Below are 162,224 nucleotides of genomic sequence, written 5' to 3'. Positions count from 1 at the left end.
AGTTTGTGCAGTCGCTGCTGGAGAGCCTCATCCTCGGCAATGCGTACCATCCGCCCGTGCTCGGGTTGAGCCGTCGTGCACTCGGCACGTAGAGGGCATTGGCCGCATACCTTTGCATCGAATTCCACGACAGACCCAGGCTTGAAGGGCAGCCTCTGGCCTCCTGGGCATGTGACTGTCCGGCTCCTCATGTCCAGCTTGAATGCTGACTTGGGCAACAGTTCCCCATTCTGTGTCGCCCACGGCTTGCACAGCACCTCGCCTCGCTGCTCCAGCACCGACTCCACCACCGGGCTTTTGATGTACCCACGGTCGATGTACAGCTCGCCAATCTCCATTCCCTGCCGTTGCATGTCCTTTTGGAGTTCTGGGGTGGCTTCCGCCTCGGGCCGATTTGCTGGGGTGACGGTGCACGCCACGATGAGGTCCAACTCCATCTCCGCCGCGATGTGTTGTTTGAAGCCGTTGAAGCGCTTGCTCTGGCTCTTGCGCCCGTGACGCATTTCGCCGTCTTCCACCGACACGCGCCTGTCGTGCGCCACGGTCTGGCGGATGCGCACTCCTCCTCCGTCCGGGTCCGGCTCCAGGTCCTGGCCGCGCAGTTGCTCGAGCGTCTTGAGGTGCCCCGCCAGGGGCTCCTCCACGAGTTGCTCGGGCAACTCCCGCCGCAGCCATTGCACCAGGCTGTCCAATTGTTGGATGAGGACTTGAAGCGCCCGTGTCCTCTGCCCGGCTTCATTCCAATCCACATCCAGCGCCTTCTTCACGCTCGACTCCAGCAGCAGGGGAATGCCCGCCTCGCGACACACCCTGTCAGTGGAGCATTTCAGCAGCCCCGCGACGCATGCCACCACCTTGCGCGCGGCATGACCCAGCAGGTTGAAGGTGTCCTCGACGCGGCCTGCTCCCTCCAATGGGCGCGAGTCGATGGCCACTCGCAGCGAGGACTTCAGCGCGCGCCAGCCGAACTCCTGCTGGCCCATGGCCACCTCCACGCTCTTCTCCAGCAGGCGCCGGTCCATGTTGGCGCCAATGAGGCGGTGGCGGAAGTCGCACAAGGCCCCCTTGGAGAAGGCTGGCTCGCTGTGGCCCAGGCAATCCAGCACCATCTGCACGCGCAGGTCGAAAACAGTCAGCTCCACCATGGTGGCATCCGAGGCGCCCAGATAGCCCTGAAGGAGCGTGGCCATGGCCATGCGTGCCGGAGGCAGCGGTTCTTTTCCCGCCCCCGTCTGGCGATACATGGTTTCCAACTCGGCCTGGAAGGCCTCATCGAAGAGCTCGTGGCGGTGTCTGCGCAGGAAGGCGAAGAGCTTCCCGGTGCTCTTCATCCGCTCGATGATGCGCTCCTCCTGCTCGCTCAGCTCCTGCTTGGGCCTCCACCGCTCTATCTCCATGGTTACCTCGCTCCGCCTCACGGCTGAAGTAAGGTGTCCATCCTGCCCCTTCTCTGTCGAGCCTCCTTCCAAGCCCTCGAAATCTCTAGAGCTTCAATCCGTCCGGTGCTCTAGCAGGTTGAGCATGAGGAGCCGCCCCCGGTTGTGTCCTCCGAGCCGCAAGTCCACGACGCACCGCCGGACGACGAGGACACCCCGAAGGGTCCTGGGGACCGGGCCCTCATGCACTGGAATGGGCAGGCTCAGCCCATGCCGGACCGAACCGGTAGGTTCAGTGACTGGCGTCCGGCACGAAGCCGCGCTTGGCGAGCATTCCTCAGGGGGAGGGGGTAGGAACCGCGGCGTCCTGCTCGCGCGGGCTCGTGGCCCAGCCGGCCAGGCCGATCGCCAGCACCAGTAGCAGCGCGGCGAGCAGGAAGGGGGCTCCGGGCAGGTTCCAGCCGAGCCCCGGGCCGATGAAATACGCGAGCGTCTGGGTGAACATGGCGGGGCCCACCATCCCCGCGATGCCCATGATGCTCGAGAGCGCGCCCTGGAACTGGCCCTGCTCCGAGGGGCTGATGTGGCGGGTCATCAACCCCTGGGCCGCGGGGCTGGTGAACCCCCACAGCGCCATCACCGGCACGCCGAGCCAGAACACGAGACCCGTCGGCGCCAGGCCGTAGATGATGAACCCCAACGCGCCGAAGAACAGCCCCAGCATCAGGGCGCGCCGCTCACCGAGCTTCTTCACGGTGGGCCGCACCAGGACTCCCTGGACGAACCCGGAGCTGAGACCCACGCCCGCCATGGTGAGCCCGACGGTGCGCTCGTTCCAGCCGAAGCGGTAGCTCGCGTACAGCACGAACACACTGGGCAGTGCGACGTGGGCGAGTTGATAGAGGAAGTTGACGCTCGACAGCCGGAGCACCTCGGCGTTCGAGCGCAGCAGCTTCAACGCGCCCATCGGGTTGGCGCGCCGCCACTGGAAGGCCTTGCGCCGCTCGGGAGGCAGGGACTCCGGCAGGACGAACAGGCCGTACATCGCGTTGGTCAGGCTCAGTCCCGCGGACACCCAGAAGGGCAGGCGCGGATCCACGCCGCCCAACACCCCGCCGAGCGCGGGCCCCAGGACGAAGCCCACGCCGAACGCGGCGCCGATCAATCCGAAGCTGGCCGCGCGCTTCTCCGGCGGCGTCACGTCCGCGATGTAGGCGCTGGCCGTGCTGATGCTCGCCGAGGTGATGCCGGAGATGACCCGGCCCGCGAACAGCCAGCCCAGCGTCGGCGCCAGCGCCATGAGGATGTAGTCGAGTCCCAGCCCGAAGTTGGACAGGAGGATCACCGGCCGCCGGCCGTAGCGGTCCGAGACGGCGCCGAGCACGGGCGAGAAGATGAATTGCATCAGCGCCCAGGCCGTGGAGAACACGCCGAAGATGCCCGCGGCCCGCGCGGTATCCCCGCCCAGCATGGAGACGACGATCTTCGGCAGCACGGGGATGATCATCCCCATGGCCAGGATGTCGAGCAGGACGGTGACGAAGATGAAGGCCAGCGTGGCGCGGCGCGGGCCCGCGGGGACGGTCTGTTCACTCATGGCGGCCGACTCCTACCACTTTCCCGGACGGAGGGTGATCCCCCCCGCGTCAGGTCACGTCGCTGGTGCATTGGATGTACGGGCCATAGGGCGCGCAGGTGGCGTTCCTGACCCTCGCCCAATCCCCCTGGGGCCAGACGGTCCGGGCCCAGTCCGCGATCGTGTTGACGAGCGCGGGGTCCACCCCGTGGTACTTGAACCGCGGCAGCATGAAGTAGATCCGGTTGCCCAGGGTGCCGTCGTAGAAGCCGTTGATGACCTCGGTCTTGGTCGCGCCGCCCCCGTTCCACCAGTCCGAGACGCTGTACTGGCGGGTCTTGTCCCACCAGGTGGACAGGAAGGCCTGCAGGATGGCCGTGCGCTCCTGGCCGGTGATGTCGGACCAGCCCGGCATGAGATCGGTCACGACGAAGCGGCTCAGGTCGCCCGAGGTCCTCGGGCTCCATCCCGCCCCGTACGGCGCGTTGGGCTTGAGCGTGTTGTCCGCGGTGTGCATCCCCTTGGCCAGGTAGAGCGCGACCAATCCCTGGACGGGCGTGGTGCCGCCGGGAGTCCGGCTCAGCCCCTTGATGGCGCCGGGGACATAACCCCAGTCGATGGGCCGCTGGGAGGTGCGGTCCGCTCCATCCGAATGGTTGCCATTGAAGAGGACGAGCGAGAGGTGGTACCAGCCCATGGAGAAATAGGTGAACATGAACGGGCTGTTGTCCTTGATGCCCGTGTTGTTGACCGGAAGCTTGAGCATGTTCGGCGAGGCATCGAAGGTGCTGTTGGTCATCCACGCCCGGGTGTCTCGCGAGGAGGGGTACAGCAGGCGCACCTTGTCCTCGAGACCGAACTCCTGCATCAGCTCCCACGTCTTCACCACGTGCCAGAGCGCGGTGGAGTAGACCTTCTGCGAGTACTCGGTGGTCAGCCCGTTGGTGGCGCTCGGGAACCTCGGTGAGAGGAACTCGAAGAGGCGGATGTTCCACTGGCCAACGGGGTAGTAGAGCAGGTTGCGGTACTGGGTGTAGCCGGAGGCCTTCACCCGCGTGGCCAGCGACCGCATGGACTCGGTGGGCGTCGCGGTGCCCTCGCCGTTGTAGGCCATGTTGAGTCTGTCATTGACGAAGGCATCTCCCCAGGCGTCCTTGGGATGGATGCCCGGCAGCCAGTGATTCCAGTCGGGGAGCTGGAAGAAGATGGGCACCTCGCGGGCGCTGAGGTTCTTCGCCGTGGAGATGGCTTCCTTCGTGATTCCCGCCGGGAACATGTACCGCAGCATGTCGCGGTTCTGCTCCACGACCGCGTCCACTCCGGCTCCCGCCGCCCAGTGCTCGATGGGCTTGGAGTCCAGCCCTGGCCCGGGTTGATAGGGCGGGTTCCACGGCCGCCCCGGGTTGGCCACGGACAGGTTCCGGATGTACGAGGCGATCCGCTGGCCCTCCAGCTCGCTCAGGCCATGGAACCTCGAGCGCTCGATGATGGAGAGATTCGAGTAATTGAAATACTTCAAGTCCCGCCCGTCCTGGGCGTGGCAGTCCGCGCACCGGGCCCGGATGGCCGTGGGGTTCTTGACGGAGCGCACCAGTTGCCGCGTGCGCCAGAGCTTCTCGCCCTCGGCGATGGAAGCGGCATCCGCGAGCGGGGGCTTCCAGGTGTTGGGGTCCTCCTGCACGAAGAGGGAGTCCGGCAGGATGCGGCTCCCATCGGCCCGGAGGAGATTGAGCTTCAACACCCGGTAGCCGATGGAGCGCCCGTCCGAGGTGTTGAACCGGAAGGAGATCTGGTTCGACCCGGCCACGAGCGCCCCGGCGGGAACGCCCAGGTTCAGCTTCAGCGTCGAGAAGGCACCGCCAATGCCTCCGTAGTTCTTCCCGAGCCCCTCGACCGTCACCGTGGTGTTGCTCAGGGGCAGCCAGGCGCCGGAGTTGAAGCGGACGCTGCCCTTGTTCGCGTAGCTCAGGTTGTACACCTGCAGCCAGAGCCGCAGGGGCTGCTGCGCGTCCTGGGCCGTCAGGTCCACCGTCACGCTCTTCGTGGTGCCCTCGGCCCCGAGGACCTCGATGGGCAGGGTGATGGCCGGGGCGAGCTCCCGGTCCGATTCCTGGAAGGGCGCTGGCTGCTCCGTCTGCTCCAGCTCCTCGGGGGCCGCGAGGCAACCCGTGAGCCACAACGTGACGCCCATGAGGCAGGACAGGAGGGAGGAATGGGGGTGTTGGGTTCTGGACATTGTTTGAGGCCAAATCATCTGCCTCGTGCAATGGCTTGCAAGCGGCGAGCGGGGGGGCGAGCGCCCTTCCGCCAAACCATACAGCATGCCCTGTCTGTCTTTCTGGGAGGGGGCGGGGGCCCACCCGGGGGGAAGAGATCTCGCCGAGGGGGGAGGGCAGCGGGTAGCATCGCCCGCGATGGGATTCGAACTGGTTCTGTTGTGGCTCGTGACGGCGGTGCCGTGCGAGAAGACGCCGCCCCCCGGCATGGTGTGCATCGAGGGAGGCGAGGCGATCGTGGGCGCCGACGATCACACGGCCGCGGAGAAGCCCCGGCACCCGGTGTTCGTCGAGACGTTCTACCTGGATGCGAAGGAGGTCACGGTCGCCGACTACAGCCGGTGCGAGCGGGCGGGGGCGTGCCCGAAGTTGCAGCGCCCGCCGTACTACGCGCGCTTCCAGAGGCCCGAGCTGCCCGCGGTGCCGGTCACCTGGGAGCTGGCGCACCAGTACTGCGTGTTCGCGGGCAAGCGGTTGCCCACGGAGGCCGAGTGGGAGAAGGCCGCGCGCGGGCCCGAGGGGAAGACGTACCCATGGGGCAATGAGGCGCCCTCGTGCGACAAGGCGAACTACAAGGGCTGCCCGGGAGACGCCACGCGGCGGCCCGGCAGCTATCCGCCCGGCGCCTACGGCCTCTACGACATGGCGGGCAACGGGTACGAGTGGGTGAAGGACTGGTGGACCCCCTGCTACAACGGCTGCGACAAGGCGTGTGGGGAGGCGTGCATGCGCGCCAACCCGAAAGGGCCGTGCGACGGCGCGCGTCCGTGCAAGGGCTACACCCAGCGTGTGCTCAAGGGTGGCTCCTGGTACTGGCCCGAGGAGATGCTGCGCGGTTCCTGGCGGCGGGGCGAGCGCCCCACGAGCGGGCTCCACCGCTTGAGCTTCCGCTGCGCCTCGACAGCGCCCCAGTTGTCCGCGTGGCCGCCCCGGTTCATGACGGAGCCCCTGGCCCGGCCGGCGGACCCCAAGCCGCCGAGCGAGGAGGAGCGGGCCAAGGCGCTCGCCGTCGTCGAGGACACGGAGGTCTTCGAGATTCCCCTCTGTGGCCGCGTGGGCAGGGCGCGCGTCGATTGCCGCGATCCGATGAGCTACATCAAGTCGAACGAGGTGCTCCAATACCTCTTCGGCGATGCCATCAAGAACGTGGGGGGAGGCTACGTCGGGCTCGGGGCCGATCAGGGCTACTCGTACATCGCGCATGCGCGGAGCCAGTGGGCGTGGCTCTTCGACTATGACCCGACGGTGGTGCGGCTCCACCACGTGATGAGGGCCGTGGTGAAGCGGGCGCCGGCCCGCGAGGACTTCGTCGAGGCCTTCACGGACAAGCGGGTGAAGGCGACGCGTGCCGCCATCGAGGAGGAGTGGGCGTCCCTGCCGAAGGAGGAGCGCGCCGCCATCACCGGGGTGTTCGAGCGCGCGCGGAGGCAGTTGTGGGCCAACTACGCGCGCCAGTTGAAGCCCGCGCGCTGGACGCAGGGGTTCGGCTGGCTCCAGACGGACGAGAACTACCGCTACGTGCGCCTGATGTTCGAGCAGGGGCGCATCATCGCCGTCAAGGGCAACATGCTCACGGACAAGGCGCTGCCGTCCATCGCTCGCGCCGCCCGTTCCCTGGGGGTGCCCATCCGCGTCTACTACCCGTCCAACGCCGAGGAGCAGTGGAAGCAGCTTCCTCCCCAGTACCGGGAGAACGTGCGCCAGATGCCTTTCGACGGTCGCAGCGTGATTCTCCGGACGTTGATCTCCAGCAAGTTCCACAAGTCGGACTCGTACTGGCACTACATCGTTCACGGCGGCCTGCATGCGCAGGAGCACCTGGCCCTGCCGGGGTACGCGAACGTCTGGAGCTTCATGGAGGACCGCCATCAGGTGGGCGCGTTCTTCGCCACCACCACCGCCGCCGCTGCCTCCGCCGGAGATACGGAGAAGACGCCCCGGCGCGAGCGTTACATCGACTTCCTGAGCTACATCGGCGTGCCCTCGTCCATGAGAGCCATGGTCGCGGAGTCGACGCCTTGAGGTGCGGCGGGGCGCTCGTCCTCGCCGTGCTGCTCGCCGCGGGCCTCGCGCGAGGGGCGGGCTACCCCATCCCCCGGGGTGAGCACCCGATTGCGTGGAAGGCCGCGGAGACCGTCGGGGAGTGGAAGGCGGAGGGCGAAGCGCTCGCGCTCGCCACGCCGCGGGCGCTCCGCAACTACTTCATCCAAGAGGAAGAGGCCGCGTCCCCGGCCCCCTTCGTGCGCGCCAGGATCCCGAACCCGGCCCGGGCCGATCTGGCGATCCTCTTCCGCGCGAAGGTGCGCGCGACCCAGCCCCTGTTCGCGCTCACGGGTTACGGCCTCTACGTGGATGGGCGCAAGGAGACGGTGGGGTTCGTGCGCTATGACGGGGCACGCTCGGATGACAGTGGTGTGCGCGCGAAGGTGCCCGGACTCGCGAAGGTGCCGGAGCTCGAGCTCGTGCTGTTCCTCGCCGGTCCGGCGTTCGCGGTCCATGTGTATGACGCCCGCACCAAGGCGGAACTCGCGAGCCTCGTCTGGTCCGACGCGGCATTCGCCGGGGGCTCGCTCGGCGTGTACGCGCACAGGACGCAGGCCGCGGACGTGCGGGTGTCCGTGTTCGTGCCGGATCCTCCGCCGCAGGAGGCCTCGGCACGCGATGGCCTGACGCTCGAGTCGCTCGTGCGCGTCGAGCGGGGCTTCCAGTTCGAGCCGGATGTGCGCCGTCACCTGCGCCGTGTCGCGCGAGAGGCGGACGCGGATGTGTACATCGCGAGCGAGCTCGGTGTGCACCTGCTGCGCGCGAGCCAGGTCAGCGTGCGCGAGCTGCATCCCGGGGTTCCGTACCGTTTCATGGAAGCCACCTTCGGGGAGCGCCTGGCGCGGGCCCGCAGGGCACCCGTGCGCGACGGCTTCGTCGAGGGCATCAAGGATCCCGAGCTCATCGAGCGCGCGATGAGAGCGCTCGCCGCACGGGCTCCGGAGCGCACGCGCATCATCGAGATCGGCCGTACGCACGAGGACCGGCCGATGCTCGCGTTGCTCATCGGCGACGCGTTGGATGACCACTCCCGTCCGGCGGTGCTGTTGTGTGGCGGAACCCACGCCAACGAGGTGGTGACGCCCGAGTTGCCGCTCGACGCGGCGCGCTGGCTGTTGGACAACGCGAAGGACCCGCGGGTCGCGCGCTGGTTGCGCACGTTCCATGTGGTCATCGTTCCGCTGGTGAATCCCGATGGGAGCCACGGGTACTGGCACGTGTCCACCGAGCGAGGGCGCACCAACCGGTACAAGGACGAGCAGGCGGTGGAGTTGGGGCTGTTCGAGTACGGCGTGGATCTCAACCGCAACTACCCCTTCCAGTGGGGGAGCGTGGAGGACCGTTTCAACAGCCAGGATCCGCGCACCCCGTTCTATCGAGGGCCGGCGGCGGGCTCGGAGCCCGAGGTGCAGGCGATGATGAAGCTGGGGGAGGCGTGGCGCTTCGTCGCGATGGTGTCGTACCACGCGGCGGCGAGCCGGCTGCTCGTGCCCTACACGGTGGAAGGAGCCCGCGAGCCCAAGCCCTCGGCGGCGTGGGCGGTGGCGCCGGGGATGATCGACGCGGTGGCGCCGTTGCCGAAAGGCAAGCGTTACGAGGCGGTGCGTCACCTCTATCCGGTGGCGGGGACGGATCAGGACTGGTTCTACTGGAGCTTCGGGACGCTGGCGTACCTGGTGGAGTTGCCGTTCGTGTCACCGGGGCCGAAGCGGCCGCTCGCGCCGATGGTGGAGGGAGCGCGAGGCTTCTGGCAGGTGTTGATGGATCGCTTCCTGGATGGACCGGCGCTCACGGTGCGGGTGCCGGAGTCCTTTCGGGAGGAGGGGCCGGTGACGGTGGCGGTGGAGGAGGTGAGCTGGCCGAACGGGGAGCGCTTCACGGCGCACCCGGAGTCCGGAGTGTTCCACACGTACCTGCCGGCGGCGGGGCGTTACACGGTGAAGGCCACGAGCGCGTCGGGCAGGACGGTGTCCCAACCCGTCGACGTGGGCACGGGCCGAGTGGTGCTCGCCCTCACCGAAGCGTCCTGAAGCAGAGTTCCCCCAGGGACCTGAGACGCAAGAGACACAGAGGACCCCAAGGACCTCTGGCGCAGAGAACCCCTCGCCCTCCGGGAGAGGGACGGGGTGAGGGTATCGAGGCCCCCGGGTTCCCCTCCCTCATTCCATGCCCAACCCCAGAGGTCAGGGCCCGCCCACTTCTCTCTCTGGTAGCGTCCGCGGCTTCCGGAGGGACGCGGCATGCTCGACGAAGACGGCCAGTTGTGGGGGACAGTGCCTGAGCTCACCCCTGGCACGGAGGTGGCGGGCTTCACCATCGAGGGGACGATCGCCTCCGGCAGCTTCGGCACCGTGTACCGCGCGAGACGGAGCGGGCGACCTTACGCAGTCAAGCTGGTGCGCATCACTCCGCGAGGTGACCGGGAGGCGGCTGCGCTCCGTCTGCTGCGGCACCCCAATGTGGTGACCTTCCACGGATATGGCCTCTGGCCCGAGGAGGAGCCGTGCTTCCTCGTGCTGGCCCTGGAACTCGTCGAGGGCCGCACGCTCGACGTCTGGGCGGCAGAGGAGAATCCCTCCGCGCTCGAGTTGGTGATGCGGGTGTTGCTGCCCCTGGCGCTCACCCTGGCGGACGTGCACGCCTCGGGTGTGGTGCACAGGGACATCAAGGAGGCCAACATCATCGTGCGCGAGTCGGACGGGCAACCGGTGCTGGTGGACTTCGGCGCTGCGGGCCTCAAGGAGGGGGCACTCCGTCTGACGATGCGGCTGCCGCCGGGCACCGCCGAGTACCGCAGCCCCGAGGCGCTGCGCTTCGCGAAGCAGTGGGAGGGCGAGCACTACCCCTTCTCGCCGGGAGATGACCTGTGGGCCATGGGGGTCATCATCTACGGCCTGTTGACGCGCACGCTCCCCTTCGGAGACCGGAACAATCCCGGGTTGAATCGGGCCATCCTCGAGGAGACACCTTCGGCCCCGCATGAACTCAACCCGCGTGTGCCCCAGGTCTTGAGCGACGTGTGCATGGGGTTGCTGGAGAAGAAGCTCGAGGACCGCTACCCGGACGCGAAGGCACTCGCGGCGGACCTTCTGGAGCAGTGCACCGAGGTGGACTACTCCTGGCGCACGCCGATGTTTCCGAGAAGCGGCCAGGAAAAGAGTTCCCCATCCCCCGCTCCGGGAGAGCCCCGACGCCAGCTGCCCTGGCAGTGGTGGGTTGCTGGCGGGCTCGTTCTCACCGCGGCCCTCCTGCTGCTCGTATCCGGGGTCACCCCACGCAAGGCGTCACCCACCTCTTCCGCAACGCCCCAGGGCAACTCCGGCCAGGAAGTCGTGGCCCCGGCCAAGAAGGCGGAAGTTGTGCCCGGCGCGGCACTCCCGCCCGCGCCCGTCGCCGCCGCGACGAACAGCGAGGAGCCCAAGATGAAGAAGACGATCCGTACCCTGGTGGCCGCCGGTTGTGTTGCCGGCTCCCCCGGCTGCGTCAGCGGGCCGCAGTCGCGCCCGCCCCCTCCGGCGGAGTGTCCCCCCGGAGCAGCTGCGACTCACAAGTACTTCGGCATGGTCGGGGGGCACGGGGCAGCGTTCCCGCCCTTCGACAAGATTGGAGTCCACCCGGTGCGCGAGGGGCCCATCACCACCGAGAACATCGGCGACTGGGGGACGCTCCCTGATCGAGCGCTTTTCACCGGACGCGTCTTCTTCGGGAAGGACCGCGTCTATGCACGCTTCACCCAGGTGCGTCTCCTGACTGGCGAGGTGCTGCCGATCTGTCTCGAGATGGTGCGGAATGCGGACCTGGGCCTTCCGAAGGAGCCCGGCAGCAAGGGCGATGTGGCGCTCATCGTGTCCTCCGTGAGCGTCGTTCCGGTCCGCCGCTTCGAGTGATCAGGTCCTCATCTGGAGGCTTCGTACCGTGCTCCTACCATCCCCATCGGTCCTGGTTCTCGTGCTGCTTCAGGGTTCACCGCGGACACCGCCTGGCGCCGGGGCGTGTGAGACCGTGGAACGTGTTGAGCTGGCCGCCCCGGTAGGGGTCCGGGAGATTTGTGTCAGCCCTGGCCTGGCAACGAGCCTGCGCTTCGACGCTCCCGCGATCGTGGAGCTGCAGGACGAGGTTCGCTTCGAGCAGGTTCTCCGTGACCGCCGGCTCCTCACGTTGATGCCGCCGCCAGACATGGCCGCGGGGGAACGGCTGCGGCTGACGGTGCACTTCGAGGGAGAGCCTTCCTCGAGCGGCATCACGTTGATGCTGGTGGGCCACTTGGGGCAGGCGACGCACCAGGTGGAGGTGTCCCGCGACGAGCGCACTCAGGAATCCCTTCGGCGGGAATTGCTCCAGGAGCGTGCCAGGACGGCGCAACTGCGCGAGGCACTTGCGCGAGCAGAGGCCAGGCTCAATCAGTCCAGTGGACTCCGGGGGCTCATCATCAGCGGAGCATTGGGGGTAGAGGCCATCCAGTCCCGCGAATTTCTCCAGAGCCCGCTGGGATACGCGGAAAGCGAGCTCACCGTGAGGCGCGGAGCGAGCTACCGGTCGAACACGACCGTCGCGCTGGATGTTTGGTTGGAGAACGCTGGCACGACGCCGTGGACGGTTGTCGGTGCCGCTCTGTCCGTGAACGGCGTGCCGATGGAAGGGCTCTCCTGGGAGGCCACGACGATTCCGCCAGGCAAGACAGCTCGGGTGGTGGTGGAGGCGCCAGCCCTCCGAGGAGAGCCGCGAGGCAACGTCACGCTGCGCCTGTGGGAGGCGGGGCCTCGCGCCATCAATATCCCAGACATCACCTTCCCATAGCGCCCATGCTCACTTGAACCACTCCGCTGGGATGCCCAGTGCCGCCAGTATCCGCTCTGGTGCGCGTTCCCCCTTGATTTCGCCAACAACCCGAAGCCGCGGAAACTCTTCAGGTGGCTGGGCAAACTCTTCGACGCCCTCACCCCCTCGCCTTATGGTGACGAAAAAATCGTCCAGGCCCGGCGTGGCAATGACCGTATACACGGTCGCATGGGGAAACCGCTCCGACACAGTGATGTCGGCGTACCCTATGTCGCCCGTCCCACTGGCGATAAGGAGTCCTCGCGACGTGTCCTCGAGGCGATACAGCCCCGGGACGAGCGGTTCGCCAGCTTCCTCCTCCAGCACTGGAATTGCCTCTTGTGCACAGACTCCTTCCGCCAAGGCGACCTTTTGCAGAGATTTCCTCGCGGGCGAGTCCGAAGAGTCCTCGGTGCCTGGCAGCGGGCAGCCGAGAGACTTTGCCAGATCTTCTGGGTCTACCTCCTCGACCTCTAGAGCACCGTTTCGCCACGACATGACGGTCCAGGGGTCGTTGGCGCGCTCAATCGAGTACACCAGCTCATCACCTTCGAGCGATAGTTCCTCGGCGAGTTGCATCTCCGCGCCCACGTCGCTGGGGTCCGTTCCTACGATCGCGTGGTAATGGCCACTGCCCAGGATGATCTCGAAGGGCTGCTCTTTCCCGAGTTCTTGAGCCAAATCCGACATCACGATGGAGCGGGCACGGCTCTCCAGCCGTGCGGGCTCACCTGGGGCCAGAACCGCCCAGAGGGGCCACCGAGTCATGGCGCACCACCAGTCAAATCTTCGGGCAGCTTGAGTGCCGCGCGAAATTGTTTCGTCGTCTCGAGTATTTGGGCTTCCTCCACCTCAATGACCCGTGTTCTCCGCGCGTTTCTTTGCAGGAAGTCTGTCAGCTTCTCCCTGGTCGGTCCACTCAACTTGTCAGTAATGACAAGGAACGGGTCGCCTCGCGGAGCCTTCGCCGCATCTGCGAGTTGATCAAGCAGGTGTTGCAGTTGCTTTGCTAGCGCTCTCTGTTGCTTATCAAGCTTGCTGCCGCGCTGTCCGGCTCGCCAAGCATCAAGAGCCATGCGCCACCTGTCTTTGTTCCAGCCCTTTGCTTCCACTCCATGTTGAAGCCGCAAGCCAATCATTGCCGTTATCTCATTGTCGATGACGTGCCCCCCTTCCAATGGCACTTGTCGCCCCGTGAGCCGGAAGCCTGGGAAGAGTTTCTGAGCATTGCGCTCTGTCAGCATCTCCATCGCGATGCCTCGGAGTTGCTCACGCGCCCGCCGTTGCACCGCTAAGTTCCACGGTTCCGCTGCCGCCTTCTGGAACAGTTTCCAGGCCGTCTTCTCGTTCCTGGCCATGAAGTTGAGGTAATTCAGGGTCAGCCCTGTGGAACGCAGCCAGACCAGGTCCACGCGACCTTTGCCTGCTTTCCTCGCCAGTTCAGCCACTGCCTCGGCTTCCACTTCCGGGTGACTGACGAGCCACTCCGCCTCCTTCAGGAATGCAAGTGGATCCTTCAGGCTCGGCGCTCCAGAGTGGTGCAGCAATCCCGGTAGTGTCGCCTTCGCCGCACCGCGTGCGGAGGAGCGCAGCGATTCCACGGCGGCGAGGTAGGCCTGGGCCTTGTCGGCCGGCAGCGCCGCCGCACGCCGTGCCACCGCGCCGTAGGCGAGCGCCATCTCCTGGCTCTCCGCCGCCAGCAGTTTGAGCGCCTCCAGCGTCTTCTCGGCCCCGTCTGCCGCGAGCCCCGCGCCTCGAATGCCGCCGAGGACCCGTGCGGCGGCCATCTCCCCGCGGATGGCGAAGAAGGCCTCGGCGCCGCCAGGAAGGGAAAATCGCAGTCCGTCCGGTGTCGCAACGGCCTTGCCTTCGGCGAGCATCCGCTCCAGCGTCTTCACCAGGGCCTGGACGGACTCCACCGACTCACGCAGGCCGGACGAGGCCCGGGCGCCCGCCGCGCTCAACGCCAGCCTGCTGCGGTTTACCAGCTCGCGTCCGATGCCTGAGGTGGCGAGCTTGTGGATGTCCCGGCCGGCCAGCATCACCATGGCCAGGTCGTGCACTGCGAGGAAGTCCCGTCCCTCGGGCGTCCGCGACAGCTCGTCCCGGTACGTGTCCACCGCCGCCAGGGCCGCCACCAGTGAGATGCGGCCCACGAACAGCCGCACCGCCGCCGTGCGCACCCCCGCCAGCGTGCTGCCTTGCGCGACGGTGGATGCCCTTCCTGTCAGCAGCGGCGCCTTCGTCAGGGCGGACACGGCGCCGTACACCATGTGCAACTCGCTGACGCGGCTCACCGCTGACCAGACGAGCGACGTGTCCGGCGTGGAAGCGAGCAGGGCCAGCTCCATGGCCGTCATCAGGTGCGTGCGAGGCTGCGGCCCATGGACTTCCACCCGTACCCACTCCAGCGGGTGCAGGGCGCGGCTGCGAGGCAGCTCGTCCACTGAGGAGAAGTAGCGCGCCTGGAATTCCTGCTGCACCGGCTGGAAGTACAGGGCCATGCGTTTGGAGGGCCCCACCGCTTCTCCGGGCAGCGCGGGTTCGGCTCCCAGGCGCACGCCCTGCCGTGCCTCCCAGGCCTCCGGCGCCACCAGCACCGTGGACACCCGCCCATGGGGGACGTTGAGCAGGTGGGTCGTTTCGCCCTCACGCCCCAGGTGGAAGGTGGGCAGGGACTCGAGGAGGTCCAGCACGAGGGGAAACGAGGCGAGCGCCTTCTGGGTGAAGGCCTGTCCCAGCAGCACCTTGCCGTCCGGCGCGTTGCTGCCCAGCAGCTTCTCCAGCGCCCCGCTCGAAGTGAGCTTGCGCTCCAGAGGGGGGAATTCCCGGTCGGGCGTGGACAGCAGCACCCGCGTCAGCAGGTGCACCGCGTCCTCCCTCATGTCCGAGGTGAGCGCGGGGCCTGTGAGGAGGGTGTTGAAGACGCCGAGTCGCTCGTCCGGGGTGAGAAGGGAAAGTACGTCATGGTCGAGGGCGAGCAGAGGCTGGGGCTGTTGCGGTGTCGCCGTGGCCAGGGCTGTCTGGAGAAGCTCCCGCCGCAGGGCCGCCAACCTGCCCGTACCGGCCCCCAGCCCCGGCCGCCAGTCCCCCGGGCGGATGAGGAGCGTGCCCGGGTAGTACCAGTAGGCGTTGCCCTCGGAGTTCTCGAGTGGCTCGGGAGCTCCGGGGGTGGTGTTGAATTCGGCGCTGTAGCCCCGCCAGCGCCCGTCCTTCCCGGGGATGATGACGTGCGGTGTACCGCGGGGAGCGTTGCGCACCCGCAGCTCCGCCCGCTCCAGCGACGTCTCCTCGGTGAGCAGTAGCAGGACGCGCACCTGGACGTTGGAGCCGTCGGACGAATAGAAGCGGCCCACCACGCTGCCCGGAGCCAGGACGGGCGAGCCATCCATGACGAGATAGCCCGTCTTGAAGCGCTGGGAGCGCAGGGCAACGGCCTTGCGCAGGGGCTCGGCGGCGTCGCCAAGGAAGAGCCAGTCCTCGTCCCGCCAGGGGCCGAGCGCCTGGAGGTAGCGGTCGAAGTAGCTCTGCCCGGCCTCGTCCGCAATGTCCGAGCGCTGAGCCCAGCGCAGGCCGCGCTCCACCAGCGCGGCGGCCGCGGCCCTGTCCAGGGCGGCCGCCGAGAGCTGGGAGCGGCTCCAGGCGACATCCGCCTCCAGTTGCGCCTCCAGGGCACTGCGCAGGGCGGCGAGCACCTGTGGCACGAGCGCTGGCGGGTGGCGCACGCGCACGCAGACCTGGAGTCCTTCAGCGGCACTGGAGGGAGGTGAACGGGGCACGAGGTCGAAAGCGCCCGCCGCCGCGCCATCCCCGAAGAGACGCGAGGCGATGTCCTCACGCGAGGCGTACCCAGGCACCCAGAGCAGCTCGGGCCGCTCCGGGTCCACCTGCACGGGGAAGGAAGCCTCCTGGGCCGGGAGGACGGTGAGCGCGCCATCCTCCCCGTCCTCGGGCGTGTCCTCCCGCTCCGATTCAACCTGCTCGTCCTCCAGCCACTCGGGTGGAATGTCCTCCATGGGGGGAAGGCGCCAGGTGCGCTCCAAGGGTGCCTTGCGGTCCCAATCCCAGTCATAAGTGAGGGTGAGCAACTCTCCGGCGCCCACTGCCTCCGGGATGTCCACCTCCACCTCCTCCCGGCCCGGCTCGGGGCTCACCAGCCGGGGAAGCGGCGCGGTCGGGTGGCCCATGAGCGGCTCCACCCGCAGCCGCATGCTCTCCCCCCAGAGCAGCCCACCCGCGGCGACAACCTCATCGCCTGCCTTCACCACGAGGGTGCCGGGGTCCATCACCCGGAGGGAGAGCACGCCGCCTTTCCAGTCTTCCAGGCGGGGACTGGGGGCTTTGGCCCGCGCATGTGCGTCGGCCGAGAGCGTCACCCTCACGCGTCTCGACTCCTCGCCGGCCGCGCTCATGCTGGCCACGAGGCAGCTTGCGAGTAGGAGGGTCTGGAGCCCTCCAGCCCAATGTCCCCAGGGCGCCAGCGCCACCAGGAATGTGCTGAGGCTGTCCCCGTCAGGGCGCTTCCGGGCGACGAGTGCGTGGTCCTTCGCCATGCGGGGGCCCCTTGAAACGGCAATCACCCGGGAAGATAGCCTGTGATGCCAACCCTCTGGAATGGAGGTTGGGGCTCCACTATCAGGGGACGCCAACCATCCCCTTTCAGCCGGTCTCGGGTAGCAGCTCCAGCAACTACGAGCCGCGATGACCTCCACGCCGCCGGGAAGGGCCCGCCATGCCTCCGAGACCCCCAGCCCCACCGATGCGCTACGGGGCTCCTGCGATTTGTTCCCCGGTCCCGGCATCCGGTCTCAAGCACCTACGAGCCGGGGAGCGGACTATCGAGGCCCTTTAGCTGTTCCTCGGCTGCCTGACGGAATCGCGGCACGACCTCCACGGCGAGCACGTCACGCATCTGCTGGCGCGCACCTTCGATGTCACCCGAGTCACGGAGGCTCGTCATCTGGAGCATGGCACGCAGGAATCGGCGTTTGGCATTTCGGAAACGAGAGAGAATCATCCCCATCAGTGCCTCGGCGCCTTCCTGACTCTTCAGGGCCTCTTCGGTTTCGGTCTCGGTGATGGCTGCCGTGGGGGCGGTCCGGCGTAGAAGGTCGCGCAAGTCATCGGTGAGTTCCAGCGGGTGACCCTGCTGGACGCGCTGCAAGAGGGCGGCGAGTTGCGGTCGGTCGGGTAAGTCCGGATTGAGCCGCCCAGATGCGCGCACCTCCGCCAGTCCAGCCGACGTCTTGAGGGTTCTTTCGGCCAGCTCCCGGTAGAAGGGGACAACCTCCACGGCGAGCACGTCGCGCATGACTTGTTGTGCCCCGTCGAAGTCCCCTTGCTGCTGAAGCTCGTTCACCCGGCCTCGGGCTTCGTCGAGTCGATTTGATCCTTCCCCAATACGGCGGTGAATCTCTCGAAGCAGCGTCATTGCAGTGGAGTGGCTACGCAACGCATCTTCCGCGTCTTCCTGACTGATGGCCACCTGCTGCGCGGTACGCGAAAGGAGGGCGCGCATCTCGTCGTTGAGTTCCAACGGGGCGCCGTTCTCAAGAACGTCGCGACACAGCACCCATACATCATCCAAGTCCATCTCTTCGGCCATGCGCGCCCCTCCAGCTACGCTCACTTCCCGAGGAACCCGAGCAGGGCCGTGTGCCACTTCTCTGGGGCCTCGAAGTGGGGAATGTGCCCCACACCGGGAAGCTCCACGAGAGACGCACGGGGAAACGCCTTGGCGGCGCGCTTGCCGAGCTCGGGGTACTGGCCGAGCTTGGAGAGATTCTCGGGAGCCACGCGCGCGCGGCCGACGACGGTGCGGTCCTCCTGTCCGATGACGAGGAGCACGGGGGCCTGCACGAGGGGGAACTCATGCACCACGGGCTGCTGGAAGATCATCTGCTCGGTGGCGGCGGAGACCCAGGCGAGGCGCGGGTACTCTCCGCTCAGCGTCTGGCGGAACATCACCTGGACGTACTCGTCATACTCGGGGCGCCAGGTGACGTAGTAGGTCTTCTGGTAGTTGCGGATGGACTCCTCGGTGGTGCCGAGCTGGCCGCGGTAGAGTTCCTCCGTGGAGCGCCAGGGGACGGCGAAGCGGTAGTCCTCGAGGCCGATGGGGTTCTCCAGCACGAGGTGGGTGGTGGCCTCGGGGAACAGGCGGGCGAAGCGCGTGGCGAGCATGCCGCCCATGGAGTGACCCACCACCGCTGCCTTCTGGATGCCGAGCTGCTCCAGCAGCCGCTTCGTGTTGCTGGCGAGCAGGTGGAAGCTGTAGTCGATCGCGGGCTTGGAGGACTTGCCGAAGCCGATCTGGTCCGGGACGACGACGCGGTAGCCCGCCTGGCTGAGGGCGCGGAGGGTGTCGCGCCAGTAGGCGCCGAAGAAGTTCTTCCCATGCAGCAGCACGACGGTGCGGCCGTTGGCCTTCCCCGAGGGAGGCACGTCCATGTAGGCCATGCGGACGTCCTGGCCCTGAATCGTGAGCGGGAGGTACTGGACGGGGGCAGGGTAGGGGTAGCCCTCCATGGCGATGCCGAGGGCCTCGGGGGCCTTCTGTGCCTGGGGCTGGGCGGAGACGGGTGCGGAGAGCAGCAGGGCGAGTGCGAGCAGGAGACGCTGAGCGGGCATGAGTCCTCCGGGATGGGAACGAGAGGACCTCATTAACCGGTCAGCGGGGATTGCGCGCCGGAAACCGTGACATCGGGCGCCGCCGGTTCGAGGATTCGACACGATGAACCTCACCGAACGCCTGCAGTCGTATATGCGCCGCAGTGCCGCGGGGCGCTACGAGTCCATTCCGGTTCCGCCCTTCACGGTGTTCATCCACCCGCACGACCCGCTCATCTACTTCAACTACGCCATCCCGGACGGGCCCATCACGGGGGACGTGCGCGAGCCCTTGCGGCGGCTCCGGGAGGAGTTCCAGAAGAGGAGCCGGGTGCCCCGCTTCGAGTACATCTCCGAGCTGGCGCCCTCCCTGGCGGACACGCTGCTCGCCGAGGGCTTCCAGTTGGAGGCCGAGGCGCGGTTGATGGTCTGCACGCGCGAGCACTTCACGCCCGTGGCGGCACCGGAGGGGCTCTCGTTCTCGGTGCTCTCGTCCGGGTCTTCCCGCGAGGAGGCGCGCACGTACTGCACCACCTCGCGGCATGCCTTCGCGCCGGGCGAGCCCTACGAGGCCTCCGAGGAGGATGTCTCCAAGACGCTGGAGGAGCTCCGGGAGGGCAGGGCGGTGGTGGGGTATGTGGAGGGGCAACCCGCCGTGGTCGGCACGTTCACCCCACCGTGGGAAGGCATTGCCGAGCTCGGCGGTGTGGCCACGCTCGAGCGCTTCCGCAAGCGGGGACTCGGTACCGCGGTGACGTCCCGGGTGGCGCAGGAGGCCTTCGCGCGGGGCGTGGAGGTGCTGTTCCTGAGCACCATCACCGAGGAGGCCGGACGCATCTACGAGCGGGTGGGGTTCCGGTTCCTGACGCGGATGCTCTTCATGAGTGTCCCGGGTTGAGACGCCCGGTCCCTCCTCCACCGGGCGGGCGGGGAAGGGCCAGGCCGATTTGTTCTCAGTCGCGCACGGGCGCGGTAGCTTGCGCGCGAGATGCAGACCCACCTCGCTCGTGTGCTCGTGTGCCTCGCCGTCCTGTCCACCGGAGTGGTACGGGCGGACCCAGCGCCGGACGGAAAGCTGGAAGCCCCTCCGGCCCGGACGGTGCTGCTGCTCGGAGACAGCCTCATCGTCACCAGCTTCGGCGAGTACCTCGAGACGTTGCTGAACGAGCACCCGGGCACCCGCGCCATGCGGCGGGCGAAGTCCTCCACCGGGCTCGCCCGCCCGGACTTCTTCGACTGGATGGCGGTGGGGCGCGAGGAGGTCGAGCGCCACCGGCCGGATGTCGTCGTCGTCATCATGGGCGGCAATGACGGGCAGGGGCTCACGGACGAGAAGGGCAAGGCGAAGGTCCAGTGGGGCGCCACGGGCTGGGAGGACGCGTACCGTCAGCGCGTCGTGGACTTCCTGGGCGTCCTCCATGCGCCCGGCCGGAAGATCCTCTGGGTCGAGCTGCCGTACACCGGGCTGCCGAAGTTCGAGCGCAAGCTGGGCATCATCCGGCGCATCCTGCGCGAGGCCGTGTCGGCCCATGAGACCTCGAAGTACCTCGAGACGAAGCCGTTCTTCACCGACGCGAAGGGGGACCTCCTGAAAGAGGCCCGGGTCCAGGGCTTCCGCAAGCCGATGCGGCTGAAGATGGAGGATGGGGTCCACTTCACGTTGGCGGGCGGCCGGTACTTCGCCACCAGGGTCCATCCCGCGGTCATCGGACTGTTCGGGCCCGGGGGCGAAGAGCCGAAACCCGGTACCCCGAAGCCGGCGGCCGTGGCCGAGGCCCCGGTTGTCTCCGCGGCCTCGCCGCCCTCCGAGACTCCTTCGGCTGCCCCGCCGGTGGAGGCGGAGACCCGTGCACGGGAGCCGGCGATCTGCCGCGAGTTCGACGCCGTATCGGAAGCGCCGATGACGTCGATGCCCATGGCCCTTTGCTATCCGTGAGGAACGGGAATGGAAACACTCCGTTGACGCGCCTGGTTGCGTGTCTGCTGGCGATGGCGACATGCTCGTGCGGAGCCATCTCCATGACCTCCGCCTCCGCACGTGTCCCAGCCACCGCGCCGTCCCCCGCCGTTGCCTCCGAGCGGGTGCCCGTGCTCCTGGTGCACGGCATCGACGACGACGCGAGGACCCTGGCGCCGCTCGCGGACGCGCTGGCCCGAGCCGGTTTCCAGGACGTGCAGATCATCGAGATGAAGCCCAACAACGGGGACGCTCCCATCTCCGTCATGGCCGATCAGGTGGCCGGGGCGGCCGAGAGCCTGCGCGCGCGGACGGGCCATGCGCGGATTGACGTGGTGGCCTTCAGCATGGGGGCGCTCGTCAGCCGCTACTACCTGCAGCGGCTGGAGGGGCGGAATCACGTGCGCCGCTTCGTGTCCATCTCCGGTCCCCACGCGGGAACGCTCATGGGCTGGCTGCGAGCCAACCCCGGCGCACGCGACATGCGGCCGGACAGCGAGTTGCTGCGGGGGCTCGCCGCGGATGAGGCCCCATTCGGGGACGTCCAGGTCTTCACCCTCTGGACGCCGCTGGATCTGATGATCATCCCGGCCCGTTCCTCCCAATTGGCCGGGGCGCGGGAGCGGACCTTCCCCATCGTCCTCCACCCGCTGATGCTGCGCGACGGGCGGGTCCTCCGCTCGGTGGTGGAGGCCCTCACGGTGGAGCGTCCGGAGGACTTCCAGCCCCTGCCGGTCGTGTTGCCGCCCGGCGGTCCCTGAGCCCTGCGCCCGGGTGGTGTCTCAGACCTGGGTGCGCCCGGAGTCGCCAGGCGTGGGGGCGGGGGCGGGGGCCGGCTTCTTCGGAATCGTCGAGCGGCGCGGGCCCTTGATGGCGTAGTTCAGCAGCATGGCCCCCGGCAGGAGCATGCCCAGACCCTGGTTGAGGTTGGCGGGGGGATGGACCACGGCCCCGAGGGCCATCGCGGCGAAGAGCAGACCACAGACGACGCGGATGAGGATGGAGCTCACGGGGGTTCCTTGGAACGGGGCAACCCATGATAACCAGGGGTTCTCCGCGTGCACGTCCCCCCATGAAAAAGTCCTCCTCGGCACTGCTGGCGATCCTGCTCGGACTGGCCTCGGCGCTGTTCTTCACCATGACCTACGTGCTCAACCGCAACATGGCGGCGGAGGGTGGGTTCTGGGCCTGGAGCGCGTCGCTGCGCTACTTCATCATGTTGCCGCTGATGTCGGTGTTGGTGGCGGCGCATGGGGGCCTGCGGCCGTTGGGGGCCGAGCTGAGGAGGCACCCGGGCGAGTGGTTGCTCTGGAGCAGCGTGGGCTTCGGCGTCTTCTACGCGTTCCTCACCGTGTCGGCGGACTACGGGCCCTCGTGGCTGATCGCCGGCTCCTTCCAGCTCACGGTGCTCGCCGGTCCGCTGCTGTCGCCGTTCATCTACACCGACGCGCGCCGGCGCATCCCCCTCAAGGCCGTGGGCATGGGCTCGTTGATCGTCCTGGGCGTGCTCGTCATGCAGTTGGGGCACTTCCAGCTCGCCATGCCCGCGAGCGCCTGGCTGGCGCTGCTCTTCGTGTTGATCGCCGCCGTCGCGTACCCGCTGGGCAACCGCCGGGTGATGCTGCACCTGGAGCGTGAGGGCGTCTCCCTGGATGCCAGCCAGCGGGTGCTGGGGATGACGTTGGGAAGCCTGCCCTTCTGGCTGGGCGTGGCGGCCTACGGCTATGCGAAGGTGGGGTGGCCCCCGGCGGGGCAGGTGCTGCAGTCGGCGGGGATCGCGCTCTCCTCGGGGGTGATCGCCACCACCCTGTTCTTCCGAGCCGCCCAGATGACGGCGAACAACCCGGTGGGACTGTCCGCCGTGGAGGCCACGCAGGCCACCGAGCTGCTCTTCGCGCTGCTGTTGGGCGTGCTCTTCCTGGGTGAGTCGTGGCCTTCCGCGTTCAGCTTCGTGGGCGCCGGGCTCATCGTGGTGGGCATGGTGCTCTACAGCCGCGTCAGCGTGGCCGCCGAGCTGGAGCCCGCCGCGGTACAGACGTGAGGCGGCCGATTCATCAGGCGGACTGGGGGGCGTTCGTGATGGGCAGCCTCACGGAGAACGTCGAGCCCTTTCCCGGCTCGCTCTCGACGTCCATCGAGCCGCCGTGTGCCGCCAGGATCTTCCGCGCCACCGCCAGCCCGAGCCCCACGCCTGGGATGGTTTCGCGCGTGGAGGCACTCCGGCGGAAGGGCTCGAAGATGCTCTCCTTCTCGGCGGGCGCGATGCCCACTCCCGAGTCCGTCACCGTGATGCGGTAGCCGCCGTCCGCTGGCATGAGGTGGATGCGCACCGGTCCCCCCTCGGGTGAGTACTTGATGGCGTTGCTCAGCAGGTTGTTGAGCACCTGGGAGATCCGTGTCGCGTCACAACGAACGGGGGTGGGGTGCTCGGGGACCTGGAGCTCCAGGACATGCCGGTCGGAGATGGGCCGGTGGAGCTCCACCGCCTCCCGCACGAGCTCGGCGAGGTCATGCTCTGCCAGGTGGAGATCCAGCTGTCCGGCCTCGATGCGGGTCGTATCGAGCAGGTCGTTCACCATGCGCCCCAGCCGCTCCACCTGCCGCTCGACCATGGCGAGCCGCTGCAGGGCCCGCTCGGGTGGAATCTCCCCTGAACCGGCTCCGCTCGCGGCCAGCTTCAAGGCCGTGATGGGGTTGCGCAGATCATGGGCCACCCCCGCGAGGAAGCTCACCTGCGCCTCCCGCTGCCGCTCCAGCCGGGACACCATGTCGTTGAAGGCACGGGCGATGTTCCGCAGCTCCTGGGCTCCGAGCTCGGGTGCCGGTGTCCAGGCGGACCCGAGCTGCAAGCCCACCAGGGCCCGCTGGAGGAGCTCCACCGGGCGGTAGACGAGGCGCCGCTCGGCCCAGAGCACCACGCCGACGCCCGTCAACAGCATCAGGAGGGCGAGAAGCCCGATGATGTCGGCACGCTGGTCCCAGCGCTGGGCTTCCTCCATCAGGTTGCGAGCATCGGTGACATTGACGCTCACGAGGTGCTCGGTCAGCTCCAGGATCGTCTCGAGCGCTGGGTCGGACGTTCCGACCAGGAGTCCGGAGGCTGAGTCGCTCCGGGCTCGTGTGAAATACGCCTCGACTTCCCGCGCCACTTCCGCGAGGAGCTCTGCCTCGGACGCTCCTCCCACATGGCCCCGGGCCTGCTCCAACCAGTAGTGGGCCTGGGTCTCGGCTTCCCGCATCGCGTGCGCATGCTCCACTGCCTCCGTCACCTCCAGGAGGCGCCGCTCCCGGCTGTGCTGCAGCAGCGCGATCTCCAACTCCTCCGCGGCCCGGACGCTTTCGCCGGCCTGCCACAGGTGCACACTGTCGCGCCCCATCCAGGTGGTGACGGCGACGAGCGCACCCGCCGTGATGAGCGTCACCAGTCCCAGCAGTGCGGCGCTCGCGGTGCGTTGTCCTCTCAGGCTCGGCGTCATCTCACCCTCTCCTGGCAATTCCTTTACCCGAGGACGCCTCCCTTGTGTGACCGGTCTCCAGGCAGCCCCCCACGCCGGCATCGTGCGGAGCTACCTCGTGCGCCTGGGCGTCGAGCCGCAGCGCATCGCCGTGGTGTCCTACGGTGAGGAGCGTCCGGCGAACGAGGGCTCCGTGGAGAAGAACCGCCGTGCCGAGCTCTCCTTCGCCCAGTGATTACGCGGGGGGCCGCTGGTGCGGCAGCCGGACGCGGAAGGTCGAGCCGGCGCCTTCCTGACTCACCACTTCGATGTTTCCGCCATGGGCCCGCACGATGCGGCGGGAAACGGAGAGCCCCAGTCCGATGCCGGGAATCTCCGCGCTCGTGCCCTTGCTCCGTCTGAAGGGCTCGAAGATGCGCTCGTGCTCGTCCGGAGGGATGCCCACGCCCTCGTCGGAGACGGAGAGCAGGATTTCTTCCTGGGAGTGTTCGAGCCGCACCCACACGCGGCCTCCCCGGGGCGAGTATTTGATGGCATTGCTCAGGAGGTTGGTGAGCACCTGGGTGAGGCGCGTCGGATCCCCGCGCACCGGAACGGGCCCGTCGGGCACGGTGATCTCGAGCTGATGCTGTTGGCTCGAGGGCCGGTGGAGCTCGACCACATCCGTCACGAGGATGCGCAGATCGGTGTCCTCCAGGCGGAGCTCGAGATTGCCCGCCTCGATCCGGGTCTGCTCCAGGAGGTCCCCCACCATGCGATCGAGCCGATCGAGCTGCGCGGAGATCCGCACCAGTGACTCCCGGATCTTCTCGGGGGGAGGCGGCGCTGGTGCGCGGAGGAGGACCTGGGCCGACAGCTTGAGGGTATTGAGCGGGGTGCGCAGATCATGGGCGACTCCCGCCAGGAATTGGAGGTGCCGCGCGTCCTGACTGACCAGGGTGTCCGCCATGTCGTTGAACTCGGCGGCCACCTCGCGGAGCTCCAGGGGGCCCACCTGCGCCACCCTCGACTCCCGCTGTCCGGACTTGAAGGCGGCCAGCGCCTGGCGGATCGACAGGAGTGGCAGATAGAGGCGTGAGCGGGTGACGGCGAGCACCAGAGCGGCCCCCATCACGATGCCTGTCGCGAGGAGTCCTCCCATGAGTCTCGCCGCGTTGCTCACCCGTGTGGCCTCATCGCGGACGGCGCGAGCCCTCTCGATGCTCGAGGCGGACACGGCTTCGGTTGCCTCGAAAGCCCCCCTCAGCTTGGACAACCGCTCCCGGGCTGGAGCGCGAAGGTACATCTCGACCTGGCTGCGGGCATTCGCGATCAACGCCCGTTCCTGGGCGGTGTCTGTGTATTGCTCGACCCGCGGCAGCAGCTCCGATACCCGGCGGCGCGCCTCGTCCACGCTGACCTGGGGCCCGACGTCCGAGGCATCGATGCTCGCGAACTCCTGGACCACCTGGAGCATGAAGAGCGACTGGGCCAACTGCTCGGCGGTGTGCACCCTTTCAATGGAGTCGCTCAAGCTCGTGGTCCGCGACTGGAACTGGGTGCTCATCCAGAACAAGCTCGCCGCGGACCCAAGGCTCAGCAGTCCCAGTAGACCCGCGCCGACGAGGAAGAGGCTCCGTAGCCGCATGATGACGACCCCCAGGTGGGAACCGTCACCATACCGATACCGCCGGGCATGGGTTCATCCCCGGCCGCCGAGTGACGACTTCTGGAGCATGGGCGCCTCGTCGCGAGCTACTTCGCGCGTTCGCCCTTCAACTCCACCGTCTCGTCCACGACGCCGCCCACCTTGAGGACCTCGTATTGAGGGCGGTCATCCGGGAACGGCGGCTTCTCCCCGTAGCGGCCCTCGAGCCAGAGTGCGCAGCGGGCCGCATCGCGCCCGCACTTCTGCGCGATCCGCTCGCTCAGCGGCACCCCGAGCGCCAGGTCCGTCACGTGGAGCTCGACGTCTCCCACGCGGGAGCGCTTGAAGCGATGGCCGGGCTCCCCGAGCTCGATCACCACGGGCAGGCGAAGACGCTTCCCGCGGTTCGCTTCGAGCCAGGCCGTCAGGGCCTTCGTGTCCGTGACCGCCGGCCCCGGTTCGAATTCGTGGACCGGTTCTGGATCGCCTTTACGCATGGGGCGCTCTTTCATCTCCTGACCTCCACCGGGGGTCGCGCAGCTGCAGAGCAACATGACCAACGCGGCACATCGGATCATCGACTGCCTCCGCCTCGGAGCCAGACTCATTCTGGGAAGAGCACCAGGTGCTTGAGACGTCCGTTGGGGAGGAACTCCGTATCCACGTGCACTCCACCCACGCGGAACGTCAGCGCGAGCGCCTCCCGATCGCGCTCGGTCTCCATGGGTGTTCCCAGGGCCTCGCGGAACGTCCGCTCCTGGAGGTTGGACGCGCGCTCCGTGCCATGCCCGAGGCGCACGAGCCCGGAGAAGGGTTGGAACCGGTCCACGAAGCGCTGGAGCAGGGATGTCTCCGGCTGGGCAACGACGATGGCCATGGAGATGATGCGATCGTTCTTCACCTCGAAAGACAGGCCACGCTCCGGATAGAGCCACCACCCCCGCTGACGCATCAGCCAGTAGGAGACGGGGGGCCCCAGGTTCTCCGCCAGGAGGCGGGCGGGCGCCCCCAGGGCGATGGTCCCCAGTCGCGCCGAGCCCACGTCCAGCGTGAGCGACGCTGGCTGCATGGGGCGCGGCCAGCCGCGGAACATCCAGGATTCCAGAAGGCCCATGGCTGGAGGTGTCAGGCGCCAGAACCAGGCGCGGTGAGCTTCACCTTCGACATGACGTGATCGAGGGCCGCCAGCTGCATCATCACGTTGGCGAGCCGCTCCTGCGCCGCCGCATCGCTCTGCAGCACCCGCTTCAGCTCCTCACGGGGGATCTTCGCCGGCCCCGTCAGCAGCTCCGCGATCGAATCCAGCGCCTCGCGCTGGGGTTGAATCTGATCGCGCCGGGCGATGGCGGCCAGCACGAGGGCGATTCCCAGGCGCCGCGCGGCATCGGCCCGGGTGAGCGGATCCTGGAGCCAGGCGTCCAGCGCCTGCTGGAGCTCGTCGGGCTCGAAGGCCTTGCGCTGGAGGATCGGCCGCTCGGCCTCGACCCAGCGGCGGCGGATCTCCTCATCCACCAGCGCCGTGGGCACCTCCACCCTGGCGCGCTCGACCAGCACGTCGAGCACCTGCTCGCGGGCCTCGCGCTCGGCTTCATCCAGGCGCTCGTTGGCGAGCTCCTCGCCCAGGTGACGCATGACTTCCGGGAGGGTGGCGCCACGCCCGAGCGACGCGATGAACTCCGGAGACCCGGGGTCCGGCAGCGTCAGCTCGCGCGCCTGCTTCACATCCACGAGGAAGCGCGCCGGAACGCCGCGCAGCGCCTCGACCGGATGGTCCGGGGGGAGGGTGAGCGCGATGTCCACGGAGAGCCCTACCTGACGGCCCACCAGCGCCTCGTAGAAGCCGGGCAACAGGGGATCCGGATTCACCAGGGCCCACCCATTCTCCCGGACGGAGAAGGGGATGATGCGCCCCTGGGCATAGCCGATGGTGTCGAGCAGAACCTCGTCACCATCGGCCACGGTTTCTTCCCCGGTGCGGTCACGCCGCCGCGCATGCTCGCGCACCAGCTCCGCCAGACGCTCGAGGAGATCGTCCTGGGTGATGGGCCGGGGGGACAACTCCGCGGTGAGTCCCTCAAGGGAGGGGGCCTGCACCTCCGGTAGCTTCACGGGCGCGTTGTCCAGCGCCAGCGCCGCGGGGATCTTGTTCAGGAGCCCCTTGATTTCGTCCATGGTGCCTCGCTCTGGACCTTCGATAACACACCTGCGGCGGGGGCCGAAGGTCCAGAGTGCCGGGGCGGCTAGAAGAACGAGCCGACGAGGCTGGAGACCGTCGAGACGGCCGCGCCCACCTGGCTGACCACGGGGATGTTCGTCGCGGCGGCGATGGAGCCCAGCGCGGTGATGCCGCCGGTGGCGAGCTTGCCCCAGTTCGGCTCGCCGCTGCGGAAGGCGTTGGCCACCTCCGCCCCGAAGGCGGCGGTGTCCGCCGCGGCGATCGCCACGTTGAGGCCCGGCACGAACCGGGACGCGGCCCTGCCGGCGGTGGCGGCCAGGACGTGAGGAGCGGCCCCACGCGCGGCGGTGGCGCCCGCCCGGGCCGCGGCCTCCAGGCCCTCGGTGGCCACGCGGGCAGCCGCGCCGCGCGCTACCTGACGCGAGGCGCCATCGAGCACCTGCTGCGCGGCCTCGCCAGCCACGCGGTTGACCACCGAGCGGGCGGCATCCGGCGCCCTCTGGAGCATGGTCTGGGCGGCCGCGTCGCGGATGCCCCGGAAGTTGCGGATCAGGTTGCCCGTCTCGATGGCGCCCTTGGCCACGTTGGCGGCCGTCGAGAGGAAGCTCGCCCCGGAGCCCGCCGCCTTGATGCCGTTCTCCGCCGTGGCGTTCTGGACGAAGTTGCGGGCGTCCCGGAAGGCCGTGTAGGTGGCACCCGGAAGCTGCGCGACGCTGGCGGCCGTGCCCAGCACGCTCGCGGCGCGGCTCCCGCGCGTGTTCATCGGCTCCACCGTCGAGCGGGGCTGGCTGCCGAGGTTGAAGGGGCCGAACGTCCGCTGCCCGTTGGTGGTCTTCGTCGCGCGCCCGAGGACCGTGTCCGTGACGCTCTTCACGGCGTTGGCGGCCCTGCCGATCAGGTTGATGGGCTGGTCGAACCGATCCTGCTGCTGCGCCTGCGCGTTGCCCGCGGCGGGCTTCGCCGTGGGGGGGGTCACCGTGGGGGTGGCCGGCCTGGCGGTCGTGGGCTGGGGCTGCTGGGGAACTGGCCGCGGATCACCGATGCGGGGGGCCATGGAGAACTCCAGGGAAATCGAAGAGGAAAACCGTCACCCCAGATTATCGCGAGCCCGTGGAGAATGTTGCTGCTCCGCGAGCACTCCTGGTTCGCAGTGGCTGTGGGATGGATGCCTACCCGAAGGGGTTCAGTCGCCCCGCTTCTTCTTGCCCCGAGCCACCTCGGTGGCCAGGGCATCCAGCCGCGGCGTCCAGAACGCACGGAAGCGGTTCAGCCAGGCGTCCACCTCCGCCAGGGGCGCGGCGTCCATGGCGTAGAGCCGCCGGGACCCGTCTACCCGCACCGTGGCGAAGCCGCTCTCGCGCAGGACCTTCAGGTGCTGCGAGACCGCAGACTGGGTGATGCCGAACTCGCGCTGGACCACGGCCACGATCTCGCCCGAGGCGTGCTCGCCTTCCGCCAGCAGCTCGAGGATGCGACGGCGAACCGGATCGCCGAGGACGTCGAAGGCATGCATCAGCCACTCGTATAGGCCGCCGCCGTGCGCTCGGCCATCCCGCGGGCCACCTCTGGAGCTTCGCCGGCCGCGATGTGGGCCGCCCCCCAGGCCTCGGCGCTCGCGCGCATGAAGGCCTTGGACTCGTCAGAGGCCATCCAGGCGGCGTTGGCTTCCGGGGGAACGGATTCGCCGTTCTCGACGTGGAGGCCCAGGCCCAGGAATCCCAGCTCCCAGCCCACGCCCGCGGCGCCGGGCCCGAACCGGGTCCAGTGCTCGTCGGCGTTGGAGGCGTGCACGATGTGCTCGAGCGTCAGCCGCGTGTCCTTGCCCTCCGGTGCCAGGCGGACGGTCACCCAGCTCATGCCGCCGCCGAACTCCCAGGTGATGTCGAAGGCGGTGGGCCGCTCACAGCGGGTAATGGTCCCGCTGGCGTTGTCCTTGAGCTGATACCGGCCGCCCAGGCGCAGCTCTCCCTCGATGGGCGAGAACCAGCGCGGGATGCGCTCGATGTTGGTGAGGGCATCCCACAGGTCCTCGGCATCGGTGGGGTAGAGGCGGCTGGCGACCACCACGCGAGCTGGCTTGCCTTCGTGCTCACGCTCGACGAACTCGCGCACCTCGGCGCCAATGGCGTTGTGCAGCATGTGCGGACCTCCTGTCTCCAGAAACATTACAGCCCGCACTTATATTAGGACAGACTTAAATAGCCGCTGGGTACGGCGGCCATGACGGCCGGGCGGGGGGCTGGCGAGCATCTTGGGAGGCTGAGCGCCAGGGTTGGTCCCCTTTTGGTCCCCTTGGAGCCCTTGCCGGGCGAGAGTGGCAAGGGCTCCAGCCCCCTGGGCTGCCGCCACTCATGGGATTCCGTAGAGTCGGACGCTCAAGGCGGGAACCGACACCCGAGGTGCTACGTGATGCGCTGTTCACTGGTACTGCTCTGCGTGGCCCTGATGGGGTGTAGCGGCGCTGCTCCAGGCGTCCGTCATGCTCCGGATGCGCAGAGGCTCTGTGTCTATGTCCCGTCCCGTGACGAGGCGGCTGGAGCCTGGAAGGAGGAGGTATCCTCAGCTCGCGCGGGTGTTCACGTGGTGCTTGTCGCGTCGGCGGGATCTGCGCCCGTGGCTCCCCCTGCCCCAAGTTCGGCCCCTGTCCTGAAAGGGCTGTCAGGTGAGGGCCTGGGGAACGGCATTCCCCGGGGCGTGCTCAGGTTGGTGCTTGAAGGAGGCGTGGGCGCGGAGGTCGGGGCCGGCGGTGCTGCAGGGGATGCGGTGGTAGTGGGGGGAGCGTTTGTCGCGGCCGTGGGCAGTGGGTTGCTGGTCTGCTTGACGGCTCGTGCGGTCCTGGATGGGGAGAAGACTCCCATCGAGATCGCGGACGAGTATTACGGCACACACTTTGGAGACGTGAAGGGGTGGGTTCAAGGTCAATACCGGGATGTGGCACCTCCGCCTGGCGCAGTACCCAGGTCGAAATCCGACGAGAGCACCGGCAAGAGGCTGGGGCGCATCTATGTCACCTACACGAAGCTCAATCAGATGACCCACCGCTACTATGCCGGGCGAACCAGCATGGTCGTCGATCTTGATGCGCCTCTCCGAGTTCAAGCTGCATTGGCGGTTCTTCTTCGAGATGGGAATCACCACTTGGACGAGAATGCTGAACCAACGGGCGCCGTGTTCGACCTGGCGCAGACTGATCGATTCGATGTTGGCACCGCCGTTGACTACAGTCAGAGGTATGGCGATGCCGCTTATTGGCGGATTCGCGGGAGAGAACAGCAGTTGATTGATTTCCTCGGTGGAGCCCGCTCTGACACTGGAGAGCCTTATCGCACCGAGAATGTCGTACGTGGCGTGGCGAAAGAAAATCCACAAGGCAGAGGGTTCCACTCCGCCGCGACAGAGTTGTGGGGCCAACTTCACCCCTACACGGGATACTAGGGATGCCGCGAATCTACAAACCGGGCTCGTTCTTGAGAATCCCCCTTGCCGACGGTTCTTTCGGTTACGGCAGAGTGCTCAAACTGCCACATGATGCCTATTACGATTACAGGACCGATACTCCAGATTCAGATCTGGATCGGATTGCCTTGAAGCCTATCCTTTTCAAGATCATGGTCCGTCATATGGAGGAGCGGGCGTGGGAGTTCATCGGGTGGAGAGAGTTGGAGGAGCAGTTCTCTCAACCGATTGTCCAGTTCATGCAGGACATTGGGAATTTCCGCGACTGCACCATCTTCGACACCGGTGGCAATGAGAGAAGCGCGGAGCCCCAGGAGTGTATCGGACTTGAGCGCTCGGCTGCCTGGGAAGAGGTGGGAGTCGAGCAACGCCTGCTCGACTTCTTCATGGGTCAGCCTAATGCCGCGGTGGAGCGTTTGAAGGTGCGCCTGAAATAGGCACGCTCATAGGAGCGAATTGAATGCTGTGCTTCGTGAACTTCAGTCCAACAGCGTGGTTTGCGATGTTGTCGTGCGGAGCATTGTGTCCGATCCGAATGACGTCGTATCTTTTCTCGGCGAACATCCAGAGCATCTTCTGCTCTTTCAGGCTGCCGATCCGCAAACTGTTCGGAGAGTCTGGTATGAGTGGATGGGAAAATACCCAGTGCGGAGGCTGTCGCTATTCTGCGCACTTCTGCGTAACGGGTTGGTTCCGGTGAATGAATTGGCGGACGCTGTTATTCGTCTAGTGAGGAATTTGGGTGGGGAGGTTCCGAAGGAAAGCCAACTTGAGGTTCTGAATACGGCCGGATTTGTATCAGCGTTTAAGCGGTATGCGTTCGAGGAGGGCAATATTCACTCTTTGGGGTGGGCAAACAGCAATAGTGATTCTGTTGTTTGGTTCATTGAGACTCAGCCTATAGACGTGACTATTGTGAGGGCGGTGCAGGCCAATTTCTCGCACGACAACCATCCCTATACACTTCGGGATGCTTTGAATTCTTTCTTCTTGAAGAATACTGGTAAGAGGGATGAGTTTCGTTCGGTAGTACAGGATAACGGAGTCAGCCTGCCGACCAAGATTCCTTCTCTTCTCTAGTAACTATCCAGTCTGGAACAGCAGATAGTGCGCGGGACTGATGGAGCGGGCCATGGTTCAAATCTAATGGCCTTTGTTCGTAACTGCTCGCCCAGCCCTTCGCGACGGAGCGCCACTGCGCGTCCGGAGCGACGAGTCACCTGCGCTCATACTCCGGACGCGTGTATCTGGCGGTGGGCGCATACCTTCCGCCCGTGAGCACACCGTGTTGGACGCGGTCACCCTCCGTGCGCAGGGAACGAGGCGAGGCCCAGCACCGTCTCGTTGAACCACTCGCCGGGTGGCGTGTGGGTGAGGGGGCCATCACTCTTGCCACCGAACTGAATCGTCCCGTCAGGGCGGAACGCCAGGTGGGTGACTTCGACGTTCCGGGGCCCCGTCAGCGTCAAGATGCCGAGCCGCTCCCCGTTCTCATCCGTCTTCAGAAGCAGGCCCTTGCCGGGCTCGATCCAACTGTTCGTGTCCGCCTGGACGAAGTCCGTGGTGCCCGCGAAGTAGCAATGGCCCCGTGCATCGACGCGGAAGTCGTTGAGCCAATCCTCCCGCGAGATGTCGAGCGTCCGGTGGAGCGAGAGCACACCGTCCTCCATGCGTCCGCGCATCAGCACAAAATCCCACTCGGTGGTGTCATTGGGGCGGTCGGACTTCAGGATGTTCTCCATCGCGCCCAGGACCACCTCCCCTTGGTGGACGGCGAGGCCCGCGAGCTCCACCTCGTCCCCCTCCCGCCCGAAGGTCCGCGCGAGCTGGAACTGCCCGTCCTGCCCGAAGCGCTGAACGACGATGTCATGACGGCCCCCGCTCCAGGGCAGCTCGCGCCCGAAGTGGAGACGGTAGGCCCGCGCCTGGCTCGAGATCATGCTCCAGGCCACGAGGATGTTCCCCTGCTCGTCCCGTGCGAGCTGCTCCTGATCCGCGTTGAGGAGCTCATTCCAATAGTTGGCGGGCATGACCTGGGCGCTCCAGCGCGTCTGGAGTTCGGCATCCAGCCGGTACAGCTTCACCCCATGGGTCATCGCCATGAAGACGGCCTCCTCACCGAGTACGACCGCGCGCAGGCGTGCGTACTTTGGAATGGGCCATACATCCCGCGGGTCCGTGCCGGTCGAGGTGGAGAGGATCTGCTCCTGGTCGAGGTCGTAGTAGATCCGCTCCTCCGCGCGGCCCTCGTCTTCGAAGAGGCGCTCCCGCATGACGGCCCCTTCGGGAGAGAGACGGCGCAGCCGGAGGCGGACGGTGCGCGCATCGGCGGCCTTCACGAACTCGAAGAGTGTCACCTCACCGCTGGGGTGCAGCGCGAATCTCCAGGGGAGCACTCCCTCCTCGTGTGCCAGGGAGAGTGCTCTCCGGCCATCCGCCCCGTACACCTCGAGCGTCGTGACGGCGTCTTTGTCGGAGGCACCGTTCGCCTTCTCGCCGCGGATCAGCCAGATGCGGCCCTCCGGGTCCGTCTCCAGTTGCAGGACGTTTCCACTGAAGGCCTCTCCGGTGCGCCGGACCTGGACCGCCCCGGGCCAGCCCTCCCGTTGCGTCAGCGTCACCTCATCCGGCGCCTGTCTCAGCCCGCGTTCCATCTCCATTTCGGGAGTCGTGCAACCCACCAGAACGCCGAAAAGCACTGCCCCCCAGCTGTGCATCCGATGCATCACGGTCTTCCTGTTTCGAGCCTGGACGCTCCGGTCTCTGCCCCCGGGCGTCGGCATGAGTGGGTGTGTCGCGCTCGTGCTCTTCGCCGGCGCGACTTTCGTCGACGTCGCTTCCCCGGCGGAAATTCAACAGGCCGAGGCCTACATCTGCTTCAACGCGTCCGGCGATTCGGGGAGGACCTGACCGCCATCCACGAGGAGAATGCTCAAGATGCATGAGCTTGCTCGGGAAGTCTGGGCTGACGTGGAACAGGCGACGGTCTTGAAGCGGGAGCTGCGCCAGCGGGAGAAGGAGCTGGAGGAGGCACTGGCGCTGCTCAGGCTCGTCGAGCGGGCGCAGGGCCCTCGGACTGGACAGCGGGGCCGTCTTCATGGGCCCCAGGAGCGACAACGGGTTCGTGTCCTGGTCGAGGAGGCTCTCGCGGGCGGGGCGCGGCTGTCGAAGGCCTGCCGGCTGGCCGGCATCTCCGCGCGCACCTTCCAGCGCTGGCGCAACCCCTGGCACGCCGAGGATCGTAGGGCGCGGGCGCGCCGCCAACCCGCCAACCGGCTCTCGGAGCATGAACGCCTCCAGGCGCTCCAACTGCTGCACTCCGCGAAGTACCGCGGCATGTCTCCCCGGCAGCTCGTCCCCCGGTTGGCGGACCAGGGGATCTACGTGGCCTCCGAGTCCACCCTCTACCGGCTGCTCAGGGCCCAGCCGCGCCGCGATCCCCGCCCCCGCCCATGGTCCCGCTCCCCGCCGTCCCACCTGGCGACCGCGCCCAACCAGATCTGGAGCTGGGACATCACCTCCCTGCGCGGGCCGACGCGCGGACGCTTCCTCTACCTGTACCTCGTGATGGACATCTTCAGCCGCCGCATCATGGGCTGGCAGGTGCACCAGAAGGAGACGGCGGAGCACGCCGCACGGCTCATCCGCGGCACGTGCGAGCGCCATGCGCTCGATCCAGCCGGACTGGTGCTGCGCTCGGACAACGGGCGGCCCATGCGGGGCGAGACCCTGCGTAAGACCCTGCGGAGCATGGGCATCCTCCCCTGTTTCAGCAGGCCCGGGGTCAGCAATGACAACCCGTTTTCCGAGGCGCTCTTCCGCACCATCAAATCCCGGCCGGGCCTGCCCTCGGAGGGCTTTGACTCGCTCGCGCGGGCCCGGGACTGGGCCCGCCACTTCGTCGCCTGGTACAACACCCAGCATCTCCACAGCGGTCTGCAATTCCTCACTCCGGATGACAGGTACTTCGGACGCGAGGACAGCCGGCTCTCGCGCCGCCGCGAGATCTACGAGCGTGCCTGGCTATTACGGCCCGAGCGCTGGTCCCGCCGGCCCCGGCGCTGGTGGTCGGCTGGACCCACGCCGCTTGCCTTCTGCGCGACAACTTGCTTGACACCTACCGACCCCCTGAGCGACGCGGCACGAGCCCTTGGACGCCAGCCTCCCCGAGGGAACCCCGTGTCAGGGTAGTTGACACTTCAGTTTTCTTTATTGCTGTCATTCCAGAAGTGGTTCCAGGGACGCCCGTCCCGCGGAGCGGTCTGTCCGCGGATGGCTGTCTATTCAACGGCAAGCACGGGAAGGCATGATGAATACGGCAATGGCAGGCACGCCCATGGTGACCCAATGGATCCAGGGGTGTCTGGAGATGACCGCGAGGCAGTGGTCCAGCGCCAACGCGGACTACTCCTTCCGCAAGGAGATGCATGACGGTTGCCAGACGCTGCTGCGCGATGCGTATCAGCTGGATGATCGCTCCGCGCTGGCGCGCATGCACGAAGTGCTCGCCTTCATCTACGAGCAGGATTTCGGCGTCCGTGGCGCCAACCGGGTGGACTGCGAGACCCAGCCGATCCTGCGCGACATCGCCGCGACGCTTGAACAGGGGATGCTGGAGCACGAGTGCCGCTTCATCTCCGAGCAGACGCTCGGGTCCTATCCCAGGAGCGGCTTCGAGTATGCGCGCTGGCTGAGGGGTCTCATCTCGGAGCACGGGGCCAGCGCGCACCCGTTCTACAACGTCTACATGCTCGAGAAGGCCGACGCGGGAGATCTGAAGTTCTTCCTGGCCCAGGAGACCAATCTGGATCCGCGCTTCGATGACATTCTCGCGCTGATCCAGGTGGGCATTCGCGGCGGCGAGAAGCTGGAGATCGCGAACAACTATTACGATGAGATGGGGAACGGGAAGCCCGAAGATGTCCACGCGCACATGTTCAGCGCGGCGCTCCAGGATCTGGGGATCGACGAGGGCTACATCCGGGACAACATGCTCCTCGACGGACGGATCTCCGGCAACCTCTCCGCATGTCTCGCCCTGTCCCGCCGGCATTACTACAAGGCCATCGGCTACTTCGGCGTGACCGAATACCTGGCCCCCCGCCGGTTCAAGAACTTCGTTGCCGCCTGGCGGCGCAACGGCCTGCCCGAGTCGGGGATCAAATATCACGACCTGCACATCAAGATCGACTCGGCCCATGCACGTGGGTGGTTCGAAAATGTCATCAAGCCGCTGATCGACAGGGATGCCGCGCTCGGCCGTGAAATCGCCCTGGGCGCCTTGATCCGGCTGAACTCGTCGGAGCGGTATCTCAACGCATTGCTGAACCACTCCGATGTTTGAGTTCACGAAATACGAGGCTCTGGGCAACGACTACATCATCATCGACCCGAACCAGTATGACGTCCCCATGACGGCGGACATCGTCCGGCGGATATGTGATCGTCACCTGGGGGTGGGCAGTGATGGCATCCTGTATGGTCCATTCATCGAGGGCGACAGGATCCGCCTGAGGATCTTCAATCCGGACGGAAGCGAATGTGAGAAGAGCGGCAATGGGCTCCGCATCTTCGCCAGGTACGTCTACGAGTCGAAGTACGTCAAGAGTCAGACGTTCTCCATCCACACCCGGGCTGGCGAGGTGGTGGCGAACATCCTTGAGCCAAAGGAGGGGCTGATCAAGGTGCTGATGGGCGCCTATACCTTCCAGAGCGAGCAGCTTCCCATGGCGGGAGCGCCGCGCGAGGTCATCCAGGAGCCGCTCGAGCTCGATGGCGAGACGCTGCGGGTGACGTGTGTCTCCGTGGGCAATCCCCACTGTGTCGTTCCGCTGGAGGAGATCTCGCGCGACAAGGCGTTCCAGTTGGGGCCGCGGCTCTCCAGCCATGCGCTCTTCCCCCAGAAGACCAACGTGCAGCTCATGAAGGTGCTCGACTCGCACAACATCCAGATCGAGATCTGGGAGCGGGGCGCGGGCTACACGCTGGCGTCTGGGAGCAGCAGCTGCGCGGCGGCTTGTGCGGCCCACCGGCTCGGTCTCGTTCAGTCTCCAGTGACCGTTCACATGCCCGGGGGCAGACTGGAGATCGAGATCGACCGGGACGGAAGGATCTCCATGACCGGGACGGCACGGCCGGTGGCCCAGGGCGTGTTCACCCCGGAGTTCAAGGCCCGGCTCCGAGGCGTGGATGAGGCAGCGGCCTACATCTGCTTCAACGCGTCCGGCGATTCGGGGAGGACCTGACCGCCATCCACGATGAGCGTCTGGCCGGTGATGTAGCCGGCCTCTCGGCTGGCGAAGAACAGGGCGGCATGGCCGATGTCCTCGACCTCGCCCAGTGTGCCGAGCGGCACCGCCGCCGCCATGCCCTTCATGTAGTCCGGGCCCAGTGCCTCGAGTCCCTCGGTCACGATGTTGCCGGGCAGTACGGCGTTGACCGTGATGCGGTCTTTCGCGAGCTCCATGCAGGCGGTGCGCATGAAGCCCAGTTGTCCGGCCTTGGTGGCGCCGTAATGGGTCCAGCCGGGAAAGCCGGTTACCGGGCCCGTGATCGAAGAGGTGATGACGATGCGTCCCTGGCCGGATTTCCTCAGATAGGGGATGCAGGCCTTCACCGAGAGGAAGGTGCCCTTGAGGTTGGTCGCCATCACCTCGTCCCAGGTTTCCGGCGACATGTCCTCCATCTTCACCTGCGGAAAGATGCCGGCATTGGCGCACAGCACGTCGAGCCCGCCATGACGCTCGGCCGCCGTCTGGGCCATCTTCTCCATGTCCTCGAGCCGGGTCACGTCCGCGGAGAAGCCGCTGGCGGTGCCACCGGCCGCGACGAACTCCCGCGCTGTCGCCTCGGCCGCCTGGAGATCCCGCGCGACCACCAGCACCTTGGCGCCGTGCCGCGCGAAGACCCGGGCGATTCCCTTGCCAATGCCCTTGCTAGCGCCGGTGACGATGACCGATTTCCCCTTGAGCGATTCCGCCAACATGACGCGCTTCCTCCGGTTCCTGGACTGCGGGTTCTCGTGTTCCGGGTGAGAGTACAGGGTGCGTGGGGAGGACAGCTGTCTAATATCCGCTCCACATGGATACCCCCTGGCAGCAAGGTGACCTCCAGCTGACGCCCGAGCTCGTCTTGCGGCTCGTCCGCGCGCAAGGCGCGGAGCTGGACTCGATCCGCTACCTCAACGAAGGCTGGGACAGCTGGGTCTACACGGCGCGCGACCGCCATGAGCGTGAGTGGATCCTCCGCTTCCCCAAACGCGCCGAGGTCGTCGAGCAACTCGACCGGGAAGCCGCCCTCCTTCCGCTGCTCGCCCCGCGACTACCCCTCGCGGTTCCCCGGTTCGGGCTCCTGGGCCAGCCGGGCGAGGGCTATCCGCACCGCTTCGTCGGCTATCCCCGCCTGCCGGGCCAGACCGGCCTGGAACGTCTGGAGGACGCCTTCGAGGTGTCTTCGTACGGCGAGACCCTGGGCGCCTTTCTGGCGGTGCTCCACGCCTTCCCGCAGCAGGAGGCCTGTCGGCTCGGCGTCGAGGCCGACGAAGAAGAGGGACTCGTGGAATGGGCCGGGCAGTGCGAGGCGCGCCTCCTGGAATCCGGTGCCATTCTCGACGCGCGGACGCGCGAGCGGGCGCTCGAGCTGCTCCGGCATCCGCCGCCTCCGAGCACCGCGCCCGTCCTGCTACACAACGACTTCTTCCCCGAGCACCTGCTCGTCGAGGGCGGCCGGCTCACGGGTGTCATCGACTGGGGGGATGTCGCGTTGGGAGACCCCGGAGCCGATCTGGCGGGCCTGTTCGCCTGGGGGGGCAAGCCGTTGCTCGCCGCGGGCCTCGCCGCCTACCGGAAGGGCCGCGCGCTCGATGACGCCGCCGTCGCCCGGCTCGCCGCCCGGGCGCGCTTCTTCTCCGTCCTCCATGCCGCCGACGAACTCGAGTACGGCGTGACGGCGGGCCGCGAGGCCTACACCCGGGCCGCATCGCGCACGCTCAGCGCGCTCGGGTGAGCGAGCCCGGACGGCCCGCGAGCCGCGTCGAAACGGAGCGCCCTGGGCGGAGTCGCACGGGGGGAGAGGAGGCACGCGCGGGCTCCCTCTTCTCCTCGTCGCGGCCTTCTCCGGGTCCTCGTGGTCCCGTCGTCTCCGGGTTCCTAACTTCTCTGGTGCATCCGGCGGTGTGGAAGGTGCGCCGCCGTGCTCCGGGGAATGGCATGCAGGTGGACGGCACTCACAGTGAGCTGGAGGGTTCGCTCCCGCTCGATGAATCGGACTTCGAGGACTCCCTGCTGCGCAAAGCGGCGGGGAGCCAGGTTCCATTCCTCGCACCACGTCCAGGCGAGCGCATGGGCGGCCGCGACGGCCGGCGGTTCGAGATTCTCGAGGAGTTGGGGGCGGGCGGAATGGGGCTCGTCTTCCGGGCCCGGGACGAGGAGCTCCAGCGGGTGGTGGCGCTCAAATTCCTCCTGTCCCGGCGGGAGGTGGCGGAGCTGGCGCTGCGCGAGGCCCGAGCCATCGCCCAGCTCGACCATGAGAACATCATCCGCATCTTCGACGTGGCCGAGTGGAGCCCCGAGCCCACGGTGCCCCGGGTCCCCTTTCTCGTCATGGAATGCCTGGTGGGCGAATCCCTCGCGCATCTGCTCGCCCGCGAGCGGCCCGGTCTGCTGCGTTCGCTGGACATCATGACGGCGGTGGCCTCGGGGCTGGCCCATGCGCATGAGCACCACGTCATCCACCGCGACCTCAAGCCCAGCAATGTCTTCCTCTCCTCCTGCGGCACGGTGAAGCTGCTCGATTTCGGGCTGGCGCACCTCGAGGCCCAGGGCCGGGGCGCCACGACCCTCCTGTCCACGGGCGGCACCCCCGCCTATATGGCTCCCGAGCAGTGGCGGGGCGAGCCCCAGGACGCGCGCACCGACATCTGGTCGGCCGGCGTCTTGTTGTACGAATTGCTCACCGGCGAGTTGCCCTATAGCGGCGCTTCCCTGGAGGAACTGCGGGCCCGGGTGCTCTCGCCCGAGCCCGTTCCCTCGCTTCGGGCACGTCACCCGGAGCTGCCCTGGGCGCTGGAGCCGCTGCTGGCCGTCGCGTTGGCGAAGCAGCCCGAGAAGCGCCTGCTGTGTGCCGCGGAGCTCCGGGAGGAGCTGAGGGAGCTCGCCGAGCGGTTGCGGCCCGGGCGCGCGGGGGCACGGGCCCTGGTGCGCCAGCGCCGGCAGGTGACGCTGGTGTGCTGCGAGCTGGTGGGCCTGGCCGGACTGTCGGAGATGCTGGATCCGGAGGACTTCGGCGAGTTGGAGGCCGTCTTCCACCGCCAGTGCTCGGAGCTCCTCCAAGGGCATGGCGGCTTCATCGCCCTGTGCCTGGGCGCCGAGGTGCTGGGGTGTTTTGGCTACCCGGTGGTGCACGAGGAGGACTCGGAGCGGGCGGTGCGCGCCGGGCTGCAGTTGGCCGCGGTGCTCCCGGACTCGCTCCGGGCGCGGCTGGCAGGACTGCCGCTGCGCACGTTGGCGGTGCGGGTGGGCATCTGCACGGACAAGGTGGTGCTGGACGACACGCTGCCGGAGCTGGGGGGCCATACGCTGGCCCTCCAGGGGGAGGCGCCCCGGGTGGCGGCCTGGCTGGCCCATCAGGCCGGGCCGGGCGAGGTGGTGATCGGCGACACCACGCACCGGCTCGTCTCTCCCATCTTCGAGATGGTGCCACTCGGAGGGCGCACCTGGGAGGGGACGCGCCAGCTCGCCGTGCACCGGGTGGTGCGCGCGCGTCAGGCGGTGCTCCGTTTCGAGCGGGCGCTGGTCCCGGGCAGGAGGCTCAGCCCGTTGGTGGGGCGGGAGCGGGAGGTGCGCGTGCTGCTCGGCCAGTGGGAGCGGGCCCGGCGGGGGCAGGGCTCCTTCCTCCTGGTGGAGGGAGAAGCCGGTATTGGCAAGTCCCGCCTCCTGCTGGAGCTGCAGGAGCGGGTGGGCCGGGAGGAGGTGCTCTCCCTGCGGCTGCAGTGCTGGTCCCAGTTCAGCACCAGTGCCTTCCATCCCCTCATCGAGGAGCTGCGGCGGCTGTGGGTGGCGCCGGGGCACTCGCCAGCGGAGGCCCTGCGCGTGGTGGAGTCGTGGTTGGAGGGAGTGGGGCTCGCGCCCTCGCAGGTGCGGCGGGTGGCGTCGCTGTTGGGACTGCCGGTGCGCGAGGACTCCCCTCACCAGCCGCTCACGCCGGAGCGCCGGCGCGAGGAGACGCTGGAGGCGCTGGCCACGCTGCTGCGGGTGGCGGCCGGGTCCCGCCCGGTGCTGGTGGTGGTGGAGGATCTCCACTGGGTGGATCCTTCCACGCTGCAGCTGCTGGGCTTCCTGCTGGAGCGCGTGCGGGAGTCGCGGGTGCTGGGGGTGCTCAGCGCCCGCCCCGAGTTCCAGCCACCCTGGCAGCCGGGGCCCGGCTTCCAGGTGCTGCCGCTGGAGCGGTTGCCAGCGGAGTCCACCGCGCGGCTGGCGAGGGAGGTGGCCGGGACGCGGGTGATGGCGGAGGCGGTGGTGGCGGAGCTGGTGGCCCGGACGGACGGCATCCCCTTGTTCGTGGAGGAGCTGACGCGGCTGATGCTGGAGAGCACCTCGTCCGTGGGCTCCATTCCCATCACCCTGCAGGAGTTGCTGCTGGCGAAGCTGGACCTGTTGCCGCGCCGGCAGAAGTCGCTGGCCCAGTTGTGCGCGGTGGTGGGGCGCGGCTTCTCGCGCTCCCTGCTCGAGCGGTTGGTGGGGGACGGGCGCCCCACGTTGGGCAGGGAGCTCGCCGGGCTGATGCTGGCGGGCCTGCTGCAACGGCAGGAGGCGGCGGGCGGGGCCGGGTACCAGTTCCGGCATGCGCTCTTCCAGGAGGCGGCCCTGCAGGCGCTGACGCGAGGCGTGCGGCGCCAGCACCACCAGCAGATTGCCCGGGTGCTGGAGGAGGACTTCCCCGAGGTGGCGGAGGGACAGCCCGAGCTGCTCGCCCACCACTACACCGAGGCGGGGGAGGTGGAGCCGGCCCTGCGCTACTGGAAACGGGCCGGCCTGCACGCCAGCCAGCGCTTCGCGAACCTGGAGGCCGTGAGCCATCTCACCCAGGCGCTCAAGCTGCTGGCGGGCCTGCCGGACACCCCGTGGCGCGCGCAGGAGGAGTTGCAGCTGCTGCTCGCCCTGGGGCTGCCCCTGGTGCAGGTGAAGGGCTATAGCGCGCCCGAGGTGGAGCGCACGTACGTTCGCGCCTGGGAGCTGCTCCTCGTGGTGGGTGACGCGCTGCCAGGGTTGGCGCTGTCCTTCTGGGGCATCTACTCCTACTTCCTCACCCAGAAACGCTACTCCGAGGCCCATGCCCTGGCGGAGCGGCTGGTGGAGCTGGGCGGGCGCCACCACCACCGGCAGCTGCTCGCGTCCGGCCATCGGATGATGGCCTACGACTTCGTCTCCTGGGGGCGGATGGCCGAGGGCCTGGAGCACATCTCATGGGCGCTGGAGTATTCGGAGGCGGACCTCGAGGAGCACCGGGTGCTCGCCGTCCGGCATGCCGTCAATCCGCGGGTGCAGGCCCTGGCGTTCGGTGCGCTCGCGTACTCGGCCGCCGGTCCGCTCGAGGTGGCGGTCCGCCATGCCCGGGAAGCGCGGGTGCTGGCGCGGCGCATCGGCCACCCGCACACCCTGGCCTACGCGCTGCACTACAGCGCCGACGCGTGTCAGTTCCGCGGGGATGCGGTGGGGTGTCTGAAGTGGGCCGGGCAGTGCATTGCCCTCTCCCGTGAGCACCGCTTCCGGTTGTGGGTCCTCTGGTCCTCGTTATTGAGGAGCTGGGCGCTGGCCTGGCTGGGGCGGCCCGAGGAGGGCCTGGCGCACATGCACGAGGCACTCGCGGCGTGGAGCAGGTCCGGCCTGCTGACGGGCAAGCCCCACAACCTGGGGCTCCTGGCCGACATCCACCTGAGGCTGGGACAGGCCCGGGAGGGGCTGGCCGTCGTGGAGGAGGCGCTCGACCCCGAGTCCTTGCGGGGTGAGCACTTCTATGAATCCGAGCTGTGCCGCATACGGGGCGAGTTGTTGTGGCTGCTCGGCCAGGAGCAGGAGTCGCGCGCCTCCTGGCTTCGGGCCATGCACGTCGCCCACGAGCAGGGGGCGTATGCCTTCGAGGCACGCGCCCGGGAGGTCTTGGAGCGGCCGAGGTGAGCGGGCCGGGGCTTTCGAACGGATGCCGGCTACGGATAGTCACAGGCGACAGGGACTTGATCGTAGGTGTAGTCGCAGATGCCGCCGCCGGGCCGGTAGTCATTGCTTCCCGACGAATGGTATTCCTGACCCGCACAGTCGGCGATGGAGTTGCAATCCGTCGTGAAATAGTAGGAGTAGTTGTCCATGCAGCCCGCCTGGCACCAGGCTCCGCACTCCCAGGAATGGGCTTCGATCAGACATTTCTTTCCAGCGGGACAGGGTTCGGTGACGCTCTGGGTCATCGTCTTGCCGGGACTGCCCGAGCAGATGGTCAAGCTCCCATTGCTGGCGACGACCATGGGCCTGGCCGTCACCGTGAAGGTGTGCGTGCCGCAGGAGACAGGTGCCTTGCTGAATGACCAGGTGCCCGTGCCACCGTCCACCCTCGATTGTGATTGCTCGACGCCATCGATGGAGAACACCAGCCACACGGCGTTGGCTGGGTAGGACACCGCATAGGTTCCCGCACCCGCCATCTCCCCCTGATACGTGCTGATGCCCGAGAGGGTCAGGCTGGTGACGGCCGAGCTGGAGCACATGGCGGCCTCGGCCACGCCGAGAGTTTCCTGCACCTCCGGTGACTCGGGCACGGGCCCACAGGCCGCCAGCACCAACCCCGTCAGCAGGGTACAGAGGGAAGAACGTATCGGATTGATCGGCATCGGGGGCGCTCCAGGCTCGGGGGGAACATCAGGCTCTGTAAATCCATCTTACCCTGAAAAATCGGGATGAGCCATCCAGGTTTCGTGGAGGGTTTAGGCGCGCTCGAGTACACGCGGGAGTTGCCATGAATTGGGAGCCGTGTTCCGGGCTCCGAGGCGGGACCGGCGCATGGCAATGGCCGCTCTCACGTAATAAAGTGGGCCTTCCACAACCCTCAACGCGGGCTGGGTGCGACGTCGGAGAGGAGGGGTCGTGAGAACGCAACTCGTGACGCTGGTGACGCTGCTCGGGCTGTTCATGTCCGGGGCGGCGCTCGCGGAGCAGCGGGTCTTGCGCGGGCAGGTGCTGCTCGTGGAGAAGAATGAAGAGACCCGGCCCGCCGCGGGGGCCCAGGTGGAGCTGCCCGGCTACGGCAACCCCGCCCGGACGGACTCCAGTGGGTCGTTCCGCCTCTTCCTTCCCGACGCTTTCAAGGCGGGCGACTCCGTCACGCTCTCCGTCCGGCTCAAGGGCTACCGCCTCTGGTCTCCCCAGGAGGGCAGGACCCTGGTGCCCAAGAGCCTGGAGACGCAGGTGCTGGAGGTCCGGCTGCTGCCGGCTGGCTCCAGGAAGTTCCTCTCCGACGAAGGTATCGAGCAATTGCTTCGGGCGGCGATGGACAGCGCGCGCAACCAGCCGCCGTCGAGAGCCAATCCCCAGAACGCCGGGCTCAGCCGCTACCTCGCGGACTGGGCCCACCAGTATGGCTTCAGTGCCCAACAGGTGAAGGCGGAGGTAGATCGGTGGATCGCCGAGGTGGAGAAGAAACAGGACGACGAGAGCCGGATGGCCGTGGCCGCCTTCGCCCGGAAGGACTTCCAGGCCGCGGCCCGGCATGCCGGGGCCTCCGCCGAGCGCAAGCGGCAGCGATTCGAGGAGTGGGTCCAGAAGACCGAGGCGGAGAAGCAACGGCTCGGCGACGAGGTGGCACGCGACTACCAGATCCAGGGGGATGCCTACATCCAGGAGCTGAAGCACCTCGACAAGGCCGTGCAAGCGTATGAGCAGGCGGCGAAGTACGTGTCGAAGCAGTCCGATCCGCACCTGTGGGCCTCGCTCTGGTCGAATCTCGGGCTCGCCCACGGGCTGCTCGGCGCGAGGACGCAGGCGGGGACCGGCAAGCTCGAGCACCTGGAAGCCGCCGCCGTGGCCTATCGGCGCGCCATGGAAGTCCCCATCCGCGAGCAGCACCCCATGCTCTGGGTGGTGACGTATTCCAATCTGAGCCACACCCTTCTGGGCCTCGGCAGGCAGTCACCCGAGAATCGCCAGGCCGAGTGGCTGAAGCAAGCCGTGGAAGCCAGCCGCCTCGCGCTCCAGGTCGACGTGAGGGCGACCTACCCCACGCTCGCGGAACGCATGCAGGAGGGACTGGGAACCGCCTTGTTGGAGCTGGGCAGACGCACCGAGGGAAAGGCCGGGCTCGCGTTGCTGGAACAGGCCGAGGAAGCCCTGCAGCTCGCCCTCGCCACGCCCATGTGTCACTGCGAGGAGAAGAAGGATCCCAAGAATCAGGCCGAGCTCCACCACCTCCTGGGTGGCGCGCTGCTCGAGCAGGGCATGCGAGCCGGCTCCGGCGAGGAGGCGCTCCGCCATGCGGTGCAAGCCGAGAAGGAGTTTCGCTCCGCGCTGTCCTACTTCACCCGCGAACGGCATCCCGAGAGCTGGGCGGCGAACCAGAACAACCTGGGGGTTGCCTTGCTGCACCAGGGCCGGCACGCCCAGGGCGCGGCCCGGTTCTCCCTGCTGACAGGGGCCGTGGACGCGAGCTGTCTCGCCCTCTCCTCCATGCCCCGGGGAACGCATGAGTGGTTCGAGGCGTGGGAGAACGTGCACCAGGCCCTGCGCGAGCACGCGAAGTCCTTCTCGAAACAGTCCTCCGAGGTCCCGGAGGACTTCGCGTTACAGGCCCGGAGCGTGGACGTCTGGGTGTTGGCGACCTACCTCGATGGAATCAGGGTGTCGCTGGACCCGCTGCTGCGGAAATCCCACACGCCGCCGCAACTGGAGGTCGGGCTCCGGGTGCTGAGCATCACCCTGGCGCTTTCCTCTCGCGACCCGGAGTCCGTGCCCGGCGAGCTCGATGCACTGAGGGCCGTCATCGCGGCGCAGCCTCCAGACTTCAAGGTCTCCTGGGACTTCTCCCTCTTGCGGTGCTTCATCCAGAACCAGGACAGACTGGACTCCTCGCGGGACTGGTTGCGCACGCTGCTCCATGCCCTCCAGGCCGATCGCCGGGATGCGATCTTCGAGGGGCTCTACAACGCTCGCGTGAGCTTCCGTACGCCCTGACGCCGTCTCTATCCGAGCCAGGAGATGAGGGCGCGGACGGCTTCCTCGCGGCGCCTGGAGTTCTCCTGGACGCGCTGGAGTGTCCCCGCGAGCGCGCCCATTCCCTTCGAGGCCCGCTCGGGAGCGGTGCGGTAGTTCTCGGCGAGCTGCTCCAACTGCTCGCGCAGCCGCGGGTGGCGCTCGCGCACGGGGGCGGGCCCGGTGTCTGGCTTCACCTCGGAGAGGAGCGCCGAGGCGAGGCGCTGCCAATCCTCGAGGCTCTGCCCGGTGCGTTTGGCGAAGCCACCGCGCACCATGGGCCTGACGAAGAACGGCATCGACGAGAAGTCGCGCCCCGTGTCCTCGATGACGTTGCGGAGCGCGGCGACGAGCGTGACGGGATCCTGGTTCATGGGGCGTGCAGCCTAACCCCACCGGTCCCCATCCTCAGGCGGAACGTGAGGCGGTGCCGGCCGAGGTGTTCTCGAGTGAAGCGAGCAGTGACGCCAGCCCCTCGCGCGTGAGGGTGTGTGGAGCTCCCTCGGGGAGACGCACAGGAGCGCGGCGCTTCGCCAGCAGGGCGATGAGGGCGGAGGCCGTCCCAGTTCCCTCGGTGTCCGCCAGCTGTTGGCGCAAGGCTTCGGCCCGAGCGCGGAAGCCCGGCTCCTCGCGCAGCCGCGTCACCGCCCGGCGGACCCCATCCTCGGACAGCGAGACCATGGGCAGGAACAGTCCGGCTCCGAGGTACTCCACCCGCCGCGCGTTGTCGTGCTGCTCGCCGCCCACGGGCACCACCAGCAGGGGCCTGCCCGCGGCCAGCGTCTCGTTGGTGGTGTTGTTGCCTCCATGGCCGATGACGAGATCCACCTTCGGCAGCAGATCCACCTGGGGCACGCGGCGGAAGAGCAGCACGTTGGAGGGCAGGGGACCGGAAGCGAGCGCCGGGTACGCGGCTCCTCCACTCACCACCACCTGGACGCCCGGGACGTCCAGTCCCCGGAGGATGGTGCGGAACACCTCGGGCTTGTCGTTGAAGACGGTGCCGAGCGACACGTAGACCTTGAAGGCGTCCGCGCGCAGCTTGTCGAACGGGAAGCCGTCTTTGCCGGTGCCCCGCCGCGTGGAGAAGCAGGGGCCGATGTAGAAGGTGCTCGGCCCCAGGTTGGTGCGAGGGGCCTCGATGGCCTCGTGGCTCACCACCAGGTTGAGCCAGGGTGAGGCGGGGGCGCGCAGGACATCCTCCGGCGCTGGTCCCAGACCGAACGCGCGCCGGGCCTTGCCCACCCGCCGGGTCAGCTCGGCGAGCAGCTCCGCCTCGGCCGCTTCGGCGCTCCGCAACTCGGGACCGTCCTTCGTGCCGATCGGCAGGCCGCTGCCCCAGGGCGGGATGCCCGGACCCCGGAAGGGGAGACCGCTGTGATAGACGGCCACCCAGGGCATGCCCAGCTTCTCGGCGGCGAGCATGGCCGGGTAGAAAGCGAAGTCCGCCACGAGCACGTCCGCGGGCCGCCGCTCCAGCCGCCGGAGGATGTCCCGCGTGGTCGCCTCCACCCCGGCGGTGAACAGCTTCAGGGCGATCCGGCTCTCCTCGTAGCCACTGCTCCGGGCCAGACGGATGGCGTGGAAGATGACGCCGAGCGCCGGGCGGAGCCGCTCCAATGGCAGGCCCGCGCGCTCCACCATCGCGGGCACGTCCACCACGTTGTTGAGGATGTCCGGCCGCAACCGGAAGCCGAGCGATGGCCCTCCGGGGATGAAGAAGCGGGTGGGATGCCCGTCCTCCTTCATTCGCAGTGCCGTGGACAACAGCGTGTTCAGGTGGCCCACGGTGGGGTGGCACAGAAAGGCGATGTCGCTCATGGGTGCCGCATCCTGGCGCATCTACCGGAGGGGCTCCAGGTGGAGCGGCATGGCACGAGGCCCCCGGGCGATGATCGACTGGGACCAGTCGAGTTCCTTCCGCTGGAGGGAGAAGCCGCGGGTACGGGAGAAGAGTGCCTCCAGGCCGAGGCGTGCCTCCAGCCGGGCGAGCATCGCCCCCAGGCAGTAGTGGGGCCCGTGGCCGAAGGCGAGGGCGCTCTGACCCTCGCGATCGAGGAGGAACCGGTCCGCCTGGGGGAAGCGGCTCTCGTCGCGCAGGGCCGCGCCCACCAGGGCCACGACGATGGAGCCCCGGGGAATCGTGACACCGGAGAGCTCCACGTCCTCCGTCGTCAGCCGCAGGCTGCTCTGTCCCGGCGGCTCGAAGCGGAGGACTTCCTCGATGAGCCGGGGGATGAGCGCGGGATTCTCGCGCACTCGCTCCAGCTCCCGCGGATGCTCCGAGAGCACCACCATCGTGTTGGCGAGCAGGTACACGGTGGTCTCGACACCGGCCGGCACCAGCCCGAAGAGGAAGCTCAAGACCTCTTCGTGGGTCAGCTCACCCCGGAGCAATTCGCTCACGAGATCTTCTCCGGGTTGGGCTCGCCGCTGCTCGATGAGGGTGTTGAAGCAGTGCTCCATCTCCTGGAGGCTGTGACGGATCTCCTCCTGCCGCTGGGGCGAGGGCTGGCTGGCGGGGATGCTGACCAGATCATCCGCCCAATGTTTCAAGCGCAGGGCCATGGCGGGCTCCAGGCCGAAGAAGAGGTTCAACACGCGGGCCGGGAGCGGCAGGGCGAACTCCGCGATGAAGTCCACCTCCTGGTGGCGCACGGCGGAGCCGGCGAGCTCCTCGGCGATGGCGCGGATGCTCGGCTCCAGCCGGCTCAGCGCCGCGCCATTGAAGGTCCGGCTGACCAGGGCCCGCAGGCGCGTGTGCTCCGGCGGGTCCTTCATGACGAGCGAGTCCGCCGTGGGGTTCCGCTCCAACCAGGGAGGCCGGAAGCTCCGGCCCAGGCCCTCGGACGAGAAGCGCCGGGGGTCCTTGAGGACGGTCACCACGTCGTCGTAGCGGCTGACGGCCCACATGCCGCCCGGCTCGACCTGGCACACCGGTCCACGCCGGAGCTCCGCGTACAGCGGATAGGGATTGGCTCTCACCTCGGGGGTCATCAGATTCAGCGGCTCGCCCATGGTTCCGTTCCTCGTGTGACGGGTTGTGGGAACGGAAGAGGGCAAATGGCGGGCCAGTGCTCATCGCCTCGATGTTTCAGAGGAGAGCGGGCCCACCGGGGTGGATGACGTCCTGGCGTCTTCGGTCGAATCGACCGAGCCGGTCTTCCAAAATGGAAGAGCAGGTGGGAGCTGGAACTCTACGCGTGCTCTCGGGCCATCACGCTCTCCACTTCCTGATGCAGGGAGATGAGCGCGGGGAGGATGCGCTCGATGTACCAGCTCATGTCCGTGAAATTCCCCGCCCGCGCCAACGTGCGGCGATTGTAGTTGGCGATGACGCTCAGCGTGTTCTCGTGCAAGAACATGAAGATGCCCCCGGTATCGGCGCCCTCCATCACGAGGGTGATCGCCACGGGTTCGCCGGTATCCCACTCCTCGTCCAGCGCTTCGAGGACCTCATCGAGCCGCTCCAGCGGGGAACTCTCCCAGTTGTCCACTCCCGCGCGGGTGTGGGAGATCCCTCCATGGTCGTTGGCGCGCCACCCTTGGGACAGGAGCGCGCGGATGATGGTCGAGGGGTACAGGTTCCCTGGATGGTAGGAGACATCCAGGCTCGCGGAATGGCCCATGCCCGGATGATATGTGCGCCGCCTGGACTAATGCTCGAGAACGAGCAGCTCCACGCGTCGATTGAGCTCCCGGCCGCGAGCGGTGAAGTTGGGCGCCTTGGGCCGCGAGTCGGCGAGGCCCTCCGTCTCGAGGCGCGATGGCTCCAGTCCCGCGTTCACGAGCAGCTCCTTCACCGCGCGGGCCCGCGCCTCGGAGAGCTGCTTGCGCGCGCCCTCCTCGCCTTCCTGGTTGTGGGTGTGGCCCTCGATGCGGAGCCGCCAGGTGGGGTTGCGCACGAGCAGATCCACCAGCTGCGAGAGGCTGGCGCTGTCCGGCAGGGGGACCGGCTTTCCCTCGGGGAAGCGCAGGGGCTTGAGCAGCTCCACCCGGCCGTTCTCGTCCTTCTTCAGCGCCTTCTTCGGCGCGCGCACCAGCGCGAAGTCCAGGGGCTGCGCGGCGCCTCCCTCGAGCCGCACCCGGCGCGTCTGTGCGAGGAGGCCGGGCGCGAGGACATCCGCCACGTAGTCGCCTGGCGCCACCTCCACCTGCACGGGAGCCTGGGCCCCCTTCTTCAAGGACACCTGCTGCGTCGTGGCCCCGCGCAGCGAGACCGTGGCCGCCACGGGTTTCAGGCTCGAGAGCACCCGCACCAGCAGCTTCGCCTTCTGCTGCTGCGCCGTGGGGGCCGGAGCCGCTGGCGTGGGCACCGGCTCGCGTGTGGCCTTCGGTGGCTCCGGCTGAGGTACCGCGGCCTTCTTCGCCGGGGGCGGAGGCATCTCGGGAAGCGCGACGTCCTCGAGCTTCGCGATCATCTCCATGGTCACGCCGTGCGCCAGCTTGACCTTCCGCCGCGGATCCTTCGCCTCCGGCACCACGACGGCGGTGGCCGTCACGTCCACGCGCAGCCCGTTCTGCGTCTGGAAGTTGAGCGTGGAGGTGAGGTTCCACAGCAGGCCGGACGTCTGGCTGAACATGTTCCACGAGGCGTCCATGTAGACGACGTTGGACACCAGCGTGTGCGGCCCATCCGCGAGCTGCCGCGTCACCAGCACGTGCGGTCCGGGAGAGCCGAGCCGCTCCACCGGCGGCGTGGGGATCGGCTCTCCATCCAGCATGAAGTGGACCTCGTCGAGCCGGTACTGCGCCGGATCCAACCCCACGAAGAGCAGCCGCATCTCCGCCGGCGGAGTGTTGACCATCTCACTCAGCTGCCGGTCGAGCTCCGCGCGCACCTGATCGACGGATGGCGGCTCCGCGGCGTGCACCACGCCGACAGAGAGCACCAACGCGACCACAGCGGGTTTCAGCAGGGAGTCCAAGGTGGGGGGGTTCGGGCCTTTGCCGCATAGCATCTCACGCAAAGCGGCTCCTCCCCACTTCCCAGGCTTGCCCGGTTGGCGGTCGAGAATCTCGTGTAGGGTAGGGGAACACCCCGAGGTGTTTCCCCCATGGCCCATCGCGATCTCAGCCGGGGCGAGTTCCTCGCCCTCTCCGGCCTGTTGGCCGGCTCCACGCTCCTGAAGGGCACGGCGTACGCCGCCGCACCCAAGACTCCCCCCGCTCCGAAGAAGGAGGCTCCAGCGGCCAGCGCGGCCCCCGCCACGCCGCCCGGCCCCACGCGGGAGGAGTTCGAGCGCCTGCGCCGCGGGTGCCGCGCCTCGCTCGCGGCCGGCTCCGCCCCCGGCAACGAGGGCGCCGAGCTGGTGCGCATCGGTGAGTGGGTGCAGCGCCAGGGCCTCTCGGGGGACATGTACGGCAGTGGTGGCGCCGTCCAGTCCCTGGAGAAGCGCGTGGCGGGCCTGCTCGGCTTCGAGGACGCGTGCTTCATGCCCACGGGCACCATGGGCCAGCTCATCGCGCTGCGCATGTACGCGGACGCCGGGGGCAGGCGCACCGTGGGCGTGCACCCCTCGTCCCACCACGTGCTGCACGAGAATGACAGCTACGCCGTGCTGCACGGGCTGCGCGCGGTGCTGCTCTCGCCCTGGACGCGGCCGGTGCTCGCCAGCGACGTGCGCGAGGCGCGCGAGCCGCTGGACGTCGTCAGCGTCGAGCTGCCGGTGCGGTGGCTGGGTGGACAGCTCCAGACGTGGGAGCAATTGGAGGAGCTCAAGCGCACCTGCCGCGAGCAGGGCGTGAAGCTCCACATGGACGGCGCGCGCTTGTGGGAGAGCCAGCCCTTCTACGGGCGCTCCTACGCGGACATCTGCCGCGGCTTCGACTCCGTCTACGTGTCCTTCTACAAGATGGTGGGAGCGCTGGGCGGAGCCATGGTGGCGGGCAACCGTGACTTCATCCGCACCGCGCGCCTGTGGCGGCACCGGCACGGCGGCAACATCTTCCAGATGTGGCCCTACGCGGCCTCGGCGGCCATGCGCCTGGACGACACGCTGGCCCGCATCCCGGGCTACGTGCAGCGCGCGAAGTCCCTCACCGAGGCGCTCGCGGCGGACTCCCGGCTCACCGTGCTGCCCCGGCCCGTGCAGACGAACATGTTCCGCGTCTTCCTGCGCGGCGACCCGGGAGCGCTGAGCCGCCAGCGCGATCGCATCGCTCGGGAGAACGGCATCTGGGTGGCCAACGGCTTCGGCCAGACGCGGGTGCCCGGGGTTGCCGAGACGGAGTTGCAGTTGGGTGAGGAGTTCGCGGGGATCGACGACGCGGAGGCCACGCGGGCCTTCCTCCGGCTGCTCGAACCGGCGTGAGCTCCACCGGCATGGTGGCTGGGCGCCCGGATGCAAGGCCGCTCGGGGAGCTGGGGTGCATTTGTGAACTTTCCTGATGGTTCTCGTGCGCCCTAGAAGTTGGAATCGCGTCCCGACGATTGTTTGTGTATCCATCGTCTCGCGGCTGAGTCGCCCCCCACCATGTCCGACACCCTCGATTTCAAGGCGCTCTTCAACCTTTCCTCGAATCCCTACATGGTGCTGGACCGCGAGCTCCGGTACGTCGCGGCGAACGAGGCCTATCTCCGGGTGACGGCGAGCCGGCTCGAGGAGCTGGTGGGACGCTCCATCTTCGATGCGTTCCCCCATGATCCCGCGGACCCCAACAACGCCAACGCGCGCATGCTGCGGGGGTCGTTCGATCGGGTCCTGGCCAGGCGGGCGCCGGATACACTGGCGCTGATCTCCTACCGGGTTCCGCGCGAGACCGAGACGGGCGTGGTCACCGAGGAGCGCTACTGGAGTGCCACCCATACCCCCATTCTCGACAAGCGGGGGGAGGTGGCCTTCATCCTCCAGCACACGGTGGACGTGACGGAACTGCAGCGGCTCAAGCAGGCCGTGAACGCCGCTCCGCTGGATCAGATGGAGGCGGGCGTCCTCCAACGCGCGCGAATCGTCCAGGAGACGAACACCCTCCTGGACAACGAGCGCCGCCTCCTGCGCCGGCTGTTCGAGCAGGCGCCCGGCTTCATGGCGTTCATGCGGGGGCGCGAGCACGTCTTCGAGCTGACCAACCCCGCTTATGATCAGCTCATCGGCCACCGGGATGTCCTCGGCAAGTCCGTGCGCGAGGCCCTTCCCGAGGTGGAGGGGCAGGGCTTCTTCGATCTGCTCGATCGCGTCTTCACGACGGGGGAGCCGGTCGTCGGCCGCAGCGAGAAGCTCTTCATCCAGCAGGAGCCCGGCGCGCCGCCCTCGGAAGCGTATGTGGATTTCGTGTACCAGCCCGTGCTCGAGCCCGACGGGACGGTCTCGGGCATCTTCTGCCAGGGCCACGACGTCACAGAGCAGAAGCGCGCCCAGGACGAGCTGCGCAAGCACCGCGAGCACCTCGAGGAGCTGGTGCGCGAGCGCACCCGGGCCCTGCGCGAGAGCGAGGCCGAGCGGCGGCAGACCGAGGTCGCGCTGCGGCAGTCCCAGAAGATGGAGGCGGTGGGCAAGCTCACCGGTGGCGTGGCGCACGACTTCAACAACCTGCTCCAGGTCATCGGCGGCAACCTCCAGCTCCTGCAGCGGGACATCGCCGGCAGCGAGCGGGCGCAGAAACGCCTGGAGACAGCCGTCAGCGCCGTGGAGCGCGGCGCCCGGCTCGCGGCCCAGCTGCTCGCGTTCGCCCGGCGGCAGCCGTTGGATCCGGTGGTCATCAGCCTGGGCCGGCTGGTGCGGGGCATGGGAGATCTGCTGCGGCGCGCCCTGGGCGAGGGCATCGAGATTGAAACCGTCATCGCCGGCGGCCTCTGGAACACGCTCGCGGATCCCAACCAGCTCGAGAACGTCATCCTGAACCTGGCCATCAACGCCCGCGACGCGATGGACGGGGAGGGCCGGCTGACCATCGAGGCCGGCAATGCCATGCTCGATGACCATTACGCCCTGATGCACCAGGACGTCGTGGCCGGGCATTACGTGATGCTGGCCATCTCCGACACCGGCAGCGGTATGACACCGGAGGTCATGGAGCGGGCCTTCGAGCCGTTCTTCACGACCAAGCCCGAGGGCCGCGGCACCGGGCTGGGCCTGAGCATGGTGTATGGCTTCGTCAAGCAGACGGGCGGCCACATCAAGCTCTACAGCGAGGCCGGGCACGGGACGACCATCAAGATCTACCTGCCCCGCTCGATCCAGGCGGAGGTGGTGGCCTCCGAGCCCGTGGCGGGTCCCATCGAGGGAGGCACCGAGACCATCCTGGTGGTGGAGGACGATCCCGAGGTGCGCGCCACGGTGGTGGAGCTGCTGACGGAGCTCGGCTACCGCGTGCTCAAGGCGTCCGATGGCCAGAGCGCGCTGGCGGTCATCCAGAGCGGCATGCCCGTGGATCTGCTGTTCACCGACGTGGTCATGCCCGGCCCGGTCCGCAGCCCGGATCTCGCCCGGCAGGCCAAGGCGATCCTCCCGGACCTCGAGGTGCTGTTCACCTCGGGCTACACGGAGAACGCCATCGTCCATGGGGGGAGGTTGGATCCCGGCGTCAGCCTGCTGAGCAAGCCCTACCGCCGGGAGGATCTCGCCCGGAAGCTGCGCCACATGCTCCGCAACCGTCAGCAGCGGATCGCCTCACGGACGGCCCTGGCCCCCCATGTCCAGGTGGGGCCCGATCCCACGAAGACGGACGGGCTGCGCATCCTCCTGGTGGAGGACGACCCGGACATCCGGGAGTCCGCTTGCGAGCTGTTGGAGGTGCTCGGCCACCATGTGCGGGCCGTGGCGAGCGCGGAAGCGGCCCAGGAAGCGCTCGGTTCCACTGGCTTCGACGTGTTGTTCACGGATGTGAGCCTGCCTGGCAGGTCTGGCGTGGAGCTGGCCCGCGAGGCCGTCCTCCATCACCCCGGACTGCGGGTCATCATTGCCTCGGGCCATGGCGCCTCGGTGGTCAGCTCGGGTGGGGAGGTGACGGGCGCCGTGCTGCTGCCCAAGCCCTATGCGCTCCCCGACCTCAAGGGAGCGCTGGCACAGGTGGGCGCCTCGCATCGAGCGGCGGATGGAGGGGCAGGCGGGCGCTGATGTCCGGTGGATGACATCCCCGAGAGGGGCTCGTTATGCTCGCCCCATCCCATGACCGCCCGTTCCAACCCGGACCTGCCGCCCGACGAGGTAGCCGAGCGCCTCTTCCAGTCCGAGCACGAGACCCTGTTGCGCGCCATCCTCGGCAACTCCACCGATGGCCTGTTCGTGGTGGACGCCCAGGGCCGCAACCTCTACGCCAATGACATGGCCCGCAGGATCCTCGGCCCCGGGTTCACGCACTACGACCCGAGGATCTGGAGCGAGCGGTACGGTCTCTTCTACCCGGACACCCGGACGCATTACCCCGCCGAGCAGCTTCCGCTCTACCGCAGCCTCCAGGGCGAGGAACCGCCCGAGGTGGACCTCTTCATCCGCAATGCCGCCCACCCGGAGGGCCGGCACTTCCGCGTGAAGTCCAGGCCCGTGCGCGACAGCCAGGGACAGCTCCTGGGGGCCATCACCAACCTGAAGGACACCCACGCTCAACGCCGGGCCGAGGCCGGCCAGCGCCGCACCGAGCTGCGCTTCCAGCTCATGCTGGAGACCGCGCAGGAGGGCGTCTGGATGATCGACGCCGACAGGCGCACCACCTACGTCAACCAGTACGTGGCCTCGTTGCTCGGCTACACGCCGGAAGAGATCCTGGGCAGGCACCTCTTCGAGTTCGTCTACCAGCAGGAGCTCGATCGCACCGTCCGGGAGCTCATGACGCAGGAGAACGAGGGACAGGCCGTCCTCGTCAATGACTTCAGGCTCATGCGCAAGGATGGGACGCCCGTCTGGACCCTGATCGCCGCCTGCCCCGTCCAGGACGAGAGCGGCAAATACCTGGGCTCGCTGGCGATGATCACCGACATCTCCCAGCGCCGCGAGAACGAGCAGCAGGTGCGCCGGCTCAACGCGGAGCTGGAGCAGCGCATCAGCGAGCGCACGGCCCAGCTCGAGTTCTCCAACCGCGAGCTGGAGTCCTTCGCCTACTCGGTGGCCCATGACCTGCGCGTGCCATTGCGCAGCATCTCGAACTTCACCCAGGCGCTGTCCGAGGACTGTTCCGCCACGCTCGACACCACCGGCCTGGACTACCTGCAGCGCATCCGCGCCTCGTCCCAGCGCATGGCCGAGCTCATCGACGGCATCCTGGCGATCTCACGCGTCAACAGCGCGGAGCTCGTGGAGACGGACGTCGACCTGTCCGGCCTGGCGCACACCGTCGCCGAGCAGCTCCAGCGCTGGGTGCCCGAGCGCACCGTGCGCTTCCAGATCCGGGACGGGCTGGTGGATCGCGGGGACGCCCAGTTGCTGCGCCTGGTGTTGGAGAACCTGATGGGCAACGCCTGGAAGTTCACCCGCGACAAGCCGGTGGCGGAGATCGAGTTCGGCATCTTCCCGGGGACGGGGCACGGGCGCGTCTACTTCGTCCGGGACAACGGGGCGGGCTTCGACATGGAGTACCAGAAGAAGCTCTTTGGCGTGTTCCAGCGGCTGCACACGCAGCAGGAGTTCGAGGGTCACGGGGTGGGGCTGGCCACCGTGCAGCGCATCATCCGCCGCCACAAGGGGCGGGTGTGGGGCGAGGGCCGGGTGGGGGAGGGCGCCACCTTCTACTTCACCCTCCACGAGCTCACCGGCGCTCCGTCCGCCTCCCGCTGATCAGGCGAAGACTTCCTCGAGGAAGTTCCGCGTGGCCGTCCAGGCGCGCCGGGCGGCGCCGGCGTTGTACAGGAGGCCCCGCTCGGGCGCGGCCGCGCCCGCGTGGGTGAAGGCGTGCATGGCGTGGCCGTAGGCGTGGAGCTGCCAGTCCGCCTTGGCCGCGGTCAGCTCCTGGGAGATGGACAGGACGTCCTGGGGCGGGGCCATCGGGTCATCCCAGCCGTGGAGGAGGAGCACCTTGGCGGCGATGGGGGCCTGCTCTCCGAGCCGGGGCGGTCCGAAGAGGCCGTGGATGCTCACCACGCCCTTGACGTCCGTGGTCCCGCTGCGCGCGAGATCGAGCACGCACAGCCCGCCGAAGCAGAAGCCGATCGCCGCGATGCGGCCGGGGTCCACCATGGGGAGCGCGCGCGCGGTCTCGACGGCGGCGAGCATGCGGCGGCGGAGCATGGCGCGGTCCGCCATGAAGGGCGCCATGAGGGCGCTGTTGTCGGTGCTGTGGCTGCCCCGGATGCCCTTGCCGTAGACGTCGATGGCGATGCCGACGTAGCCCATGCGGGCGAACTCCTCGGCCTTGGCGCGCTCGGCGTCGCTCTGGCCCGCCCAGGAGTGGGAGATCAGCACGCACGGGCGCCTGGCCCCCCGCGTGTCTTCGTGCGCGACGTAGGCATGACAGGTCACGTCGCCATCGGTGTAGTCGAGGTACTGGGTGTGCATGGGGTCTCCACGTCCAGAGGAAACGGCTTTACTGCGGGAGGTTCTTCTGGAATCAGCCCCACCATGTCAAACGTTGATCCGAACCTGCGCCGAGAGCTCTTCGGTTGGTACAGCCACCGGCTGGGCATGGACATGCCCGTGGTCCGCTACGGGCACTGGGGCCCGGCCCTGCTGCTCTTCCCCACCGCCGGAGGGGACTTCCTCGAGGCCGAGCGCATGGGGCTCATCCAGAGCGTGGCCCACCACCTGTTCGCCGGCCGGGTCCAGATCTTCAGCATCAACAGCATCAACCCCTGGGCGTGGATGAACGAGGGCATGCCCCTCCACCAGAAGGCGCACAACCAGGCGCGCTTCTCGGAGTACGTCGAGGAGGAAGTCGTCCCGCACATCCGCCGCTGCCTGGGGAATGATCACGCGCGCATCGGCGCGGCGGGTGCCAGCTTCGGCGCCTTCCACGCCGCCAATGCCTTCTTCCGGCGCCCGGATCAGTTCGAGCTGCTGCTCGGGCTGGGTGGCTTCTACGATCTCCAGTCGGACTTCCTTCACGGCTACTGGAGCGACGACGTCTACTTCAACAACCCCGCCTCCTACGTGCCGAACCTGCCCGAGGGCCATGGCCTGGAGCTGCTCCGGCACCACAGCCGCATCCACCTGGTGACGAGCCGCGGCGCCTGGGAGAACCCCGGGTACTCCGAGCACCTCAGCCAACTGCTGCACCAGCGTGACATCCCCCACAACCTGGACATCTGGGGCCACGACATGCCCCACGACTGGCCCACGTGGTACCGGCAGCTGGACCACTACATGGCGGAGCGGCTCGGGTACTAGCCGCCCGGATGCCTGTCTGCCCGGAGAACTCCGTCGCCTCCGGGACATTTGCCGGGAAGTGCGAGCGGCCCCACCTTTGGCCGCGTGAAATCCAGCGTGTCGTGGGCGTGCCTGGCCGCACTGCTCGTCGCGTGCTCGCAGCCGTCTCCAGAGGTCACGGAGCCGGTGGCCACGCCACCTTCCGTTCCCGTCGAGTCCGACGCCCCGCCCGTTTCCCAGGAGCCACCCGTTCCCGAGGTCGTCTGCCCCACCGAGGCCGATGCGGGTCTGGCGGCGGCGCCCACCGTGGAAAGCCCCGGGCACGACGAGTTGCTCGGGGCAGGGGAGGTGACGGTGCGGGTGGCGGGGTTCGAGGACGTGGGCGGCGGCGCGCCCGTCCGGGCCCGGTTCGAGCTCTGGTCGATGGTCGACGACATCCCGGTGGGGCTCATCTGGTCGGCGGCCGTGAGCGCGCCGGAGAAGCTCGCCGGGGTGAGCCTGTCCGATGGTGTCTTCCAGGTCGCGAGTGGCCGGCTCGCCCAGCGTGCGCGGTACGCGGTGCGGGTCCGTCATGCCTACGCCCGTCCTCCCTGCGAGGCCTGGGGGCCCTGGAGCGCGTTCCGTGTCTTCAGGACGGACGATGCGTCCCGGGAGCTCTTCGACGAGGGCCGGATTCTCGACTTCCACCTCGACATTCCGCCGGAGTCCTGGGCCGCCCTGAACGCGGAGGCGGTTCCACCCGACTGCGTTCCGCACGAGCGCGAGTCCTACCGGGCCACGCTCCGTTTCGGCGAGCAGGTGTTCGAGAACGTCGGCGTCCATGTGAAGGGGGGCTGCGGCTCCGCCCGGACACTCGAGGACAAGGCTTCCTTCAAGGTGGACCTCGAGTGGGACGATCCCGAGGTGCCGGGTTGTGCTCCCTCGCGGGAGCTGCTGGGCCGGAAGCACTTCACGTTCAACAACAACGTGCAGGATCCGGGCTTCATGAATGAGCGCCTGGGGTATCCCCTCTATCGCGCGCTCGGCGTGCCGGCCCCCCGGGCGGCCACGGTCCGGTTGCACGTCAATGGCGAGCCATGGGGTGTCTACACCCATGTCGAGACGATCGACCGGCGCTTCCTGGCGCGCTGGTTCGAGGACAAGGACGGCGTCTTGTACGAGGGGACGTATTGGTGCGATCTCCTTCCGGACAACGTCCCCTCGGCGGGAGGAGACCCCATGGGGTTCTGCCTCTCTCGCAAGCTGGAGGGCGATGCGTGTGAGCCGGGGAAGGAGACTCCGGCCGACGCCTACGCGCCGCTGCGCGAGCTCACCCACCAACTCCAGCGGCTGCCCAGGGGCGGGTTCTATCCGGAGGTCCAGGCGTTCTTCGATTACGACCGCTTCCTCACCACGTGGGCGCTCGAGAGCGTCATCTCCCACTGGGATGGCTACCCGTTCGCCACGCAGAACAACTACCGCGTATACCGGGACCCCTCGACCGGACGCTGGACGCTGCTGTCCACGGGCATCGATCGGATCTTCGGTAACCCTGGAGGCACGCGCCCGGATCGCAATCCCGCGCCCTGGGAGGTGTCGGGCGTGCTCGCGGCGCGCTGTCTGGAGGAAGCGGACTGCATGGCCGTCTTCGTGGCGCGGCTGGAGCAGGTGAACGCCCTGTTCGAGGGCGCCGGACTCGAGGCCCGTGTGAACGGCCTCCGCGAGCAACTCGCTCCGGGCGTCTCCGCCGATCCCCGGAAGGAGACGTCCGAGGCCGACTTCGAGCGGGCCGTGGAGCGGACGCTCCGGTTCATCCGCGAGCGTCCCGCCCGGGTTCGCGAGTACCTCGAGCAGCTCCGCTGAGGGCGCCCTCCTTCCCGGGCATCAGCCCCTCCCTCGCCCGGAAACTATTCGTTGCATCGAGGGAACGGGGAAGGCATGCATCTGGGATGCCTCATTTCACGTCCCGCTTCATCGAGTCGACCCCCGGAGATCCGCTCCAGGACGCGCGGCCGCGCCAGGTCCAGGGCGCCCTCTGGTCGAAGGTGCAGCCGACGCCCGTGCCGGCGCCCCGCCTGGTGGCTGACTCGAAGGAGGTCGTGCAGTTGCTCGGCCTCGATGAGGGGACGCTGCGGTCTCCCGAGTTCGTGCAGGTGCTCGCGGGCAACGCGCTGTGGCCGGGCATGGTGCCTTACGCGGCCAACTACGGGGGGCATCAGTTCGGCAACTGGGCGGGGCAGCTCGGAGACGGCCGCGCCATCGTGCTGGGGGAGCTGCTCGCCCCGGACGGCCAGCGGTACGAGTTGCAGCTGAAGGGCGCGGGCCGGACACCCTATTCCCGCAGGGGGGACGGACGCGCGGTGCTGCGCTCCTCCATCCGCGAGTTCCTCTGCAGCGAGGCCATGCACCACCTGGGGGTGCCCACCACCCGCGCGTTGTCGCTGGTGGCCACCGGTGACACCGTCATCCGGGACATGTTCTACGACGGCCATCCCGAGGCCGAGCCCGGTGCCATCGTCTGCCGGGTCGCTCCGAGCTTCCTGCGCTTCGGCAACTTCGAGCTCTGCACCAGCCGCGATGACCTGGGGCTGCTCGAGCAACTGGCCGGTTACACCCTGAAGCACTTCTTCCCCGAGCTCGGTGAGCCCGGCAAGGACACCTACGCCGCCTTCTTCCGCGAGGTGGCGCGGCGCACCGCCCGGCTCATCGCCCACTGGCAGGCGGTGGGGTTCGTGCACGGGGTGATGAACACCGACAACATGTCCATCCTCGGCCTCACCATCGACTACGGGCCCTACGGGTGGCTGGAGGACTTCGATCCGGGCTGGACGCCCAACACCACCGACGCCATGGAGCACCGCTACCGCTATGGCAACCAGCCCAACATCGGCATGTGGAACGTCGAGCGGCTGGGCGTCGCGCTCCTGCCGCTGCTCGAGAACCAGGAGGCGCTGGTCGAGGAGGGACTGGTCGAGTACCAGCGCACCTTCTCGGCCGAGCTGGCGCGGCGGTTCGCGGCGAAGCTCGGGCTGTCCTCGCTGGAGCGCGAGGGGGATGTCGCGCTGGTGAACGAGTGCTTCGCCTGGCTCGCCGCGCACGAGACGGACATGACGATCTTCTTCCGCGGCCTGTCCCAGGTGGTCACCCTGCCGGAGGCTCCTCGCGAGTTGCCGCGGCCGGTGCGCGACGCCTTCTACGGGCCGGTCCCGGAGGCGCATGGGGCCCGGGTGCTCGAGTGGCTGTCCGCGTGGTGGCAGCGCACGAGGAGTGAAGAGGCACCGCCCGCGGAGCTGGCGCGGCGGATGGACGCGGTGAATCCGAAGTACGTGATGCGCAACTGGCTCGCCCAGGAGGCCATCGACGCCGCGCACCAGGGCGACGACAGCAAGGTGCACGAGTTGCTCGAGGTGATGCGCCGTCCGTACGAGGAACAGACGGGCCGCGAGGCCTACGCGGCGAAGCGGCCCGAGTGGGCGCGCTCGAAGCCGGGCTGCTCGGCGCTCTCGTGTAGCTCCTGAGCACGTTCTGGTAGGTTTCCGCCCATGGGAGTGGACATGGATCGAGCCAGAGATTTCGTGCGGCAGGGCTACCTCGTGCTTCCCGGTTTCGTGCCGGCGGCGGCCTGTGATGCCTTGAAGGCCCGGGCCGAACAACTGGTGGCCGGCTTCCAACCGGAAACGGTCTCCATCTTCACCACGAACGATCAGACGCGGACCTCGGACGAGTACTTCCTCTCCTCGGGGGACAGCATCCGCTTCTTCTTCGAGGAGAACGCCTTCCGGCCGGATGGCTCGCTGCGCCAGGACAAGACGCTGTCCATCAACAAGATTGGCCATGCGTTGCACGATCTGGATCCGCTCTTCGAGCGCTTCTCCCGCACGCCGGAGCTGGCGGGGCTGGCCTCGGAGCTGGGCCTGACGCAGCCGTTGCTGCTCCAGTCCATGTACATCTTCAAGCAGCCCCACATTGGCGGTGAGGTCAACTGCCACCAGGACTCGACGTTCCTGTACACGGAGCCGTCCACCTGTCTGGGCTTCTGGTTCGCGCTGGAGGACGCCACGCTGGAGAACGGCTGTCTGTGGGCGCTGCCGGGCGGGCACACGCTGGGCTTGAAGAAGCGCTTCGTGCGCGCGCCGGGTGGTGGCACGGCGTTCCAGGTGCTGGATCCCACGCCCCTGCCCGAGGAGGGAATGGTGCCGCTGGAGGTGGAGAAGGGCACCCTGGTGGTGCTCCACGGGCTGCTGCCCCACAAGAGCGGCGCCAATACCTCGTCCAAGAGCCGCCACGCCTACTCGGTCCACCTCATCGATGGCACGGCCCGCTACCCCGAGGACAACTGGCTGCACCGCGCTCCCACGATGCCGCCCCGGGGCTTCGGTTCCCTCGCGAACGGTTGAACATGCTTCACCTCTTGTGGAGAGGATTGATCGCCGGGGTGGATGCGTTCCTGACCCCCCGGCAGCGCCAACTGCCGCCCGATGAGCTCAGCCAATACCGGGTACTGGTGGGCACAGCGTTGAGCATGTTGCTGCTCAACCTCCTCTTCTGGGTCAATCTCAAGTCCTCCACCATCGCCGGGCGCCAGTCGGTGGGCATCGTGGCGCTCCTGGCGGTGGCCAGCTACGCCCTGGTGTTGATCCTGGTTCGCTGGGTGCGCTCGTTCCGGACCGTGGCCCTGTTGATGTGCGGGTTCCTGACGAGCGCCTTCCTGTTGGTGACGATCTCCTCGAAGGACCTGCGGGTCGTCTCGCATGCGACGGTCATGTTGGTGCCCCTGCTGGCGGTCTACCTGTTGGGGGGACGCCTGGGCTTCATCTTCACCACCATCGTCTGTCTGGCCGTGGGGCCCGTCCATCATCTCTACCACTCGGGCTTCGGTTCGAAGCCGCCCCTCCTCGCCCTGCTGACCGCCCTGGGGAGCAACAGTTCCGCGGTGCTGGCCATGCTGATCGGCTGGGGCCTGTTCTGGCTGCACAGCTCCTCACGGGAGCATGCGCATGCGGCCTTGAAGCAGGCCATGGAGACGCTGCGCGAGAGCGAGGGCAAGCTGATCAGCCTCATCGAGAGCACGGACGACTTCGTGATGTCCGTGGACACGGAGGGCCGCCGGGTGGCCGCCAACCGGCCGGCGCTCCAGCTGATCTCCACGCTCACCGGCAGTGAGCTGCCCCCGGGAGCACCGCTCTTTCCGCCCGTGCCCCGGGAGCCCTGGTCGAAGCTGCTGGTGCTCTTCAAGAAGGCGTTGACGGGGCAGCGGGACCGCACGGAGGTGGAGTTCCTGCTGGAGGGCCGGTCCCGGACGCTGGAGACCATCGCCAGCCCTCTGTTGAACAAGGAGGGGAGGGTGGTGGGCGTGACGTTCTTCGCGCGGGACATCTCCGCGCGCAGGGAGGCCGAGGCGCGGCTGGCCGAGCTGCACCGCGGCCTGCTGGATGTCTCGCGCCATGCGGGTATGGCCGAGGTGGCCACGGGGGTGCTGCACAACGTGGGCAACACGCTCAACAGCGTGAACGTGTCGGTGGGCGTCGTGGGTGAGCGGCTGCGTGCCTCGCGTGTGCCGGGGCTGGCCCGGGCCGCGGAGCTGATGAAGGAGCACCTCCCGCGCTTGAGCTCCTTCCTCACCGAGGACGAGCGGGGGCAGCAGCTCCCTCCCTACATCATCGCCGTCTCCGAGCGGCTCGTGTTGGAGCGCGACGCCCTGATGACGGAGGTGAAGTCGCTCAGCGAGAGCGTGGAGCACATGAAGTCCGTGGTGAGCATGCAGCAGGAGAACGCGCGCTTCATCGGCGTGGTGGAGCAGATCCAGGTGGCGCGGCTGCTGGATGACGCACTGAAGTTGCACGCCCAGTCCCTCGACAAGGAGGGCATCCAGGTGCGGCGCGAGTACGCCGAGGTGCCGCCGGTGCTGGTGGATCGGCACAAGCTGTTGCAGATCCTCTTCAACCTGCTGAGCAACGCGCGGCATGCGCTCCAGGAGAGTGGCCGCCCGGACAAGCGGCTCACCGTGCGGATCGCCGTGCGTGCGGATGGGGAGGTGCTGCGCATCGAGGTGACGGACAACGGAGTGGGCATCTCTCCGGAGAACCTGCCGCGGTTGTTCAGCCAGGGCTTCACGACGAAGAAGGGCGGACACGGCTTCGGGCTGCACACCAGCGCCCTGGCGGCGGCGGAGCTGGGCGGTGCGCTCACCTGCACCAGCCCCGGTCCTGGCCATGGAGCCACCTTCCTCGTCGAGCTCCCCGCGCTTGCGGATCAAGGCCGCGCGTAACACGCCTCCGAGACCCTCCCTTCACACCTTCGTAACGGACCGGACACATGAGACCCATCCGTGACCTTTCCGTATTCGTGAAATCAAGGTGACCCGTGGTTTTGCCCCAATCCGGGGGACACCTGTCAGCCGGGTGGTGTATGGAGATGCTTCCCCTCGCAGTATTCCCCCTGAGGAGCCCCCCATGCGTCATCTTGGTACCGCCCTTCTCGCCGCGAGCCTGTTCACCGGTTGCGGTGGCGCTGAACTCGAGCAGTCCAACGAGCCCCTCGCCCAGCAGCAGGCGGCGCTCACCACCACGGACGTGGACGTGTCCCCGGAGTGCCAGGGCATCCTCCAGTTCGCGAACACGGCGTCCTACGCGACGCTGGATGCGTACCTGCCGAGCGATGTCGTCTCCAACCTCGTGGCCCGCCGCGCGATCTCTCCGTTCGTGTCCCTGGCGGACATCTCCTCCGTCCGGCTGGTCGGTCCGACCCGTCTCGATCAGCTCGCGGCCGGAGCCCGGGCCAAGGGGTACCTTCCCTCCAGCTGTATCGGCATCCTGGACGGCCTCGCGGTATCCACGGATGACGCCGCCGCGATCGTCTCGCTGGTGAACAGCATCCACGATTCCGAGCTGCATGACGTGCTGCCGGACGCGTGGAACGGCGCCGCGAACCTGCTCAACCTGCGCCCGTTCACGTCGGTCCAGGCCATCTCCAATGTCGCGGGCATCGGGGATGTGAGCCTGCGCAACATCCGGAACTCGGCCACGCTGAGCCGGCCCCTCGAGGCGCTCATCAACGCGGCGAACGCGGTGGGCTACCACGGGCACGGCGGTGCGTACATGGCCCGCCACTTCGACTGGTGGCAGGAGGTGACGGGCAACGGCAGCTACAACTACAGCACCCCGGAGTGCTTCGGGCTCGAGCCGACCAGCGTCCCCTCCGGCGCGACCGTCCGGCCCTACCTGGCCAACGCCGCCGAGGTGCGTGCCGAGTTCCTGAGCACGCTGAACTACGCCGACCCGTACCAGATGCTCCCCGAGCGCGCCGCCGGTCTGGCGAACCTCGATGAGCGGATCAACGGCCGCTCGTTCAAGGGCTGCTACTTCGGCTACTCGAACGACCCCTGGAGCGCTCACAGCGTCGCCATCTTCGTCGACATCGAGAACGGCTTCAGCCTGATGACCGGCACCTACTGGGCCGAGTGATCGCACCGCGCTCCGGGGCGAGGGGAGTTCCCTCCCCCGGAGTGGCGGTTCTCCCGCGGTGAGCGGGGTCCGGAGCTACGGCCGGGCGTGGAATGCCCCCTGCTTCACGGACCACAGCTCCCGGCCGTGCGCGCCGTCGTTGGCGACGAAGAAGAGCCGCGAGCCGGAGACGGTGAGCTGGAGCGGGGCGGCGCTCGCCGGGCCCTCATGCACGTCCGCGAGGCGGCGGGTGCCCTCGGGCGTGCCGTCCGACATCCACAGCTCCAGGCCGCTCACGCCGTCCGAGGCGGAGAAGGCGAAGGCTCCCTGGTGGCCCACGGGCACCAAGGGCGTGACGCCCGCGCCGCTGCTCTCGAGGCCGGGCAGCACGTCGCGCAGCAGGACGGTCCCCGCTGCCGTGCCGTCGCTCTTCCACGGCTCGGTGCCGTGCACGCCGTCATCCGCCGTGAAGTAGAGGCTGCCGCCGATGGCGTACAGGCGCGAGGGCTGCCTCTGGTAGGCGTAGGTCACCGGGAAGGCGGAGGCCACGCCCGGGAGGATGTCCTCGACGAGCAGGGTGCCCTCGGTGGTGCCATCGCTCTTCCACAATTCTCGGCCGTGGACTCCATCCTCGGCGGTGAAGAAGAGCGTTCCCCCCACGTCCACCAGGTCATAGAGGCTGGAGCCGCTCCGCCCCGGGAAGATGTCCTTCACGAGCACGGTGCCCTCGGCGGTGCCATCGGTCTTCCAGAGTTCCTCGCCGTGGACGCCATCGTTGGCGGTGAAGAACAGGGTCGTTCCCACCGGGAGCATCTCGGAGAAGCTGGTGCTGACGATGGCGCTGCCCGAGCCCGGGAGGACGTCCTTCACGAGCACGGTGCCCTCGGCGGTGCCATCGCTCTTCCACAGCTCGGTGCCGTGGACGCCGTCACTGGCGATGAAGAAGAAGCCGGCCCCGGCGCGCGTCAGCTTCGTGGGAGCGGCGCTGCCCGAGCCCGGGCGGATGTCCTTGAACAGGACGGTGCCCTCGACGGTGCCATCGCTCTTCCACAGCTCGGTGCCCGAGGCGCTGTCGAAAGCGGAGAAGAAGAGGGTGGTGCCCAGGGCGGCACGCGCCGTCACGTCCCCGCTGCTGAAGTCGCGGAGCTTGAGCGTCCCGGCCGAGGTGCCATCACTCTTCCACAGCGAGGGCGCGAATCGGTTCGTCTCGAAGAAGAACACCGAGCTCCCCACGGGGGTGAACCCGGTGGTGCGCACCCAGGGGCTCGTGATGAACGCCTGGAGGAAGGTGGTGCCCTCGGCGCTGCCATCGGTCTTCCACAGCCCGAAGCCCTGCTCGGTGGTCGCGGTGAAGAAGAGCGTGCCCTCCGCGTCCGTGAGGGACTCGGGGGTGGAGGCGTTGGCGTGGAAGATGTCGCGCAGCAGCCGGGTGCCACCGGGCGTTCCATCCGTCACCCAGGGCTCCTTCCCGTGCAGGCCATCGTCGGCCCAGAACACCACGCGATCCCCCGTGCGCGTGAGGTTCGAGGGCCCGCGCAGGCTCTCTCCCGGGGCCGTCTGGAAGGGCAGGGTTCCTTCCACCGAGCCATCGGTGACCCACAGGCGCGTCTGGCCCGAGGGCTCGCTGGCCACGAAGAGCAGCCGGCCATCCGAGAGCATCGCGCTCGTTTGCTGCTCCGAGTTCCGCGGCAGGCCGAGGTTCGCGAGCAGGAAGGTGCCCTCGGGCGTGCCATCGCTCCGGTAGAGGCGGCTGTCCGTCGTGGAGAAGAGCAGGGTGTTCCCCACGGCCAGGCCCGAGGGGCTCAGGGCCTGAACCTCGGACGGGAGGTCCGCGAACTTCTGGAGCCCCGTCCCGGTGCTGTCGCTCTTCCACAGCGCCAGGCCCTGGCCCCAGATGAAGGCGTCCGGGTCGGCGGGGCTGGTGTCCGGGCGGGAGAAATAGAGGGAGCCCCCGGCGGCCGTGTGCACCGTGGGGGATTCGTCGGAGTGATTGACGCGCGAGAGCTCGCCAGTTCCCTCGGGAGTGCCGTCACTCGTCCACAAGGTGGTGCTCCAGGTGTCGTCGATGTCGAGGAAGACCCTCGGGCCGGAGGTGAAGAGCAGGGGATTGTTCCAGCCCGAGATGTGGCCGAGCAATGCGAGCGGCACCGTGCCCTCGGGAGTGCCGTCACTCTTCCAGAGCGAGTTGTCGAAGGAGGAGGCGGAATGCACGAAGAACAGGGTTCCCTCCGCGCAGACGACGTGCCTGGGGGGCTGCTCATAGGCGGTCTGGGGGTAGATGTTCACCGGGGCGAGCAGGACGGGGCGCTCGGGAGTGCCCTCGAGCGTCCACAGGCCCTGGGGGTCACGGAAGAACACCCGGCCACCGCAGGCGGTGAGCTCACCGGGGCGGTTGAGCGGACCGCTTTCGGGCCGTGGGATTTCGACGGTGCCCTCGGCCGTGCCATCGCTCTTGAACAGGCGGCCGCCGAGGTACTGGTCATTGACGACGAAATAGACGGTGTCGCCCACCGCGGCGAGCCACTCGTGGAGGAAGCCACTCCCCGTACTCCCGGCGACACCCACCACGTTCCCGATGAACTGCCGGACCAGGCGTGTCCCCTCGGGTGTCCCGTCCGTCTTCCAGAGCGCGGAGCCGTTGTTCCCATCGCGGGCCGCGAAGTAGACCGTTCCGCTCGCGGTAACGACGGGGGGCGTGAACGCCCATGAGGTGTCCGCCCCCTCGGGCAGGGTCTCCTCGGCCACCCGGAGATCCTTCACCAACGAGGGCGTGAGGCCTGGAGGCAGGGACTGCTTGGACGCGCTGGTGAGGCGAGGGGCCTCCTGCTCTGGCGCGGGGCCGGTGCAGCCGAGGGCGAAGGAGAGCAGCAGGGGCGACAGGGATCGGAGCTGGTGTCTGGCTTTGAAGTGCATGAGCGCGGCCATGTGCAATGGCCGTGCTCGGCTGCCCGCTCCACGAGCAGGCGTTGGCGCATCAGAGGGAGATGCCGTGGTTTCCGCTACGCGCCAGCGCCACGCGGGGAGCACCGGACTGCCGTTTTTCGTCTCGCCCGGTGCCCTTCTTCGTCAGTCAGTCGTCCTTCGCCAGGAGCGGTCCCACGAGCACGCCCTCGGCTTTCTGAGGCTCCCCGAGGCGCAAGCTCTGCCCGCTTCCGCTGTAGGAGTACACCAGGAACAGCGACGAGGAGTGTGTCTCGACCTGGACGCCCAGGCCGGACTCGCTTCCGGACTCGAGCGTGGTGACGAGTGCGATGGCCCCGACGTCCGCCGAGCCAGCGCTTCGCTCGAGATGCCCGATGGTGGCCTCGAGCAGCTCGTCCCACGAGGCGCGTGGCAGTTGATCCCGGGGGAAGAAGGTCCTGGGGTTGTCGCCCGCGGAGTCCAGGGTCAGCCCGAACGGGAGCACGGTGCCGTGCTTCCGCAGCAGGAGGAGACCCGCTTCACGCGCCACATGCAGTGTCTTCCCCAACAATTCCTCGTTGTTCATCACCGTCATCTTCCGTCCGTGGTCCAGCCCGGGTGGAGTCCGTGGAGCCTGCTGGTTCGCCGGCGCTTCGAAACGGAGTGCCAGCACCAGCAGACCCACCCCGAGCAGGCCCAGGCCCGGAATGAGAAGCTTTCGCATCGGTCCCTCCATAGCATCTACCGGTAGAAGTGGTCCGCGAGGAGGCGGGAGTTGAAGAGCATGGCGTCGTAGCTGGTGTAGACGCCGTGCCCGAAGCAGGTCGCCAGGCAGTTGGGGATGGCACCCGTGCCCCGGTCGCCGTAGTCGACGAGGTAGCTGAACCCGTCACGAGGCACGCGCGCTCCGTGGCGCACATGGTTGAGCCACGCCTTCACGTCATAGCCCTCGCCGAGGATGGCATCGAGCCGGGCGGCCAGCTCCCGGTCCTTCGTGCTGCCCGGAGGAATGTCCGAGCCGGCGATGCCCCACTGGTGCACGTAGTCGCCGTTCTCCGTGTGGAGGACTCCGGCGACGGTGCTCCCGCGTGGCTCGGTGCCCCGGTGGTTGATGACGTGCAGGACGCGGCACTGCCGGCCGGTGGCCCAGCCGTAGCGCGGCGGCATGCCGAAGGTGGCGATGTCGAGCCGCGCGCGGGCGACCGTGCGGGCCATGTCCTGGAGGGCCTCGGTGGGCTCGCCCGCGTCGCGCACGGCCTGCCAGAGCGCCTCGGCGGTCCGCGCCGGGTAGACGAGCTGCGTGAGCAGGGCGAGCACCTGGCCGCCGTGGCTGTGCCCCAGCAGCAGCGCCCGCTTGTTGCCGAGCTCCGAGGTGGCCAGCAGCCGCAGCAACTGCACGGCCGCGCGCAGGCGGGCGACATGGTTGTTGGCCGAGCTCCAGACGAAGCGCGTGGTGGGGATGTCGATGCCCAGCGACTTCTGGAAGAGCGAGACGTACTCGGGGGTGTAGTTGCCCAGGTCGCGCAGGACGCGATCGCTCGGGAGCTTGGAGAGGCGTTGCAGGGACGGCATGAGGGCCGGGCCCAGCGCGGAGAGGGGCCCCTCGAGCGCGGAGAGCAACTGGGTGGGATCATGGCCCACGAAGGTGCCGTGCACGAAGACGACGTGGCGCACCCCGGCGCGGCGCAACCGGAGGCCCGTCTGCGCCATGGCGTCGCGCCAGGCGGGGGATTGGGCGTCGAGGACGGGCGTGTCGCGGACGATGGGCGGCATGGCCTCGAGCGCCCGCACCGCGAACGTCCCCGGTTGCGGCGTGGCGTCATACTGCTGGGGCTCGCAGGGGGCGGGCTTCGGGCGGAGCCGCCACGCGATGAAGAGCCCGGCGAGAGCCGCGGCGAGGAGGAGAAGCGCGAGCGCGAGCCACATCGAGTGCTGCATGGCGCCGCAGCTTATCCCAAGAATCTGAGAATTTCGGCGCAACTCCGCGACAGAAGTCCCGACAATCCCGGGTCCATTGTGCGGACACCCAGGAGACGTATGAGCGACAGGTCCACCTCGAGAAGCCTATTCCAGTGGTTCTTTTCGACAGCGGTGACGTGGGTATGGGCCGTGGCGGTCCTCGCGGGCTGTGGGGGGATGGACCTGGAGGGGCAGCAGGGCGGGAGTCCCGACACCGCCACCGCGCAAGAGACGCTCGCGGCTCCGGCCAATGTGCAGTCGTTCTACGCGGAGAGCCGGTGGACCAGCCGTTTCGGAGTCACGGGCCCCTATTACGGCCCCGCTGGCCATCGCGGCCTCGATATCGCCGCGAGTGCTGGTACGGGGATTCCCGCGCTGCGCTCGGGCTACGTCCGCCGCGTCCAGTACTCCTCCATCGTGGGCCACACCATCGCCGTGGAGTCCGCGCCGGGCGATTACTCCGGGTACGCCCACGTCATCCGGACACGCGTCTCCGTGGGCTCCTACGTCCAGCAGGGTGAGATCATCGCCTATGTGGCCGGCTACGGGGATGATCACGGATCGGCGTGGAGCGGGCCGCACCTCCACATGACCCGAGGCTCCACGGATCGCTGTGCGTTTGGCGAGAACGTCAGCGATCCCGCGCCCCTGATCCGGAACATTCTCGGCACCGGAAGTGGCGGAGGGACCGGCACCGGTGGTGGTTCCGGGGGAATCCAGATCAGCATCGAGGACGGAAAGACGCTCCAGCGCGTGGCCCAGCGGGGTGGTTACACGGGCGTGGTGGACGGCGTCCCGGGGGTCAATACGTGGAAGGGCGTCCAGACCGTCATCACGAATCATGGCTACTACTCCGGCCCCATCGACGGCATCCCGGGTGAGAACACGTGGAAGGGAGTCCAGCGGCTCGCGCAGTTGGGCGGGTACACGGGCCCCGTGGATGGATACCCGGGGCAGTACACCTATCTGGGACTCACCAACTGGCTGGCCCAGAGCCCCGGGACCCCCGCTCCGACAGGGATGAGCGGTGTCTATGGAATCGATGTTGGCACGACCCAGCGTGATCTGGACTTCAACGCCATTCGCAGCGCCGGCTATCAGTTCGCGATCGTCAAGGCGGGCGGCTCCAATGTCTCTCCCACGTACGTCGCGCCGTACTACACGCAGCAGGTCGCCCGGGCTCGCGCGGCCGGGTTGATCGTCGGGCACTACTGGGTGGCGGGCTCCACCAACCCCGCGGCTGACGCCCAGTACTTCATGGACCACCTGTATGACCATCGGCCGGGTGATCTCCTGGTGCTCGACAACGAGGCGATCGACGATGGCATCTTCTGGAACGACTCGATGACCGCGACCTTCATGCAGGCGGTCAAGAACCGTCTGGGGAAGGCCCCGTTCCTGTACACCTATTCGAGCCTGCTCACGTCCAACACCTGGACCCAGACGAAGGCCGTGGGCTCGAAGCTGTGGATCGCCCACTACACGGGCACGCCGGGCAATCCAAACATCGGGTCTGCCTTCCCGGCGTGGGAGATTCACCAGTACACCTCGTCCGGCAACCAGAATGGCATTCCCCTGGATTTGAACGTGGCGAAGCTGACCGCGTTTGCTGGACTGTCCCAGCCACCGAATGGCGCGACGCCTCCTCCGCCGACGGCCATCCCTGGTGGTGGCTCGGGCGGCGGCGGTGCCCCCACCATCACCACCGAACAGGGAATCATCCTGCAGAAGCTGGCCCAGCGCGGTGGTTACACGGGCCCCGTGGATGGCGTTCCGGGAACCAATACCTGGCTCGGGGTGCAGAAGATCCTTCGCCAGCTGGGGTACTACGACGGGCCTGTCGACGGTGTTCCGGGCATCAATACCTACAAGGGATTGCAACTGCTGGCCCAGGACGGTGGCTACACGGGGCCCATCGATGGCCTCCCCGGGCCCAATACGTACAACGGCATCCAGGCGTACCTGAACGGGACGGGCGGCGGTGTGCCTCCCATCACCAACGCTCAGGGCGTGACGTTGCAGCGGGTGGCTCAGGCAGGCGGGTACACCGGCGCCGTGGACGGCGTTCCCGGCACGAACACGTGGAAGGGAATGCAGCAGGTCCTCGCCGGCTACGGCTACTCGGGACCCGTGGATGGCGTCATGGGGACCAACTCGTACGCGGCGCTCCAGCGTTTCGCGGCGAAGGGCGGCTACACAGGCCCCATCGACGGCGTCATGGGAACCAACTCCTGGAAGGGCGTGCAGACCGTGCTGCGAGGCTTTGGCTACGCGGGACCCATCGATGGCGTCATGGGAACCAACTCGTACGCGGCGCTCCAGCGGGTCGCGCGTCTGGGCGGGTACATGGGCCCCATCGACGGTGCGCTGGGTGTGAACTCGTGGAAGGGCCTCCAGACGTTCCTGAGTGGCGCCGGGTACACGGGGCCCATCGATGGAGTACCGGGAACCAACACCTACAAGACGCTTCAGTCCCTGGCGAGCCGGGGTGGCTACACGGGTCCGATCGATGGCATCCCGGGGCCCAATACGTACGCGGGCCTGGCGAACCTCCTGGACTGAACGGGGCAACGGGATTCGTCCCGTGGAGGAGGGGGCTCCTGAAGTCCGGAGTCCCCTCCAGATGGACAGCTTCTGTTCATTGAATGGCGCCGTGCTGCTCTTCTGGCGCGGGTGCCTGGGCTCCTCGTGTGACTACAGCTTCCCTCGTGGACGGGGCATTCCGTGCCCCGGGGGAGGGATGACCATGAGAGCAGGATTCAGATGGCTGCCGATGACGTTGTTGGCGTTGGGTTTCACGCACTTCGAGGTGGATGAGGCTCTGGCGTCGGCTGACTGCGTTCCGGCCACGAAGGTGCTGGAGATCGCACGCATCCGGGGGCCGGAGGGGATGGCCGCCGTGGGCGACCAGCTCTTCTTCATCGTCGCGAGTTCCACGGACTGGTCACTCTGGAAGAGCGACGGGACGGTGTCCGGCACGGTCAGGGTCGAGGCCATCGCGCCCATCACCGCACCTGGCGGACCTCAGGCGCTCACGGAGGCCCGGGGGCTCCTCTTCTTCTCCTCCCAGGGCGTTCTCTGGATGAGCGACGGGACAGCGTCCGGCACGCATCCCGTGGACGTGCCGCAGCTCACGAATGCCCATCCGCTGAGGGAGTATCGCGGCCGGCTGCTCGTCCTCCGGCCCGTGCCCGGAAGTGGGGACGAGCTGTGGCTCACCGACGGCACGGTCGCGGGGAGCCGTCGCATCCTGGGCGCGCCTCCCGCGCTCGTCATCAGCAGCTTCCCCTCGAGCAGCGTGGAGACGGCGAGCGGGGATCTCGTCTTCAGGGGGGAGACGGTGGCGGACCCGGGCACGCCCCGGCTGTTCCGGCTCACCCGCTCAGGGGCCCTGGTGGAGCTCTTCCGGGCTTCGGGGAGCGGTATTGGCATCACGCAGTTGACCGCGGTGGGAGACCGGGTCTTCTTCTTCACCGACGAGCTGGCGCCAGGGGAGCCCTCCCACCTGTGGAGCAGCGATGGCACTCCGGGGAGCGCGGTCCTGCTACGGAACTTCGGGCTGATCGGCCCGCCCTTCGGGCTCACCGCGTTCGACGGGCGGCTCTTCTTCACCGCCAGCGCCGAGGACGGGCCTCGGGGCTTCGAGCCGTGGGTGAGCGACGGCACGCCCGCGGGCACCCGCCCGCTCGTGGACATCCGGCCCGGGGATGCGGGCTCGCTCCCGACGAACATGACGGTCCTGGGGGACAGGCTCTACTTCGTGGCGGATGACGGTGTGCACGGCCGCGAGTTGTGGGAAACGGATGGCACGGCCACGGGCACCCGGCTCTTCATCGACATCCAGCCTGGAGCGCCGTCCTCGTTCCCCTATGGGCTCGCGACGGGCAACGGAAAGCTCTACTTCGTGGCGGATGACGGCGTGCACGGGAGCGAGCCCTGGAAGGTGTTCGATGGCCGGCCCCGGCAGGTGGCGGACATCGTGCCCGGCGATGGCTCCGCGCCAATAGAGGCCGGCGTGGGAATCTTCGATGCACCGGCCGCGTCCTTCGTCCGCGCGGGGGGCTTCGTCTATTTCCTCACGGCGTCCGGCGAGACTCCAGACAACGCGCTCTGGTCCATGAAGACGGGCTCGTACTGCCCGCAGCGCTGAGTCACCGCTCACGTCACGTATCTCCCCCATCGCCAGCCTGCTGGTAACGGGAGGCTTCGACGCCTACATGCCGGAAGTGCTCCAGGGCCTCCTTGAGGGCGGGAAAGGGCACCTCGTCCTTGTCGACGAGGATTTCCCAGCGCTCCGATCGTGAGTCACGGTTCATCTTGAAGCCGACGCCCTGATCCAACCAGGTGGTGGGGACCTTGATGGAGATGGAGCCGTTGGTGTTGCTGTCGCAGTCTCTGATGGTGACGGAGTCCGGGTGCTTGCGTCGGCCCTTGGCGTCCCATCGCCGGTAGGCGATCTTGGTTCTTGAAATCGCGGGGGAGAGACATGCCAGTGATTGCAGTTCGCGGTCTTCGCGCCTACGCGGCAAAACCAGCGATTCCTGCTTACTCTCTTCTGTCCGTTGATGTACCGTGCCCTGGCGTCATGCCGCACCATCCACCAGGGACGAGACCTCCATGGACACTCCTTCGACCAGAAGCCGTAAGCTGAGCCGTCGCCAACTCCTCGCCGGTACCGCCGGAGTCGCCTCCGCCGGCGCGTTCGGTGGCGCGCTCCTCGCCCCCTCGACGGCGAATGCCGCGTGGGATGGGTACGGGCTGCGGATCGTCGAGCGTAACGAGAACGGCGGGCGGCTCCAGTACTACCGCTTCGCCACCAGTGCCATCGGCTGGAATCCGGCCGTCAACGTCCTGTTGCCAGACGGCTACCACACGAGCGGCAAGCGCTACCCGGTGCTCTACCTGCTCCACGGCGGGGCGGAGGACTTCCGGACGTTCCACATGCACCACAACATCGTCGGTCTGACCGCCTTCCGGGATCTCATCGTGGTCATGCCGGACGCCGCCACGGGCTGGTACTCGAACCCGGTCAGCAGCAACACCGGGGCGCGCAACTGGGAGACCTTCCACATGGCCCAGTTGCTGCCGTGGATCGACGGGAACTTCCGCACCTTCGCTGAGTACAACGGCCGCGCTGTCGCCGGGTTCTCCATGGGCGGCTTCGGCGCGTTGAAGTACACCGCCAAGTACTATGGTCACTTCTGCTCGGTGAGCGCCCACTCCGGTCCGGCCAGCCTGCGCCGTGATTTCGGCCTGGTCGTGCACTGGGCCAACGCCTCCTCCGCGGCCGTGGAGCTGGGCGGCGGTACGGTCTACGGCGCCCCGTTCTGGGACGAGGCGCGGGTCAACGCCGACAACCCGATGCAGCGCATCGAGAGTTACCGGAACAAGCGCATCTTCCTGGTCGCGGGGACGTCGCCCGATCCGGTCAACTGGTTCGACACCGTCAACGAAACCCAGGTGCTGGCCGGTCAGCGGGAGTTCCGGGCGGCGCTGGCCGGGGCCGGTATCCCGCACGAGTGGCGCGAGGAGCCAGGTGGCCATTTCTTCCGGCAGCATATCTTCACCCAGGATCTCAACGGGATGCTCGCGCGGCTGCGCCGCGCCGGCTGAGGGTCCGCGGCGCGGCGGCGGACGATGATGGGACACGCCCACCCCTGAAAGGACTTTGTTCCACTGGCTCAGGGCGTGTCTGACAAGTCCCGTCCGAGAAACATCGCGCCCGGGATCGGGTTGAACACATAGGGCTCGATGGGGTGGAAACCCATCGAGGTGTACAGCCCGATTGCCGCGGCCATGGTGGGTAACGTGTCGAGGTAGATGCGTCGATATCCGGCAGCACGCGCCTCATCGCAGATCCGCTCGGCAAGGCGCCGGCCCAGTTGCTCGCCGCGTGCAGCGGGCCGGACATACAGGCGCTTCATTTCACACGTATCGACGTCGAGCGGGCGCAGCGCCACGCATCCGAGTACCTGCGAGCCCCTGCGAGCGAGCAGCAGACGCCCCCGCGGCGGCGCGTACTTGCCCGGCAGGCTCGCCAGCTCGGAGTCGAAGTCCTGGAAACCCAGGTCGATGCCGAGGCTCTCCGCGTATTCTCGAAAGAGCGTCAGCACGAGCGGCAGTTCGGACGGGAACTGAGCGGGTTCAATCGTGACCATTGGGTGCGTAGCGCATCATAACAGCCCGCCTTTTCCAGGAGAGGCTGTGAGCCCCCAGGATCGGCGGGGCGCGGCCTTGCCGGAGCCGCGAACACCCCCGGAGGGGTAGAGTGGCGCCGTGTCTCCCATTGTCCTTCGTGTCCTCGCTCCGGTCCTCGGACTCGTGCTCGCCGGCTGTTCCGTGCCTCCAACCTCGGAGCCCCGGCGCGAAGCCCGTGTCGAGGGCCAGGTGATGCTGGCCGGCCCTCCCGTGGGCAATGCGTTCCTGTTCCTCTTCGCCCCGGACGCGGCTCCTCCCGAGCAGCGGGGCGAGCCCCAGTACGTAGCCGCCGTCCCCGAGGTGCGTCTCTCCGCCGGGGACACGCGCTTCGGATTCTCGGGAGTGGGTCCCGATGTGTACCGGCTGTGGGGCTTCCTTGATGCCAATGGCGACGCGGACCTCACGGTGGACGTGCTCGCGCAACCGGGGGCGGGGGATTGGGTCCCCGAGTCCTCCGTCGAGCTGAACGTGCAGCCGGGGCAGACAGTGTCGGCGGAGCTCGCGCTGCCTCGCCGGGTGCATCGCCCGCTACCCGCGTTCCAGGTGGTGGAGCAGGGGACGGAGGGGGTGTTCACCCTGACGGACTCTTCCACGGCGCTCGTCTCGCTCAACGTGCGCAGCGAGGGCTTCGGGTTGCTGCGTGGGGACGCGCCCCGGTTCTTCGTCCGGCTCGCGGACGTGGATGGGGATGGGACGGCGGATGACGTGAATGGGGATGGAGTGGTGGACGTGTGGCCCCAGTTCTTCCTGCGCTTCGTTCCCAAGCCCGGGCAGACCGTGCCCATCGACAGTCAGGGCCGGCCCGCGCAGGTCGTCGTGCCGCTCCTGCCGGATGTGACGCCCTTCCTCGGGAACCTTCAGGGAGACCCGGGCATCACCATCGCCGCTGGAGCGCTCCAACTCTTCGTCGTCCCATTGGCCCAGGCCATCACCCAGGAGCCGGGGCGGGGGAGGGTGGTGACCACGCTCGGGGCCATCCCCGTGGGTGAGTACGAGCTGTGGGCCTTGAACGATGAAGGGGGCTTCTGGTTCGTGCCCAATGATCTGGGACGGCGCGCCGTGGAGCCCCTGCCCGTCCAGGCGCTGCGCTTCCGCGTGGTCCACGCGGAGGGCACGGACGGTGGAACGGGCTCGCCGTAGTTCTTGGAATCGAGGGGGGAGAGACATGCCAGTCCGAGCGTTGCTGAATCTTGCCGCGGTGGCCTTCGCCGTCGCGTGTGCCGGGTGCTTCTGCATGCCCTGGCCCCGGTGCACACCGACGACCTGCACCGAGGCCCGGGTCAATTGCGGCGAGGTGCCGGATGGATGTGGGGGCGTGCTCGATTGTGGCACGTGCAGGGCGCCGGAGACGTGCGGCGGCTTTGGCACGCCGAATGTCTGTGGTTGCACGCCAATGAGCTGTGCCGAGCGCGGCGTGGACTGTGGCGTCATCGACAACTGTGGGGAGCCTCTGGATTGTGGCACGTGCACCGGGCCCCAGACGTGTGGCGGAAGTGGGCGGCCCAATGTCTGTGGTTGCACCCCGGTGAGCTGCGCGAGCGTGGGGGCCAACTGTGGGCCGCTCCCGGATGGTTGTGGCAGGGTGCTCGATTGTGGTTCCTGTACGCCGCCGTTTACGTGTGGCGGTGGAGTGGGCGGGCGCCCCAACGTCTGTGGCTGCAACCTGACGACCTGTGAAGACGAGGGCGCCAACTGCGGAACGACGCTGAATGACTGCGCGGAGCCCATCTTCTGCGGGACGTGCACCGCTCCCGAGACCTGCGGAGGAGGCGGTACGCCGAATGTCTGTGGTTGCAGGCCGGCGACGTGTGCCGCCTCGGGAGCCACCTGCGGCGTCATCTCCGATGGCTGTGGCGGGACGCTCGACTGTGGCCCGTGTCCTCCCCGGTGTGGCAACAACCGGCTCGAGGCAGGTGAGCAGTGTGACGATGGCAACACCGTGGATGGAGACCTGTGCAGTGCGAGCTGTCTGCTCGAGGCCGCCTGCCCGCCTGTTCCGGATGCGCCCACCACGGGACTGGAGCCCGGTACCGCCCGGGGCGGTGTCTCCCTGGGCGAGGTCCCCAGGACCATCGATTGGAGCTCCGCGGCCTTCGTGCCCATCCGAGGAACCACTCAGTTCCAACTCATCGTCTCGAACGATCCCCGGCTCTGCGACACGCTGGTCAATACCAACCAGTACGAGGAGACGGATCGGTGTCCCGACGACTACTGCTCGCTCTGTCCCGGCTGCTTCGGGAAGCGGAACGGGTATGCGTACCTCACGGCACGTTTCGAACAGTCCTCTCCCGCCGGGAGTGTCACGGGCCACCTCTCCTTCCTCGAGGAGGTCAACGTGGTGGGGTGGGGCTTCAGGATGGCCGTGGATGGCGCCATCACACCGGACTCGACGGCGCTGACCGGCCAGCTCGAGATCTGCAACGCCAAATACGGTGCGTTCGGAACTGGGAGGTTCCACGCCACCCTGTGCGTAGGTGGTCTGCCCATCAACCACTGAGGGTGTTATGAGGCGGAGGGTATTGGCTCAGGCTCCATTCACAGAGGTACCCATGTTCAGCCACGGAGTGCTTCGACTCAGTCTTCGCGGTGTTCTGTTGCTCGCGCTCGTCGCGGGGTGCGCGACCTCGGGTGATGCCCCGGATATGCGCGGAGGCGCGAATTCCGGTGCCATCGACGTCGGTAACGGCCCCAAGGGGGGCAACGGCAACACTGATAGCGGCGACGGTCACGACGGAGGCGAGACGTGCGGCAATCCGGAGGTGCACGTCATTGGCGTGTACGAGGCGCGCGGTGACCACAGTGGTGGATCGCACCCGACGGGCAATGCCGTGGTGCACGTGGAGAGGACGGGGCCGCAGGTGCTGGTGCTCTCGTCCTACGAGCCGGTGAACTGGAAGGTGACCGCCGTACCCAACGCCAACATCCAGTACATCCTCGCGCTGGGCTACCACGCCCAGAGCGTGGAGGCGCCGCAAGGGGTCCAGGTGAAGGTGCTCGACTACGAGACCCAGGGGGTCTTCGCTGGCTGTGCCTACGAGTACCCGGATGACGACCCGCACAGCGGGTGTGAGACGCCGCAGTTGCTGGAAGAGGTGAAGCGCCTGACGGGGCAGGAGGTGAGCTCCTTCCATGGGTGCTACCAGGGGACGTCCTTCACCCTGCATGCGGACTTGAGTGCCGACTCGAGCTGCCCGGCTGGGTCTGGCGGCGGCTACAACCTGAGCGGCTACGTCAGCCAGGTCTGCTCGGCGGGTGACGGCGACGGTAACGGCGGAGGCGAGGCGTGCGGCAATCCAGAGGTGCACGTGCTCGGCGTGTACGAGGCGCGCGGTGACCACAGTGGGGGCTCGCACCCAACGGGCAATGCCGTGGTGCACGTGGAGCGCACGGGGCCGCAGGTGCTGGTGCTCTCGTCCTACGAGCCGGTGAATTGGAAGGTGTCTGCCGTGCCTGGCGCCAACATCCAGTACATTCTCGCGCTGGGCTACCACGCCCAGCGCGTGGAGGCGCCGCAGGGAGTCGAGGTGAAGGTGCTCGACTACGAGACGCGGGGCTCCTACGCCGGCTGTGCCTACGAGTACCCGGATGACGACCCGCATAGAGGGTGTGAGACGCCGCAGTTGCTGGAGGAGGTGAAGCGCCTGACGGGGCAGGAGGTGAGCTCCTTCCACGGGTGCTACCAGGCGACGTCCTTCACCCTGCACGGGGACCTGAGTGCCGGCTCGAGCTGCCCGGCTGCCCCTGGCGGTGATTACAACCTGAGTGGCTACGTCAGTCAGGTCTGCTCCGCCTCCCTCATTGCTCGTTAGCCGAGAGGGAGCAGCCCGGCGGCGTCGCTGTGATGTCTGCTCGTCAGGACTCAAGGCGCTCGAAGCGCCTGAGGAGCCGGAGCGAGGACAGGTCGAGCATGGAGAGCAGGCGGGAGCCCCGGATGACGAGCTCGGAGGGGCCCGTGACGAGGTAGAGGGCTTCCCAGGCGAAATCAGGGCCGACGAAGCACCAACTGTCTCCATCGGGCAGCAGTCCCACCCGCCACGCGGGCATCACGTAGTGCTTGTAGCCCCAGAGCCGATCGCGGCTCACGTCCTCGAAGCGCACGTGGGGATGGAACAGCAGGGGAGGGTGGTGGTCCTCGGGATCCACCACGGCGAGGCGCCCTTCCGGAGGCACGAGCTTCCGGAGCGCTTCGAGGACCCGCTGCTGCAACTCGATGATTTCGTCCGCCACCGCCTCGTCGTAGGGGGAGAAGCCCTCCGGGATGCGGTAGCGCACCACCTCGCGCTCCTCCCGCTGCAGTGCATCGAGCACCGCCAGGGACGGGGCGACCGTCGGGTCATCGAAGTCGAGATGTTGCCAGGCTCGAGCGTTCATGTGTGTCACCGGGACAGGCGGCGGACCCAATCGAAGTAGGTGGCCCTCGGGTCCTCCAGGGGATCTCGGAACAATGTCCGGAGCTCCGCTCGCTCCACCTGGCCACCGTCGAAGTCCCGGTAGAGCGCGTCTCCCAGCAGGTACCCGAGCGCGTGGCTGACGCCGTGGAAGAGCCGGTCCTTGCGCAAGGGCAGCAGCTTCACCGCCTCGTCCGGCACCTCCACCTCCGCCGCCTTGTGCGCCAGCACGAACGCGGCGATCTGCCGCTCCACGCCCCGCGCTCCCGCGAAGCGCAGCGCCCACTCGCCCGTCCCCAGGCACGTGCGCCGCGGGTTCACCAGCTTCGAGCCGAAGAAGCCCAGCGCCTCCTCCAGGCATCGCGCATAGAAGGCATCCGACGCCCGCCGGGGCGCTTCCATCGCGTCTCCCACCGCGCAGTGCCGGACGAAGTGCGCCGCCTCCTCGGCGGCGTGGTTCAGCGACAGCGACGCCAGGTACGCCGTTCTCGCCCGGGGGATGTAGCAGCTCTCCCGCGAGAGGATGTGCCGCCGCAGTTGCAGCAACTCGCCCTGCGTGAAGCGGCCCCGCTGCTGGATGCGCCCCAGCGCGTCCTCGTCCGCCGCCGTCACCACCTCCACTTCGTCCAGCCACCGGGCCACCGGCACTCCCGCCAGCCGGCCGATGAGGCTCGCCATCTCCCGGAAGCGCTCCGCCGCGCTCCTGTCTTTCAGCGGCGAGTCCCCCGACTCCGCCTCCAGGTAGTCCAGGAAGCTCTGCTGGCACACCACCGGCGAGGCATTCAGCAGGCACAGCGCGCCGTCCGGCAGCTCCACCGCTGGCGACATGCCCACCTTGCCCTCACGCGCCAGCCGCCAGTAGACGCCCTCGGCGTTCTGGTACACCACCAGCCCGCGCGCCCCGTGTGCCTCGCCCAGGGCGTGCTCCACCTGCGCTGGCAGGTGGCAGGGCGCCACGTGGTACTGGCCCACCAGCACCATCACCCGCGGCTTGTCCTCCGCGCGCAACGCCCGGGCGATCCGCTCCGCCGCGTACGCATCCCGCAGCTCCAGCGAGCGCTCGCCCTGCGCGCGCCGATCGATGCCCACCACTTCCAGCCGATGACGCTTCGCGTAGGCCAGCAGCGTGCGCAGGCCCGACCAGGAGCCCTGATTCGAGCCCTGACCCAGCCGGGCGAGCAGGGCCCTCTCCGCCAGCCGGCCCGCGAGGTATGCCTCCACCGCCGCCTGGTGCCGGCCCTCGACGCACTCGAGCGCCAGCACGACGCGGCGGCCCGCTTCCCGCACGCCCTCGACCAGCTCCAGGTACGTCTCCTGGGCCAACGGCAGGGTGTGGTAGTCGCCCACGTACACCACGTCCGCCGCCTGTACCCGCTGGGACACCGCCGAGGCCGTCAGCACCCGCCGGTACTCGGACGTGCGCCGGCGGTAGCGGGCCTCATAGGCCCGGAAGGCCGCGGACTGCCCCTCGATGGCCCGGGCGATCTGGGCCTTCTGGCGGCGGAACAAGGCGAGGTGGAGGGCGAGCGACGCGCGCATGGACGATCACAACTCGCACGCGAGTGCCAGCCCGGCAAAAATTCGGCCCCCTCGACCCCCCTTCCTTGACGGGCCGAACCCCTCGGGAGACGATCCGGGTTGCCCGTGAAGTCCGTACTTACGAGATCACGCCCCTTCCTCCTCGCGCTCGTGCTCCTCACGGCGTTGCCCGTGCTCGCCCAGGAGCAGGCGACGCTGCTTCACAACGCGCCCGAGCAGGCGGCGCCCGGCGTGGCGCTCGTGGTCGACGGCGTGCTCACCGGGACGCAGCGCATCATGCGCATGGTCATCCGCTACCGCGGGCCCGGCGAGCCCTACGCCGAGACTCCCCTGGAGTTGCAGTACGGCGACCTGTACCGGGGGAGCATCCCGGCCTCGAGCCTGACCCCGCCCGGCGTCGAGTACTACGTGGAGGGTTTCGCTCCCGGTGGGGAGCGCGTGCCCCTCTTCAAGAGCGCCACGCGTCCCGCTCGCGTCGTCGTCGTGGGCCAGGTGCAATCCACGCGCACGCCGATCTCCTCCCGCTCCGTCGAGCCCCGTTCCGTCGAGCCCGAGCCCGCCCCCAAGGCCGAGCCGCCCTCCCGCAACGAGCGCAGGTCCGAGCCGGGCCGCAGGAGCGAGTCCACCGCGAAAGCGGAGCCGGTGCAGAAGGTGGAACCCTCTCAGAGGGTGGAATCGGCGCCGAAGTCCGAGCCCGCTCCGAAGGCCGAGCGCAGGCCCGAGCCCCCCCGGAAGTCCTCCGGCTCCGATGACGCCATGGCGGCCCTGACCGCAGAGCTGCCTCCGGACTCCGGGAGTACCGCTTCCCGTCCGGCCGCCGTGAGGCCCTCGCGTGCCGCCGAGTCCGAGGAGCCCGAGCCGAAGCGCTCGGAGCTGGAGGAGGATCTCGCGCTCTACACCGCCGAGGACACCCTGGCGCTGGCCACCCGGCACGAGGAGAAGGTGAAGAAGGTGCCCGCCATCGCCGCCTCCTTCGGGCGTGAGCAGATCCGCGCCCTGGGTGCGCGCACGGTGGCGGACGTGCTGGACGTGATGCCCGGCCTCACCCTCAGCCGTGACGTGCAGGGCTTCCACCGCGTCGCCATCCGCGGCCTGCGCAACGACGCCGAGGTGCTCTTCCTCCTCAATGGCCAGCGCCTCAACAACTTCTTCGACGGCAAGGCGCTGATGAACCTGCCGGTGGAGAACCTGGAGCGCATCGAGGTCATCCGCGGGCCCGGCTCGGCGCTCTACGGTGCCGGTGCCTTCCTGGGCGTGGTGAACATCGTCACCCAGCGCGCGGAGGGCCTGCGCGCGGCCGTCTCCGGCGGTGGCTTTCCCAAGCTCGGCGCTCCGCTCGCCACCACCTTCGATGGCCATGTCTCCGGGGCCCACTCCTTCGGCCGCTTCAAGCTCTTCGGTGACGCGGACGTCTGGCACCAGGCGGGGGACACGGAGGCCATCGAGACGGACGCGCTCAGCGCGGACACGCTCGCCCAGAAGCTGCGCGAGCCGTTGGATCCCTCCGGCACCACCCAGGACGATCGCTTCCTGCTCAACCTGGGCCTGGGGTTCGGCTACGAGCTGTCGTCCGCGAGCAACCTCCAGGTGTCCGCGCGGCTGCTCTCCGAGAACCGTTCCGCCCTGGTGGGCCTCTTCGACACCGTGGGGCCGGGCTCGCGCCTGGGGTGGCAGGTGTTCCTCGGCGACGTCACCTACGAGCACCAGCTGAACGACCGGGTGCGCCTGCGCGCGCGTCTCTACGGGGAGCAGCAGAGCACGGACCGGCTCTTCCAGATCGGCCCAGACGGCTTCCGCACCGGCCCGGATGACAACCAGCTCTTCCCGGACGGCATGCTCGAGCAGACGCGCGTCACCGTGCAGTCGCTGGGCACCAGCGTGGACTCGGACGTGTCGCTCTTCGAGGGCAACCGCCTGTCCCTGGGCGCCGTGGCCGAGCTGCAGATGCTGGGCGCCTACAGCTACGAGACCAACTACACGCTCGACAGCCGGCTCCGGCCCTCGCTGACCACGCCCGAGAAGGTGGTGGACATCCTGAAGCTGGCGGAGGGCGCGGCGTCGCGGCGCCTGACGTTCAGCGCCTTCGCGCAGGACCAGTGGACGGTGGTGGAGCCGCTCACGCTCACCTTCGGGGTGCGCGCGGACATCACCCAGCTGCCCTCGGTGGACAACACCAACGCCATCACCGGCACGCAGCTGGTGCCGAGCGTCAACCCGCGCGTGGGGCTCGTCTTCTCGCCCACGGACTCGCTCGTCCTCAAGCTGCTCTACGGCCGCGCCTTCCGCCCGCCCACGCTCCAGGAGCTGCTGGAGACCATCCCCAACACCTACTACAACCAGGGCCGCTTCGAGGGGAACCCGACCCTGCTGCCCGCCGTGGTGAACACGCTGGAGGCCGGCGCGGACCTCATCCAGGTCTCCGGCGAGTCGCGCGTGCGCATCCGCGCCAACGCCTTCCTGGAGAGCTTCTCCAACCCCATCGCGGCGGTGGACACCTCGGGCAACATCGTCCCGGTGCGCAACCGCGAGCTGGGCGTGCTCGTCTACGGCGTGGAGGGCGAGGCCCGTCTGGAGGCCTCCCGGCGCGCCACCACGTGGATCAACGCGAGCCTCTTCCGCGCCGAGGACCAGGCGTTGCCCGCCAACCATCGCTACCTCACCGACACGCCCCAGGCGCGCTTCAACGCCGGGGTGTCCATGCCCATCGGGGACTTCATCAACTTCGACGTGGTGGTGCGCGCGGGCGCCGAGCGGCGCAACAACACGCGCTCCGTGCTGGAGCTCATCCGCCGCTACAAGATTCCCGCCTACGGCCTCATCACCGCGCAGGTGCGCACCGAGCCCATCGCCGACCACTTCGAGCTGGCCGTGGTGGTGCAGAACGTCTTCGACTCGGACCTGCGCGACGACGTCCCCCGGCCGGACCGCATGCCCAGCCTGATTCCGCGTGAGGGCGTCTCCGCCTTCCTCACCCTGAGGGCCCGCAACTGATGTCCCGCTCGCTCACCGCCGCCTTGTTGGCCGTGGCCCTGGCTCCGGGGCCCGGCTGCCTGCAGTACAACGATCAGTGCCAGCCGCTGGTGGCCGATCCGGAATCCATCGTTGGCTACCTGGGTGAGGACGTCTACCTCGACAGGCCCTACGCCCGTCACGACAACAACGCGCTCGGGCAGCTCGCCGCGGATGCCTTCCGGCACGCCGAGGACGCCTCCAAGGCTCCCGCGGAGCTGGGCATCATCAACGGGGGCTCGCTGCGCGCCGAGGGCCTGTGCGTCACCCGCACCGTCATCCCCAAGGGCCCGCTCAACAAGGGCCTGCTGCACGAGGTGCTCCTCTTCGAGAACTCCGTGGTGACGGTGGACCTCACCGAGCAGCAACTGGTGGGCATGTTCGAGCACGCGGCGTCGGGGCTGTACCGGGAGGAGCAGACCATCCTCTTTCCCTCCGGTGCCTTCCTGCACGTGTCCGAGGGCACCACGGTGCGTGTGGACTGTTCCCGCCCCGTGGGCTCGCGCGTGGTGGAGCTGCAGGTGAACGCGCGCACGGTGCCGCTGCCGGCTCGCGCGGATCCGTCCATCAAGTACCGCGTGGCCATGCCCAACTTCCTGCTCGGGGGCGGGGACGGCTACGACGCCATCTTCCAGGACGCGGCCACGGACCTCTCGCGCAATCCCGTCACGGCGAGCACGGAGGAGGGCAAGGCCACGGACGCCAACCTCACCGAGGCCCATATGCGGTCGAACCATTCGACCGAGAACCGGGCGCTCCGGGAGGCTGGCCGTATCCTCTTCGAGAACTGCGCCCGGCCCGCCAGGCCCGTGGTGCAGTAGGGCCGGCGGCTCGGGGGCTGGCGACTTCAGGACTGCGGGTTGTCCGAACCGTCCGGCTGGTTCGGCGTGGGGCCGAAGACGTCGTTGGGCGACGGCATCTTGCGCAACTCGGCGCGGGCCACCTTCCACGCCTGCTGGACGATCCACGAGAGCGAGCGATCCTGCCGCGTCGCCTCACGCTGGATTTCGTCCAGCATGTCCTCGGGGAAGTAGAGACTCTGCTTACGATGATCGGTGGCTGCCATGAAGCTCAGGACCTCCCTTCTTCACGGGGGTCCTGCCGCTCGTCACCCGTCACGTCGTTCACCGCGGGGAACGACTTGATACGGTCTCGAGCGATCTTCCAGGCCTGCTGCACCACCCACGAGAGCGAGCGATCCTGGCGGTTTGCTTCCTCCTGGATCTCCTTGAGCATCTCCTCGGGGAAGTAGAGGGACTGCTTACGCTTGTCGGTGCCTGCCATCCTGGCTCTCCGCAACGGATACGGGGTGACGACCTGAACACACCGGTGTCGTTATCCGACAGACGCCCTGACGGGTCAACGGTTTCGGAGTGCTCCCGTACCGTATGCAGTCGTACAGGCTCCGTCAGGGGAAAAATACCCGCAAAAGGGAACGCCCCGGATCCTTCCAGTGCTGGAAGAACCCGGGGCGCTCCGGAAAGAAGGACCGCCAGGACTGATCCCGGCGGCCCCGTGGGCCCAGAGGGGGAGGGGGGGGACCCCTAGGCCCAACTCCGTCGAAAGTTCACGTTCAAAACATCTTGCGTCGCGTCACCTATTCCCCTCTCCATCTTTTCCCCGACCCGCCCGACCCTCGCGACCTTCGTGACGATCATAAGAATCGCCTTCAGCCGCTTCAACCGGCTGCATCCGGTGTAACCGGACTCGCTCGATTCTGATTCCTTCGCCTGTTCAATGCCCTCCACTGGTGACACCAGCGTCCTGTTTTCGACGGCCCTGAAGGAGTCCTACCGGCAGCTCGGGCTGGTGGGAGGCTCCGTGCTACTGGCCGTGTCCGGAGGCGCGGACTCCACGGCGCTCCTCGTGGGCACGGCCGGAGTGCGTGAGTCGCTCTCACTGCGGGTAGAGGTGGCCACGCTCGACCACGGGCTGCGGCCGGAAGCCCAGGCGGAGGTGCAGGCGGTCGTCCAGCTGGCCGCCCGGTGGGAGCTGCCCTGTCATGTCATCCCGTTGCAGTTGTCTCCGGGTTCCGGGGTGGAAGCCCGGGCCCGCGAGGCGCGGTACGCGGCCCTGGAGGCGCTGCGGCGGGAGCGGGGCCTCCAGGTAGTGGCCACGGCGCACACGGCCTCGGACCAGGCGGAGACGCTCCTCATGCGGCTCGTCCGGGGCACGGCCCTGAGGGGGGCGGCGGGCATCCATCGGGCGCGGCCCTTCCTCGTCCGGCCCCTGCTCGAGCGCACGCGCGAGGAGGTGGAGGCCTTCCTGGCCGAGGAAGGTGTCTCCTTCGTGACGGACCCGATGAACCGGGACCCGGCCTTCTTCAGGACGCGCATCCGCCATGAGGTGTTGCCGGTGCTCGCTCGTGCCGCGGGCTTCCCGGTGACGCCCCGGCTGGCCGCCTTCGCCCGGCTGGCCGCCGAGGACGAAGCCCTGCTGAGCGGGCTGGCGGACGGGGCCTGGAGCCGGCTCTCGCTTCCGGATGGGAGCCTGGACGCGGTGGGGGTGCGTGCCCTGGAGCCGCCCTTGCGCCGCCGCGTGCTGGCTCGCCTGCTGGCCGGGTCCGGCGCGGAGGTGGACGAGGCCTCGCTGGCCCGGGTGCTGAGGGCCGTGGAGACGGGCCGGCCCGTGTCTCTCGGAGGCGGGCGGGCGCGCGGGGCCCTTCAGTTGAGGACTGCGGGCGGGCGTGTGCGGTGCGTGCGCCGCGAGGCCGTGGCTCCTGTCGAGCCGCCCCCGGTCCTGGTGCTGGCGGGGGAGGGAGCCTCGGGGGTGCAGCCGGGCACGGGCTGGACCTTCACCGTGGCGACGGTGCCGCCTCCACCGGGCACGCTCGGCCTGCCTCTTTCCGAGGAGACGCGGTGGCCCCTCACGGTGCGCACGCGCGGGCCGGGAGACCGGGTGAGGGGAAGCGCGGGCTCGCGCAAGCTGCAGGACGTGCTGGTGGATCGGCGCGTTCCCGCCGAGCGCCGCGACCTGCTGCCGGTGGTGACGGACGCCGAGCAGACGGTGCTCTGGGTGCCGGACGTTTGGAATTCCACGTCCGCGGCCGCTGTACGCCTCTTTCTGTGGGCCTCACCACCGGTTCCGAGCGTGGCCGGTCCCCCTCCGTTATAGAGTGGACCACTGCGCGGAGGTTGAGGGGGGGAACCCCCAAAATAGTTGAGGCGTTTTTGCTGTTGCTGATACCGTCCGATAAACGGGCAACACGCCCGGTGTCGTGACAAACGGTCGAAACTGCTGGGCATTTTTCGGCCGTGCCCTCATACCGCCGAGCTCCGAAAGGGCAGCTGACACGTGCGTTCGACTTATAAGACCATCGGCCTTTGGGTCATCCTGATCGTCCTCTTCGTCGCCTTCTACAACTTCTTCTCCACGGGCGGCGACCAGGTACAGGAGCCGACCTTCACCCAGTTCCTGGCCAACGTGGAGGCCAACAAGGTTCGTGCCGTCTCGGTGAAGGGGAACACCTACCAGGGTGTGTACGCCGGCACCGATGAGAAGTTCCGCACCACCGGCCCCGAGCCGGATGCCGCCGTGCTCGAGCAGCTGCGCAAGAACGGCGTGGACGTGAAGTACGAGCGCGAGGAGCAGAACAGCCTCTGGCTCACCATCCTCGGGCAGTGGATGCCCGTCGTCTTCCTCTTCCTGTTCTTCATCTTCTTCATGCGCCAGCTGCAGGGTGGCAGCGGCAAGGCGATGACCTTCGGCAAGTCCAAGGCGCGGCTCCTCAACGAGAGCCACAACAAGATCACGTTCGCGGACGTGGCCGGCGCCGACGAGTGCAAGGAGGAGCTGGAGGAGATCGTCGCGTTCCTCAAGGACCCCAAGAAGTTCACCAAGCTCGGCGGCCGCATCCCCAAGGGTGTCCTCATGATGGGCCCTCCGGGTACCGGCAAGACGCTGCTGGCCCGCGCGGTGGCCGGTGAGGCCGGTGTTCCGTTCTTCTCCATCTCCGGCTCGGACTTCGTGGAGATGTTCGTGGGCGTGGGCGCCAGCCGCGTGCGCGACCTGTTCGAGCAGGGCAAGAAGAACGCCCCCTGCATCATCTTCATCGACGAGATCGACGCCGTGGGCCGTCACCGTGGCGCGGGCCTCGGCGGTGGTCACGACGAGCGCGAGCAGACCCTCAACCAGCTCCTGGTTGAGATGGACGGCTTCGAGTCCAACGAGGGCGTCATCCTCATCGCCGCCACCAACCGTCCGGACGTTCTCGACCCCGCGCTCCAGCGCCCGGGCCGCTTCGACCGGCGCATCGTGGTGCCCCGTCCGGACCTGAAGGGCCGCCTGGGCGTGCTCAAGGTGCACACCCGCCGCGTGCCGCTGGCTCCCGAGGTGGAGCTCGAGGTCATCGCCCGCGGTACGCCGGGCATGACGGGCGCGGACCTGGAGAACCTGGTCAACGAGTCGGCGCTGATGGCCGCCCGCCAGAACAAGGAGCGCGTGGACCTCAGCGACTTCGAGCAGGCCAAGGACAAGGTCTTCATGGGCCCCGAGCGCAAGTCCATGATCATGACCGAGAAGGAGAAGCGCAACACGGCCGTCCACGAGGCGGGCCACGCGCTGATCGCCAAGCTGCTGCCCGGCTGCGATCCCCTCCACAAGGTCACCATCATCCCGCGCGGCCAGGCCCTGGGTCTCACCTGGAGCCTGCCCCTCGAGGACAAGGTCAACGGGTACAAGAAGCAGATCCTCGATCAGATCACCATGGCCATGGGCGGCCGTATCGCCGAGGAGCTGATCTTCAACGAGATGAGCTCTGGTGCCTCCAACGACATCGAGCGGGCGACCGAGACGGCGCGCGCCATGGTGTGCCGCTGGGGCATGAGCGAGAAGATGGGTCCCCTGTCCTTCGGCAAGAGCGACGGTGAGGTGTTCCTGGGCCGCGACTTCAACTCGGCCAAGGACTACTCCGAGGACACGGCGCGGCAGATCGACGCCGAGGTGCGCAGCATCGTCATGGGCTGCTACGAGAACGGCAAGCGGCTGCTCACCGAGCACCTCGCGGGCCTCAATCGCGTGGCCGATGCGCTGGTGGAGTACGAGACGCTGGATGCCGAGGACGTGAACATCCTCCTGCAGGGCGGGCAGCTGACCCGCGAGCGTCCGCCTCCCCGCGTCGTGGCGCCGCCCACGAAGTCCACCGAGAAGAAGGACAAGCGGAAGATCCTCGATGCGCTCGAGGGGCTCCCCAACATGGAGCCGAACAAGGCGTAGCCTGAGCTCCGCTTCCGTGTAGAACCCGGGCCCTCTCCACTCTCGTGGGGAGGGCCCTTCTGCTTCCGAGGTGGATTGCCGCGGGGACGCCGCGGGAGGTCCGCTCAGTGCCGTGGCCACAACAACGAGGCGGCCTCGTACCTGCTGTCGCGCTCGAAGGCCACCCGGGCCGAGGTGTCCGCCTCCAGCTTCGCCTGGAGGGACTCGGGGAGCTGCGCGTACAGGTCCTGTCCCAGCAGCTCCTCGATGCGGTCCACCGAGGTGCGCGAGGCCTCGAGAAAGGGCGTGATGTCGGCCTTCTTCGTCGGGGCGTCCTTCAGGTTGGGCACCAGGTAGGCGAACATGCTGAGGTTGCCATTGGGCAACTCCAGCAACACCGTCTTGAACTGGTGCGTGGGCACCGCGATGCGGCGTGCGTTGGCGCCCAGGGTCTCGACGGCCTCGGGCGGCAGGGGCTTGCCGCGGGCATCCAGGTACAGGTTGCCGGTGATGATGGAGGCCTTGCCTCCGGTGGCCTGGACCAGCTCGTTGACCGCGCCCTCCAGCGTCCGCCATGTCTGGCGATTCAGGTCGGGGTGCTGCGGCGCGACGTTGCTCATCAGGTGGCTCTCGTCCATGGCCTCCTGCGTGGGCGAGTCATCCGCCGGCTTCATGTGGCCCCGGTCGAACCCCGTGCCCGTGTAGTCCGAGTCCACCACCCCCGCGCTCCCCAGCTCGGGATCCGCGTGGAAGTGGCTCTTGTCCCGGTCCACGTCCACGGGCGTCTCCTGGATGTCCGCCGCGGACAGCAGGTAGCTGACGAAGGTGGGCACGTTCTTGGCTTCATCCATGGACAGCCGCAGGTACTCCTTCACCCGCGACAGTCCGCCGGTGGAGCCGGTGGGGCGCAGCGGATCCACCTCTCCCGCGCTCTCGGCCACCTTGCTCTCGAACAGGGCCACCTTCTGGTCCGGCAGCCACGTGGTGTCCTTCTCCCGCCCCTGCTTCACGTCCTGGAGCCAGCCGTCCAGCTCGGCGCGCGAGAGCTTCCCGTCGGCGTTGCCCCCGAGCAGGTCCGCGCGGCGGGCCACCGTGTCCTGCCAGCCGCTGTCGAAGGAGTCCACGTCGGTGGAGCGTGCGCCACCCGCCAACCGCTGCTCCAGCGCCGCGCGCTGCTGCTGCAGGGCGGTCGAGGTGAGGAAGCGCGAGTCCTCGGGCCGTGCCAGGTAGGCGTCCACTTCCGCCGCGGACACACGGCCGTTGCCAGAAGCCCCATCCGCCGCCTTCAGCAGCTCCGACTCCCAGCCTCCGTCCGCCCAGCCGAACTTCCTCTGGAGCTCGGCGATGGACACTTCTCGCGAGGCCGAGCGGCTCCAACTGCCGGACTCGGAGGGGACGGTGTTCTCCACCGTGAGGAGAGGCTCCCGCTGGGGGGTCGCGGAGGTGCTCGTTGGACGGATCTGCATGGGGACGCACCTATTGTCGTCCCCGGCCCCCGGGAAGTTGTGTCCCGAGAAGAATCTCCGGGTGCTTCAGGGCTGGCGGACCCGCTGGGACCGGGCTCGCTGGACGCTCTGGACGAGGCGGGCCTCGGCCTGGAGCCGCTCCACCGCGTCCGCGGGCAGCTGGGCGTGCTCGGCGGCCCGGGCCAGGGCCACGAGGAAGGCCACGCTCACCGGGCTCCGCGGAGGCTGGCTCGGGGCAGGTGGGGTGAAGGCCCGTGCGGAGAGCAGGGCGCCGGAGGCCGTACGGACGCGCACCGGACGCTCCAGGGTGGCCTCGGCCAGTACCTTCTCCCCTCGCGTCACCAGGGGCCAGGAGTCAGGAGGCATGGCCCGCAGGCGCCCGGGGACGCGCTGGCCCGGGGCGTCCACGAGCCTCGCCACCCGCCCCTTCCACGCGGCGGAGGGCACGTCATAGACGAGCTCCACGTCGAGCGCCTCGGCCAGCTCGCCCTCGGGCAGGGACGGGAGGGACACCCCCCGGAGCCGCTCGCCCGCGAGCTCCGGCGCGAGGGCGAGGGAGAAGGCGAACCAGGGCAGGGGGGTGGGACCGGGACCGGACATTGCCCCCAGTCTGCATGGGAGGCGGGCCGGAGGGAATCCGCGCGGCCGGGGGACTCCCTGGAGTATGTGGGCTCCATGCCGATTCGCGCACGCCCCGTCCGCGTCGACCGCCCCGCTGACCTCGAGCCCGCCTTCCTGCGCATGGGGCTGCCCACGTCCGCCCGCGAGTACCTGCTGGAGAAGCTGCCCGCGCTGCACGTGCTGCTCACCGGCTTGGAGCGCGAGCAGGGCCGCTTCCTCGCCGGCCTCTTCTCCGCCTCCGAGGCTCCCGGGCGCGAGGAGTACCCCGGCTGGGTGGCGGGGGATCTGCGCGTACGGCCCGGCACGGGGCTGCTCTCCGGACGCAAGGAGCAGTTCGAGCGCGTGGTGGCCGCGGCGAAGGAGCGCCCGGAGCTGGCGGAACTGGCCGCGGCGCTGGCGCGCGTGCTGGAGGCCTCCGCGCCTCCGGCCCCGCTGGTGCTGGGCTCGCGGACCTTCACCTTCGGGGCACGCACCTCCGTCATGGGCGTGGTGAACGTGACGCCGGACAGCTTCTCGGATGGCGGGCGGTACTTCGGTACCGAGGCGGCCGTGGCCCACGGGCTGCGGCTGGCCGAGGCGGGGGCCGAGGTGCTGGACGTGGGCGGGGAGTCCACCCGCCCCGGCTCGCCGCCCGTGTCCGTCGAGGAGGAGGTGGCCCGTATCGTCCCCGTGCTCGAGGGGCTGCGGGCTCGCACGGACGTCCCCCTGTCCGTGGACACCACCAAGGCGGCCGTGGCCCGCGAGGCGCTGAAGGCCGGCGCGGTGCTCGTCAACGACATCAGCGGCTTCCACTTCGACCCCGAGCTGCCCCGCGTGACGGCCGAGGCGGGCGCGGCCTGTTGCCTCATGCACATCCAGGGCACCCCCCAGACGATGCAGAAGGACCCGCACTACGAGGACGTGGTGGACGAGGTGCTGGCCTTCCTGGAGGAGGGCGTGGAGCGGGCCGTGGCGGCCGGCGTGCCGCGCGGACGTGTGCTGGTGGACCCGGGCATTGGCTTCGGCAAGACACTCGGGCACAACCTCTACCTGCTGCGGCGGCTGGACGAGCTGCGCGTGCTGGGGCTGCCGCTGCTGGTGGGAACCAGCCGCAAGTCCTTCCTCGGGAAGCTCACGGGGGGCAAGCCGGCGGACGAGCGCCTGGCCGCGACGCTGGGCTCGGTGGCGGCCATGGCGGCGGCGGGGAACGCGGACTTCGTGCGCGTGCACGACGTGGCCGAGGTAAAGGACGCCCTCACCGTGGCGGATGCCCTGCGGACGGCCCTCGACGGCGGCGCCCTCTACCAGCCGGGAAAGGTAGGCGGGTGAGGGAGATTCTCCTTCTGGGAGGATGTATGAACCGGCCCGACCCACCACGGGGTGGGGCGGCCTGATTGGCAGCAAGCTTGTCCAGGGGGCTTCTACTCCCTAGCTTCGGGCGCTGTGGAGGGCGGGGTATAAGCCCTCGGCGTTGGCGGTCCGGCCTCATGGACGGCACAGGGAAAGGTGGAGCGGCACACTATGGCCTACAGGATGAACATGCCCCCCAAGGAAGAGCGGGCCTCGCAGCGGCTTTTCGGCACGGACGGTGTCCGGGGCGTCGCCAACGTCTACCCGATGACGGCGGAAGTCGCGATGCAGCTGGGCCGAGCGCTCGCCCACCTCATCCGCAACGGGCCCCACCGGCACCGCGTCATCATCGGCAAGGACACGCGCCTGTCCGGCTACATGCTGGAGCAGGCCCTCGCGGCCGGCCTCACCTCCATGGGCGTGGACGTGGACCTGGTGGGTCCGCTGCCCACCCCGGGCATCGCCAACCTCACCACCTCGATGCGCGCGGACGCGGGCGCCGTCATCTCCGCCTCCCACAACCCGTACCAGGACAACGGCATCAAGTTCTTCTGGCGCGATGGCTTCAAGCTGCCGGACGAGACGGAGGCGAAGATTGAAGAGCTGGTGGCCAGCGGTGCCATCGACTCCATCCGCCCCACCGCGACCAAGATTGGCCGGGCCTTCCGCCTGGAGGACGCGCGCGGCCGCTACATCGTCTTCCTCAAGACGTGCTTCCCTCGCGAGCTGACCCTGGAGGGGATGACCATCGTCGTCGACTGCGCCAACGGCGCCGCCTACAAGACGGCCCCCGCGGTGCTCGAGGAACTGGGCGCCAAGGTGATTGCCCTGGGCGTGCAGCCGGACGGCAAGAACATCAACCACAAGTGTGGCGCGCTCCACCCGGAGAACCTGTCGCGCGCCGTGGTGAAGCACGGGGCCCACGTGGGCATCGCCCTGGACGGCGACGCGGACCGCCTCATCGTCGTGGACGAGAAGGGCAACGTGGTGGATGGCGACGCCATCATGGCCATCTGCACCGGCGAGCTCGTCACCCGCAAGGAGCTCAAGAAGAAGACGCTCGTCTCCACGGTGATGAGCAACATCGGCCTGGAGCGGGCGGTGTCGCGCTGGGGCGTGAAGGTGGTCCGCACCAAGGTGGGTGACCGCTACGTCGTCGAGGAGATGCGCAAGAACGGCTACAACATCGGTGGCGAGCAGAGCGGCCACCTCATCTTCTCGGACCACACCACCACGGGCGATGGCACCCTGGCCGCGCTCCAGCTCCTGGCCGTCATGTGCCGCCAGCAGAAGCCGGTGAGCGAGCTGGCCTCCATCTTCGAGCCCGTGCCGCAGACGCTCGTCAACGTGGTGGTCAAGCAGAAGCGCGAGCTGGGCGAGCTGCCCACCGTGATGAAGGCCATCCAGGACGTGGAGAAGAAGCTGGGCAAGGACGGCCGGGTGCTGGTGCGCTTCTCCGGCACCGAGCCCAAGGCCCGCGTCCTCATCGAGGGCATCGACGCCACGCGCAACGAGCAGTACGCCCGGGAGATCGCCGAGGCGCTCTCCAAGGCGCTCAACGGTTGACTTCCGGTCTCGGGCCGCCAATAGAAGGGCGCGCACGGGCCGGAACGGACCAGGTTCCGGCCTGAAGCGCGAGGAGCGGCCGAGATGGGACAGCGATTGGGTGTGAATGTGGACCACGTGGCCACGCTGCGTCAGGCGCGGCGGACCACGTATCCGGATCCGGTGACGGCGGCGGCCATGGCCGAGCTGGCCGGAGCCGGGCAGATCACCATCCACCTGCGCGAGGACCGGCGCCACATCCAGGAGCGCGACCTGCGCATCCTCCGGGAGACGGTCCAGACGCTGCTCAACCTGGAGATGGCCGCCACCCAGGAGATGGTGAAGATCGCCTACGAGCACAAGCCGGACGTGGTGACCCTGGTGCCCGAGCGGCGCGAGGAGCTCACCACCGAGGGCGGGCTCGACGTGGCCGGCCAGCGCGAACACATCGCCAAGATCATCAAGAACCTCAAGGACGGGGAGATCACCGTCTCGCTGTTCATCGACCCGGACCTGGACCAGGTGCGCGCGTCGCACAAGGTGAATGCGGACCGCATTGAGCTGCACACCGGGCGCTACTGCGAGGCGCGCAACGAGCGCGAGCGGGCACGGGAGCTGAGCCGCATCGTCGACGCGGCCAAGGCGGCGGCGCGGCTGGGCATGAGCGTGGCCGCGGGCCACGGGCTCAACTACGACAACGTGCTGCCCATCGCGCGCATCCAGGAGATCGATGAGCTGAACATCGGTCACTCCCTCGTCGCCCGGGCGGTACTGGTGGGCTTCGAGCGGGCGGTGCGGGAGATGGTCGAGTTGATGCGCAACCCGGGGTAGGGCGCCATGGCAATCCTCGGCCTGGGGATGGACATCTGCTCGGTGGAGCGCATCCAGCGGATTCTGGATGGGCCGCGCGCCGAGCGTTTCCTCGAGCGCGTGTACACGAAGGCCGAGCGGGCCCTGTGCAGCGCGCGGGCGGATGCCGCGAGCGCCTACGCGGCCCGCTTCGCGGCCAAGGAGGCCCTGGTGAAGGCGCTCGGTGCCCCGCCGGGCCTCACCTGGCAGGACATGGAAGTGGTGCGCGAGGGCGGCCCGCCCCGGTTCCGCCTTTCGGGGGTGGCGCTCGCGGAGATGGAGAAGCGGCGCGCGGAGGCCCTCCTCGCTATCACCCATGACGCCGGAGTCGCCGCCGCGACGGTGATTCTGCAAGACAGGAGCTGAGCCATGCGCCGTGTCCTCACCGCCGCCCGGATGCGCGCGGCCGACCAGGCCGCCGAAGCCCGTTTCAGCATGCCCTCGCCGCTGCTGATGGAGAACGCCGGCCGGTGGCTGGCGGACGCGGCGCGCGAGCTGGGTACCACCGCCTCGCGGTACGTGGTCGTGTGCGGCCCCGGCAACAACGGCGGGGATGGGCTGGTGGCGGCGCGCTTCCTCCACATCTCCGGTCTGCGCGTGACGGTGGTGTTGGTGGGAGACCGGGCGAAGCTGACGCCCGAGTCCCAGCGCAACCTGCACGCGTTGGAGCCGTACGGGCTCCATCAGCCCCAGCCGCTCGGCAAGGTGGAGGCGAGGGCGGGGGACGTGGTGGTGGATGCGCTCTTCGGCACGGGGCTCACCCGGGCCCCGGCCGGGGAGTTCGCCGAGGCCATCCAGCACATGCTCCGCTGGCGCGCGGCCGGGGCGAAGGTGGTGGCCGCGGACATTCCCTCGGGGCTGCACACGGACACCGGAGAGCCCTTCACCCCCTGCGTGGAGGCGGACGTCACCGTCACCTTCGGCTTCTACAAGCAGGGACAGGTGCTGGAGCCCGGCGCCACCCTGTGCGGTGACCTGCGGTGCGTGGACATCGGCATTCCTCCCGAGGCCGCCACCCCCCAGGAGGGCCGGGAGCTGTTCCTCGTCGAGGAGGCGGATGCGCGAGGGGCCATCGCTCCGCGCCGCTCGGACACGCACAAGGGAAGTTACGGGCACGTGCTGGTGGTGGCCGGCAGCCACGGAAAGTCCGGCGCGGCGGCCATGTCCGCCCTGGGCGCGCTGCGCGGTGGCGCGGGGCTCGTCACCGTGGCCACCCGCTCCGAGGTGGTGGAGCCGGTGCTCGGACACGCGCCCGAGGTCATGGGCTGGCCCCTGGAGAACCGTGGGCCGCTCGGAATGGCGGACCTGGAGCCCCTGCTGGAGGCGGCGGAGAAGAAGGACGTGCTCGTCATCGGCCCGGGCATCCCCCGCGGCGACGAGACGGTGAAGCTGCTGGGCGAGCTGCTCTCCCGCGTGGATGTGCCCGCCGTGCTGGACGCGGATGCGCTCAACGCCGTCGCCACCGACCTGGAGGTGCTCCGCCGGGCGAGGGGGCCGCTGGTGCTCACCCCGCACCCGGGGGAGATGTCTCGCCTCACCGGCGTGCCCACGAAGGACCTGCAGAAGGCCCGGGTGGAAGTGTCCCGGGACTTCGCGCGCACCCACGAGGTGACACTGGTCCTCAAGGGCGCGCGGACGCTCATCGCGCACCACGATGGCACCGTGTACGTCAACCCCACGGGCAACCCGGGCATGGCCACCGGAGGCATGGGTGACGTGCTGAGCGGTTTGCTGGGCGCGCTGCTGGCGCAGGGCTTGAAGCTTCCCGAGGCCGCGTGGACGGGCGTGTACGCGCACGGGTTGTCGGCGGACCTGATGGTGGCCCGGCGCGGGCGGATGGGGCTGATCGCCACGGACGTGGCCAAGGGGATGTGCAACGTGTGGACGAGGTGGAACCGATGAGCACGCCCACCCTGAGCCGCACGGTGCTGTCGGGCTCGCCCGAGGAAACGCACCGCCTGGGCCTGAAGCTCGGGCAGGTGCTCCAGCCGGGAGACTTCGTGGGACTGGTGGGCGACCTGGGCGCGGGCAAGACGCACCTGGTGCGCGGCGTGGCCGAGGGCGCGGGTGTCTCCCGCTCGGAGGTGGCGAGCCCCACCTTCGCCATCGTCTATCCGTACCGGGGCCGGCTGCCGCTGTACCACGCGGACCTCTACCGGCTGGCCGACTACGACGAGCTGTACGCCACGGGCTTCCTGGACCTGGTGGGCGGGGACGGGGCGGTGCTGGTCGAGTGGCTGGACAGGATTCCCCAGGCCGCGCCCCGCGAGTTCCTGCGCATCACCCTCCGGGACGCGGGTGAGGACTCCCGCGAGCTGGTGGCCGAGGCCTGGGGGACCCGGCCCGCGGAGCTGCTGAAGGCCTGGCTGCCCGCGGATCGCTGAGTGGCGAACATCGTAAGGCCCCCTCTTCCCCTGGGAGAGGGCTGGGGTGAGGGTCGTCCCCCCGCTCGCAGTCCCCCCAGGTTCCCTCCGGGTCTATCCTGGGGCCCATGAACCTCTCCCACACCGTGAAGTGGTTCCTGCTCGTCCCTCTCATCAGCGTGGTGCTCGCGGGGTGTGGCGCCTTCGAGCCGCCGCCTCCGTCCTATCCCCACGCCACCGTCACATTCGATGTGACAGTCCCCGCGGACACCCCGTCCAACGTGGTCGTCACCGTGGTGGGCTCGAATCCGTCGCTCGGAGGCGGTGCGGCTCCGGGATTCAATCTGCGCCGCCAGGAGTCGCACTACACGGGCTCGGTGCGCCTCCCGGTGGGCGAGGAGATCTCCTTCGAGCTCTGGGTGGACGAAGCGTGGCGCCCCGAGCTCTCCGCGGAGGGCGCACCGGTGCCTCGCCACTCCTTCCAGGTGGACGGGGACATGACGGTCACCGCGACCGTGGAGCGCTGGGGCGAGCCCGGTCTGGGGCCGCGGTGAAGTTCCTCTTCCCCATGCGTTGAGGCCGCTCCTGGACGCGCAGTCTCTACCCGTCCGGGAGATCTCCACCTGGAGCATGGGTAGACCCGGGAATCGCGACAGCACCTGCAAACGTGAATTGCCCGTCATCCTTCAAGGGTATAGAAGCCGCGTCGCCCGATAGGCGGGCCTCGAACATGGAGGAAAGGCCGATGAAGCTTCTTGGACGCATCGCGGGGGTGCTCTGCTGGGCGGCGCTGGTGGGCTGTGGCGTAGAGGAGCCGGTCACCGAGACCGTGGAAGACACGGGCACGCAGCAGCTCCCGGTCACGTGCCCGCAGCTGGTGCCCCCGGGCCCCGGCTTCTGCGAGTTCGGCACCATCGTTCCGGTCTACGACGGCAAGTGCATCGTGTCGTACCGCTGCGAGACGCAGCCCGCTGGCATCGCCCCCGGCACGTGCCCGGATCTGGTGCCCCCGGGCCCCGGCTTCTGCGAGTTCGGCACGATCGTGCCGGTCTACGACAGCAACAAGTGCATCGTGTCGTACCGCTGCATCTGACGCACCCGGCGGCACCCGCCCATCACACATGGATGGGCGGGCCACCGCTCAGTAGACGGCGAGCCCCACCGACCACGAGCTGATGAAGTCGCGGGTGTTCGGGGTGGCGGTGGGCAGCCAGTCCTGGCCCCAGCGGAAGGTGAGCCCCAGGCGCGTGGCGATCTCGAACTCGGCGAGCGCGCCGAAGGAGACATAGGGCCGCGCGCCACTCGTGGTGGGCAGGGCCCCGCCCGCCGAGGCGGACCACGACTGCCCACCTCCGACGAAGGGGCCCAGGTGCAGGCGCCACACGTTGATGGGGTACCACTGGGCCTCCAGGCCGAGGCGCACGTTGTAGAAGCTGCCGCCGTTGAAGTCTCCGGTCTGCAGGCGTGTGTCGGTGAGCAGGCCGAACTGCTTCACGGGGTAGTAGCCGAGTGCGAAGCGGAAACCGAGGCTTCGCGGGTTCTGCCCGCCGGGCAACGCGAGCCGATCGTCGCCGGCGCCGAACTGGTACGAGAATCCCTTGCGATTGAGCGGCGCGGCCCCGCGCAGCCACATGCCAGCGCCCTCGCGGCCCGACAGCGTGGCCCGCTCGACATCCCTCAAGTGCTCGGGGGTGAGCTCATCGAGCCGGACGGTGCTCTGGCCTCCGTGGCGGTGCCAGAGGTGCACCGGGTGCTGCGGATGCACGGCCACCGAGCCTTCGTAGCGGGCACCCTCGGTGGCGGCGAGCGCGATGCCGACCACGACCCCGACGGCGATGACCACCACGATGGCCTCGCCCACGTTGCCGATGTTTCCGGCGCCTCCAGACGAGCCGCCTCCGGACGGGCTTCCACCCGAGACACCACCCACGTTACCGGAGACGGGCGACGCATCGTGGACGGAGGACCGCGTGTAGACGGGCGGATCGTAATAGGGCGCGCCGAAGTCGATGTAGAAGTCGGGGACCCAATAGCCGTGCAGGCCCATCGAGTAGCCCGACGGTGGCGGCCCCTCCTGAGGGGGATACCAGGGCCCGGCCGACTCAGGCTCCGAGTCCGTCGTGAACTGCTGCACGGCATACACGTGCTGGCCGCGCGTCTGCGGAGGCTCGCGCACGAGCCGCTCCAACTCCGTGCGCTGAACCTCGTAGTAGTGGCCGAGGCACCCGCTCGTCAGCACCGCGATGAGGGTGGTGAGTGTCTGCAGCCGCAGGTGGACCGGGATCGGGGTACGTCTCGTGCTCATGCGCCGCTCCTGCCGGATGCTCCGGATATACCGGAGCCAGCATAGGACGGACGAGCTCGTGATTCATTCAACTCCGGATAATCAGGGTGTCCGGGCGCACAGATCCTGCACCTTCCAGCGGTGCAGCACGAGGCCATTGTCCACGCCGACGATGTTCTCCTCGTCGATGAGGTGCCAGTGGTCCTCGCCCGAGAGCTGCTCGCTGGCGAGCACGAACTGCTCCAGCTGCGTACCCGGCTGGGGCGCTCCCGCGTGCGCGCGGTGCGGGCGCCGGCCCGTCTCGGGCGCCGTGTCCGACAGGAAGAGCGTGCGGTTGCGCCGCGTGGCCACCATCACGTCCCCGTTCGTCACCAGGAAGTTCATCGACGAGCGCAGCTCTCCCGGCTCGTCGGTGATAGCGGACACCAGCCCCATCGTCTCCGCCAGCGCGCAGGCCACCTTCTCCACGCACGAAGGCCCCTCCAGCGCCTGCTGCTTCGCCAGCCGCGTGAGGAAGAGATAGAAGCAGCGCTCGGAGTCCGTGGCGCCCTGGATGTGCGCGAGCAGGTCCGGGCGGATGAGTGACTCCACCTCGGCCTGGTGCCGCGCGAAGTTCCTCAGCGTGCCGTTGTGCACGAAGCACCAGCGGCCATGGAGGAAGGGGTGCGCGTTGCGCTTCTCCACCTTGCCCACCGAGGCCAGGCGCAGGTGCGCGACGACCGTCCGGGAGGACACCCGGCTGCTTACCCGCTCGAAGTCAGGGTCGCAGTACGCCGGTCCCAGCCCGTGCGCGACGAGCGGGTGGACACCTTCTTCATAGGACGCGATGCCCCAGCCATCCTTGTGCTCCCTCGACTGCTGCACGAGGGAGTTCTTCTCCGTCACGAGGGAAGGATGGACAGCCGCGGGGACAGAGGAGCGAAAGCCAAAGAGACGGCACATGGTCTTCTTGTCTGATTATAACGGCCGGCCCTGACGGGAAGTCCCGCCATGCCACTCCTGTCCGTTGGGTGTCACGAACAGAGGGCTCGCTCGTTTTCTATCACCACGTGGCCATCTTTAATGACAATCCGCGCGTGATTGATTCCCAGGTGATAGGGCAGGTGGCGATAGTTTGAACACGAAAAGACGACAAGGTTTGCCGGGTCGCCCACGGTAATCCTGCCGTATGTGTTCAAACCAAGTGCCAGGGCCGCTCCTCGGGTGGCGGCCCAGTAGGCCTCGGCGGCGGTCAGCCCGTTCTCCAGGCAGGCGAGCCCCAGGGAGAGGGGAAGGTTCTCGCTCATGGCGGAGCCGGGATTGAGGTTGGTGCCGAGCGCCACGTTGACGCCCGCGTCGCGCAGCTTGCGCCCGGGGGCGTAGGGCCGCACGCGCAGGAAGAGGGTGGAGGTGGGCACGAGGACGGCGGTGACGCCGGCCTGGGCGAGGGCGCGGATGCCCGCGTCGCTCACGTTCTCCAGGTGGTCCGCGGTGGCGGCGCCCAGCTCGGCCGCCAGCTCGGCGCCTCCGCCCGAGGTGAGCTGATCCACGTGCAGCCGGGGCTTCATCCCCAGCTTCTGGGCGGCCGTGACAATCCGCCGGGCCTCCGTGTGGGAGAAGGCGCCCTGCTCGACGAAGACGTCGCAGAAGCGCGCCAGCCCCTGCTCGGCCACGGCGGGGATGATCTCCTTGATGCAGAGATCCATGTAGGCCTCGCGCCACTCCCGGTACTCCTCGGGGACGGCGTGGGCGCACATGAGCGTGGGGATCAGCTCCAGGGGCTGGAGCGTGGAGAGCCGCTGCACCGCCTTGAGCATCTTCAGCTCGTCCTGGAGGGACAGGCCGTAGCCGCTCTTCACCTCGGCGGTGGTGATGCCGTACTCCAGCATGAGCTGGAGGCGGGGCAGGGCGAGCCGGATGAGATCCTCCTCGCTGGCGAAGCGGGTGGCGCGCACGGTGTTGGCGATGCCGCCGCCGGCCTGGGCGATCTGCAGGTAGGTGGCGCCCTGGCAGCGCAGATCGAACTCCGCGGCGCGCTCACCGGCGAAGACGGCGTGGGTGTGGGGATCCACGAAGCCGGGGCCCACGAACTGGCCGTGGGCATCCAGCACCCGGGTGGAGGGGCCCACGGCGCCCTTGGGCAGACTGCCCTCGGGGCCCACGTACCAGACCTTCCCCCGGCGCACGCCGACACAGGCGTTGGGCTGGGGGGTGAGGGCGCGCTCGGCGGGCTCCTGGTGGGAGCCCTCCACGGTGAGCACCTCGGAGGTGTTGCGGATCAGCAGCTCCAGGGTTTCCATGCGTCACGTCACTCGGTGATGCCGGGGATGCGGACGCCGCGCTCGTGGGCGACCTGGACGGCATCCGGGTAGCCGGCGTCGGCGTGGCGCAGCACGCCCATGGCGGGATCCGAGGTGAGCACGCGCTCGATGCGGCGGGCGGCCTCGGGGGTTCCGTCGGCGACAATGACCTGGCCGGCGTGCAGCGAGTAGCCCATGCCCACGCCGCCACCGTGGTGGAAGGACACCCAGGAGGCGCCATTCACCGCGTTCACCAGGGCGTTGAGGATGGGCCAGTCGGCCACGGCGTCCGTGCCGTCCTTCATGGACTCCGTCTCGCGGTTGGGCGAGGCCACCGAGCCGCAGTCCAGGTGATCGCGCCCGATGACGATGGGGGCCTTCACCTCGCCCTTGCGGACCATCTCGTTGAAGCGCAGGCCGGCCTTGGCGCGCTCGCCGTAGCCCAGCCAGCAGATGCGCGCGGGCAGGCCCTGGAAGGCGATGCGCTCACGCGCGAGGGTGAGCCAGCGGCGCAGCGACGCCTTCTCGGGGAAGAGCTCCAGCACGGCCTCGTCGGTGCGGCGGATGTCCTCGGGGTCTCCCGAGAGCGCCACCCAGCGGAAGGGCCCGAGGCCCTCGCAGAACATGGGGCGGATGTAGGCGGGGACGAAGCCGGGGAAGTCGAAGGCGTTCTCCAGGCCGGCGAGCTGGGCCTGGGCGCGGATGTTGTTGCCGTAGTCGAAGACGTGGCTGCCGGCCTTCGCGAAGTCCAGCATGGCCTCCACCTGCATGGACATGGACTGGCGGGCCTTCTCGACGTAGGCCTTGGGGTCGCGCTTGCGCAGCTCGGCGGCGGACTCCAGGGTCATGTCCGCGGGGATGTAGCCGTTGAGCGGATCATGCGCGCTCGTCTGGTCGGTGACGAGATCCGGCTTGATGCCGCGGCGGTACAGCTCGCGGAACACCTGGGCGGCGTTGCCGATGATGCCGATGGAGCGGCCCACGCGCTGCTTCTGGGCCTCCCTGGCGAGGGAGATGGCCTCGTCGAGGTCCTTGGCGATGACGTCGAGGTAGCGGGTCTCCACGCGGCGCTGGGCGCGGGTGGGATCGATCTCCACGCCGAGGAAGACGGCGTTGTTCATGGTGGCGGCGAGGGGCTGGGCGCCGCCCATGCCGCCGAGGCCGCCGGAGAGGACGAGCCGGCCGGAGAGGTCATCGGAGCCGAAGTGGACGCGGCCGGCCTGGGCGAAGGTCTCGTAGGTGCCCTGGAGGATGCCCTGGGTGCCGATGTAGATCCACGAGCCGGCGGTCATCTGGCCGTACATCATGAGGCCCTTCTTCTCGAGCTCGAAGAAGTGGTCCCAGTTGGCCCAGCGGCCCACGAGGTTGGAGTTGGCGATGAGGACGCGGGGAGCATCCGGGTGGGTGCGGAGGATGCCCACGGGCTTGCCGGACTGGACGAGGAGGGTCTCCTCGTCGGTGAGGCGGCGCAGGCCGTCGACGATGCGGTCGAACGAGGCCCAGTCGCGGGCCGCCTTGCCGATGCCGCCGTAGACGACCAGGTCCTCGGGGCGCTCGGCCACGTCGGGGTCCAGGTTGTTCATCAGCATGCGGAGGGCGGCTTCCTGGACCCAGCCCTTGCAGGACAGGGCGGTTCCGCGGGGGGCTCGAATGGTACGGGACATGCGCCGACACTAACCGAAGCCGAGGGGGGATGTGCGTCCGAGTTGCGGAGTTTCCCCTACAGAAGACGGAATGCCCGTCATCAGCGGAACAGCGGTCCGCGAGCGGTCACTCCGGCCCTTGAGAATCCGGCGTCTTGCGCCGCAGGGCCACGAACTCCGCGGCGAAGTCGAGGAACTTGAGGGCCGCCCGCTCGTGATCTCCGTCGCAGTCGCGGAGGTACTTCACGTGCCAGCCCTCGGGCGGTGCCTCATGTTTCACATCGCGGAGCCAATCCAAGAAGTCCTGCCACTCCTGATCCTCTCCGCCGTTGAATTGGGTGTTGGAGGCCCATCCGAGGATGAATGAGAGGAGTGAGTCGACCGTGTCACATCCCGTGACGAACCAGAGACCCCGCTTCATCAAGATCTGCTGACGAGCATAGAGCAGCGCATCTATCAGCCCGACCCGGCGCCCACGCCATTCCTTGGGGATGGGCTCCTCTTTAACGATTCGTTTACCGGTCATGGGGTCTGCACTACCTCTTCCACGACTTTGCATCCGGGTGATGTGCTGAGCCGGCCCATGTACTCACGGAAGTGCAAGCCCGCCGGGCCGGTGTAGGCATCAATGATCTTGTCCCCGAGCCGGATGGCCACATGGTACCCCTGAGTCGAGATTTGATGGGTCCTGGTCAACACGCCTTTTTGAATCTCGTCGAAGCCTAGCAATCCACTGGGACCTTTGACGGTAAAGCGCATGAACTCCGGGTTTTGTCCGAGCCGGGTCAAGCCCTCGTGGATGGTTTTCGCGACCTTCACGCACTCGCCTGCCTTCTGGTTGGCGACCGCGAAGGCGTTCTGGAACGCCACCAGCCAGCCTGGTACCCGGCCGATGTCCTTGAGGAGCAGGTACTTGTCGACGACGCAGTCGAGGTCCCCCGCGAGGAGGCAGGCCTTGAGCCGGGCCCGGATCGACTCGTCTCCAGGCAGGGGCGGGCTGCCGAGCACGAGAGTGGGGAGGGATGGCATCACGGCTGGAGCCGAGGCCAGTCCCCGTGGAGGCAGCAGGCAGAGCAGGACGAGGAGGATGGTGATGGTTCCTCCCCTGGCGGGTATCGAGGCCTTCATGGCGAGCCACCCTGTATGCACGTGACGCGGGACGTCCGGGCCGTTCCGTGCTACCACGCACCGCGCCATGAGCCGCATCTATCGTTCGCTTCCTCCCGCTGGTACCCGGATTGGTCTCGCTTTCTCGGGTGGTCTCGACACCCGCGCCGCCGTGGCGTGGATGTCCCGCAAGGGTCTCGAGGTGTACGCCTACACCGCCGATCTCGCCCAGCCCGACGAGAAGAACCCCGCCGACATTCCGCCCATCGCCATGACGCACGGCGCGAAGCAGGCCCGGCTCGTGGACTGCCGCGAGGCCATGGTGCGCGAGGGCCTCGTCGCCATCCAGTGCGGCGCCTTCCACCTCTCCGTCGGCGGCAAGAAGTACTTCAACACCACGCCCCTGGGCCGCGCCGTCACCACCACCGCCATCGTCCGCGCCATGCGCGAGGACTCGGTGAACGTCTTCGGTGATGGCAGCACCCACAAGGGCAACGACATCCAGCGCTTCTACCGCTACGGCATCCTCGTCAACCCGGAGCTGCGCATCTACAAGCCCTGGTTGGATCCCGAGTTCGTCAACGCCTTCGGTGGCCGCAAGGAGATGAGCGAGTTCCTCGTCTCCATCGGCATGCCCTACAAGATGGGCACCGAGAAGGCCTACTCCACCGACGCCAACGTGCTCGGCGCCACGCACGAGGCCAAGGATCTGGAGCACCTCAACAAGGGCATGAACATCGTGGAGCCCATCATGGGCGTGGCCCACTGGCGCCCCGAGGTGGACATCCGCCCCGAGCGCGTCACCGTGGAGTTCGCCCAGGGCCTGCCCGTGTCCCTCAACGGCAAGCGCTTCCCCTCGCTCTTCGAACTCTTCCTGGAGTGCAACCGCATCGGCGGGCGCCACGGCCTGGGCATGAGCGACCAGCTCGAGAACCGCGTCATCGAGGCCAAGAGCCGCGGCATCTACGAGGCCCCTGGCATGGCGCTGCTCCACATCGTCTACGAGCGCCTCCTCTCCGCCATCCACAACGAGTCCACCACCGACCTCTACTTCTCCCTGGGCCGCCGCCTCGGCCGCTTCCTCTACGAGGGCAAGTGGTTCGACCCCGAGGCCCTCCTGCTCAAGGATTCGCTCACCCGGTGGGTGGCTCCCAGCATCACCGGCAGTGTCACCCTCGAGCTGCGCCGCGGCGACGACTACACCCTGCTCGACACCCAGGCCGTGCACATGGCCTACGACCCGGACAAGCTCTCCATGGAGAAGGTCGCCAGCGCCTTCACCCCGGAGGACCGCATCGGCGCCCTGGAGATGCAGAACCTCGCCGTCGGCGACAACCGCGGCCTGCTCCTGCACCACCTCGCCAGCGTTCGCAGCCTCTCCGAGGGCACCCCCACCGGCACGGGCATCGCCCAGTTGCTCGGCGACGGCGAGAAGGAGTGAGGTCTCCCAAGAATTCTCGGTTTGCGTGAATATGGGAATCCCGAGCCGGGGATGAGCCCCGGCGGTCAGGAGATTCCCCCATGCGAACCGGACGGTTGTTGCTGCTCTCCACGCTGACGCTCGCCTCGTGTGGCCCCCTCGTCGAGGAAGAGGCCACGCCAGGCGAGCGCGCGGATGCGCTGATCACCGACGTGGACCTGGATGGCATCGACGATGCCTTCGAGGACCAGCTCGCGGCGAAGTTCGCGCCCGAGGTTCGGCTGGCCCCGGACTCCATCGACTGGGCGCGGCCGGCCAATGTGGACTGGTACCTGGCGCGCGTGCACATGCGCTTCGATCACTCGGGGTGCCCGGACTGCGAGGTGCTCGCGCTGGCCACGCCCACGCAGAGCAACCTCTCCACCCAGTCCCACAAGACGAAGGGCACGTTCTGCACCCACACCAGCACGGTGTACTACTCGAACGCGTCGCGGAAGGAGTTCTTCCTCCAGCCGCCGGATGACAACGTGCACAAGGGCACGACGTCCTCCGGGTGGCGCGTGTACGTGCACACGAAGAAGAGCGTGGTCGTCTCGGGCGGCTACGACATCCAGTACTGGTTCTTCTACCCGTACAACGACTCCTACGCGTCCGTGAACCACGAGGCCGACTGGGAGCACATCACCGTGTCCACGGACGCGGCCGGCAATTTCCAGTCCGCGTGGTACGCGGCGCACAGCGGCGGCCATCGCTACAGCGCCTCGCAGCTCAAGTGGAACGGGACGCACCCCATCGTGTACTCGGCGGATGGCTCGCATGCGAGCTACCCCACCGCGGGCACGTACCCCACCGAGGTGTCGGGCTTCGATGACCACTCCTACGAGGGCGGCCCGGTGTGGCAGACGTGGACCAACTGGGTGAACGTGGGCGAGAAGGGCGCGCCCCGCAACGGCCAGAACTTCATCAAGTACGGAGGCCGCTGGGGCGAGGTGGGTGAGCTCGACGCCACGAGCGGCCCGCAGGGCCCGTCCTTCCAGGGCGCCTGGAACAACTACTGAGTCAGCCGCGCACCCGTATCACCACCTTGCCGCGCGCCTGGCCCGACTCGGCATGGGCGATGGCCTCGCGCGTCTGGTCGAAGGGGAACACCCTGTCCACGTGGGGGCGGAGCTTGCCCGCCTCCACCAGGTCCCCGAGCTGGCGCAGCTGTTCGCCGTTCGGGTTCATGAAGAGGTAGGTGTAGCGCACGCCGTGCCGCCACGCGGCGAACGTTGCGCGTGCCCCCACCAGCGCGAAGACGGGCCAGAGCACCGGAGACACGCCCCAGGAACGGGCCAGGGCCATGTCCGGGCGGTCCGTGATGGAGACGACGATGCCGCCCTTGCGCGCGCTCTTGAAGCTGCGCAACTGGGTGTCCGCGCCCACGGTGTCGAACACCACGTCCGCGTCCCGCACCACGTCCTCGAAGCGCTGGGTGCGGTAGTCCACCACTTCGTCCGCGCCGAAGCCCTTCACCAGCTCCATGTTCTTCGCGCTCGCGGTGGCCACCACCCGCGCTCCGAGGTGCCGGGCGAGCTGCACTGCCACCGAGCCCACACCTCCCGCGCCCGCGTGCACCAGCACCTTCTGGCCGGGGGAGAGCTTCGCCACGTCCACCAGCGCCTGCCACGCGGTGAGGCCCACCAGGGGCAGGGACGCGGCCTCCTCGTAGGACAGCCGGGACGGCTTGAGGGCTACGACGTTCTCGGGCGCCACCACCTCCTCGGCGAAGGCACCAGGGCGATCCTTGTCCAGACGCGACCACACCGCGTCGCCCGGCTTGAAGGCCTTCACCTCCGGCCCCACCTCCAGCACCTCGCCGGCGCAGTCATTGCCGAGGACGAGCGGGAAGCGGTACCGCAGGAGGATGCGTGCCGTGCCCTGACGGACCTTCCAGTCCACAGGGTTGATGCTCGCCGCGTGCACGGCGATGCGGACATCGCGAGGGCCCAGGGGAGGGGAGGGCAGCTCGCCCTGCTCGAGGACCTCGGGTCCTCCGTAACGGCGGATGAAGAAGGCGCGCATGGTGGGCCCATGGTGCGGTTCTTTCGTGCCCGCGTCTATGTTCGGGCCATGACGTCCTCCGTTCATGTTCCCGCACGGGCTCGCGAGCTCGGTGTCGCGCCGGGAATCTTCCGTCCCGGTGCCCACAATGCCCTCACCGACGTGGCGGGCGTGCTCGTGGGGCATAGCACCGTCATCGATGGGGACTCCGTGCGCACCGGTGTGACGGCGATCCGCCCGCACGCCGGCAACCTCTTCCACGAGCGCGTGCCCGCCGCGGTCGTCACCGGCAATGGCTTCGGCAAGCTGATCGGCTCGACGCAGGTGAACGAACTGGGCGAGCTGGAGACACCCATCCTGCTCACCAGCACACTCAGCGTGTGGCGCGTGGCGGACGTGCTGGTGGACTGGATGCTGGAGCAACCCCGGATGGGCAAGGTGCGCTCGCTCAATCCCGTGGTGGGTGAGACCAACGACGGCCGTCTGAACGATATCCGCTCGCGCTCCATCACCGCGGCCCACGTCCGCCAGGCGCTCGACTCCGCGAGCGGAGGCCCGGTGCCCGAGGGCTCGGTGGGCGCGGGCACGGGCACCATTGCCTTTGGCTGGAAGGCGGGCATTGGCACTTCGTCCCGGGTGCTTCCCGCATCGCTCGGCGGGCACTCGGTGGGCGTGCTGGTGCAGAGCAACTTCGGTGGAGTGCTGCAGGTGCTCGGCGTGCCCGTGGGCATCGAGCTGGGACGCTACGCCTTCCAGAAGGACGTGGCGGAGGAGCGGGGGGATGGCTCCATCGTCATCGTCGTCGCCACCGACGCACCGCTGCTCCACCGCAACCTCCAGCGGCTGGCGGCTCGTGCGTTGATGGGGCTCGCGCGCACGGGCTCCAACGCGTCCAACGGCTCGGGCGACTACGTGATGGCGTTCTCCACGCGGAGGGGCGGGAGCGCGGAGCTGCCGAACGATGACATGACGCCGCTCTTCCAGGCCGTCATCGAGGCCACCGAGGAGGCCATCTACAACTCCCTGTTCACCGCCACCGCGGTGACGGGTCAGGGCCTCACCGTCGAACCGCTTCCGCTGGACCGCGTGCACGAGCTGCTGGCCCGGTTTGGCGCGGGTTCGCGGTAGTCCCAGTCTGGTCCGACGCCAGCCCGACCTGGCCGCTTCCCTGCGGCGGCGCCCCCTTCTATCCTGGCCGGGCGAACCGTTTCAGGAGGAGGTGCGAGCCATGAATCGAGTGAAGAAGGCTTCGTGGTGGGCCGTGGTGATGGCCGGTGGGTTGATGTTGGCACTGCCGGCGGCGGCGCAGAAGAAGCCCGCGGCGGACTGCCGGGGCACGTGCATGTCGAGGGCCAACACGGAGGTGGAGTCATGCGCGAAGGCCTGTCCCGTTCCCGGCAACGATCCGTCGTCGCGTGAGGCCGCCGGCAAGTGCATGAACCGCTGTGCGGAGAAGTTCCGCGCCGCCGAGGCGTCCTGTGAGAAGACCTGCCCGGCCCCGAAGAAGGAGGACCAGACCCACTAGGCAGGTCCGTCACCCCAGGGCCTGGGCCGCGATGGCATGGAGGTACTCCCTCCTGCCCGGGGCCCGGGTCCCGTGGAGCTGCATCATGGGCGCAGGCACGTTCCGCTCGAGCCCGAGCCCCGCCACCCACTCGCTCAGCCCGGTGAATCGTGGGGGGATGTCCACCCGCACGGTGCCCTCGAGGCCTCGGAGCAGTCCGGCCAGGAGGCTCCGGGCGATCGGCTCCTCCCGGGCGATGAGGGGACCCACCATCGTCGAATCGAGATTGGGCCACGCCAGGCCATAGCCCACCACGTGTCCGCCCCGCTCGGCCACGAGCGCGCGGTGCGCCATCCGGTGCAGGGCCTGGAGCAACTCCCGCCGGGGCGCCCCGAAGGCATCCGCGTCCAGCGTGGCGGCGGCGTCCAGCTCCTCCCCGGTCATCGCTCGCACCCGCGTGTCCGCGACGGCCACTTCCTCGGGCTGCCGGGCGAGCCGCCCCAGATGCTTCACCACCTCGCCGACCTGGACGAAGCCCAGTTTCTCGTAGAGGGGCCGGCCCTGATCCGTCGCGAACAGGAGCGTGGGGATGGGACCGATGTGCTCGAGCGCCTGCTCCATGAGGCGCCGTCCGAGCCCCTGCCGCTCATGGGAGGGAGACACCACCATCATCCCGATCGACGCCGCCTCGCGCCCATACGGCGTGATGAGGACCGTGCCCGCGAGTCCACCTTCCGGTGCGTCCACGCCGAAGCCAGTCCCCAGCTCCAGGATCATCCGCCACTTCAGCTCTTCCGGCGCCCAGTCGCGCTTCACGGCGAGCGCGAGACAGGCGGGCAGGTCATCCAGGGTGAGTCTCCGAATGCGCATGCGGCCGCCTATACCACGGGGCTCAGGCCTCTCGCGCGAAGGCGCCGTACACCGAGGCGAAGCCCGTGGCCGCCAGCCCCACCAGGAACAGCACGGGCCCCAGCAGCAGCCCGCCATGCACCAGCGTCCACACGAGTCCCAGCACCACCACGCCGATGGGCGCGAAGCGCAGCCAGTGTGGCCCCGGCACTTCCGGGCGCAGCGCCATCAACGCCAGCACCCCGAGCAGCAGCAGCTCCATGGCCACGGAGAAGGACTGGTCCCAGCCCTTGTCGTAGCTCTCCTCGATGAGCCCGTAGATGAAGTCCTCCGAGGCCGTCGGCGCGTCCACCACGTGCAGCTCCGGCGGCGCCTCCGGCACCGGGCCCGAGCTCCGCGCCGTCACCGTGGGCACCCAGGTGAGGAACAGCGACAGCAGGCACAGCGCCACGCCCCCGAGCGCCACCGGGCCCAGTCCCCGCAGCAACGCGCGGGGCTCGAAGAGGCGGTTCCACCCGTTCTGTCCCACGTACACCTTGCGGTACTGGTCGTAGCCCAACAGCGCCGCGCCTCCCAGCCACAGCAGCGGCGTGACGCCAAGGCCCAGCATACGGAGCGCCAGGGCCGCCACCACCACCACGAACAGTGCCGGCACCACCGGGCGCATCAACGAGGCCGGAACCCAGTCCACCAGCGGGTGCCGCTCACCGGCGTCGCGCAGCTCGCGCGCCGCCACCATCCAGCCGCCGCTCACCACCACCAGCGACCAGAAGGGACCCACTCCCGCGAAGAAGGGCAGGATGGAGAGCACCAGCGCCACGCCGAGCAGCCCCACGCCCGCCACGCTCGGCGAGTGTCCCGGCACGTGCGCCAGCCACACCGGCCCGTCGTACGGTGGTGCCTTGGAACGCCCTGGCGAGTGCAGACCCGGGTCCGTGTCCTCGGCCTCGTCCGGGGCGGGGACGATGGCTCGCGCCGCCACCGTGCTCCGGGAACGCCCCGTCGTCGCCATCGCGCTCACGCCGGTGTTCGTCCGGCGGATCGTCCCGGGAGGTGGGGGAGGGGGCATCTTCGCCCCACAGTTCTCGCAATAGCGCAGGGTCTCGTCCCTCGCGCCCTCTCCGCACTGCTTGCACCGCATCGGGAAACGGCCTCCGGCAGCACCCCGGGCCCTGGGGTTGCGCCGCGCGGAGTATACCGGATTTCCCGGCGCCCTACTTCCAGGCGACGTGGTAGGCGCAGCTGGCTCCTCCGCGCTTGCGGCAGGGCCGGGCGGCGTCATGGAGGATGGTGGCGGAGGGCTGGAACCGCTGCGCCATGGCGATGATGATGCCCCGGTCGAAATCGCACGGGTAGGGCGTCGTGCTCTCCATGGTGATGAGGTTCTTCCCCGGCGTGTGCGAGTAGTTGTAGTGGCCGATTCCCTCGCGCATCTCGCCCGTGTCGGGGCTGAACATGGACTCGCGGCGCACGGCGTGGTTCATGTGGTACGCGACGTCGATGCACTTCAGGCCGCTGTGGATGTCCGTCACCGTGGGCGGGAAGACGGCGTTCTTCGGCGTGGTCATGCCCGACTGGAACAGCAGCACGTGGCCGAACTCGTTGCCGATCCGCTCCAGCGTCTTCAGCCAGCGCTCCAGCGGATACCAGGCGCTCGGCTCGAACTTCACCGCTCCGGTGCCGTCATCGGCGCCCAGGCCCTCCTCGAGGAGGATCTTGTTGGCGATGAGCGTGAACGAGCCGAACCCGTCGATGACGATCTGCAGGTTCGCGCCCAACACCTGGAACTGCCCGGGAGCAATCTGATTCCGAGGAGTCGTCAACTTGGTCTCCTGCTTGAGGTCCAACGCGGGACGCCCCGGGTTGGGATTGAGCTGGCTGTGCATGGTGGTCACCTTTCAGGCTGCGACGAGAGAGGGAAGCAGGGGCTACTGTCAGATATCGCGCACGTCACTCGGGCAGTTCACCGACGTCTCGCCGCGATCCGCGATGGCGTTGCCGCAGCGCGGGGGGCAGTCCGAGGGGCTGTTCTTGTGGTTCTCGCCCGCGCTCACCAGGCACAGCCCGTCCCCGGAGAAGGGCGTCGGCAGGGCGAAGGCGTTCGGCCAGAGGGTGGGCTGCCCGCGGTCACCCGGGGCGAACCGGAACCAGAGGCCCCAGACGAAGTGGGTCACGTCCTGCGTCTTCTCCCAGCCACGCCGCGCGAGGTTCGCGCCCAGGGAGGGGGCGGACTCCAGCGCCGAGGCGCTCGCGAAGTCCGGAACGCCAGGGGTCACCGGGCCCACGCGCTCCATCGTGTACACGATGGCCGCCAACCGCTTCTCCGGGTTGTAGACGAGCCACACGCTGGCCAGCCCGCGCGCCTTCGCCTCGGACACCAGATCCTTCCAGCGCGACTCGAGATAGCCGCGGTGATTGCCCTTGGGCAGAGAGAAGCGCTCGGTCCGGACCACGTGCTGCCGGTTGCGCAGATCCTTGAAGTCCTTCAGGCCGATGACGCTGTAGGCCGTGCACTCGGTGCTGGCGAAGTAGGACCGATCCTTGAACACGACGCCATCCAACCGGTACTCGTTGGGCGCCCACCAGGCGTACTCCTCGGCGTGCTTCACCGTGTCCAGCAGGTAGCGCCCACCGCTGTAGAGGTGCGGATCCGTGGCCGTCGGAAGGCGCAGCGGCAGGTACTTGAAGAGGACGCCCGGCCGGGCCGACATGTACATCCGGTCCCGCTCGATGATCGCCGGGGCCAGATCCACCGGGAGCGTGGGGTAGAGCTTGTAATCACAGAAGGTCGCGCCTCGAACGCCGTGGGAGACGCCCCTCTCTCCCTCCGTGGCCTCGAGCTGGATTTCCTGCTCCGTCTGCTCCGTCGTCAGCGCCGGCTCCGGCAGCTCGCTTCCGCCACCGCAGGCCATCACCAGAACACTCAGCGCGAACAGTCTCTTCATGGCAGTCACCCCGGAGCTCTCGAGTGGCGTCACCGCGACTCTCGGATTGCTATAGGGCAAGCCTCGTGCCCGCTTCGCACGGGGGCTGGATCGCGCAAGTGGCTGCGAAATTTCTGGGACCTGACGTTCGAGCACGGGGAAAGCCCGTGCAATCCGGCTAACCGTTGGCGGTCATTCATGACCCCTGTGTCATTCGTGACCAGGATCTCCGGGTGTGGCGTGACCGCGCGGATTCCTGCAGCCACCTCGGAAGTTCCTGCCACCGTGCCGGTATGACTCCGGGGCCAACGCAATGCGCTTCATTGCCCCTGAACCATTGCGTCACGGATGGTGCCGGTTTTCCGCGGGAATTGCTCACCGGGTTCAACCTGGGGTCTTTGGCACCCTCACCCCGACCCTCTCCCGGGGGGAGAGGGGAGATGTGTCCTCTTGGGGTGAGTGCTTCGTTACTGCTTCGCGCTGGCGGCGCTCGACGACAGCTCGCGCATCCACTGCGCCATCGACTCGGGATCGATCGGGCCCACATGCTTGCCCCGGATGATGCCCTGTGCGTCGATGAAGTACGTCTCCGGCACACCCGCCACTCCGTACGCCACGGCCACGCCGGAGTTCTGATCGATCAGCTGCGGGAAGCTCGCGCCCATCCGCGACAGGAACTGCTTCGCGTTGTCCTCGGTGTCCTCGAACACGACGCCCAGGAACTGCGCCTGTCCGCCGAACTCCCGCGCGCCCCACTCCAGCACCGGGTGCTCCATCTTGCAGGGCCCGCACCACGACGCCCAGAAGTTGATGACCATCGGACGGCCCTTGAGCTGCTCCGACGTCACCCGCGTTCCGCTGTCCAGCGCCTTCAGCGTGAACGCTGGCGCCGGCTGGCCCTTCAGCATGAAGGGCACCTCGCGCGGATTGCTGCCGAAGCCCCTGGCCAGCACCGCCAGCAACCCCAGGCACAGCACCACGAAGCCCACTGTCAGGCGCCAGTTCATGCCGCACCTCCCGGATGGATGCCCACGTTCGGCTCGGGCGAGGCCCCCGCCGCCGGGGTCTGCTCCTGCTCCTGCGCCGCCGCCCGGGCCCGCCGCGCCGGCCACACCGCGATCAACGTGCCCAATACCAGCAGCGGAATGCTCCACCAGATCCACCCCACCAGCGGGAAGATCCACGCGTTGAAGCTCGCCGTGCCCCGGTCCTCGGAGAAGGCCATCAGCGACACGTACAGGTCTTCCTTCGCCGTCTCGCGCACGGCCGGCGTTCCCACCGGATCCGTCATGCGCTCGTAGTAGTTCATCCGGGGCGCCATCTCGCTGACGTCCCCGTTGGGCGCCGTCACCTGCACCCGCGTGGCCACGAAGGAGCGGTGCGGCTCCTGGCCGCTGGTGAGCCCCAGGTACTTCACCTGGTAGCCGCCAATCTTCAGCGTCTCACCGATGCGCACCGTGCCCGAGGTGTGCGTCACGAACGCGGAGGAGGCCGCCACCGACACGAAGATCATCACGATCCCCAGGTGCACGATGTAGCCGCCGAAGCGCCGCCGGGCCTTCGCCGCGCTGCCCAGGAGCGCCGTGACGAAGCCCTCGTTCTTCTCGCTCATCCGCACCTTCACCGGCAGCGCCAGCTCGCGCAGGGTGATGACGGTGACGAAGCCCGCCAGCCCGAACGTCAGCAGCGGGTAGAAACCCCGCAGGCCCGCCAGCAGGCACGCGCCCACGATGGCCGCGCCCACCGCCGCCGGCACCCAGAAGCGCTCGCGCACCAGCTTCGGATCCGCGCTGCCCCACGGCAGCATCGGGCCCACGCCCATCAGGAACAGCACCATCACCCCGCCGGGCACCGCCATCTTGTTGAAGTACGGCTCGCCCACGCTCACCCGGATGCCGCGCAAGGCCTCGGAGATGAGCGGGTAGAGCGTCCCCAGCAGCACCGTGAAGGTGATGGCCACGAACACCAGGTTGTTCACCAGGATCGTGGTCTCGCGCGACAGCATGGACTTGATGTCGCTCTCGGCCACCAGCAGATGCCCGCGCACGGACAGCAGCGCGATGCACACGAACATCAGCACCGCGATGAACACCAGGAACGTGGGGCCGATGTCCGACTGCGTGAAGCTGTGCACCGAGTTGAAGATGCCGCTCCGGGTCATGAACGTGCCCAGGATGGTCAGCACGAAGCTGCCCAGCACCAGGCTCAGCGTCCACAGCTTCAGCATCTTCTTGCGCTCGTGCACCAGCGTGGAGTGCATGAACGCGGTGGCCGTCAGCCACGGCAGGAAGGACGCGTTCTCCACGGGATCCCACGCCCAGTAGCCGCCCCAGCCGAGCACCGCGTACGCCCACCACGAGCCCAGGATGATGCCCACCGAGAGGAACAGCCACGCCACCAGCGTCCAGCGGCGCAGCGGGGCCATCCACGCGTCACCCATCTGCCCGCGCAGCAGCGCCGCCACGGCGATGCCGAAGGGCACCGTCATGCCCACGTAGCCCAGGTACAGCATGGGCGGGTGGATGATCATCAGGTAGTGGTTCTGCAGCAGCGCGTTGGGACCCGGACCGTCCGTGGGCACCGGCGACACCGTGTGGAACGGGTTGGCCGGCCCGGCGATCAGGAAGGTGAAGAAGACACCCACCGCCAGCATGGTGCCCAGCGCCAGGGACATGTAGCGCCCGTGCTCGTTGCGGTGCACCAGGGCGAAGGCCAGCACGTAGCCGCCCATGATGACGCCCCAGAAGAGGATGGAGCCCTCGAGCGCGCTCCACAGCGAGACGATCTTGTAGACCGTGGGCGTCGCCCGGCTGCCGACCTGCGCCACGTACGCGACGCTGAAGTCGTTGGTGAGCAGCGCCCACTCCATCACCACGTTGGCGCCCAGCATGCAGAGGAAGAAGCCCCACACGCAGCGCATCACCCAGGGGAAGGCCGCGTCGTCGCGGCGCATCCCGCCCACCAGTCCCACCAGCGCCCCGAAGCTCGCGAACGCGAGCCCGGCGAGCACCAGCCCGTATCCCAACGTGCTGTTCACGGAGTCCTCGCCGCGGCCGTGGTGGCTTCCTGCTTCTGCATCTCCTCGAACATCTTCTTCACGTCATCATCCGTCTTGGGCGCCCGGTACTCGTTGGAGTGGTTCACCATCAACCGGCTGCCCTCGAAGACCTGGGACTTGTCGAACGTGCCCTCCACCACCACGCCGATGCGCTCGCGGAACATCTGCGGCGGCACCTCGGTGGTGCGCACCAGCACCGCCGCCGCGCCGGGCTGCTCGTCGTCCATGACGCGGAAGTGCAGGGTGGTGTGCTGCTCGTTCCACTGGATGCTGCCCGGCTGCACCTGCCCGCCCAGGCGGATGGTGGGGCCGTAGGCCTTCTCGCCCTGGGCCACCATCTCCGAGGGCCTCCAGTAATAGACGAGGTTCTCCCCGATGTTGCCAAAGGCCACCAGGGACAGGCCCGCACCGGCCACCAACAGGGACACCACGGCGATGACACGGTTACGCGTCTGCTGCGTCATGGCTCACTCCTTCGAGTCGTGGGAGGCCTGGCCGGGACGGCGCAGCCAGAGGGACAGGGCGTACAGCGACAGCGATGCCCAGGCGATGATGTAGGCGGCCCAGATGTACTCCCAGCCACCCTGGATGCGGCCCGAGCCCACCTGGGCGAGCAGCGGGGACAGATTCAGTGCGGTGATCATCAGGCGACCTCCGAAGCGCGGTTGGGGCCGGGCACGTCCGTGGGGAGCGCCTCGGGCATCGCCACCTCCGCCTCACGCGTGGCCAGGGCGGTGCGGTAGCGGTGCAGCAGGAACAGGGTGAGGAGGATGAGGCTCGCCCACGCGTTGACGCGCAGCGCCAGCGTCATGTCCGGGTCCACCGTCTTCGGGGTGGACTGAATCTGGTGCAGGCTGCGCCACCACTTCACGGAGAACCACACGATGGGCAGGTTGACGAACGAGATGATGCCCACCACGGAGCTCCACACCGCCCGCTTCTCCGGATCCTCCACGAAGCGGCGCAGCGCCATGTAGGCCACGTACGTCACCAGCATGATGGCCATGGCCGTGAGCCGCGGATCCCAGTCCCAGTACGTGCCCCAGGTGGGCTTGCCCCAGATGGCGCCCAGCACCAGGCCATAGGTACCGAAGAGCAGGCCCACCTCCGCCGAGGCCTCCGCCAGCGCGTCCGTCTTCCAGCTCGACTGCAGCAGGTAGCCCACGCAGCAGGCGAAGTTCAGCACCAGCACCAGCATCGCCATCCACATGGCCGGCACGTGGACATAGATGATGCGGTAGACGTCGCCCATCTCCCGCTCGGACGGCGTCCACACCAGGCCCATCCAGTTGCCCAGCGCGAGCAGCGCCAGCCCCAGCGCCGTCATGCCCAGCAGCACCGGACGCCCGTTGACCCGCGAGCGGGGAGGCGCCCACTTCACGCCCAGCCAGACGCCCAGGCCCACCGACGCGAGCGCCGCCACCGCCGAGCCTACTTGCAGCACCGTCTTCAGGAGATCGCTCATGACCTCTAATCCTCGATGACCCGGGGGAACAGGAGGAAGCCCAGCCCCCAATAAATCAGATTGAAACCGATGAGTAGCCCGTACCATGAGCCCAACTGATTCATCGGGTCGCCCTGCAAAACGAGCGATGTCGCCTTCGCGGCGGCGAGCAGCGCGGGAATGATGAGCGGGAACAGCAACAGCGGGAGCAGCACGTCTCTTGCCCGCGCGTTGCTGGCGATGGCCGAATACACCGTGCCCGGCGCGCTGATGGCCATGCAGCCGAGCGTCACCGTGGCGGCGAACGAGCCCAGGCCCATGGTCACGGTCACCCCGTAGAGGGCCACCATCACCGGGATGAGCAGGGCGCCGAGCAGCATCAACAGCAGGGCGTTGCCCATCGCCTTGGACAGGAAGATGGCGCGCGCGTCCGCCGGGGCCAGCCGCAGCCCGTCCAGCGTGAGGTTCTCCTGCTCCACCCGGAAGGACTCGCCCAGGGCGAGCACGCTGGCGAACAACAGCGCCAGCCACAGGTAGCCGCCCGCGTTGCGCGCCAGCACCTTCGTGTCCGGCCCCACCGCGAAGGAGAAGAGCAGCAGCGTGGCCAGCGCGAAGAAGATGAGCGCGTTGAGGCGCGCCCGGGTCCGCCATTCGATCAGCAGATCCTTCGCCAGCAGCACCCCCACCGTCTTCAGCAGGGAGATGGGTCGCGCGCCCCTCATGCCGCCACCGCCCGGCCTTCCTGCAGGTGCAGGCGCTCCTCGCACAGGGCCATGCCCTGCTCGATGAGGTGGGTGGCCAACACCACGGTGACGCCCGAGTCCTTCAGCTCGCGGATGATCTTCTCCATGGCCTCGATGCCGGCCGGGTCCAGCTCGCCAAAGGGCTCGTCCAACAGCGCCACCGCGGGGGCCTTCATCAACAGCCGGGCGATGGCCAGGCGCTTGCGCATGCCCGCGGAGAACTGGCGCACCGGGCTGTCCGAGCGCTTCGTCAGCCCCACCTTCACGAGCAGCTCCCCGGCCACGTCCGCCGGAGCGTCCATGCCGAGCAGCCGCGCCAGCACCACCAGGTTCTGGTGGGCCGTCAGATCCTCATAGAGGAAGCTCGCGTGCGACAGCAGGGCCACCTCGCGGCGCACCATGTCGCGCTGGGTCACGCAGTCGTTGCCGCGCACCTCGACCCGGCCATGAGTGGGGGAGAGCGCCGTGGCCACCAGGCGCAACAGGGTCGTCTTCCCCGAGCCGTTGTGTCCCGTGAGCAGCAGGGAACGGCCCTGGGGGAGGGAGTAGCTGAGACGCGCGAGGGCCCAGCGGCGTCCATACCGCTTGCTGACGTCATGAAGGGCGAGCGCGGGGGGCGGCGCGGAGCGGGCTTCCATCGGCGGAAGCGTTCGTAACTGGAAATTTCTCCACACTCCAGTGAAAGCGGGCTCGTCTGGTTGCACAGGAGCCTGGGAGCGGGGCCCCAGGACGAGGCCTGGACCCCCGGGCGTCAGCCCGTCCCCGGGTCCCGGGCGGGTGTAGGAGGTCCCCACTACACCCCTCGGAGGGAAATCCGGGGGCATGCGGCGGAGGGAAGTTTTTTCAATCGCCTGGGCGCTTTTCCCCGGGGCCCTGTGAGGTGGTGGGCTCGGGAAGGGCACCGCGAGCCCTTGTCCGGGGCGGAACGGCAGATCTTTCCGCCTGTTGACGCCTCGCTTGCGCCGATCCTGCGGCATGGACGTATCCGGATGGGAACGGACTTACCTTTCCCAGGGGCTCGGCCTTCCCGCGACACGGTGCGGGGCGGCTGGCATCGCGCGTGCACACGCTGAGGCACGGAGTTTGGGCGGCGGGCATCTAGGGGAGGGATTCAGCGATGGACATGCGGGGAATGATGCGACGGGCGATGAAATCCGCGGCGGCGGGGGTGCTGCATCACAGCGGCCTCCGCAAGGCGCTCGCGGCCTATAGGCGCCATCAGTCCGGGGGGCGTCGCATCCTCATCGTCAGCTACCACCGGGTGGTGGCCGACTTCACCGGAGAGCTACAGCGCTCCATTCCAGGTCTTCTCATTTCGCAAGAGACGTTCCGGAAGCACCTCGAGGGGCTGTCCGCGGCAGGCTACGAGTTCGCCTCGCTGGGGGACGCGCTGGACGTGATGGCCGGGAGGCGTGTGGCGCAGAAGGATCTGTGCGTCGTCTCCTTCGACGACGGCTACCGGGACGTGTACCGGTACGGCTACCCCGTGCTGAAGCAGATGGGCGTGCCGGCCATCACCTACCTGCCGGCGGCCCTCATCGGCACCGGGCAGCGCTTCAACCATGATCGGCTCTTCCACCTGGTGCGGATGGCGCAAGCGCGGGGCTACAAGCCCGTGTTCGACGTGATGCCCGCGCCCACCACGGAGCTGTTGGACACCGTGCTCTCCGGGCGCAAACGGCTGTCGGCGGCGCTCGATGACTTCATCGGCCGCTACCCGACCTCCACGCTCGTGGAGACCATCCAGGCCCTGGAGGAGCGGCTGGGCACCGGCCCGGAGTTGCTCCCCGACCAGGGAGACCTGATGGACTGGGAAGAAGTGCGGCGGATGGTCAAGGACGGCTACGACTTCGGCGCGCACACGCTGGGGCACGTGGTGCTCACGCACGAGCCGCTCGACGTGGTGGAGCGCGAGGTGCGCGAGTCCAAGGCCATCATCGAGCGCGAGGCCGGCATCACCGTGCGCGACTTCGCCTACTGCAACGGCTGGTACTCGGACGAGGTCATCCGCGTGCTCAAGGCCAACGGGTTCCGCTCGGCCGTCACCACCGAGGACATGCCCAACCTCATGGGCGGCGATCCCTTCACCCTCAAGCGCAAGGTGCTCTGGGAGAACTTCAGCGTGGGCATGACGGGCACGTACTCGCAAACCCTCACGGTGTGCCAGCTGGATGACTGCTTCAGCACGCTGGGCATGCGCGCGCCCGTCCTCGGACGGCGCCTGCAGAACGCCCCGCGCGGCGAGGTGGTCTGGTGAGCGAAAAGCAGGTCCCCGCGGCAGCCCCCGCCTCCTCGTTCCTGGGGAAGGCGGGGCCCTTGGTGCTCGCCCGGTTGCTCGGCGCCGGGCTCACCTTCTGCATTCCCTTCGTCCTGGCGCGGGTGCTGGGCAAGGAGGAGTACGGCACCTACTTCCAGCTCTTCCTGATCGCCACGACGCTCTACTACGTGCTGCCCTTCGGGGTGGTGCAGAGCCTCTACTACTTCCTGCCTCGCGCCGACGAGAAGCGTCCCTGGCTGGGCCAGACGCTCCTCTATATGACCGGCGCGGGCCTGGTGGCCGGTACCCTGGTGTGGACGCTGCTCGGGCCCGTGGCGCGGCAGTTCAACAACCCGGCGCTGCTCGAGTTCCGCGCGCCGCTCGCGGCCTACACCGCGCTGCTGCTCGCCGCCTTTCCGCTGGAGATCTCCCTCACGAGCCAGGGCCGGACGAAGCACTCGGCCTTCGTGTACGCGGTTTCCGAGGTGGTGCGCACGGCCGCCATGGTGGTGCCGTGCCTGTTGGGCTTCGGCCTGCACGGGATGATGCTGGCGGTGGCGGGCTTCGCGCTCGTGCGCTTCGTGGCCGCGTGGGTGGTGGTGCCGCGGGGCACGGGGCCGTTGCTGCGCCCCGGGCTGTGGCGCGAGCAGATCGTCTACGCGGCGCCCTTCGGCCTGGCCATGGCGGTGGCCATTCCCCAGCAGAACGCCCACCTCTACATGGTGGCAGGCGCGGTGGCCCCGGCGCTCTACGCCGTCTACCGCGTGGGGTGCAGCCAGCTGCCCCTGGTGGATCTGCTCTACACGCCCACCAGTGAGGTCCTCATGGTGCGCCTGGGCGAGCTGGAGAAGCAGGGGCGCCTGGAAGAGGGCGTGGTGGCCTTCCGCGAGGCCGCCGGCAAGCTGGCCTTCGCCTTCCTTCCCTTCGCCGCGTTCCTCTTCGCAGCGGCGCCCGAGTTCATCGGCACCTTCTATACGGCGGAGTACCTCGCGGCCGTTCCCATCTTCCGGGTGAGCGTGCTGGGCGTGGTGTTCGCCATCCTCCCCATGGACGGCGTGCTGCGCGCCCGGGGGCATACGCGCTCCATCCTCTATTCGTACCTGTTGAAGGCGGCGGTGACGGTGCCGCTCGTCTGGGTGGGCGTGAAGCAGTTCGGGTTGATGGGCGCCGTCGTGTCCTGGGCCGTGGCCGAGGTGGTGGGCAAGCTCTCGCTGCTCGTGCGCGTGCCGGCGGCGCTGTCCACGCCCGAGCACCCGCTGCGCATCCGCGACGTCATCCCCTGGCGGGAGTTGAGCAAGGCCTCGCTCGCGGCCGGAGCCGCCGCGGCCAGCGTCTTCCTGCTACGCGCCGGCACCGTGCATGCCTGGGGCGGCCTGCCCGAGGGTTTCCTCTGGAGGGCCCTGCCGCTCGCGCTCGCCGGGTTGCTGTTCGGCCTGGGCTATGTGGGCGTCCTGTACGCCACGGGTGTGCGGCCGCTGAGCGTGCTCGCCAGCCTGCGCGCCCGCCGCGCCGGGTGAGCTTCAGTCGTCCAACATCCGCGGAGGTGGGAGGTGGACGATGGGGAATCTGGGGGGGGTTCCCGCCCCGGAGGGCGGGTACCTAGCTTGGGGCTCCGTACAACCAGGGGAGAGGCGTGATGGGGATTGATGCGATGTCGATGTACCGGCTGGGACGCAAGCTGTACCTGCGGGGCATTCCCGTGTTGCCAGCCGTGCTGCGCAAGGCCATCCACTACCTGCATGGCTCGTACATCCCCGCGGAGACGGAGATCGGCGAGGGCACGCAGTTGGGCTACGGCGGCATGGGCATCGTCATCCACAAGGACGCGCGGATCGGCCGTCACTGCCTCATCTCGCACCAGGTGACCATTGGTGGGCGCTCGGGCCTGAAGGATCTGCCGGTGATCGGCGACTATGTGCGCATTGGTGCGGGCGCGAAGATCCTCGGCAACGTCCGCATCGGCGACTTCGCGGTGATCGGCGCCAATGCCGTGGTGGTGAAGGACGTGGCCCCTGGCGCGGTGGTGGGCGGTATTCCCGCCCGGGAGATCCGCCGGGACGCGGATCCGCTCGCCGCCTACGAACGAGAGATGGGGCTGCGCCCGCCAATGCCGCGCCCCGAGTCCGTCGATTCGACGGAGTCCCCGCAAGCGTCGTCCGCCGCGCAGTAGACGAGACAGGAGGCAGGGCATGCGAGTGCTCCTCGTCGGAGACTATCCGCCGCCGCATGGTGGCGTGGCCGTGCACGTCCAGCAGCTCCACGGGTACCTGCGCGAGCGCGGGGTGGAGACGGTGGTGCTGGACATCGGAAAGGGGGGCCGGCCGGCTCCGGACGTCATTCCCGTCCGCACCCCCACCCAGTATGGCAAGCGGCTGGCGGGCTTCCTGCGCGAGGGGTGGACCGTCCACGTCCACACCAGCGGCAACAACCCGAAGTCCTGGATGCTCGCGGCCACCGCCGGTGTGAGGGCACGGGCACCCCGTGTCATCACCCTGCACTCGGGGCTGCTGCCGGACTACCTGGCCTCCTCCGTGTCGAGGCGGGCCTTCGCTCGCGTGGCCCTGGCCGGGTACTCGCGCGTGGTGGCCGTGTCCGAGGCCGTGGGCGAGGCGCTCGCGCGCTGCGGGGTGCCCGAGGAGAAGCTCGTGGTGTACCCGGCCTTCTGCGGCTCGCAGGTGCGGCCGGGGAGGGTGAGCCCGGAGATCGAGGCGGCGCGTGCCCGCCGCCTGCCCCTGCTGGCCATGGCGCACCACCCCTCGCCCGTCTACGGCCGCGGGTTGATGTTCCGCGCGCTGCGGATGATCGCGGACGAGCTGCCCGGGGTGGGGCTCGCGGTCTTCGGGCCGGGGACGCGCTCGGAGGAGTTCCTGCGGGATGCCCGCGAGCACCGGGTCGAGGAGCTCATCGAGGACATGGGCGAGCTGGAGCACTCGCGGGCGTTGGCGCTGATCTCGCGCTGCGATGCCTTCATCCGGCCCACGACGCACGACGGGGATGCCATCTCCGTGCGCGAGGCGCTGGCGCTCGGCGTGCCGTGCGTGGCCAGTGACGTGTGCGGGCGGCCGCACGGGACGTACACGTTCCGGGCGGGCAACGCGGAGGGTCTGGCCGAGCGGGTGCACCACGCGCTCGAGAAGGGGCCCGCGCAGGTGGTGTCACCGGATGCCGGACCGGTGCTGCTGAAGCTCTACGGCGATCTGGTGCAACCGACGATTCTGGGAGGAGGCGAGACACATGCGGCGCAGTGAAGATTTGGAGCTGGCCCGCCGGGCGCTCCGTGGCAGGGATCTGGTGGTCTTCTCCAACGACTGGGATGGGGACCCGCTGTCCAAGGTCCACATCATGCGGATCCTCTCCCGGGACAACCGCGTCTTGTGGGTGAACAGCATCGGCAACCGGGCACCCAAGGCCAATGCGCACGACGTGAAGCGCATCTGGAACAAGCTGGCGAAGTTCACCGAGGGCATCCACGAGGTGGAGCCCAACCTCTTCGTGCTCGCCCCGCTGGCGATTCCCTTCTACGGCTCGGAGCTGGTGCGCGCCGCGAACCGGGAGCTGCTGCGTGCGCAGGTGCTGCGGGCCATGCGCAAGCTGCACTTCAAGCGGCCCATCTCGTGGTCGTTCCTCCCGGCCTCGGCGCCGGTGTCCGGACGGCTGGGCGAGGAGTTCGTCGTCTACCACTGCGTGGACGAGTTCTCGGCCTTCAGCGACACCAACGGCAAGCACATCGCCGAGATGGAGGAGCAGCTGCTGAAGCGGGCGGACCTGTGCATCACCTCGGCGGAGCGGCTGAGGGAGAACAAGGTGCGGGTCAACCCGAGCACGGTGCTGGTGCGCCACGGCGTGGACTTCAACCACTTCGTGAAGGCGTGTGATCCAGCCACGGTGATTCCCGAGGACATCGCGAACCTGCCCAAGCCGATCTTCGGCTTCTTCGGGCTGGTGGCGGACTGGGTGGACCTGGAGGCGATCGCCGCGACGGCGCGGGCGCATCCGGAGGGCTCGGTGGTGGTGATCGGCAAGGTGGCGCCGGACGTGGATCCGGCGGTGCTGAAGGCCGAGAAGAACATCCACCTGCTGGGGCGCAAGCCGTACTCGGCGCTGCCGGGCTACTGCAAGGCGTTCGACGTGGCGCTCATGCCCTTCAAGGTGAACGAGCTCACGCTCAACGCGAATCCGCTGAAGGTGCGCGAGTACCTGGCGGCGGGCGTGCCGGTGGTGTCCTCGGACATTCCCGAGGTGCGCAAGGTGGGCCTGTGCAAGCTGGCGAAGGACACCGAGGACTTCGTGCGCAAGGTGGACGAGTGCCTCGCCGAGGGCGCCGGTCCCAGCCGCGAGCGCGCCGAGCGCATCCGCCACGAGAGCTGGGAGGCCAAGGTGGAGGAGATCCGCGGCTTCGTCGGCGAGGCCATGGTGAAGGCCGGGCGCGGATTGTAGACGGACGCGAGGTGCCCCGGCAGCCCGCCCACCGTGTTCCGGGGGACAATACGGGGCATTTCGCGGACGGGTAGACTGCGCGTGGACCATGTCCGCCACGCGCTTCTGCACCTTCGACGACTCTCTCTGGCCGCTGCTCATCCTGCGGATCGTGGGAGAGCCGTCGAATCAGCAGTTCGAGGAGTACCTCGACGTGTCAGCGTCCTACCTTCACCGGGGGGAGCGGCACGTCGTCGTCGCCGATGTACTCCGGGCCGCGATCGAATCGACCGAGCAGCGCCGCAAACGGGCGGAGTGGATGGTCCGGCATGACGGGCTCATGCGGGAACTGGTGCTCGGCAATGCCTTCGTCATCAACTCCCCCTTTCTCCGGCTGGGGTTGAATCTCATTCTCCACGTCCGGCAGCCCGCCTGGCCGTACCTCGTCGTTCCCCGCATGGAGCCCGCCGTCGCGTGGGCCGCTGGCCGGATGGACGAGGCGGGCCTGCGGGAGCCCGCGCATCGCATCCGGCGGCACTTCGGCTTGCTCCCCATGAGCCAGTCCGGTTAGTTCCGCCAGACCTCATGCTCACCCGGCGTCTGCTCGAACATGCGAAGGAGGTCGCCCGCTTCGCCCCGGTGCGGCCAGCGGTGAAAGCGGGCCTCCGCGCGGCGATCGCCACACTGCTCCCCGTTCTGGCCGCCAGCGTCTTCCAGCTCCCGGGAGTCATCTGGCTCAGCGTGGGCGGCTTCAATACCTCCTTCGCGGACAGGGGCGGCTCCTACCGCTCCCGCGCCTCCAGCATGGGCGCGGTGGCCCTCACCTGTTCGCTCTCGGTCTTCGTGGGCGGTCTGGCCGGGAGCCACCCCGCGCTGGCCATCCCCGTGGCCCTGTTCTGGGTGACGGCCTGCAGCTACGCCGGGGTGTACGGCGCCACCGCCAGCTTCGTGGGCAACATCGCGGCGAGCGCCTTCGTCATCTCCCTGGCCCTGCCTGCCTCCGGGCTTCTCGATGCCCTCTCGCGCGTGGGCTACCTGCTCGCGGGCGCCTGCTGGGCGATGGTCCTCTCACTCGTCCTTTGGCCCATCCGCCCCTACCGGCCCGCGCGCCTCGCGCTCGGCCGCTGCTTCCGGGCGCTGTCGGAATTCGTGGGCGAGGTAGCCCGGCTCTCCACCGGGGCCGACAGCGCGGCCTGGCAGGCGTTGGTCCAGGGACACCACGGGCGGCTGCGCGAGGCCCTGGAGGAGGCCCGGAACACCCTCGCCGCCACCCGCCGTGGGCGCTCCGAGAACACGCGGGGGGAGCGGCTGTTGGTCCTGCTCCAGATGGCGGACTCGATGTTCGAGGCAATGATTGCCCTCGCCGATGTGACGGAGAGCCTGTCGCACGGAACCGGGGTCCGTCCGGCCCAGGAGGAGGTGGCGCGCGCGCTCACCGCCTTCTCCGGAACCCTCCAGGAGCTCGCGCGCATCACCGAGACCGAGAGCCCGCCCGGGCAGTTGCCCGCGCTGGAGTGGGGCCCGGAGGCGCTTCGGGAAGCCCTCGCCCGAACCGGGAACGCCGGGGGGTCCGAGGCCATGCGCGTCGTCGACCGTGCGCAGGCCCTTCACGCGGCCCGGTTGCTGGCGCAACTCCGGGAGTTCGCGGGGCTCGCACTGGAGCGGGCCGCGAGCCTCGCGGATGCTCGTCCGTCCACCACCGGGCGCGAGCCTCCTCGGCCCGCTCTGCCCGAGCCGAGGCGTCCGTTGCTCGAGCCGCTGCGCGAGAACCTGACCCGGGACTCGGTCGTGCTCCGGCATGCGCTCCGGGTCGGCGTCACCACGGCGATCGCGGTCTGGCTCACCGCCCACTCGAGCCTGAGTCATGGCTACTGGGTGACGATCACCGTGCTCACGATCATGCTGCCGTACACCGGGCCCACCTTCCTCAAGGGGCTGCAGCGTGTGGTGGGCACGATGGTGGGCGGCATCCTCGCCGCGTTGGTCGCCGCATGGCTCCATGATCCGCACGCCATCATGGTGCTGGCGTTCTTCACCGTGGCCATCAGCGTGGCAGTCATCTCGGTGAACTATGGGCTCTACACCATCTTCCTCACGGTCACCTTCGTACTCCTGGCCGAGGTGGGCAGTGGAGATTGGAGTCTGGCCGGGGTGCGCATCGTCAACACCCTCATCGGCGGAGCCCTGGCGCTGGCGGGCTCCTGGTTCCTGTGGGAGCGGGCGGAGAAGGAGCTCTTTCCCGAACAGCTCGCGGCGGCCTTGAGGGCGGACCGCGAGTACTTCCAGCAGGTGTTCTCCGCTTGGCTCGGGACTCCGGGGGGTCCGGATGCATCACTCGGCGAGGCGCGGCGGAAGATGGGACTGGCGAGCCTCAACGCGGAGGCATCCTTCCAGCGGCTGCTCTCCGAGCCACGGCGGCGCGCGGAGCCGCTCGAGCCCTTGATGACCCTGCTCACGTATACCCGCCGTTTCGCGGCCGCGGTGATCGCGCTCTCGCCCGTCCATCACGAGCGGGCCCCGGAGCGGGTCCGGGACGGCCTGGAGCGTTTCGCGAGCACCATCGATCAGGTGTTGGAAGATCTGGCCGGTGCGGTGGTGCAGGGGCGTCCACCCGTGCCGCTGCCCGACATGACCGGGCTCCTGGGTGGGGAGGTGCCTGCACCCGGAGGCTCGGCTGCCCTGGCCGCGGAAGATCCCCTGCTGCGAGCCCAGCTGGAGCGGGTGGTCCGGCAACTCACCATTCTTCATGGTGCCGCGTCGCGAAGGGCCAGCCACCCGTAGTGGCCTGGGGTCGGCCCAGTGCCAGAGCGAGCGCGAAGGCCTCACGTTCGTGTTCCGCGGCTACGCCTTCTCGTGGGTTCACCAACTTCGCCAGGGTCTGGAGGTGAACCGGCCTGAGAACCACGGAGGCCCGTCGGCCTCCCTGAACGACATCGTTGACCTCGATGACCTGCTCCCGGGCTTCCGCAGTCGTCGTGGGATAGAGGATGGCCGCACTTCCTGCCGACCCTTGGCTCAGCGCGTAGATGACGAGCTGGTAGAGCATGTCCGGAGGCAGCTGTGTCTCCCACAGGTCGCGGTATTTCGCATCCAGCAGCGAGATCACGCGGGAGCCTTGCAGGATGGCGAAGTCAGGCCGCGGAGCGGGGGCCTGGCGCCTTCGGGGATTGGAGTCCGAGGCATAGGCCATCATCCCCACGAGCCGGAACTCGTCACGGAGGGTGTAGCCTCGAAGGTTCTCTTTCAGGAAGCGTGATAGGAGCGCCTGGAAGAACCGGTTCATGTCGAAGAGGAATCCCGGCAGCCGCACCTCTTTTGAGGCTGGTTCTTGGGCTGTTCCTTCTTCCTCGAGGAGGACCTGGATGATGGACAGTGCCGGCCGGTAGGCGGCTGTCATTCGATCCGTCTCGCGGAGGATTCGCTCCAGGAGCCTCGGGTGTAGTGCCACTCGCGAGCACCCATGCAGCAGCGCATCGAGCCGGTGCAGTCGGGTTCGAAGCCCGACATCCTCCGTGAGCCGCATGGCCAGATGAAGCCCGGCACGCAGCGCCTGGTTGAGCGGATGGTTCTCCGACCGGGGATGGTGAGAGCAGCGCAGCGTGACCCGGCCCGAGCCGGCATGCCGCATCCACCAACCCAGGTCTATCTTTCCCCGAGGGCTGGCGAGTTCCTCCTCCTGCCGCACGTATTCACGATGCAGTCCCCGCTGGAGGAGTTCCTGTGTCTCCGCCTCGAGTTGATGAATGAGCAGGTCCTGGAAGGCCAGCAGGGAAGTTCTTTGCTCCAGCTCCGAGAAGAGCTCGAGGTTGCGCAACCCATAGGCATAGCGCAGCAGCGACAGGAGCGGCGCTTCCTGGATCTTGGGGCGGATGATGACGGAGAGGCTGCCGAGCCGGATCGTCCCTACATACGATGTCGCCTCGAGACGCAGCCCTTTCTTGAGTTCCCGCACCCGGAGCATTCGAGACCGGTCGAGGTACCTGGCCAGTTTCCGCACCTCGGGCTCGTCGTCCAGGTGGATCGCGGTCGTACGTGGCCCCTCCTCGGGAGGCCAGCTCCGCCACTCCGAAAGTTCCACTGCGTTCATGGACTGTCAGACTCCGCGCTGGCGTCGTCCTGATCCTCCGTGAGTGCTTGGGCGCTCGCCTCGGACGCGATGGCCGAGGCCGACGAGCCGATCTCCGGGCTCGGAGCAAGGAGCGCCTGGATTAAATCCAGCTGGCGGGCCGGCTCGAACAGCTCGTGACAGACGCGCCGCTCCTTGCGGCTCACCAGGCTGTTGCCGAGAATCTTCTCCAGCGCAGCCCAGTCCTCGTAACAGTACTCCTCCAGGAGAGGGATGAGATCCTCCTGCACCACGCGCGAGAAGCGCTGGAAGTCGGTGAGGGGCTCTCCGCGTTCCATGAGGTAGGCGTGACCCACCTGTAGATTCCGCCCGTCGCGCCCGACGTACTCGCATATTCGTGCGTTGAGCGCCCCCAACCAGGGTCCGAGCGGGATGCCCTCCACCATGGCTTTGCCGAGCTGCGTGGCGTCCGGCATCAGTTCCAGGAAGCCGAACCGGCGCCGTAACGCCGTGTCGAGCAAGGCGATGGAGCGGTCTGCCGTGTTCATCGTGCCCACGAGATAGACGTTCTCCGGCACATGGAAGAGCGTCCCGCTCATCGGAAGCAGGACGGTCTTGCCGCGTTTGCTCTTCTCCATCACCGTGAGCAGCTCGCCCATGATGCGCGGAATGTCGCCCCGGTTGATCTCATCGATGAGCAGGTAGAAGCGCAGATGGGGTCGTCGTTGGGCCTCCAGGCACAGGCGCTTGAAGAGGCCGTCGCGCAGCACGAAGCGCATCGGACCGCCCTCGGAGTCCTCCTCTCGTGGCCGGTAACCCTCGAGGAATTCCTCGTAGCCATAGGAGGGGTGGAAGCTGCACATGCGGACGAGCGCCCCCTCCTCATCCGTGCCCTTCATGATGATGTTCTGCTGTGAGACGTCGAGAGCCTCGAAGGGAGCCCCGAAGGCCGCGTGCGCGGCCAACTCCCGCACCGCCTGTTCAGCGAGGTAGGTTTTCCCTGTGCCCGGTGGGCCGTAGAGGACGACCTGTCCCTTACGCTCTAGCACCGCCTGGATGCGTCCATGTATCCCGTGAAGGCTGGGAATCGGGTGCCCGCCCTGCGTGCTTCTGGGCACGGGCCTGGGCTTTGTCATGGGAGCCGCCTCCGAGGCATCCATCAGGTGCTTTTCGATCGCAACGATTCCTTCCGCGGATTCCACTTCGCGCAGTAGCGTCTGTACATCGGCCCCATTGCCCTCGGGCAGCAGGAACTCGCTCAGGGGCAGCCATTTGACCTGATAGCGGTGAGCGAATTCCGACGACGGCTCGTAGGCGTAGTTTCCCTCGACTCGCCCCACGCCCAGAACCATCCGTCCCCTCGTCGCGAGAACGAAGTCTCCCTCACCCACCTTCTTCAGGAAGGAGAACAGCTGTTTGGCCAGCGGTCCGTGCCGAGGTGGCAGTCCTCCATTCCGGCCCAGGATGGTGCCCAGGTGTTTCAGTCCTGCCCGCTCCGGGATCATCGTCGTGATGGACGAGAGATCTCCCAGCATCCGTCCTTCCACCGCGGCGCAGGCATTCTCCCGCATCACGGGCCAGTGAGCGGAGGGTCCATTCCCATCGAGGGTGCCGATGCACCAGTAACGGTGCGGGCTGCCGTGCCTCGATTTGAGCAACCGCGTCAAGGTGTTCATGGGGAGGCCGAGCTCCTTCGCGAGGGCGACAAAGCGCCCAGAGCACACATACCGCCCACGTCCTTCTGGCGGGATCTGGAAGAGCTTCATCAGGTGGAACCGCTGGTAGGTGCCGTTGTGGTAGTCGTCGAGCTTGTCGGGGAAGAGCAGACTCCAGTACTTGTGACTCCAGCTCAGATCGCTGAGCTCGGGTGCTGCGGATTCCAAATGCCGCTGGAGTTCGAGGTAGTGCGAGTCGCTGCCGTTCGCGGGAAACTTCTCAAGGAGCCTGGCACCGAGCAGGAGCTGGTCGCGGTGGTTCTGGGCGATGCGGATTGCATCGGGCAGGGAGAGCTCCCGCTGACTCATGGAGCTGCCCGTCATCCAGGCCCCTGTCTCCTTGCGCCGATAGATGCCGAACTTGAGTGCGCTGCCTCCCGCGATGCTGCCGAAGATGGCTGGTAACTCTTCGTCGTCCTTGAACTCAAGCCAGTAGACCAGGCCGTCGCGCCGGCCATGGTCGTGCATGGTCGACAGCAACTCCTCTCCATGCAGAGTGCGCAGCCGTTCCGGACCAAACCTGTCTCGGAAGGTCGTGTAGAACCCATCGAGTTGCGCTCGGGAGTAGAGCCTGCCTTGGCTGTCGAGCTCTCGCTCGGTGTCTTTGAGTGTGCGGAAGAGCCTTGCATCGAGCACGGTACGTCTCCTGCCACCTTGGGCTGCCTGCTTGCTCTTCGAGCGGTAGGGAGTGGCATGTGGCTCAACGCCTGATGACGGTCACCCCATCCCGTACGTCAGGTTGGGGGCAGGGGGCTGGAGGCGTTTCATGACGATTGAGGCCGGGCGGGTTGTCGGCGGAAGGTACACTGGGCGTGAACCATGCCCGCCATGCCCTTCTGTACCTTCGACGATTCGCTCTGGCCGCTGCTCCGGTTGCGCGTCGTGGGGGAGGCGTCGAAGCCGCAGTTCGAGGAGTACCTGAAGGTCTCCGGCTCCTACTTCCATCGCGGAGAGCCGCATGTGGTCATTTCCGATCTGCTCCATGTCGGAATGATCTCGGCCGAGCTGCGCCGCAGGCAGGCGGAGTGGACGGCACTGCATGAAGGGATCATCCGGCGGACGCTGCTCGGCAATGCCTTCGTCCTCAACAAGGCGCCCTTCTTCCGGCTCGGATTGAACATCCTCCTCCACCTCAATCCACCCTCCTGGCCCTATGTCGTCGTTTCCGACATGGAGCCGGCACTGGCGTGGGCCGTTGTCCGGCTGGAGGATGCGGGCCTGCGCGAACCCGCGGAGCGTATCCGGAGGCACTTCGGCCTGCGGCTCGTGAGCCGGTCCGGTTAGCTCCCGGTCTGGATGCGGCGCCGTGGGGCGAGGTTCCACCCGGCTGGCAGGTCCGCATCGCAGAACACGCAGACGAACCAGCCCTCCTTGACCAGGTTGCGCTCGCCGCATCGGTCGCAGCGCCGGAAGATGACCGCGTGCGTGAATCCTTGTGGGGCTGTCACTCCCGCCCGTCCGAGCGCCAGCGCCACCGCGGCCCAACAGTCCGTGTCCGGGCAGTACCCCGTGGACTGATTCGAGACCTCCTCCACGGAGAGTGATGTCCCTGTTCTCTGGAAGCGGATCTCTCCCGCCGCCAACACCTCCTCGCCTCCCGCACAGGCCACGTGCTCGGATCTCCGTGGGGCGAGCCGCAGCCTGCCCTGGAGATCGACGACATACGTGGAGCCCTCTGCGAGGGAGTCAGGGTGGGCCGAGAGCCATGCCTCGAGGCCGCCCGCCGAGGTGATGGGCGTGCCGGCGGGGAACGAAGCCACCGAGCGGCGTATCTCCTCCGGACCGACGTAGGTATACGCGTAGAGTTCCATTGCTTCTCCTCGGCTCGCCAACCTATCCGACCGCTGCTTCACTTGGGGGGGCATCCACTTCACGCCACGTGTCGGCTATAAACAGGCCCGATGAAGCGCCCCTTCCTGGCCGCGGCTTGTCTTCTCCTGCTCTCCCTCGCCGTTGCTACCCCGTCCGCGAGGGCGGCCAGCCGGCCCCGGCGCGTCACGAACGCCACGGACGTCGTGAAGCTCTGGTCCTCGTCCCAGCACCTCTACGTGAAGGGAGACATCGGGGTCTCGGACGAGCAGCTGCGCGAGCTCGAGAAGTGGTTGAATCAGCGCCCCCACTGGACCGTGGTGCTGCTGGATAGCGCCCAAGGGGAGCGCTTCGTCGATGCGGCGGGCACTTCCTTCGAGGGCATCGAGGCGGTGAAGCAGGCGCTCGGCAAGGGGCTGTCGAACCGCACGGGCTTCGGCTCCCTGAAGCATCCGAAGACAGACGAGCCGGACGGCGCCATCTTCCTGCTGTCCGTGCGTGATCGGAACCTGTCGTACTTCGGGTCCGACGCGCAGGACCGGCGCGGCCTGGGTGAGGCGAACTGGAAGGGCAGGCTCGATGCCCCGGCCATCGCCGCCATGCGCAGTGGGGGGCGCATCCTCGATGCGGTGCGCGACACCGTTACCGATATCGACAGGCGGCTGGCGGCCCTCCTCGAGCAGGAGCAGGCGAACCGCGAGCGTGCCCGCCAGCGGGGAGCCTTGCGGCTGAAGCAGGCCGGAGATGCACTCACGGCACTCGAGACGTCTCGCTTGAAGGCCTTCGCCGTGCCGGAGTTGGAGGCGGCGAAGGCGGCGCTCGAACAGGCACGTCCCGCCGTTGTCACGCTGGCGCCCGACCACGAGTCGCTGCTCTCCGCGGCGGAAACCCTGCGCCAGAAGGTGGAGACCCTCCTGGCCGAGATGGCGCGCCAGGAGTCCCTGCTGGAGGAGCAGGCCCGTCTGCTCGAGGCCCTCGAGAAGGAATCCCGCGCCGGGCTTGTCCAGCAGCAGATCGCGGACGCGCATGCGGCGCTGCGGCGGGCTCGCGAGGCGTTCGCGCGTCAGGATCGCACCTTCACCGAGGCGCTGCGCTCGAGCCAGGAGTCGTACCAGTCGGCCCGTGGACTCATCCAGGAGGCCGAGCACAACGCGGCCGTGCGCCATGCGCTCGTGGGCATCGCCGTCCTGGCCCTGGGCATCTTCCTCGTCTTCTTGCGGATCGGCCGGAACCGGCACATGCGCGAGGCCGCCGAGCTCCACGCCCAGTGGCGCAAGGCCCTCGACGAGAAGATGCAGGCGCTCTTCGAGCTGCTCGACCGGACCCACCTGGCCGCCGGCCACTCGCGAGAGGAGATCCAGAAGCGCTACTCGGGCACCACGCGCGAGCGGGCCCTGACGCTCGCCTCCGGGGTGGATGAACTGTTCCTGCTGTCCGTGGGGGCCTCGCGCGTGCTGGACCAGGCCGAGGCGCTGCTCACGGGCAGGGGCCTCCTGGATTGGCTCGTGGTCCAGTTCTCGGCTCCGCGCTTCCAGAAGGTGACGCATCTGCTGCGCGACAAGCTCATCGCCTTCCACCCCGATGATGGCATCGAGCTCGTGCTGCGGGGCCGTCCCACCGCCGAGCAGCGGCTCATCGGAGACCTCGCCAGCTACCAGCCGTTCTCGCTGCACTTCGAGGAGCTCATCGAGGCCTTCAACACGCGCGCCAGCAATGTGCTCCCGGTGCTCGAAGTGCTGGAGGCCGTACCAGGTCAGGCGGGGGAGGGCGTCGCGGCGCTGGAGCGTCTCATCGCCGAGGTGCGCACGGCGGAGTCGGAGGCCGTGCGGCTTCGCGTTCCCGCGCTCCTCGAGGGGGTCGTGCCGTCGCTCGAGGCGCTCCTCGCGGAGGCGCGCTCGCTCCTCGTGGAGGACCCGATTGGCGCATTCCACGGGCCGCTCGCCAGTGCCCGCCGGCAGGGCGCGGACACGTCGGGGCTGCTGGCCGTGCTCGCGCGTGGCCGCTCGGAGGGGGTGCCCCTGGCGGAGCGTGCGGGGGAGGCGCTCGTGTCCGCCGGCCTGTCCCGCCAGTGGCTCGACGAGGCGCTCGACACGCTCCACCGTCAGTCGGACGAGGTGGCGCGAGCGTTGGTGACGCGCGAGGCCGACGTGGACGTGAAGGCCCTCGCCGAGGCGTTCGGGCGGCTGGAGCAGCGCGCGGCCGAGGCGGGGCGGCTCGTGGAGGTGTGCGGACGCGCTCGTGCCGAGCTGACGCGGGTGGCGGAGGAAGTCGGGACGGCTCGGGCCGGATTGGGCCAGGCCATGGGTCTGGCGCCCGCGTTGATGCTGCGGGAGGAGGGGAGGGATCCTTCCGTGCGCCTCACCTCGGGCGAGCAGTCGCTCGCGCGGGGCCGCGAGGCGCTGAGCCGCGGCGAGCTGGAGGCCGCGCGCACCGGGGTCGATGCGGCCCTGGCGGGCGCGTCCGAGGCAGCTCAACTGGTGGCCCGGAGCCGCGAGGTGCATGCCCGCTTCGAGGCGTGGTGCGAGGAGTGCCGGGCCGAGGCGAAGCGGCTCGCGGGGTTCATGGCCGAGCGCCAGGCCCCTCTGACGGAAACGATGCGCCGCTACCTGCCGTCGGCGCTGAGATTGCGCGCGGACGATCCGATACACCCCAACGCGAATGGCACCGTCCAGGACAACCTGCGCGAGGCCGCCTCGAGCACGCAGCGGGCCTCGGAGCTGCTCCAGTCGGCGAGCAAGCTGTTCTCCCAGGGACGGCTGCTCACCTCGGCCGAGCGGATCGGCCAGGCGCGGGAACAGCAGGCGCTCGCCATGCACCGGCTCGAAGAGCTCACGGAGAAGGTGCGTCAGCTCCAGGCCGCCGAGGACGCGAATCCGCAGATGCTCTCGGCGGCCGAGGCGCTTGCCGCCGCGTGTGCCGTCGAGGTGGACGATCCTCGCGTCATGGCGCCTACCCGGAGCACGCTCGAGACGGCGCGGGGGCTGGTGGAGGCGGCCCGTGCCATGGTGGGCGTCCTGCCCGGTGATCCGCTCGAGGCGGCCGAGCGGCTGTCGGCGGCGAATCTGTCGCTCGCCAATGTCCAGCGGAGCGTGGCGAATGATCACTCGCTGCACGCTCGCGCTGCGGAGGGTCTGCGCTCCGCCCGGTCGGCATACGAGGGCGCCCAGCAGTGGGTGCGGCGCGCCGCGACGGATGGCATCACCGACAGCCGTGAGACCACGCGCGCCGTGAATGCGATCGGAGCGTTGGAGGGGGAGCTCCAGAAGGCGGACGAGACATTCGGCAAGCCCCACGGCGACTGGCTCGCGCTCGAGAGCGAGGGCGAGCGGCTCGAGCTTCAGGTGGCCCGCGAGGCCGCCGCGCTGCGCAACGAGCTGGAGGCCGCCGAGCGTGCGGTGCGTGCCATCCAGGAGGCGGGGAAGCCGGTGAAGCGCGCCAAGGACTGGTTCCCGTCCCATGGCGTCACCATCCGGGGGAATCCCGGCTCACGGCGGCTCACCGAGGCCCGCGCGGCCCTCCAGAATGGGGACTACGCCTCCGCCCAGGCGGCCGCCGAGAACGCCTCGCATCTCGCGCTCGCGGCCATCGCCGCGGCCGAACAGGAGGTCGCCCGATACGTCGAGGAGGAGCGCCGGCGCGAGGAGGAGCGGGAGAGGGAGAGGGAACGCGAGCGAGAGAGGGAACGCGAGCGGCAGCGCGAGCGCGAACGGGAGTACAGCTGGAGCTCCAGCAGCTCGAGCAGTTCGAGCTCCTTCTTCAGCAGCTCCAGCTCCAGCGACTCGGGCTTCTCCAGCTCGTCCTGGAGCGACAGTTCCAGTAGCAGCAGCTCCAGCGATTCGAGCTCCAGCTCCAGCTCCAACGACTCGGGCTTCGGCAGCTCGAGCTGGTGAGCCCTGGCTTTACCCGTTCGTGACGGAGAACGGGTTTTCGCCCACATACAACCCCCTCCGCCGCCTGCCTGCCTGCCCCATCCTGTGCTTGACAATTCCCCCCCCCCGGGGATTAGTTAGTTTGCGGTCACTAACTTATCTCGGGCCGAGGAACTGTCCCTCTCAAAGGGGGCAGGGAGCACGGGAGCACAGGTATGCAGAAGATCCTTCGGAATGGCAGGACGGGCAAGACGCCGGCGTTCAAGGTGCTGGTGGCGGGCGGATTGGTGTTGACGCTCGGAGCGGGCTGTGGGTCGCGGGTGGACGCCGCGCAGGCCAAGCCGGGGGCGCAGCAGGCCTCGGCGCAGGAGCCCGCGGTGAAGGCGGACACGGTGGAGGTGGGCGAGGCGAAGGTTCCTCGCTTCCTCACGCTGACCGGCTCGCTGTCGGCTTACGAGGACTCGGACGTGGCCGCCGGTGCCGCGGGCAAGGTGACGTCCGTGCACGTCGAGCGCGGCTCGGTGGTGCGCAAGGGTGACGTGCTGGTGAAGCTGGACGCGCGCGTCGCCGCGGCGAGCCTCGAGGAGGCCCGCGCCCAGATGGCCCTGGTCAAGTCCCAGCAGGCCCTGGCCGACGCCGAGTGCGAGCGCAACCAGAAGCTCTTCGAGGGTGGCACCGTGTCCACCGCCGATCATGATCGCGCCCAGGCCCAGTGCCGCAACGCGGCGGCGCAGGCCGCGGCCAGCGCCGCGCGCCTGTCCATGCTGGAGATCAACGCGGCCGACGCCACCATCCGCGCCCCGTTCGACGGCGTGGTGCTCGAGCGCGTGGTGTCCGTGGGCGAGTACGTCCGCCAGGACTCCAAGGTGGTGACGCTGGTGGCGTTGGATCCGCTGCGCCTGGAGCTCACGGTGCCGGAGTCCTCGGCCGCCTTCATCCGCAAGGACCAGGAGGTGGAGTTCACCCTCACGGCGGCGCCCAACGTGGTGCACAAGACGAAGGTGTCCTTCGTGGGCGCGGGCCTGCGCCGCGGCACGCGCGACCTGGTGGTGGAGGCGCTGGTGCCCAACAAGGATCGCTCGCTGCTGCCGGGCCAGTTCGCCACGGCGAAGGTGCAGCTGGGCGAGCAGCAGCTCCCGGTGGTGCCTCGCACGGCGGTGGTGGAGGACGGCCCGCGCCACAAGGTCTTCGTGGTGAGCGACGGGCGGCTGGAGGAGCGCGTCGTCCAGGTGAGCGAGTCCGCGGCGGACTCGCTGGGCGTGATGGCGGGCGTTCGTGTGGGCGAGCGCGTGGTGGCGGTGGCGCGGGATGATCTGCGCGACGGCCAGAAGCTTCAGTAGGCGAGGACACCTCACATGCAATGGCTCGCGAGTATCTGTGTCCGTAAGCCCGTCTTCGCGACGGTGCTCATCCTGCTGATCTGCGTGGTCGGCGGCGCCGGTTACCTCAAGCTCAACGTCGATCGCTTCCCCAAGGTGGACTTCCCCGTCGTGGTGGTGAACACGGTCATGCGTGGCGCCGCCCCCGAGGAGATGGAGATCGACATCACCGAGAAGGTGGAGGAGGCGGTCAACACCATCTCGGGTATCGACGAGATGAACTCCACGACCTCCGAGGGCGTGAGCACGGTGGTCATCACGTTCGTCCTGGAGAAGGACGTGGATGTGGCCGTGCAGGAGGTGCGCGACCGCATCAATCAGATCATCTACGAACTGCCGCGGGACGCCGAGACGCCGCTGGTGCAGAAGTTCGATCCGGACGCCGTGCCGGTCATCATCCTGTCCGTGCAGGCGGACAAGCCGGTGCGGGAGATCACCGAGTACGCGGATCGCGTGCTGCGCCGGAGGCTGGAGACGGTGCCGGGCGTGGGCCAGGTGACGCTCATCGGTGGCCGCAAGCGCCAGGTGAACGTGTGGCTGGACCCGGCGAGGATGCGCGCGGCGGGCGTGAGCGCGGGGCAGCTGCAGGCCGCGCTGGCCTCGCAGAACATGTCGCTGCCCGGTGGCAGCATCGAGACGGGCCCGCAGCGCTTCACCCTGCGTCTGCGCGGGCGTGTCACCAGCGTGGAGGAGCTGGGCAACCTCGTGCTGCGCGAGAGCAATGGCCACATCCTGCGCGTGAAGGACGTGGCCCGGGTGGAGGATGGCGAGCAGGAGCCGGAGACGGCCGCCATGCGCGATGGCAAGTCCGCCGTGCTGCTGTCCATCCGCAAGCAGTCCGGTGAGAACACGGTGTCGCTGGTGGCCGAGGTGCTCCGGCGCGTGAAGGAGCTGACGCCGTTGCTGCCGCCGGGCTACTCGCTGGAGGTGGTGCGCGACAACTCGGAGACGACCCTCACCGCAGTGCACGCGGTGCAGGAGCACCTGCTGCTGGGTGGTCTGTTCGCCGCGCTGGTGGTGCTGCTGTTCCTCGGAAGCTGGCGCAGCACCATCATCGCCGCGCTCGCCATCCCCACGTCCATCATCGGCACCTTCGCGGTGATGCAGTACCTGGACCTCAACCTCAACAGCATCAGTCTGCTGGCGCTCGCGCTGGCGGTGGGTATCGTCATCGACGACGCCATCGTGGTGCTGGAGAACATCCACCGCTTCATCCACGAGAAGAAGCTCAAGCCCTTCCCGGCCGCCATCCTGGCCACCAAGGAGATCGGCCTCGCGGTGCTCGCCACCACGCTGTCGCTGCTCGCGGTGTTCCTCCCGGTGGCCTTCATGGGCGGCATGCCCGGGCGCTTCCTGAGCAGCTTCGGCCTGACGATGGGTGCTTCCATCGCCGTGTCGCTGCTGGTGTCCTTCACGCTCACGCCCATGCTGTGCGCGCGTTGGCTGGGTGGAGCGGCGTCTCCCGAGCACGGGGGGCATCACCGCAAACCCCTGCTGGAGCGCGCCACGGACATCGTCTACCTGCCCATGGAGCGGGCCTATGAGCGCTCCCTGCGCTGGGTGATGGCGCACCGCTGGGTGGCCGTCGTGGCCTCGGTGGTGACGCTCGGCTCGTGCGGCCCCCTCATGGGCGCCGTGCCCAAGGGCTTCCTCCCCAAGAGCGACGAGGCCCAGTTCCAGGTGAGCGTCCGCATGCCGGAGGGCACCAGCCTGGACTCCACGCTCCTGGTGACCGAGCGGGTCGCCCGCGAGATGCGCGAGAAGATCCCCGAGGTGACCTCCACGCTCGTCACCATCGGCGAGGGCGCGGACAAGACGCCCAACGTGGCGGGCATCTTCGTGAAGATCGTCAACCCGGATCAGCGCGCGGCCACCCAGGACGAGCTCATGGACAAGGTGCGCCATGAGATCACCTCCAAGCTGCCCAAGGAGTACCGGGTGAGCGTGTCCAACGCGCCGCTCTTCGGCGGTGCGGGTACGCAGGCGGCCGTCCAGTACGTGGTCACGGGTCCCGAGTTCGACGAGCTGGGCAAGCAGGCCACCCTGCTGCTGGGCAAGCTGAAGCAGGTTCCCGGCGTGGTGGACGCGGACACCAACCTCATCATCGGGAAGCCCGAGGTGAGCGCGTACATCGACCGTTCCCGCGCCGCGGACCTGGGCGTGCAGGTGCCCGACGTGGCCGCCACGTTGCAGATGGTGGTGGGTGGCCTCGACGTGTCCACCTACGTGGAGAATGGCAACCTGTACGACGTGCGGCTGCGCGCCGAGCCGTCCGCTCGCGCCAGCATGGAGGACATCCGCCAGCTCACCGTGCCCTCGGCCCGGCTCGGCTCCGTCCCCCTGTCGGACGTGGTGAACCTGCAGCAGGAGGAAGGCCCCTCGCAGATCAGCCGCATGAACCGCCAGCGGCAGATCATGCTCTCCGCCAACACCGCCCCGGGCGTGAGCACGGGTCAGATCGTGGAGCAGTTCGACAAGATCATCGCGGAGTCGAAGCTGCCGGCCGGCTACGCGGCGAGGCCCGCGGGTCAGTCCCGCGAGATTGGCCGCACGGTGGGCAACTTCGCCCTGGCGTTCGGCCTGGCCTTCATCTTCATGTACCTGATCCTCGCCGCGCAGTTCGAGTCGTGGATCCACCCCATCACCATCCTCCTGTCCCTGCCGCTCACCGTCCCGTTCGCGTTGATCTCTCTGCTGGTGTTCAAGCAGTCGCTCGACATGTACTCGATGCTGGGTCTGCTGGTGCTCTTCGGCGTGGTGAAGAAGAACTCGATTCTGCAGATCGACCACACCAACCAGCTACGACGCGAGGGCATGAACCGGCTGGAAGCCATCGTCCACGGCAGCAAGGACCGGTTGCGTCCCATCCTCATGACCACGCTGTCGTTCGTGGCGGGCATGATTCCGCTGCTGCTCTCCAAGGGCGTGGGCGCGAGCTTCAACCAGGCCACGGCCGGCGTGGTGGTGGGTGGTCAAACGCTGTCGCTGGTGCTCACGCTGCTGGTGACGCCGGTGGCCTACTCGTTGTTCGATGACGCTTCGGCGTGGTTCGGCCGGAAGTTCGCCTCCAAGCGCTCGCCCGAGGAGACGGGCGAGGCCGAGGTGAACCGTGCCTACGGCGAGGACACGCTCGCCGAGCTGCGCCCGGCACATGATTCGGAGGCAGCATGATCGCCCTGCTCGCAATGACGCTGACAGTGAGCGCCGCGACGCCGGTGCTCACCTTGGAAGAAGCGCTTCAGTCGGCTCGCCAGAACAACCTGGACCTGAAGGTGGCGCGCGCCCGGCTGGAGCAGTCCCGGCTCCTGTCCAACAGGGCGTGGGCCGGGTACCTGCCCACCATCTCGGTGGGCGCCAGCTACACCCGTAACTCCAATGAAGCGGTGGTGGCGCTGCCGGGTGGTCCGGAGATCGTCATCCAGCCGTTTGATCAGCTCGCCGCGCAGGCGGAGATCCGGCAGGCCGTCATCGCCCCGTCGCTCTGGCCCGCCATCCGCAACGCGGGGATCGCCGAGGACGTGGCGGAGCTGAACACGGACAACGCGCGGCGGGAGATCCTCTTCGCCGTGGCCCAGGCCTACTTCGGCGCCGCCAGCTTCCAGGAGTCCATCCGTGCCACGCAGTTCCTCCTGGATGTGAACAAGGCGCGCGAGTCGGACACGCAGAAGCGCTTCGACGCGGGCACGGTGACGAAGGTGGCGCTGCTCCGCTCGCAGCTGGACCGGACGCGTGCCGAGCAGGATCTGGTGCGGGCTCGCAACGCCTTCGCCTCCTCGCGGCTGGCGCTCGCCACGCTCATCCAGCGCGACGCGGATTTCACGCTGGAGCTGCCGCCGGTGCCGCAGGTGCCCACGGAGGGCGAGGACCTGGTGAAGCAGGCGCTGGATCAGCGGCCGGACGTGGCCGCCGCCCGGCGAAACCTGGATCTGGCGCTGGGCCGCAAGAGCGGCGTGTGGTTCTCCTATGCGCCCTCGGTGGGCTTCTCCGGTCTGTACCGGATCAGCAACGCCGCGGGCTTCGCGGGACAGAACGACATCTGGGCGCTGTCGTTGAACGCTCAGTGGACGCTCTGGGACGGCGGCATCCGGGAGATCAACCTGCGCGAGGAGTCCGCCCGCGTGGCCGAGGCGTCGGCCCAGCAGAAGCAGGCGGAGTCCCGGGCGGTGGAGGAGGTGTCCCGCGCGCAGCTGGAGTACGAGAACGCCAAGGCCAACCTCACCAAGGCCGAGGAGGCCCTGGGGCTGGCGCGTGAGACGCAGCGTCTCACGGAGATCAGCTTCAAGGCGGGTGTGGCCACGTACCTCGAGGTGGCGGACGCCAACTCCGCGCTGACGGGCGCCGAGGTGGGTGCCATCTCCGAGCGTCTGCAGACGTCGCTCGCGGCGCTGCGGCTGCTGCGTGCCGCCGGCTTCTTCGAGGTCAAGGAGTAGAGGGTCGGGGTGAGGGTCTTCCGTCTGTTGAAGACCCTCACCGGCCCGTGATGAGGTTCTCGATGCGCGCATACTGGCGCGCCAGCCTCGCGTAGTCGGAAGGCCGGATGTCCCGCTGCTCCATCGTGCGCACCAGGTCCTCCCTCGTGGCCAGGTAGTCCGCCGCTGGCAGCCCGCAGCTCCGCTCCAGCATCCGCGCCGCCTCGTCCTCCGGCAGGGTGAGGGGGATGCCCAGCCGCTCGTGCATGTGCCGCCGCAGTTGCCGCGCCAGCTCGGGCACCAGCTCGCGCTCCACCTTCGAGCGCCGGGCCAGCCAGCCCAGGGAACGCACGTACTCCAGTGCCGAGCGGTGCTTCTCCACCACCAGCGGCCGCGGTGGGCCGAAGCGCGTCCCACGCGACACCGCGTAGATCAGCCCCACCAGCAGGCCCTGCGCCACGAAGACCCACAGGCCCCGGGCCGAGGGTGGCGCCGGCTTCGGTGGCACGCCGTGGTGGTACTCGTCGAAGGCGAGTGGCCCGCGCGCCGCCAGTGCGTCCCAGAAGCGCAGGTTGTCCAGCAGCTCCAGCCGCCGGTTCTCCGCCAGGTCCGTTCCCGCCAGCACGTACACCTCGCCGCGTCCCTCGGGCACCCGCCACACCACCGCCACGCCCTTCGCTCCGGCGAGTGGCACCGCCTCCGGCCGCTCCACCGTGATGCCACGGTCCAACGCCACGCGGAATCGCTCCAGGCCTCGCATCGGGCCCACCGGCACCCAGACGCGCACCGTCGTCCCCGTGAGATCCTTTTCCTTCGGCGGCAGCCCTTCCGAGTCCGGTGTCAGCATCGGGCCCTCCGAGAGCCGCAGCCAGCTGTCCAACTGTGGCTGCTTCGCCTTCGCTTCCCTCGACGCCAGATAGACGAGCGTTCCGCCCTGGGAGACCCAGCTCCGCAGTGCGCCGGCCTCCTCCTCTGTCACGGGCCGTCCCGAGGGGGCCGCCACCACCACCGTCCGGAGGCCGTCCGGGAGCCCCGGTCCATCGAGCGCCTCCCGCAGCGCCGACACCCGGGCACCCGACTCCTCGAGGTACAGGTACAGCGCTCGGACTCCCATGGCCCCCGGGTTGTCCACCGAGGGCACCGGCGACGGGGCAGGGGACTGGTTCACCGCGAGCCCCAGTCCCAGCGCAAGCGCCACCAGCACGCCGTAGATGATCGCCGTCCGCGTGACCCTCATGCCACCGCTCCCGCGAGCCCCTGATGCAGCCGCTCCACGTCGTCCACGAAGCGCGCCGCGTCCTCCGGCGGCACCGGCTCGAGCGAGTAGAAGGCCTGGTCGTACCAGCGCACCAGCCGCTCCACCTCGCCCGTGAGCTGCGTGGAGGCTCCCCGTCCGGGCAGCTCGCCCACCAGCTCGCGATTCGTCTTCACCCGGTCCGGCCGCGCCAGACGCTTCGCCTCCAGCGAGGACAGCAGCGCCAGCAGCCCCTCCCGGATCGCCTCGCGCGGCCGGGTTCCCAGCGCCGCTCGCGCCCGCCTCAGGTGCTCACCCGGAGAGTCGAGCTCCAGGGCCGCCGGGCCCGCCTGTGTGTCCGCTTCCCGGCGCACCGGGGCCCGCCGCCAGTGGCGCAGGCGCAGCACCGCGAAGAGCACCGCCGCGAAGCCCAGTCCCAGCACCACCGTGCGCGTGCTCGTCGCGAAGCCCTGTGCCTCGCGCGTCATCAGCAGCTCCTCCAGGAATGCCTTCAGCTCGCGCATCAGCCGCTGGAGCACGTCGCCCTGGCGTTGCCTCGCCTGGGCGAACTCGGGCCGCGAGAGGATCTCCTGGAGCCGGGCCGGATCCGTGGTCCGGGGCGCTGGTGCAACTGGCGTTACCTCGGGGGGTGCGCAGGCCGCCTGGATGCGCCGGGCCGCCGTCTCCGCTTGCTCCGTGGAGGTCTCATCGCCCGGTGCCCGCAGGGGCAGCTCCCAGCGCTGCTCCAGTGCCTCGAGGTGTGCGGCCATCGCCGCCGGCTCGCCCCTGGCCAGCTCCGTGAGCTGTTGGAGCTCGCTCGTGGCGTTCTCGCAGGGCAGGGCCGCGAGCCACAGCAGCACCAGCCCGGACATCATCTCGCCTCCAGGCGCCTCTCGAGATCCAACCCCTCCCGGCGCACGCGCATGTCCAGGTAGAGCAACGCGTAGACGACGAGCCCCAGCGGGTTGAACACCGCCTGACCCACCACCTGCAGCAGCTCCGCGGGCACCAGCAGCGACTGCGGCACCGGGTTGGCCGCCGGATCGAGCGTACTGCCATGGATGAACTGGAGGATCAGCGCGGGCAATCCGCACAGGACGCTCACGGCGATCAGGATGATGGACACCACGGTGACGAGGATCATCGCCCGCACCGTCACGCGCCCGGTGAAGCCTGGCCCCACCCGTCCCGAGAGCAGGGCCCCCGAGCGCCGGAAGGAGGGCACCGCTGGGAGATCCTCCATGGCCATCACCGGCGCCAGCAGCGAGAAGCGCAGCAGGTACCACAGGAGTCCGCCCACCATCCCGAGCCCCGCGAGGATGGGGCCACCGGCGAGCAGGATCCATCCGAGCACCCGTACGCCCGAGACCGTGCCCTGCGTGCTCAGCACGATCGCCCCGCCCACGCCGGCGAGCAGCGCGCCGGGCAGCATCAGCAGCAGGATGGCACCCACCGCCCAGAGCAGGGACAACAGGTACGCACCGGTGAACGTGCCCGCCCGCTTCAGCGCGCGCTGCATCCCGTCCGACGGGCGCGTGGGTTCCCCGAGCTGCGTGGGCACCACGTACCGGGACACCGCCAGCGTGTTCAGCGAGTAGATCCAGAAGGTGACGCCCAGCGTCGCCGTCAGCATCAACAGGAAGCGGGAGTATTCGGCCGCCAGCACCGACATGTCTCCGTCTCGTATGGCCCCCTGGATCACCGTGAGGTTCTGCTGGGCCGTGAGCTGCAGGGCCTTGGTCAGGATGTAGGAGACGAGGTTGAAGCCGAGGCTCAGGAGGAAGAGCGTCTTGAAGTGGTTGCGCCAGAACGTGGCCGCGCGGTCGATGATCTCACCGACAGCCAGGGGACGCAGATCCGAAGGGGGAGGGCTCACGGAACCAGATTACTACAGCAGAATGCGTCTCCGCTGAGCCACCCCATGACCGGGGAGGCCGCACCTGAGGAGCGCGACATGGCGGAGCAATACGACAACGTGGGCAACAAGTACGAGCAGTTCAAGAGCTCGGCTCCCCTTCCCATCCCGGAGAGGCACACGTTCTTGAAGCTGGTGGGGGACCTGCACGGCCAGCGGGCCCTGGATCTGGCGTGCGGTGCCGGTTACTACACGCGACTGTTGAAACAACAGGGGGCCGAGACGGTCGTTGGGGTGGACATCTCCCCGGAGATGGTGGCCCTCGCCCGGCAGCGGGAGCAGGAGCACCGGCAGGGCATCCAGTTCCAGGTCTCCGACGCGGCCCGGCTCTCCCACCTGGGAGACTTCGACGTGGTGACGGCCATCTACCTGCTCAACTACGCGCGGACCCGGGACGAGCTGTTGGGCATGTGCCGCGGCGCCCATACCAACCTCGTGGACGGCGGGCGCTTCATCGCCTTCACCATCGAGCCGGCCTTCGACCTGGCGAAGTCGAACTGGGCGAAGTACGGCTTCGAGGTGCGCAGCGAAAGCCTGGAGGGTGAGCGCCATGTGGCCCAGGCTCGTTTCCTCACGGATCCGCCCGCGGACATCGAGTACTGCCGGTGGTCCGCCGCCACCTACGAGTGGGCCATGACGCAGGCCGGCTTCCGGCAGCTCGAGTGGCGGCACTTCGAGATTCCGCCCGAGGCGATCCAGCGGTTCGGCGCGGACTTCTGGAAGGAGTACCAGGAGAATCCGCTGCTCGTGGTGCTGAGCGGCCGGAAGTAGGCCCTCACCTGGAGCCGGGGCCGCACAAGGCCCTCGTGGCGGCGGCCGGATCCCCGGCCTCCAGTACCGCCGAGATGACCGCGAAGCCCGCTGCCTCCCCGAGCAGTGCGGCCCGCTCCGGCGTGATGCCTCCGAGCGCCAGGGCGGGGCAGGGCAGGGCCGCGGCCAACCTCCGGAAACCCTCGGGCCCCAGCGTGGGCCGCGTGTCCTCCGGCTTCGAGCCCGGCGGGAACACCGGGCTCACCAGCGCCAGGTCCGCGCCCACGGCCCGGCGCGCCTCCCGCTCGTCGTGCACCGCCACGCTCACCTGCCTTCCCAGGGGCAGGTGCGGACGGACATCCTCCGGTGTCAGGCCCGCCGCGGGCAGGTGCAGGTGCGCTCCCACGAGCAGGGCCACGTCCAACCGGCCATTGACGTAGAGGGGATTGCCTCGCGCCCGGCACAGCCTGGCCAGCAGCCGGGCCTCCTCCAGGAACTGGCGCGCGGTGGCCTCCGGGTGACGGTGCTGCACGGCCACCTGGGGCCCCACCTCCAGCGCCCGCTCCAGCGCGGCCAACAGCCGCTCCCGGGGCAGGCGCCAGTCGGTGATGACCATCACCCGAGGCGTCACTAGAAGCGTCACTACTCGACGAGCCCCTCGAGCGGACTGGACGCCGACGCGTACGCCTTGCGCGGAATCCGGCCGGACAGGAAGGCCTCACGGCCCGCCTCGATGGCCAGCTTCATGGCGCGCGCCATGCGCACCGGATCCTTCGCGCCCGCGATGGCCGTGTTCATCAGCACCGCGTCCACGCCCAGCTCCATGGCGATGGCCGCGTCCGACGCCGTGCCCACGCCCGCGTCCACGATCACCGGCACCTTCACCGTCTCGCGGATGAGGCGGATGTTGTGCGGGTTGCGGATGCCCAGCCCCGAGCCGATCGGCGCCGCCAGCGGCATCACCGCCGCGCACCCCACGTCCTCCAGCTTGCGCGCCGTGATGGGGTCATCCGACGTGTAGGGCAGCACCGTGAAGCCCTCCTTCACCAGGATGCGCGCCGCCTTCAGCGTCTCCTCCACATCCGGGTAGAGCGTCTTCTCGTCGCCCAGCACCTCGAGCTTCACCCACTTGCTCATGCCCAGCTCCTCGGCGAGCCGGCAGGTGCGCACCGCGTCGTCCGCCGTGTAGCAGAGTGCCGTGTTCGGCAGCAGCCGCATGCGCGAGCGGTCGATCCAGTTCATCAGCGAGGCCTCGCCCTTCGCCGCGAGGTCCAACCGCCTCACCGCCACCGTCACCATCTCCGCGCCCGAGGCCTCGTGGCACCGCTTCATCACCTCGTGGCTGGGGTACTTCCCCGTGCCCACGATGAGGCGCGACTGGAAGGTCACTCCCGCGATCACCAGGGGCTTGTCCTGCACGCTCATTGCTCGCTCCTCTATCCGCCACCGACGAAGGTGACGATCTCCACGCGATCCTCCGGGGACAGCTGGTACTCGGGGTGGCGAGCGCGGCGGACCACCTCCGCGTTCACCTCCACCGCCACCCCCGGCCCTCCCACCTCCAACGAGGCGAGCAGCGCCGCCAGGGTGATTCCCTCGGGGACTTCTCGTGCCTGTCCGTTGATCCAGATCGTCACGGCTCGATGCTCCTGCTGCTGGCGCCCGACGCACTACAGGCGCGCTCCCGTGCTGTCAACGCGCACTCCGGGCATCACCCCTGGCTATACTCCGGGACATGTTCACCGTTCGAAGCAGGCTCGTGGCCAGTGCCCTGATGCTGACGCTGGGGCTCCCGGCCTCCGCCGCCGAGCCCATTCCCACCGCGGATGCTCCCACGCGCGCGGCCGGCCTCCATGGCCACCGGTATGCCTTCGTGGCCGGGGGGGTGCTGCTCCTCGGGGGCGCGGGGTTCGGCTACTTCGCCCAGGGCGAGGCCAATCGTGCCCGCACGCTCTCCTCGGCACGTGAGTCCAGCGCCGCGCTCGACAGGGCCCGCGCCCATGCCGCCACCGCCAACGTGCTCTACGCCATGGCGGGGGCGACCCTCATCTACGGGCTGGTCCTGGAGCTGCTCCCGGAGCCCGCCGCGGAGAAGGCGAGCCTCACGTTCCACTTCTGAGCCACCGCCGGGGCGGGGGCGCTCAGCGCACCTTCGTCCACGTGGGTTCAGTGTCTGATGACGTCCACCTTCCCACGGCGCTGGCCTTGCCAAACCGGGGAGGCGTCCCCATTTGAGCGCCATCGGGGGCGCGGGGTGGGGGTGGGGACATGAGGTGGGGAAGGACGCTCGTCCTGGCGGTGGTGCTGGGGTGGATGGGGACGGGGTGCGGCCCCACGGAGACGGCGGTGGAGGTTCCGGTTCCGGTTCCGGAGGAGCAACCGGGCCCACCCGCTCCGGAGACACAGCAGCCTTCCCCCTCCGAGCCGCCTCCCTCCAAGGAGCCTCCCGAGGAGCATCCTTCCGAGGATCCTCCACCCGCCTGCCTGCCCATCGTCTTGAGCTGCGAGGGCAAGAGTTGCGGTGTCGTGTCGGATGGCTGCAACTCGATCGACTGCGGAACCTGCGCGGAGGGCGAGCAGTGCGTGGGCCATGTGTGCACGCCCCGGGAGGAGTGCGTGCCCAAGACCTGCCACATGCTCATGGCCACCTGCGGCGAGTACCCGGACGGGTGTGGCGGAACCCTCCAGTGCGGAACCTGCGCCGAGGGCGAGGTCTGTGGCGCCATCCTGCCCCGCACGTGTGGGCAGTGTTCCGTGACCGGGGACCTGGGGAGCGCGCTTCCCGTGCAGCGTGCGGGGACTCCTTCCGGCGGGTGGGCCGGGTCGGGGTACGGCAGGGACGTCCGCGACATCTATCAATGGACCGCTCCACGCACGGGTACGTACGTCATCGGCAACCTCGGCTCCGGCCCTGAGTCCTGGATGAAGGTGGGGCTCGACGCTTGTGGCTGGACCCCAGCGCCCGGGCCCACGCCGGAGCATCCGAATCGCTACCACCTGGAGGCGGGGCAGAGCGTCTACATCTCCATCTTCGGCGATGGCGAGCGGCTGGGTTGGCTGGTGAGCTACTTCCACCTGGGCATCGCCAAGGCCGCCCCCAGCGAGCACGGCCTGTGCACGGACCGGATCGACAATGACGGTGACGGGAAGCTCGACTGCTGGGACCCGGATTGCGGCGGAAGCCCCGAGTGCAAGGTGGACGCCTGCACGGACGTGAAGCTCGGCAACGCGCTGCCGCTCCACGCGACGCTGCCGAAGGGACTGGGCCATGACCTGTTCAAGCCGGACTGCGGCCCCACGGGCCGTGACGAGCGGGTGGTGTCCTGGACGGCGCCGGAGCCGGGCAAGTACGTCTTCCACGCCCGAGGGCCCGCGTATGGCATCTCCCTGCGGAGCGGGTGTCTGGGCGAGCAACTGACCTGCGACGTCGGCTACGAGATCCTCGGACCGGACTCCTACACCCCGGCGGTGGTGCGCGAGATGGCCGCGAAGGAGACCATCCTCATCGTCCTCCAGGGCTCGAAGGGCAACGATGATCTCCCGTTCGGCATCCCCGAGGAGCTGTTCATCCACGAGTGGGTCCCCACCGAGGGTGAGGGGCTGTGCGAGGACGGCCGCGACAACGATGGAGACGGGCTGATCGACGCCCGGGATCCGAGCTGCCCAAACCATTACGAGTGGTAGCGCGGCCAGAGGAGACTTGCCCGGTCCGGGGTTCTCACGCTCTGATTCGGCCCCCATGCCGGCCTCCGCTCCCCACGAGACCCTCCAGCCGCCCGCGCAGCGCCCGCTCACCCTCCAGGACGTCAAGACGCTCGGACTGGCGGCGCTGGGTGGGGCGCTGGAGTTCTACGACTTCATCATCTTCGTGTTCTTCACCGCGGTGATCGGGGAGCTCTTCTTCCCGCCCGAAACCTCCGAGTGGTTGCGCCAGTTGCAGTCGTTCGGCCTGTTCGCGGCCGCGTACCTGGCGCGCCCCCTGGGCGGCATCGTGATGGCGCACTTCGGTGACCGCAGCGGCCGCAAGCGCATGTTCGCGCTGAGCGTGTTCATGATGTCGGTGCCGACGCTGTTGATCGGCTGTCTGCCCACCTACGCCACCGCCGGGTACGCGGCGCCGCTGGCGCTGCTGTTGCTGCGCATGATGCAGGGCGCGGCGGTGGGCGGTGAGGTGCCGGGTGCCTGGGTGTTCGTCTCCGAGCACGTGCCGGAGCACCGCGTCGGCTTCGCCTGCGGCACGCTCACCTCCGGCCTCACGTTCGGTATCCTGATTGGCTCGCTGGTGGCCACGGCGATCAACAAGATCTACACCCCCGAGGCGGTGCGGGACTTCGCCTGGCGTCTGCCCTTCCTGGTGGGAGGCGTGTTCGGCTTCTTCGCCGTGTTCCTGCGCCGCTGGCTGGCGGAAACCCCGGTCTTCGAGGAGATGCGCCAGCGCAAGGCCCTGGTGCAGGAACTGCCGCTCAAGGCCGTGCTGCGCGGCCATGGGCTCTCGGTGGCGGTGTCCATGTTGCTCACCTGGGTGCTCACCGCAGGCATCGTGGTGGTGATCCTCATGACGCCCACGCTGGTGCAGAAGCTGTACGGGATCGCTCCGGCCCAGGCGCTGGAGGCCAACAGCGTGGCCACGCTGAGCCTCACCGTGGGGTGTATCGTCTTCGGCCTGCTCGCGGATCGCTTCGGCGCCGGGTGGATGCTGGGAATCGGGACCCTCGCCCTGCTGGCGGCGACGTATGGGCTCTATCGCGGCGTGGGCTCGTCGCCGGAGCAGCTCGTGCCGCTGTACGCGCTGGCGGGCTTCTGTGTCGGCGTGGTGGGCGTGGTGCCCACGGTGATGGTGCGCGCCTTCCCGGCGGCGGTGCGCTTCTCGGGGCTCTCGTTTTCTTACAACGTGTCCTACGCTATCTTCGGCGGCCTGACGCCCCTGGCGGTCACCCTGATGATGAAGGAGCAGCCCCTGGCACCCGCGCATTACGTGGCGGGGGTGTGCATGGTGGGCTTCGTGGTGGCGCTCTACCTGCTGAGCGCGGGCCGCGCGCGTTTCGCCACGCTGAGCGCCTCGTAGCGCACGGCCCCCCTCCCAGCGGGGGAAATGCGTATTGCGGTCACGCCCGAAACCGGCTTGCGTGCGCTGCATCACCTCCCCACATGTCCAAGATCGCCGATTTCATCGAGCAGAACAGCGAGCTCCTCGTGCAGCGTTTCCTCGAGGAATCGGCGGCCCTGGAGCGCGCGCGGGGGCTGCGGCCCGGCGAGGTCATCGGCTGCCTCCCGGCCTGGTTCGCCACGCTCGCCATCCTCTTCCGCGAGGGGCCCCGGCCCGAGACGATGGCGGAGAAGCGGCGCCTGGAGGAGACGCACCTCGGGCTGCGCCTGCGCCTGGGTTTCACCCCACAGGAGACGGTGGACGAGTACCTCCTCCTCGGCCGCCTCCTCACCCGTTCGTGGGAGCACCTGCCGCCGGAGCAGCGGCCGGCCTCCTCGGAGTTCCAGTTGCTCCGCGATGCGCTGGACGCCGCGGGGGCGCACGCCGTGGAGCTCTTCAGCGGATACTCCCTGGAGGAGCGCCAGCGGGAGAGGCGCTACTTGCGGCGTCTCGATGCGCTCGCGTCCGAGCTCCTGGCGCATGACGCGTGGCTCCCGGAACATCTGGCGCCTCTCCTGGAGGTCATCCAGCAGGCCCTGGAGGCCCGAGGGGTGGAGTTGATGCTCGCCCGGGAAGGGGACGGACAGCTGGAGCGGGCGGTCGCGGCCGGTATCCTGAACGCGGGAGCGGAGGAGGGCGGTCCGGCCCACCGGGTGGAGCTCCGGCTGCTTCGCCACGGGGGGCTCCTGGGCGTTCTCTCCATCCACCTGGCGGAGGCACGGTCCCTCGAGCCCCGCGCACGCCGTATCCTCGAGACGTTGGCGGAGCACCTCGCCGGAATCCTGGAGCGCGTGCGCCACCTCGAGCGGGAGCGCCTCGCGCAGGTGGAGCGTGTCGCCATCGAGAATGCCCGGCTCTACACCGCGCTGCACGAGAGCGAGGACCGGCTGCGCCTCGCGGTGAACGCGGCGAGGCTGGGCACCTGGGACTTGAACCCGGCGACGGGTGTTCTGCGCTGGGACGAGCGGTGCAAGGAGCTCTTCGGCCTGCCTCCGGATGCGCCGGTGACGTTTGACACCTTCCTCTCCGGGCTCCATCCGGAGGACCGTGCCCGCACGGAGTCGGCGGTCCAGCGTGCGCTGTTGGGGGAGGACGGGGGCTCCTATGCCATCGAATACCGGACCCGGAGCGGGCGGGACGGCGCCGGGTACTGGGTGGCCGCCCATGGGCGTGCCTTCTTCGATGAGCGGGGCAAGGTGGTGCGCTTCATCGGCATGGTGTTCGACATCACCGCGCGCAAGCAGCTCGGGGAAGCGCTGCGCCAGAGCGAGGAGCACCTGCGCCGGGTGGTGGACTCGACGGGCGTGGGCAGCTGGGAGTTGGAGCTGGACTCCTTGCGCGTGGTGGCGGACGCGCGCCTGCTGGAGCTCTTCTGGCTGCCGCCGGACGCGCCCTTCTCCCTGGAGCGTGCCCTCTCCACCATCATCCATCCGGAGGAGCGGGAGCTCGTGGAGCGCGCCATCGCCGCCGCCATCGCCGGCGAGAACGGGGGCCGTTACGACGTGGAGTACCGCACCGTGGCCGCGGATGGGCGCATGCGGTGGGTGGCGGCGCGCGGCCAGTCCTTCTTCGATTCGAGCGGCAAGGCGGTGCGTTTCCTGGGCACCGCCATGGACATCACCGCGCGCAAGGCGGCCGAGGAGGCCCTGCGCGAGCGCTCCATGCTCGAGCGGCAGCTCATCGGCATCGTCTCGCATGATCTCCGCAACCCGCTGAACTCCATCCTGCTGGGCGTGCAGGCCCTGTTGCGGCGGGAGGACCTGGACGAGCGCAGCACCCGCTCGGTCCTGCGGATCCAGGAGGCCGCCGAGCGCGCGTCCCGCCTGGTGCGGGATCTGCTCGACTTCACCCAGGCGCGGCTGGGGGGAGGGTTGCGGCTGGAGCTCAAGCCGGTGGATCTGCACGACGTGGTCCATGCGGTGGTGGACGAGTTGCGCGCGGTCCATCCCAACCGAGAGCTGTGTGTGGCGTCGCACGGAGATGGCAGGGGGGAGTGGGATGGCGATCGCCTGTCACAGCTCGTGACGAACCTCCTCACCAACGCCGTGAAGTACAGCCCCGCCGGGACACCGGTGATGGTGATGATGATGGGGGACGGCCAGGAGGTGTCGCTCGAGGTCCACAATGAGGGGCCGCCCATTCCCGAGGACGTCCTGCTCGGCCTCTTCCAGCCGCTCCATCGGGGCGAAGGCAGCGTCCACACGGCGGAGCGCAGCGTGGGCCTGGGCCTCTACATCGTGGACCAGGTGGCGCGTGCCCACCAGGGCTCCGTGGACGTGAGGTCCTCTCACTCCGAGGGCACCTCCTTCACGGTGCGCCTGCCGCGCTCCCTTCAGTCTGCCCCGAGGAGCTGAAGGGGACCGGTGCCGCCCCGGGCAACTCGAGGGCCTCCACCTGCTCCGCGCGTGGGCCCAGGGCGGGGATGATGAACCACGGCACGTCGCGGAAGGCCTCCCGGGGGCGCAGCGCGGCGTCCGGTGAGAGGGTCACGATCTGCCGCCGCTCGCCGCCCAGGTGGAAGGTGACGCGCAACGTCTCCGGCACGCCGCGCGGCGAGACGAAGAAGGCCCACCGGTCTCGCGCGTAGCCGGTGCGGACGAACGCCACGCCCCTCACCACCATGTTGCCGGTGGCCACGTCCAGGCGTCTCGCTCCCGGGGGCAGCTCCGGCGGGGGCGCGGGCGTGGAGAGATCGTACAGGCGGAGCGCCGAGCCGGCCGGCACTTCCAGCGGGGGGAAGGGCTCGGCGGCGGGCGAGGCCAGGTAATGGCGGTATCCCTCGGCCCGGCCCCAGTCCAGCCGGGGGTTGCCCTTGTGCGCCATCCGGCCGCTCCAGAACATGAAGTTCAGCTGCTCGAATTGCTCGGGTGCGTCCCACTCCATGCGCAGCCAGACGAGCGCCTTGTCCGGGAGCACCTTCGCCGCGGCGAGCCCCGCCTCCCGGGTATGGGTGCGCTCGCCCAGGTCCCGTTTGGCGGTCCGCATCTTCATGTGCGCGAGCACGGTGCGCGGGGCGAGGAAGTAGAGCGCGAGCGCGGTGCACGCCACCCCCATTCCGAGCGTGAGGGGACGGCGCGCGCGGGCCACGGGCATCAGCAGGCCCACGAGGAGCACGAACGCGAGGATGAGGCAGAGGCCCTCGAGGAAACCGGGGACGCGCCGGGTCTGCACGAGCGCCTCCGGCAGCCGGGCCCGGAGCGGTGCGAGGAAGGCCAGCTTCGGGAGCAGGAAGGGCGTGGAGAGCGCGCCCACCACGGCCGCCGCGAGCACCGGGCGGCGGAAGCTGTCGCGCAGGAGCAGGGCCAGGGCACAGAACACCGCCGTCACCGCGCCCCAGGTCGTGGCCGGGACCTTCGCCGCCGCCAACGAGAGGACGAGCCAGGTGGGCCACAGCCACAGCGCCACCGCGAGGAGCTCGAGCTCGCGGGTGCGCAGCGCGCGGTAGAGGAGCCAGAGCCCGGCCAGCAGCGGCAGCGCCTCCGGGAAGGGCTCCAGGGTGCGCAGGTGGATCTCATTGAAGATCGCATCCAGCGGACGGATCCACATGACGATGGAGGGATTCCTCCGGGCCTCGTCCAGGAACAGGTGGCTCCGGGTGACGTGCGACTCGATGGCCCAGAGCTCGGGGTAGGCGCGTTGCGCGTAGAGCGACCACGGGAGCGCCACGGTGGCCGCGCAGACGATGAGCAGGGCGAGCTGACGGATTTTCGGGCCCGGGGTGAGCCCGAGCAGCCGGCCCGCGGTGAGCACCCCGGCGACGCCCACGGGGGTCAGCGCGAGGGTGCTCTTGCACAGGTAGCCGAGCCCCACGGCGACACCGGCGAGGGCCGCGAGTGGGAGCGAGTCGCGCCGGATGGACGTGACGAGCAGCACCATGGCCAGGGCGAGACAGCCCGCGAGCGTGGTGTCCGTCATGTCCCCGAACATGAAGCCCTGGACGAGCTCGTAGGTGAAGGGCAGGACGAGCAGGGTGCACGCGGCGAGCGTGGACCAGAAGCGTCCGGCCGGCCCCCGCATGAGGAAGAAGACGCCCAGCGCCGCGGCCACCATGCCGAGCAGGGAGCCGGAACGGGCCACCCCCGTGCTCACGCCGAGGAGGCTCATGCCGAGCGCCGCGAACCACATGGAGCCGAGCGGCTTGTGCAGCCAGAGACTCCCGTTGATCCAATCGTCGATGGCCGGGCGGTGGAAGGGCTCGGCGTAGACGTGGGGCCGCAGCGGGGTGTCCATCAGCCCGCGCGAGACGGCGAGGTGAACGGCCTCATCCCAGTTGTGGATGCCCGGATGATCCAGGCCGGGCAGGAGCGCCACCAGGGCGGTGACGAGGATGGCGCTCACACAGAGGCTGTCTGGAAGGAACCGGCGCACGAGAAGGCCGGGGACATTACAGCACGGGGCCGAATTCATCTAACCTCACGGCCCATGCGCGTCTTCTTGAACTCGTGGGTACTCGCCTGCGCACTGGTGGCTTCCGGCTGTTTCTTCTCCGAGAACCCCGGGCCGGGCCGTCCCTGCTCGGACGACTCCGAGTGCCCGGCCTCCTACCGCTGCGTGACGGTCTCCGCGGAGCAGCGCTCCTGCGAGGTCATGTATCCGCCCGCCCCCCTGGAGACCGACGCGGGCTCCGCCGATGCCGGGCCCGTGCCCACCTGGTGCCAGGACATCCGCCCCATCATGGCGGCCAGCTGCGTGGCCTCGTGCCATGGCGCCGACACCTCCGGGAGCAGACGCACGGACTTCCGGCTCGACCAGTACGCGGCCATCGGTGGGGTGAACGGGGCCCGGGACCTGGCCGCCCGCATCAAGGCTCGCGCGGTGGATACGCAGGAGATGCCACCCCCGGGCAACCCCGCTCCCTCGGAGGCCGAGCGGGACCTGCTGCGGCGTTGGATCGCTGGCGGTACACCGCTCTGCACGGACGGTGGTACTTAATGGCTCTCCTATGAAGCGCATCCTCCCGAGCCTGCGTCCGAGTCTTCTGGGTCTCTGTGCCGTGGTGGCCACCGGCTGCACCATCGAGGCCCCCGATTTCTCCGGCAAGTCGTGCGAGTCCGTGTCCGACTGCCCCCGGCCCTACACCTGCGTCGCGGCACGTCCGGGCGCGGGGCGCACCTGCGAGGTGCTCAACGGGCCCGGCATCAGCGACCCCAACACGGGGCCCGTGCCCACCTGGTGCCAGGACATCCAGCCCATCATGGCGGCCAACTGCGTGTCCTCGTGCCACGGCGCCACCACGACGGGCAGTGGCCGCACGGACTTCCGGCTCGATGTGTACGAGGCCGATGGGGGCATCGCCGGGGCGCAATTGATGGCGCCCCGCATCCACGCGCGCACCGTCGTCTTCCGCACCATGCCGCCCCCGGCGAGCCCCCAGCCCACGGAGGAACAGCGTGACCTCATCGACCGCTGGGCCTCGGGCGGTGCGCCCTTCTGTGAGACAGCGGGCACCGACGGCGGCTCCTAGCCCCGGGAAGTAGCGCCATCGCCGGGGTGAATGCGGGGAATGCTGTGAATTCATCCCGGAAAAAGCAGGCAGGCCGCCGGGCCCCGTGCCGGTGGGCCGCTGCCCCTGTACCGCTTTTCCGCTCCGACAAGCCCTGTGCACCCGCGATGCAGGTCACCAGTTTCCTGCCACACGCCGGGGAGCTTCCCTCCCTGGTGAGGAACGAAAGGAGCGGCACCATGCGTAAGCTCATGATGGCGGTGATGGCTGTGGCGGGGATCGGTCTGACGGTGGGCTGCCAGGACCGCAACAAGGTCCAGCGCGAGCAGGAGGACGTCGCCGAGGCGCAGCGTGACGTGGCACAGGAGCGTCAGGAGGTCGATCGGGAGGTCGCCGAGGCGCGCCAGGACAGCACCGAGAATCTGAACGAGGCCCAGAGGGATCTGGCGGAGGAGCAGCGCGATCTGGCCGCTGCCCAGAATGAGCAGCTGGCCGAGCAGAACGACCAGGCCATCGGTGGCAGCGGCACGGCCACCAAGGACACCATGGCCAACGTGAAGCTCGAGAAGGTGGAGGGCACCATCCAGTCCGCCTCGGCCAACACCATCGCGATCATCGTCCCGGACAAGAACAACCAGGTGATGCGCTTCCAGGCCAACCAGCAGGTCCAGGTGATGAAGGACGACAAGCCGGTGGCCCTGAAGGATCTGAAGGCCGGTGACGAGGTCCGCGCCTCCTACCAGATGGATCCGAACGGCCAGATGATGCTCAAGAGCATCGAGGTGGAGAAGATGAGCGCCCAGCACCCGGGCGAGCCGAAGAAGTAGTCGCGCGAGACACGGTGGGACGCGGCCTCCGCCTCCGGGCGGGGGCCGTCGTCTTTCCCGAGTCCCTTTCCGGAATCCTTGTCGTGGCGGACGGGAAGTCCGAGACTGCGGCCATGGCTCTCAAGACGGGTGACGTGCTCGAGCTCCACCGGCGCTGGTGCATCGCGGACTCGCACGCGGACTCGCTGATGTGGAACAGGGACCTCTGCGAGCGTTCCTCCGAGGGGCACGTGGACTTCCCCCGCCTGCGCGAGGTGGGGATGAAGCTGCAGTGCTTCACCATCGTGACCCGGGGTTTTCCCTTCATCGGGGGCTTCGAGGCCTTCGCCGTGTGGCGGGGCTGGCCGAAGGAGGCACGGGAGAGCGAGTGGACGCGCGCGGTGTGGCAGGTGGATCAGCTGGCGGAGTTCTGCCGGCGCTCCGAGGGGCAGGTGCGCATCACCACCACGGGGCGGGCGCTGGAGGAGAACCTCGCCCAGGGGCGGCTGTCGGCGGTGCTCGGCATCGAGGGCGCGCATGCCATCGAGGGCCAGGTGGAGCGCGTGGCGGAGCTGCACCAGCGGGGCGTGCGTTTCATGGGGCTCACGCATCTGTCCAACAATGAGGCGGGTGGCTCGTCGTTCCCGCTGATGGGCAACCGGCCGTTGTCGCCGCTGGGCCACTCGGTGCTGGAGGAGATGGCGCGGGTGGGCATGGGCGTGGACGTGGCCCACGCCTCCGAGCGGACGCTGGAGGACATCCTGGCGCACCCCACGGCGCGCGTCTTCTCGTCGCATACGGGCGTGCGCGGGGCGGGAGGCGGGTGGCGCAACCTCTCGGACGAGGTGCTGCGCCGGATCGCCGAGCGGGGTGGGGTGGTGGGCATCATCCTGGCCCCGGTGTACCTGGGCGGGGATGCCATCGACGACGTCGTGCGGCACATCGAGCACGCGCTGGGAGTGATGGGGGAGGAGGGCGTGGGGATTGGCTCGGACTACGACGGCATGGTGGCGCTGCCCAAGGGCATCCACGACGTGACGGATCTGCCCAAGCTCACCGAGGCCCTGCTGCGCCGCCATCCGGAGGCCCTGGTGGAACGCATCCTCGGGGGCAACTTCCGAAGGTACTTCCGCGAGACGCTCGGGGAGTGACATGGGTTGACCGGGCCCCCGGCGCCTGGAATCGTCCGGCGCCGTGATGACCCGCTCTTCCGTCCTGTTCTCGTTGATGATCGGTTCCCTCCTGCTGTCCGCCTGTGGCGTCAAGGCGGGCGACTCCTGCTCGGGGGGGGGCTACACCTGTGCCTCCGAGAAGGAGGCCCTGGAGTGCCGTGACAAGGTCTGGCGCACGCTGCAGTGCCGGGGGACCTCGGGGTGCAGCGAATCCGGGGATGAGGTCCTCTGCGACATGAATGGCAACGTCGAAGGGGATGCGTGCGCGGCGTCCGCCGAGGGCCGCGGGTTGTGCACGGCCGACGGCAAGGGCCGGCTCGAGTGCCGCATGGGCGTGCTCGTCCAGGTCAGCGCGTGCAACTCGTGCGTCATGGACGACACCCACGTCACTTGCAACCCGTGACGGGGGGGGCTCAGTCCTCGGACTGGACGTCCTGGACCTTGAAGCCCCATTCCTCCAGCACCTTCACTTCGTCCTGCTCGCTGCGCGTCTTCTTGAAGCGGGCACCCGGGACGCCCTTCACCCGGCGCTCGCACGCGGCCCAGGTCGTGTGACGCTTCACGGTGCTGCCTACCTCGCTCAGGTAGGAGTACGCCTTGGCCTTGGCGGAGCCTTCGCCCTGCCGGGGCTTCTCCTCGGGCAGGGACATGTCCTCAGGGAGTTCGTGCACGTTCACGCCGTAGCCCTGCAGCGGGCCCACGTAGAGCTTCACGCTCCGGCCCTTGGAGAAGCAGACGGCGATCTCGTCCACCCGCTCGTTGCCCGGCACACCCGCGTGTCCGCGTACGTACTTCCACTCCACGGCGGCCTCGTCCGGGTGCTCCTGCTTGCGCTGGGCGAGCAGCGCCATCAGCCGTTTCCAGTAGAGGGTATTGGCCACCTCTTTCCCGTCGGCCGTCTTCCACCCGCGCCGGCTCCAGCCGAAG

136 protein-coding genes (1 of these 136 running past the window's edge) are annotated in these 162,224 nt (G+C 68.6%); 71 read left to right on the top strand and 65 right to left on the bottom strand.

What is annotated here, in order from left to right; genetic code table 11:
- The 3 genes from BO221_RS28595 to BO221_RS28585 all read right to left on the bottom strand — a co-directional run.
- Window positions 1-1,397: IS1182 family transposase (locus tag BO221_RS28595; protein WP_073563695.1), on the bottom strand; the 1,397-nt coding region annotated here is incomplete at its 3' end.
- 316 nt (window positions 1,398-1,713) lie between these two features.
- Window positions 1,714-2,973 carry a TCR/Tet family MFS transporter gene (locus BO221_RS28590; protein WP_073563693.1) on the bottom strand — a complete coding sequence of 420 codons (1,260 nt, stop codon included), beginning with the start codon at window positions 2,971-2,973 and terminating at the stop codon, window positions 1,714-1,716.
- A gap of 49 nt (window positions 2,974-3,022) precedes the next feature.
- Window positions 3,023-5,188, bottom strand: a complete 2,166-nt coding sequence (locus BO221_RS28585; protein WP_143195735.1) for a hypothetical protein — start codon at window positions 5,186-5,188, stop codon at window positions 3,023-3,025.
- Window positions 5,189-5,366: 178 nt separating this feature from the next.
- Between BO221_RS28585 and BO221_RS28580 the strand changes: the two genes are divergently transcribed.
- The 4 genes from BO221_RS28580 (at window position 5,367) to BO221_RS28565 (ending at window position 12,068) form a co-directional block, all read left to right on the top strand.
- A complete protein-coding gene (locus BO221_RS28580) occupies window positions 5,367-7,250 on the top strand; it encodes an SUMF1/EgtB/PvdO family nonheme iron enzyme (RefSeq protein WP_073563691.1) in 1,884 nt (627 codons plus the stop codon).
- Window positions 7,247-9,301, top strand: a complete 2,055-nt coding sequence (locus BO221_RS28575) for a M14 family metallopeptidase (RefSeq protein ID WP_073563689.1) — start codon at window positions 7,247-7,249, stop codon at window positions 9,299-9,301. Before BO221_RS28580 ends, BO221_RS28575 begins: the two co-directional genes overlap by 4 nt.
- A gap of 210 nt (window positions 9,302-9,511) precedes the next feature.
- Window positions 9,512-11,158, top strand: a complete 1,647-nt coding sequence (locus BO221_RS28570) for a serine/threonine-protein kinase (protein ID WP_073563687.1) — start codon at window positions 9,512-9,514, stop codon at window positions 11,156-11,158.
- A gap of 28 nt (window positions 11,159-11,186) precedes the next feature.
- Window positions 11,187-12,068 carry a DUF2381 family protein gene (locus tag BO221_RS28565; protein WP_158079926.1) on the top strand — a complete coding sequence of 294 codons (882 nt, stop codon included), beginning with the start codon at window positions 11,187-11,189 and terminating at the stop codon, window positions 12,066-12,068.
- A gap of 9 nt (window positions 12,069-12,077) precedes the next feature.
- On the opposite strand, the gene BO221_RS28560 is transcribed toward BO221_RS28565, so the two are convergent.
- The 4 genes from BO221_RS28560 to BO221_RS28545 form a co-directional block, all read right to left on the bottom strand.
- Complete coding sequence (locus BO221_RS28560) at window positions 12,078-12,770, bottom strand: hypothetical protein (protein ID WP_143195734.1); 693 nt, start codon at window positions 12,768-12,770, stop codon at window positions 12,078-12,080.
- 83 nt (window positions 12,771-12,853) lie between these two features.
- On the bottom strand, window positions 12,854-16,393 hold the full coding sequence (locus tag BO221_RS28555) for a hypothetical protein (protein WP_143195733.1): 3,540 nt from the start codon (window positions 16,391-16,393) through the stop codon (window positions 12,854-12,856).
- A gap of 512 nt (window positions 16,394-16,905) precedes the next feature.
- Window positions 16,906-17,694, bottom strand: a complete 789-nt coding sequence (locus BO221_RS28550; protein WP_073563678.1) for a DUSAM domain-containing protein — start codon at window positions 17,692-17,694, stop codon at window positions 16,906-16,908.
- A gap of 20 nt (window positions 17,695-17,714) precedes the next feature.
- Window positions 17,715-18,719, bottom strand: coding sequence for an alpha/beta fold hydrolase (locus tag BO221_RS28545; protein WP_073563676.1), 1,005 nt, complete (start codon window positions 18,717-18,719; stop codon window positions 17,715-17,717).
- Between the two features lie 103 nt (window positions 18,720-18,822).
- Here BO221_RS28545 and BO221_RS28540 point away from each other — a divergent pair, with 103 nt between their 5' ends.
- From BO221_RS28540 to BO221_RS28530, 3 genes are all read left to right on the top strand, one after another.
- Entirely contained in the window at window positions 18,823-19,596 is a 774-nt protein-coding gene (locus BO221_RS28540; RefSeq protein WP_073563674.1) for a GNAT family N-acetyltransferase, read from the top strand.
- Window positions 19,597-19,686: 90 nt separating this feature from the next.
- Complete coding sequence (locus BO221_RS28535; protein WP_083681444.1) at window positions 19,687-20,634, top strand: DUF459 domain-containing protein; 948 nt, start codon at window positions 19,687-19,689, stop codon at window positions 20,632-20,634.
- An 83-nt stretch (window positions 20,635-20,717) separates the two neighbouring features.
- Window positions 20,718-21,416: a triacylglycerol lipase gene (locus BO221_RS28530; protein WP_073563672.1), complete on the top strand. Its 699-nt coding sequence runs from the start codon at window positions 20,718-20,720 to the stop codon at window positions 21,414-21,416.
- A 21-nt stretch (window positions 21,417-21,437) separates the two neighbouring features.
- Here the strand turns inward: BO221_RS28530 and BO221_RS28525 are convergent, their stop codons facing one another.
- Window positions 21,438-21,665 (bottom strand): hypothetical protein, encoded by a 228-nt coding sequence (locus tag BO221_RS28525; RefSeq protein ID WP_073563670.1) that lies wholly within the window; start codon window positions 21,663-21,665, stop codon window positions 21,438-21,440.
- A gap of 62 nt (window positions 21,666-21,727) precedes the next feature.
- Here BO221_RS28525 and BO221_RS28520 point away from each other — a divergent pair, with 62 nt between their 5' ends.
- Window positions 21,728-22,696, top strand: a complete 969-nt coding sequence (locus BO221_RS28520; protein ID WP_198956197.1) for a multidrug resistance efflux transporter family protein — start codon at window positions 21,728-21,730, stop codon at window positions 22,694-22,696.
- Window positions 22,697-22,709: 13 nt separating this feature from the next.
- Here BO221_RS28520 and BO221_RS28515 read toward each other — a convergent pair whose 3' ends face one another.
- Window positions 22,710-24,131, bottom strand: coding sequence for a sensor histidine kinase KdpD (locus tag BO221_RS28515; protein ID WP_073563668.1), 1,422 nt, complete (start codon window positions 24,129-24,131; stop codon window positions 22,710-22,712).
- 46 nt (window positions 24,132-24,177) lie between these two features.
- On the opposite strand from BO221_RS28515, the gene BO221_RS54985 reads away from it, so the two are divergent.
- A complete protein-coding gene (locus BO221_RS54985) occupies window positions 24,178-24,345 on the top strand; it encodes an OmpA family protein (protein ID WP_158079925.1) in 168 nt (55 codons plus the stop codon).
- Here the strand turns inward: BO221_RS54985 and BO221_RS28510 are convergent, their stop codons facing one another.
- The 7 genes from BO221_RS28510 to BO221_RS28480 form a co-directional block, all read right to left on the bottom strand.
- Window positions 24,346-25,737 carry a sensor histidine kinase KdpD gene (locus tag BO221_RS28510; protein ID WP_073563666.1) on the bottom strand — a complete coding sequence of 464 codons (1,392 nt, stop codon included), beginning with the start codon at window positions 25,735-25,737 and terminating at the stop codon, window positions 24,346-24,348.
- A 107-nt stretch (window positions 25,738-25,844) separates the two neighbouring features.
- Window positions 25,845-26,234, bottom strand: a complete 390-nt coding sequence (locus tag BO221_RS28505; RefSeq protein ID WP_143195730.1) for a hypothetical protein — start codon at window positions 26,232-26,234, stop codon at window positions 25,845-25,847.
- 107 nt (window positions 26,235-26,341) lie between these two features.
- Complete coding sequence (locus BO221_RS28500) at window positions 26,342-26,830, bottom strand: hypothetical protein (RefSeq protein WP_073563662.1); 489 nt, start codon at window positions 26,828-26,830, stop codon at window positions 26,342-26,344.
- A gap of 32 nt (window positions 26,831-26,862) precedes the next feature.
- Window positions 26,863-27,909 carry a hypothetical protein gene (locus BO221_RS28495; RefSeq protein ID WP_073563660.1) on the bottom strand — a complete coding sequence of 349 codons (1,047 nt, stop codon included), beginning with the start codon at window positions 27,907-27,909 and terminating at the stop codon, window positions 26,863-26,865.
- A 68-nt stretch (window positions 27,910-27,977) separates the two neighbouring features.
- Complete coding sequence (locus BO221_RS28490) at window positions 27,978-28,967, bottom strand: hypothetical protein (RefSeq protein ID WP_073563658.1); 990 nt, start codon at window positions 28,965-28,967, stop codon at window positions 27,978-27,980.
- A gap of 129 nt (window positions 28,968-29,096) precedes the next feature.
- Complete coding sequence (locus BO221_RS28485; protein WP_073563656.1) at window positions 29,097-29,426, bottom strand: helix-turn-helix transcriptional regulator; 330 nt, start codon at window positions 29,424-29,426, stop codon at window positions 29,097-29,099.
- The gene (locus tag BO221_RS28480) at window positions 29,426-30,052 is read right to left on the bottom strand and encodes an SRPBCC family protein (protein ID WP_073563654.1); all 627 of its coding nucleotides are present in this window, start codon (window positions 30,050-30,052) and stop codon (window positions 29,426-29,428) included. Before BO221_RS28480 ends, BO221_RS28485 begins: the two co-directional genes overlap by 1 nt.
- Before the next feature lie 582 nt (window positions 30,053-30,634).
- Here BO221_RS28480 and BO221_RS54050 point away from each other — a divergent pair.
- The 3 genes from BO221_RS54050 to BO221_RS54045 are packed head-to-tail and all read left to right on the top strand — an operon-like array spanning window position 30,635 to window position 32,449.
- Window positions 30,635-31,348 (top strand): hypothetical protein, encoded by a 714-nt coding sequence (locus tag BO221_RS54050; protein ID WP_143195729.1) that lies wholly within the window; start codon window positions 30,635-30,637, stop codon window positions 31,346-31,348.
- Between the two features lie 2 nt (window positions 31,349-31,350).
- Complete coding sequence (locus BO221_RS28475) at window positions 31,351-31,806, top strand: Imm26 family immunity protein (RefSeq protein ID WP_073563652.1); 456 nt, start codon at window positions 31,351-31,353, stop codon at window positions 31,804-31,806.
- Window positions 31,807-31,834: 28 nt separating this feature from the next.
- Window positions 31,835-32,449: a hypothetical protein gene (locus tag BO221_RS54045; protein WP_143195728.1), complete on the top strand. Its 615-nt coding sequence runs from the start codon at window positions 31,835-31,837 to the stop codon at window positions 32,447-32,449.
- A 218-nt stretch (window positions 32,450-32,667) separates the two neighbouring features.
- Here the strand turns inward: BO221_RS54045 and BO221_RS28470 are convergent, their stop codons facing one another.
- The gene (locus tag BO221_RS28470) at window positions 32,668-34,029 is read right to left on the bottom strand and encodes a hypothetical protein (RefSeq protein ID WP_073563650.1); all 1,362 of its coding nucleotides are present in this window, start codon (window positions 34,027-34,029) and stop codon (window positions 32,668-32,670) included.
- Window positions 34,030-34,306: 277 nt separating this feature from the next.
- Between BO221_RS28470 and BO221_RS28465 the strand changes: the two genes are divergently transcribed.
- From BO221_RS28465 to dapF, 3 genes are all read left to right on the top strand, one after another.
- Window positions 34,307-35,560 (top strand): IS3 family transposase, encoded by a 1,254-nt coding sequence (locus BO221_RS28465; RefSeq protein ID WP_158079924.1) that lies wholly within the window; start codon window positions 34,307-34,309, stop codon window positions 35,558-35,560.
- A 115-nt stretch (window positions 35,561-35,675) separates the two neighbouring features.
- On the top strand, window positions 35,676-36,713 hold the full coding sequence (locus BO221_RS28460) for an iron-containing redox enzyme family protein (protein ID WP_198956196.1): 1,038 nt from the start codon (window positions 35,676-35,678) through the stop codon (window positions 36,711-36,713).
- Window positions 36,706-37,614, top strand: a complete 909-nt coding sequence (gene dapF, locus BO221_RS28455; protein ID WP_073563645.1) for a diaminopimelate epimerase — start codon at window positions 36,706-36,708, stop codon at window positions 37,612-37,614. The genes BO221_RS28460 and dapF overlap by 8 nt, the downstream gene beginning before the upstream one ends.
- On the opposite strand, the gene fabG is transcribed toward dapF, so the two are convergent.
- Window positions 37,572-38,354 (bottom strand): 3-oxoacyl-ACP reductase FabG, encoded by a 783-nt coding sequence (gene fabG, locus BO221_RS28450; RefSeq protein ID WP_073563644.1) that lies wholly within the window; start codon window positions 38,352-38,354, stop codon window positions 37,572-37,574. The genes dapF and fabG overlap by 43 nt on opposite strands.
- Before the next feature lie 95 nt (window positions 38,355-38,449).
- On the opposite strand from fabG, the gene BO221_RS28445 reads away from it, so the two are divergent.
- Complete coding sequence (locus BO221_RS28445; protein WP_073563643.1) at window positions 38,450-39,373, top strand: phosphotransferase family protein; 924 nt, start codon at window positions 38,450-38,452, stop codon at window positions 39,371-39,373.
- Window positions 39,374-39,549: 176 nt separating this feature from the next.
- On the top strand, window positions 39,550-43,542 hold the full coding sequence (locus BO221_RS28440; protein ID WP_143195727.1) for a protein kinase: 3,993 nt from the start codon (window positions 39,550-39,552) through the stop codon (window positions 43,540-43,542).
- A gap of 29 nt (window positions 43,543-43,571) precedes the next feature.
- Here BO221_RS28440 and BO221_RS28435 read toward each other — a convergent pair whose 3' ends face one another.
- A complete protein-coding gene (locus tag BO221_RS28435) occupies window positions 43,572-44,246 on the bottom strand; it encodes a hypothetical protein (RefSeq protein ID WP_073563641.1) in 675 nt (224 codons plus the stop codon).
- A 253-nt stretch (window positions 44,247-44,499) separates the two neighbouring features.
- On the opposite strand from BO221_RS28435, the gene BO221_RS28430 reads away from it, so the two are divergent.
- The gene (locus BO221_RS28430) at window positions 44,500-46,578 is read left to right on the top strand and encodes a carboxypeptidase-like regulatory domain-containing protein (RefSeq protein ID WP_143195726.1); all 2,079 of its coding nucleotides are present in this window, start codon (window positions 44,500-44,502) and stop codon (window positions 46,576-46,578) included.
- 8 nt (window positions 46,579-46,586) lie between these two features.
- Here BO221_RS28430 and BO221_RS28425 read toward each other — a convergent pair whose 3' ends face one another.
- The 5 genes from BO221_RS28425 to BO221_RS28405 form a co-directional block, all read right to left on the bottom strand.
- Window positions 46,587-46,970, bottom strand: coding sequence for a hypothetical protein (locus tag BO221_RS28425; RefSeq protein WP_073563639.1), 384 nt, complete (start codon window positions 46,968-46,970; stop codon window positions 46,587-46,589).
- A gap of 34 nt (window positions 46,971-47,004) precedes the next feature.
- Complete coding sequence (locus BO221_RS28420; protein WP_158079923.1) at window positions 47,005-48,417, bottom strand: glycosyltransferase; 1,413 nt, start codon at window positions 48,415-48,417, stop codon at window positions 47,005-47,007.
- A 21-nt stretch (window positions 48,418-48,438) separates the two neighbouring features.
- Window positions 48,439-49,614, bottom strand: a complete 1,176-nt coding sequence (locus tag BO221_RS28415) for a cytochrome P450 (RefSeq protein ID WP_073563637.1) — start codon at window positions 49,612-49,614, stop codon at window positions 48,439-48,441.
- A 179-nt stretch (window positions 49,615-49,793) separates the two neighbouring features.
- Window positions 49,794-50,225, bottom strand: coding sequence for a hypothetical protein (locus BO221_RS28410; protein ID WP_073563636.1), 432 nt, complete (start codon window positions 50,223-50,225; stop codon window positions 49,794-49,796).
- A 27-nt stretch (window positions 50,226-50,252) separates the two neighbouring features.
- Window positions 50,253-51,488, bottom strand: a complete 1,236-nt coding sequence (locus tag BO221_RS28405) for an OmpA family protein (protein WP_233166295.1) — start codon at window positions 51,486-51,488, stop codon at window positions 50,253-50,255.
- Between the two features lie 165 nt (window positions 51,489-51,653).
- Between BO221_RS28405 and BO221_RS28400 the strand changes: the two genes are divergently transcribed.
- From BO221_RS28400 to BO221_RS28390, 3 genes are all read left to right on the top strand, one after another.
- Window positions 51,654-52,910, top strand: coding sequence for a low specificity L-threonine aldolase (locus tag BO221_RS28400; protein ID WP_073563634.1), 1,257 nt, complete (start codon window positions 51,654-51,656; stop codon window positions 52,908-52,910).
- A 162-nt stretch (window positions 52,911-53,072) separates the two neighbouring features.
- The gene (locus BO221_RS28395) at window positions 53,073-55,655 is read left to right on the top strand and encodes a response regulator (protein WP_073563633.1); all 2,583 of its coding nucleotides are present in this window, start codon (window positions 53,073-53,075) and stop codon (window positions 55,653-55,655) included.
- A gap of 51 nt (window positions 55,656-55,706) precedes the next feature.
- The gene (locus BO221_RS28390) at window positions 55,707-57,308 is read left to right on the top strand and encodes a PAS domain S-box protein (protein ID WP_073563632.1); all 1,602 of its coding nucleotides are present in this window, start codon (window positions 55,707-55,709) and stop codon (window positions 57,306-57,308) included.
- Here BO221_RS28390 and BO221_RS28385 read toward each other — a convergent pair whose 3' ends face one another.
- Entirely contained in the window at window positions 57,309-58,025 is a 717-nt protein-coding gene (locus tag BO221_RS28385; RefSeq protein WP_073563631.1) for a dienelactone hydrolase family protein, read from the bottom strand. It abuts the gene before it with no gap.
- Window positions 58,026-58,088: 63 nt separating this feature from the next.
- Here BO221_RS28385 and BO221_RS28380 point away from each other — a divergent pair, with 63 nt between their 5' ends.
- From BO221_RS28380 to BO221_RS28355, 6 genes are all read left to right on the top strand, one after another.
- A complete protein-coding gene (locus tag BO221_RS28380; protein ID WP_073563630.1) occupies window positions 58,089-58,853 on the top strand; it encodes an esterase family protein in 765 nt (254 codons plus the stop codon).
- Window positions 58,854-58,949: 96 nt separating this feature from the next.
- Entirely contained in the window at window positions 58,950-60,674 is a 1,725-nt protein-coding gene (locus BO221_RS28375; RefSeq protein ID WP_073563629.1) for a CotH kinase family protein, read from the top strand.
- Window positions 60,675-60,760: 86 nt separating this feature from the next.
- A complete protein-coding gene (locus BO221_RS28370; protein WP_073563628.1) occupies window positions 60,761-62,329 on the top strand; it encodes a YdiU family protein in 1,569 nt (522 codons plus the stop codon).
- Between the two features lie 36 nt (window positions 62,330-62,365).
- Entirely contained in the window at window positions 62,366-63,208 is an 843-nt protein-coding gene (locus tag BO221_RS28365) for a phytanoyl-CoA dioxygenase family protein (RefSeq protein ID WP_073563755.1), read from the top strand.
- A gap of 2 nt (window positions 63,209-63,210) precedes the next feature.
- Window positions 63,211-65,079, top strand: a complete 1,869-nt coding sequence (locus BO221_RS28360) for an ATP-binding protein (RefSeq protein WP_073563627.1) — start codon at window positions 63,211-63,213, stop codon at window positions 65,077-65,079.
- Between the two features lie 184 nt (window positions 65,080-65,263).
- Window positions 65,264-66,274: a hypothetical protein gene (locus tag BO221_RS28355; RefSeq protein ID WP_073563626.1), complete on the top strand. Its 1,011-nt coding sequence runs from the start codon at window positions 65,264-65,266 to the stop codon at window positions 66,272-66,274.
- 75 nt (window positions 66,275-66,349) lie between these two features.
- Here the strand turns inward: BO221_RS28355 and BO221_RS28350 are convergent, their stop codons facing one another.
- From BO221_RS28350 to BO221_RS28340, 3 genes are all read right to left on the bottom strand, one after another.
- A complete protein-coding gene (locus BO221_RS28350; RefSeq protein ID WP_233166293.1) occupies window positions 66,350-69,166 on the bottom strand; it encodes an ELWxxDGT repeat protein in 2,817 nt (938 codons plus the stop codon).
- A 157-nt stretch (window positions 69,167-69,323) separates the two neighbouring features.
- The gene (locus BO221_RS28345; protein ID WP_073563624.1) at window positions 69,324-69,878 is read right to left on the bottom strand and encodes a hypothetical protein; all 555 of its coding nucleotides are present in this window, start codon (window positions 69,876-69,878) and stop codon (window positions 69,324-69,326) included.
- Between the two features lie 17 nt (window positions 69,879-69,895).
- Window positions 69,896-71,092: a hypothetical protein gene (locus BO221_RS28340; protein ID WP_073563623.1), complete on the bottom strand. Its 1,197-nt coding sequence runs from the start codon at window positions 71,090-71,092 to the stop codon at window positions 69,896-69,898.
- Between the two features lie 171 nt (window positions 71,093-71,263).
- Between BO221_RS28340 and BO221_RS28335 the strand changes: the two genes are divergently transcribed.
- A complete protein-coding gene (locus tag BO221_RS28335; RefSeq protein ID WP_233166292.1) occupies window positions 71,264-73,675 on the top strand; it encodes a GH25 family lysozyme in 2,412 nt (803 codons plus the stop codon).
- Between the two features lie 184 nt (window positions 73,676-73,859).
- The gene (locus BO221_RS28330) at window positions 73,860-75,263 is read left to right on the top strand and encodes an ELWxxDGT repeat protein (RefSeq protein WP_158079921.1); all 1,404 of its coding nucleotides are present in this window, start codon (window positions 73,860-73,862) and stop codon (window positions 75,261-75,263) included.
- Between the two features lie 13 nt (window positions 75,264-75,276).
- Here the strand turns inward: BO221_RS28330 and BO221_RS28325 are convergent, their stop codons facing one another.
- Window positions 75,277-75,642: a hypothetical protein gene (locus BO221_RS28325; RefSeq protein ID WP_073563620.1), complete on the bottom strand. Its 366-nt coding sequence runs from the start codon at window positions 75,640-75,642 to the stop codon at window positions 75,277-75,279.
- An 88-nt stretch (window positions 75,643-75,730) separates the two neighbouring features.
- On the opposite strand from BO221_RS28325, the gene BO221_RS28320 reads away from it, so the two are divergent.
- The gene (locus tag BO221_RS28320) at window positions 75,731-76,726 is read left to right on the top strand and encodes an alpha/beta hydrolase family protein (protein ID WP_073563619.1); all 996 of its coding nucleotides are present in this window, start codon (window positions 75,731-75,733) and stop codon (window positions 76,724-76,726) included.
- A gap of 68 nt (window positions 76,727-76,794) precedes the next feature.
- Here BO221_RS28320 and BO221_RS28315 read toward each other — a convergent pair whose 3' ends face one another.
- Window positions 76,795-77,271 (bottom strand): GNAT family N-acetyltransferase, encoded by a 477-nt coding sequence (locus BO221_RS28315; protein WP_073563618.1) that lies wholly within the window; start codon window positions 77,269-77,271, stop codon window positions 76,795-76,797.
- 118 nt (window positions 77,272-77,389) lie between these two features.
- Here BO221_RS28315 and BO221_RS28310 point away from each other — a divergent pair, with 118 nt between their 5' ends.
- Genes BO221_RS28310 through BO221_RS28300 form a run of 3 tightly spaced genes read left to right on the top strand, consistent with a single transcriptional unit; the run spans window position 77,390 to window position 81,120 of the window.
- Entirely contained in the window at window positions 77,390-78,451 is a 1,062-nt protein-coding gene (locus BO221_RS28310; RefSeq protein WP_143195724.1) for a hypothetical protein, read from the top strand.
- 25 nt (window positions 78,452-78,476) lie between these two features.
- Window positions 78,477-79,808 (top strand): hypothetical protein, encoded by a 1,332-nt coding sequence (locus BO221_RS28305; protein ID WP_143195723.1) that lies wholly within the window; start codon window positions 78,477-78,479, stop codon window positions 79,806-79,808.
- 52 nt (window positions 79,809-79,860) lie between these two features.
- Window positions 79,861-81,120 (top strand): hypothetical protein, encoded by a 1,260-nt coding sequence (locus BO221_RS28300; protein WP_143195722.1) that lies wholly within the window; start codon window positions 79,861-79,863, stop codon window positions 81,118-81,120.
- A 43-nt stretch (window positions 81,121-81,163) separates the two neighbouring features.
- On the opposite strand, the gene BO221_RS28295 is transcribed toward BO221_RS28300, so the two are convergent.
- The gene (locus BO221_RS28295) at window positions 81,164-81,682 is read right to left on the bottom strand and encodes a hypothetical protein (RefSeq protein ID WP_073563614.1); all 519 of its coding nucleotides are present in this window, start codon (window positions 81,680-81,682) and stop codon (window positions 81,164-81,166) included.
- A gap of 5 nt (window positions 81,683-81,687) precedes the next feature.
- A complete protein-coding gene (locus tag BO221_RS28290) occupies window positions 81,688-83,238 on the bottom strand; it encodes a ChaN family lipoprotein (protein WP_073563613.1) in 1,551 nt (516 codons plus the stop codon).
- 105 nt (window positions 83,239-83,343) lie between these two features.
- On the opposite strand from BO221_RS28290, the gene BO221_RS28285 reads away from it, so the two are divergent.
- Together BO221_RS28285 and BO221_RS28280 are read left to right on the top strand one after the other, a co-directional pair.
- Window positions 83,344-86,229: a TonB-dependent siderophore receptor gene (locus BO221_RS28285; protein WP_073563753.1), complete on the top strand. Its 2,886-nt coding sequence runs from the start codon at window positions 83,344-83,346 to the stop codon at window positions 86,227-86,229.
- Window positions 86,229-87,068, top strand: a complete 840-nt coding sequence (locus tag BO221_RS28280; RefSeq protein WP_073563612.1) for a 5'-nucleotidase C-terminal domain-containing protein — start codon at window positions 86,229-86,231, stop codon at window positions 87,066-87,068. The genes BO221_RS28285 and BO221_RS28280 overlap by 1 nt, the downstream gene beginning before the upstream one ends.
- A gap of 26 nt (window positions 87,069-87,094) precedes the next feature.
- Here the strand turns inward: BO221_RS28280 and BO221_RS28275 are convergent, their stop codons facing one another.
- The gene (locus tag BO221_RS28275; RefSeq protein ID WP_043408629.1) at window positions 87,095-87,313 is read right to left on the bottom strand and encodes a TIGR04563 family protein; all 219 of its coding nucleotides are present in this window, start codon (window positions 87,311-87,313) and stop codon (window positions 87,095-87,097) included.
- Between the two features lie 5 nt (window positions 87,314-87,318).
- Window positions 87,319-87,531 (bottom strand): TIGR04563 family protein, encoded by a 213-nt coding sequence (locus tag BO221_RS28270; RefSeq protein ID WP_002628981.1) that lies wholly within the window; start codon window positions 87,529-87,531, stop codon window positions 87,319-87,321.
- Between the two features lie 453 nt (window positions 87,532-87,984).
- Here BO221_RS28270 and tilS point away from each other — a divergent pair, with 453 nt between their 5' ends.
- Both tilS and ftsH read left to right on the top strand, forming a co-directional pair.
- Window positions 87,985-89,361, top strand: a complete 1,377-nt coding sequence (gene tilS, locus BO221_RS28265) for a tRNA lysidine(34) synthetase TilS (protein WP_073563611.1) — start codon at window positions 87,985-87,987, stop codon at window positions 89,359-89,361.
- Window positions 89,362-89,541: 180 nt separating this feature from the next.
- Window positions 89,542-91,461, top strand: a complete 1,920-nt coding sequence (gene ftsH / locus BO221_RS28260) for an ATP-dependent zinc metalloprotease FtsH (protein WP_043408640.1) — start codon at window positions 89,542-89,544, stop codon at window positions 91,459-91,461.
- 104 nt (window positions 91,462-91,565) lie between these two features.
- On the opposite strand, the gene BO221_RS28255 is transcribed toward ftsH, so the two are convergent.
- Together BO221_RS28255 and BO221_RS28250 are read right to left on the bottom strand one after the other, a co-directional pair.
- Complete coding sequence (locus BO221_RS28255; protein ID WP_083681438.1) at window positions 91,566-92,906, bottom strand: DNA/RNA non-specific endonuclease; 1,341 nt, start codon at window positions 92,904-92,906, stop codon at window positions 91,566-91,568.
- Between the two features lie 66 nt (window positions 92,907-92,972).
- Window positions 92,973-93,506 carry a gamma-glutamylcyclotransferase gene (locus BO221_RS28250; protein WP_073563610.1) on the bottom strand — a complete coding sequence of 178 codons (534 nt, stop codon included), beginning with the start codon at window positions 93,504-93,506 and terminating at the stop codon, window positions 92,973-92,975.
- A 75-nt stretch (window positions 93,507-93,581) separates the two neighbouring features.
- Between BO221_RS28250 and folP the strand changes: the two genes are divergently transcribed.
- The 8 genes from folP (at window position 93,582) to BO221_RS28210 (ending at window position 100,706) form a co-directional block, all read left to right on the top strand.
- The gene (gene folP / locus BO221_RS28245) at window positions 93,582-94,835 is read left to right on the top strand and encodes a dihydropteroate synthase (RefSeq protein WP_073563609.1); all 1,254 of its coding nucleotides are present in this window, start codon (window positions 93,582-93,584) and stop codon (window positions 94,833-94,835) included.
- 192 nt (window positions 94,836-95,027) lie between these two features.
- Entirely contained in the window at window positions 95,028-96,422 is a 1,395-nt protein-coding gene (glmM, locus tag BO221_RS28240) for a phosphoglucosamine mutase (protein ID WP_073563608.1), read from the top strand.
- Window positions 96,423-96,506: 84 nt separating this feature from the next.
- Window positions 96,507-97,232: a pyridoxine 5'-phosphate synthase gene (locus BO221_RS28235; RefSeq protein ID WP_073563607.1), complete on the top strand. Its 726-nt coding sequence runs from the start codon at window positions 96,507-96,509 to the stop codon at window positions 97,230-97,232.
- Window positions 97,233-97,238: 6 nt separating this feature from the next.
- A complete protein-coding gene (acpS, locus tag BO221_RS28230) occupies window positions 97,239-97,616 on the top strand; it encodes a holo-ACP synthase (RefSeq protein WP_073563606.1) in 378 nt (125 codons plus the stop codon).
- A 3-nt stretch (window positions 97,617-97,619) separates the two neighbouring features.
- Complete coding sequence (locus BO221_RS28225; RefSeq protein ID WP_073563605.1) at window positions 97,620-99,152, top strand: bifunctional ADP-dependent NAD(P)H-hydrate dehydratase/NAD(P)H-hydrate epimerase; 1,533 nt, start codon at window positions 97,620-97,622, stop codon at window positions 99,150-99,152.
- Window positions 99,149-99,634, top strand: coding sequence for a tRNA (adenosine(37)-N6)-threonylcarbamoyltransferase complex ATPase subunit type 1 TsaE (tsaE, locus tag BO221_RS28220; protein WP_073563604.1), 486 nt, complete (start codon window positions 99,149-99,151; stop codon window positions 99,632-99,634). Before BO221_RS28225 ends, tsaE begins: the two co-directional genes overlap by 4 nt.
- Window positions 99,635-99,741: 107 nt before the next feature.
- Window positions 99,742-100,167 carry a hypothetical protein gene (locus BO221_RS28215; RefSeq protein WP_073563603.1) on the top strand — a complete coding sequence of 142 codons (426 nt, stop codon included), beginning with the start codon at window positions 99,742-99,744 and terminating at the stop codon, window positions 100,165-100,167.
- 191 nt (window positions 100,168-100,358) lie between these two features.
- On the top strand, window positions 100,359-100,706 hold the full coding sequence (locus tag BO221_RS28210; RefSeq protein WP_073563602.1) for a hypothetical protein: 348 nt from the start codon (window positions 100,359-100,361) through the stop codon (window positions 100,704-100,706).
- A 48-nt stretch (window positions 100,707-100,754) separates the two neighbouring features.
- Here the strand turns inward: BO221_RS28210 and BO221_RS28205 are convergent, their stop codons facing one another.
- The 6 genes from BO221_RS28205 to BO221_RS28180 all read right to left on the bottom strand — a co-directional run bounded on the left by BO221_RS28205 (window position 100,755) and on the right by BO221_RS28180 (window position 106,947).
- Window positions 100,755-101,918: a hypothetical protein gene (locus BO221_RS28205; protein ID WP_073563601.1), complete on the bottom strand. Its 1,164-nt coding sequence runs from the start codon at window positions 101,916-101,918 to the stop codon at window positions 100,755-100,757.
- 81 nt (window positions 101,919-101,999) lie between these two features.
- Window positions 102,000-102,839: a class II glutamine amidotransferase gene (locus BO221_RS28200; protein WP_073563600.1), complete on the bottom strand. Its 840-nt coding sequence runs from the start codon at window positions 102,837-102,839 to the stop codon at window positions 102,000-102,002.
- Window positions 102,840-102,910: 71 nt separating this feature from the next.
- Window positions 102,911-104,176 carry an imidazolonepropionase gene (hutI, locus tag BO221_RS28195; protein ID WP_073563599.1) on the bottom strand — a complete coding sequence of 422 codons (1,266 nt, stop codon included), beginning with the start codon at window positions 104,174-104,176 and terminating at the stop codon, window positions 102,911-102,913.
- 8 nt (window positions 104,177-104,184) lie between these two features.
- The gene (gene hutU, locus BO221_RS28190) at window positions 104,185-105,840 is read right to left on the bottom strand and encodes a urocanate hydratase (RefSeq protein ID WP_073563598.1); all 1,656 of its coding nucleotides are present in this window, start codon (window positions 105,838-105,840) and stop codon (window positions 104,185-104,187) included.
- Window positions 105,841-105,946: 106 nt separating this feature from the next.
- Window positions 105,947-106,345: a hypothetical protein gene (locus BO221_RS28185; protein WP_143195721.1), complete on the bottom strand. Its 399-nt coding sequence runs from the start codon at window positions 106,343-106,345 to the stop codon at window positions 105,947-105,949.
- Window positions 106,342-106,947 carry a hypothetical protein gene (locus tag BO221_RS28180; RefSeq protein ID WP_143195720.1) on the bottom strand — a complete coding sequence of 202 codons (606 nt, stop codon included), beginning with the start codon at window positions 106,945-106,947 and terminating at the stop codon, window positions 106,342-106,344. The genes BO221_RS28185 and BO221_RS28180 overlap by 4 nt, the downstream gene beginning before the upstream one ends.
- Before the next feature lie 67 nt (window positions 106,948-107,014).
- Here BO221_RS28180 and argG point away from each other — a divergent pair, with 67 nt between their 5' ends.
- Together argG and BO221_RS28170 are read left to right on the top strand one after the other, a co-directional pair.
- Window positions 107,015-108,367 (top strand): argininosuccinate synthase, encoded by a 1,353-nt coding sequence (gene argG, locus BO221_RS28175; protein WP_073563595.1) that lies wholly within the window; start codon window positions 107,015-107,017, stop codon window positions 108,365-108,367.
- An 80-nt stretch (window positions 108,368-108,447) separates the two neighbouring features.
- Window positions 108,448-109,404, top strand: coding sequence for a Vps62-related protein (locus BO221_RS28170; RefSeq protein ID WP_143195719.1), 957 nt, complete (start codon window positions 108,448-108,450; stop codon window positions 109,402-109,404).
- Between the two features lies 1 nt (window position 109,405).
- Here the strand turns inward: BO221_RS28170 and BO221_RS28165 are convergent, their stop codons facing one another.
- Complete coding sequence (locus tag BO221_RS28165) at window positions 109,406-110,410, bottom strand: NADP-dependent oxidoreductase (protein WP_073563593.1); 1,005 nt, start codon at window positions 110,408-110,410, stop codon at window positions 109,406-109,408.
- 48 nt (window positions 110,411-110,458) lie between these two features.
- On the opposite strand from BO221_RS28165, the gene BO221_RS28160 reads away from it, so the two are divergent.
- Both BO221_RS28160 and BO221_RS28155 read left to right on the top strand, forming a co-directional pair.
- Window positions 110,459-111,517, top strand: a complete 1,059-nt coding sequence (locus tag BO221_RS28160; protein ID WP_143195718.1) for a P1 family peptidase — start codon at window positions 110,459-110,461, stop codon at window positions 111,515-111,517.
- A gap of 100 nt (window positions 111,518-111,617) precedes the next feature.
- The gene (locus BO221_RS28155; RefSeq protein ID WP_073563591.1) at window positions 111,618-111,914 is read left to right on the top strand and encodes a hypothetical protein; all 297 of its coding nucleotides are present in this window, start codon (window positions 111,618-111,620) and stop codon (window positions 111,912-111,914) included.
- A gap of 9 nt (window positions 111,915-111,923) precedes the next feature.
- On the opposite strand, the gene BO221_RS28150 is transcribed toward BO221_RS28155, so the two are convergent.
- From BO221_RS28150 to ccmA, 11 genes are all read right to left on the bottom strand, one after another.
- Entirely contained in the window at window positions 111,924-112,763 is an 840-nt protein-coding gene (locus tag BO221_RS28150) for a GNAT family N-acetyltransferase (RefSeq protein WP_073563590.1), read from the bottom strand.
- Window positions 112,764-112,785: 22 nt separating this feature from the next.
- Window positions 112,786-113,883, bottom strand: coding sequence for a hypothetical protein (locus BO221_RS28145; protein ID WP_073563589.1), 1,098 nt, complete (start codon window positions 113,881-113,883; stop codon window positions 112,786-112,788).
- 73 nt (window positions 113,884-113,956) lie between these two features.
- Window positions 113,957-114,628 carry a hypothetical protein gene (locus BO221_RS28140; RefSeq protein WP_083681434.1) on the bottom strand — a complete coding sequence of 224 codons (672 nt, stop codon included), beginning with the start codon at window positions 114,626-114,628 and terminating at the stop codon, window positions 113,957-113,959.
- A gap of 48 nt (window positions 114,629-114,676) precedes the next feature.
- Complete coding sequence (locus BO221_RS28135) at window positions 114,677-115,687, bottom strand: hypothetical protein (RefSeq protein WP_073563588.1); 1,011 nt, start codon at window positions 115,685-115,687, stop codon at window positions 114,677-114,679.
- Window positions 115,688-116,133: 446 nt separating this feature from the next.
- The gene (locus BO221_RS28130; protein ID WP_073563587.1) at window positions 116,134-116,673 is read right to left on the bottom strand and encodes a redoxin domain-containing protein; all 540 of its coding nucleotides are present in this window, start codon (window positions 116,671-116,673) and stop codon (window positions 116,134-116,136) included.
- Window positions 116,670-118,703 carry a heme lyase CcmF/NrfE family subunit gene (locus tag BO221_RS28125; protein WP_073563586.1) on the bottom strand — a complete coding sequence of 678 codons (2,034 nt, stop codon included), beginning with the start codon at window positions 118,701-118,703 and terminating at the stop codon, window positions 116,670-116,672. Before BO221_RS28125 ends, BO221_RS28130 begins: the two co-directional genes overlap by 4 nt.
- Complete coding sequence (locus BO221_RS28120; protein WP_073563585.1) at window positions 118,700-119,188, bottom strand: cytochrome c maturation protein CcmE; 489 nt, start codon at window positions 119,186-119,188, stop codon at window positions 118,700-118,702. The genes BO221_RS28125 and BO221_RS28120 overlap by 4 nt, the downstream gene beginning before the upstream one ends.
- Before the next feature lie 3 nt (window positions 119,189-119,191).
- Window positions 119,192-119,368, bottom strand: coding sequence for a hypothetical protein (locus BO221_RS55525; RefSeq protein ID WP_198956195.1), 177 nt, complete (start codon window positions 119,366-119,368; stop codon window positions 119,192-119,194).
- A complete protein-coding gene (gene ccsA, locus BO221_RS28115; protein WP_073563747.1) occupies window positions 119,368-120,051 on the bottom strand; it encodes a cytochrome c biogenesis protein CcsA in 684 nt (227 codons plus the stop codon). The genes BO221_RS55525 and ccsA overlap by 1 nt, the downstream gene beginning before the upstream one ends.
- Window positions 120,052-120,194: 143 nt before the next feature.
- Window positions 120,195-120,890 (bottom strand): heme exporter protein CcmB, encoded by a 696-nt coding sequence (locus tag BO221_RS28110; RefSeq protein ID WP_043408698.1) that lies wholly within the window; start codon window positions 120,888-120,890, stop codon window positions 120,195-120,197.
- The gene (ccmA, locus tag BO221_RS28105) at window positions 120,887-121,549 is read right to left on the bottom strand and encodes a heme ABC exporter ATP-binding protein CcmA (protein ID WP_073563584.1); all 663 of its coding nucleotides are present in this window, start codon (window positions 121,547-121,549) and stop codon (window positions 120,887-120,889) included. The genes BO221_RS28110 and ccmA overlap by 4 nt, the downstream gene beginning before the upstream one ends.
- 509 nt (window positions 121,550-122,058) lie before the next feature.
- Here ccmA and BO221_RS28100 point away from each other — a divergent pair.
- From BO221_RS28100 to BO221_RS28070, 7 genes are all read left to right on the top strand, one after another.
- Entirely contained in the window at window positions 122,059-123,168 is a 1,110-nt protein-coding gene (locus BO221_RS28100) for a polysaccharide deacetylase family protein (protein ID WP_073563745.1), read from the top strand.
- Window positions 123,165-124,685 (top strand): lipopolysaccharide biosynthesis protein, encoded by a 1,521-nt coding sequence (locus BO221_RS28095; RefSeq protein WP_073563583.1) that lies wholly within the window; start codon window positions 123,165-123,167, stop codon window positions 124,683-124,685. The genes BO221_RS28100 and BO221_RS28095 overlap by 4 nt, the downstream gene beginning before the upstream one ends.
- Before the next feature lie 119 nt (window positions 124,686-124,804).
- On the top strand, window positions 124,805-125,338 hold the full coding sequence (locus tag BO221_RS28090; RefSeq protein ID WP_073563582.1) for a serine O-acetyltransferase: 534 nt from the start codon (window positions 124,805-124,807) through the stop codon (window positions 125,336-125,338).
- A 19-nt stretch (window positions 125,339-125,357) separates the two neighbouring features.
- Entirely contained in the window at window positions 125,358-126,416 is a 1,059-nt protein-coding gene (locus BO221_RS28085; protein ID WP_073563581.1) for a glycosyltransferase family 4 protein, read from the top strand.
- On the top strand, window positions 126,403-127,605 hold the full coding sequence (exoP, locus tag BO221_RS28080; protein WP_073563580.1) for a spore coat polysaccharide biosynthesis glycosyltransferase ExoP: 1,203 nt from the start codon (window positions 126,403-126,405) through the stop codon (window positions 127,603-127,605). Before BO221_RS28085 ends, exoP begins: the two co-directional genes overlap by 14 nt.
- Window positions 127,606-127,693: 88 nt before the next feature.
- On the top strand, window positions 127,694-128,155 hold the full coding sequence (locus BO221_RS28075; protein WP_073563579.1) for a hypothetical protein: 462 nt from the start codon (window positions 127,694-127,696) through the stop codon (window positions 128,153-128,155).
- Between the two features lie 14 nt (window positions 128,156-128,169).
- The gene (locus BO221_RS28070) at window positions 128,170-130,365 is read left to right on the top strand and encodes an FUSC family protein (RefSeq protein ID WP_073563578.1); all 2,196 of its coding nucleotides are present in this window, start codon (window positions 128,170-128,172) and stop codon (window positions 130,363-130,365) included.
- Here the strand turns inward: BO221_RS28070 and BO221_RS28065 are convergent.
- Both BO221_RS28065 and BO221_RS28060 read right to left on the bottom strand, forming a co-directional pair.
- Window positions 130,319-131,536: an McrC family protein gene (locus tag BO221_RS28065; RefSeq protein WP_158079920.1), complete on the bottom strand. Its 1,218-nt coding sequence runs from the start codon at window positions 131,534-131,536 to the stop codon at window positions 130,319-130,321. The two genes, BO221_RS28070 and BO221_RS28065, sit on opposite strands and share 47 nt — an antisense overlap.
- Before the next feature lie 131 nt (window positions 131,537-131,667).
- Window positions 131,668-133,833: an McrB family protein gene (locus tag BO221_RS28060; protein ID WP_233166291.1), complete on the bottom strand. Its 2,166-nt coding sequence runs from the start codon at window positions 133,831-133,833 to the stop codon at window positions 131,668-131,670.
- Between the two features lie 351 nt (window positions 133,834-134,184).
- Between BO221_RS28060 and BO221_RS28055 the strand changes: the two genes are divergently transcribed.
- Window positions 134,185-134,649, top strand: coding sequence for a hypothetical protein (locus BO221_RS28055; RefSeq protein WP_073563575.1), 465 nt, complete (start codon window positions 134,185-134,187; stop codon window positions 134,647-134,649).
- Here the strand turns inward: BO221_RS28055 and BO221_RS28050 are convergent.
- Window positions 134,646-135,176, bottom strand: coding sequence for a hypothetical protein (locus BO221_RS28050; protein WP_073563574.1), 531 nt, complete (start codon window positions 135,174-135,176; stop codon window positions 134,646-134,648). The two genes, BO221_RS28055 and BO221_RS28050, sit on opposite strands and share 4 nt — an antisense overlap.
- A gap of 90 nt (window positions 135,177-135,266) precedes the next feature.
- On the opposite strand from BO221_RS28050, the gene BO221_RS28045 reads away from it, so the two are divergent.
- The 4 genes from BO221_RS28045 to BO221_RS28030 all read left to right on the top strand — a co-directional run bounded on the left by BO221_RS28045 (window position 135,267) and on the right by BO221_RS28030 (window position 144,852).
- Complete coding sequence (locus BO221_RS28045) at window positions 135,267-139,064, top strand: hypothetical protein (RefSeq protein ID WP_143195717.1); 3,798 nt, start codon at window positions 135,267-135,269, stop codon at window positions 139,062-139,064.
- A gap of 194 nt (window positions 139,065-139,258) precedes the next feature.
- Entirely contained in the window at window positions 139,259-140,383 is a 1,125-nt protein-coding gene (locus tag BO221_RS28040) for an efflux RND transporter periplasmic adaptor subunit (RefSeq protein ID WP_083681430.1), read from the top strand.
- Window positions 140,384-140,398: 15 nt separating this feature from the next.
- Entirely contained in the window at window positions 140,399-143,593 is a 3,195-nt protein-coding gene (locus BO221_RS28035; protein ID WP_073563572.1) for an efflux RND transporter permease subunit, read from the top strand.
- The gene (locus BO221_RS28030; protein WP_073563571.1) at window positions 143,590-144,852 is read left to right on the top strand and encodes a TolC family protein; all 1,263 of its coding nucleotides are present in this window, start codon (window positions 143,590-143,592) and stop codon (window positions 144,850-144,852) included. Before BO221_RS28035 ends, BO221_RS28030 begins: the two co-directional genes overlap by 4 nt.
- A 37-nt stretch (window positions 144,853-144,889) precedes the next feature.
- On the opposite strand, the gene BO221_RS28025 is transcribed toward BO221_RS28030, so the two are convergent.
- From BO221_RS28025 to BO221_RS28015, 3 genes are read right to left on the bottom strand one after another with little or no spacing between them, the layout of a single operon-like run.
- Window positions 144,890-146,068 carry a DUF4350 domain-containing protein gene (locus BO221_RS28025; protein ID WP_073563570.1) on the bottom strand — a complete coding sequence of 393 codons (1,179 nt, stop codon included), beginning with the start codon at window positions 146,066-146,068 and terminating at the stop codon, window positions 144,890-144,892.
- Entirely contained in the window at window positions 146,065-146,940 is an 876-nt protein-coding gene (locus BO221_RS28020; RefSeq protein WP_073563569.1) for a DUF4129 domain-containing protein, read from the bottom strand. The genes BO221_RS28025 and BO221_RS28020 overlap by 4 nt, the downstream gene beginning before the upstream one ends.
- Window positions 146,937-147,941: a hypothetical protein gene (locus tag BO221_RS28015; protein ID WP_073563568.1), complete on the bottom strand. Its 1,005-nt coding sequence runs from the start codon at window positions 147,939-147,941 to the stop codon at window positions 146,937-146,939. Before BO221_RS28015 ends, BO221_RS28020 begins: the two co-directional genes overlap by 4 nt.
- Before the next feature lie 78 nt (window positions 147,942-148,019).
- Between BO221_RS28015 and BO221_RS28010 the strand changes: the two genes are divergently transcribed.
- Window positions 148,020-148,751 (top strand): class I SAM-dependent methyltransferase, encoded by a 732-nt coding sequence (locus BO221_RS28010; protein ID WP_073563567.1) that lies wholly within the window; start codon window positions 148,020-148,022, stop codon window positions 148,749-148,751.
- Window positions 148,752-148,755: 4 nt separating this feature from the next.
- Here BO221_RS28010 and BO221_RS28005 read toward each other — a convergent pair whose 3' ends face one another.
- The 3 genes from BO221_RS28005 to thiS are packed head-to-tail and all read right to left on the bottom strand — an operon-like array spanning window position 148,756 to window position 150,367.
- Window positions 148,756-149,373, bottom strand: a complete 618-nt coding sequence (locus BO221_RS28005; RefSeq protein ID WP_233166290.1) for a thiamine phosphate synthase — start codon at window positions 149,371-149,373, stop codon at window positions 148,756-148,758.
- Window positions 149,373-150,155, bottom strand: coding sequence for a thiazole synthase (locus BO221_RS28000; RefSeq protein WP_073563565.1), 783 nt, complete (start codon window positions 150,153-150,155; stop codon window positions 149,373-149,375). Before BO221_RS28000 ends, BO221_RS28005 begins: the two co-directional genes overlap by 1 nt.
- Window positions 150,156-150,166: 11 nt before the next feature.
- Complete coding sequence (gene thiS / locus BO221_RS27995) at window positions 150,167-150,367, bottom strand: sulfur carrier protein ThiS (protein ID WP_043408735.1); 201 nt, start codon at window positions 150,365-150,367, stop codon at window positions 150,167-150,169.
- Window positions 150,368-150,465: 98 nt separating this feature from the next.
- Between thiS and BO221_RS27990 the strand changes: the two genes are divergently transcribed.
- The 4 genes from BO221_RS27990 (at window position 150,466) to BO221_RS27975 (ending at window position 156,230) form a co-directional block, all read left to right on the top strand.
- On the top strand, window positions 150,466-150,849 hold the full coding sequence (locus BO221_RS27990) for a hypothetical protein (RefSeq protein WP_073563564.1): 384 nt from the start codon (window positions 150,466-150,468) through the stop codon (window positions 150,847-150,849).
- Between the two features lie 149 nt (window positions 150,850-150,998).
- Complete coding sequence (locus BO221_RS27985) at window positions 150,999-152,414, top strand: hypothetical protein (protein ID WP_073563563.1); 1,416 nt, start codon at window positions 150,999-151,001, stop codon at window positions 152,412-152,414.
- 55 nt (window positions 152,415-152,469) lie between these two features.
- Entirely contained in the window at window positions 152,470-153,795 is a 1,326-nt protein-coding gene (locus tag BO221_RS27980) for an MFS transporter (RefSeq protein WP_073563562.1), read from the top strand.
- An 83-nt stretch (window positions 153,796-153,878) separates the two neighbouring features.
- The gene (locus BO221_RS27975) at window positions 153,879-156,230 is read left to right on the top strand and encodes a PAS domain-containing sensor histidine kinase (RefSeq protein ID WP_073563561.1); all 2,352 of its coding nucleotides are present in this window, start codon (window positions 153,879-153,881) and stop codon (window positions 156,228-156,230) included.
- On the opposite strand, the gene BO221_RS27970 is transcribed toward BO221_RS27975, so the two are convergent.
- Window positions 156,184-158,214, bottom strand: a complete 2,031-nt coding sequence (locus tag BO221_RS27970) for a glycosyltransferase family 39 protein (protein WP_158079919.1) — start codon at window positions 158,212-158,214, stop codon at window positions 156,184-156,186. The genes BO221_RS27975 and BO221_RS27970 overlap by 47 nt on opposite strands.
- Window positions 158,215-158,298: 84 nt before the next feature.
- Here BO221_RS27970 and BO221_RS27965 point away from each other — a divergent pair, with 84 nt between their 5' ends.
- The 5 genes from BO221_RS27965 to BO221_RS27945 all read left to right on the top strand — a co-directional run bounded on the left by BO221_RS27965 (window position 158,299) and on the right by BO221_RS27945 (window position 161,700).
- Window positions 158,299-158,808 carry a hypothetical protein gene (locus tag BO221_RS27965; protein ID WP_073563559.1) on the top strand — a complete coding sequence of 170 codons (510 nt, stop codon included), beginning with the start codon at window positions 158,299-158,301 and terminating at the stop codon, window positions 158,806-158,808.
- Between the two features lie 10 nt (window positions 158,809-158,818).
- Window positions 158,819-159,340, top strand: coding sequence for a hypothetical protein (locus tag BO221_RS27960; protein WP_073563558.1), 522 nt, complete (start codon window positions 158,819-158,821; stop codon window positions 159,338-159,340).
- A gap of 218 nt (window positions 159,341-159,558) precedes the next feature.
- Window positions 159,559-160,146 (top strand): hypothetical protein, encoded by a 588-nt coding sequence (locus tag BO221_RS27955; RefSeq protein WP_073563557.1) that lies wholly within the window; start codon window positions 159,559-159,561, stop codon window positions 160,144-160,146.
- Window positions 160,147-160,259: 113 nt separating this feature from the next.
- Entirely contained in the window at window positions 160,260-161,276 is a 1,017-nt protein-coding gene (locus tag BO221_RS27950) for a dipeptidase (RefSeq protein ID WP_073563741.1), read from the top strand.
- Between the two features lie 46 nt (window positions 161,277-161,322).
- Window positions 161,323-161,700, top strand: coding sequence for a hypothetical protein (locus tag BO221_RS27945; RefSeq protein ID WP_073563556.1), 378 nt, complete (start codon window positions 161,323-161,325; stop codon window positions 161,698-161,700).
- Between the two features lie 10 nt (window positions 161,701-161,710).
- Here BO221_RS27945 and BO221_RS27940 read toward each other — a convergent pair whose 3' ends face one another.
- Window positions 161,711-162,224: the 3' portion of a viroplasmin family protein gene (locus tag BO221_RS27940; RefSeq protein WP_073563555.1), read on the bottom strand. The gene runs 254 nt beyond the window's last position; only the last 514 of its 768 coding nucleotides appear in the window; its start codon lies off the right edge, out of view; the stop codon is at window positions 161,711-161,713.

It is taken from the genome of Archangium sp. Cb G35 (assembly GCF_001896145.1).
GTDB classification, from domain to species: Bacteria; Myxococcota; Myxococcia; order Myxococcales; family Myxococcaceae; genus Archangium; species Archangium violaceum.
Note: the sequence above shows the minus strand (reverse complement) of the source record. Positions and strands in the feature narration are given on the sequence as shown.

What these genes read in the sequence shown, in the direction of transcription:
- acpS (WP_073563606.1), top strand. Translation starts at nt 97,239, where the DNA reads ATGGCAATCCTCGGCCTGGGGATGGACATCTGCTCGGTGGAGCGCATC.
- BO221_RS28410 (WP_073563636.1), bottom strand. Translation starts at nt 50,225, where the DNA reads ATGGGCCATTCCGCGAGCCTGGATGTCTCCTACCATCCAGGGAACCTG.
- BO221_RS28530 (WP_073563672.1), top strand. Translation starts at nt 20,718, where the DNA reads ATGACCTCCGCCTCCGCACGTGTCCCAGCCACCGCGCCGTCCCCCGCC.
- BO221_RS28130 (WP_073563587.1), bottom strand. Translation starts at nt 116,673, where the DNA reads ATGAACTGGCGCCTGACAGTGGGCTTCGTGGTGCTGTGCCTGGGGTTG.
- BO221_RS28355 (WP_073563626.1), top strand. Translation starts at nt 65,264, where the DNA reads ATGCGTCATCTTGGTACCGCCCTTCTCGCCGCGAGCCTGTTCACCGGT.
- BO221_RS28395 (WP_073563633.1), top strand. Translation starts at nt 53,073, where the DNA reads ATGTCCGACACCCTCGATTTCAAGGCGCTCTTCAACCTTTCCTCGAAT.
- BO221_RS28570 (WP_073563687.1), top strand. Translation starts at nt 9,512, where the DNA reads ATGCTCGACGAAGACGGCCAGTTGTGGGGGACAGTGCCTGAGCTCACC.
- BO221_RS28460 (WP_198956196.1), top strand. Translation starts at nt 35,676, where the DNA reads ATGATGAATACGGCAATGGCAGGCACGCCCATGGTGACCCAATGGATC.
- BO221_RS28090 (WP_073563582.1), top strand. Translation starts at nt 124,805, where the DNA reads ATGGGGATTGATGCGATGTCGATGTACCGGCTGGGACGCAAGCTGTAC.
- exoP (WP_073563580.1), top strand. Translation starts at nt 126,403, where the DNA reads ATGCGGCGCAGTGAAGATTTGGAGCTGGCCCGCCGGGCGCTCCGTGGC.
- BO221_RS28020 (WP_073563569.1), bottom strand. Translation starts at nt 146,940, where the DNA reads ATGATGTCCGGGCTGGTGCTGCTGTGGCTCGCGGCCCTGCCCTGCGAG.
- ccsA (WP_073563747.1), bottom strand. Translation starts at nt 120,051, where the DNA reads ATGACGGCGCTGGGGCTGGCGCTGCTCGCGCTGGGCAACTGGATGGGC.
- BO221_RS28055 (WP_073563575.1), top strand. Translation starts at nt 134,185, where the DNA reads ATGCCCGCCATGCCCTTCTGTACCTTCGACGATTCGCTCTGGCCGCTG.
- BO221_RS28270 (WP_002628981.1), bottom strand. Translation starts at nt 87,531, where the DNA reads ATGGCAGGCACCGACAAGCGTAAGCAGTCCCTCTACTTCCCCGAGGAG.
- BO221_RS28510 (WP_073563666.1), bottom strand. Translation starts at nt 25,737, where the DNA reads ATGCGGCTACGGAGCCTCTTCCTCGTCGGCGCGGGTCTACTGGGACTG.
- BO221_RS28365 (WP_073563755.1), top strand. Translation starts at nt 62,366, where the DNA reads ATGGATCGAGCCAGAGATTTCGTGCGGCAGGGCTACCTCGTGCTTCCC.
- BO221_RS28135 (WP_073563588.1), bottom strand. Translation starts at nt 115,687, where the DNA reads ATGAAGAGACTGTTCGCGCTGAGTGTTCTGGTGATGGCCTGCGGTGGC.
- BO221_RS28485 (WP_073563656.1), bottom strand. Translation starts at nt 29,426, where the DNA reads ATGCATGCCTTCGACGTCCTCGGCGATCCGGTTCGCCGTCGCATCCTC.
- BO221_RS28540 (WP_073563674.1), top strand. Translation starts at nt 18,823, where the DNA reads ATGAACCTCACCGAACGCCTGCAGTCGTATATGCGCCGCAGTGCCGCG.
- BO221_RS28150 (WP_073563590.1), bottom strand. Translation starts at nt 112,763, where the DNA reads ATGCGCATTCGGAGACTCACCCTGGATGACCTGCCCGCCTGTCTCGCG.
- BO221_RS28205 (WP_073563601.1), bottom strand. Translation starts at nt 101,918, where the DNA reads ATGAGCACGAGACGTACCCCGATCCCGGTCCACCTGCGGCTGCAGACA.
- hutU (WP_073563598.1), bottom strand. Translation starts at nt 105,840, where the DNA reads ATGTCCCGTACCATTCGAGCCCCCCGCGGAACCGCCCTGTCCTGCAAG.
- BO221_RS28345 (WP_073563624.1), bottom strand. Translation starts at nt 69,878, where the DNA reads ATGCGAAAGCTTCTCATTCCGGGCCTGGGCCTGCTCGGGGTGGGTCTG.
- BO221_RS27945 (WP_073563556.1), top strand. Translation starts at nt 161,323, where the DNA reads ATGACCCGCTCTTCCGTCCTGTTCTCGTTGATGATCGGTTCCCTCCTG.
- BO221_RS28400 (WP_073563634.1), top strand. Translation starts at nt 51,654, where the DNA reads ATGGCCCATCGCGATCTCAGCCGGGGCGAGTTCCTCGCCCTCTCCGGC.
- BO221_RS28350 (WP_233166293.1), bottom strand. Translation starts at nt 69,166, where the DNA reads ATGCACTTCAAAGCCAGACACCAGCTCCGATCCCTGTCGCCCCTGCTG.
- BO221_RS28545 (WP_073563676.1), bottom strand. Translation starts at nt 18,719, where the DNA reads ATGCCCGCTCAGCGTCTCCTGCTCGCACTCGCCCTGCTGCTCTCCGCA.
- BO221_RS28515 (WP_073563668.1), bottom strand. Translation starts at nt 24,131, where the DNA reads ATGACGCCGAGCCTGAGAGGACAACGCACCGCGAGCGCCGCACTGCTG.
- glmM (WP_073563608.1), top strand. Translation starts at nt 95,028, where the DNA reads ATGGCCTACAGGATGAACATGCCCCCCAAGGAAGAGCGGGCCTCGCAG.
- BO221_RS28170 (WP_143195719.1), top strand. Translation starts at nt 108,448, where the DNA reads ATGCGAACCGGACGGTTGTTGCTGCTCTCCACGCTGACGCTCGCCTCG.
- BO221_RS28075 (WP_073563579.1), top strand. Translation starts at nt 127,694, where the DNA reads ATGTCCGCCACGCGCTTCTGCACCTTCGACGACTCTCTCTGGCCGCTG.
- BO221_RS28235 (WP_073563607.1), top strand. Translation starts at nt 96,507, where the DNA reads ATGGGACAGCGATTGGGTGTGAATGTGGACCACGTGGCCACGCTGCGT.
- BO221_RS28380 (WP_073563630.1), top strand. Translation starts at nt 58,089, where the DNA reads ATGTCAAACGTTGATCCGAACCTGCGCCGAGAGCTCTTCGGTTGGTAC.
- BO221_RS28255 (WP_083681438.1), bottom strand. Translation starts at nt 92,906, where the DNA reads ATGCAGATCCGTCCAACGAGCACCTCCGCGACCCCCCAGCGGGAGCCT.
- BO221_RS27980 (WP_073563562.1), top strand. Translation starts at nt 152,470, where the DNA reads ATGCCGGCCTCCGCTCCCCACGAGACCCTCCAGCCGCCCGCGCAGCGC.
- BO221_RS28140 (WP_083681434.1), bottom strand. Translation starts at nt 114,628, where the DNA reads ATGCACAGCCAGCTCAATCCCAACCCGGGGCGTCCCGCGTTGGACCTC.
- BO221_RS28500 (WP_073563662.1), bottom strand. Translation starts at nt 26,830, where the DNA reads ATGTTCCGCGGCTGGCCGCGCCCCATGCAGCCAGCGTCGCTCACGCTG.
- BO221_RS28250 (WP_073563610.1), bottom strand. Translation starts at nt 93,506, where the DNA reads ATGTCCGGTCCCGGTCCCACCCCCCTGCCCTGGTTCGCCTTCTCCCTC.
- BO221_RS27975 (WP_073563561.1), top strand. Translation starts at nt 153,879, where the DNA reads ATGTCCAAGATCGCCGATTTCATCGAGCAGAACAGCGAGCTCCTCGTG.
- BO221_RS28590 (WP_073563693.1), bottom strand. Translation starts at nt 2,973, where the DNA reads ATGAGTGAACAGACCGTCCCCGCGGGCCCGCGCCGCGCCACGCTGGCC.
- BO221_RS27985 (WP_073563563.1), top strand. Translation starts at nt 150,999, where the DNA reads ATGAGGTGGGGAAGGACGCTCGTCCTGGCGGTGGTGCTGGGGTGGATG.
- BO221_RS28180 (WP_143195720.1), bottom strand. Translation starts at nt 106,947, where the DNA reads ATGAAGGCCTCGATACCCGCCAGGGGAGGAACCATCACCATCCTCCTC.
- BO221_RS28295 (WP_073563614.1), bottom strand. Translation starts at nt 81,682, where the DNA reads ATGAACGCTCGAGCCTGGCAACATCTCGACTTCGATGACCCGACGGTC.
- BO221_RS28185 (WP_143195721.1), bottom strand. Translation starts at nt 106,345, where the DNA reads ATGACCGGTAAACGAATCGTTAAAGAGGAGCCCATCCCCAAGGAATGG.
- BO221_RS28415 (WP_073563637.1), bottom strand. Translation starts at nt 49,614, where the DNA reads ATGGGCGAGCCGCTGAATCTGATGACCCCCGAGGTGAGAGCCAATCCC.
- BO221_RS28340 (WP_073563623.1), bottom strand. Translation starts at nt 71,092, where the DNA reads ATGCAGCACTCGATGTGGCTCGCGCTCGCGCTTCTCCTCCTCGCCGCG.
- BO221_RS28085 (WP_073563581.1), top strand. Translation starts at nt 125,358, where the DNA reads ATGCGAGTGCTCCTCGTCGGAGACTATCCGCCGCCGCATGGTGGCGTG.
- dapF (WP_073563645.1), top strand. Translation starts at nt 36,706, where the DNA reads ATGTTTGAGTTCACGAAATACGAGGCTCTGGGCAACGACTACATCATC.
- BO221_RS28475 (WP_073563652.1), top strand. Translation starts at nt 31,351, where the DNA reads ATGCCGCGAATCTACAAACCGGGCTCGTTCTTGAGAATCCCCCTTGCC.
- BO221_RS28045 (WP_143195717.1), top strand. Translation starts at nt 135,267, where the DNA reads ATGAAGCGCCCCTTCCTGGCCGCGGCTTGTCTTCTCCTGCTCTCCCTC.
- BO221_RS28070 (WP_073563578.1), top strand. Translation starts at nt 128,170, where the DNA reads ATGCTCACCCGGCGTCTGCTCGAACATGCGAAGGAGGTCGCCCGCTTC.
- tilS (WP_073563611.1), top strand. Translation starts at nt 87,985, where the DNA reads ATGCCCTCCACTGGTGACACCAGCGTCCTGTTTTCGACGGCCCTGAAG.
- BO221_RS28030 (WP_073563571.1), top strand. Translation starts at nt 143,590, where the DNA reads ATGATCGCCCTGCTCGCAATGACGCTGACAGTGAGCGCCGCGACGCCG.
- BO221_RS28445 (WP_073563643.1), top strand. Translation starts at nt 38,450, where the DNA reads ATGGATACCCCCTGGCAGCAAGGTGACCTCCAGCTGACGCCCGAGCTC.
- BO221_RS27950 (WP_073563741.1), top strand. Translation starts at nt 160,260, where the DNA reads ATGGCTCTCAAGACGGGTGACGTGCTCGAGCTCCACCGGCGCTGGTGC.
- BO221_RS28580 (WP_073563691.1), top strand. Translation starts at nt 5,367, where the DNA reads ATGGGATTCGAACTGGTTCTGTTGTGGCTCGTGACGGCGGTGCCGTGC.
- BO221_RS27955 (WP_073563557.1), top strand. Translation starts at nt 159,559, where the DNA reads ATGCGTAAGCTCATGATGGCGGTGATGGCTGTGGCGGGGATCGGTCTG.
- BO221_RS28535 (WP_083681444.1), top strand. Translation starts at nt 19,687, where the DNA reads ATGCAGACCCACCTCGCTCGTGTGCTCGTGTGCCTCGCCGTCCTGTCC.
- BO221_RS28305 (WP_143195723.1), top strand. Translation starts at nt 78,477, where the DNA reads ATGCCAGTCCGAGCGTTGCTGAATCTTGCCGCGGTGGCCTTCGCCGTC.
- BO221_RS28505 (WP_143195730.1), bottom strand. Translation starts at nt 26,234, where the DNA reads ATGCGTAAAGGCGATCCAGAACCGGTCCACGAATTCGAACCGGGGCCG.
- BO221_RS28210 (WP_073563602.1), top strand. Translation starts at nt 100,359, where the DNA reads ATGAAGCTTCTTGGACGCATCGCGGGGGTGCTCTGCTGGGCGGCGCTG.
- BO221_RS28300 (WP_143195722.1), top strand. Translation starts at nt 79,861, where the DNA reads ATGTTCAGCCACGGAGTGCTTCGACTCAGTCTTCGCGGTGTTCTGTTG.
- BO221_RS28155 (WP_073563591.1), top strand. Translation starts at nt 111,618, where the DNA reads ATGAATCGAGTGAAGAAGGCTTCGTGGTGGGCCGTGGTGATGGCCGGT.
- folP (WP_073563609.1), top strand. Translation starts at nt 93,582, where the DNA reads ATGCCGATTCGCGCACGCCCCGTCCGCGTCGACCGCCCCGCTGACCTC.
- BO221_RS28490 (WP_073563658.1), bottom strand. Translation starts at nt 28,967, where the DNA reads ATGGCCCCCCGCATCGGTGATCCGCGGCCAGTTCCCCAGCAGCCCCAG.
- BO221_RS28435 (WP_073563641.1), bottom strand. Translation starts at nt 44,246, where the DNA reads ATGCCGATCAATCCGATACGTTCTTCCCTCTGTACCCTGCTGACGGGG.
- BO221_RS28550 (WP_073563678.1), bottom strand. Translation starts at nt 17,694, where the DNA reads ATGGCCGAAGAGATGGACTTGGATGATGTATGGGTGCTGTGTCGCGAC.
- BO221_RS28425 (WP_073563639.1), bottom strand. Translation starts at nt 46,970, where the DNA reads ATGAACCAGGATCCCGTCACGCTCGTCGCCGCGCTCCGCAACGTCATC.
- BO221_RS28280 (WP_073563612.1), top strand. Translation starts at nt 86,229, where the DNA reads ATGTCCCGCTCGCTCACCGCCGCCTTGTTGGCCGTGGCCCTGGCTCCG.
- tsaE (WP_073563604.1), top strand. Translation starts at nt 99,149, where the DNA reads ATGAGCACGCCCACCCTGAGCCGCACGGTGCTGTCGGGCTCGCCCGAG.
- BO221_RS28110 (WP_043408698.1), bottom strand. Translation starts at nt 120,890, where the DNA reads ATGAGGGGCGCGCGACCCATCTCCCTGCTGAAGACGGTGGGGGTGCTG.
- BO221_RS28495 (WP_073563660.1), bottom strand. Translation starts at nt 27,909, where the DNA reads ATGGACGAAATCAAGGGGCTCCTGAACAAGATCCCCGCGGCGCTGGCG.
- BO221_RS28465 (WP_158079924.1), top strand. Translation starts at nt 34,307, where the DNA reads ATGCATGAGCTTGCTCGGGAAGTCTGGGCTGACGTGGAACAGGCGACG.
- BO221_RS27990 (WP_073563564.1), top strand. Translation starts at nt 150,466, where the DNA reads ATGTTCACCGTTCGAAGCAGGCTCGTGGCCAGTGCCCTGATGCTGACG.
- ccmA (WP_073563584.1), bottom strand. Translation starts at nt 121,549, where the DNA reads ATGGAAGCCCGCTCCGCGCCGCCCCCCGCGCTCGCCCTTCATGACGTC.
- BO221_RS28100 (WP_073563745.1), top strand. Translation starts at nt 122,059, where the DNA reads ATGAAATCCGCGGCGGCGGGGGTGCTGCATCACAGCGGCCTCCGCAAG.
- BO221_RS28215 (WP_073563603.1), top strand. Translation starts at nt 99,742, where the DNA reads ATGAACCTCTCCCACACCGTGAAGTGGTTCCTGCTCGTCCCTCTCATC.
- fabG (WP_073563644.1), bottom strand. Translation starts at nt 38,354, where the DNA reads ATGTTGGCGGAATCGCTCAAGGGGAAATCGGTCATCGTCACCGGCGCT.
- BO221_RS28165 (WP_073563593.1), bottom strand. Translation starts at nt 110,410, where the DNA reads ATGCGCGCCTTCTTCATCCGCCGTTACGGAGGACCCGAGGTCCTCGAG.
- BO221_RS27960 (WP_073563558.1), top strand. Translation starts at nt 158,819, where the DNA reads ATGAAGCGCATCCTCCCGAGCCTGCGTCCGAGTCTTCTGGGTCTCTGT.
- BO221_RS27965 (WP_073563559.1), top strand. Translation starts at nt 158,299, where the DNA reads ATGCGCGTCTTCTTGAACTCGTGGGTACTCGCCTGCGCACTGGTGGCT.
- BO221_RS28010 (WP_073563567.1), top strand. Translation starts at nt 148,020, where the DNA reads ATGGCGGAGCAATACGACAACGTGGGCAACAAGTACGAGCAGTTCAAG.
- BO221_RS28025 (WP_073563570.1), bottom strand. Translation starts at nt 146,068, where the DNA reads ATGAGGGTCACGCGGACGGCGATCATCTACGGCGTGCTGGTGGCGCTT.
- BO221_RS28145 (WP_073563589.1), bottom strand. Translation starts at nt 113,883, where the DNA reads ATGCGGTGCAAGCAGTGCGGAGAGGGCGCGAGGGACGAGACCCTGCGC.
- BO221_RS28200 (WP_073563600.1), bottom strand. Translation starts at nt 102,839, where the DNA reads ATGTGCCGTCTCTTTGGCTTTCGCTCCTCTGTCCCCGCGGCTGTCCAT.
- BO221_RS28520 (WP_198956197.1), top strand. Translation starts at nt 21,728, where the DNA reads ATGAAAAAGTCCTCCTCGGCACTGCTGGCGATCCTGCTCGGACTGGCC.
- BO221_RS28320 (WP_073563619.1), top strand. Translation starts at nt 75,731, where the DNA reads ATGGACACTCCTTCGACCAGAAGCCGTAAGCTGAGCCGTCGCCAACTC.
- BO221_RS28160 (WP_143195718.1), top strand. Translation starts at nt 110,459, where the DNA reads ATGACGTCCTCCGTTCATGTTCCCGCACGGGCTCGCGAGCTCGGTGTC.
- hutI (WP_073563599.1), bottom strand. Translation starts at nt 104,176, where the DNA reads ATGGAAACCCTGGAGCTGCTGATCCGCAACACCTCCGAGGTGCTCACC.
- BO221_RS28585 (WP_143195735.1), bottom strand. Translation starts at nt 5,188, where the DNA reads ATGTCCAGAACCCAACACCCCCATTCCTCCCTCCTGTCCTGCCTCATG.
- BO221_RS28275 (WP_043408629.1), bottom strand. Translation starts at nt 87,313, where the DNA reads ATGGCAGCCACCGATCATCGTAAGCAGAGTCTCTACTTCCCCGAGGAC.
- BO221_RS28060 (WP_233166291.1), bottom strand. Translation starts at nt 133,833, where the DNA reads ATGCACGACCATGGCCGGCGCGACGGCCTGGTCTACTGGCTTGAGTTC.
- BO221_RS28120 (WP_073563585.1), bottom strand. Translation starts at nt 119,188, where the DNA reads ATGACGCAGCAGACGCGTAACCGTGTCATCGCCGTGGTGTCCCTGTTG.
- BO221_RS28390 (WP_073563632.1), top strand. Translation starts at nt 55,707, where the DNA reads ATGACCGCCCGTTCCAACCCGGACCTGCCGCCCGACGAGGTAGCCGAG.
- BO221_RS55525 (WP_198956195.1), bottom strand. Translation starts at nt 119,368, where the DNA reads ATGATCACCGCACTGAATCTGTCCCCGCTGCTCGCCCAGGTGGGCTCG.
- BO221_RS28370 (WP_073563628.1), top strand. Translation starts at nt 60,761, where the DNA reads ATGCCTCATTTCACGTCCCGCTTCATCGAGTCGACCCCCGGAGATCCG.
- argG (WP_073563595.1), top strand. Translation starts at nt 107,015, where the DNA reads ATGAGCCGCATCTATCGTTCGCTTCCTCCCGCTGGTACCCGGATTGGT.
- BO221_RS28225 (WP_073563605.1), top strand. Translation starts at nt 97,620, where the DNA reads ATGCGCCGTGTCCTCACCGCCGCCCGGATGCGCGCGGCCGACCAGGCC.
- BO221_RS28330 (WP_158079921.1), top strand. Translation starts at nt 73,860, where the DNA reads ATGAGAGCAGGATTCAGATGGCTGCCGATGACGTTGTTGGCGTTGGGT.
- BO221_RS28385 (WP_073563631.1), bottom strand. Translation starts at nt 58,025, where the DNA reads ATGCACACCCAGTACCTCGACTACACCGATGGCGACGTGACCTGTCAT.
- BO221_RS28470 (WP_073563650.1), bottom strand. Translation starts at nt 34,029, where the DNA reads ATGGAGATGGAACGCGGGCTGAGACAGGCGCCGGATGAGGTGACGCTG.
- BO221_RS28420 (WP_158079923.1), bottom strand. Translation starts at nt 48,417, where the DNA reads ATGAGCGACATCGCCTTTCTGTGCCACCCCACCGTGGGCCACCTGAAC.
- BO221_RS28040 (WP_083681430.1), top strand. Translation starts at nt 139,259, where the DNA reads ATGCAGAAGATCCTTCGGAATGGCAGGACGGGCAAGACGCCGGCGTTC.
- BO221_RS28315 (WP_073563618.1), bottom strand. Translation starts at nt 77,271, where the DNA reads ATGGTCACGATTGAACCCGCTCAGTTCCCGTCCGAACTGCCGCTCGTG.
- BO221_RS28480 (WP_073563654.1), bottom strand. Translation starts at nt 30,052, where the DNA reads ATGCTGCACAACGCCATTGGCGCCGAGGTGCGCGAGTTCGTCGAGCGT.
- BO221_RS28000 (WP_073563565.1), bottom strand. Translation starts at nt 150,155, where the DNA reads ATGAGCGTGCAGGACAAGCCCCTGGTGATCGCGGGAGTGACCTTCCAG.
- BO221_RS28290 (WP_073563613.1), bottom strand. Translation starts at nt 83,238, where the DNA reads ATGCGCGCGTCGCTCGCCCTCCACCTCGCCTTGTTCCGCCGCCAGAAG.
- BO221_RS28360 (WP_073563627.1), top strand. Translation starts at nt 63,211, where the DNA reads ATGCTTCACCTCTTGTGGAGAGGATTGATCGCCGGGGTGGATGCGTTC.
- BO221_RS28050 (WP_073563574.1), bottom strand. Translation starts at nt 135,176, where the DNA reads ATGGAACTCTACGCGTATACCTACGTCGGTCCGGAGGAGATACGCCGC.
- BO221_RS28035 (WP_073563572.1), top strand. Translation starts at nt 140,399, where the DNA reads ATGCAATGGCTCGCGAGTATCTGTGTCCGTAAGCCCGTCTTCGCGACG.